210 protein-coding genes, 3 tRNA genes, 1 other RNA gene and 1 riboswitch (2 of these 215 cut by a window edge) are annotated in these 230,686 nt (G+C 53.5%); of the genes, 143 read left to right on the forward strand and 71 right to left on the reverse strand.

Annotation, left to right across the window (positions count from 1 at the left end; genetic code table 11):
* The 3 genes from GEOB_RS03330 to GEOB_RS03340 all read right to left on the reverse strand — a co-directional run.
* On the reverse strand, nucleotides 1–205 hold the start of the coding sequence (locus tag GEOB_RS03330; protein ID WP_012645764.1) for a radical SAM protein. It extends 746 nt beyond the left edge of the window; 205 of the gene's 951 nt are visible here — the first part of the coding sequence; it begins with the start codon at nucleotides 203–205; its stop codon lies beyond the left edge, outside the window.
* Nucleotides 206–390: 185 nt separating this feature from the next.
* A complete protein-coding gene (locus GEOB_RS03335) occupies nucleotides 391–1,566 on the reverse strand; it encodes a tetratricopeptide repeat protein (RefSeq protein ID WP_012645765.1) in 1,176 nt (391 codons plus the stop codon).
* A gap of 119 nt (nucleotides 1,567–1,685) precedes the next feature.
* Nucleotides 1,686–2,315, reverse strand: coding sequence for an O-methyltransferase (locus GEOB_RS03340; protein ID WP_012645766.1), 630 nt, complete (start codon nucleotides 2,313–2,315; stop codon nucleotides 1,686–1,688).
* Nucleotides 2,316–2,573: 258 nt separating this feature from the next.
* On the opposite strand from GEOB_RS03340, the gene msrB reads away from it, so the two are divergent.
* The 6 genes from msrB (at nucleotide 2,574) to GEOB_RS03370 (ending at nucleotide 6,209) form a co-directional block, all read left to right on the forward strand.
* On the forward strand, nucleotides 2,574–3,071 hold the full coding sequence (gene msrB, locus GEOB_RS03345) for a peptide-methionine (R)-S-oxide reductase MsrB (RefSeq protein ID WP_012645767.1): 498 nt from the start codon (nucleotides 2,574–2,576) through the stop codon (nucleotides 3,069–3,071).
* 46 nt (nucleotides 3,072–3,117) lie between these two features.
* Nucleotides 3,118–3,381, forward strand: a complete 264-nt coding sequence (locus GEOB_RS03350; protein ID WP_154650447.1) for a hypothetical protein — start codon at nucleotides 3,118–3,120, stop codon at nucleotides 3,379–3,381.
* A 156-nt stretch (nucleotides 3,382–3,537) separates the two neighbouring features.
* Complete coding sequence (locus GEOB_RS03355) at nucleotides 3,538–4,296, forward strand: DUF3108 domain-containing protein (protein WP_012645769.1); 759 nt, start codon at nucleotides 3,538–3,540, stop codon at nucleotides 4,294–4,296.
* A gap of 68 nt (nucleotides 4,297–4,364) precedes the next feature.
* Entirely contained in the window at nucleotides 4,365–5,069 is a 705-nt protein-coding gene (locus GEOB_RS03360) for a hypothetical protein (protein WP_012645770.1), read from the forward strand.
* Nucleotides 5,070–5,335: 266 nt separating this feature from the next.
* Nucleotides 5,336–5,773 carry a DMT family transporter gene (locus GEOB_RS03365; RefSeq protein ID WP_012645771.1) on the forward strand — a complete coding sequence of 146 codons (438 nt, stop codon included), beginning with the start codon at nucleotides 5,336–5,338 and terminating at the stop codon, nucleotides 5,771–5,773.
* Between the two features lie 16 nt (nucleotides 5,774–5,789).
* Nucleotides 5,790–6,209, forward strand: a complete 420-nt coding sequence (locus GEOB_RS03370; RefSeq protein ID WP_012645772.1) for a peptide chain release factor family protein — start codon at nucleotides 5,790–5,792, stop codon at nucleotides 6,207–6,209.
* Here GEOB_RS03370 and GEOB_RS03375 read toward each other — a convergent pair.
* Nucleotides 6,147–8,108, reverse strand: a complete 1,962-nt coding sequence (locus GEOB_RS03375) for a proton-conducting transporter transmembrane domain-containing protein (RefSeq protein WP_012645773.1) — start codon at nucleotides 8,106–8,108, stop codon at nucleotides 6,147–6,149. The genes GEOB_RS03370 and GEOB_RS03375 overlap by 63 nt on opposite strands.
* A gap of 443 nt (nucleotides 8,109–8,551) precedes the next feature.
* Between GEOB_RS03375 and rho the strand changes: the two genes are divergently transcribed.
* The 22 genes from rho (at nucleotide 8,552) to GEOB_RS03485 (ending at nucleotide 27,866) form a co-directional block, all read left to right on the forward strand.
* Complete coding sequence (gene rho, locus GEOB_RS03380) at nucleotides 8,552–9,799, forward strand: transcription termination factor Rho (protein ID WP_012645774.1); 1,248 nt, start codon at nucleotides 8,552–8,554, stop codon at nucleotides 9,797–9,799.
* A 101-nt stretch (nucleotides 9,800–9,900) separates the two neighbouring features.
* Entirely contained in the window at nucleotides 9,901–10,098 is a 198-nt protein-coding gene (gene rpmE, locus GEOB_RS03385) for a 50S ribosomal protein L31 (RefSeq protein WP_012645775.1), read from the forward strand.
* Between the two features lie 101 nt (nucleotides 10,099–10,199).
* Nucleotides 10,200–10,889 (forward strand): FAD-dependent thymidylate synthase, encoded by a 690-nt coding sequence (thyX, locus tag GEOB_RS03390; RefSeq protein WP_012645776.1) that lies wholly within the window; start codon nucleotides 10,200–10,202, stop codon nucleotides 10,887–10,889.
* A 37-nt stretch (nucleotides 10,890–10,926) separates the two neighbouring features.
* Nucleotides 10,927–11,841: a DUF1385 domain-containing protein gene (locus GEOB_RS03395; protein ID WP_012645777.1), complete on the forward strand. Its 915-nt coding sequence runs from the start codon at nucleotides 10,927–10,929 to the stop codon at nucleotides 11,839–11,841.
* A gap of 31 nt (nucleotides 11,842–11,872) precedes the next feature.
* Complete coding sequence (prfA, locus tag GEOB_RS03400; protein WP_012645778.1) at nucleotides 11,873–12,943, forward strand: peptide chain release factor 1; 1,071 nt, start codon at nucleotides 11,873–11,875, stop codon at nucleotides 12,941–12,943.
* 140 nt (nucleotides 12,944–13,083) lie between these two features.
* Nucleotides 13,084–13,938 carry a peptide chain release factor N(5)-glutamine methyltransferase gene (prmC, locus tag GEOB_RS03405; RefSeq protein ID WP_012645779.1) on the forward strand — a complete coding sequence of 285 codons (855 nt, stop codon included), beginning with the start codon at nucleotides 13,084–13,086 and terminating at the stop codon, nucleotides 13,936–13,938.
* A gap of 40 nt (nucleotides 13,939–13,978) precedes the next feature.
* On the forward strand, nucleotides 13,979–15,232 hold the full coding sequence (murA, locus tag GEOB_RS03410) for a UDP-N-acetylglucosamine 1-carboxyvinyltransferase (RefSeq protein WP_012645780.1): 1,254 nt from the start codon (nucleotides 13,979–13,981) through the stop codon (nucleotides 15,230–15,232).
* Nucleotides 15,229–15,867 (forward strand): ATP phosphoribosyltransferase, encoded by a 639-nt coding sequence (gene hisG / locus GEOB_RS03415; RefSeq protein WP_012645781.1) that lies wholly within the window; start codon nucleotides 15,229–15,231, stop codon nucleotides 15,865–15,867. The genes murA and hisG overlap by 4 nt, the downstream gene beginning before the upstream one ends.
* A gap of 42 nt (nucleotides 15,868–15,909) precedes the next feature.
* Nucleotides 15,910–17,199, forward strand: coding sequence for a histidinol dehydrogenase (hisD, locus tag GEOB_RS03420; protein WP_012645782.1), 1,290 nt, complete (start codon nucleotides 15,910–15,912; stop codon nucleotides 17,197–17,199).
* 16 nt (nucleotides 17,200–17,215) lie between these two features.
* Nucleotides 17,216–17,803 (forward strand): imidazoleglycerol-phosphate dehydratase HisB, encoded by a 588-nt coding sequence (gene hisB / locus GEOB_RS03425; RefSeq protein ID WP_012645783.1) that lies wholly within the window; start codon nucleotides 17,216–17,218, stop codon nucleotides 17,801–17,803.
* An 86-nt stretch (nucleotides 17,804–17,889) separates the two neighbouring features.
* On the forward strand, nucleotides 17,890–18,516 hold the full coding sequence (hisH, locus tag GEOB_RS03430) for an imidazole glycerol phosphate synthase subunit HisH (RefSeq protein WP_012645784.1): 627 nt from the start codon (nucleotides 17,890–17,892) through the stop codon (nucleotides 18,514–18,516).
* Nucleotides 18,517–18,540: 24 nt separating this feature from the next.
* Nucleotides 18,541–19,278, forward strand: coding sequence for a 1-(5-phosphoribosyl)-5-[(5-phosphoribosylamino)methylideneamino]imidazole-4-carboxamide isomerase (gene hisA / locus GEOB_RS03435; protein ID WP_012645785.1), 738 nt, complete (start codon nucleotides 18,541–18,543; stop codon nucleotides 19,276–19,278).
* Complete coding sequence (gene hisF, locus GEOB_RS03440; RefSeq protein ID WP_012645786.1) at nucleotides 19,272–20,033, forward strand: imidazole glycerol phosphate synthase subunit HisF; 762 nt, start codon at nucleotides 19,272–19,274, stop codon at nucleotides 20,031–20,033. The genes hisA and hisF overlap by 7 nt, the downstream gene beginning before the upstream one ends.
* Nucleotides 20,034–20,156: 123 nt before the next feature.
* Nucleotides 20,157–20,477, forward strand: coding sequence for a phosphoribosyl-ATP diphosphatase (locus tag GEOB_RS03445; RefSeq protein WP_012645787.1), 321 nt, complete (start codon nucleotides 20,157–20,159; stop codon nucleotides 20,475–20,477).
* Nucleotides 20,478–20,603: 126 nt separating this feature from the next.
* Nucleotides 20,604–20,801: a 30S ribosomal protein S21 gene (gene rpsU, locus GEOB_RS03450; RefSeq protein WP_012645788.1), complete on the forward strand. Its 198-nt coding sequence runs from the start codon at nucleotides 20,604–20,606 to the stop codon at nucleotides 20,799–20,801.
* A 10-nt stretch (nucleotides 20,802–20,811) separates the two neighbouring features.
* Nucleotides 20,812–21,255 carry a GatB/YqeY domain-containing protein gene (locus tag GEOB_RS03455; protein ID WP_012645789.1) on the forward strand — a complete coding sequence of 148 codons (444 nt, stop codon included), beginning with the start codon at nucleotides 20,812–20,814 and terminating at the stop codon, nucleotides 21,253–21,255.
* Between the two features lie 115 nt (nucleotides 21,256–21,370).
* Complete coding sequence (locus GEOB_RS03460) at nucleotides 21,371–21,880, forward strand: CvpA family protein (RefSeq protein ID WP_012645790.1); 510 nt, start codon at nucleotides 21,371–21,373, stop codon at nucleotides 21,878–21,880.
* Between the two features lie 24 nt (nucleotides 21,881–21,904).
* A complete protein-coding gene (dnaG, locus tag GEOB_RS03465; RefSeq protein ID WP_012645791.1) occupies nucleotides 21,905–23,674 on the forward strand; it encodes a DNA primase in 1,770 nt (589 codons plus the stop codon).
* 26 nt (nucleotides 23,675–23,700) lie between these two features.
* A complete protein-coding gene (gene rpoD / locus GEOB_RS03470; RefSeq protein WP_012645792.1) occupies nucleotides 23,701–25,461 on the forward strand; it encodes an RNA polymerase sigma factor RpoD in 1,761 nt (586 codons plus the stop codon).
* An 82-nt stretch (nucleotides 25,462–25,543) separates the two neighbouring features.
* Nucleotides 25,544–26,233 carry a 7-cyano-7-deazaguanine synthase QueC gene (gene queC / locus GEOB_RS03475; protein ID WP_012645793.1) on the forward strand — a complete coding sequence of 230 codons (690 nt, stop codon included), beginning with the start codon at nucleotides 25,544–25,546 and terminating at the stop codon, nucleotides 26,231–26,233.
* A gap of 77 nt (nucleotides 26,234–26,310) precedes the next feature.
* Nucleotides 26,311–27,084, forward strand: a complete 774-nt coding sequence (gene folE2 / locus GEOB_RS03480; RefSeq protein WP_041267315.1) for a GTP cyclohydrolase FolE2 — start codon at nucleotides 26,311–26,313, stop codon at nucleotides 27,082–27,084.
* 92 nt (nucleotides 27,085–27,176) lie between these two features.
* A complete protein-coding gene (locus GEOB_RS03485) occupies nucleotides 27,177–27,866 on the forward strand; it encodes a TIGR04282 family arsenosugar biosynthesis glycosyltransferase (RefSeq protein WP_012645795.1) in 690 nt (229 codons plus the stop codon).
* Here GEOB_RS03485 and ilvA read toward each other — a convergent pair.
* The 3 genes from ilvA to GEOB_RS03500 form a co-directional block, all read right to left on the reverse strand.
* Nucleotides 27,842–29,050, reverse strand: a complete 1,209-nt coding sequence (ilvA, locus tag GEOB_RS03490) for a threonine ammonia-lyase (RefSeq protein WP_012645796.1) — start codon at nucleotides 29,048–29,050, stop codon at nucleotides 27,842–27,844. The two genes, GEOB_RS03485 and ilvA, sit on opposite strands and share 25 nt — an antisense overlap.
* Before the next feature lie 98 nt (nucleotides 29,051–29,148).
* Nucleotides 29,149–30,111, reverse strand: coding sequence for a cation diffusion facilitator family transporter (locus tag GEOB_RS03495; RefSeq protein WP_012645797.1), 963 nt, complete (start codon nucleotides 30,109–30,111; stop codon nucleotides 29,149–29,151).
* Between the two features lie 35 nt (nucleotides 30,112–30,146).
* Nucleotides 30,147–30,893, reverse strand: coding sequence for a hypothetical protein (locus GEOB_RS03500; RefSeq protein ID WP_012645798.1), 747 nt, complete (start codon nucleotides 30,891–30,893; stop codon nucleotides 30,147–30,149).
* Between the two features lie 150 nt (nucleotides 30,894–31,043).
* Between GEOB_RS03500 and trxB the strand changes: the two genes are divergently transcribed.
* The 3 genes from trxB to GEOB_RS03515 all read left to right on the forward strand — a co-directional run bounded on the left by trxB (nucleotide 31,044) and on the right by GEOB_RS03515 (nucleotide 33,371).
* Nucleotides 31,044–31,994 carry a thioredoxin-disulfide reductase gene (trxB, locus tag GEOB_RS03505; protein WP_012645799.1) on the forward strand — a complete coding sequence of 317 codons (951 nt, stop codon included), beginning with the start codon at nucleotides 31,044–31,046 and terminating at the stop codon, nucleotides 31,992–31,994.
* 72 nt (nucleotides 31,995–32,066) lie between these two features.
* Nucleotides 32,067–32,804, forward strand: a complete 738-nt coding sequence (locus GEOB_RS03510; protein WP_012645800.1) for a magnesium chelatase domain-containing protein — start codon at nucleotides 32,067–32,069, stop codon at nucleotides 32,802–32,804.
* A gap of 36 nt (nucleotides 32,805–32,840) precedes the next feature.
* Nucleotides 32,841–33,371, forward strand: coding sequence for a phospholipase D family nuclease (locus tag GEOB_RS03515; protein WP_012645801.1), 531 nt, complete (start codon nucleotides 32,841–32,843; stop codon nucleotides 33,369–33,371).
* Nucleotides 33,372–33,449: 78 nt separating this feature from the next.
* Here GEOB_RS03515 and GEOB_RS03520 read toward each other — a convergent pair whose 3' ends face one another.
* The 6 genes from GEOB_RS03520 to GEOB_RS03545 form a co-directional block, all read right to left on the reverse strand.
* Nucleotides 33,450–33,857 (reverse strand): very short patch repair endonuclease, encoded by a 408-nt coding sequence (locus tag GEOB_RS03520; protein ID WP_012645802.1) that lies wholly within the window; start codon nucleotides 33,855–33,857, stop codon nucleotides 33,450–33,452.
* A 1-nt stretch (nucleotide 33,858) separates the two neighbouring features.
* Nucleotides 33,859–34,581 carry a GIY-YIG nuclease family protein gene (locus GEOB_RS03525; RefSeq protein ID WP_012645803.1) on the reverse strand — a complete coding sequence of 241 codons (723 nt, stop codon included), beginning with the start codon at nucleotides 34,579–34,581 and terminating at the stop codon, nucleotides 33,859–33,861.
* Nucleotides 34,581–35,726 carry a DNA cytosine methyltransferase gene (locus GEOB_RS03530; RefSeq protein WP_012645804.1) on the reverse strand — a complete coding sequence of 382 codons (1,146 nt, stop codon included), beginning with the start codon at nucleotides 35,724–35,726 and terminating at the stop codon, nucleotides 34,581–34,583. Before GEOB_RS03530 ends, GEOB_RS03525 begins: the two co-directional genes overlap by 1 nt.
* A gap of 70 nt (nucleotides 35,727–35,796) precedes the next feature.
* Entirely contained in the window at nucleotides 35,797–36,618 is an 822-nt protein-coding gene (locus tag GEOB_RS03535) for a competence protein CoiA family protein (protein ID WP_012645805.1), read from the reverse strand.
* A gap of 153 nt (nucleotides 36,619–36,771) precedes the next feature.
* Nucleotides 36,772–37,383 (reverse strand): recombinase family protein, encoded by a 612-nt coding sequence (locus GEOB_RS03540; protein WP_012645806.1) that lies wholly within the window; start codon nucleotides 37,381–37,383, stop codon nucleotides 36,772–36,774.
* Entirely contained in the window at nucleotides 37,380–37,778 is a 399-nt protein-coding gene (locus tag GEOB_RS03545) for a DUF2493 domain-containing protein (RefSeq protein ID WP_012645807.1), read from the reverse strand. The genes GEOB_RS03540 and GEOB_RS03545 overlap by 4 nt, the downstream gene beginning before the upstream one ends.
* A 345-nt stretch (nucleotides 37,779–38,123) precedes the next feature.
* Between GEOB_RS03545 and GEOB_RS03550 the strand changes: the two genes are divergently transcribed.
* Both GEOB_RS03550 and GEOB_RS03555 read left to right on the forward strand, forming a co-directional pair.
* A complete protein-coding gene (locus GEOB_RS03550; RefSeq protein ID WP_012645808.1) occupies nucleotides 38,124–38,540 on the forward strand; it encodes a hypothetical protein in 417 nt (138 codons plus the stop codon).
* Nucleotides 38,541–38,639: 99 nt separating this feature from the next.
* Nucleotides 38,640–39,176, forward strand: coding sequence for a hypothetical protein (locus GEOB_RS03555; protein ID WP_012645809.1), 537 nt, complete (start codon nucleotides 38,640–38,642; stop codon nucleotides 39,174–39,176).
* A 959-nt stretch (nucleotides 39,177–40,135) separates the two neighbouring features.
* Here the strand turns inward: GEOB_RS03555 and GEOB_RS03565 are convergent.
* Nucleotides 40,136–40,456, reverse strand: coding sequence for a helix-turn-helix domain-containing protein (locus tag GEOB_RS03565; protein WP_012645811.1), 321 nt, complete (start codon nucleotides 40,454–40,456; stop codon nucleotides 40,136–40,138).
* A 201-nt stretch (nucleotides 40,457–40,657) separates the two neighbouring features.
* On the opposite strand from GEOB_RS03565, the gene GEOB_RS03570 reads away from it, so the two are divergent.
* The gene (locus GEOB_RS03570; RefSeq protein ID WP_012645812.1) at nucleotides 40,658–41,098 is read left to right on the forward strand and encodes a hypothetical protein; all 441 of its coding nucleotides are present in this window, start codon (nucleotides 40,658–40,660) and stop codon (nucleotides 41,096–41,098) included.
* Nucleotides 41,099–41,259: 161 nt separating this feature from the next.
* Here GEOB_RS03570 and GEOB_RS19210 read toward each other — a convergent pair whose 3' ends face one another.
* Nucleotides 41,260–43,101, reverse strand: a complete 1,842-nt coding sequence (locus tag GEOB_RS19210) for a recombinase family protein (RefSeq protein WP_012645813.1) — start codon at nucleotides 43,099–43,101, stop codon at nucleotides 41,260–41,262.
* A gap of 159 nt (nucleotides 43,102–43,260) precedes the next feature.
* On the opposite strand from GEOB_RS19210, the gene GEOB_RS03580 reads away from it, so the two are divergent.
* The 3 genes from GEOB_RS03580 (at nucleotide 43,261) to GEOB_RS03590 (ending at nucleotide 45,297) form a co-directional block, all read left to right on the forward strand.
* Entirely contained in the window at nucleotides 43,261–44,139 is an 879-nt protein-coding gene (locus GEOB_RS03580) for a YifB family Mg chelatase-like AAA ATPase (RefSeq protein WP_268741659.1), read from the forward strand.
* 280 nt (nucleotides 44,140–44,419) lie between these two features.
* Nucleotides 44,420–44,926 (forward strand): hypothetical protein, encoded by a 507-nt coding sequence (locus GEOB_RS03585; protein WP_012645815.1) that lies wholly within the window; start codon nucleotides 44,420–44,422, stop codon nucleotides 44,924–44,926.
* A 113-nt stretch (nucleotides 44,927–45,039) separates the two neighbouring features.
* Complete coding sequence (locus tag GEOB_RS03590) at nucleotides 45,040–45,297, forward strand: hypothetical protein (RefSeq protein ID WP_012645816.1); 258 nt, start codon at nucleotides 45,040–45,042, stop codon at nucleotides 45,295–45,297.
* 169 nt (nucleotides 45,298–45,466) lie between these two features.
* Here GEOB_RS03590 and GEOB_RS03595 read toward each other — a convergent pair whose 3' ends face one another.
* The 5 genes from GEOB_RS03595 to GEOB_RS03615 all read right to left on the reverse strand — a co-directional run bounded on the left by GEOB_RS03595 (nucleotide 45,467) and on the right by GEOB_RS03615 (nucleotide 49,987).
* Nucleotides 45,467–45,679 (reverse strand): hypothetical protein, encoded by a 213-nt coding sequence (locus GEOB_RS03595; RefSeq protein WP_041267051.1) that lies wholly within the window; start codon nucleotides 45,677–45,679, stop codon nucleotides 45,467–45,469.
* Between the two features lie 11 nt (nucleotides 45,680–45,690).
* Nucleotides 45,691–46,479 carry a transporter gene (locus tag GEOB_RS03600; RefSeq protein WP_012645817.1) on the reverse strand — a complete coding sequence of 263 codons (789 nt, stop codon included), beginning with the start codon at nucleotides 46,477–46,479 and terminating at the stop codon, nucleotides 45,691–45,693.
* 75 nt (nucleotides 46,480–46,554) lie between these two features.
* Complete coding sequence (locus GEOB_RS03605) at nucleotides 46,555–47,340, reverse strand: DUF3793 family protein (protein WP_012645818.1); 786 nt, start codon at nucleotides 47,338–47,340, stop codon at nucleotides 46,555–46,557.
* A gap of 206 nt (nucleotides 47,341–47,546) precedes the next feature.
* The gene (locus GEOB_RS03610) at nucleotides 47,547–49,514 is read right to left on the reverse strand and encodes an FUSC family protein (RefSeq protein WP_012645819.1); all 1,968 of its coding nucleotides are present in this window, start codon (nucleotides 49,512–49,514) and stop codon (nucleotides 47,547–47,549) included.
* A complete protein-coding gene (locus GEOB_RS03615) occupies nucleotides 49,511–49,987 on the reverse strand; it encodes a MarR family winged helix-turn-helix transcriptional regulator (protein WP_012645820.1) in 477 nt (158 codons plus the stop codon). Before GEOB_RS03615 ends, GEOB_RS03610 begins: the two co-directional genes overlap by 4 nt.
* Nucleotides 49,988–50,265: 278 nt before the next feature.
* On the opposite strand from GEOB_RS03615, the gene GEOB_RS03620 reads away from it, so the two are divergent.
* The 6 genes from GEOB_RS03620 to GEOB_RS03645 all read left to right on the forward strand — a co-directional run bounded on the left by GEOB_RS03620 (nucleotide 50,266) and on the right by GEOB_RS03645 (nucleotide 55,672).
* Nucleotides 50,266–50,856, forward strand: coding sequence for a TetR/AcrR family transcriptional regulator (locus GEOB_RS03620; protein ID WP_012645821.1), 591 nt, complete (start codon nucleotides 50,266–50,268; stop codon nucleotides 50,854–50,856).
* A gap of 135 nt (nucleotides 50,857–50,991) precedes the next feature.
* Complete coding sequence (locus GEOB_RS03625) at nucleotides 50,992–52,293, forward strand: TolC family protein (protein WP_012645822.1); 1,302 nt, start codon at nucleotides 50,992–50,994, stop codon at nucleotides 52,291–52,293.
* 24 nt (nucleotides 52,294–52,317) lie between these two features.
* The gene (locus GEOB_RS03630; protein WP_012645823.1) at nucleotides 52,318–53,487 is read left to right on the forward strand and encodes an efflux RND transporter periplasmic adaptor subunit; all 1,170 of its coding nucleotides are present in this window, start codon (nucleotides 52,318–52,320) and stop codon (nucleotides 53,485–53,487) included.
* Complete coding sequence (locus GEOB_RS03635) at nucleotides 53,484–54,686, forward strand: ABC transporter permease (RefSeq protein ID WP_012645824.1); 1,203 nt, start codon at nucleotides 53,484–53,486, stop codon at nucleotides 54,684–54,686. The genes GEOB_RS03630 and GEOB_RS03635 overlap by 4 nt, the downstream gene beginning before the upstream one ends.
* 5 nt (nucleotides 54,687–54,691) lie before the next feature.
* On the forward strand, nucleotides 54,692–55,420 hold the full coding sequence (locus GEOB_RS03640; protein WP_012645825.1) for an ABC transporter ATP-binding protein: 729 nt from the start codon (nucleotides 54,692–54,694) through the stop codon (nucleotides 55,418–55,420).
* Nucleotides 55,421–55,453: 33 nt separating this feature from the next.
* On the forward strand, nucleotides 55,454–55,672 hold the full coding sequence (locus GEOB_RS03645) for a hypothetical protein (RefSeq protein ID WP_012645826.1): 219 nt from the start codon (nucleotides 55,454–55,456) through the stop codon (nucleotides 55,670–55,672).
* A 71-nt stretch (nucleotides 55,673–55,743) separates the two neighbouring features.
* Here the strand turns inward: GEOB_RS03645 and GEOB_RS03650 are convergent, their stop codons facing one another.
* Nucleotides 55,744–56,391: a cation transporter gene (locus GEOB_RS03650; protein WP_012645827.1), complete on the reverse strand. Its 648-nt coding sequence runs from the start codon at nucleotides 56,389–56,391 to the stop codon at nucleotides 55,744–55,746.
* Between the two features lie 117 nt (nucleotides 56,392–56,508).
* Here GEOB_RS03650 and GEOB_RS03655 point away from each other — a divergent pair, with 117 nt between their 5' ends.
* The 3 genes from GEOB_RS03655 to GEOB_RS03670 all read left to right on the forward strand — a co-directional run bounded on the left by GEOB_RS03655 (nucleotide 56,509) and on the right by GEOB_RS03670 (nucleotide 60,646).
* Nucleotides 56,509–58,002 (forward strand): B12-binding domain-containing radical SAM protein, encoded by a 1,494-nt coding sequence (locus tag GEOB_RS03655; protein WP_012645828.1) that lies wholly within the window; start codon nucleotides 56,509–56,511, stop codon nucleotides 58,000–58,002.
* Between the two features lie 406 nt (nucleotides 58,003–58,408).
* A complete protein-coding gene (locus GEOB_RS19215) occupies nucleotides 58,409–59,974 on the forward strand; it encodes a sensor histidine kinase (RefSeq protein WP_012645829.1) in 1,566 nt (521 codons plus the stop codon).
* Between the two features lie 57 nt (nucleotides 59,975–60,031).
* Nucleotides 60,032–60,646: an outer membrane beta-barrel protein gene (locus GEOB_RS03670; protein WP_012645830.1), complete on the forward strand. Its 615-nt coding sequence runs from the start codon at nucleotides 60,032–60,034 to the stop codon at nucleotides 60,644–60,646.
* 127 nt (nucleotides 60,647–60,773) lie between these two features.
* On the opposite strand, the gene GEOB_RS03675 is transcribed toward GEOB_RS03670, so the two are convergent.
* Both GEOB_RS03675 and GEOB_RS03680 read right to left on the reverse strand, forming a co-directional pair.
* On the reverse strand, nucleotides 60,774–61,079 hold the full coding sequence (locus tag GEOB_RS03675; protein ID WP_012645831.1) for a BON domain-containing protein: 306 nt from the start codon (nucleotides 61,077–61,079) through the stop codon (nucleotides 60,774–60,776).
* 117 nt (nucleotides 61,080–61,196) lie between these two features.
* Nucleotides 61,197–61,847, reverse strand: a complete 651-nt coding sequence (locus GEOB_RS03680; RefSeq protein WP_012645832.1) for an ATP-binding response regulator — start codon at nucleotides 61,845–61,847, stop codon at nucleotides 61,197–61,199.
* A gap of 443 nt (nucleotides 61,848–62,290) precedes the next feature.
* Between GEOB_RS03680 and GEOB_RS03685 the strand changes: the two genes are divergently transcribed.
* Complete coding sequence (locus tag GEOB_RS03685; protein ID WP_012645833.1) at nucleotides 62,291–63,886, forward strand: acetyl-CoA hydrolase/transferase C-terminal domain-containing protein; 1,596 nt, start codon at nucleotides 62,291–62,293, stop codon at nucleotides 63,884–63,886.
* A 251-nt stretch (nucleotides 63,887–64,137) separates the two neighbouring features.
* Here GEOB_RS03685 and GEOB_RS03690 read toward each other — a convergent pair whose 3' ends face one another.
* Nucleotides 64,138–65,079 carry an HD domain-containing phosphohydrolase gene (locus tag GEOB_RS03690; RefSeq protein ID WP_012645834.1) on the reverse strand — a complete coding sequence of 314 codons (942 nt, stop codon included), beginning with the start codon at nucleotides 65,077–65,079 and terminating at the stop codon, nucleotides 64,138–64,140.
* 169 nt (nucleotides 65,080–65,248) lie between these two features.
* Between GEOB_RS03690 and GEOB_RS03695 the strand changes: the two genes are divergently transcribed.
* Both GEOB_RS03695 and GEOB_RS03700 read left to right on the forward strand, forming a co-directional pair.
* Nucleotides 65,249–65,884 carry an OmpH family outer membrane protein gene (locus GEOB_RS03695; RefSeq protein ID WP_012645835.1) on the forward strand — a complete coding sequence of 212 codons (636 nt, stop codon included), beginning with the start codon at nucleotides 65,249–65,251 and terminating at the stop codon, nucleotides 65,882–65,884.
* Nucleotides 65,885–66,008: 124 nt separating this feature from the next.
* The gene (locus GEOB_RS03700; protein ID WP_012645836.1) at nucleotides 66,009–67,637 is read left to right on the forward strand and encodes an ABC-F family ATP-binding cassette domain-containing protein; all 1,629 of its coding nucleotides are present in this window, start codon (nucleotides 66,009–66,011) and stop codon (nucleotides 67,635–67,637) included.
* Between the two features lie 12 nt (nucleotides 67,638–67,649).
* Here GEOB_RS03700 and GEOB_RS03705 read toward each other — a convergent pair whose 3' ends face one another.
* Nucleotides 67,650–68,249: a hypothetical protein gene (locus GEOB_RS03705; RefSeq protein ID WP_012645837.1), complete on the reverse strand. Its 600-nt coding sequence runs from the start codon at nucleotides 68,247–68,249 to the stop codon at nucleotides 67,650–67,652.
* Nucleotides 68,250–68,383: 134 nt separating this feature from the next.
* Between GEOB_RS03705 and GEOB_RS03710 the strand changes: the two genes are divergently transcribed.
* Nucleotides 68,384–69,310, forward strand: a complete 927-nt coding sequence (locus GEOB_RS03710) for an NAD(P)H-binding protein (protein ID WP_012645838.1) — start codon at nucleotides 68,384–68,386, stop codon at nucleotides 69,308–69,310.
* 12 nt (nucleotides 69,311–69,322) lie between these two features.
* Nucleotides 69,323–70,162, forward strand: coding sequence for a CvfB family protein (locus GEOB_RS03715; protein ID WP_012645839.1), 840 nt, complete (start codon nucleotides 69,323–69,325; stop codon nucleotides 70,160–70,162).
* 20 nt (nucleotides 70,163–70,182) lie between these two features.
* Here the strand turns inward: GEOB_RS03715 and GEOB_RS03720 are convergent, their stop codons facing one another.
* Entirely contained in the window at nucleotides 70,183–70,386 is a 204-nt protein-coding gene (locus GEOB_RS03720; RefSeq protein WP_012645840.1) for a cold-shock protein, read from the reverse strand.
* A 212-nt stretch (nucleotides 70,387–70,598) separates the two neighbouring features.
* Between GEOB_RS03720 and GEOB_RS03725 the strand changes: the two genes are divergently transcribed.
* Entirely contained in the window at nucleotides 70,599–72,740 is a 2,142-nt protein-coding gene (locus GEOB_RS03725; RefSeq protein ID WP_154650448.1) for a cache domain-containing protein, read from the forward strand.
* A gap of 6 nt (nucleotides 72,741–72,746) precedes the next feature.
* On the opposite strand, the gene GEOB_RS03730 is transcribed toward GEOB_RS03725, so the two are convergent.
* The 3 genes from GEOB_RS03730 to xerC all read right to left on the reverse strand — a co-directional run bounded on the left by GEOB_RS03730 (nucleotide 72,747) and on the right by xerC (nucleotide 74,592).
* A complete protein-coding gene (locus tag GEOB_RS03730; protein WP_012645842.1) occupies nucleotides 72,747–73,145 on the reverse strand; it encodes a CoA-binding protein in 399 nt (132 codons plus the stop codon).
* Nucleotides 73,146–73,178: 33 nt separating this feature from the next.
* Nucleotides 73,179–73,610 carry a hypothetical protein gene (locus GEOB_RS03735; protein ID WP_012645843.1) on the reverse strand — a complete coding sequence of 144 codons (432 nt, stop codon included), beginning with the start codon at nucleotides 73,608–73,610 and terminating at the stop codon, nucleotides 73,179–73,181.
* A gap of 97 nt (nucleotides 73,611–73,707) precedes the next feature.
* Nucleotides 73,708–74,592 (reverse strand): tyrosine recombinase XerC, encoded by an 885-nt coding sequence (gene xerC / locus GEOB_RS03740; protein ID WP_012645844.1) that lies wholly within the window; start codon nucleotides 74,590–74,592, stop codon nucleotides 73,708–73,710.
* Nucleotides 74,593–74,651: 59 nt separating this feature from the next.
* Here xerC and GEOB_RS03745 point away from each other — a divergent pair, with 59 nt between their 5' ends.
* From GEOB_RS03745 to GEOB_RS03780, 7 genes are all read left to right on the forward strand, one after another.
* Nucleotides 74,652–75,779 (forward strand): DUF362 domain-containing protein, encoded by a 1,128-nt coding sequence (locus GEOB_RS03745; RefSeq protein WP_012645845.1) that lies wholly within the window; start codon nucleotides 74,652–74,654, stop codon nucleotides 75,777–75,779.
* A 420-nt stretch (nucleotides 75,780–76,199) separates the two neighbouring features.
* Nucleotides 76,200–77,723 (forward strand): transglycosylase SLT domain-containing protein, encoded by a 1,524-nt coding sequence (locus GEOB_RS03755; RefSeq protein WP_012645846.1) that lies wholly within the window; start codon nucleotides 76,200–76,202, stop codon nucleotides 77,721–77,723.
* A gap of 48 nt (nucleotides 77,724–77,771) precedes the next feature.
* Nucleotides 77,772–78,497, forward strand: coding sequence for a tetratricopeptide repeat protein (locus tag GEOB_RS03760; protein WP_012645847.1), 726 nt, complete (start codon nucleotides 77,772–77,774; stop codon nucleotides 78,495–78,497).
* A 131-nt stretch (nucleotides 78,498–78,628) separates the two neighbouring features.
* Nucleotides 78,629–80,434, forward strand: a complete 1,806-nt coding sequence (typA, locus tag GEOB_RS03765) for a translational GTPase TypA (RefSeq protein ID WP_012645848.1) — start codon at nucleotides 78,629–78,631, stop codon at nucleotides 80,432–80,434.
* A 114-nt stretch (nucleotides 80,435–80,548) separates the two neighbouring features.
* Complete coding sequence (locus GEOB_RS03770) at nucleotides 80,549–81,283, forward strand: outer membrane protein assembly factor BamD (protein ID WP_012645849.1); 735 nt, start codon at nucleotides 80,549–80,551, stop codon at nucleotides 81,281–81,283.
* Complete coding sequence (locus GEOB_RS03775) at nucleotides 81,280–81,681, forward strand: YybH family protein (protein WP_012645850.1); 402 nt, start codon at nucleotides 81,280–81,282, stop codon at nucleotides 81,679–81,681. Before GEOB_RS03770 ends, GEOB_RS03775 begins: the two co-directional genes overlap by 4 nt.
* 28 nt (nucleotides 81,682–81,709) lie before the next feature.
* On the forward strand, nucleotides 81,710–82,246 hold the full coding sequence (locus GEOB_RS03780) for a DUF4337 domain-containing protein (RefSeq protein ID WP_012645851.1): 537 nt from the start codon (nucleotides 81,710–81,712) through the stop codon (nucleotides 82,244–82,246).
* A 50-nt stretch (nucleotides 82,247–82,296) separates the two neighbouring features.
* Here the strand turns inward: GEOB_RS03780 and sucD are convergent, their stop codons facing one another.
* Nucleotides 82,297–83,193: a succinate--CoA ligase subunit alpha gene (sucD, locus tag GEOB_RS03785; protein WP_012645852.1), complete on the reverse strand. Its 897-nt coding sequence runs from the start codon at nucleotides 83,191–83,193 to the stop codon at nucleotides 82,297–82,299.
* 32 nt (nucleotides 83,194–83,225) lie between these two features.
* Nucleotides 83,226–84,398 (reverse strand): ADP-forming succinate--CoA ligase subunit beta, encoded by a 1,173-nt coding sequence (sucC, locus tag GEOB_RS03790; protein WP_012645853.1) that lies wholly within the window; start codon nucleotides 84,396–84,398, stop codon nucleotides 83,226–83,228.
* Between the two features lie 200 nt (nucleotides 84,399–84,598).
* On the opposite strand from sucC, the gene GEOB_RS03795 reads away from it, so the two are divergent.
* The 27 genes from GEOB_RS03795 to GEOB_RS03920 all read left to right on the forward strand — a co-directional run bounded on the left by GEOB_RS03795 (nucleotide 84,599) and on the right by GEOB_RS03920 (nucleotide 111,728).
* Complete coding sequence (locus tag GEOB_RS03795; RefSeq protein WP_012645854.1) at nucleotides 84,599–85,396, forward strand: c(7)-type cytochrome triheme domain-containing protein; 798 nt, start codon at nucleotides 84,599–84,601, stop codon at nucleotides 85,394–85,396.
* A complete protein-coding gene (locus GEOB_RS03800) occupies nucleotides 85,393–86,148 on the forward strand; it encodes a c(7)-type cytochrome triheme domain-containing protein (RefSeq protein WP_012645855.1) in 756 nt (251 codons plus the stop codon). The genes GEOB_RS03795 and GEOB_RS03800 overlap by 4 nt, the downstream gene beginning before the upstream one ends.
* Complete coding sequence (locus GEOB_RS03805; protein ID WP_012645856.1) at nucleotides 86,149–86,469, forward strand: hypothetical protein; 321 nt, start codon at nucleotides 86,149–86,151, stop codon at nucleotides 86,467–86,469. It begins immediately after the preceding gene.
* Between the two features lie 143 nt (nucleotides 86,470–86,612).
* Entirely contained in the window at nucleotides 86,613–87,740 is a 1,128-nt protein-coding gene (locus GEOB_RS03810; RefSeq protein WP_012645857.1) for a THUMP domain-containing class I SAM-dependent RNA methyltransferase, read from the forward strand.
* A gap of 83 nt (nucleotides 87,741–87,823) precedes the next feature.
* A tRNA-Ile gene (locus tag GEOB_RS03815) sits at nucleotides 87,824–87,900 on the forward strand.
* A gap of 119 nt (nucleotides 87,901–88,019) precedes the next feature.
* A complete protein-coding gene (locus tag GEOB_RS03820; RefSeq protein WP_012645858.1) occupies nucleotides 88,020–89,138 on the forward strand; it encodes a Nif3-like dinuclear metal center hexameric protein in 1,119 nt (372 codons plus the stop codon).
* A gap of 44 nt (nucleotides 89,139–89,182) precedes the next feature.
* A complete protein-coding gene (locus GEOB_RS03825) occupies nucleotides 89,183–89,902 on the forward strand; it encodes a zinc ribbon domain-containing protein (RefSeq protein WP_012645859.1) in 720 nt (239 codons plus the stop codon).
* A 22-nt stretch (nucleotides 89,903–89,924) separates the two neighbouring features.
* An RNA gene (rnpB, locus tag GEOB_RS19590) (RNase P RNA component class A) lies at nucleotides 89,925–90,299 on the forward strand.
* A 33-nt stretch (nucleotides 90,300–90,332) separates the two neighbouring features.
* Nucleotides 90,333–90,932 (forward strand): hypothetical protein, encoded by a 600-nt coding sequence (locus tag GEOB_RS03830; RefSeq protein WP_012645860.1) that lies wholly within the window; start codon nucleotides 90,333–90,335, stop codon nucleotides 90,930–90,932.
* A gap of 18 nt (nucleotides 90,933–90,950) precedes the next feature.
* Nucleotides 90,951–91,286 carry a hypothetical protein gene (locus tag GEOB_RS03835; RefSeq protein WP_012645861.1) on the forward strand — a complete coding sequence of 112 codons (336 nt, stop codon included), beginning with the start codon at nucleotides 90,951–90,953 and terminating at the stop codon, nucleotides 91,284–91,286.
* Nucleotides 91,287–91,837: 551 nt separating this feature from the next.
* On the forward strand, nucleotides 91,838–92,320 hold the full coding sequence (gene mraZ, locus GEOB_RS03840) for a division/cell wall cluster transcriptional repressor MraZ (protein WP_012645862.1): 483 nt from the start codon (nucleotides 91,838–91,840) through the stop codon (nucleotides 92,318–92,320).
* Entirely contained in the window at nucleotides 92,321–93,259 is a 939-nt protein-coding gene (gene rsmH / locus GEOB_RS03845; protein WP_012645863.1) for a 16S rRNA (cytosine(1402)-N(4))-methyltransferase RsmH, read from the forward strand.
* 21 nt (nucleotides 93,260–93,280) lie between these two features.
* Nucleotides 93,281–93,616: a cell division protein FtsL gene (ftsL, locus tag GEOB_RS03850; RefSeq protein WP_012645864.1), complete on the forward strand. Its 336-nt coding sequence runs from the start codon at nucleotides 93,281–93,283 to the stop codon at nucleotides 93,614–93,616.
* Nucleotides 93,613–95,586 carry a penicillin-binding protein gene (locus GEOB_RS03855; RefSeq protein ID WP_012645865.1) on the forward strand — a complete coding sequence of 658 codons (1,974 nt, stop codon included), beginning with the start codon at nucleotides 93,613–93,615 and terminating at the stop codon, nucleotides 95,584–95,586. Before ftsL ends, GEOB_RS03855 begins: the two co-directional genes overlap by 4 nt.
* 21 nt (nucleotides 95,587–95,607) lie before the next feature.
* The gene (locus tag GEOB_RS03860) at nucleotides 95,608–97,134 is read left to right on the forward strand and encodes a UDP-N-acetylmuramoyl-L-alanyl-D-glutamate--2,6-diaminopimelate ligase (RefSeq protein ID WP_012645866.1); all 1,527 of its coding nucleotides are present in this window, start codon (nucleotides 95,608–95,610) and stop codon (nucleotides 97,132–97,134) included.
* A 14-nt stretch (nucleotides 97,135–97,148) separates the two neighbouring features.
* Nucleotides 97,149–98,555 (forward strand): UDP-N-acetylmuramoyl-tripeptide--D-alanyl-D-alanine ligase, encoded by a 1,407-nt coding sequence (locus GEOB_RS03865; protein ID WP_012645867.1) that lies wholly within the window; start codon nucleotides 97,149–97,151, stop codon nucleotides 98,553–98,555.
* A complete protein-coding gene (gene mraY / locus GEOB_RS03870) occupies nucleotides 98,555–99,631 on the forward strand; it encodes a phospho-N-acetylmuramoyl-pentapeptide-transferase (RefSeq protein ID WP_012645868.1) in 1,077 nt (358 codons plus the stop codon). The genes GEOB_RS03865 and mraY overlap by 1 nt, the downstream gene beginning before the upstream one ends.
* Nucleotides 99,632–99,670: 39 nt before the next feature.
* Nucleotides 99,671–101,032, forward strand: coding sequence for a UDP-N-acetylmuramoyl-L-alanine--D-glutamate ligase (gene murD, locus GEOB_RS03875; protein ID WP_012645869.1), 1,362 nt, complete (start codon nucleotides 99,671–99,673; stop codon nucleotides 101,030–101,032).
* Nucleotides 101,029–102,132, forward strand: a complete 1,104-nt coding sequence (gene ftsW, locus GEOB_RS03880; RefSeq protein ID WP_012645870.1) for a putative lipid II flippase FtsW — start codon at nucleotides 101,029–101,031, stop codon at nucleotides 102,130–102,132. Before murD ends, ftsW begins: the two co-directional genes overlap by 4 nt.
* On the forward strand, nucleotides 102,129–103,229 hold the full coding sequence (gene murG / locus GEOB_RS03885) for an undecaprenyldiphospho-muramoylpentapeptide beta-N-acetylglucosaminyltransferase (protein ID WP_012645871.1): 1,101 nt from the start codon (nucleotides 102,129–102,131) through the stop codon (nucleotides 103,227–103,229). Before ftsW ends, murG begins: the two co-directional genes overlap by 4 nt.
* Entirely contained in the window at nucleotides 103,214–104,590 is a 1,377-nt protein-coding gene (murC, locus tag GEOB_RS03890) for a UDP-N-acetylmuramate--L-alanine ligase (RefSeq protein ID WP_012645872.1), read from the forward strand. The genes murG and murC overlap by 16 nt, the downstream gene beginning before the upstream one ends.
* Nucleotides 104,587–105,498, forward strand: a complete 912-nt coding sequence (murB, locus tag GEOB_RS03895) for a UDP-N-acetylmuramate dehydrogenase (protein ID WP_012645873.1) — start codon at nucleotides 104,587–104,589, stop codon at nucleotides 105,496–105,498. Before murC ends, murB begins: the two co-directional genes overlap by 4 nt.
* Before the next feature lie 19 nt (nucleotides 105,499–105,517).
* Nucleotides 105,518–106,444: a D-alanine--D-alanine ligase gene (locus GEOB_RS03900; RefSeq protein ID WP_012645874.1), complete on the forward strand. Its 927-nt coding sequence runs from the start codon at nucleotides 105,518–105,520 to the stop codon at nucleotides 106,442–106,444.
* Nucleotides 106,445–106,469: 25 nt separating this feature from the next.
* On the forward strand, nucleotides 106,470–107,297 hold the full coding sequence (locus tag GEOB_RS03905) for a cell division protein FtsQ/DivIB (protein WP_012645875.1): 828 nt from the start codon (nucleotides 106,470–106,472) through the stop codon (nucleotides 107,295–107,297).
* An 11-nt stretch (nucleotides 107,298–107,308) separates the two neighbouring features.
* Nucleotides 107,309–108,544, forward strand: coding sequence for a cell division protein FtsA (gene ftsA, locus GEOB_RS03910; protein ID WP_012645876.1), 1,236 nt, complete (start codon nucleotides 107,309–107,311; stop codon nucleotides 108,542–108,544).
* Nucleotides 108,545–108,599: 55 nt separating this feature from the next.
* A complete protein-coding gene (ftsZ, locus tag GEOB_RS03915; protein WP_012645877.1) occupies nucleotides 108,600–109,751 on the forward strand; it encodes a cell division protein FtsZ in 1,152 nt (383 codons plus the stop codon).
* 309 nt (nucleotides 109,752–110,060) lie between these two features.
* The gene (locus GEOB_RS03920) at nucleotides 110,061–111,728 is read left to right on the forward strand and encodes a radical SAM protein (RefSeq protein ID WP_012645878.1); all 1,668 of its coding nucleotides are present in this window, start codon (nucleotides 110,061–110,063) and stop codon (nucleotides 111,726–111,728) included.
* A 48-nt stretch (nucleotides 111,729–111,776) separates the two neighbouring features.
* Here the strand turns inward: GEOB_RS03920 and GEOB_RS03925 are convergent, their stop codons facing one another.
* The 3 genes from GEOB_RS03925 to clpB form a co-directional block, all read right to left on the reverse strand.
* Nucleotides 111,777–112,376, reverse strand: a complete 600-nt coding sequence (locus tag GEOB_RS03925) for a porin family protein (protein ID WP_012645879.1) — start codon at nucleotides 112,374–112,376, stop codon at nucleotides 111,777–111,779.
* 149 nt (nucleotides 112,377–112,525) lie between these two features.
* The gene (elbB, locus tag GEOB_RS03930) at nucleotides 112,526–113,182 is read right to left on the reverse strand and encodes an isoprenoid biosynthesis glyoxalase ElbB (protein WP_012645880.1); all 657 of its coding nucleotides are present in this window, start codon (nucleotides 113,180–113,182) and stop codon (nucleotides 112,526–112,528) included.
* 88 nt (nucleotides 113,183–113,270) lie between these two features.
* Nucleotides 113,271–115,871, reverse strand: coding sequence for an ATP-dependent chaperone ClpB (gene clpB, locus GEOB_RS03935; RefSeq protein ID WP_012645881.1), 2,601 nt, complete (start codon nucleotides 115,869–115,871; stop codon nucleotides 113,271–113,273).
* A 281-nt stretch (nucleotides 115,872–116,152) separates the two neighbouring features.
* On the opposite strand from clpB, the gene GEOB_RS03945 reads away from it, so the two are divergent.
* Nucleotides 116,153–116,404 (forward strand): hypothetical protein, encoded by a 252-nt coding sequence (locus tag GEOB_RS03945; protein WP_012645882.1) that lies wholly within the window; start codon nucleotides 116,153–116,155, stop codon nucleotides 116,402–116,404.
* A gap of 32 nt (nucleotides 116,405–116,436) precedes the next feature.
* Here the strand turns inward: GEOB_RS03945 and GEOB_RS19640 are convergent, their stop codons facing one another.
* The 3 genes from GEOB_RS19640 to GEOB_RS03950 all read right to left on the reverse strand — a co-directional run bounded on the left by GEOB_RS19640 (nucleotide 116,437) and on the right by GEOB_RS03950 (nucleotide 117,938).
* The gene (locus tag GEOB_RS19640; protein WP_012645883.1) at nucleotides 116,437–116,634 is read right to left on the reverse strand and encodes a 4Fe-4S dicluster domain-containing protein; all 198 of its coding nucleotides are present in this window, start codon (nucleotides 116,632–116,634) and stop codon (nucleotides 116,437–116,439) included.
* Nucleotides 116,631–116,792, reverse strand: a complete 162-nt coding sequence (locus GEOB_RS20265) for a hypothetical protein (RefSeq protein WP_012645884.1) — start codon at nucleotides 116,790–116,792, stop codon at nucleotides 116,631–116,633. Before GEOB_RS20265 ends, GEOB_RS19640 begins: the two co-directional genes overlap by 4 nt.
* Nucleotides 116,793–116,867: 75 nt before the next feature.
* Entirely contained in the window at nucleotides 116,868–117,938 is a 1,071-nt protein-coding gene (locus GEOB_RS03950; RefSeq protein WP_012645885.1) for a branched-chain amino acid aminotransferase, read from the reverse strand.
* Between the two features lie 233 nt (nucleotides 117,939–118,171).
* Here GEOB_RS03950 and rpoH point away from each other — a divergent pair, with 233 nt between their 5' ends.
* The 12 genes from rpoH to cysN all read left to right on the forward strand — a co-directional run bounded on the left by rpoH (nucleotide 118,172) and on the right by cysN (nucleotide 129,445).
* Entirely contained in the window at nucleotides 118,172–119,023 is an 852-nt protein-coding gene (gene rpoH / locus GEOB_RS03955; RefSeq protein WP_012645886.1) for an RNA polymerase sigma factor RpoH, read from the forward strand.
* Nucleotides 119,024–119,210: 187 nt separating this feature from the next.
* Nucleotides 119,211–119,321: riboswitch (SAM riboswitch) on the forward strand.
* A gap of 69 nt (nucleotides 119,322–119,390) precedes the next feature.
* Entirely contained in the window at nucleotides 119,391–120,644 is a 1,254-nt protein-coding gene (locus tag GEOB_RS03960) for an O-acetylhomoserine aminocarboxypropyltransferase/cysteine synthase family protein (RefSeq protein WP_012645887.1), read from the forward strand.
* A 15-nt stretch (nucleotides 120,645–120,659) separates the two neighbouring features.
* On the forward strand, nucleotides 120,660–120,875 hold the full coding sequence (thiS, locus tag GEOB_RS03965; protein WP_012645888.1) for a sulfur carrier protein ThiS: 216 nt from the start codon (nucleotides 120,660–120,662) through the stop codon (nucleotides 120,873–120,875).
* Complete coding sequence (locus tag GEOB_RS03970; protein ID WP_012645889.1) at nucleotides 120,875–121,684, forward strand: HesA/MoeB/ThiF family protein; 810 nt, start codon at nucleotides 120,875–120,877, stop codon at nucleotides 121,682–121,684. Before thiS ends, GEOB_RS03970 begins: the two co-directional genes overlap by 1 nt.
* 75 nt (nucleotides 121,685–121,759) lie before the next feature.
* Entirely contained in the window at nucleotides 121,760–122,158 is a 399-nt protein-coding gene (locus GEOB_RS03975) for a M67 family metallopeptidase (protein WP_012645890.1), read from the forward strand.
* 109 nt (nucleotides 122,159–122,267) lie between these two features.
* Nucleotides 122,268–123,215: a 4Fe-4S dicluster domain-containing protein gene (locus GEOB_RS03980; protein WP_012645891.1), complete on the forward strand. Its 948-nt coding sequence runs from the start codon at nucleotides 122,268–122,270 to the stop codon at nucleotides 123,213–123,215.
* A gap of 31 nt (nucleotides 123,216–123,246) precedes the next feature.
* Nucleotides 123,247–123,471 carry a sulfurtransferase TusA family protein gene (locus GEOB_RS03985; protein ID WP_012645892.1) on the forward strand — a complete coding sequence of 75 codons (225 nt, stop codon included), beginning with the start codon at nucleotides 123,247–123,249 and terminating at the stop codon, nucleotides 123,469–123,471.
* A gap of 71 nt (nucleotides 123,472–123,542) precedes the next feature.
* Nucleotides 123,543–124,319, forward strand: a complete 777-nt coding sequence (locus GEOB_RS03990; protein WP_230199012.1) for a hypothetical protein — start codon at nucleotides 123,543–123,545, stop codon at nucleotides 124,317–124,319.
* On the forward strand, nucleotides 124,319–125,761 hold the full coding sequence (locus tag GEOB_RS03995) for an SLC13 family permease (RefSeq protein ID WP_012645894.1): 1,443 nt from the start codon (nucleotides 124,319–124,321) through the stop codon (nucleotides 125,759–125,761). The genes GEOB_RS03990 and GEOB_RS03995 overlap by 1 nt, the downstream gene beginning before the upstream one ends.
* A gap of 84 nt (nucleotides 125,762–125,845) precedes the next feature.
* Nucleotides 125,846–126,535, forward strand: a complete 690-nt coding sequence (locus tag GEOB_RS04000; protein WP_012645895.1) for a phosphoadenylyl-sulfate reductase — start codon at nucleotides 125,846–125,848, stop codon at nucleotides 126,533–126,535.
* 191 nt (nucleotides 126,536–126,726) lie between these two features.
* The gene (cysD, locus tag GEOB_RS04005) at nucleotides 126,727–127,632 is read left to right on the forward strand and encodes a sulfate adenylyltransferase subunit CysD (protein ID WP_012645896.1); all 906 of its coding nucleotides are present in this window, start codon (nucleotides 126,727–126,729) and stop codon (nucleotides 127,630–127,632) included.
* 136 nt (nucleotides 127,633–127,768) lie between these two features.
* Nucleotides 127,769–129,445, forward strand: a complete 1,677-nt coding sequence (cysN, locus tag GEOB_RS04010) for a sulfate adenylyltransferase subunit CysN (protein ID WP_012645897.1) — start codon at nucleotides 127,769–127,771, stop codon at nucleotides 129,443–129,445.
* Between the two features lie 98 nt (nucleotides 129,446–129,543).
* Here the strand turns inward: cysN and GEOB_RS04015 are convergent, their stop codons facing one another.
* On the reverse strand, nucleotides 129,544–129,996 hold the full coding sequence (locus tag GEOB_RS04015) for a helix-turn-helix transcriptional regulator (protein ID WP_012645898.1): 453 nt from the start codon (nucleotides 129,994–129,996) through the stop codon (nucleotides 129,544–129,546).
* Nucleotides 129,997–130,158: 162 nt separating this feature from the next.
* Here GEOB_RS04015 and GEOB_RS04020 point away from each other — a divergent pair, with 162 nt between their 5' ends.
* From GEOB_RS04020 to GEOB_RS04060, 8 genes are all read left to right on the forward strand, one after another.
* Complete coding sequence (locus GEOB_RS04020) at nucleotides 130,159–130,455, forward strand: hypothetical protein (protein ID WP_012645899.1); 297 nt, start codon at nucleotides 130,159–130,161, stop codon at nucleotides 130,453–130,455.
* A gap of 16 nt (nucleotides 130,456–130,471) precedes the next feature.
* Nucleotides 130,472–130,894: a response regulator gene (locus GEOB_RS04025; RefSeq protein ID WP_012645900.1), complete on the forward strand. Its 423-nt coding sequence runs from the start codon at nucleotides 130,472–130,474 to the stop codon at nucleotides 130,892–130,894.
* A gap of 542 nt (nucleotides 130,895–131,436) precedes the next feature.
* Nucleotides 131,437–131,874, forward strand: a complete 438-nt coding sequence (locus GEOB_RS04030; RefSeq protein ID WP_230199013.1) for a GxxExxY protein — start codon at nucleotides 131,437–131,439, stop codon at nucleotides 131,872–131,874.
* A 310-nt stretch (nucleotides 131,875–132,184) separates the two neighbouring features.
* Nucleotides 132,185–134,650: a transglutaminase-like domain-containing protein gene (locus GEOB_RS04040; protein ID WP_012645902.1), complete on the forward strand. Its 2,466-nt coding sequence runs from the start codon at nucleotides 132,185–132,187 to the stop codon at nucleotides 134,648–134,650.
* A gap of 48 nt (nucleotides 134,651–134,698) precedes the next feature.
* Nucleotides 134,699–135,241 (forward strand): hypothetical protein, encoded by a 543-nt coding sequence (locus GEOB_RS04045; RefSeq protein ID WP_041267058.1) that lies wholly within the window; start codon nucleotides 134,699–134,701, stop codon nucleotides 135,239–135,241.
* A gap of 322 nt (nucleotides 135,242–135,563) precedes the next feature.
* The gene (locus GEOB_RS20075; protein WP_154650450.1) at nucleotides 135,564–136,052 is read left to right on the forward strand and encodes a hypothetical protein; all 489 of its coding nucleotides are present in this window, start codon (nucleotides 135,564–135,566) and stop codon (nucleotides 136,050–136,052) included.
* A 56-nt stretch (nucleotides 136,053–136,108) separates the two neighbouring features.
* Nucleotides 136,109–144,130 carry a CARDB domain-containing protein gene (locus GEOB_RS20080; protein WP_012645905.1) on the forward strand — a complete coding sequence of 2,674 codons (8,022 nt, stop codon included), beginning with the start codon at nucleotides 136,109–136,111 and terminating at the stop codon, nucleotides 144,128–144,130.
* A 150-nt stretch (nucleotides 144,131–144,280) separates the two neighbouring features.
* A complete protein-coding gene (locus GEOB_RS04060) occupies nucleotides 144,281–145,294 on the forward strand; it encodes a PilZ-like domain-containing protein (RefSeq protein WP_012645906.1) in 1,014 nt (337 codons plus the stop codon).
* A 20-nt stretch (nucleotides 145,295–145,314) separates the two neighbouring features.
* Here the strand turns inward: GEOB_RS04060 and plsY are convergent, their stop codons facing one another.
* The 8 genes from plsY to GEOB_RS04100 all read right to left on the reverse strand — a co-directional run bounded on the left by plsY (nucleotide 145,315) and on the right by GEOB_RS04100 (nucleotide 152,502).
* Nucleotides 145,315–145,899, reverse strand: a complete 585-nt coding sequence (gene plsY, locus GEOB_RS04065) for a glycerol-3-phosphate 1-O-acyltransferase PlsY (protein WP_012645907.1) — start codon at nucleotides 145,897–145,899, stop codon at nucleotides 145,315–145,317.
* 70 nt (nucleotides 145,900–145,969) lie between these two features.
* A complete protein-coding gene (locus GEOB_RS04070) occupies nucleotides 145,970–146,407 on the reverse strand; it encodes a MauE/DoxX family redox-associated membrane protein (RefSeq protein WP_012645908.1) in 438 nt (145 codons plus the stop codon).
* On the reverse strand, nucleotides 146,404–146,916 hold the full coding sequence (locus tag GEOB_RS04075; protein ID WP_012645909.1) for a rhodanese-like domain-containing protein: 513 nt from the start codon (nucleotides 146,914–146,916) through the stop codon (nucleotides 146,404–146,406). Before GEOB_RS04075 ends, GEOB_RS04070 begins: the two co-directional genes overlap by 4 nt.
* Nucleotides 146,913–147,539 (reverse strand): LysE family translocator, encoded by a 627-nt coding sequence (locus GEOB_RS04080; protein WP_012645910.1) that lies wholly within the window; start codon nucleotides 147,537–147,539, stop codon nucleotides 146,913–146,915. The genes GEOB_RS04075 and GEOB_RS04080 overlap by 4 nt, the downstream gene beginning before the upstream one ends.
* A gap of 19 nt (nucleotides 147,540–147,558) precedes the next feature.
* Nucleotides 147,559–149,949, reverse strand: coding sequence for a heavy metal translocating P-type ATPase (locus GEOB_RS04085; RefSeq protein ID WP_012645911.1), 2,391 nt, complete (start codon nucleotides 149,947–149,949; stop codon nucleotides 147,559–147,561).
* On the reverse strand, nucleotides 149,946–150,989 hold the full coding sequence (locus GEOB_RS04090; RefSeq protein WP_012645912.1) for an AI-2E family transporter: 1,044 nt from the start codon (nucleotides 150,987–150,989) through the stop codon (nucleotides 149,946–149,948). Before GEOB_RS04090 ends, GEOB_RS04085 begins: the two co-directional genes overlap by 4 nt.
* Before the next feature lie 4 nt (nucleotides 150,990–150,993).
* On the reverse strand, nucleotides 150,994–152,040 hold the full coding sequence (locus GEOB_RS04095; protein WP_012645913.1) for an AI-2E family transporter: 1,047 nt from the start codon (nucleotides 152,038–152,040) through the stop codon (nucleotides 150,994–150,996).
* Nucleotides 152,041–152,064: 24 nt separating this feature from the next.
* A complete protein-coding gene (locus tag GEOB_RS04100) occupies nucleotides 152,065–152,502 on the reverse strand; it encodes a UPF0158 family protein (RefSeq protein WP_012645914.1) in 438 nt (145 codons plus the stop codon).
* Nucleotides 152,503–152,589: 87 nt separating this feature from the next.
* Between GEOB_RS04100 and GEOB_RS04105 the strand changes: the two genes are divergently transcribed.
* The gene (locus GEOB_RS04105) at nucleotides 152,590–153,312 is read left to right on the forward strand and encodes a UDP-2,3-diacylglucosamine diphosphatase (RefSeq protein ID WP_012645915.1); all 723 of its coding nucleotides are present in this window, start codon (nucleotides 152,590–152,592) and stop codon (nucleotides 153,310–153,312) included.
* Between the two features lie 7 nt (nucleotides 153,313–153,319).
* On the opposite strand, the gene GEOB_RS19680 is transcribed toward GEOB_RS04105, so the two are convergent.
* The 6 genes from GEOB_RS19680 to GEOB_RS04130 form a co-directional block, all read right to left on the reverse strand.
* Nucleotides 153,320–153,550: a YkgJ family cysteine cluster protein gene (locus GEOB_RS19680; RefSeq protein ID WP_012645916.1), complete on the reverse strand. Its 231-nt coding sequence runs from the start codon at nucleotides 153,548–153,550 to the stop codon at nucleotides 153,320–153,322.
* 19 nt (nucleotides 153,551–153,569) lie between these two features.
* A complete protein-coding gene (locus tag GEOB_RS04110; RefSeq protein WP_012645917.1) occupies nucleotides 153,570–154,925 on the reverse strand; it encodes a penicillin-binding transpeptidase domain-containing protein in 1,356 nt (451 codons plus the stop codon).
* A gap of 123 nt (nucleotides 154,926–155,048) precedes the next feature.
* Nucleotides 155,049–156,371, reverse strand: coding sequence for a YihY/virulence factor BrkB family protein (locus GEOB_RS04115; RefSeq protein ID WP_012645918.1), 1,323 nt, complete (start codon nucleotides 156,369–156,371; stop codon nucleotides 155,049–155,051).
* 77 nt (nucleotides 156,372–156,448) lie between these two features.
* Nucleotides 156,449–156,763: a YtxH domain-containing protein gene (locus GEOB_RS04120; RefSeq protein WP_012645919.1), complete on the reverse strand. Its 315-nt coding sequence runs from the start codon at nucleotides 156,761–156,763 to the stop codon at nucleotides 156,449–156,451.
* 4 nt (nucleotides 156,764–156,767) lie between these two features.
* On the reverse strand, nucleotides 156,768–157,157 hold the full coding sequence (locus tag GEOB_RS04125; protein WP_012645920.1) for a DUF948 domain-containing protein: 390 nt from the start codon (nucleotides 157,155–157,157) through the stop codon (nucleotides 156,768–156,770).
* Nucleotides 157,158–157,314: 157 nt separating this feature from the next.
* On the reverse strand, nucleotides 157,315–158,178 hold the full coding sequence (locus tag GEOB_RS04130) for a cytochrome c (RefSeq protein ID WP_012645921.1): 864 nt from the start codon (nucleotides 158,176–158,178) through the stop codon (nucleotides 157,315–157,317).
* Between the two features lie 305 nt (nucleotides 158,179–158,483).
* Here GEOB_RS04130 and GEOB_RS04135 point away from each other — a divergent pair, with 305 nt between their 5' ends.
* On the forward strand, nucleotides 158,484–160,355 hold the full coding sequence (locus GEOB_RS04135) for an OmpL47-type beta-barrel domain-containing protein (protein ID WP_154650451.1): 1,872 nt from the start codon (nucleotides 158,484–158,486) through the stop codon (nucleotides 160,353–160,355).
* A 204-nt stretch (nucleotides 160,356–160,559) separates the two neighbouring features.
* On the opposite strand, the gene GEOB_RS04140 is transcribed toward GEOB_RS04135, so the two are convergent.
* The gene (locus tag GEOB_RS04140) at nucleotides 160,560–162,611 is read right to left on the reverse strand and encodes a sodium-translocating pyrophosphatase (RefSeq protein ID WP_012645923.1); all 2,052 of its coding nucleotides are present in this window, start codon (nucleotides 162,609–162,611) and stop codon (nucleotides 160,560–160,562) included.
* Between the two features lie 215 nt (nucleotides 162,612–162,826).
* Between GEOB_RS04140 and GEOB_RS04145 the strand changes: the two genes are divergently transcribed.
* The 6 genes from GEOB_RS04145 to GEOB_RS04170 all read left to right on the forward strand — a co-directional run bounded on the left by GEOB_RS04145 (nucleotide 162,827) and on the right by GEOB_RS04170 (nucleotide 172,480).
* Entirely contained in the window at nucleotides 162,827–164,116 is a 1,290-nt protein-coding gene (locus GEOB_RS04145) for a lactate racemase domain-containing protein (RefSeq protein ID WP_012645924.1), read from the forward strand.
* 74 nt (nucleotides 164,117–164,190) lie between these two features.
* Nucleotides 164,191–165,576, forward strand: a complete 1,386-nt coding sequence (locus tag GEOB_RS04150) for an FAD-binding oxidoreductase (protein WP_012645925.1) — start codon at nucleotides 164,191–164,193, stop codon at nucleotides 165,574–165,576.
* Between the two features lie 65 nt (nucleotides 165,577–165,641).
* On the forward strand, nucleotides 165,642–166,907 hold the full coding sequence (locus GEOB_RS04155; RefSeq protein WP_041267059.1) for a (Fe-S)-binding protein: 1,266 nt from the start codon (nucleotides 165,642–165,644) through the stop codon (nucleotides 166,905–166,907).
* Between the two features lie 155 nt (nucleotides 166,908–167,062).
* On the forward strand, nucleotides 167,063–167,626 hold the full coding sequence (locus GEOB_RS04160; protein WP_012645927.1) for a helix-turn-helix domain-containing protein: 564 nt from the start codon (nucleotides 167,063–167,065) through the stop codon (nucleotides 167,624–167,626).
* Nucleotides 167,627–167,771: 145 nt separating this feature from the next.
* The gene (locus GEOB_RS04165; protein ID WP_012645928.1) at nucleotides 167,772–169,496 is read left to right on the forward strand and encodes an acyl-CoA carboxylase subunit beta; all 1,725 of its coding nucleotides are present in this window, start codon (nucleotides 167,772–167,774) and stop codon (nucleotides 169,494–169,496) included.
* A gap of 95 nt (nucleotides 169,497–169,591) precedes the next feature.
* Nucleotides 169,592–172,480, forward strand: a complete 2,889-nt coding sequence (locus GEOB_RS04170; RefSeq protein WP_012645929.1) for an ATP-binding protein — start codon at nucleotides 169,592–169,594, stop codon at nucleotides 172,478–172,480.
* Between the two features lie 97 nt (nucleotides 172,481–172,577).
* On the opposite strand, the gene GEOB_RS04175 is transcribed toward GEOB_RS04170, so the two are convergent.
* Nucleotides 172,578–172,787 carry a hypothetical protein gene (locus GEOB_RS04175; protein WP_012645930.1) on the reverse strand — a complete coding sequence of 70 codons (210 nt, stop codon included), beginning with the start codon at nucleotides 172,785–172,787 and terminating at the stop codon, nucleotides 172,578–172,580.
* Nucleotides 172,788–172,909: 122 nt separating this feature from the next.
* Here GEOB_RS04175 and GEOB_RS04180 point away from each other — a divergent pair, with 122 nt between their 5' ends.
* The 9 genes from GEOB_RS04180 (at nucleotide 172,910) to GEOB_RS04220 (ending at nucleotide 182,088) form a co-directional block, all read left to right on the forward strand.
* Complete coding sequence (locus GEOB_RS04180; protein WP_012645931.1) at nucleotides 172,910–174,565, forward strand: acyl-CoA mutase large subunit family protein; 1,656 nt, start codon at nucleotides 172,910–172,912, stop codon at nucleotides 174,563–174,565.
* Between the two features lie 79 nt (nucleotides 174,566–174,644).
* Nucleotides 174,645–175,049 (forward strand): methylmalonyl-CoA epimerase, encoded by a 405-nt coding sequence (gene mce / locus GEOB_RS04185; RefSeq protein WP_012645932.1) that lies wholly within the window; start codon nucleotides 174,645–174,647, stop codon nucleotides 175,047–175,049.
* A gap of 505 nt (nucleotides 175,050–175,554) precedes the next feature.
* Nucleotides 175,555–176,997 carry an alginate export family protein gene (locus GEOB_RS04190; RefSeq protein WP_012645933.1) on the forward strand — a complete coding sequence of 481 codons (1,443 nt, stop codon included), beginning with the start codon at nucleotides 175,555–175,557 and terminating at the stop codon, nucleotides 176,995–176,997.
* A gap of 131 nt (nucleotides 176,998–177,128) precedes the next feature.
* Nucleotides 177,129–177,413, forward strand: a complete 285-nt coding sequence (locus tag GEOB_RS04195; protein ID WP_012645934.1) for a hypothetical protein — start codon at nucleotides 177,129–177,131, stop codon at nucleotides 177,411–177,413.
* A 203-nt stretch (nucleotides 177,414–177,616) separates the two neighbouring features.
* On the forward strand, nucleotides 177,617–179,101 hold the full coding sequence (locus GEOB_RS04200) for an FG-GAP repeat domain-containing protein (RefSeq protein ID WP_012645935.1): 1,485 nt from the start codon (nucleotides 177,617–177,619) through the stop codon (nucleotides 179,099–179,101).
* Nucleotides 179,102–179,245: 144 nt separating this feature from the next.
* Entirely contained in the window at nucleotides 179,246–180,550 is a 1,305-nt protein-coding gene (locus GEOB_RS04205; RefSeq protein WP_012645936.1) for an ATP phosphoribosyltransferase regulatory subunit, read from the forward strand.
* A 10-nt stretch (nucleotides 180,551–180,560) separates the two neighbouring features.
* The gene (locus GEOB_RS04210; RefSeq protein ID WP_012645937.1) at nucleotides 180,561–181,856 is read left to right on the forward strand and encodes an adenylosuccinate synthase; all 1,296 of its coding nucleotides are present in this window, start codon (nucleotides 180,561–180,563) and stop codon (nucleotides 181,854–181,856) included.
* A gap of 77 nt (nucleotides 181,857–181,933) precedes the next feature.
* Nucleotides 181,934–182,009 (forward strand) — tRNA-Lys (locus tag GEOB_RS04215).
* A 1-nt stretch (nucleotide 182,010) separates the two neighbouring features.
* A tRNA-Glu gene (locus GEOB_RS04220) sits at nucleotides 182,011–182,088 on the forward strand.
* A gap of 159 nt (nucleotides 182,089–182,247) precedes the next feature.
* On the opposite strand, the gene GEOB_RS04225 is transcribed toward GEOB_RS04220, so the two are convergent.
* From GEOB_RS04225 to GEOB_RS20085, 9 genes are all read right to left on the reverse strand, one after another.
* The gene (locus tag GEOB_RS04225; protein WP_012645938.1) at nucleotides 182,248–184,254 is read right to left on the reverse strand and encodes a monovalent cation:proton antiporter family protein; all 2,007 of its coding nucleotides are present in this window, start codon (nucleotides 184,252–184,254) and stop codon (nucleotides 182,248–182,250) included.
* Between the two features lie 136 nt (nucleotides 184,255–184,390).
* A complete protein-coding gene (locus GEOB_RS04230) occupies nucleotides 184,391–185,284 on the reverse strand; it encodes a hypothetical protein (RefSeq protein WP_012645939.1) in 894 nt (297 codons plus the stop codon).
* 23 nt (nucleotides 185,285–185,307) lie between these two features.
* Nucleotides 185,308–186,189 carry a transporter gene (locus GEOB_RS04235; protein ID WP_012645940.1) on the reverse strand — a complete coding sequence of 294 codons (882 nt, stop codon included), beginning with the start codon at nucleotides 186,187–186,189 and terminating at the stop codon, nucleotides 185,308–185,310.
* A 22-nt stretch (nucleotides 186,190–186,211) separates the two neighbouring features.
* Nucleotides 186,212–186,742: a hypothetical protein gene (locus tag GEOB_RS04240; RefSeq protein WP_012645941.1), complete on the reverse strand. Its 531-nt coding sequence runs from the start codon at nucleotides 186,740–186,742 to the stop codon at nucleotides 186,212–186,214.
* 14 nt (nucleotides 186,743–186,756) lie between these two features.
* Complete coding sequence (locus GEOB_RS04245) at nucleotides 186,757–187,047, reverse strand: hypothetical protein (RefSeq protein ID WP_012645942.1); 291 nt, start codon at nucleotides 187,045–187,047, stop codon at nucleotides 186,757–186,759.
* Between the two features lie 161 nt (nucleotides 187,048–187,208).
* Nucleotides 187,209–188,567 carry a sigma-54-dependent transcriptional regulator gene (locus tag GEOB_RS04250; protein ID WP_012645943.1) on the reverse strand — a complete coding sequence of 453 codons (1,359 nt, stop codon included), beginning with the start codon at nucleotides 188,565–188,567 and terminating at the stop codon, nucleotides 187,209–187,211.
* Nucleotides 188,568–188,578: 11 nt separating this feature from the next.
* On the reverse strand, nucleotides 188,579–189,799 hold the full coding sequence (locus GEOB_RS04255; RefSeq protein ID WP_012645944.1) for a sensor histidine kinase: 1,221 nt from the start codon (nucleotides 189,797–189,799) through the stop codon (nucleotides 188,579–188,581).
* A 7-nt stretch (nucleotides 189,800–189,806) separates the two neighbouring features.
* Entirely contained in the window at nucleotides 189,807–190,205 is a 399-nt protein-coding gene (locus GEOB_RS04260) for a DUF302 domain-containing protein (protein ID WP_012645945.1), read from the reverse strand.
* A 205-nt stretch (nucleotides 190,206–190,410) separates the two neighbouring features.
* Entirely contained in the window at nucleotides 190,411–190,668 is a 258-nt protein-coding gene (locus GEOB_RS20085; protein WP_154650452.1) for a hypothetical protein, read from the reverse strand.
* Nucleotides 190,669–190,929: 261 nt separating this feature from the next.
* On the opposite strand from GEOB_RS20085, the gene GEOB_RS04270 reads away from it, so the two are divergent.
* From GEOB_RS04270 to GEOB_RS04290, 5 genes are all read left to right on the forward strand, one after another.
* A complete protein-coding gene (locus tag GEOB_RS04270) occupies nucleotides 190,930–192,216 on the forward strand; it encodes a TolC family protein (RefSeq protein WP_012645947.1) in 1,287 nt (428 codons plus the stop codon).
* Between the two features lie 87 nt (nucleotides 192,217–192,303).
* Nucleotides 192,304–193,560: an efflux RND transporter periplasmic adaptor subunit gene (locus tag GEOB_RS04275; protein ID WP_012645948.1), complete on the forward strand. Its 1,257-nt coding sequence runs from the start codon at nucleotides 192,304–192,306 to the stop codon at nucleotides 193,558–193,560.
* Nucleotides 193,561–193,718: 158 nt separating this feature from the next.
* Nucleotides 193,719–196,823, forward strand: coding sequence for an efflux RND transporter permease subunit (locus GEOB_RS04280; protein WP_012645949.1), 3,105 nt, complete (start codon nucleotides 193,719–193,721; stop codon nucleotides 196,821–196,823).
* A gap of 517 nt (nucleotides 196,824–197,340) precedes the next feature.
* Nucleotides 197,341–198,192 carry a substrate-binding domain-containing protein gene (locus tag GEOB_RS04285; protein ID WP_012645950.1) on the forward strand — a complete coding sequence of 284 codons (852 nt, stop codon included), beginning with the start codon at nucleotides 197,341–197,343 and terminating at the stop codon, nucleotides 198,190–198,192.
* A complete protein-coding gene (locus tag GEOB_RS04290; protein WP_012645951.1) occupies nucleotides 198,189–200,438 on the forward strand; it encodes a putative bifunctional diguanylate cyclase/phosphodiesterase in 2,250 nt (749 codons plus the stop codon). The genes GEOB_RS04285 and GEOB_RS04290 overlap by 4 nt, the downstream gene beginning before the upstream one ends.
* A gap of 86 nt (nucleotides 200,439–200,524) precedes the next feature.
* Here the strand turns inward: GEOB_RS04290 and GEOB_RS04295 are convergent, their stop codons facing one another.
* From GEOB_RS04295 to GEOB_RS04310, 4 genes are all read right to left on the reverse strand, one after another.
* The gene (locus GEOB_RS04295) at nucleotides 200,525–201,535 is read right to left on the reverse strand and encodes an SDR family oxidoreductase (protein WP_012645952.1); all 1,011 of its coding nucleotides are present in this window, start codon (nucleotides 201,533–201,535) and stop codon (nucleotides 200,525–200,527) included.
* Between the two features lie 11 nt (nucleotides 201,536–201,546).
* Nucleotides 201,547–201,990, reverse strand: coding sequence for a DUF2231 domain-containing protein (locus tag GEOB_RS04300; protein WP_012645953.1), 444 nt, complete (start codon nucleotides 201,988–201,990; stop codon nucleotides 201,547–201,549).
* Nucleotides 201,987–204,899, reverse strand: coding sequence for an FAD-binding and (Fe-S)-binding domain-containing protein (locus tag GEOB_RS04305; RefSeq protein WP_012645954.1), 2,913 nt, complete (start codon nucleotides 204,897–204,899; stop codon nucleotides 201,987–201,989). The genes GEOB_RS04300 and GEOB_RS04305 overlap by 4 nt, the downstream gene beginning before the upstream one ends.
* A 64-nt stretch (nucleotides 204,900–204,963) precedes the next feature.
* Nucleotides 204,964–206,757 (reverse strand): thiamine pyrophosphate-requiring protein, encoded by a 1,794-nt coding sequence (locus GEOB_RS04310; protein ID WP_012645955.1) that lies wholly within the window; start codon nucleotides 206,755–206,757, stop codon nucleotides 204,964–204,966.
* Nucleotides 206,758–206,948: 191 nt separating this feature from the next.
* Between GEOB_RS04310 and GEOB_RS04315 the strand changes: the two genes are divergently transcribed.
* The 11 genes from GEOB_RS04315 to GEOB_RS04365 all read left to right on the forward strand — a co-directional run bounded on the left by GEOB_RS04315 (nucleotide 206,949) and on the right by GEOB_RS04365 (nucleotide 218,172).
* Complete coding sequence (locus GEOB_RS04315) at nucleotides 206,949–209,870, forward strand: 4Fe-4S dicluster domain-containing protein (RefSeq protein WP_012645956.1); 2,922 nt, start codon at nucleotides 206,949–206,951, stop codon at nucleotides 209,868–209,870.
* A 73-nt stretch (nucleotides 209,871–209,943) separates the two neighbouring features.
* Complete coding sequence (locus GEOB_RS04320; RefSeq protein ID WP_012645957.1) at nucleotides 209,944–211,818, forward strand: quinol:electron acceptor oxidoreductase subunit ActD; 1,875 nt, start codon at nucleotides 209,944–209,946, stop codon at nucleotides 211,816–211,818.
* Nucleotides 211,805–212,887, forward strand: coding sequence for a hypothetical protein (locus GEOB_RS04325; protein WP_012645958.1), 1,083 nt, complete (start codon nucleotides 211,805–211,807; stop codon nucleotides 212,885–212,887). The genes GEOB_RS04320 and GEOB_RS04325 overlap by 14 nt, the downstream gene beginning before the upstream one ends.
* Before the next feature lie 2 nt (nucleotides 212,888–212,889).
* Nucleotides 212,890–213,429, forward strand: a complete 540-nt coding sequence (locus GEOB_RS04330) for a cytochrome c3 family protein (RefSeq protein ID WP_012645959.1) — start codon at nucleotides 212,890–212,892, stop codon at nucleotides 213,427–213,429.
* A gap of 69 nt (nucleotides 213,430–213,498) precedes the next feature.
* Entirely contained in the window at nucleotides 213,499–214,890 is a 1,392-nt protein-coding gene (locus GEOB_RS04335) for a cbb3-type cytochrome c oxidase subunit I (RefSeq protein WP_012645960.1), read from the forward strand.
* The gene (locus tag GEOB_RS04340; protein WP_012645961.1) at nucleotides 214,887–215,873 is read left to right on the forward strand and encodes a cbb3-type cytochrome c oxidase subunit II; all 987 of its coding nucleotides are present in this window, start codon (nucleotides 214,887–214,889) and stop codon (nucleotides 215,871–215,873) included. The genes GEOB_RS04335 and GEOB_RS04340 overlap by 4 nt, the downstream gene beginning before the upstream one ends.
* Nucleotides 215,874–215,875: 2 nt before the next feature.
* A complete protein-coding gene (locus GEOB_RS04345) occupies nucleotides 215,876–216,076 on the forward strand; it encodes a hypothetical protein (RefSeq protein ID WP_012645962.1) in 201 nt (66 codons plus the stop codon).
* Nucleotides 216,073–216,357 (forward strand): hypothetical protein, encoded by a 285-nt coding sequence (locus GEOB_RS04350; RefSeq protein ID WP_012645963.1) that lies wholly within the window; start codon nucleotides 216,073–216,075, stop codon nucleotides 216,355–216,357. Before GEOB_RS04345 ends, GEOB_RS04350 begins: the two co-directional genes overlap by 4 nt.
* A 7-nt stretch (nucleotides 216,358–216,364) precedes the next feature.
* On the forward strand, nucleotides 216,365–216,676 hold the full coding sequence (locus GEOB_RS04355) for a hypothetical protein (RefSeq protein ID WP_012645964.1): 312 nt from the start codon (nucleotides 216,365–216,367) through the stop codon (nucleotides 216,674–216,676).
* Nucleotides 216,673–217,164 carry a c-type cytochrome gene (locus GEOB_RS04360; RefSeq protein ID WP_012645965.1) on the forward strand — a complete coding sequence of 164 codons (492 nt, stop codon included), beginning with the start codon at nucleotides 216,673–216,675 and terminating at the stop codon, nucleotides 217,162–217,164. Before GEOB_RS04355 ends, GEOB_RS04360 begins: the two co-directional genes overlap by 4 nt.
* Nucleotides 217,165–217,335: 171 nt before the next feature.
* Entirely contained in the window at nucleotides 217,336–218,172 is an 837-nt protein-coding gene (locus tag GEOB_RS04365; RefSeq protein ID WP_012645966.1) for a sensor histidine kinase, read from the forward strand.
* Between the two features lie 244 nt (nucleotides 218,173–218,416).
* Here the strand turns inward: GEOB_RS04365 and GEOB_RS04370 are convergent, their stop codons facing one another.
* Nucleotides 218,417–223,138, reverse strand: a complete 4,722-nt coding sequence (locus tag GEOB_RS04370; RefSeq protein WP_012645967.1) for a CARDB domain-containing protein — start codon at nucleotides 223,136–223,138, stop codon at nucleotides 218,417–218,419.
* 438 nt (nucleotides 223,139–223,576) lie between these two features.
* On the opposite strand from GEOB_RS04370, the gene GEOB_RS04375 reads away from it, so the two are divergent.
* Nucleotides 223,577–224,068: a thioesterase family protein gene (locus GEOB_RS04375; protein WP_012645968.1), complete on the forward strand. Its 492-nt coding sequence runs from the start codon at nucleotides 223,577–223,579 to the stop codon at nucleotides 224,066–224,068.
* 157 nt (nucleotides 224,069–224,225) lie between these two features.
* Here GEOB_RS04375 and GEOB_RS04380 read toward each other — a convergent pair whose 3' ends face one another.
* The 3 genes from GEOB_RS04380 to GEOB_RS04390 are packed head-to-tail and all read right to left on the reverse strand — an operon-like array spanning nucleotide 224,226 to nucleotide 228,436.
* Nucleotides 224,226–225,647, reverse strand: a complete 1,422-nt coding sequence (locus GEOB_RS04380; protein WP_012645969.1) for a phytoene desaturase family protein — start codon at nucleotides 225,645–225,647, stop codon at nucleotides 224,226–224,228.
* A 1-nt stretch (nucleotide 225,648) separates the two neighbouring features.
* Nucleotides 225,649–227,703, reverse strand: coding sequence for a heavy metal translocating P-type ATPase (locus GEOB_RS04385; protein ID WP_012645970.1), 2,055 nt, complete (start codon nucleotides 227,701–227,703; stop codon nucleotides 225,649–225,651).
* Complete coding sequence (locus tag GEOB_RS04390; RefSeq protein WP_012645971.1) at nucleotides 227,681–228,436, reverse strand: sulfite exporter TauE/SafE family protein; 756 nt, start codon at nucleotides 228,434–228,436, stop codon at nucleotides 227,681–227,683. Before GEOB_RS04390 ends, GEOB_RS04385 begins: the two co-directional genes overlap by 23 nt.
* 166 nt (nucleotides 228,437–228,602) lie before the next feature.
* On the opposite strand from GEOB_RS04390, the gene GEOB_RS04395 reads away from it, so the two are divergent.
* Both GEOB_RS04395 and GEOB_RS04400 read left to right on the forward strand, forming a co-directional pair.
* Nucleotides 228,603–229,400, forward strand: a complete 798-nt coding sequence (locus GEOB_RS04395; RefSeq protein WP_012645972.1) for a hypothetical protein — start codon at nucleotides 228,603–228,605, stop codon at nucleotides 229,398–229,400.
* Nucleotides 229,401–229,483: 83 nt separating this feature from the next.
* Nucleotides 229,484–230,686: the 5' portion of a CHASE2 domain-containing protein gene (locus GEOB_RS04400; RefSeq protein WP_012645973.1), read on the forward strand. Its footprint extends 903 nt past the window's final position; only the first 1,203 of its 2,106 coding nucleotides appear in the window; its start codon is at nucleotides 229,484–229,486; the stop codon falls past the right edge of the window.

The following is a 230,686-nucleotide window of genomic DNA, read 5'->3' on the forward strand; positions in this document are numbered from 1 at the left end:
GTCGATTTGCTGCAGTGATCCAGTCTTCGGCCGAGAGCATCCGCTTTGCCCGTTGGTCCGACCGTTTGGCGTTTTGATGGAGGTTAAGGCAGTAGTCGCAATGAAGGTTGCAGGCAAGAGTGAGGAAAAAGGCCACATAATTATGATGCTCCTTGGGTGTTATGGGAGGCAACTCATCAGCAAAAGCTGTAGCGGATTTCGTCATGTACAATTGATCCTTTACCTATAGTCTGAGGATAAAAAGCAACTGTCGTGCCACAGGTATAAGGGGTGAATTTACAAAGATTTTCTATGGGGCTTCTTTTGTGTCAAATAATTGAAAAGAGATGGGTGAGATTATTCAGGGAGGAGGTCAAATTTGATGTATCTGTATTTGAGGGTCATCTACTCCTAGAACGGTACCAGGGCGAATCCGTCAAATTCATCGGCATTGGGATCCATGGTCTTGCCGTTTATGTCGGTGCCTGTGAACTTGAAGACCAGGTGACTTGGGTCGAAGACCCCGTCGCCGGTCTCGTTTTGGGAGAGGGTGAAGGTTACGGTGGCCTGCATCTTGGTGGCGTCGTAGGTAACCATCAGCGGGGTGGGAGGGATGGCGATTTCCGCATCGGGATCTAGGGTGATGCCGTTGTTGTAGGTTCCGCCGGTTCCACCGGCCGCCTTGGAGATGCTCCAGTTGGCCAGGTTCTGCACCGAGACTCCATCCATCTCCGCGTTGAACTGCAGCACCATGGTGAAGTCTTTAGAAGCCGAAGGGGTTGCCAGGGACGGATCCAGGTCGGCGACCCTGGTGCCCGGACCGAGGATGGTGTTGAAGGAGTTTTTCTGATAAATGTTTATGATGAAGGCGGGAGAGAAGAGAATACCTCCCAGTTCATCGGCCAGGGCAGGGTCCAGGGTGCTCAGGGTCTCCACCTCTTCCTGGGCCTTGTCCTTCTGGGTGGTAGCCGCATATGCCTTGCCAAGTTCCGAATGGGCAAGGGCGAAGTCCTTGTCGATTTTGACCGCCATCTGCAGCTGCTCTATGGCCTCATCATATTTGCCCATCTTGCTGTAGGCCATGCCGAGGCCATAGTATCCATGGGCATCCCTGCGGTCTATGGCGATGACTTTCTTGAACTGGGCTTCCGCTTCCTGCTCCCGACCGGTGTTCAGATAGAGAAATCCAAGGGTGTAGGGGGCATAGGTGGAAGTGGAATCAATGCGGGCAGTGGCCTGGAATTCCTTCTCCGCTTCTGGGTAGCGTTTAGCTTCAAGATAGGCATTTCCCAAGTCTTTGTGGGCCGAGGAAGAACCGGGCTCCAGCCTGACAGCATTCTTGTAGGCTGCAATGGCGTCGTTCGATTTTCCCATACCGGAATAGGCCATGCCCAGATATTTATAGGCATTGGTGGAGTCAGGGGTGAGAGCAAGGACCCTTTTCAGCTGTGAGGCCGCTCTGTCGTACTTGCCATCCTGCAAAGCCTGCAGCGCGCCGTTCATGGCGTAGTTGGCAGTCAACTGCCGTTGCGACTGAATGTCGCCAAAAGCTGCGAAAAGCTTGTCTGCATTTGACATGGAATCCATACATACACCCCTTCACTGTACAGCGATCTTTTCTTCTTATCGTCACCCGGCATCGTTAACTTGAGCAAAAAGTGCGTCCGAATCGGTTTGTCAATTTTTTGATTCTTGCTGCAGGCAGATCAGGAAAGGCGGTATGCGATCAGCACGCCGTCACCTACCGGCACTATGGTGGTGAAAAAACTATCGTGGCGCGACATGATCTCGTTGAACTTTTTCACCGGTTCATTATTCTTGGTGTCCAGGGTTTCGACCACGCGGCCGCGCCAGAGGGCGTTATCGGCGATCAGCAGAGCTTTGGGTGCCAGGTGCGGCAGCATGGCTTCCAGAGCCGCTGGATAGAGGTACTTGTCCATGTCAATAAAGAGGATGTCGATATCGTCATATTCCTGACCGAGCTCCAGTGCATTGCCGGTGCGGAATTCCGCCTTCTCCGCCAGACCCTCCTCGGTAAAGATTCCTCTGGCATATGCCAGGTTCTTTTCCGCATATTCGGTCAGCACTATCCGAGCCCCATCTTCCAGGGCGCGGGCAATCCACAGTGCCGAGTAGCCGAAGCCCGAGCCAAGCTCCACCACCAGCTTTGGCCGCTTGAGGAGGGTTAAAAGGTGGAGGAATCTTCCCACCTGCCGGTCGATGATGGGGAAATTCATGGCTTTCGCCTTCTCTTCCATGGCGAGAAGGCGCGGGTCTTCCTCCGGCTGGAGAGTCATCAGGTAGGTTGCAATAAGGGGATCGGTGATGTGGATCATGTCTTCTCCATTGTCTTTTGCATACTTATGCCACAGCCTTGGGTGGAGAGAAAGGGAAAGTTGCATCGCCAGTGGCCGTTGCTAAAGGGGGGGGCAGGGGGTAAAATTGAAACGCCGGCTTAGCAGGTTGTTGAAAAACTATTGCGGACCCGCGGGGCCTAAAGGGTCGCTCTGCTACGTTGCCGCTCGCTTGAGACCCTTGCATAGCGACCTTCCCATGATGTTTTTCAACAACCTGTTAGTGACCAAGGAGGTATCGTGAAATTCCATCTAATCCTGATTAGTCTGGTCTTCACGGTGGCTTTTGCTGCGCCATCGCCGCAAATAAAAGTTTACTCGGTGGAAAGAAAAGGATATGTCATGATCGGAAAAGTTGAGAAGACAGATGCCGAATGGCGCAAGCAGTTGACTCCGGAACAGTTTCGGGTAACCCGGAAAAAGGGGACGGAGAAGCCATTTGCCAACGAGTACAACGCTAACCATCGCCAGGGGATATACCAATGCGTCTGCTGCGGTCTGGACCTTTTCAGTTCCCAGACGAAGTATGAGTCGGGAACAGGCTGGCCCAGCTTCTGGCAGCCCATTGCCAGGGAGAATATCAGGACCGGGGAAGATAGATCATTCTTTTCCCGCAGAACAGAAGTCCTCTGTGCCAGATGCGATGCCCACCTCGGCCATGTGTTTGAGGACGGACCGCAGCCGACCGGGTTGCGCTACTGCCTGAATTCGGCAGCATTGAAATTCAAGCCGCTCTAGCTGGTGGCCATCCGGAAACTCCGATGAGGCACTAACAGTTTCCGATTTGGAAACTAGCTATCCATGCCATGCGGGAAAGGTTGCCATGACCGCCAGGGAGAAACTGCTGTTGTTAGCGCTCTGCGCTTTCTTTTTTGCCGGCTGTGCGCAAATCCAGGACATGGTCATCAGGAGCATGCATATGGATCACGGTTACCGGGGCCACGTGCTGCCGCTGCTGATTGAACGGTATCGGCTGAAAATGGAACGCTCCAACTCCCTCCGCCAGGAGCCGGTGTTCATAGTGCCTGATTTTGCAGATCAGGCCTGATGCCTTCATGTCATATCCCTGCTGCATTCCCTCAGGCACCCGCTCTTTTCCCCCACTCCCGAAACCCTTCAGAATCGGCTTGTCACTTATTGGTTAATGCTCTAAATTGATGGCGAATTTTTTTACTGATAACCTGAGCGCCCCCCGAGAGGACTTATGAAGAAATCCCTGCATCCCATTGTCTGCTCATGCATCGTAACCCTGCTGCTTTTTTTCTCCTCAGTGGCCGGTGCCTTTACCATCCCGGAACGGCTGGTTTTCAACATTAGCTGGAGCGGCATCAAGGCCGGAACTGCCACTCAGGAGATCAGCAGTGACGGCGAGAATCTTCGCATGGTTTCCACTGCCCGTTCGGCGGCCTGGCTTTCTGCGTTCTTTACGGTTGATGACCGGATCGAGTCATTAATGGGCAAGGGAAGCCCGGGGCTTCCCCTGGGATTGCCTGCCAGCTATACGGAAAAAGTCCACGAAGGGCCTACCCGCCGCCATAAGGTGGTAAATTTCAACCACCGTCAACAGCAGGCGGTTATCGAAGACCTGCTCGGCAAAACCAGGACAACCCTCCCCGTTACCCCCATCACCTATGATTCCCTGTCCTGTTTCTACTATGCCCGCATGCAAAAAATGGAGCCCGGTACCTCTTTTTACGTTGATGTTTTCGACGGCAAGAGGCTGCACAATACCCAGGTCAAGGTGGTCAGGCGCGAAACTTTAGATACGGACCTAGGAGAATTCAGGACTGTCCTCATCATGCCGATTTTGAAGACCGAAGGAATTTTCAGCAAGACGGGAGATATCCACATCTGGCTCACTGATGACGAGCGGCGCATTCCGGTGAAAATGCGGTCCAAGGTCAAGATCGGCAGCATAACCGCCACATTGGCCGGGGGGAGTTACTGGCCGGAGAAAAAGTAACATCGGGATTATTGCCTTCCCGCTGTTTTTGCAGCATAATTGCCGGACTTTTGTGATGAGGAGGAGCAATGAAAAAGTATTTGTCGTTTTTGCTTGTCGTGCTCTGTTTCACAGTAATTACAGCAGGAGTGGCATCGGCAGCTTCTGCCAGGAAGGTTTATCTCAAGGATGGCGCCGTCATAGAATGCCAGAAGGTGTGGCGTTCCGGCGGCAAGATTATGGTGCTGGTCAACAGGGATGTCCTTCTGGATTTTTCCACCGCCGAAGTGGACCTGAAGAAGACTTTTACCAAAAAGGGAGTCGGGGCGAAAGGGAAGAAAAAGCACCTGAAAAAGCCTTTGATGCAAGGAAGTACAAGCAAAAAAGCCGCTATGCCGGTCCAGAAGCCGGTTTCATCGGTAAAGAAAGTTGCAGCACCTGCCAAGCCTGTCCCGGCAAAACCTGCGCCCCCCACACCTCCGGTTAAGCCTGCGACAGTACCTCCAACCACTCCGGCAGTTGCACAGAAAACAATTCTCCCTGTTCCTGGGGCTTCTCGGCCGGCAACCACACCCATATCTGGCACCCAGGCTGCCCTGTCTTCGGCGAAAATAGCTGTAGCTGTACCCCAACCGCCCAAACCTGCGCCGCGGCCTGCCATAAAATTTGTTCCTCCCCCACCTCCGCCACCGGAACCTTTCTACAAGGACCCGCTGGTCCTTCAACTGGGAGGAGGAGGGCTGCTGATCGTATTGCTTCTGGTTCTACTGGTGATGAGGAAGAAGAAAGCTTGAATTGTTTCGAAAAGCCGTTTCCCCTGAACAGGAAACGGCTTTTACGTTCGCTATTGAAGCGGTCGATACAACCGGCGCCGGCGATGTTTTCATGGAGGCTATATCTATGGTCTTCTGCAGGACTGGAGGCTTGAGGATGTACTTGCTTTTGCCTCGGTAGCCGCTGCCCTCAAATGCAAAACAATAGTGGGACGAAAGGGGATTCCTCTTCTGGCGGAGGTGTTTTCTTTTCTTAAGGAACGGACAGGAAAGGGTTTTCAGGAACAATGAACAATATTCTTCTTTTTTTTCTCATGTTTTGCGGCGGCCTCGCCGTAGCTATGCAACCTTCCATCAACAGCCGTCTGGCACAGAAAATCGGCTTTCTTGAAAGTTCCTGCATCTCATTCGCCGTGGGCACTCTGGCACTTTATATCGTTGCCCTTGTGGCGGGCCGCGGCAGCTTCAGAAGCTTGTCGGAGGCCGCCTGGTGGGAGCTGTCCGGGGGATTGCTCGGGGCTTATTTTGTCTCCATGACCATTCTTGCCGTGCCGCGTATCGGCACCACTGCAGCCCTGGCTGCGACCATCGCAGCCCAGCTTTTGACCGGACTTGTTCTCGATACCTTCGGGCTCTTCGGTTTCCGCCAGATCCCCTTCGATTTCAAACGCGCCGTTGGCGTGGGGCTTCTCATCGTTGGGGCCAGCCTGATTTTCCGCAGATGAGGGAGAATGAAAGCCCATGACCACCTTTGCCGTAAGTGAAGAAAAAAACCGCTGGCTGCGCCAGAAGATGGATCTTCTCGGGGTCAGGGAGGAGGATCTGGATGAGCAGTTTATCCGTTCTTCTGGCAAAGGAGGGCAGCATGTGAACAAGACTTCCACCTGTGTCTATCTGAGGCATAGACCGACCGGCATCGAGGTCAAATGCATGGCCGAACGGAGCCAGTCCCTGAACCGGTTCCTGGCCCGGCGCCAGTTGCTGGAGAAGATCGAAAGTGCGACGGGCAAGCCTACATCTGCGGATCTGAAGCGTGACAGGGCGCGGAAGCAGAAGGCGAGAAGGAAAAAGAGGGCCATGGACAAGTATGCTGCAAGGTCAGACAGCCCAGGTGAGGAGCAGGCACAGGGTAACGAAGATATAGAGGATGTAGAGGGGTAACTGGCCGTGCTGCAGCTTTCGGATGTGGTTGAACTTGCGATCGGCGGCTGCAAAAAGAGGAATGATTGCCAGTTCCAGTACTGCTTCTGGCACATGGCTGCTGAAGCGGGTTTTGGCAGGGATGGTGCCGGTAAGCTCGGGATTTTTCATGTGGGGGTGAAGAACCCCACGGAAGAGCTTGACGATCATCTCGGCAAAGGAGGAGGAGCTGTATTGCATGCGGGGCGTCGGCCTAAGGTAACCACAGCCCCAGGTTACCGTGCGTGCATGTTTGCTAGTCCTTGGCTTGCGCAATAGGCTGAAAGCCATAAAAGCCGCTGCTGCCAGCAGGACCATGCCCAAAGCGGTGATCCACCCCAAGGGCGCGGCAGAGAGAAGCATCTGACCATTAATGGCCGGTGCCGGTAACCAGCTGGAGACGGCCGATTGCAGGAGACCGGCTGCCAGTTGCGGGAAGAGACCGATTACGGCACAGAGTGAAGCTAAAGCAATCATTGGCAGCCGCATCGGCCACCCGGCCTCATGAATATTGCTTGTTTCACTGTTGCGGGCGGTGCCCAAAAATGTAATGCCGCAAACCTTGACGAAACAGGCCACCGCCAATGCTCCTACCATAGCCAGGGCCGGCGCAGCCAGAGCCATCACCGGCACGGCAGCACCATTTCCCCCATTAACCCCATTGAATATACCCAGATAGATCAGGTATTCGCTGACGAAGCCGTTCAACGGCGGCAAGCCGCAAATGGCCACTGCGCCCACCAGAAACAGGGCTGAAGTCCATGGCATTGATTTTGCTATGCCACCCATGAGATCTATTTCCCTGGTGTGACTGCTGTGAATTACCGAGCCGGCTCCCAGAAAGAGCAGGGATTTGAAGATGGCATGGTTCAAGGTGTGGAGGAGGGCTCCGGACATTCCCAGCAGGGAGAGCAGGGGCAGGTTGAACGCCAGGCCGATAACCGCCAGGCCGATACCGATGAAGATGATGCCGATGTTTTCGATGCTGTGATAAGCCAGCAGGCGCTTTATGTCATGCTGGCCCAGGGCGAATACGACTCCCATGATGGCTGAAATGATCCCGGCGATCAGTAGCGTCATGCCCCACCACATGGGGGGATGGGGAAAAAATGATAGTATGCGGAGCAGCCCGTACACACCCATCTTGATCATGACTCCTGACATGATGGCAGAGATATGGGAAGGTGCAGAGGCATGGGCCGAAGGAAGCCAGACGTGCAGCGGCATCAGACCTGCTTTCATGCCGAAGCCGAAAAGTGCTGTGCAGAAAATGGCAGCGGCAACCGGGGCTGACGGTGTTAGCCCGGCCATGGCTGAAAACTGGTAGGAGGAGGCGGCAACGCCGAGCAGGCTGAACAGGGCAAACAACGCCAGGGTTCCGGTATGGGTGGCAATCATGTAAAGCAGTCCTGCATCCTGCACATCCTGTTTATGGTCTTCTGTGGTCAGGACGAAAAATGCGGACAATGCCATTACCTCCCAGGCCAGGAGGAAAAGAATGCCATTTCTGGCAGTAATGAGGATCAGAAGCGATGCGGTCAGAATGCCGAAAAAGAAAGTAAGCCTGCGCCAGGTTTTAGGATTGGCATCAGCCGCCCAATAACTGGTGCTGTACAAACTGCAGCAGGTTGAGACAATGAGCACCGGCAGGAGAAAAAATGCGGAAAGATGATCCACGCCGAAATCACACGGCCCGAATGGCAATGTGTCGAAGACGCTGAACGTTGCAGCTTTTCCGGTGATGAAGAAGACTGCGACGCCTGCCAGGCCTGTCAGTGCGGCCATGATAATGAAAAAGGTGGCTGCTGCCTGGCCGAGCGAGGAACGACCTTTCATGAGCAGGGGGAGCACGCCTGAGACTGCGGCAAAACCGGCACTCATTGCCACAAGAACTGCAGGGTCTGTGATGGGTACGTTGACCAGAGGCTTTTCTCCTTCAAAACAGAAGGTGTTAAGATTATATGGTGCAGGTAGGCAAGCGTCAATAAAAGTTATATAAGGAGAAAAAGTAACTTGAAGATTTTAAATAATGTGAGATTATTTTAATATTACGTGTCGGTGATAATGTCAATAAATTGTATTGACAAAGGCGATAATTGCGGTTTATAAAATTATCAATCCTCGATTGTCCCAGTTTTCATATTGCCTCAGCACTCATACCGAGAAAAACCGACACCCCATAGACGCAGAACCCAACATTAAATTACAAACTCCGACGACCAGCATTTCCCCTTCATTCCTATGTGTAATCACGTGGAAAAAATAAAGCTTATTGAAGTATTGTTTTGCCGACAAAGGCATATTTGCGTCACCGCAGGAGACCTATGAACTTACAAGAATTAAAAGGTAAAAAAATCAATGAACTGGCGGCCATTGCCAAGGGGCTGAACATTGAGGGGGCATCAAGCCTGCGCAAACAGGACCTGATTTTTGCCATCCTCAATGCCCAGACCGAGAAAAATGGCATGATCTTTGGCGAGGGGGTGCTGGAAACCCTTCCCGATGGCTTCGGTTTTCTCCGGGCGCCGGATTACAACTATCTGCCGGGGCCGGATGATATTTATGTGAGCCCCAGTCAGATCCGCCGCTTCAATCTCCATACCGGCGATACGGTTTCGGGGCAGATCAGGCCTCCAAAGGAGGGTGAGCGTTATTTTGCCCTGCTCAAGGTGGAGTCGGTCAATCACGAATCTCCCGATGTTGCCAGGGACAAGATCCTCTTCGACAACCTCACCCCCCTTTACCCCGAAGAGAAGTTGAAGCTGGAAACGACCCCGGAAAACATGTCCATGCGGGTCATGGAGCTGATCGCTCCCATCGGCAAGGGGCAGCGCGGCCTGATCGTCGCACCTCCCCGAACCGGCAAGACCATGCTTATCCAGAACATTGCCAACTCCATCGCCGAAAACCATCCGGAAGTTTTCCTGATAGTCCTGTTAATCGACGAAAGGCCGGAAGAGGTCACCGACATGCAGCGGTCGGTCAATGGCGAGGTTATTTCATCCACCTTCGACGAGCCTGCCTCGCGGCACATCCAGGTGGCCGAGATGGTTATCGAGAAGGCCAAGCGCCTTGTGGAGCACAAACGGGATGTGGTCATACTCCTTGATTCCATTACCCGTCTGGCCCGTGCCTATAATACCGTCATTCCCCCTTCCGGAAAAATTCTTTCCGGTGGTGTGGATTCCAATGCCCTGCATAAGCCGAAACGCTTTTTCGGCGCCGCCCGCAATATCGAAGAAGGTGGGTCGTTGACCATTATCGCTACCGCCCTGGTCGATACCGGTAGCAAAATGGACGAGGTCATCTTCGAAGAATTCAAAGGCACCGGCAACATGGAGCTTCATCTGGATCGCAAGCTCGTGGAAAAACGGACCTTTCCTGCCATCGATATCAACAAGTCCGGAACCCGGAAGGAAGAGCTGCTCATCGAAAAGAACTCCCTCAACCGCATCTGGATTTTGCGCAAGGTTCTCCATCCGATGAATGTTGTAGACAGCATGGAATTTCTCCTTTCAAAACTGGACGGAACCAAGAGTAATCAGGCATTTCTGGACTCCATGAGCAAGTGAAAAAGAGCTTGAAACTTTAAACCAATAGTGCTAATTTTATTACTTTCGATTCGCAAATTAAAATAAGAGCTCAGGGGGGTGCCCCTGCTAAGGAGGAAGCTATGAGAGAAGGAATTCATCCCAAGTACAACGAGGTTACGGTAAAATGCCTGTGTGGCAATACCTTCCAGACCCGTTCCACCAAGCCGGAAATTTCGACGGAGATCTGCTCTGCCTGCCATCCGTTCTTTACCGGCAAGCAGAAGCTTGTTGACACCGCTGGTCGTGTCGAGCGGTTCAAGAAAAGATACGGCATGTAACAAGGCCCCAGCCTTGAAGATTATGAGGGGATTTTGTCCATGGCGAAATCCCCTCATCTGTTTTTTAAGCAGGTCTGCAAAAGTACAAGCCAAGGACATCAATGAAGGTTGCTCTTCTCCAACACACCCCCGATCCGGAACTCACCGTAGCCCTTGCTGCGCGCCTCTGCTATTCCAAAGTGGGCATCGACGAGCTGAAGCAGAAACTCACCAGCAGTGATATCGATTCCTTCCTTGACAAGATCATGTCCCTCGGCCATCAATCAGTCCTGGAGCATGCCTCTTTTACCTTCGGTATCGAAGGCATTTCAAGGGTAACTTCCCACCAGTTGGTTCGCCATCGTGTTGCCTCCTATTCCCAGCAGTCCCAGCGCTATGTCTCCCACAAGGAACAGTTTGCGGTGGTGGTGCCACCAGAGATTGCCAAGAATCCCGAGATGCTGGAGATGTTTCAGGAACAGATGGGGCAGCTGCATGAATGTTATGCCCGGATGGTAGATGGGGGAATTCCAGCGGAAGATGCCCGTTACCTGCTGCCCAATGCAACCGAGACCAAGATAGTGGTAACCATGAACGCCCGGGAGTTACTGCATTTTTTTGCGGTACGATGCTGCGAACGCGCCCAGTGGGAAATCAGGGCCATGTCCGTTGAGATGCTCAGGCTTGTTCGGGATATTGCCCCGATTATCTTCCGCAATGCAGGTCCAGGTTGTTTAGGCGGGCCATGTCCTGAGGGGAAAATGACCTGTGGCAGGGCTCAAGAAATCAGGGAGAAATTCCATAACCTGTAAGTGGCAGGGGAAGCCTGCCAAAGGCGGTGAGGTCTTAATGAGCAAAATAAATATCGGTGGACAGGCAGTAATTGAGGGAGTAATGATGCGGGCGCCCCGCTCCATGGCCATTGCTGTCAGGCGTCCATCCGGAGAGATCGTGGTAAAGAAGGATGAAGTTATTCCCCTTTCCGAACGATTTCCAGTGGTAAAGCTTCCCATCATCCGTGGAGCAGTGGCTCTGTTCTCGTCCCTGATCATCGGCATTACGGCCTTGAATTTTTCTGCAAACGAGGCAATGGCTGAGGAAGAAAAGGAAGAAGGCAAAAAGGACATATCTTCCTGGGCCATGGCAGGCACCATGGCAGTGGCCTTCGGCTTCGGCATCCTCCTCTTTTTCATTCTGCCCCTTTACCTGACCAAGCTTCTCGTCCCCATCATCGGCGATTCAAACATTGTTTTTAATCTGGTAGATGGTGTCATCAGGGTAGCGGTGTTCATCCTCTATATCTTTTCCATTTCCCGTATGAATGATATTCAGCGGGTGTTCCAGTATCACGGTGCCGAACACAAGTCCATCTTCGCCTTTGAGGCCGGAGAGGACCTGACGGTGGAAAACGTGCGCAAGTACAGCTGTCTGCATCCCCGCTGCGGTACCAGTTTCCTGCTCATCGTCATGCTGGTCAGTATTCTTGTTTTCTCCCTCATCCCCAAGCTGTGGCCTTTTTATCTCAAGGCGGGCTCAAGGGTGGTGCTTTTGCCCTTGATTGCCGGCTTATCCTACGAGATTCTCAAATGGAGCGCCAAGCATGACCATCTGCCCATAGTCAAGCTCCTTATCTCTCCGGGACTGGCCCTGCAACGCCTGACGACCAGGGAGCCGGACGACAGCCAGCTTGAGGTGGCAATCCGTTCCATGGAGGAAGCACTGGAAGTAAACGCCGGATACAAGGATGACCGTCTTGTTGTTTAACTGTTGAACATATATATTTTGAGGTTGTCGGATGCTTTTTGACAAGATTGAAGAACTTGAACGGCGCTACCAGGAACTGGAAGCACTGCTGTCCGATCCTGTAGTGCTGGGTAACCAGCCGGAATTCCGCAAGCTGTCGCGGGAACATTTCGACCTGTCCGCCCTGGTCCAGGCCTATCGTAATTACAAGAGAATCATCAGCGAGATCGAAGGAAATCGGGAGCTTTTGGCCGACCCGGAAATGAAGGAAATGGCCGAGGCCGAGCTGGAATCCCTGGAAAAGCAGCGGGATGCGCTGGAATCGGAGATCAAGCTGCTTCTGCTCCCCAAGGACCCCAATGACGACAAGAGTGTTATCCTGGAGATCCGCGCCGGTACCGGTGGTGACGAAGCGGCACTGTTTGCCGGCGACCTTTTTCGCATGTACAGCCGTTTCGCCGAGACCAACCGCTGGCGAGTCGAGGTTATTTCCTCTTCGGAATCGGAGAAAGGTGGCTTCAAGGAGGTCGTTGCCTCCGTGGAGGGGGAAGGGGTCTTTGCCAAGCTGAAGTATGAATCTGGTACGCACCGGGTGCAGCGGGTGCCCGAGACGGAAGCCCAGGGCCGCATTCACACCAGCGCCTGTACTGTTGCCATCATGCCCGAGGCAGAGGATGTGGATATCGACATCAATCCCACTGACCTGAAGATCGATGTCTACCGTTCCAGCGGCGCCGGCGGCCAGCACGTCAATACCACCGATTCGGCAGTGCGCATTACCCATCTTCCCACCGGCACGGTGGTGGCCTGCCAGGAGGAACGAAGCCAGATCAAGAACCGGGCCAAGGCCATGAAAGTTTTGAAAACCCGCATTCTCGACAATATCCTGCAGGAGCAGAATGCCAAGCTGGCTGCGGACCGCAAGCAGCAGGTAGGCAGCGGTGACCGGAGCGAGCGTATCCGCACCTACAACTTTCCCCAGGGAAGGATGACCGATCACCGGATAGGCCTCACGCTGTACCGCCTGGACGCCATCATGGCCGGTGACATTGCCGAGATTGCTGATGCGCTAAGGGCTCATTATCAGATGGAGGCGCTCCAGGCCCAATCCGAAGCCGCCTGATTCGCGCTGAAAAACATCCATCTGCGGCGTTGCCCTTCGTCCTCGTCGCTGCGACGTAGCGCTGCTACGCCTCACTCCTCTGACTCGGGGCGCCTTGCACCTGGATATTTTTGAGCGCGAATCGATGGGGTCGTTGATTTATGGTACAGCAAGAAACGTGGACTGTTTTAAAGGTTCTGACTTGGACCAAGGAATTCTTGACCCAGAAAGGGGTGGAGAATGCCCGGCTGGAGTCGGAGTGGATGCTCTGTGCCGTGCTCGGCCTTGATCGGATGGGGCTCTACGTTAATTTCGACAAGCCGCTGACGCCGAAAGAGCTGGCCGACTACCGGGGGATGATCGCCCGCCGTGGTCGTCGCGAGCCCCTCCAGTATATCCTCGGCTCCCAGGAATTCATGGGGCTTGATTTCGCAGTGGCACCGGCAGTGCTGATTCCCCGCCACGATACCGAGGTTTTGGTAAACGAGGCCGTAAAAAGGGCCGGAAAAACGTCGAGCATCCTTGATGTGGGCACCGGCAGCGGTTGCATCAGCATCTCGCTGGCCAAGGCCTTGCCCGGTGCCATTATCACCGGTGTTGACACTTCCGTGGACGCCCTTGCGGTGGCGGAGAAGAACTGCAATACCCATGGAGTTGCGGTAAAACTGCTGCACGGTTCGCTGTTCGAGCCGGTTCAAGGGCAGCAGTTCCATATGGTCGTTTCAAACCCTCCCTATATCCCCAGTGACGACCTGAAAACGCTGCAACCTGAAGTCCGCGATTACGAGCCGGCCGGGGCGCTTGACGGGGGGAAGGATGGCCTGGATTTCTATCGTCAGATCGTTGCTGCTGCCACGGATTACCTTGTTTGCGGCGGATGGCTTCTCCTTGAGGTTGGCATAGGCCAGGCTGAACAGGTTAGGAAACTTTTTTTCGACAATGGCAAGTTTGCCGAAGTCTTTGCGGCAAAGGACACTGCCGACATCGAACGGGTGGTAGGCGGGCAGCTGAAGTAGCCTTTTGTGGCTAGCTAATCAATCAGACAGAGGTATCATTTTGGACAAATTAATCATCAAAGGTGGCAAGAAACTCTCCGGTGAAGTTACCGTAAGCGGTTCGAAAAACGCCTCCCTTCCAGTTTTCGTTTCCACCATTCTGGCTCCGGCGGAGCATGAATTCAGCAATGTCCCCTTCCTGCGCGACATCAATACCACCATCAAGGTAATGGAGCAGCTGGGTGCAAAGATCGAAGGCAACGGCAATGTGGTCAGGATCGACACCAGGGGCATCGACAAACACGAGGCCACCTACGATCTGGTCAAGACCATGCGCGCTTCGGTGCTGGTTTTGGGGCCGCTTCTTTCCCGCTTTGGCATAGCTCGCGTTTCTCTGCCCGGTGGTTGTGCCATCGGTGCCAGGCCAATCAACCTTCATCTTAAGGGATTGGCTGCCATGGGGGCCGACATTACCCTTTCCCACGGATATGTTGAGGCAAAGGCCAAGCAACTGAAAGGTGCGCGGATCAATTTCGATGTTTCCACGGTTGGCGGTACCGAACATCTTATGATGGCGGCTGCCACAGCCAAAGGTGAAACGATCCTGGAAAACGCTGCAAGGGAACCGGAAATAGTCGATCTGGCCAATGTGCTGATCAAGATGGGAGCGCGCATCGATGGGGCCGGCACCGATACCATTCGTATCGATGGTGTCAAAGAGCTTGGCCCGGTAACGCACCGCATGATGCCGGACCGTATTGAGGCCGGTACATTCATGATTGCCGCAGCCATTACCGGTGGGGACGTAAAAATCCGCAACATGCAGTTGGAGCATCTGGATGCATTGGTCTTCAAGCTTCAGGATGCGGGAGTGGAGATCATCAACAAGGATAATGTGGTAAGGGTCAAGGGACCGAAAAAGGTCAGATCGGTCAATATCAAGACCCGCCCCTATCCGGGCTTCCCCACCGACATGCAGGCCCAGTTCATGGCACTCATGTGTCTGGCCGATGGCGCCAGCGTCATCAGTGAAAACATCTTCGAAAACCGCTTCATGCACGTTTCCGAGTTGATGCGTTTTGGTGCAGATATCACCACTGAGGGAAATGCGGCAACGGTTAAAGGAGTGAAAAAGCTTTCCGGCGCTCCGGTGATGGCAACCGACCTGCGTGCTTCCGCATCGCTTATCCTTGCCGGTCTTGCCTCTGACAATACCACCGAAATATCCCGCATCTATCACCTTGACAGAGGGTATGAGTTTATCGAAAAGAAGCTCGCTGGACTCGGAGCAGACATTGAACGGGTGCAAGAATGACTGATTTTATTACCATTGCCATTCCCAAAGGACGGATCCTGCACGATTCGGTGGCCCTGTTCAAAAAGATCGGCATCGACTGCGAGGAATTGCTCTCGGATACCCGTAAGCTCATCTTCGAGAATCCCGTGCAGCGCATGCGTTACATGATCGTTCGCGCCACCGATGTCCCCACCTATGTGGAGTATGGATGTGCCGACCTGGGGATTGTCGGTAAGGATACCCTCCTTGAGCAGGAAAAGGACGTCTATGAGCCACTTGATCTCAAGTTCGGCTATTGCCGGATGATGGTCGCCGAACCCGCCGAGCTTTCACGCACCGATGATCCATCCGGCTGGAATAACATCCGCATTGCCACCAAGTATCCCAATTTCACGGAAAAATATTTCACCGGCAAAGGGATTCAGGTGGAGATCATCAAACTATACGGTTCCATCGAACTGGCGCCGCTGGTCGGGCTGTCCGAGCGGATCGTCGACCTGGTTTCCACCGGCGAAACTCTGAAGCAGAACGGCCTGGTGGAGGTGGAGACCATTGCCGAGATAACCACCCGCCTTATCGTCAACAGGGCCAGTCTCAAGACGAAACATCAGCGCATTACCCATATTATCGAAGGGCTTGAAAAGCACGTTTAAACAAATTGCCGTTTGTTTTACGGCCAGATGGAAGAGGCTTTTATGAAATTCCTCGATATTCGCGACAATTCCTTTGAAGACGCTTTTGCCGCCATACTCGCCCGCAGTGAGGAGACCGGCAGAGACGTCGAGCAGATCGTAGTTGATATTATCGCTGAGGTCCGCAGCCGTGGCGATGCGGCCGTTCTTGATTATACCCGCCGCTTTGATCGGCTTGAAGCCGATTCAGTTCATTCGCTGGAAGTAACCGAAGTAGAATTTAATGAAGCTTTTGCCCGTGTGGCAGATGAAGACATCGCCGCCCTGAAGCTGGCAGTGGAACGGGTGGCCCGTTTTCACCAGAAGCAGAAGCAGGAGACCTGGCTTTCCACAGACGAGCCGGACATCATGCTTGGCCAGATGGTTACCCCGCTGCAACGGGTAGGTATCTATGTTCCCGGCGGCAAGGCCAGCTACCCCTCCAGCGTCATCATGAACGCAGTACCGGCCAAGGTTGCCGGGGTGGGTGAGGTAATCATGGTGGCGCCGACCCCCGGCGGCGAGATCAATCCCCATGTGCTGGTGGCAGCGCGTCTTTCCGGTGTGGACCGGGTTTTCAGGATTGGCGGTGCCCAGGCGGTTGCTGCCCTTGCCTATGGCACGGCAACCATTCCGAAAGTGGCCAAGATCACCGGCCCCGGCAATATTTATGTGGCCACGGCAAAGAAGCTGGTCTTCGGCCAGGTGGGAATCGACATGATCGCCGGACCGTCGGAGATCCTGGTCATCAATGACGGCAGCGGCAATCCTGCCCACATTGCGGCGGATCTCCTTTCCCAGGCGGAGCACGACGAACTGGCCTCTTCCATCCTTATTACCACCGACCGTGCTTTTGGCGAGCGGGTGGCTGAAGAGGTGGAGTTGCAATTGGGGCAGCTGTCCCGGGAATCCATCGCCCGCAAATCCTGGGAGACCTATGGCGCAGTCATAGTCTCCGGCAGCCTTCCGGAGGCCATCGATTTTTCCAATCGCATCGCTCCGGAGCACCTGGAACTGGCGGTAACCGATCCGTTTGCCATTTTGCCCCAGATCCGCAATGCCGGTGCCATCTTCCTCGGCCACTTCACACCGGAAGCAGCAGGTGATTATCTGGCCGGCCCGAACCACACCTTGCCCACTGGCGGTACGGCCCGCTTCTTTTCACCGTTGTCTCTGGATGATTTCGTCAAGAAGTCGTCCATCGTTTACTTCAGTGAAGGAGGCCTGAACAGGCTTGGTCGGAGCATCGTCCATATCGCCCAGCTGGAAGGCCTGGAAGCACATGCCAAATCGGTCAGCAAGCGATTGAAATAATTTGAGGGAGGCGCATATGTCGAGGAAAGCCGTCGTCGAACGCATTACCAAGGAAACCCAGATCAAGCTTTCTCTGGATATTGACGGAGCCGGGGAGGCAAAGGTATGCACTTCGGTTCCCTTTCTCGACCACATGCTCAATCTTTTCGCCCGCCATGGCCTGTTCAACCTGGAGGTGGAGGCGAAAGGGGACATCGATATCGACTTTCATCATACGGTAGAGGATATCGGTATCGTTTTGGGGGAAGCTTTGAAACAGGCTCTAGGTGATAAGAGTGGCATCCGCCGCTATGGCCAGGCCTCCGTTCCCATGGATGAAACCCTTGCCAGCGTGGCAGTCGATCTTTCCGGTCGTCCCTATCTGGCATACAACGTCAGGCTCCCCAAGGTGAAGATCGGCGACTTCGATGTGGAACTGGCACGGGAGTTCTTCCAGGCGCTGACCAACAACCTGGCGGCCAATATCCACATCAATGTCATGTACGGCGATAACGTCCATCATATCCTGGAGGCATGTTTCAAGGCGCTGGCTCGTGCTCTGGATCAGGCGACCCAGCACGATCCGCGTATTTCCGGGGTCATGTCCACCAAGGGCAAACTCTAACATCGGTGAGGGGGGAGGCGTGAGGAGTTAGGAGGTAACGGCCTTTTCCTCACCCCTTACTCCTCACCCCTCACAGGTTTTTAACGATGATAGCTATAATCGATTACGGCATGGGCAACCTTCGCTCGGTGCAGAAGGCATTTGAAAAGGTCGGTTTTGAGGCCACCGTAACCTCGGATCCAAACGTGGTGCTTGCGGCGGACAAAATTGTCCTGCCAGGGGTCGGAGCATTTCCTGATTGCATGCGCAACCTGGAACAGGGGGGATTCATTAATCCCATCCTTAAGGTGATTGCCGATGGACGGCCGTTTTTAGGCATATGCCTCGGTTTGCAGCTGCTCTTTACCGAGAGTGAGGAATTCGGTATCCACAAGGGGTTGAACATTATCCCCGGACGGGTGCTGCGCTTTCCGGAAGGGCTGGAAGAGAACGGCGAGAAGCTGAAGGTGCCGCACATGGGCTGGAATCAGCTGACACTGCGCGGGGAATCAGCGGTTTTCGAAGGGATCGATGATGGCACCAATGTCTACTTCGTCCATTCCTATTATGTGAAACCGGACGACGAGAAGGTCGTGGCCGCCAGTACAACCTACGGCATGGAATTTTGTTCCGCCATCTGCAAGGACAATGTGGTGGCCACCCAGTTCCATCCCGAGAAGTCCCAGGAAAAGGGGCTGCAGATATTGAAGAACTTTGCCGGACTCAAGGCATAAACTACTTATCTCCGAGGGAATCAGATGATAGTCATACCTGCCATTGATCTGAAGGAAGGGAAATGCGTCCGGCTTGAGCAAGGGCTCATGGAGCGTGACACGGTCTATAGTGACGATCCGGCAGCCCAGGCCCTTGTCTGGGAAGCAAAAGGGGCGGAACTGCTCCATATTGTCGACCTTGATGGCGCCTTTGCCGGCGAGCCCAAGAACAGGGGGGCCATCGAGGCCATTGTCAAGGCTTTGAAGATCACCACCCAGCTGGGTGGGGGCATACGCGACCTGGCAACGATCGAGGCCTACCTGGGCATGGGTATCGGCCGGGTGATCATCGGTACTGCCGCCCAGCGCAATCCGGAACTGGTGCAGGAGGCCTGCAGGAAGTTCCCGGGGCGGATTGTTGTCGGCATTGATGCCAAGAACGGAATGGTGGCGGTCCAGGGCTGGGCCGAGGTGACCGGGGTGACGGCGATCGATCTGGCAAAGAAATTCGAAGGGTTCGGCGTAGCTGCTATTGTCTATACCGATATCAGCCGTGACGGTATGATGAAGGGTCCCAACATCGAGGCCACCAGAAACCTTGCTGAGGCCATTACCATTCCGGTGATAGCCTCCGGCGGAGTTTCCGCCCTGCGCGACATCGAAAATCTAATGGCGGTGGAAGCTGCGGGAATCAGCGGCGCCATTACCGGCAAGGCCATCTACTCCGGCGCCATCGAACTTTCCGAGGCCATAGCTTTGACCAGGCGGGGTGCATCATGCTGACCAAACGCATCATCCCCTGTCTCGACGTGAAGGGGGGGCGGGTAGTCAAAGGGGTGCAGTTTCTGGAGCTGCGGGACGCCGGCGACCCGGTGGAAATTGCCGAGATCTATGACCGTCAGGGAGCCGACGAACTGACTTTTCTCGACATCACCGCCTCCAGTGATGCGCGGGACATCATCATCGATGTGGTGCGCCGCACCGCGGAACGGGTCTTTATGCCACTCACGGTCGGTGGGGGGGTGCGGACGGTGGATGATATTCGCCGCCTGCTCAATGCCGGTGCCGACAAGGTTTCCATCAATACGGCTGCCGTACATCGCCCCGAATTTGTCAAGGAAGCGGCCGAGCGCTTCGGCTCCCAATGTACGGTAGTGGCCATCGATGCCCGCCGCGTCCCGGGTGAGGACCGCTGGGAAGTCTATACCCATGGCGGACGCAATGCCACCGGCATCGATGCTGTTGAATGGGCCCAGCGCATGGAGGAATATGGCTCGGGCGAAATCCTTCTTACCAGCATGGATTGCGATGGCACCAAGGATGGTTATGATCTCTCCCTGACCAGGTCGGTAACCGATGCCGTTGGGATACCGGTTATTGCCTCCGGCGGCGTAGGCAACCTGGAGCATTTCTACGACGGCTTCACCAACGGTGGGGCAAGTGCCTGTCTGGCCGCATCCATCTTCCACTATCGTGAATACACCATCCAAGAAGCCAAGGAATACCTGAAGGGCAAAGGGGTGCCGGTGAGGCTTTAAACGGTGATTGGTGATTGGTGACTGGTGACTGGTGACTGGTGACTGGTGACTGGTGACTGGTGACTGGTGACTGGTGACGAGCGACCGGTGAGGAGTGAGGAGTGAGGAAGGAAAGTGAATGACATGAATGATGATATCCTGCAGGCCGTCTATCGGGTTATCCTGGAGCGGAAGGCAAATCCCTCGGAGCAGTCTTATACCGCTTCTCTTATGGCCAAGGGCATCGACAAAATCCTGAAGAAGCTGGGCGAAGAGGCAACCGAAGTGGTGATAGCGGGTAAAGGGGGGGCGCGTGAAGAGATCATTTACGAAACTGCCGACCTGTTTTTTCACACCCTGGTCCTTCTTGGATATTGTGATATAAATCCTGATGAGATATACGATGAACTGCGACGCAGGTTCGGTATGTCGGGGATTGCCGAAAAGGAATCCCGTGACAGGTGAAAAATCGTTAAAGTTTTTCCTTGACATTATAGTGACGGGTGCTATTATGCATAGTCCTTGTAAATAGTCTGCCGGCCTTAACCTTGATTATAAGTAAATTTATATACAGGAGGGAGGGGAACATGAATGCCGGGAGTAAGGGTAAAAGAAGCTGAGCCGTTTGAGCTCGCCTTGAAAAAATTCAAGAAACAGTGCGAAAAAGCGGGGATTTTGTCAGAAGTCCGCAAAAGAGAGCACTACGAAAAGCCTAGCATCAAAAAGAAGAAAAAGGCTATTGCTGCTCGCAAGAGAGCATTGAAAAAACAGCGTAAGATGATAGATTAAGAGGTCTCATATGTCTTTGCGGGAACGGCTTAACGATGAGCTGAAGGCTTCCATGAAGTCAAAGGATAATCTCAAGCTGTCCGTAATCCGCATGGTTCGCTCATCAGTAAAGAACCGGGAAATCGATCAGCAGCACGAGCTTGATGACCGGGAAATTATTGAGATCATCAGTACGCTCTGCAAACAGCGTAGGGAATCCATAAGGCTCTTTAAGGAAGCAAGCCGTCAAGACCTCGTGGATAAGGAAGAAAAAGAGTTGGCGCTGCTTCTGGAATTTCTGCCGCAGCAGTTGACTCGTGAAGAACTAGAAGAACTTGTCAGAAAGACAATTGCTGAAGGCGGCGCGCAGGGGTCCAAGGATATGGGCCGGGTCATGAAGGCCCTGCAACCGGGCGTTGCCGGTCGTGCAGACGGCAAATTAGTCAGCGATGTTGTCAAGGAACAGCTGGCCTGAGCTATGGCAAGGTCCAGATTCCTCTGACGACCAGCGGACTTTCAGGTGGGGGCGATTCTCGTAATTGCCCCTACTTTTACTTTATGGCTAGGAACTATCGGCATCGGGTATTTGAATGATCCTTCTTGATATCCTTATCTGGGCCTTTCTCATCGGTTTTGTCGTAAAAGGTTTCATGAAAGGTCTGGTGGGAGAGGCATGTTCTCTCCTCGGCCTGGTGACCGGAGGCTGGGCAGCCTTCAGATATTATTCATATATTGCAGAAGCAATCAGACCGTTTATTCACCTGCCCCAGCGTGTGGCGCTGGTCCTGTCGTTTTTCCTAATTTTCCTTGTTCTCGGACTGCTTTTCTATCTTCTCGGACACCTGCTGACTGCAATTTTGAAGATTATGCTGCTGGGTGGACTGAATCGTGTCGGCGGCGTCGTCTTCGGTTTTCTCGAAGGAGCATTCGTTCTCTGCATGGTTCTTTACCTGGCAACGACCAAGCCGGCTCCGGAATGGATAAAAGGATACCTGTTGCGATCCGGAACAGCCCGGCCCTTCATTTCGTCGGGTAGGGAAATAATTTCAGGCTGGGACAGTGCTGCAGCCCACCGGAAAGGGGCGAACCGGCACAATTAGTTTGACTGTACATGAAGGTTCAAGATGTCGATGATCCCCGACGATAAGATTAATGAGGTAAGGGAACGGGCGTCAATCCTGGAGATTGTTTCCGATTACGTCAGCCTCAGGAAATCGGGAGCCAATTACCAGGGCATATGTCCCTTCCATGGGGAAAAGACCGGTTCTTTTAATGTTAATCCTGCAAGGGGTATTTTCCATTGCTTTGGTTGCGGGGTAGGCGGCAATGCCATTTCCTTTATCATGAAGATAGAGGGCCTGTCCTTTCCTGAAGCCGTCAAATTTCTGGCTAAGCGCGTTGGTGTTACCATTGAAGAGCGCCCTCGCACGGCAACGGAAAAACGACAGAGCGATGAGAGGGAACTGCTCTACAAAATTAACGGACAGGCTGCTGCATTTTATCGTCAGCTGCTGCTCAACGATCCGGCAGGCGAAGCCGGACGGCAGTACCTGGAACGGCGCGGGGTTGATTCCGCCACGTCTGAGGCCTACGGCATCGGCTATGCCCCTGATAAGTGGGACAGCCTGACCAGACATCTGGAACAGCTGCGGGTGCCCCTCGATCTGGCCGAGAAGCTGGGCTTGATCAAGCGACGTGAAGGGGGGCGCCATTACGATGCCTTTCGCAATAGGCTTCTCTTTGTCATAGCCGACATGCATGGCCGGCCGATCGGTTTCGGCGGCCGGGTGCTTGATGATTCGCTGCCCAAATACATCAATTCGCCTGAGTCGCCCATTTACCACAAGAGCGAGGTGCTGTTCGGCCTTAACCTGTCCAAGTATGCAATGCGAGAGAAGGGCAATGGCATCATCGTCGAAGGTTACTTCGACCATTTGGCCCTCTATCAGGCCGGCATAAGAAATGTCGTTGCCACCTGCGGCACCGCGTTGACGACCGGCCACATCAAGCTGCTACAGCGTTATGCGAACAAGGTGTACACCCTGTTTGACGGGGACAGCGCCGGCAGGAAGGCCACTCTTCGCAGCATGGAGCTTTTCCTGGATGAAAAGCTTCCTGCAAGTGTTATCGAGCTCCCACCGGGGGACGACCCTGATACTTTTCTGAAGACTCAGGGAGATGGCGCCTTTGCTGGTCATCTGGCTAAAGCAAAACCCATATTCGAATTCTTTTTCAGCGAACTTCTTGGTCAGTACGACAGTGGCACCGTCGAAGGGAAAGTCGGCACTATTGAAGCTTTGACGCCGCATTTGATGAAAATTGTCAACCCCATAGAGCGGGACCTGTACATAAAGGAAATATCCAGGAAACTGGGTGTAGATCCTCGACAGATGCAGAAGAAGATCGGCCGATCTCCCGTTTCCAGTGCCGATCTTGCTGTACCGAGGGAACGGGTCAAACCGAGAAGCAACAAGGGTCCGGAAGAGACGCTGATTTCACTTATGGGCAAATATGCCGGGGTCATCAAGCGGGTCCGCGATTATGGTGCGGCCAATCTGTTCTCCGCCGACCTTCTGCCGATAGCAGAAGCCATCATGGCCCACAATGACTCTGAAGCCGGTATTGACTGGGCGCTGCTCCTTGAGCAGATCGATTCCACCGAAGAGCGCAGCCGCCTTGCCGGCATTTTCATGGATGACGATCATCTGGACGAGATCGATGCCAATAAGGCCTTTGATCAGTGCCGCATGAGCCGTGACCGCTCCATGCTAAAGGACGGTGATGTCAAGGAACTGAAAAAGGAACTGTCCAGACTTGATTCAGATTCGGAACGCTACTGGGAAATATTAAGGAAGTTGGATACCTTGCGAAACAAAAAATCGCAATTACTATAGATATACAGTTGCAATGAGGTGGTGTAATGGCTAAGAAAAACATGGATGAAGTAAAACAGCTGATCGACCTGGGCAAGGAGAAAGGCTTCCTCACCTATGAAGAGGTCAATGATCTTCTTCCCCCTGATATTGTTTCCTCCGAGCAGATCGATGATGTCATGAGCATGTTCGGCGATATGGATATTGAAATAGTCGATTCGGCGCAGAAGGTGAAGATCCCCAAGGTCAAGCTGGACCTGGAGGATGAAGAGGAAATGGAAGGGGAGCAGGAAGAAGTTGAGTTCGAGCCTGGCACTCTCGGCCGGACCAGCGACCCTGTGCGTATGTACCTGCGAGAAATGGGTTCCGTGTCACTTCTGACCCGTGAAGGGGAGGTGGAGATCGCCAAGCGGATTGAAGTGGGTGAAAGGGATGTGGCCAGTGTCATTCTCAACACGCCGATCACCGTGAAAGAGGTAATTTCCCTTGGGGATAAGCTGCGCAAGTTCCAGATTGCCGCCATCGAGATCAGTAAAGAGGTTGAGGAGGAGGAACTGGAGGAAGGTGAAGAGGATGTCCAGGCAAACCGCCTGCTGGCAACGATCGATGAGATTCGCGACCATGACCGGCGCATGGAGGAGATTTTCCTCGCCCTTGAACAGACCACCCTCCCAGCCAAGGAACGCGAGGCGCTATTGGCAGAACAGCGGGACTTCAAAGCGAAGCTGGCGGAACTGCTGAAATCCCTTCGTCTCAAGGACCGCCACATAGAAAAGATCTCCCAGCGGCTGAAGGAGCTTTCCCACAAGGTCGACAAGATGATGCATGAGATTGCCGATCTGGAGAAGGAAGCAGGTGTTTCGTCGGCAGATCTGGCGGCGATGCTGGGAAAAATGGCCAAGGGCCCCGATGAGGAGAAAAAGGTCCTGAAGAAATTGGGCATCTCCCTGGAAGATGTGCAGAAGCTGGAAAAAAGATTCAAGAGCGCTGAGCGGAAGCTGAAAAAGATTGAGCAGGAGTCGGGTTTCAAGGCTTCCGAGCTGTCGACGGCTTTGCAGGCCATCGAAGAGGGTGAGCACAAAGCCAAGCTGGCCAAGTCGGAGCTGGTCGAGGCCAACCTGCGTCTGGTCGTCTCCATAGCCAAAAAATACACCAACAGAGGCCTGCAGTTTCTCGACCTGATCCAGGAAGGAAATATCGGCCTGATGAAGGCCGTGGACAAGTTCGAATACCAGCGTGGTTACAAGTTCTCCACCTATGCCACCTGGTGGATCCGTCAGGCCATCACCCGTGCCATTGCCGACCAGGCCCGGACCATCCGAATCCCTGTCCATATGATCGAGACCATCAACAAGCTGATCCGCACCAGCCGACAGCTGGTCCAGGAGATCGGTCGTGAGCCTTCGCCCGAGGAGATCGCCGAGCGCATGAGCCTGCCCCTGGACAAGGTGCGCAAGGTGCTGAAGATTGCCAAGGAGCCCATTTCTCTGGAGACTCCCATCGGTGAAGAGGAGGATTCACACCTGGGTGATTTCATCGAAGACAAGGGGGTTGTTTCCCCTCTGGAAGCGGTCATCAAGGCGAACCTTTCCGAGCAGACCTCCCGGGTGCTGTCCACCCTGACCCCGCGGGAAGAGAAGGTCCTGCGCATGAGGTTCGGTATCGGTGAAAAGAGCGACCATACCCTGGAGGAGGTGGGACAGGACTTCGAGGTTACCCGGGAAAGGATCCGCCAGATCGAGGCCAAGGCGCTGAGAAAGCTGCGCCACCCGAGCCGGGCGAAAAAGCTCAAGAGTTTTGTTGAATAGAATTGTACCAGGCCGCACCGTCCAGAACGGCGCGGCCTTTTTAATAGCAGGGGGAAGGTCTCCACTGCAGCGAGGTTAAGGGATGAAAAAGAAAGCAGTAATTCTCTACAGTGGTGGTCTCGACTCCACTACTTGCATGGCAATTGCCCGTGAAGAGGGCTTTGAGCCCTATGCCATGAGCTTCGACTATGGCCAGCGGCACTCCGTGGAGTTGGCCACGGCCAAGGCCAACGCAAAGACAATGGGGGCCTCTGAACACCTGGTGGTCAGCTTCGACCTGCGCAAAGTCGGGGGAAGCGCACTGACGGCCGACTTGGATGTGCCGAAAGAAGGTATCGGGGCGGGAATCCCGGTAACCTATGTCCCGGCAAGAAATACCATTTTTCTTTCCTTTGCCCTGGGCTGGGCCGAGGTCCTTGGCGCCTTCGACATCTTCATCGGCGTAAATGCACTTGACTACTCGGGCTATCCCGATTGCCGCCCTGAATATATCGCTGCCTTTGAGGCAACGGCCAATCTGGCCACCAGGGCCGGAGTTGAAGGGACTGGCAGATTTGTCATCCATGCTCCACTCATTGCCATGACCAAAGCAGAGATTATCCGCAAGGGCCTTGCCCTCGGGGTGGACTACGGCAGAACCCATTCCTGCTATGATCCTACCCCCGAAGGCCTAGCCTGTGGCCTCTGCGATTCATGTCGCTTGCGTCTGAAGGGTTTTGCCGAGGCAGGTGTGACTGATCCGGTCCCATATGCAGTGAGGAGCAAGAAGTGAGGAGTGAGGAGAAACAACCAATGAAGGCAAAACAAATGACTACCTCACCTCTCACCCCTCATCCCTCACCGGATGTCATGCCCGATATGCAGAAATCCCGCGACAACCGCAATATCCCCATCAGCAAGGTTGGGGTCAAGGATATCTCGTATCCGATCGTCGTCATGGACAAAAACAAGTCCATCCAGCATACCGTTGCCCGCATCAACATGTACGTCGACCTCCCCCATCATTTCAAAGGGACGCACATGAGCCGCTTCATCGAGATCCTCAACGTCTACCGGGAAGAAATCGCTTTAGACAAGATGGAGGCCATGCTGCAGAAGATGAAGGAAAAATTGGGAGCAAGCACTGCCCATCTGGAGATAGAATTTCCCTATTTCATCGAGAAAAAAGCCCCTGCTTCGGGAGCCAAAAGCCTGATGGAATATACCTGCGAGTTCAGCGCCAGCCTTGCCTCCGACTTCGACTTCGTTCTCGGCGTCAGGGTGCCCGTTACCTCCCTCTGTCCGTGCAGCAAGGAACTGTCCCGGTATGGCGCCCATAACCAGCGCAGTATCATGACGGTCAAGGTCCGTTACCGTGAGTTCATCTGGATCGAGGATCTTATCGAGATCGTTGAAGGGTGCGGTTCCAGTCCGGTATATTCTCTTCTTAAGCGCGAGGATGAAAAGCTGGTTACGGAAAGGGCTTATGAAAACCCGAAATTCGTAGAGGACATGGTGCGTGAGGCAACCGAGAAGCTTCTCTCCATGGACAAAATTACCTGGTTCTCCGTGGAGGCAGAGAACTTCGAGTCAATTCACAAACATTCAGCATATGCCGCCATAGAGCGGGATAAGATGGGCTGAATCTGCTTGTGGATAAATCTGTTGAAAATCCCGGAAATTGTGGATAAAGCTAAATTTTACCAACTCATTAGTGAGTGTTGAGGCCTGCAATTTTGACGAAAAAAGCCCTCCTCATCTTTGCCAAGGAGCCTGTGGCAGGAGAGGTGAAAACCCGCCTCATCCCATATCTGTCGTCAGAGGCCGCTGCCGAATTATACCGCTGCATGCTCATGGATACCCTGGCCAAGGCAGCTACGCTCAAAGACGTGGATCTCTTTCTTTTTTACCATGGAGGTGCGGAGGCGGCTGCCTATTTTGATGGGTTGACAGAGGGCATGAATTTTCTGCCCCAAAGCAGTGGCGATCTTGGCGATCGGATGAAGCGCGCATTCAGGCAAGTCTTTGAACTTGGCTACGGCAGGGCAGCGGTTATCGGGACAGATTCGCCGGATCTGCCCCTTGCCTACATCAGGGAGGCATTCCTCAAGCTGGAAGATGAGCACATCCAGGCAGTCTTCGGCCCCAGCCATGACGGAGGTTATTATCTGCTGGGACTGAAGCAGCTGCATGGTGAGCTTTTCCAGGGGATTGCCTGGTCCAGCAGCACGGTACTGGCTGACAGCCTTGCTGCGGCTGGGAAAGGGGGTATCGGCGCGGCGCTCCTGGCAGCGTGGCACGATGTGGATACCGCCAACGACCTGCTCAGACCTGAGCTTTTGGAATCAGCTAACGGCGCTGAACTGACGCGGGCGTTTCTCCTTGGCAGGATGAGTCCGGATCATTTCAACACCTCCAGTCCATAGCCACGCTTATCCAGATATTCAACGGTCTCCCGGATATGCTCGAACCCCCGCGTTTCCAGTTCCAGCAGGACTTCCGTCTTGCCGATGGGAAGTGCTTTAGAACGCCGGTCGTGGGTGATGAGCGAAATGTTTGCGTTGGTGGCTGCGATATCCGCTGACAGCCTTGCCAGCGAGCCCGGCACATCATCCAGTTCCACCTTCAGCTTCAGATAGCGACCGGCGGCTAAAAGACCTCGCTCCACCACGATGGAGATGGTTTTGACATCGATATTCCCACCTGAGAGCAGGCATACCGTCTTCCCCGTCAGGGCATCCACCTTGCCGTTCAAAAGTGCAGCCAGCGTGACGGCGCCGGCTCCTTCCACCAAGAGCTTGCTTCTCTCCAGAAGCGAGACGATCGCCTGGGCGATTTCTTCCTCCTCAACCAATACCACCTCGTCAACCAAATCCCGAATGATGGGAAAGGTGTTTTTGCCGACCTTTTTCACGGCAATGCCGTCGGCCAGCGTCACCTTAATCGGGGTATCAGCAATAGCCCCCCGATGCAGCGAAGCATGCATGGATGGGGCGGCGACCGATTCGACGCCGATGATCCTCACCCGCGGACGAGTCTCCTTGATGGCCGAGGCGATGCCGGCGATGAGCCCACCACCGCCTATGGGGACGAGGATGTTGTCCACGTCAGGCAGTTGTTGGAGGATTTCCAGGCCGATGGTCCCTTGGCCCGCCATTACCAGTGGATCGTCGAAGGGATGAACGAACAGTGCCCCTGTCTCCTTCTGGGTCAGGAGAGCGGCTGCATATGCTTCGTCGAAATTCTTTCCCGTCAGCACCACCTCTGCTCCGTAATCCCTGGTGGCGAAGACCTTCTGGGGCGGAGTACTTTCCGGCATGAAAACAACCGCTTTAACTCCGAGCAGGTCGGCTGAAAAAGCTACTCCCTGGGCATGGTTGCCTGCCGAGGCAGTAATTACCCCCTTTTCCAGCCTGATCCTCGGCTGTGCCGTCATAAAATTAAGAGCGCCGCGGATCTTGAAGGAACCCGTCCGTTGCAGGTTCTCACATTTGAGGAAGACCTGGGTACCGATTTTCTCTGTGAAATAATGGGAATGGATCAGTTCGGTGCGACGCACCCTTTTTTTCAGGCGGTCATCCGCTTCATGGATCAGGCTGTATTCAAGCATGGAGGGAAACTCCGAAGTGAAAAACAGTTGCGGGCGCTGGTCTGCTGTGTTGCCGTCCTTCATACCGGCTGCCCCATGACGTTTTTCAATCAATATCGTTAATGGTGATGGTGACCGTGGCTGCAGGCACCATGGTCATGGCTGTGGACTGCACGGGGACGATGGCGCATTTCCTTGATAATGGGGCCTTCGATACATTTTGTGCACTCGGCCTGCAACGTGGTATGGGATATGTGGTAGCGTTCGAAAAGAAGCTCCTCAATGCGGCGCAGTACGGCTGTCTGGTCATCCTTGTAGTCGGGCAGGATGTCCACGTGGGCCGACAGGGCCAGAATATGGGAGCAGATGGTCCAGACGTTCAGGTGGTGAACGCTGTTGACTCCCTCTATGGTGCGGATCGCTTCCGATACCTGGGTGATGCTCATGTTCCGCGGCACACCTTCCAGCAGGATATGAACGGATTCCCTGATGACGCGCCATGAACCCCAGAAAATGACAAAGCCGATGCCTACTGATACAACTGCATCCAGCACATACCAGCCGGTGAAATACATGATCACGCCGCCGGCAATAACCCCGACGGAGGCGGCGGCGTCGCCGATGACATGGAGGAAGGCGCTGTGGACGTTGAGGTCGTCGTGGGAATGCTGATGCAGGGCCGAGGCGGACAGGAGATTCATGGCCAGGCCGACCAGGGCGATGATGAACATGGGGAGGCTCTTCACCTCTTCTGGGTGAAGGAACCTCCCCCATGCTTCATACATGATGCCGAAAGCGATGAGGAGAATCGAAACGCCGTTGATGAACGAGGCGAAGACCTCGGCCCGGTGCCAGCCGAAGGTGCGGGTTTCGGAAACGGGCATAGCGGCAAGCCTGATCGCCCCCAGGGACAAAAGCAGGGCGAACAGGTCAAGGAAAACATGGGCCGCATCGGATAAAAGGGCTAGAGAATTGGTCCAGATGCCGCCTGCCACCTCTGCCACCAGAGTCAAGGAGGTGAGGACAATGGCATATTTGAACCTGCCGGCGATACTTTTATCCAGATGTGCTTCAGCGCTCATGTGCGTTCCTGTTGAAGGCAGTTAATAGAACTATGTTAAAAGCTGACCGCCGCCTTCAGTGAATAAATGGGGCGTGCCGCATATTCAACTTCCGCGGTGATGCCCAAAAGCGGCAGGGGGGTCAGCTTCAGCCCGCCGAAGACGCGGGGCTGCCAGAGCTTTTCGCTTGCGAGTCCCGGGGAAAGGGTCAGTAGATTGCCCTTTGCCTTGCTGTCGATCCAGACCGCGCCCGCACCGGCATAGGGGGTGACCAGGACGAAGCCCTTGCTGATAGAGGCGTCGACACCGACCGTCTGCAGGTCCAGATCGCCGACACCTGCAAGTTTGGTGTAGGTGGCGCGGATACCGAGGGCAGGAGTCACGGTCGTTCCTTCCAGGATCGCCTTGCTGATCTCGGCGCCATAGAGCTTGATGTTGCTGTCCGGGACATAGGAATACATGGCGCCGATATCTATGCCGAAAGGAAGACCCTTGCGAACTCGGATTTTCGGCAGGTAGAGGTAAGAAGGAGCGTTCCCATTAAAGGCGTTTTGCCAATAATTATTAGTTCCATCTTTCTTGATGGACACGGCGGACACTTCGATTCCTGCATCGAAACCGGTAATGCCCAAGGGCTCTGCAGGGGCGGTATTTCTGTAGGCCATGGCCGTGCCGGCTTCCTTGGTCAAATGCTTGAAATCATCCTGCGTGAGTCCTGAGCTGAAACTGATGTCCCTTGCTGCAGCACTGCCGGCCATAAACAGGCCCAGGCATAAAACCACCATAGAAATACGCTTAACCATTGCTTCCTCCTTGTGCATAGCAAATATATGTGTGTGAAGTTTAACAGAGCCCTGGCGCACGGTCAATGACAAAGACCCTGTTGCTGCCTTGCAATTTGCCTATCATACTGGTATCTTATCGCCAAACTTAGACTATCGGGAGAGTTTCGAATGGCAATAGTACATCATAGGCTGATTATTCTCGGTTCCGGACCGGCGGGCTATACGGCGGCAATATATGCAGCCAGAGCCAATCTCAACCCGGTGATAATCACCGGTCTGCAGCAGGGTGGACAGCTGACGACGACAACCGAGGTTGATAACTGGCCGGGAGACTTCGAGGGGGTCCAGGGGCCCGAGCTGATGGAGCGTATGCTCAAGCATGCGGAGAGATTCAACACCCGGATCATCTATGACCACATCAATAAAACGGATTTGCAGCAGCGTCCTTTTATCCTCGAAGGGGATTCCGGCACCTACAGCTGCGATGCCCTCATCATTGCCACCGGCGCTTCTGCCCAATACCTGGGACTTCCCTCGGAGCAGGCCTTCAAGGGCAAAGGCGTCTCAGCCTGCGCCACCTGTGACGGCTTTTTTTACCGCAACAAGCCCGTCGCCGTCATCGGCGGCGGGAACACCGCCGTCGAAGAAGCACTATACCTGGCCAATATAGCCAGCCACGTTTTCGTCATCCACCGCCGCGACCAGTTCCGCGCGGAAAAGATCCTGGCCGACCGCTTGATTGAAAAGACCAAGGGGGGCAATGTCACCATTGAGTGGCATCACACCCTGGACGAAGTGCTTGGTGACGAATCGGGGGTAACCGGCATCCGCATCCGCCATACCAGCGGCTCCACCAAGGATCTTTCCGTTCACGGCTGCTTCATCGCCATTGGTCATACTCCCAATACGCAGATGTTCGAAGGGCAGCTGGATATGGAAGGGGGTTACATCCGTACCCTCTGCGGCACAGACGGGAACATGACTGCCACCAGTATCCCCGGCGTCTTTGCTGCCGGCGACGTGCAGGACCAGTATTACCGCCAGGCGATTACATCGGCCGGTACCGGCTGCATGGCGGCCCTGGATGCGGAGCGGTACCTGGATATGCTGAAACCATGAGGAGTAAGGGGTGAGGGCTGAGGTGAAAAACCCGCCTTGCCTCCTCACCCCTCACCGAAAGACGGAGGTTCCATGCTTGCCAAGGTTCTCAGCAGTGCCCTCTTGGGTATCGATGCCATAATGGTAGATGTGGAGGTGGATATTGCCCAGGGACTGCCTCAATTTGCCACAGTCGGGCTTCCTGACGGGGCGGTGAAGGAGAGCAAGGACCGGGTAAAGTCGGCGCTGAAAAATTCCGGTTACGAGTTCCCCAATCGCAAGATCACCGTCAACCTGGCCCCTGCCGATGTGAAAAAGGAAGGGGCAGCCTTCGATCTCCCCATCTCCATCGGCATCATGGCTGCAACCGGGATCGTCAAGCCCGACCACTTGAAGAAATACCTGCTTCTGGGGGAACTGTCCCTGGATGGGGGTGTCAAGCCGGTTCGGGGTTGTCTTTCCGTGGCCGTGGCGGCAAAAAATGCCGGGCTTGCCGGCATTATAGTTCCCGAAGAGAATGCCCGCGAAGGGGCGGTGGTCGAGGGAATAGAAGTTATCGGTGTTTCCGAACTGGCCCAGGTGGTGGAATTCCTCAACGGCGAACGGCCCATTATTCCCTATTCAGTAGATATTCAACAGCTCTTTAGCCAGAGCTCCGAGCACAACGACGACTTTTCGGAAGTGAAGGGGCAGGAACACGCCAAGCGGGCGCTGGAGGTGGCTGCTGCCGGTGGGCACAATATTTTGATATTGTGGCCTATAAAACCCCAGATATCTGCCATATCATTTGCTGACTCATATTTTACAGAACTCGCTTTCAAGGCGGCTTAACATACCATTTTTGATTACCAACACTACTATTGACCGATGAAATTACCTACAGCATTTCTTCCAATCATATTTTTCTGCTTTGTATCAATCGTTCAAGCAGCTTCTATCCCTGCAACTGGCGTTATAGAAGCATTCTTTAGCCCGAACGGTGGCTGCACCGATGCAATTGTTCGTGAAATCTGCAATGCAAAGTCCGAAGTATTGATCCAAGCATATTCTTTTACGTCCGTCCCGATCGCTAAAGCAATAGTTCAGGCCAAGAAACGTGGTGTGAAAATCGAAGCTGTCCTTGATAAGAGTCAGCGAACCGGCAAGTATTCTGCTGCTACGTTCCTAGTCAACGCCGGAATTCCTGTATTGATTGACGACCAACACGCGATAGCGCATAACAAAATTATCATCATCGACCGCAATACGCTGATAACGGGGAGTTTTAATTTCAGTAAGGCCGCTGAGGAGAAGAATGCTGAGAACCTTCTAGTCTTTAAAGGGAACACGCCCCTTGTATTGCAATACATCCAGAACTTCGATCATCATAAAAGACATTCTGAGCCTTACAACCGATAGTTTAAGTGTAGTTTATATTGTGAACAACTTGACCATTCGCGTGTCATGGTTACTGTAACCGCAGTTGGTTAAGCAAATTCAACGAAGAAAACTGCAAAGCATATCACCAAGTTTATCAGAATCTTTCAGTTCGCATTCCCAGATGACAAGCACGCTCCATCCTTGTGCGCTCAACGCTTTCTTGTCCAATATATCACGCTTGCGATTTCGCTCTATCTTGGTTTGCCAATATGTTTGATTGGTTTTCGGAATGCGAGAGCCACGAGGGCAAGTATGTCCATGCCAAAAACAGCCATGAACGAATATGACTTTACGTCGAGCGGGTAGAACTATATCTGGACAACCGGGGAGGTCTGCACGGTGGATACGGAAGCGGAAACCCATTCGGTGAAGCATGGATCTTACCGCCTTTTCAGGGGAAGTGTTTTTTCCGTGTACCTGACGCATGATTTCACTTCGCTTTTCAGAAGTGAACACGTCCGCCATGCTATTCTTCTTCGTTGATTTCAGCTGCGAGTTCGCATCGACGCTCAGAAAGCCATTGAAGTCTTTTGGCCTGGGTGAGGAGAACCTTTCGCAAACCCTTTTGCACTTTGCGTTCGCAGATAACTTGGGCAAGTCTAGCAAGCGTCATAGCACGGCGGGCAATCCGTAAATCGGGATGATCACGCAATGCGCTTACTTCGTCGGTAACAATGCGTTCCTTATGGGATTGGGGAACTTCTATTTCTACGCGAGGAGCTGGAGGGTCTTTTTCGTTAAGAACGGCCCCGAAACGTGACTCGTTAAGCAGTTTTTGGAAGATATTATATTCCAAGGCGTCCAGATGTTCTTTTGCAACCTTTTTCGCGGCTTTGTCGTTCTTTCCGATTTCCTGAAACTGCGGCAAGGGCCATACTTCGATATAGCACACTTCAAATGGGTCGAGAACGTTCATCGCTACTGCGTCAGTTCGCTGGTTGGTTAGATGGCGGCGGATGCGCGTTCTAAGCTGTTCGTTGGTTTGCCCGACATAAATCGGTTCCCCATCATAGTCATAGAAGGCATACACGCCCCATATATAATTTCCTAGCTTGGCCGGAGTTTCACCAGAGACGTCAACCACTTTATCGAGAAAACTGGTAAGCGCTTCGCGAAGATGTTTAGTCTCAAAAGGTAATTCAGCTATATCTAAGGTAGGTGGTCTGAAATCATGTTGTTCTTCTGGCATCAGGCAGCGCACCTCATAGCGGATTTATTTGCATTCAAAACTTGCTCAATGATGTTTTTTGCGATATGGCGCACCACTGGAACCGCTACACCGTCTCCGGCAAGGTGATACGCATCGTTATATTTCTCAGGCAAATGGTAACTTTCTGGCAAACCCATCAACCTGGCTGCCTCTCTGGGTGAGAGCAAGCGTGTCTTGACTTTATTGCCTTCGACCAAGATGATGATTTGCCGACTCGAACCGCCTGAAGGAGTTCTCAGGCATCCCGCGATATCATCGAAACGTACTTCTGCGCGCTGCCGTTTTATGCCTTCCTTGTCCTTTCGAGTGCGTTTATAGATGGTGCCGACAACGCGCTTTCCAGCTTTCTTCGCTTGGCTGAGCTTTTCAAGATTGATTGGCGACATCATACCGATTATGCGATTCGTTTCAAAAGGTGTGTGCCATTCAACGCCTTTCGGCTCATTCTCTACCATGTCCGAAAATGTCGTCGTGCGCGGTTTGGGAACAGGCAGATTCCACCATAACCATGATGCCCTGGCAGTCTCGGAAAGTAAATCGTAAGAAAGCCCGAGTGCGTCTGGATGCCAGCGTGGATCAGGAGCCCCAACAAGACGTTTTGGTACTTCTAACGTATTATGTATTGCAATTATGAATAGGCGAGGACGGCTATGCGGAAGAAAAAGAACCGCGTCTATCACCATGGGACCACACCTATACCCGGCTTTAACCAGTTCTTCAATGATAATGGATAAGTCTTTTCCGTCGTGGCTCGTTACGGTACCGTAGACGTTTTCAAGGATAATTGTTTTCGGTGCGCGGCCTTCTTTCCGCAGCTTAGTTATCACATTCCAAAACGGCCAAAACGCTCCTGAACGTTCCCCGGCAATACCTGCACCGTTACCGGCAAGTGACAAGTCTTGGCAAGGGAATGACGCCCAAGTTAAATCAGCCGTGCCTAGAAGCTGGGAGGTTTGGATTTTTGCGACGTCTTCCACGACAAAATGATCATTTCCACGAAAATAAGTGCGGTAAGAAATAGCTTTTTTCGGGTCAAAGTCGTTGGCAAAAACGCACTCCCACCCCTTTCCAAGCCCAATTCTTGCCATTCCTCCGCCTGCAAAAAATTCATAAAAGGTTTTCATACACGGCCACCCCTTTTAAAGCGAATAATATACCAAAAAACCAAATGAAATGGTATCCAATTTAGTTGTGTTATAATTCCAGCCCTAGTTTTTCGGCCTCTTTATTCGGCAACCATTTCATAAACTTGCCACATTCTGTGCAAACTACCTTGTAGCGTTTGATTTTTTCAAAGTTGGGAACGTAATTTATAGTTTGATGTTTGCATTCGATTTTTGGCGGGGGTACATATACAGCATCAATGAGAAAATCTGTAAGCGACACTCGCTGCTCTAATCTTCTCATAGAAATGAATCTATTTGTGCAATCTCCTCCGCCACGAGCCCATTTTTCTTGGAAATAAGGCAATAAAACAGTTCCAGACGGGAGAAGATACCCGGCATATACACAACCCGGAAAATCTTTTTTCACAAACAGGCGCTTTTCGATTTCTTTCAGAGAGTATACGAACGACTTCGTTTCTTTGCGGAAATTGTCGCCAACTAGCAGATAAATAACCACCATTCCCTTTCTAGCATATTCATATATCTTGTCTTCAAAATAGGAAATATTGTAATTGGATGCCTGAATCTCGATAGCGGCGGTTATCCAAGTTCCTTCCCAATACACATCTGCCCGTAACGAATCTATGGGATGTTCAAGTTCGACGATCCCGTGGTTTTTCATCGCCTGTATCGTTTGGTATACAAGCTGTTTCCCCCATACATGGTCTTCGGTTTCTGGTTCCGATTCGCAATCACACTTAGTAAGGTGTCGGAAGTGCTTAATTTTTAAGGTACAGTCCATAAAAGAAAGACGGCCACCACAACCCTTGCAGGTATATAATGGCTTTCTTTCCGTAACTTCCCACGCGAACACTTTTGTTCCATCTTCATCAAGGGCTACAAGTGGCATGCAAGAACCTCCTGTTTTCCCAATAATATACACTGGCAATACGACATAATACGTCATTTACTTTATTTTGCCAATTTCGGCGTAACTGCTTGCCCTACATCTCCAGCGAGATAAATGTTGTAACCACCCGGTTTATTGAATTAATTATTACGCTTACCGCTTTATATTCCGTGACATCATAAAATTATATACCGTTCCGCGTGACACGGTGAAAATCTTGGATATTGAGGCTAACGAAACTTTTTTGTGAAGCAGTTCACTTATCTGGCTCTCCATCCCGTCGAGTTTACTTGCGCTTGTCCGCCCTTTTGGCCTTCCAATCTTAACCCCTGCCGCTTTTTTGGCCTCTAATGCCCTCCTTGTCCGTTCCGAGATCAAGTCCCGTTCCAGTTCAGCAAAGAGAGAAAACATCGTCAACATCACTTTAGACTGCATATCTTCGTTTCCATTGGTTACTATATTCTGCTTAATAGCAACAAACCGCACGCTTTTGTCATGTAACCATTTAATAATATTCAATACCTCTACTGTACTCCTGCCGATTCGAGATAGTTCGGACACGATAACGGTGTCGCCAGCCCCCAATCGCCCCATCAGAAGGTCAATCAACCTTTCTCTTGTTCCTTTCCGACTGGAAACTTCCGCCTCGATAAAATCATCAACCTGCCATCCGTTCCGCTGGGCGTAATTCAGTATCTCATACCGTTGATTTTGAAGATCCTGTTGGCTGGTACTGACTCTCAAATATGCGATTGTTCGGCTCATTCATTACCTCCTGCCAGCAGTGTTGTTGTTTTTATGCCTTTATCTACTGATATAATTGAAATATTTTTCAATCCCTTCGCCTTCGCACATTCGATCATGTGTAGAGTACCTGGAGACTTGCCATCCCAAACGGCAATGAGTGCGTCAGCAATTTCAGCCATTTGTTCATTTCGTAATATCCCCGCGCCTTTGCCGTACCGTTTCCAATCCGCCGCAACCCGAATATTATCAATACCGTTCTCAGTAGCGTAGCGAGACGCTAGGCAATCAATACCCCTTGCCATTCCATCAACGATGGCGGTTATATTCAGCCCACGGTTCCGCGCCTCATCAAGCGCAGTACGGATAAGCTCATAATCAGTTATTCCTCTGCTACCAGCAACGATGACCTTCATGCTGTCCTGCCTCCAATTTACCGCCGAAAAATCCGTCACAATTCGTAAGTGTCTAGGAATACTATCAAATTGTAATTTTAATGGTCAGCAGATGTCAATGGTTTCACCTGTTTTATTGGAGCATGCCAACCATTGAAACTGTTGGTTTTCTTGGTTAATAATTTTGGCTCAATTGGTGTTTTTTTGTTGACATGGATTATTTTTAGTGTATTGTGCTGCCCCCTGAAATTGGAGGGCCAAACAACAGTGTCTTGTTGTGGCCAATATAACCCCATAATTTTAATGCTGACGGCGCCGTCACACACATGCAGTGCAACGCTGTAACCCACTAAAAGGAGAAGAAAAATGATAACTCAACATTTGCAATCAGGCACTATCAACCCATTACCACCTGAAATAATTGGGACGGCGGACCTCTGGCCGCAAGCTGCACAGGAGCAACTTGCCAAGTTTATTCTGGAAGTATGCAAGCTACAGCCGCGCCTTGCGCGGACTGCACCGCTCCGAACAAGTAAAAAGAAGGCTCATAACAATAATATTCCATCGCTGAAGGAGACATACCCAATGAAAAAACGCACTAAAAGCAGAATCGCATCTTACCCGCTGCCACCTGAATTGCTCGGCTCAGTGGACCCGTGGCCAGCAGCAATTCAGGAACAGCTTGTTTCGTTTGTCCTTGTAAAAAGGAAAAGGACATACCGTTACGAGCCGAATAACCTTTTTGACGCCTTTCTAATGTCAGGGCTTACCGTCGGCAATTGAGCTTGACCGGCAGGACGGTTCATACCGTCCTGCCGGTCAGATGAAATGCGAGTTAGAAACGCACAAACAAATTATCAGCAAATTAAAAGGAGAAAGACAATGGCAACAAACAAAAGTGAAATATCCACGACACCAACACGAGTAGAAGTAAGGAAAACCGCAGAAGCACAGACACTTATAGGTTTGAAGGAACGTTGGGATGCTGGTGACAACGACTTGTACTATTCCGCTGAAATCAACGAATATCTGTTTGTCACTGACGAAAACATAATCAGCGTCTGGAAAGAGGCTAAGGGATCTCATGGACGTACATACGAGTATGTAAGCACATATTACTGGCGTGAAATTGAATCCTTGTCTGTTGCCAACCTACCAGCATTTAATAAGGATTCAGACCAACGGTATTTTGCTGAGTTCTATCACTACAAAATAGACATGCTTTTCAAGCTGCTTGCTGGGGCCAGTAATTATGCATATTCGTATGATTGCAAGCCAAAACATATTTGGCGGATGAATGACATGTTGAGGGGAAAGGATTTTAAGGGAGCAGCAGAAGCTATCATCTCGGATTTTATTAGAGAATTCAATTACAATGATGGTGGAGACCCTGCGGTGATGGACGAGCTATGGATATAATGTCGTGCCAGTAACTCATGGCAGCTCAAAATGGGTTTTTGATGGCCTCGAACAATTTTGAGCTGCTTTTGGAATCAATTTTATAAATAGTAACGAACCACAGTTCCATCAGCAATGCCTATGGGATTTCCAGAGCTGAATTTAAGCCCGTTGTTTGCCTTGATGGCAGAATATTATCTAATTCAATACGAAGGTAACTATATGATATTACAACACAACCCATCGCATAGAACCATATATGCCGACTTTATTAAACTCAACGGTCCCTTTGCGTACTTCATAACTCTGACATTTCAGAGACTCCAAACTATTGAAACATGCACTCAACAGATTAATTACCTGATTTACCTTCTGAATAATAAAATCTGTGGCAGAAACAATAATGCTGAATTTCTTCAAGGCTTCTGCTTTTTTGAAAAGCATAAGACATCAGCGAATAATCCTTTACACAGTCACATTATCATTAAAGATGACAGTAAACTTGATCTGGAGTCAAAGGCATCTTTTGCTGACCACTTCTGGACCATGATAAATAAAGTCCGGGCAGTAAAAAGCAATTGTGTTACCGATAAGAAAGCCTTTAACCCGAAATGCTGCGATATTAGACGCGCACATGATCAAGACGGCCTCATAAAGTACGTGACAAAGATATTTGAGAAACCTATTGATTACAACTACTTCAGGCCAATTGGAAAAAATGGGATATGAGAGGCATGAGATGATTAAATCTATCTACGTTTCAAAAAAGACTGGCCGACGACAGTACCGCATCTGCCTTTACCTACCGGAAGAACTGATCAGAAAGCTCGACCGCTGGACAGTTCAGCACCGATTTGCAGGGACAACTGGTCAGTCCATTACTACAATGCTGAATATGCTGCTGTGAGTCGATCTTGATACCAAATGATTTTATCTCGGTTTTGAAGATGCAAAGACGATGCATGGCATGCTGGCTTCACTTATTTGACGAAAGCTTTCACGATTCGATGAAGAATTTTCAACTGATCGTCGGTCACGGTTTCCAGCACGCTGTCAATCTGGTCAATGCTGGCTGGTCGCGCCTCGTGATGCGAAAACTCGAATAAATCCTTTATTTCCACGTCCAGAGCCTGCGATATATTTTCCAGTGCTTCCAGTGACGGCGAACTCCTGCCAACCTCAATAAAACTCACATATTTCGGATCTACACCGATCTTCTCCGCAAGCTTCTCTTGAGTCACCTTCCTGAGCTTGCGGAGTTCTTTTATCCGCGCTCCAAGCAATTCCTTTGTCGTTTTCATGGCTCCCCCAGTTCCGGTGATGATCGGACTTATCAGAGCCAAAAAGAACTAACCTAGTATTAGCATATAATTGACATTACTAATTATTTGTTATAGTCATCTAACAGCAAATTAGTCATTTCCGTCTTTGTCAAACATTCAATTAGTTATTTGAGTACATCCGGTTATACCGGACACATCACCCCATCGGAGGTATCTACAATGCAGCAGAATGTCGAGAGCGGCCGTTGTTCATCCAACCTACTGAAAATCCTGTTCATTGCTATGTCGATCACTGCCTTGCTCATCACCGGTTGTTCTGCTGCACCGCCGGACAAAATGATGCAGGAATACGTTACGATCCAGTCCAATGACGGGAAAGTTCTTTACAAGTCAAACGGGTCGCTCAAGGATGTGATGGATAATTATTGGGCTCCGCTGGCAAAATCAAAGATCAAGACCAGCAAATCGGGTGGGGCATACGTGTTTAGCTTCAAATCTAAGAACTACGATAAAGTTGAGTTCACGATTGCCGAGAATGGCAGCTTGAAGAAGGTTTTGATGAAAGGTGGGTCGGATTCAATCGAAATCGCTGATGATAAACCGGATGCGATGCACAATATTGCAATGGGAATGTTCCAGTTTGACGCCGTAAATCAATAACCTACTGAATTATATGTACTGTTTCAAAATGGTGGGCTGGCGGCAGTATGCCGCCAGCCCATTAGTATTTCCTCGTTGTATGGCTGTTTCCTCAACCAAATTCTGGATCTTGTCGCAGGATCATCCCTTTTGAACCGTGTAACTGCCTTTAACTGCGTATGCTAGGGCTGAAAGTCACCGATATCTGATTTGCCAACAAATGCAAAAAAATTCTCGTCACCCTGCTTATCAACCCAAAGCTTGTATTTGGCGGCCTCGTTCGGCGAAGGCGTGATCATGCGATAATTGCCATTTTTAAAACGTATAATGAAAAATCTATTGTTCCGATCCTTCAAGTTGTTGAAATAATCAGTAAGCCTTGTAGCAGATTGATCGGCAGCTTCAATACTTAAACCGCCAGCTTTTTGGGCGGCAAAATCTACCTCCATTTCGTATGCGGTATTAATCGTGCTGTTCGATGGCATATATCCTACCGGATAAACATCTATCCGCTCAACAAGCTGCCTAATCTCGCCACGTAATTTCATTCTGACATCAATTGCCTGCTCTGCTGGAACAGAACCTATAAACTGATAAAGCTCCTTCAACCCCTGTATTGATTGTTCGATTGTTGTTTGCTTGTGTGACAGTTGGTTTATTTCCTGATTTATAATTGATCGTTCAGCAGGAATGGCGGTTTGCCTTGTAACTAATTTGTTAATTTCAGCCATGGTTCTATCTCGTACAGCTTGGTTCTCAGCTTGACTGAGTGTTTCATACAAGACATTTATTCTGCGTTCAAGTTGTTTAAATTCATCATTTATAACGGCCAAACGTCCTTGTAAACCCGCAATCTTGGATTCCTTTTGTATTGCATCGTCAGTCAACAGGTCAGCGATATTAAGGCCAGAACAGAAGCTCAAGAATGCATCTTCAAATTCTGGGTATCGGAAACTATGATACTCACATCCCATTTTTCTTCTGGCGTTGTCACATACCAAATACATTCCTGCTTTTGTTTGATTCCCTTTGTTGACAAACTGCATAGGTTTCCCGCAGTATCCGCATTTAGCAAGTCCACCAAACAAATTACTCAACTTACCGTTTTTACCGCCAAAGTCTTTGTTACTCTTGCAGCGCTCTTGAACTCTATAAAACACTTCGTCTGCAATGATACGCGGATAGTAATCGCTGAATACCTCGCCGGTTGGTTTTCGTACCTTTTCCCCTGCTTCCTCATCTGTTACCATTATATGTGGCTCAAATTCCCCTAATACGGCCTTATTGTGTAAGATCTTCTTGACGTAACTTGGAAACCAACCGTTATCGCCTTTCCAAGCAGGAATTTTTTCCGTGTTCAATTTTTTAGCAATTGAAGCCGCACCGATTCCTTGAAGTGCCATATTAAAAATACGCCTGACAATTGCAACCCTGTATTCTATTCCATTAAATTTGATCTTGCTTTCATCGAGTTTTAGCCACGCAGGGGCGCGAGCAGTAAGTTTTTTTTCAGCGATGTTTTCCCGTTTAGCTTTCCAATTGTCAATATGTCTGATAGATTTAGTCAAACTTTCGTCATAAGAACGCGCCATTATTCCAAGACTTGTAAAAACTTGGGAAATATTGTCATTCCATGTTTCATGGCGATACTCACTGCGATCAATCAAGGTTACAACTATAATGCCATAACTTGTTATTTCTCTTAACTGGTCAAATGCAGTCATGATTTTCTGACGGCTTAAACGATCCAGTGATTCAACTAGTAATATAGAGTTTTTAGGTATTTTACCTCTTTTGGCAAGTTCCAAGAACTCACCCAATGCTCCACGAGTCCGGTGTTTTCCGGAAAATGCTGAAAGCCCCAAATCTTTTAACGTCAGTGATTCATCTAATACCAAACCTTTTTCTTGAGCGTACAGCCGCGATTTTTCCATTTGACGCGCAAGGCTGTACCCTTTAAGTTGCTCAAGTGTGGAAAAACGAATGTATGAATAGCAGCGTGGAGTGTTATAGTCTTGGGTCATTATAAGCCTTTACATACATTGGATAACTTAGCGTTATTTTCAGCTAAAAAGCGAATTAATGTCAAGGGGTATATTGGCCACAATATACTAATATTATGGCCAATAAAACCCCAACTACAACGAGACAAATATTCAGTAGGTTATATTAGCCATAATATATTGATGATCGGTCCTCCCGGGTCGGGCAAGACCATGCTGGCCCGGCGGATTCCTTCCATTCTCCCCACCATGTCCTTCAACGAGGCGATAGAAACTTCGAAAATCTACAGTGTCATGGGGCTACTAGATCGTGACCGGGCGCTGGTTTCCGGCCGTCCCTTCCGCAGCCCACACCATACCATCTCCGATATCGGTCTGATTGGCGGCGGGAATACGCCAAAACCTGGTGAAGTGAGCCTCTCCCACAATGGTGTGCTGTTCCTCGACGAACTGCCCGAGTTTAAAAAGCATGTGCTGGAAGTGCTGCGCCAGCCCCTTGAGGACGGTCGGGTCACCATTTCCCGCGCCCTGACCTCACTTACCTATCCGTCCCGGATCATGCTCGTCACTGCCATGAATCCCTGTCCCTGTGGATACCTGGGGGATCCCCTCCACCAGTGTTCATGCACCCCGGTAATGATCCACCGTTACCGCTCCCGCATCTCAGGGCCCCTCCTGGACCGCATTGACATCCACATCGAGGTGCCAGCCGTCAAATACCGAGATCTGGCTGACCGCAGCGAGGGCGAAGGCTCTGCAGCCATAGCAGGCAGGGTAGAGCAGTCGAGAAACCTGCAGCTGGAGCGTTTCAAGGGAAGCAAAGTTCACTGCAACGCGCAGATGACGCCACGCTTTATCAAGAAATTCTGCGAACCGGACGCAGCCGGTCAGCGTATGCTGGAGATGGTCACTGACCGTCTCGGCCTCTCCGCGCGGACCTATACCCGCATTCTCAAGGTCGCCCGCACCATCGCCGATCTGGAGGGGAGCGACGGGATCAGGGAAAATCATATCTCGGAAGCAATCCAATATCGCAGCCTGGATCGGAAGATGGTTTGAAAAATAAATTGCCACAGAGCCCCGCGGGGCAGGGCAGTTTCTCCAAACTCACCCGGCTGATAGCTGTAATATCAAAATATTCCTATCTTTAAACTTGAAATAGCGTAAAATTAAATTTGGGACTTCCTCAAAACACGACACTCATTCATCAGTGCCCCCTCTGTTTTCCATCTATAGTCTCAATCCAATCTCTGGAGCAATTTAGCATTGGTAGCATTTCCCGAGTGATTCCTCTGTTGAGTCGCCACTCTTAACCGCATGAAAAGAAAACAGGGCAAAAATGGATAGAGTTAGAATCGGCTGCAACTATTCGAGGCAACCCTTCTGGAAGGTATGCCTCGGTGTTCCGCTCATATATCTGCCGATTATTACAACCGTGCCTTTCGTGGTTGCCGGTGTTTTTTTGATTAAGACCCACTTGAGATACGTCGGCGGCATGGACATCAAATCCTACTGGGATTTTGTACCTGCCTGGATTTCTCATCGGTATGGAAATTCGGAGCAACCCACCATCAATGTTTCCCAGCTTCATTTTGCCCACTACAGGTTTTTCTGGATATTTAACTGTAAGCTCTACTGTCCGTTGAGCGTTGCACTCTTCAGGTATGCCGTATACCTGGTGAAAATAGTGGAAAACTGGTGGTGTCCCTTTGCCCACGACCAGAAACAGGATTATGTAGAAGGCGCTATCGACAAGTCCTTTTGGCATGTGGACCCGGATGAACTAAACAAGTTGCATCCCGACGACAAGGAGAACCGGATCTGGAATGAGAAAAGGGCGCAGTAGCTCGTTTCAGTTCAGAACGGCTATTACGGGTTGAGCATCAGGCTTGGATATGTTGGATACAAGATCCATACAGTCAAGCCATGAGCCAGGCCCTTTAAAAGAGGTGTAAAACAATGACGATCAAATGCGGTAAGGTTGTAAGTCACACAGTAGCCCAGGCGTGGGGTACCGGAAAGGTGGTAGAGGTTGGTCCCGTCAGTGCGACGATTCTATTCAGTGACGGAGTTACCAGGAAAATTGCCTCCTCCCATTACACTAACCTTTTACCGGCCGATCCGGCTTCATTCGTGCCGATTCCCGAAGTTATCCCCGTTGCCAAGGTGCGGGTGGCGGCCAAACGGGTGAAAAAAGTGAAACAAGTGGAAATCTGAAATTGATGCGCTTGTTTGCAAGACCTCTTCGCCTCGTTTCTCTGTTTTGATGGTGAAGCGGGGCTGGAGGGGCCAACAGCCCCGCTACAGGCGAGCAGTGACTGATAGAGAAACGCTACCCCGAACCACTTCCAGGAGCCGAATTCCTGGCGCATGGCGACGGTTACCACTACACAGGGCGGCCGTAGCGGGCATCGGCCATCAAGGACTCGATATCTTCGCCGTGGGCCCGCCGCCGTTGGTGAGCATCTCCATCATTTTGCCGGAATCCCATGTCTTCCACCCGGCATTCGCTCCTGTAAGCTGTCCCTTCCGCAGGTGGCAAACGTACCGCCACAATTTCCCCTTTTTCACCTATGCTCAACAGGGCCAGTGGTACCATCAGTTATCTCCTTAAAACCTGTAAGCAATTCCTGCCAGGTATGCAACATCAGCTTCGGGGCCATTCAGGCCTCCTTTGATACCCAGATCCAGATCCAGATCCTCAGTCACCGAATAGATCACTCCTCCGAGCAGGAAGGCTGGCCAGGCGTGGGAGCCACGATTACCGTTTGTTTCCACCCCAATATTGGCCACCAGCTGCAGGTCCTTGACAACTTCACAGGATGCTGCTGCCGAGGCATGCCAGATGTTGTTGCGGTTGCTCTCCTTGTCTGCATCAAGCTTGAACTCGGTTCTGGTATAGGCGGCGTTTACGTGGAAGGTGAACGGCTCAAGTTCCTGAGAGGCGATCATGGTTACCCCGTAAGAGACTTTGCCATTGCCCAGCCCACGGTTCTCGTTGCCGGAGGGAATTGTCAACCCAGGCTTTACCGCCATGCTGAAGCCCTTGTAGTTCAGAAAACGCCATTTGAGCTCCAGCGAGACGTCGCCCGCGCCGTTCTCGTCACCGGTCAAGATGCCGTCTTCCTTGACCCGGCTCCAGACCCATGGAGCGCCGATGACCAGATCCACGTTATCGAAGATGCCGGCAGAAAATGCCGCTGCCAGTTCTGCGCCGGTCTCCCTGGTCTCCACTCCGTCGAACCCTTCCTTGTCCCGGCTTACTTCGCCGTTCATTTCCAGTTGAAATTTACCCTTCCCCTGGGTTCCAGTGTCATCAGTAATCAACGGGTGTGCCGCGAATGCTGAACCGCTCAAGCCAACGACAAGACCACCAATTACCGCCAATTTTCTGATCATACCGGGACTACCCCCACTGATTATTATTTTTAACTCTTGGCTGCCGCGTTACGTCTGAGCGATGCCTGGCAAAGGTTATACAATGCGAAGGCTGCGAAGCTGCCGGTGATCTTGAATATTATTTTCAGTCAATGAAGAGAAAGGCAGCCTGTTGGAAGAAGAACTGCCGGTCAGGCATACGGACGGTGATGCGCCTTTGGACAAATCAGCAGCCATCCGGCTGCGGCAACAGCGGAAGGTTTCGGCAAGGCAAAGGCTGGCCTGGGGCTCGCCGTAGATCTTCCACGGGCCTTGGCAGGTGAAGGGAATTCGCGCCAATCCCATGAATCCGACCACATCCTTCAGGGGATATCCGAGGAAAATACCGATCTCATGGGGAAACGCGCCGGCAGCAAGACACCTGGCAAATCGATCGAGAACCTGTGGGAGAGCCACCCCAGACGCATAACCTGCACGGGCCAGGATGGCACGAACAGCGGGTTTTTCGAGGAGATTGGCGAGCGCATCGGGGCGATAAAGGAGAAGCAGCACAGAATCTCCCCGGTCTGTCAGCTCGTAGGCCTCCAGGGGGGTGGTCGCCACGACAGTTTTCCCCCACTTTTTCCAAAGCTGGTACGGATTTCTGCCGCATGCGTACGTGCGGTTCGGAATGGGAAAGAGGTTTGCCGGCTTGATGCCGGCGACTACCTCTGCCGATTCAAGGGCCAGAAAAGAAGCAAGGCATTCCCTGGGCTCAATAAAACGCGTGGCTATATCTCTCCAGACCGTCCGGCGAGAGCTCGGTTCTTTTGCCGGAACATCTTTGCCGGCATTGGCCCCAGTATGGAAAACATGATCGCTTAAAAGCTGTGATTGCCCCACTTTCTCCTCCAAAGAAAAATATAAGGTGAATTTACGGAAATTGAAAATCAATGTCAATCAAAATTTGCTATTGGAGCCTTGATGTCTCTGAGGAGGCATGGAAATAAAAAATCTAACCAATTGTCAATTATAAATAAGGGGTTTGTATAAAGCCGCAAAAGAGCGGCTTCAGCAGCCTGGGCTGAGTGTCATCCAACTTTTCGGCATCAGCCAGGGCACTGGCTTGTCCGGCCTTTCCCCAAGACGACATTCCCGCGGAATAAAGCTGCTGCGTCGCCCATGGTCTCGGCGGCAAGCCTTGCAGGAGATTCATAACTCTCATCCTTCGGACCAAGTGCGTGGAGTACCCTTGAAGTCTCCTGCAAGACCGGGATCACATCGTCGGGCTGTTGCAACGAATGGGCTAATGTCTGCAGCGTTTGGCGAATGATCTGTGCGGTAGCTGGTGGGATATCCTCATGCTTATGTGCCTCATGCAGGTGCAGAAGGCATTTGCCGATGGCAAGGGTTGACAGTGCGCCTTCGACCACGGCAAGATGGTCGGCATCTGATTTTTTGGCTAAGACTACCAGGCGGATGACACGATGTTGCAGCCTTGCCCGCAGTCGTTCCAAAACCGTGGCGGAAGTACTTGCGGCCATGATTTCCAGGTCGCCGACAATGGCGGTCAATATGGAGCGAAAGCGTATAGTCGGATCGATGGGCAACAGGTAGCGGAAGGAGGCCCAGGCGATGCCGATGCCGATGACGGTAGCCATGGCGCCCTCCAACTGGATCGGGGCCGGAGCCGTGACTACCACCCCCGGCTGCTCAACGAACATGAAGATAAGGGTGGCGTCGGTGGCAGCGGCAACCGTTTTTCTGTACTGCATGAGAAAAACGCCGATCAGGATCAATGGCGCAATTACAAGGCCTTCGATCAGCGGATCGTTCAAACCCTGCAGCAATACCAACCGGCAGAAAAGACCCAATGCAGCTCCTGTGGATGCGCCGATCAAGACCTGGGTCAGGGTGGCGGAAGGATGCTCTCTGGTTGAAAAGAGGCTGACCATGATGGATGTCACCATCAGCATCGGTAATGATTGTTCCCATCCGCTTACCTGCCAGATCAGGGCGACGGCAAGTATGGCTGCTGCAGCACGCAACGCGGCTCGTCGGGCTTCTTGCCAGTCACGGTGGCCGATAAGCCTGTGCACTGGTTCCGTTTCCGGGGCATTGGTCTCGGTGGACAAAGCGGCCTTCAGGGATTTCACTAACTCACCAAGGGACTCGCCAAGAAAGGGCAGATGAACAGTTGCCTCGGCTGAAACCGTCTGCAATTCGGCTACTCCGCTTTCTTTTATTTTTCCGGAAACATGCTCCAGATGGAGGGCGAGTGTCTCTCGCCAGGATACATCTTGGAATTCAGCGCCATCATGCCTGTAGAACCGCTCTCCTGCCAGTCTGCCGGCAGCCAGCAAAGACAGAAGAGAGGCTATGAGGCTTCTGATCTGCCGCTTTTTCTTCTTGAAACGCAGTGAACCCGCTCCAACCATGTCCAGCATGCCTTCGATCTCGGCAATTTCCAACAGGATTTCCTGCTCCTGCCTGACCAGCCTTTCTCCATCCCCCTGGCGCAGGAGTTGGGCCAGCCATGCCACGGTTTCCCCCGCAGCCGTCTGCAGTCGGTTCAGATATTCTCCCCTGGATTGCCGGGGGGTAAAGAGCAAGGTCGTTGTCGTGGCGACGATGATGCCGACGATGGTACCGGCAATCCTGCCGAAGGCCAGGTCCTGCAGATGGTGCGGGTTCTGCAAGGTCCGCACGGCAATGATGGCACAGGTACAGCCTGCCAGCAGGCAGGCATAGGAACGAAGACCGGAAAGCAGATTGCCGATGCCGACGCAAACTGCCAGCCAACAAGCAAGAGCGATGGTCACAAGAAGCGGTGAACCGGCGTTCAGCATGAGCAACAGTCCTGCCACCGAGCCGATGGCTGTGCCGACCAATCGGTAGTAGCCTTTCTCCAGCAAAAGCCCCTGTGTAGGCTGGATGACGATGATTGCCGTCATTGCCGCCCAGTACGGACATTCGAGTTTGAGGATTTCGGCGATGGCAAGGGCGGCAAGAGCTGCTGCCGTGCCACGTAGTGCGATGTTTATTTTCCGGTTCCTGCCTTGAGAATGATTTTTCATTGTTTTCCATTATTCAGTTGCCGGTGCAAGTTTCCCAGGTTGTCTTCCAGGCGCAGAATCAATCTCGCCATCTGTGAAACATCGCTTTCGGTGAATTCCGTGAGCAGCTTGTTTTCAAGGGTGGTAACAGTTTTTTGTATCCGGGCAACCAATGACTTTCCCTCAGCAGTCAGACTCAACAACTTGGCGCGGCGGTCGGTCGCGTCTTCCACCCTCTGAATCAGGCCTTTGGCAATTAGAGTATCCAGGAGTCTGACAATGGAAGGTCCCTCGATGCCGATGGAAGCCGCCAGATCCTTTTGACGGGTCCCATCTCCAAGGAGCCGAAGATGTAGAAGAGGCCTCCAGGTGGCATCGGTCAGTCCCACGGCCTGTATTTCCATGTCCAATGTCTTTCGCCAGCGTCTTGTCAGGCGGGAGAGATGGAAGAGCAGGTTGCTACGGTCAATGGCTTTTGAGTGTAAGGTATGCATTATTAATTGATAGCATACAATCTATTTGTTTGCTATGTTTTTGTGCGAGCGCAATTTTCTAAAGGTTCATTGCATCGGTCATTTTCGCATTTTCTGCGGGGACTGCGCCCCCATCTCCGATTGATAGAGATGCTTGAGCGGTTAGAGCGGCAGTGTCATGACCGGAGATAAATGCTTATTGTGACATGGACCACAATGGTGGCCCTTTTTGCAATTTCATCTTGACCGGTTATCTATCACCGATTAATATGCGAATTAATATTCGCATGAGGTGGTTGATGTTACAAAAAAAAAGTACTCGCGTCCGCAAGGAAGAGATCGTTCAGGCTGCCCTTGAGGTGATCGGCCGTAAGGGGGTACGTGCACTTACCATCTCCGCCATTGCCGATGCAGCTGGCATGAGTGAGGCCAACATTTATCGTCATTTTGCCGGCAAGGATGAGATTTTCTCTGCGCTTGGGGAATTCATCGGCAGTGCGGTCATGGGCAAGGCAGCTACCATTGCCGGAGGAAGCCGAAAGCCGCTGGAAAAACTGGAAATCATCTTCTTCTCCCATATTGCTCTTCTAGCAGACCATCCGGGGATACCACGTTTCGTTTTTTCCGACGATATTCATCTTGGAAACCGCAATCTGGCGGACATGCTGGCAGTGCGCATCAATAGCTACATTGAAACCATAACCGGCGTCATTGCTGCAGGGGTTGCCGAAGGCGAGCTGAGGCAGGGGCTTGCTCCCCGGCAAACCGCCCTGACCCTCCTCGGCATGATCCAGTTCACCGCCATGCGATGGAATATGAGCAATGCATCCTTTGATATTCAAGCAGAGGCGGAAAAGCTCTGGCAAAATTTCATTTCTCTGGTCGGCTGATTTTTTTTCGCATATATGTGAGCAGATAATCACTTTACATTGCATTTACTATATAAATCGATTATAGAGATTATGTCGGGAAATGAAATGAAGGTGAAGAACCAGCAGCAAAAATTATCAAGGAGGAATTGCCCGATGAGTGATTCCCGAGCAGAGAACAATGACGTCCAGATAAGAAAATCGATCCGGTTGCTTTTCCTTTTGTTGTTAGCGGTTTCCCCTTCGCCGCTCTTTGCTGCTTCACCTCTGTCCCTTGATGAAGCATTGGTGATGGCTCTAAAAAAACACCCCCAGCTGATCGAGGCAAGAGAAAACGTGAATGGCTCCGAGGCCAGGACAGGTCAGGCTCTGGCTAACTACTATCCCCAGATCAGTGTCGTTGCCGATTGGAGCAAGGGGCGCTCCTTTTTTGGTCCTCTTGAAAGAGCGATATCAACAGAGGTACACACGGAAGCCATGTACCTGAAGCAGACCATATATGATTTCGGTCGCACAAAGGGATCAGTTGACGCAGCGCAGAGCGCTCGTGAGGCTGCAGCTGAAACTGTGGCCATTGCGCGGCAAGACGTAGCTCTCAGGGTGCGCATTGCATTCTATCTTCTGCTGGCCGCTGAGAAACAGGTTCTGGCCACCGGGGAAACAGTCCGGGCGCGGGAGGCAGTCTTTCAGCAGGCTCAGGAATTCTTCATTCAGGGAATCAGGGCAAAGGTTGAGGTGTCCAGGGCAGAAGCAAATCTGTATGCAGCCAAGACCGCCCTGATCCGGGCGGAGAACAACAGGGACCTTGCCAAGGTCGAACTGGCCAACTCCATCGGCATTCCATCATTGGCCGACCGCCAACCTGTGGCACCGGCGATTGGTTCAGCACCTTTACCCGATGAGAGCCAGGTGCTGCAGGAGGCAATCAGCCGCAGGTCAGAGCTGAAGCAACTGGATTCCTTGGGATCGGTGGCAGCGGCAAATCTCAAAACGGCAAGAAGCGGGTATCTCCCAATCCTGTCAGGTACCGCCAGTGTCGGCTACGCCGACCGGAGTTTTCCTCCTGGAGACAATGTCTGGGGAGTTGGTTTGAACCTGACAATGCCGCTCTTCAGCGGGTTTTCCACCAGGGAGCAGGAAAAGGAGTCCTTGGCGGCACTGCGGGGGGTTGAAGCCCGGAAAAATAGCGTGAAGTTGCAAGTAGTAAAGGATGTTAAATTCGCCTGGCTCGGGGTCAGGGAGGCAACCGACCGTATTGTCTCGACGAAAAAGGAAGTGGCGGCGGCCGGGGAGAATCAGGCTCTGGCCATGGGCCGCTACCAGGAAGGAGTCGGCACTATCGTCGAGGTAACCGATGCTCAAGCTCAGGCACTGGATGCGGACACGGCCCACATCCAGGCGGTATATGATTACCAGATCGCCCTGGCCCGTCTTGACCGGGCTGTGGGAAAAGAGTGAGAAGCATTTTCAAAGGGGTGGAGTATGGAACTGTTCAAAACATTGAAGCAGAAGAAGTACCTGATCTGGGTCGTGACCCTGGTAGCTGTAGTCATCCTGCTTAAAGTCACTCTTCTTGCACCGAAGCGGGTCAAGGTGGTCAGGGTTGAAAAACGTGACCTGACGGCTGAAGTATATGGCAACGGCACCGTGGAGGCCAAGGTGGTGGTTGGCGTCTCGAGCAAGATCACCGGCCGGATTGTTGAGCTTTATGCCGATCAGGGTGATCGGGTGAAACGGGGACAGCTTCTGGCCAAACTGGATAATGACGATTTTCTGCAGCAGGAGCAGCAATCTTTGGCAGGGCTCAATCGATCAGCAGCCAGCTTAAATGTCGTACAGGCGAACCTGCAGAAGGCAAAAGCCAGTCTGGTTCTTGCTGAAAAAAATGCCAACCGCTTCAAAAATCTGGCTGAAAAAAATCTTGTCTCAAAACTGGAGGCAGAGCAGTACGATACTGCTTGCCGGGTGGCCAGGGAAGAGGTGGCCCGAAGTCAGGCGGAGGTGAAGGCCATGCATATGGAGCAGCGGGCAAGTCGCGCCAATCTGGGCTTTGCCCGGAGCAAAGCGAGCGACACCCTTATTTATGCCCCCCAGGACGGCATTATTATCACCCGTGATCTGGAACAGGGGGCGACGGTCACTCCAGGTGTGTCGATCTTTACCATGGCCGATCCCCGAGTCGTCTGGGTCAAGGCAAACGTGGATGAGTCGCAGCTCAAAGGAGTGGCAATCGGCAAAAAAGCCATGATCACCTTGCGTTCTTCAGCGGCTGAACCGGTTCCCGGCCGGGTGGCCCGACTGGGGCATCAGAGCGACCGGGTGACTGAAGAGCTGGAAGTTGACGTGGCCTTTACCGACACCTTAAAAGACTTCCGGTTGGGTGAACAGGCGGATGTTTATATCGTCACCGGGACGAAAAAAGACGCTCCTTCACTCCCCTCAGCCGCCATTGTTACCAAGGAAAAAAAGCGGGGAGTCTGGGTCATTGTCGAGGGGAGGCTTGCCTTCAGACCGGTGACTGTTGGCATCGAAGATCGCCGAAATTCCAGTGAAATTCTTGCCGGGCTTGACGGAACCGATCAGGTTGCCTTAATACACCCCTCAAACATGGCAAAGTTCAAGGATGGCATGCGGGTGAGGCAGTCGCCATGAATCTGGCCATCAGGGATATACGTTATCACCGGGGGAGGTTCATTCTCACCTCCATCGGACTGGGACTGCTCCTAGGGATAGTAATGAGCATGGGGGGGATCTACCGCGGTCTGGTAGCCGATGCCCTTGAGATAATGACTGCCACCGGAGCTGACCTGTGGGTAGTGCAGGCGCATACGAACGGCCCCTTTGCCGAAAGCTCGAGGATTCCCGAAGACGTCAAATATCGCATACAGGCAGTGCCTGGAGTAGAAAAAGCATCTCCCCTTTCATTTCAAACCATCCAGATCGAGAGAAAGGGGAAACAGTTCCGATTCTTTCTCATCGGCTATAACCTCAGTGGCTTGGGGGGGCCGCCGAATATCATCGCCGGCCGGGATATCCGGCAAAAGCATTATGAGATGGTGGCGGCCAAAGGAATGAAGATGAAGGTGGGCGAGAAAATTCACCTGGGGCTCCACGATTACACGGTCGTGGGTATTACGGACAGGATCGTTTCATCCGGCGGTGACCCGGCAGCTTACGTGAGTCTGGCTGACGCCCAGGAAATACAGTTCAAGAAAGACAACAATGCCATCAGAAACAATCGGGCACGGATCGGAGCAAGTCTGGCCGGCAATCAGTCACTCCCTCCGGCTCAGGCAGGATCCCTCCTGCAGGACGTTACCAACATAGCCGAATCTACCCACACTGTAAACGCGGTGGTGGCACGACTGACTCCCGGGGCGAACCTTCATGAGGTGCAGGAGCGGATCAGCCGTTGGAATCACTTTCGTCCCATTTCGGCGGAAGAACAGACAAAGATCCTCACCAAGGGCATGATTGAGCAGGCGCGGATGCAACTGGGGCTTTTCCGGGTCATGCTGCTGGTAATATCAGGGGTCATCATTGCCCTTATCATCTATACTTCGACCATGGACAAGATCAAGGTTATAGCTACCCTGAAGCTGATCGGCGCCCAAAACCGGGTCATCATCGGCATGATCCTCGAGCAGTCACTTTTGATGGGTCTGATCGCCTATGGCATCGGCTACCTGCTGATCAACCTCACCTATGATAATTTTCCGCGCCGTGTTGTCCTGCAATCATTTGACCTGCAGGTTCTCTTCGTCATAGTTCTCGTAATCTGTACCATTTCAAGCTTTGTCGGCATACGCAAGGCGTTCAAGGTCGAGCCGGCTGAGGCCCTGGGGGGGTAAATACCATGTATGCCGTTGAAGTGGAACAACTGACAAAAAGGTACGGCAAGGGTGATACCCTGGTGACCGCCATTGCCGACGCCACCTTTCAGGTCAGGCCGGGGGAGCTGGTCGCCATTCTTGGTCCCTCCGGGTCGGGGAAGACTACCCTCCTTACTTCGATCGGTCTGATCAATGAGCCGACCCATGGCAAGGTTGTCATTGACGGAGAAAAGGTGGCCGACGAAGGATGGCTGCCGGGACTGGATCTGAAGAAGCTGCGTCGGGAAAAGCTGGGTTTCATCTTCCAGGCCCACAACCTGATCCCCTTTCTCACCGCCCTGGAAAACGTCATGATCGCCCTGGAAATCAACGATCTGCCAAGGAAGGAAGCTAAAGCCAGGGCCATCGAACTGTTCCATGCACTTAACCTCGGCCATCGCCTCAACAGCTACCCCATGTCCCTTTCCGGTGGGGAAGCACAGCGCGTAGCCATTGCCCGAGCCATGGCCAACAAGCCGAAGGTAATCCTGGCCGATGAACCGACCGCGGCATTGGATACGGAAAACGGGAAAAACGTCATGACTCTTCTGAAAAAGCTGGCTGTGGAAAATCAGTCGGCCATTCTCGTCGTTACCCATGACCATCGTATGGTGGAAGGCTTCGACCGTATTTTCCATGTGAGCGACGGCAGGATTGCCGCCAGGCTCACCGCTCGGGGGAGTGAATTATTCTCGACGCCGACCGGCGACTGAACGTGCTGCGGCCGTTACCAAGGTGATGAAACAATGAACAGACTGCTCGACTACCGGTTTCTTATCCCGATGGCGCTGCTCCTGGGCTTAGCGCCATTTTTTCCCAAACCGCATCTGGTGGAGAAACTCAGCATGCTGCTGGCCGGCACGTTGAAAAGGCCCATCGATGTCTTTGACCTGCTTTGGCATATTTGGCCTTTTGTTTCGCTTGGTTACCGGGTATTCCTGGATTTGAGGGCGCGAAAACAATAATCGCAACTACCGCTCGGTTTCGTCGGCACCACCATGGACGGGTCTTCGCGCTCTGCCCAATCCCCTGATCGTCAGTCGTGGCAGCTGCAGCTGCATGAGCAGGCAAGGCCGGCGGCCTTGCCGAAGGCTTCCTTTCCTTCCTTCCACGATAAATATGCGATGATCAATGCTCCGATTGCATCGAGACTGCCGATGCCGGTCAACTCATAGCCGACGCTGGCAGCCATCAGCACCAGGGATAGATAGAGACATGCCCTGGAGCAGGCGGCGTCGGCCAGGATGGCAGGGGACGAGAGCGCCTTGCCGACCTTCATTTTCTGCCGGATCAGCAGCCACATGAAAGAGATGGAAACACTGGAGATGACAATTCCCCAGAGGGTGGTTTCCGGCTTGTGATGTTGCACCATATTGATGACAGCCGACGCTATCAGGCCGGCTGTCAGGATGTAAAACGCCCCACCGGTGATCCTGAGGGCGGTCTGCTCGAACCTGTCCCGCTCTTCTTCACCATTGATCCTTATCCTGCCGAGCATGTGCCACACCCCTACCGCAGAAATGACCTCGATGAAAGAATCGACTCCGAAGCCGAAGAGCGCCAGGGTTTCATCTGCAGCACCGAGTCCCATGGAGGCGACTCCTTCCACAAGATTGTAGATAATGGTAATAACTGCGAGTAGATGCGCCTTCCCATAGAGATCCTTTATTCCTTTTCCACCCATACTGGCCGCACTCCTTTTTGCTTATTCTGCAGCTACCTTTTACGAAACAATTACAGAAACAATCCTTTAAGAACTTACAATAGTAGATAAGTACTTAATTTACAACGGGAGATCCTCATGAAAATTTTGCTGGTTTATCCGCACTATCCGGATACTTTCTGGAGTTTTCGCCATGCATTGAAGTTCATCGGCAGGAAGGCCAGTTTTCCCCCCTTGGGTCTTCTTACTGTGGCTGCCATGCTCCCGGCCCAATGGGAAAAGAAGCTTGTGGATATGAACGTAGCCGAGCTGACCGACAGGGATATCAAGTGGGCTGACCTTGTCTTCATCAGTGCCATGAGTATTCAACGGGAGTCGGCAGAAACGGTTATCAGTCGTTGTCGTAATCTGGGGGTGAAAACCGTTGCCGGTGGTCCCCTTTTCATCGCCTTCCACGATCAATTTTCCCAAGTGGATCATCTGGTGCTGGGAGAGGCAGAGATAACCCTCCAGAGATTTCTTGACGATCTGGAAATGGGCGTGCCCGGCCACATTTATCAAGACGAACGCCGCGCCGATCTGGCCGACACCCCTGTGCCACTTTGGGAACTGGCAGATCTGCGCAAATATGCGGGAATGAACATTCAGTATTCCAGGGGGTGCCCCTTCGACTGCGAGTTTTGCGACATCACAGGGCTGTTTGGGCGCAAACCCCGGACCAAGCAAACTGCTCAGCTGCTGGTGGAACTGGAAAGTCTGTATTCAAGAGGTTGGCGTGGATCAATCTTTTTTGTAGACGATAATTTCATCGGCGACAAGCAAAAACTTAAAAGGGAAATTCTGCCTGCCATAAGGGGCTGGATGGAGAAGAGAAACCATCCTTTCTATTTTTACACGGAGGCGTCCATAGACCTTGCCGATGACGGGGAATTGATGCGGATGATGGTCGAGGCCGGTTTCCAGGAGGTCTTCATCGGCATAGAAACCCCCCATGGCGAGGTGCTGACCGAGATTGGAAAAGTACAGAATAAGAACCGGGACCTTCTTGTTTCGGTAAAACGCATACAGCAGGCCGGCCTGCAGGTGCATGGCGGTTTTATCGTCGGTTTCGACAGTGACCCGCCAACGATCTTCGACAGCCAGATCAGGTTTATACAGGAGAGCGGCATTGCCACGGCTATGGTCGGGATACTCACCGCCCTTCGCGGCACAAGGCTTTATCAGCGTCTGCGCCAGGAGGGAAGGCTTATTGGCGATGCTACCGGCAATAATATGGCCGTCTCCCTCAACTTCGTGCCGAGGATGGAAAGGTCTGCCCTGATAGGCGGCTATCGTGCCTTGCTCGATCATATCTACTCTCCGGATAATTATTACAAGCGGGTGAAGAAGCTTCTCAAGGAATACCGGCCGCTATACACCGGCAGATTCAATGTTCAACGGGGCTACCTGCCAGCTCTCTGGAAGTCAATTTTTTTTCTGGGTGTCCTGGGCAAGGAGCGGGTCCAATTCTGGAACCTTTTCTTCTGGTCGCTTTTGCGCAAGCCTCGGCTTTTCCCGTTGGCCATCACCTATGCCATATATGGTTTTCATTTCAGAAAAATCACAGAAAAGCTCAGAGAAAATGTGGCCTAAAATAGTTAGTAAAATTTTAATAACAAATTACAATTAAAAATGTTGACATTGATGTTGGTTAGATTAAAATAAGTTTAAATTTTGTGGGCCGACAGGAACCTGTTTACAGGCAACTGCAACGATATCTGGCGGAATCGAATGGGAAAAAATAGAAAATGCATCTGATGCTTTGGCCGGGGCGCTGCTCCTCCTTCGGGCACCCGGCTCTTTTTTTCTCTGAAAAACCCTTCCAATTTAACCTGAGCAGGGAAGATTCCATGCAGAAAATTTGCTGTTTGTCCTGATGCTGACCAATACGTTCATTCATCAACTTCCCGCAGGATCTGCAGCTCCGCCTGCCGTTGAAAATCCCCTTATACGGCCCGATGAAGATTAGCTCCTGTAGTTACCGTACCACGAGGAAATTATGGATAAAGCTTTACGGCTTTTGATTGTAGACGATTCAAGGGATGATGCAGAGCTGATGCTTCATACCCTTAATCAGAATGGATATGAAACCAAATACCAGGTTGTCGACACTTTGGAGGCAATGCGCGCTGCTCTGGAAACGGAAGAGTGGGACATCATCTTTTCAGATCATGCCATGCCACATTTCAGCGCTCCTGAAGCCCTTGCCGTGGCAAAGGAGTTGCATCCCGAGCTGCCGTTCATAATACTTTCCGGCGAAATCGATCTCAATCTGGCTGTTTCCCTGATGAAGGGGGGAGCGCAGGATTATATTCAGAAGAGGGAAATGGCCCGCATCGTTCCGGCAATAGAGAGGGAGCTGCGGGAAGTTGAAGCCTGCCGCCAGCGCAGGCGCATGGAAACGGCACTATTGGCATCGGAAATCCGTTACCGCCGTCTTTTTGAAACAGCCAAGGATGGCATTCTGATACTGGATGCCGACACCGGGAAGATTACCGACGCCAATCCATCGCTGATGGAGATGCTTGGCTGTTCCAGCGATGAGTTGATCGGCAAGAAGTTATGGAAGACGGACATTTTCGCCGATACCTTTGCCAGCAAAAGGGCATTTAACGAGCTGGAAAAGAAGGGCTACATCCGATATGACGATATGAGTCTGAAAACTCGCGAGGGCCAGCAGATAGATGTGGAGTTCATCAGCAACGTCTATCCGGTTGACGACATGAAGGTGATCCAATGCAACATGCGCAATATCACCGACCGCAAAAGGGCCGAAGGCCAGGTTAAAATCCTGGATACCTATCTGGAAGCCAGGGCGGCCGAGCTGGAAGCCGCCAACAGTCAGCTTGAGGCTTTCAACTACACTGTATCCCACGACCTCCGGGCACCGTTGACCAACATCAACGGTTACTGCCAGTTGCTGATGGAGCTGTGCCGCAACATCCTGGAACCGAGGTTCATGGGTTACCTGCAGGAAATAAACAACGGCGTTTTGCGGATGAACAGACTTATCGACAGCCTTCTCAACCTTTCGCTCGTATCACGGGCTGAATTGCACCGGGAAAAGGTAAATCTTTCCCAAACGGCAAAGGCGGTGGCAGCGGAGCTCAAGTTGATGGAGCCGCAACGGAAGGTGACCTTTAAAATAGCTGACGATGTGATGGTGTACGGAGATGTAAGCCTGCTGCAAGTGGTAATGGAGAACCTGTTTGGCAATGCATGGAAATACACCAGCAAAAGGGATTTGGCGCACATTGAATTCGGCGTTACGGATCATGGCGGGACGCGCGCCTGTTATGTCCGGGATAATGGTGCAGGCTTTGATATGACCAATGCAGAAAAACTTTTTAATGTCTTTCAGCGCCTGGATGACACTGGGGAATTTGAAGGATTCGGCATCGGGCTGGCAACGGTGAAAAGGATCATTCAGAGTCATGGCGGCTGGATAATCGGTGAGGGTGAAGCAGGCAAAGGTGCAACCTTTTACTTTACCCTGGATGATCAGCTTCAGTACGAGACCATAAATATAGAGAAGAAAGGAGAAGTCATCATGGCGCAGACCTAATCCATTGGAGCTGACAGGTTGTGTACGAAGTACATCCAATATTGCAAGGAGGAATAAATGAAAAAGCTTATCCTTTTTTCCCTGGTCATTGCATTTCTTCTTAGCGTAAGCCTCTCATGGGCTGCAGATGAAGCTGACAAGCCGGCTAATTATCTTGCTATCAAGGGTGGTATTTACTCTCCCAGCAATGATTTTGACGTACAGCACATTCCTGGTGACAGCACCTTTAGCCGCCTTGACAACAAAATCGGGTTTGCTGGAGAGGTTGCTTTTGGTCGTTATATCATGCCGGCGGTTGCCATGGAGCTTGGAGCCGGATACTTTGAGAGCAAAGGCTCCGGGGAAGCTGTTGCAGGTCAAGACGCCAGGCTGAGGGTCGTGCCAGTGGTCCTTACAGCAAAGGTACTACTTCCTCTTGGGCCGGTCGAACCCTATGGTGAGTTTGGCGTAGGAGGTTATTTTTCCAAGGTTCGCGATTTCAAAATTGATGAAAGTACAAATACGAAGGCAATGTTCGGTCTTCATGCCGGGGCGGGGCTCAATTTCAACATTACCGACGGTTTCTTTTTGGGCCTTGAGGGAAGATACCTGTGGACGGACGACTCATGGGGCAGTTCGGATGCAAAGCTGGACGGCTTTATTACCATGGCAGCTCTCGGTTTCCGTTACTGAGGCCATGCAGCTGTTGTCATGGGATCATTCGGGGAGCTGACGGTGATGTTCAATAAAAGCATGAGCAAGATCTGATGGCAGGCATTTCACATTGCCTGCCATCAATGTTTTCTTGCTGTCGCAATTGCTATTTGACTATGAGATTGTTTTTTACCTCTCTGACACCCTCCACGCTGCTGGCAACTTCGCCTGCCCTTTTCACGCTTTGCGGGGAATCGACAAAGCCGCTCAGCTGAACCTTGCCCTGGTAGGTCTCAACGGCAATCTGCATCACTTTCAAAGCAGGATCCCCCAGAATTGCCGATTTGACCTTCGTCGTGATCACTGAATCGTCAAAGTATTGACCTGCGGTTTCATTCTTCTGGTGGGATGCGCATCCCCCCAGCATCAATATCAAACCGAAGGTAAGCATGGATCTTGTTATGAGATTCATAACAGCCTCCTATATGGGTTTAAGTTAACTATAACTAATTGCACAGGTGTGTCAATTTATGTCTTACTGCTGAAAACCGGGGAGGAGAGGAGGCATCAAGGGTGGAGGGAGTGACATTTAGAGCTTGTGCAGATCGATCATCTTTTCGTTGCAAAGATATTCGGTCTGGGAGATACGGGTTGTCCTTGCAAGTTTTGCTACAATATCACGGATTTTTCCCATCTCCTGTCGAATCTGCTGTAGAGCGGACGATGCATGCTCATGATGGGAATTATTGTCTTTTTCCAGCATATAGAGGGAACCGTAAATAGATGTTAAGGGATTATTGATTTCATGGCTCAGGGCAATGGCCATTTCCTTGAACAGTTTCAGCTTTTCAAGTTCCATGGACTGCCGGGCAAGGCTTTGGGCAGCCAGATGGGATCTTATCCTTGCCAGCAGTTCCTGGGGATAAAATGGTTTTACAATATAATCCACGGCACCGGCCTCAAAGCCCTTTACCTTTTCTCTTTCTGCATCCATGGCAGTGATGAAGATGATGGGGGTGTCTCTGGTTTGTTCAGCATGTTTGAGCTTTCTGCACACCTCGTAGCCGTTAAGTGCAGGGAGATGAACATCGAGCAAAATGAGGTCAGGAGGATTTTCCAGGGCAATGGCAATACCTTGCGCTCCGTCATCACTGAAATCGAGCACATAGCTGCCCGATAAAATATCTGCCAACTGGGCCTGTGCAACACTGCTGTCTTCTATAACCAGTATTCTTGCCATGAATGAGCCCTTTATCTTCGCGAAAAAAACAATATTCTATCTATTTCATATACCTTGTCAACGTTGGAAAGAGAGATGAGGGCGGAAATATAAATGAAAAAGTTGAAATTTAGTTATAGTGAACAAATTATGGTTGTATTAAAAAACACACAGTGGGGGTGGGTGATGGAAAAGTCCACCCAACGGCCTTGAAAATGCAGTTATTGCGTGAGTTGTGGTGGGCTGCGAAAATGATGTGCATGTGCCGGAAGTAGCTTTTTAAACCATTTTTTAACTTGACTAGAAGAAGGTCCTTAAGTAGAATGCGGTTCTAATTTTTGCCGGAAGACGGTTCCTCCCACTGTCTTTAGCGGTCTGAATAATCAGATTTCAATGTCGTTCTTATTACAAAAGATCTTTGCTGATCTTGTTTGTAAACATCAAAACAAAACAGGAGGAAGAAAATGTCTGAGTACGGCACCCTGCAAGACCGCGTCCGTTGTAAATCCCTCATGAACAAGGTCATGAAGGCTGAGGACACAATCCAGTTTTTCAAAAACGGTATGAACTTGGGTTGGTCCGGCTTTACCCCTGCCGGTTATCCCAAAGAGGTCCCCATCGCTCTTGCCGAGCATGTTGAAAAGAACAACCTGCAGGGCAAGTTGAAATTCAACCTTTTCATTGGCGCCTCTGTTGGTGCCGAGACCGAAGACCGCTGGGCCATCAACGATATGATCGACCGCCGCTGGCCTTATCAGACCGGTAAGAATATTGCTGCAGGCATCAATGAAGGTCGCATCCGCATGGGGGACAAACACCTTTCCCTTTTCGCCCAGGACCTTGGCTACGGCTTCTACACCAAGGATACCGAGTCCGGAAAGCTGGACCTCGCCATAATCGAGGTTTCGGCCATAACCGAGGATGGCGGCCTGGTTCCCACCACGTCATGCGGTGTCATTCCCGAGATACTTATGGTTTGTGACAAGATCATCGTCGAGGTAAATACCGGTGAGCCTTCTTTCGAGGGAATCCATGACATTATCTCCTGCAAGACCCCGCCTAATCGTGAAGTTTTCAATATCACCAAGGCCGGCAGCCGTATCGGGACCACCTACTGCCCCTGCGATCCGAGCAAGATCATAGCCGTTGTCGAATCGAAGCGGCGTGACAAAGGGCGTGCCTTTGCCGAGCAGGATGATACCTCCGAGGCCATTGCCAACCACATCATCGACTTCTTCAGCCATGAAGTGAAAATGGGCAGACTGCCGAAAAACCTGCTGCCGCTCCAGTCCGGCGTCGGTTCCATTGCCAATGCCGTCATCGGCGGCCTGGCAAAGGGTCCTTTCTCCAACCTGACCGTCTATACCGAAGTACTTCAGGACACCATGCTCGACCTGTTCGACTCGGGCAAGCTTGATGCCGCTTCATCCTGCTCCCTGTCCCTTTCCGAGACCCCGGGTTTCCCCCGCTTCTTCGAGAACTGGGACAAGTACTTCGACAAGATCACCCTGCGTCCGCTTTCCATCTCCAACGCTCCTGAGCCGATCCGTCGCCTCGGGTGCATCGCCATGAATACTCCGGTCGAAATCGACATCTATGCCCATGCTAACTCTACCCTTGTTGGCGGTACCAGGATGATCAACGGCCTCGGCGGTTCCGGCGACTTCCTCCGCAATGGCTTCCTCAAGATCATGCATACTCCATCGAGCCGTCCTTCCAAGACTGACCCGAACGGCATCTCCTGCGTAGTTCCGCATTGCTCGCACATCGACCACACCGAGCATGACCTGGACTGCGTCGTTACCGAGCAGGGTCTGGCAGACCTTCGTGGTATGGCTCCGAAAGACCGCGCCAAGCGGATCATCGAGAAGTGTGCCCACCCGGATTACAAGCCGATCCTCACCGAGTACCTCAGCATTGCCACAGCTGATTGTCTGAAGCGCAAGGTGGGGCATGAGCCCCAGTTGTGGGACCGCGCCTTCAAAATGCACCTCAACCTGGAGCGCAACGGCACCATGAAGATCAAGAACTGGGATGTGAAGGTCGACCTCTGCGAGTAGAGATCATTGAATTCATGTAATGCAATGCAGGCCCCGCGGATTTTCTCCGCGGGGCTTTTTTTGTTGGCGTGGCTTCGGGAATGAATGACCGAGCTGCTACGGCGACTGAACAAACGGACGAAGTCTCGGCAACCTGGCCCTTCAACTAAAATGTTTGGCGAAAGACACTTTTATTTATCCGGCAATTTCCCGGTTGCCTGGAATAATCCCTTCATCTTTAATGTCTGTGTTGTAGAAGCTGCCGGAGTCGTTCAGGAATCGATGACGGCAAACAACGCATCGACGATCTCCGGATCGAGATAAGTGCCGCGCATGCCGTCGATTGTTTCAATGATCTGCTCCCGGGAAAGTTTGCTGCGGTATGGCCGGTCCACGGAGAGCGCATCGTAGACGTCTGCGACAGCCACGATCCGGGCTTCCAACGGGATATCGTTTCCCTGCAAGCCTGAAGGATAGCCACGCCCGTCATAGCGTTCATGATGATAGAGGACGATGTTCTGTACGGCCTCAGAAAGGTTTGCCTTGCGAACCACGGTGCATCCCCAGACCGAGTGATTCTTTACCAGCTCGAATTCCTCCTCTGTCAGTTGGCGGGGGGCATTCAGTACCGCCTCCGGAACGCCGATCTTGCCGCAGTCGTGGAGCCAGCTGCCGAATTTGATTTCTTCCTGTTTGTTCTCGCTCACACCTAGTTTTATCGCGATCTGCATGGCAATGGTGGCCACACGGTCGCAGTGCCCTTTGGTACAGGCATCTTTCAGCTCGATGGTCTGCGCCAGGGAATGGAGGACGAATTCGTCCTCTCTCTTCAGGGATTGCAAGATGCGAAATCTGCGGATACCGTCCTTTACAGCCTTGACCATCTCCGTGTCTTTCCATGGTTTGACGACAAAGCGGAAAACTTCACCATTGTTGATTGCGGAAAGGGTTGTGGCCAAGTCGGCGCTGCCGGTCATCATGATCTTCACCGTATGTGGTGAAATCTCCTTGATCTTTGCCAGCAGCTCAAGTCCGTTCATGCCGGGCATCTGGTTGTCGGCCACAACAACGGCAATTATATTCTGGTTGACAATCTGCAGCGCTTCAATCCCCGAACTGGCTGTCAGAACAGTGAGTCCCCTGTTTTCGAAGAGCCCGCGCGTGTAGTCAAGATAGACCTTCTCATCATCGACAAAAAGAATGGTTTCCGCCATTTTTACCCCTCGATACAGCAAAACGCACAGAGTATACTGTTGAACTATTCGGCGTTTATGGCGTAAAACTTAGCCTGAAATTCACCCCACACTTCTTTATTTGCCAATTTGGCGCAAACCGGCTATCCTTGCTGCTGCTTGAAACCACCACCAAAGAAATGGAGTCCGCATGCTCACTATTTGCAGAAGCGCCGCAGTTATGCTCATTCTTTTTGCCTTTCCTTACCTTTCCCATGCCGAAGGCCCGGTATCGACAGCCGGTCCGGCTGATATACCTGCTGCACAGACGGCGGCTCCGGCTGTAATCGTCGAGCCGGCGCCAACCGGAGAGACAAAGGCGGAGCGGGCGATAAAGTTCGGCTACGTGGATATGGTTAAAATCGGTAACGATTCCAGCCAGGGGAGGGCGGCCAAGGCCAAATTCGAGGCCAAGGCCGATAAATACAAAGGACAGATAGCTGCAAAACAGAAACAGCTTGAGAAGCAGAAGAATGCCATTCAGGCAAAACTGGCCACCATGAGCCCCGAACAGCGGGCAGCCAAGGCCAAAGAGTTCGACAAAAAGGTTAATGATTTCCAGAAATATGTGCAGAAAGCGGAAAAGGAGATGCAGGATCTGCAGGAGGAAGTTTCCCGCAAGCTCTTTCTTGACCTTGAACAGGCAGTGGACGCCTATGGCAAAGCTAACGGATTCACTGCCATATGTGTCAAGAAGGATGTTCTTTATTTAGCCAGTGGCGTTGACGTCCAGGATGTTACAGACTCGATCCTGAAACTGGTGAATGAAAAAGGATCGAAACCTTGAACCTTTGAATTTGGCTGAATGATAAAAGGCCTGCCGATGCAGGCTTTTTTTATGTCATCCGCTACTAATGAACTGCTTCACTTGTATTGATCCAAAACAATAAGAGTAAAGATGGAGAGAGAAGATGATTCACCTGTCTAGCATCACAAAACAGCACGGTTCACAGCTGCTCTTCCGCGACGCTTCGTTCCAGATTCTGCCTGGCAGCCGCACCGGCCTGGTGGGCCCTAACGGTGCGGGCAAAACCAGCATCTTCCGCATCATTACCGGCGAAGAGGAGGTGGATGCGGGGGAGATTACCCTGGCAAAGAATACCATCATCGGCTACTTCTCCCAGGATGTGGGGGATATGGCAGGGCGTTCCGCCCTGGCGGAGGTCATGGCCGGCGCCGGGGATACGGTTCAACTGGCAGCCGAGCTTAAAAAGATGGAGGAAGCCATGTGTCTGCCGATGGCGGACGATGAAATGGCTGAACTGCTTGAACGGTACGGCATTGCCATGGAAGAATTCGAACACAAGGGAGGCTATGATCTGGATTCTCGCGCCCAGGCGGTGCTGACCGGGCTCGGGATAGGTCCGGACCGGTTCAACCATTCAGTGGAATCCTTCAGCGGTGGCTGGAAAATGCGCATCGCACTGGCGAAGATCCTGACCCTGAATCCTGATGTACTTCTTCTGGATGAGCCGACCAACCATCTGGATGTGGAATCCATCGTCTGGCTAGAGGAATGGCTGGCAACGGAGTTCAAGGGGGCTCTGCTCATGACCAGCCACGACCGTGACTTCATGAACCGCATCGTCAGCCGTATCGTAGAGGTGGCCAACAAAACCGTCACCACCTATGGCGGTAATTACGATTTTTACGAGCGGGAGCGCGCTGTTCGCCATGAGCAGCTCCTGGCAAGCCATAAGCGGCAGCAGGAGATGCTGGCCAAGGAAGAGGAATTTATTTCCCGTTTTGCTGCCCGTGCCTCACATGCTGCCCAGGTTCAGTCCCGGGTGAAAAAACTGGAGAAGATTGATCGGATCGAGATACCACCTGAGGAAAAAACGGTGCGCTTTCAGTTCAATGAGCCGCCGAGAAGCGGTGACGATGTGGCCGCAATGGACCGGCTGGGGAAGTGCTGGCTGACCCCGGACGGCATGGAAAAATCAGTGTTCGGCGGCGTCTCGGGTATCATTCGCAGGCAGAACAAGGTGGCGGTGGTCGGGGTTAACGGTGCCGGCAAATCGACTTTTTTGAAGATGCTTGCCGGACAGACCGAACCGACGACCGGCAGCGTCGCCTTGGGTGCCAATGTGGAGGTGGGATACTTCAGTCAGCATGCCATGGAGCTTCTCGATGCAAGAAAGACGGTGTTCGAGACGATGCAGGATGCCATGCCTCTTGCCAACATCGGCGTCATCAGGAACCTCCTTGGCGCATTTCTCTTTCAGGGGGATGCAGTGGATAAAAAGGTAGGCAACCTGTCCGGGGGAGAGAAAAGCCGGGTGGTGCTGGCAACGCTGCTGGCCAGGCCAGTGAACTTCCTCATTCTTGATGAACCTACCAACCATCTGGATATCAGATCCCGTGAGATTCTGCTGGAAGCGCTGCAGAGCTTCACCGGCACAGTAGTACTGGTCAGCCACGACCGGCATTTTCTCAGGTTGCTGGTAAATCGTGTTTTTGAGGTTGATCATGGTGAGATGAGGGTCTACGAGGGAGATTATTCCTACTATCTTGCAAAATCACGAGCCGAGGCTGCTTGAGGTGGAGCTGGCTCAGATTTCTTCCCCACCATTCAGGGACTGCGTTCTCACCTTCACCGGCAGACTGCGGCCGGTCAGCTTGCGATAAAGGCCGGCAAGGAACCTGATAGTTACCACCTTGTGGATATAGGCCTGGGTCAGCCTGTAAGAGACTTTCCTCAACCGGGAAGGCCTGCTGCTTCCCAGGAGGAGCGGACAGTAGTCGCTTAATTCGACACTTACGGTGACATCGCCGCCAAATCCTTTTGCCGTAAGACGAAACCTGCCCCGCTCACATTCTCCTTGTTGGACTAGAAAACCGCCAGAGAGGCAGAGAGTTACTTCGTATGACTCCGGATCCCCATGTATTACAGGGGGAGAGAAGCTGAGCAGGCTGAGGCTGGACCCCAACAGGCGGAAATGTATGCCCCCGTTGACCTTCGCTGGCCTGATAAGAGTCAAGGTGCATCGCCTGATATGGCTCAAATAAAGGTCAAGGAGTTCAGGGGGGAACTCCGGCAATTTTAATACTTCATGCTCTATCTGTAACCATTGTTTTGAATATACTGAGGCATCGGGCAGCAGAACCTGCTGTGACCACACCTCCAGTTTTTCATCATCTCTGATTGGCAAAGCTTCCCTCCGAGCTGGCAATTTAGACAGTTTATCACCTTTTGTCCCTGCTGTGCCCCTTGCCATGCAAGGAATTGTTGCTTTTGGGAGAATCTGTGTAAAACTGCCTATGAGTCCAATTGGCTGGAGGCAGTATGGAACCGGGAGAAGGAACGGTACTTGTCACTGGGGCCACCGGCTTTATCGGCGGCAGACTGGTCAACGCCCTCTTGCAGGACGGCTTCAGGGTGCGTTGCCTGGTGAGGAAAAAGAGTAGCGCGCTTCCTGCACAGGCGCAGCAGGTGGAGGGGGATCTGCTGGAAGTTTCGACTGTGCCTGAGGCCATGAAGGGGATCGATACCGCTTTTTATCTGGTTCATTCCATGGCAGGAAAGAGGGCAGGATTCGAAGAGAGGGACAGGAATGCTGCCGGGAATTTTTCTGTTGCGGCAGATAATGCCCACGTTCGCAGAGTTATTTACCTGGGCGGACTTGGAGAAGTAACGGCGAATCTCAGCGAGCATCTGGCAAGCCGGCTGGAGGTGGCTAATATACTGAGACGTGGCCGGTTCAGCACCACCGTTCTTCGTGCTGCAGTGATTATCGGTGCCGGTGGCGCCTCATACGAAATGATCCGGTTTCTCGTTGACAGGCTGCCGGTGATGATAACGCCGCGCTGGGTATCCACCAGGTGTCAACCAATAGCTGTCAATGATGTGGTCAGATATCTTGTCGGTTGTCTCAGGGGCGAGGACACTGCTGGTCAGGTTTTTGATATCGGCGGACCGGAAATATTGAGCTACCGGGAAATGATGGAGCGTTTTGCGCGCATCAGCGGGCGTATAAATTTCATTGTTCCTGTCCCATTTCTGACACCGCGTCTTTCCTCATATTGGGTCGGACTGATTACGCCGGTTAAGCCGTCCATTTCGATGCCCTTGATCGAAGGTTTGAAAAACGAGGTGATCTGCCGGGATCACAAGATAAGAGAGCTTGTACCGATGGATCTGACCACCTATGATGAAGCAGTCCGCCTTGCTTTGGCAGAGACGTCATCGGAAATGAATAAGGATAAAAAGTGAGGACTGAAGCCAATGCTTGAAATCGGCAGATACAATGAGCTAGAGGTGAAAAAGCTGAGCCCACAGGGGGCCTACCTGCAGTCAGAGTTGGGGGAGATACTGCTGCCGCGGAGATATGTTCCTGCTGGTTTGCAACAGGGGGACCGGCTGCGGGTTTTCATTTATCTCGATTCCGAAGACAGGCTGATTGCTACGACACAGAGAGCTCGGGCGCAGGTTGGAGAATTTGCTCTGCTGACAGTGAAGGAAGCCGGTGCCATTGGGGCCTTCCTCGATTGGGGGCTGGATAAAGACATTCTCGTGCCCTTTGCCGAGCAAAATGTCCCCATGAGAAGAGGAGAAAGGCATCTGGTCAGGCTGTACCTGGACAAGTCGGAACGGGTTTCGGCATCGGCGCGCATCGACAGGTTTTTGGATAATGAACGGATAGTACTGGAGCAGGGCGAAGAGGTCGACCTTGTCATTTACCAGTTTACCGATCTGGGAGCCAAGGTAATCATAAACGGCATTTATTCCGGGCTGTTGTTCAAGAACGAGTTGTACGGCCGGCCAGGAATAGGGAGCAGGCTGAAGGGGTACGTGAAAAAAGTCAGGGACGACAAAAAAATCGACGTCACTTTGAAGAAAAGCGGTATTCAAGGCCTCGATACCAGTCGGGATAGAATCCTGAAAACTTTGGCGACGACCGGTGGTTTTCTGCCCCTGACAGATAAAAGTTCTCCGGATGTCATAGCAGAAGTGTTGAAGATGAGTAAGAAGACCTTTAAAAAAGCTGTCGGCAGCCTTTACAAGGATGGATTTATCGATCTCAAGGAAGAAGGGATCGAGATTAGAGGCAGTCGAGAGAAATAGTCCCAGTCGGGAGGCCTTGCCTAACCAGCCCTTTTTACATTTGCCGCCTGTGGTCCCTTCGGCCCCTTGACCACGTCAAAGGTCACCGCATCCCCTTCGTTGAGGGTCTTGAAACCTTCGCCGCTGATGGCCGAAAAATGCACAAAGACATCCTCACCAGTATCTCTGGAAATGAAGCCGAAACCCTTACTTTCATTAAACCACTTCACTATTCCCTTTTCCATTGATTCCTCTCTTTATTTGCTGAATGAGCTCCTTTATTGGTAAACTCTAACAACGGGGTGGCAGTTGTCAAGGTACTCCTGTTTTCAGAGACATTGGTTTTTATGTGCAAAATTTATGTAATCATGATTTTAAATTTGTGTTATAAACCCAAGTCGCTTGGAAATAAGCGGTTAACTACTATCATTTTTTTGAGATTAAAATGGATCTGTCTATGAAAATCAAACGGTATCGCAATTGGCCCATACTGCTGAAGATCATGTCTATTCCAGTTCTAAGCCTTTTGTTGATAGTTCTTGGCACCAAGCTGGTCATCGTTCCCCGAATAGAAGCCTGGCTGATGGAACAGGAAAAACTCAAGGTACAGAGTGTGGTAGAGGTTGCCTATCAGCAGGTAGCCCAGGGGGCTCTGGCAGTGTCGCAGCGGAATATTTCCGTGGAGGAAGCGCAGAAAGAGGTGGTTTCCAGGATCAAGGAGTTGCGCTATGCGGGCAAGGAATATTTCTGGATCAACGACCTGTCCCCGCGGATGATCATGCACCCTACCAAACCCGAGCTCGATGGTACGGACCTCACCGACTACAAGGATCCCAATGGCAAGCATCTCTTCAAGGAGTTTGCCAGGGTTTGTGAAACGAAGGGGGAGGGTTTTGTTGATTACATGTGGCCCAAACCCAATGAAACCGAGCCTTCGCCCAAGATTTCCTACGTCAAGCTCTATGAACCCTGGGGCTGGATTATCGGCAGCGGTCTCTATGTGGACGCCTTCCAAGCCAAGGTTAAGGATCTGCACAACTTCATTCTGGCGGCTTCCCTGATTGCTTCCCTGCTGTTGGTCATCCTTGCCTGGTCGGTGGGCAGAGGGATAAAGCGTTCCATCGGCCAGGGATGTACTTTCGCAGCTGCAGTGGCGTCGGGGGACCTGACCAGGACCCTTAACATCAACCGTGAAGATGAAACGGGCACCCTCGGCAGTTCTCTCAATTCAATGGTGAACGGTCTACGCTCCATGATCGGCAGAGTTACCCTGACTGTCGGTGAGCTTACTATCTCTGCTGAAGAGATAGCAGGCGCTTCGCGGAAGATGGTCATGTCTGCAGAGCAGCAGACGGCGGATGTTGCTGAAGTATCAGAAGCTTCAGCCCACATCCACGAACTGACCGACAAGGTAGCTACCGATGTGGACGGACTTACCAGCCTGGCCGCGGAGAGTTCATCGGCGGTAACCGAGCTTGCAGCGAGCATCGAATCTGTAGCCGGCAACATGGAAAGCCTTGCTGCATCCGTTGACGGCATCGGTATTTCCATTACGCAAATGACCGATTCAATCAGAAACATCGATACAGGGGTCCAGGCCCTGACCGATACCTCGGTGACGACGGCATCATCGGTCTTTGAATTTGATGCTTCCATACGACAAATAGAGGCTTATGCAAAGGAAAGCGCAGCCATTTCAGGTGAAGTGAGAAATGACGCAGAGATCGGCAGAAAAGCAGTAGAGGAAACAATAGCCGGCATTAACGGCATTACCGAGGCTTCTCGGGTTGCTGCCGACGCCATCGATGCACTTTCAGTCAAGGCCGAGAGTATCGGCTCCATCGTCACGGTCATCGACGAGATCGCACGACAGACCAATCTGCTTGCTCTTAATGCCTCGATCATTGCCGCCCAAACCGGGGAACACGGCAAGGGATTCGGCGTCGTTGCTGCCGAGATCAAGCAGCTTGCCGAAAGGACAACCATGTCGACACGGGAGATTGCCGAGGCAATCAATGGTGTTCAAAGTGAGACCAACAGGGCTGTGGACGCAATAGCCCTTGCCGAAGAGAGTATCAAGGCAGGTGAGACGCTTTCACTGCAGGCACGGGGCGCACTGGGCAAAATTGTCCAGGGTGTCGAGCGCACGGCGGTGCAACTGGCAGAAATAGCGCGGGCAACCAGGGAACAGGCTCTCGGCAGTGATCAGATCCGCAATGCCATGGAGCATGTGACGGCCATGGCAAATTCCATCGCTGGGACCACCTTCGAGCAGCGCAAGGTGAGCGAGCTGATCTACGGCGAGGTCGGGCGGGTGAGGGCGTTTTCTTCGGAGGTTATGCTGTCCATGAAAGAACAGGCAAGGGTAGGCGATATGATCAGCCATATGACAAGGCGGGTGTCGGAGTCCAGCAGCGCCATCAGGGAGGCGTGTATCGAGCAGACCAGCGGCAGTTTGCGCATCAAAAGGATGGTGCATAGCATAAGCACCTCTACTCGAGCGGTGCTGGAGGAGACCAAGGTCGTCGACAAGGGGGTCTCGAATATGGGGTCAAACACGGAGTTGCTGCAAAAGGAGGTGGCAGTGTTCAATCTCTGACTCTTGCTAATGGTCGCTGAATCCCAGCGCAATCAGGATGCAGCTGCCATCACCGATGACATTGATGCCGCGGTCGCGGCAATAGGCGATGGCTGACTGGCTCTCAGCTCCCGGCTGCATCCAGATGTTTTTGATCCCCTTCCGGGCCGCCTCTTCCACAACCTTTTCCGTCACTGCCGGAGGGGTGATGATCGAGATACTGGTCACCTCAGCAGGCAGCTCTGAAACGGAACTTACGCATTCCTTCCCTTCGACCTGCTTTTCCTTTGGGTTCACTGGTATGACATTCAGACCGTGCTCCTGATAGCAACGTAAGACTCGATTTCCATATTTACTGCGGTCAGTTGATGCACCGACCACCCCGAATGCTTCTGCTTTGAAAAACTCTTCCATCTCTTTTCTCATAAATCCCTCCTGTGGCAGCAGTTGGACATTTTTTCAAAAGAAGGGATACCCCTTCTGCCGTCGTCTTACAAGGTGCTCAACCAGAAAATAGGCGCGGATGAAGGGTATCTTCTTGCGAAACAGATCGAAAAGGTCGACCCCGAAGTGGAACAAAAGCCCTGATAGAAACGGGATAAAGATGGGGTAGAAAAAAGCGAGGGTGGCGACAAGGAAGAAGAAATCGAAGGTGTGGAACAGGCACAAACCGTAGTAGGGTATATCGTGTTCAATCTTCCACAGTTCCTCGAAATACCTGAACATCCCGGATATACTGTAACGTTTGGTGCGCTGGATATAGCAGAGATAATGGTCGACATCGATCAGAATGCTACCGGTACAGAAGATAGCAATTTCCGCGTTTGACCAGAAGGGAAGCAAGGCGGCTGCAGCGACACCGGTAATGGCAAGATGTTGGTTCAGCGTCATTCATTTCTCCCAGATCGATTGTACCGTCCCTGGTTTTGCTTGTAAAGGGATGGGCATTCAACATTAATATGCCCTTCTTTATATCAAAATCATCCTGTTATTTCTTGCGCGCTTTAGGGTGGGCTTTGTCATAAACTTCCATGAGCCGGTCTATACTAACATGTGTATACTTTTGCGTGGTGGAAAGGGATGCATGGCCGAGAAGCTCCTGGATGGCCCGCAGGTCGGCGCCCCCTTCCAGCATGTGGGTGGCAAAGGTGTGACGCAGGGTGTGTGGTGAGATCTTTTTCATGGTAGCAATTTTGACTATATATCTATCGACGATCCTGGCAACGCTCCGGCTTGTAAGGCGCGTGCCACGGGCATTCAAGATCAGTGGCGCTTCTTCAGGGGGGGTATTCCTTGCTGAGAGGTAGTCCGCCAATGCCTCAAGGGCTTTTCTGCCAATGGGGACTATTCGTTCCTTGTTCCCCTTGCCGCAAACCCTTATAAGTCGCTCATTCATCTCCACCTCACCCACATTAAGCGCAGTAAGCTCGGAGACCCTTATACCGCATGAATAAAGTAATTCCAGGATGGCACGATCACGGAGTGAAAGGAGGTCTTCCTGCTGTGGTGCCTCAACAAGGGTGGTCACTTCATCGATGGTAAGGTGGTAAGGTATTTTCTTTTCTTTTTTCGGGGTGCTGACCAGTTCCGCCGGGTTTTTGGAGACAAGACCCTGACGCAGCAGATATTTGAAGAGTGCGCGAATGGCGGCAAGCTGGCGGCCGATTGAGCTTTTCTGGTGGTCCTTGTAAAGTCCGGCAATATAGCGCCTGATCAGCAGGTGACTGATACTGCCCACATCGGCCTGGACTTTTTCACGATCGAGGAATGACAGAAAAAAGGTCAGATCACTGCGGTAGCCGGCGACGGTGTGGGGAGAGACATTTCTTTCAATGGCAAGGTATCGGCAAAATTGATCAATCAGCTTTTTCATGCTATGAAGTTAAACAATGATCGGTTTTTTTTCAACTTTTAACTGTGGCGGGTGAGACCATGAAACTGGTCGGCATAGAAAGAGTCGACAGCTACGAGCGGGCTGTCGTTAAGGAGGGTATGGCCAGGCTCCTGAAGCCATTAGGTGGAATGGAGGCTTTCGTTCAACCGGGGGAGAAGGTCCTGCTGAAGCCGAATATGCTCTCGGCCAAAACTCCGGATGCTGCAGTGACCACACATCCTGAAGTACTGCGGGCGGCTATCGAGCTGGTGCAACAGGCGGGAGGCTTGCCATTGGTCGGAGACTCGCCTGGCGTCGGCAGCCAGAAGAGAGTGGCTGAAAAAACAGGCTTGCTGCAAGTGATTGAAGAGAGCGGCGCGGAGATTGCCGACTTTTCCGAGCCCGTGGAGGTTGCAGGAAAGGGCACCTTCAAACGGTTCGCTCTGGCTCGTCCGTACCTGGAAGCAGATAGGGTTATCAATCTGCCGAAATTGAAGACCCACGAAATGATGACCATGACCTGTGCGGTAAAAAACCTCTTTGGGGCTGTAGTCGGGGCGGGCAAAGCCGGTTGGCACCTGAAGGCCGGCGCGGATCGGGACCTGTTTGCCCGAATGCTGGTGGAACTTTATCTGTTGCGCAAGCCGGATCTGAATATAGTCGATGCTGTCGCTGCCATGGAGGGTGATGGCCCGGGCAGTGGCGATCCGCGCCATGTGGGACTGCTTTTGGCTGGGGAAAATGCGGTGGCGGTGGATGTGGTAGCCGCTGAGATTGCCGGTATCCCCAAAAAACTGCTCTATATTCAAAGGGCCGCTGCCAGCCTCGGTGTTGATGGCGCCGACCGGTCGGAGATCGAAACTACCGGTTTACCACTTGAAGAGGCTTGTGTACCTGGTTTTCGACTGCCCCATATTTCCGATGTGCAGTTTGGCCTTCCCCAGTTCCTGAAGAACCGTCTGCGCCATTACCTTACCTCACGCCCCTGTTTGGTGGAAGAGAGATGCAGGCTTTGCGGCGTCTGCAAAGATGCCTGCCCACCCCATGCAATCGACATAAAAGAGGGGAGATTGAGCTTTGATTACCATGCCTGCATCCGCTGCTTCTGTTGCCGTGAACTCTGTCCTGAAGGAGCCCTGGATGTTGTAGAAGGAACCCTGGTAAAGATAATAAAGAAATTCAAATAAATATATTTAATGCCCGTCGTGGTTGACATCGTTAGGGCTCAGGATTATTATTAAGACATCATCAAGAAAAGATGAGGGAAAGAAAATTACAGCGAAAGGAGACCAACTGATCTATGTGGACAACAATCTATATGCTTCGCCCGGTAACCCGCTGCAAAGAAGGTTGCCCTAGTTAGCCCGCCAGCTTCGGTGGCGGGCGTTCCCACAAGGCCCCCTATATTACGAAAGGGGGCTTTTTTATTCATGCCGTTAGCATCTGCCATTTGCCTTGCATTGACACCCGGTTCCCGCCTGCATATGTAATAAACCCCTTTCACATTGACAAAACAGCGTTTTTCATCTAGTCTTTCACCTTTCAAACTTCTGCCATAAACGGCTTCCATTGCTTTTATCCGTCAATTTTTTGTGGAAGGATGTTCAATGAAAAAGCTACTGGTTGTGGCAATGATACTGCTTTCTGCAGAGGTATCTCTTGCTGCGGAGCAACCACATTTACTGCAGGAAATGATAGCCCACGATCAGGCTGTATCCATACCCGAATTGGCCAGACTCGGCGCAATGGATGCAGTTCAGCCACTGGATCGTGTCGCGGCCTTGTCAGGTGAAACGCGCATCATAGAGGGCGTGGAACTGTCCCCTTCAGAAATATTCTCCCTCGAAGCCGCCCTTACCAAACAGGTGGAAGAGGGATTCGAACTCAAACTGCCGGATGAGGACCTACCCGAATCGGACCTTCCCCTGACCTTCAACAACAAGGTGGAATACTTTGTTCGCTATTTTCAAACCGGCGGCAGAAAATCCTTTTCAAAATGGCTTTCCCGGTCCGAGCGCTTCATCCCAATGATGCGCAAGGTGCTGAAAGAAAAAGGGCTTCCTGAAGACCTAGTTTATCTTGCCATGATCGAGAGTGGTTTTTACCCCCATGCCTATTCCGTTGCTGCAGCTGTAGGGCCATGGCAATTCATGTCCGGCACAGGCAAACGGTATTCCCTTCGCATCAATTCTTGGATCGATGAGCGGCGTGACCCTTTGAAATCCACTGTCGCTGCTGCACTTTATCTCAAGGAACTGTATGCCCTGTTCAATAATGACTGGTATCTGGCAGCTGCGGGATACAATGCCGGCGAAAACAAGATCATACGCGCTATCAGCAGGTATAACAGCCGGGATTTCTGGGAATTGTCAAAAGGCTCATATCTCAAGCGCGAGACCAAGGATTACGTGCCGAAACTTTTGGCTGCAGCAATTATAGCCAAGGAGCCTGCCAAATATGGGTTTGCCGATGTGGCTTATCTCCCCCCCATAGAATTCGATACGGTGACCGTAGCCTCAAGAACCGATCTGGAGTTGGTTGCCAAAATCTGTGATGTACCATATGAGACCATCAAGGGTCTTAATCCCGAGCTCAGACGCTGGACTACTCCCCCTGATTATCCAGACTACCAACTGAAAATACCCAAGGGGAAAAAATCTGTTTTCGAGGCCGGGTACGCAGCGATACCGGCAGACAAAAGATTTACGGAGAAAATCGAGTATACTCGCTACCGGGCAAAAAAAAGAGATACTCTGGCCTCGATCGCCAAACGCTTTGGTACGACCACATCTACTCTGGAGGAGCTTAACCACCTGGGGAAGCATAGACGTCTGCAGGGCCGGACTCTGACCATTCCAATAATGATGTCGTCTGCTGCAGAGTCTACTGCAAAAGCATCATTGAAACCGGCTGTCACTGCAAAAACTGAAAAAACCTTCAACAAGTACTACACAGTCAAGAAGGGGGATACCCTTGCCTCTCTCGCCAGACGCTTCAACGTCTCTGCCAGTATTCTCTCCGCATGGAATAACATCAGGACAAAGGTTGCACTTCGTCCCGGCAAGAGGATAATTGTTGCCAAGTACATGGAAAAGAAGGGTGGGATGGAGAGTGCCGAGGATAATGGCTAATTATTCACCGCTGATTACACGACCTAATTTACTGAAAGGATATAAAAGATGTATAACCTGCTGATCTCTGCCGGCACCGCCATCATCGTTTTCATACTGCTGAAGTTTGCTTTTCACCTGCCCTGGTGGGGTTCTATTCTTATCGCGTTGCCTTTTTTTCTCGGCTCGTTCCTGCTTATCTCCCGCATTGTTACCAAGAAATTGGAAGCTATCATGTCCGGTGCAATGAAGGACATCCAGGCACAACGTTTCGAGAAGGGGCTGAGGGAACTGAAGGCTGCCTTCAAGTACGGCAAGTGGCAGATTTATGTCACCGGCCAGATCAATTCCACCATCGGCATGGTTTACTATGTGAAACGGGATTTTTCCAACGCCTTCCCTTACCTGGAAAAAGGGTTCTTCAAGAACTGGGTTACCATGGGCATGCTCGCCGTTACCTACATGAAGCGCAATAAAAGGGACAAGATGAAGGATACCTTCGAAAAGGCGGTGGTTGCAAGCCCGAAGGAATCTCTGCTCTGGAGCCTTTATGCCTATTGTCTGAGTGATGGCGGCGATAATGGCAAGGCAAAGGAAGTGCTTGAGCGCGGACTGAAGAAACTGCCTGGCGATGAGAAAATAAAGCAGAATTTACAGCTGCTTAACGATGGCAAGAAAATGAAGATGAAGGCCTATGGCGATATGTGGCTTCAGTTCCATCTTGAAAGCATCGGCACAATCCAGAAACAACAGATGGCGGCTATGGGTGTTAAAAGGCGGATTATCAGAAAATAAACTTGTAATTATCTGTAAAACCTGCCATATTGACCGTTTGAAAGGCGGGCTACAAAGCCCGTCTTTTCTTTTGTTATGGCTCATATAAACTGTGGCAAACGCTGCAAAAGGAAAAGAGGAGTATTGTAACCATGCAGGAACTGATCAGAAACATCGCCATTATTGCCCACGTCGATCATGGCAAGACTACCCTGGTTGACGCCATGCTCAAGCATGCCGGCGTTTTCCGCGAAAATGAACAGATAACGGAAAGGGTAATGGATTCCAACGACCTGGAGAAGGAGCGGGGAATAACTATTCTTTCCAAGAACCTTTCCGTGCACCATGGACGCTTCAAGATAAACATCGTCGACACCCCCGGCCATGCCGACTTCGGTGGCGAGGTGGAACGGGTCCTGAAAATGGTGGATTCGGTGCTGCTCCTGGTTGATGCCCTGGACGGCCCCATGCCCCAGACAAGGTTTGTCCTGAAGAAATCCCTGGATCTCGGTCTCAAGCCGATCGTGGTCATCAACAAAGTGGACCGGCCCGGAGCCCGCCCCGCAGAAGTGGTGGACATGGTGTTCGACCTCTTCTGCGAGCTGAATGCAAGCGATGAGCAGCTGGATTTCGCCATTGTCTATACCAGTGCAAAGCTGGGCTATGCCATGCTGGATATGAATGCCGCTTCCTCCAGCATGGAACCTCTCTTTGCCGTTATCGAGTCCAACGTCCGCCCCCCCACAGGGGACCAGAATGCTCCCTTTCAGATGCTGGTTACCAATATCGATTACAATGACTATATCGGCAGGATTGCCACCGGCAAGATCTTCAACGGCAAGGTTACTGCCGGTGAAAACATCGCCCTGGTAAGACGGGACGGCAGTGTCGTCAAGGGAAGGATTTCAAAACTTCTGGGTTACGAGGGGCTGAAACAGGTGGATATCCCGTCAGCATGTACTGGTGATATCGTTACTGTTGCCGGTTTCAGCGAGGTGGGTATCGGCGAGACCCTGGCGGCAGCGGATAATCCTATCGGCCTTCCCTATGTCTCCATAGATGAACCGACCATTGCCATGAACTTTATTGTTAACAACTCCCCCTTTGCCGGTCGGGAAGGAAAGATGGTCACTTCTCGCAATATTCGCGAGCGTCTGGATCGGGAACTGCGTACAAACGTGTCCCTCCGGGTTGAGGATACCGCCAATCCGGATACCTTCAAGGTCTCGGGGCGTGGCGAGCTGCACCTTTCCATTCTCATAGAAAACATGCGGCGCGAGGGTTTCGAAATGGCTGTATCGAAGCCAGAAGTGATCTTCCGTGAGGAGGAAGGCAAAAAACTGGAGCCGATGGAGTATCTGGTTGTCGATGTTCCTTCCGAATACCAGGGTTCCATTATTGAGAAGATGGGACCGAGGAAGGGGGAGATGGTTGCCATGAATCCCATGGGCGATACCATCCGTCTTGAATTCATCATCCCGGCCCGAGGTCTTATCGGACTGCGCGGCGAGGTTATGACCGAAACCAGGGGCACGGCTGTGGTCACCCATACTTTCCACGATTACGCTCCCTACAAGGGGGACATTCCGGGACGCAAAAACGGGGTGTTGATAGCCATGGAACTCGGAGAAACAACAGCCTACTCGCTGGATGCCTTGCAGCCGAGAGGAGTCCTTTTCATCGGAGCCGGTGTCGAGGTTTACGGCGGCATGATCATTGGCCAGCACGCCAAGGACAACGACCTGGATGTCAATCCATGCAAGGGTAAAAAATTGACCAACGTCCGGGCCTCCGGCTCTGACGATGCCATTAAACTTACGCCGCCACGTCTGCTTACTCTGGAGCAGGCCCTGGAATTCATCGATGATGATGAGCTGGTCGAGGTAACGCCCCAGTCGATAAGGCTGCGCAAAAAAGAGCTGGATCCGAACCGGCGCAAACGTTCATCAAAGGCATGACAGAAAAAGGCGAGGGATTATCCTTCGCCTTTTTTACAGCCGTGCCGGTAGTTTGAATTTGACAACATGAGGATTTTACACTAATTTCTTCAAAAAAATTCTGCAGGTGGACTTATGAATATGAAAAAATTCCTTGTCGGTCTGGTTCTTTTTATTACAGGTTGCGCCGGTACTTCCGAGACGGTAAAAACGGCTGATACCTATTTCAAGGAAGGAGAGGATTTCTATGCCTCTCGCCGCTATGAGGATGCCATTGCCGAGTGGAAAAAGGTGAAGGAAAGCTTCTCTTCGCCGGAGCTGACCACTATGGCCGAACTTAAAATAGCCGACGCTTATTTTGAGAATCGCAGCTACATTGAGGCTGCCGCAGCCTATGATGATTTTCGCAAGCTTCACCCCAATCATGATCAGGCCGCTTATGCATACTACCGCTTGGCGCTGTGCTACTACAACCAGATAACCGGTATCGATACCGACCAGACCCCCGTGAAGAATGCAGTAAAATTCCTCGATTCCTTCATCAAACTTTACCCCAAGGCGGAATATGTCCCTGAAGCAAAAGCGAAGCTCGATGAATGCATTGGCAAGCAGGTTGAATACGAGGTCTACGTCGGTCACTTTTACCTTCGATCAGGCAAATACCAGGCAGCGATCAAGCGGCTTGAAGAAACACTTGCCAAGTATCCGAAGGTGGAGAATTCCGACCAAGTCCTGTTTTACATCGGCAAAGCCTATTTCCTGTCCGGTGACAAGGCTAAGGGGAAGGAGGCTTTCAACAGACTTGCCAAACAGTATGTATCCAGTAGGTACCTGGAGGAGGCTAGGCAGGTAATGGAAAAGTACTATTGAGACCACTTTTCATATTTTGGGCCGTGCTGCTGTTTTTCGGCTGCACAGGTGGAGACGATGACCGCCAGGCGATACAGACGGTCATGAATCAACGCCAGCAGGCATTTCGCAATAAAGATATCAATGTTTATCTTTCCCTGATTTCTCCCCACTATCAGGATCAAGGGCAGGACCTTGCCACCAAGAAAAGGGAGCTTGCCTCAAACTTCGCCTCATTCGAGCAGGTCGATTACCGTTCTGACGGCTACACGATTGAAGTGAACGGCAAACTCGCAACTGTATCCGGCACTTATTGCTTGAAAATCGGCAGAAAGGGACAAGTGTTGGAGCTGGTAGGTAAAGAGTCTCTACACCTTCGTAAGGAAGGGAAAGGCTGGCTGATCGTCGGCGGGCTGTAACAATATTAACCATGATTGGGAGGTAGTCGTGGCAGAAGACAAAAAGGAGCCGTGGCTTAATTACCTGGCCTTGACCACCATTATACTGGCGGTCTGCGCCACACTTTCCACCTTTAAAGGCGGAGCGTTTTCCACCCGCTCGGTGATGAGCCAGACCCAGGCATCAGATCAATGGGCCTTTTACCAGTCGAAGAGCATCAAGGGATACCTGTATGAGATGCAGAAGGAAAAGCTGGAACTGGAACTTAAGGCTGACAGTGGCAGGATGCCCCTGACCCTTGCCGCTGACTATGGGCAGAAGATAGAGACTTACACGAAAAAAATTGCCAAATACGAGGAAGAAAAAACTGCTATCCAGAAAGATGCAAAGCGGTTTGAAAAAATCCGTGATGACGCACAGAAACATTCCCAGGCATTCGGGCTCGCCGTGATATTCCTGCAGATTGCCATCCTGCTTTCTTCCGTCGCCGCTTTGATGAAAAAGAAGTATGTCTGGTTGATAGGATCAGCTGTGGGAGTTGTCGGCATCGCCTACTTCATCAACGGTTTTTTTCTCTACATCTGATCGCCACTGTTTGAAACAGGCTTCGGTAGCGGCGGGTGCCTGCTTTCTGTTCACGCTTTTTTCCCCTTGGCGTTCCCTACCCCCATGACGGCCTGCATAGTCTCCCCCATTTGAGTCGGACTGGTGGAAACAGTGACGCCGCATTCCCGTAAAACCTGAATCTTGTCTTCCGCTCTCCCCTTGCCACCGGTGATGATGGCCCCTGCATGCCCCATCCGTTTTCCAGGTGGGGCGGTTATGCCGGCAATGAATGCCGCCACCGGTTTCTTCATGTTTTCTTTGATCCATTCAGCTGCTTCTTCTTCGGCGCCTCCGCCGATTTCGCCGATCATGAAAACACCATCGGTAGCCGGATCTTCATTGAACAGTTGAAGGACATCTATGAATTTCATGCCGATGATCGGGTCTCCGCCGATTCCGACACAGGTGGACTGGCCGAGCCCCACGTCGGTCAGTTGCTTTACCGCCTCATAGGTCAGGGTGCCGCTTCTGGAAACAACGCCGATTTTTCCTTTTTTGTGGATGTGCCCGGGCATGATACCGACCTTGCATTCATCTGGAGTAATAACCCCTGGACAATTGGGGCCGACCAGCCGCATTTTTTTGCTTTCCAGCACCCGCCGGGCCAAGACCATGTCCCGTACCGGTATTCCTTCGGTGATGCAGACGGCAAGATCCATCCCCGCATCGGCCGCTTCCAGAATTGCATCTGCCGCTGCCGGAGGCGGGACGAAAATCATCGAGACGTTGGCCTGGGTGTAATGCACCGCCTCTTCAACGGTATTGAAAACCGGGATCCCTTCGATGTGAATTCCTCCCTTACCGGGAGTGACTCCAGCGACGATCCTGCTGCCGTAATCACGGCACTGCTGGGTATGAAACAGCCCGCTGCGTCCCGTTATCCCCTGGACCAGTATTTTTGAGTCTTTATTCAAAAGGATTGACATTGTTTATCTCCACCATTAGCGCAGCATGTATGTCAATTGGGGCGCCCTGCCTGCAGCATCTGAACAATGCGGGTTGCACCATCCCCCAGATTATTGCCGATCTGTACATTGAGTCCTGACTGCATCAGGAGCTTTTTACCCTCTTCCACCTTGCTGCCATCCATTCTGACCACTATCGGTAACGCGCAGTGTACTTCCGATGCGGCCTCGATGATTCCCTGGGCGATAATGTCGCAGCGCATGATGCCGCCGAAGATATTGACAAACACTCCTTTGACGTCTGCGTCCTGAAGGATGATTTTGAAGGCCTCAGTGACCTTCTCCCTGGTTGCGCCGCCCCCCACATCGAGAAAGTTGGCTGGTTCGCCACCCGACTCCTTGAGTACATCCAGCGTGGCCATGGCCAACCCTGCGCCGTTGACCATGCAACCTATGTTCCCCTGCAATTTTATGTATGAAAGATCGAATTTGCCGGCGGTAATTTCCAACGGGTCAAGCTGGGAGTAGTCCTGCATGTCGGGATATTCCCGGTGGCGAAACATCGAATTGTCATCGAAATTGACCTTTGCATCCATGGCCATCAGCCATCCGGCCTTGGTAATGACCAGAGGATTAATCTCTACAAGAAAGCAGTCTCTTTCAGTGCAGCATCGGTAGAGATTGAGGATGAGGTCTACGCAATCTTCGCAGATACTGCCCTTGAGCCCCAAGGCAAGGGCTATTTTTCTCGCCTGGTAAGGACGCAGCCCGGTGAAGGGGTCAATGGTGAGGATATGTATCTTTTCCGGTGATTTTTGTGCAACTTCTTCGATTTCGACCCCTCCTTCGGCGGAAGCGATCAGACAATATCGGGAGGTTTCCCGATCAAGGGTTATGGAAAGATAGAATTCGCGGGCGATTTCCACGGCTTCTTCGACGAGGATCCTACGCACTTTCAAACCCTGAGGGCCGGTCTGAGGTGTAACCAGCTTTCTGCCGAAGAGATCCTTTGCCAGTTCCTGTGCCTGTTCGGGATGGTGGACCAATTTGACGCCACCGGCTTTACCCCTGCCTCCGGCATAGATCTGCGCCTTGACGATACATCTCCCTCCCATCTCCTTGGCAGCACGTTCCACCTGGTCGGACGTCAGTGCAACCCGTCCACGCGGCACGGCAATGCCAAAGGAACCTAGAATCTCCTTTGCCTGATATTCATGTATGTTCACAGACACCCCTTTGAATCAATTGACTTTACGATTATCATAAATCCTGCTGATTGCAAGGCTGAACCGGACATTTTGCATATTTCGCATATTTATTCAATTATTCAATTTTATTTAAAAGCTGTTATTATTCATCATTGACACTGCATTATTAGTCTACTATTATTTATCCCTACTATTGAAGGCGGTACGGGGGGCGCACCATGAAAAAGGTTTTCATTGTCACATTACTGTTCGTTGCCATGGCGGGGCTAGCTTTTGCCCAGGTAGGGGTGAAGAAGAAGAGGCAACCTCCCTATGAATACGGAAAAGTGGTGATGAACAACTACTCCGAGAAGGTAGGGCTGAAATCAGTGCAATTCGACCACTGGATACACAGGAGTAAGTTCACCTGCCGACTTTGTCATATGGATGTAGGCTTCTCCATGAAGGCGGGGGAAACCCAGCTGAAAGCCGCTGACAACATGCGCGGTTACTTTTGTGGCACATGTCATAACGGCAAGATGGTCTATGGCGAGAGGGTCGTTTTCAAGGCCTGCTCAAAGGAGTTTTCAAAAGAAGAGGTTAAAACCTGTGAACGATGCCACCAGACCGGCTCGAACATGAAAAAGGAAGCAGAGTTTGAGAAGTTTGCCGAAAAAATGCCAAAGGAACGCTACGGAAATGGAATAAACTGGGAACAGGCGGAACAGCTGGGATTGATAAAACCAGTGGATTTTATCGAGGGGGTATCCATCAAAAAAGCACCCCTTGCCACACAAAAGGACTTTGCCTTAGGTTCAAAAATAGAAGGTATACCAGATATTATTTTTTCACACAAAAAACACACCATCTGGAATGGTTGTGAGGTCTGCCATCCGGAGATTTTCATCGGCATGAAGAAGGGTGCCGATAAATACACGATGGTCGATTTGTTTCAGGGCAAGTATTGTGGAGTCTGTCACGATACGGTAGCTTTTCCCCAGACAGATTGCCAGCGATGTCACGCCAAGCCCGTATGAAAAATTTCATCGGGTTGTTAATTATTTTGTTGCTGGGGCTGTGGATTTCGGCAGTAGAGGCGGCATTCTTCAATCTGCCGCAACTTCCCCCTGCCGAGGAATATGGCAATATCCTCATCAACCGTGCATCCGTAGCGAACAACGTCAAATCGGTGAGTTTCTCCCATTGGCAACACAGGCTCAAGTATACGTGCCGGGTCTGCCACTCCGAACTTGGCTTCAACATGAAAACCAACACTACGGAGATCACCGAACTTGCCAACAGGAAAGGTAAATACTGCGGCGCCTGCCATAACGGAAAGATCGCTTTCAGGCATAACGGCAACTGCGATAAGTGCCACAATGGCAACATTGCCTATGCGCAGGGGAAGTTCGATGTCTTCTCCAAGTTCCCCTTTGCCCGTACTTCATATGGCGATGGCATAAACTGGGTGGAGTCCCTCTCACAGGGTACCCTCTCTCCTGCCAAGTACGTCAAGACCAAATCCCAGGATATTTCGTTCGACAAGATGCTGGTTCTTGATTCGGAAATGAGCATTATTCCGCCATCCATATTTCCCCACAAGGCCCACACCGCTTGGCTTGATTGCGATAGCTGCCATCCGGAAATATTCAACATCAAGAAGAAAACAACCAAATTTTTTTCCATGTCTTACATCCTAAGAGGTGAATTCTGCGGCGTATGCCACCTCACTGTGGCATTCCCCATGGACGACTGCAGAAGATGTCACCCCGGAATGAGGGAAGGTTAAATGGCTAAAATATCAGCAGGTCTTTTGATAATCTTTCTTATGTTCCTCTCAATTACAGCTGATTTGAATGGCGGTCTGACTACGGCTGCTTTTGGAGAAGAGGCATGGAAAGAGAAGCTCATGGGGCTATGCGCCAAAACGGATGTAGCCATGACTCTGTCATCCCAGGAGTTGAAGGAGCTGATTGCAGGCTGTGAGAAGTTGCAGCCGATAATCGATGGCCTTGAAGAAAGTCCACGAAAAGTCTACGGTAAGCGCCTTAAGATGTGCAGAGATCTCTTTGTCTACGTACTTGAAGCCAAAGGGAGGGATGCGAAATAACCTGCCCGGAATGAAAATAGGGGCAATGCGAAGGGGGATGAAAATTATCCCCCTTTCTTTATGGCTGCTTTTAAGGTAATGGTATTGGGTGAAAGGCTTGCCATACGGCCGGCCTTACCTGTCTGAGCAGGAGCTATAGCATAATGGAACAACGCTTTTTTGCCACTACTGCCAAAGGTTTGGAAGAAGCCCTTGGCGACGAACTGAAGACCCTGGGGATAAAGGGCATACACGTGCAGACCGGGGGGGTAGGTTTCTCCGGGGAAATGTCTGACTGTTACCGGGCGAACCTCTGGCTGAGAACTGCAAACAGGGTATTGATGGTTGTCGCCGAGTTTGTCTGCGATTCTCCACAGAGCCTGTATGACGGAGTGCGGGCGGTATCCTGGAACAATTTCCTCAACCCGAGAATGACCATCGCCGTTGACTGCAACCTGCGAGATTCCACGTTGACCCATTCCGGCTTTGTGGCCCTCAAGGCTAAGGATGCAATAGTCGATGAGATTCGCGATCATTGCGGAAGCCGTCCTGATGTGGATGTGAAAAACCCGGACCTGCGGGTGAATATTCACCTCTTCCGTAATCACTGCACAGTGAGTCTGGATACTTCCGGTGACCCTCTGGACAGGCGTGGTTACAGGTTGGAGAGAACAGTGGCGCCCCTACGGGAGACTCTGGCTGCCGGGCTTCTGGAACTGAGTGGCTGGGATGGAAATACTATCCTGGTTGATCCCATGTGCGGCTCTGGAACCATTCCCATTGAGGCTGCTTTAAAAGCGAGCCGGTGTGCGCCGGGGCTCCTGAGGGAAGGATTCGGCTTTCAGCGCTGGCCGGGATTCGAACAGCATAAATGGAAGGAGCTGGTGCGGGGGGCGCGGCAGGTGGTCGAGGAAAAGATTTCAGCGCCGATAATAGGCAGCGATATTTCAGCCAAGGCTATTGCGGTTGCCTGCAGTAATGCCATCAGAGCCGACGTGGGAGACATGATCCAGTTCCAGAACACTGACATAAGGTCTCTTGCTCCTCCATCCGGTCCGGGGGTAATTTTGTTTAATCCTCCATATGGGCAGAGGCTTGGCGAGGAGGAGGAGCTGAAGGTTTTGTACAAGGAGATTGGCGATACCATGAAGCAACGCTGCAAAGGATATGTGGCGCATCTATTCACGGGCAATCTGGAACTGGCTAAATATGTTGGGTTAAAAGCTTCGAGGCGGGTGGTTCTATTCAATGGCCCGATTGAATGCAGGCTTTTAAAATATGAACTCTATTGAGGAAAATATGTAACTTGTTGGAGGAAAACCAAAAAATTCTTGACACCGTTTCAGCTGTATCATATTATTAATCTTCGCTTTGCGGGCCTATAGCTCAGTTGGCTAGAGCTACCGGCTCATAACCGGTCGGTCCCAGGTTCGAGTCCTGGTGGGCCCACCATCTAAAAAATAGGATGATGTGGGGATGCCCTTAAAGCACCTAGTCAGAAGAAGGCATAATCAATATGTAAAGAAAAAGAGTGCACACCAAAAGGTTGCACTCTTTTTCTTTTGAGAGCGATGAAAACTCCACGAGTTTCAGACATAGTTGGAATCATTAATAAAATTGCCCCCTTCAGTTATGCTGAGGATTGGGATAATGTAGGACTTCAGACGGGAGACCCTGCTTCGACAGTAGAGAAAATCATGGTGGCCCTTGATCCAAGCCGAGGAGCAGTAGATGCTGCGGTGGCTGCCCATAGCCAGCTTCTGCTTACCCACCACCCCTTGTTTTTCGCACCCATCAAGAAGATTGCCCTTAATGACCCCACCGGCTCTATTGTCTCACTTTCCCTGAAAAACAACCTGTCGATCATCTCTTTGCATACAAATTACGATATTGCCCAAGGCGGTCTGAATGACCTGCTGGCCATGCGTCTTGAAATGACTTGTTGCGAACCGCTGAAGGTCGCAGGAGCAGAGGAATTGGTTAAACTGAGCGTTTTCGTGCCCCGGGACCACGAGACGCAGGTGCTTGATTCTCTGTTCAAGTTTGGTGTCAGCCTCGGCAATTACCGTGACTGTACTTTTCGTGCCCACGGGATGGGGACATTTACTCCACTGGAAGGCGCTCAGCCTTTTCTCGGCCGTATCGGAACCCGTGAACAGGCTGAAGAGACCCGAATTGAGGTGCTTGTCAGCAAAGAGAATATACCTGCGGCCGTGAGCGCAATGGTGTCTGCACACCCTTACGAAGAGCCTGCCTATGATCTTTACCCTCTCCTCAACAGGGGTAAAACCCGTGGACTGGGCCGGATCGGCGTTCTTGAAGAGACTGTTTCATTGGGGGACTTTGCCGCCATGGTGAAGCATAAGTTGGCAGCTGCCGGCATCCGCTATGTGGGGGATTCCGGACGCCAGGTGAAAAAGGTTGCCGTTTGTGGCGGAAGCGGAGCATTCTTATTCAAGGCTGCGTTGCGCCAGGGGGCGGATGTGCTGGTTACCGGCGATATAAAGTACCATGAGGCCCGAGAGGCCGAAGCTCTGGGCTTGGGCCTGATAGATGCCGGTCATTTTGCTACGGAAGTCCTCATGGTTGACGGCATAACCGAGCGAATAAGTGATGCATTGAGAATAAAAGGCTACGGGTCTGAAGTTGTTGCTTACAAAGGGGAGACGGATCCATTTACATTTGCTTGATCTCTTCTGGTGTTAGAAAATAAAAGGTAATGGGGAGGCAGATTTTGCGGAAGAATTTGAAATTGTTGGGAGAGTTGCAGGGGATTGATCTTAAAATTGATGTACTGCATGGAGAGAAAGATGCCCTCCTTGGGGAAATAGCCGCTCTGGAAGACAATGTTACCATTGCTCGCAATGCAATCGATGAGAAAAACGGTCAAGCTGAAGAGTTGGAGACAGCTAAGAAGAGTCTGGAAGAGAATCTGGCTACGGAAGCCGAAAATATTGTCAGGTCTGAAGCGCGTTTAAAGGAAATAAAAACCCAGAAGGAATATCAAGCAGTTTCCAAGGAAATCTCCAGCGCCAAAAAGCTCACTTCCGAACTGGAAGAGCAGATTTTGCAGAAAACTGCTCAACTCGAAGAATTGCAGGCACAGATAGCAGAGAAAGAGGAGAATCTCAAATCGTTGGAAGCAAATATATCTGCACAGCAGGGCGAGGTGCAGTCAAAGGTGGATAAGCTGGAATCGGATATTGCCATCGGCATAGCAGCAAAAGACGCAACGGTAAAAAGCCTCCCTGCTTCCATGGTGAAGCGGTACCAAAAACTGAGAGATCAACGTAAGGGGATTGCTGTCGTTGAAGCCAAGGATGGTTGCTGTCTTGGCTGCAATATGAACCTGCCTCCCCAGGTATACAACCTGCTGTTTCGCGGCGAGGAAATCATTACCTGTCCCCACTGCCAGAGAGTTTTACTTCTTCATCAGGAACCGAATAACAACTAATAAACGCAGTTTGATTTTGGCCGAAGCAGACCAGGTGGTCGCCGCCCGCAAGGGGGGAGGAAAGTCCGGGCTCCACAGGGCATGACGCTGGATAACGTCCAGCGGGGGCAACCCCAGGGAAAGTGCCACAGAGAGAAGTCCGCCTGTCGGAAGCGTGCGAAGACAGGTAAGGGTGAAAGGGTGAGGTAAGAGCTCACCGGATCCGGCGGTGACGTCGGATGCCAGGTAAACCCCGTCAGGAGCAAGACCAAATAGGGAAGCGTCAAGGACGGCCCGTCCGTGCTTCCGGGTTGGTTGCTTGAGGCCGTCGGTAACGACGGTCCTAGATGAATGGCCGCCGCCTGCTTCAGGGAAACCTGTTGCAGGAACAGAACCCGGCTTATGGGCTGCTTCGGCCAAATATTCAGCTTAACATCAGGGGTAACGGTCAATGGTCATGGGTTGTGCGAATGACCATTTTCTTTATGGAGAGTTCTCATTGCAGGAAGAGGCGGCATGCGCTGAAGATGCTGACAATACCATGACCGACTATGAGCTGTGGCGGCAGGGAGTGGTGCAGATTACCAGGACAGTGGAGAATCTGCCAGCTACGGTGACTGCCCAGGCTAAATCTGCAATCCGGGAACTGCTGGACCTGAAATCGGCAATGCATGCTGTTGTGGAAAAATCTGCCGGCGCATCAATCTGCGCAGCCTGTGGTGGAAAATGTTGCCGGTGCGGCAAGTACCACCTCTCTGCCGTGGATCTGGCTGCGTATCTGATGACGGGAAAGGACGTTTTTACGCCGAATTTTAGCGGCAATGGCTGCCTCTTCCTTAATCTCGACAGTTGTCTCATGTCACCTGAATATCGACCATTCAACTGCATTACCTTTGTCTGCGAGTTGCTGGAAGACAATTTTACCGGGCAGGATAAAGATTCTTTCTATTCGATGGAACGTGAACTGCGGCTTCTATATCAGGAACTGCAGCAAATCTTCCCTGATCAAAGAATGCGCAAATCGGTTATGAGCTTCAATGACGCAGTGTGATATCATGGAGGATTTTTTATGACATCTGTAAACGACCTGGTCCTTGTTCATATAGACAACAAGCCGGGATTTTATGCACGTCTGGAAGACATTTCTCCCGATGCCAAGCCCGGATGGTGGAAGGTAAAGTTGCTTGTTCTGACCATACCGGTACAGATCTATACCTGGATTCTGGACGAAAGCCAGATAAATGGCGCACCTTTTACCATGGGGGGGACCCCCGTTCTGCTGGAAAAGGTAATTTTACCGGAACCGGACACCCGCCATGGCAATGAAGAGTCCGAAAGAAAAGATCCTGAGAAAAAAGGGGGAGCCAAGGTCGTATCGCTGATGGACCGAAAAAAAGAAAAATAAAGAAGGCTTGTCCGCGCCGATGGTGGTCATGCCGCCTGTCTTGCATTCCTTGAAGTATTCATTATCAGAGTAGTTCCCACCTGTATTGTTTTTTCTTGCAGTGTTCCTGCTTGTGTCACGTGCGGCTAATTCTTTCCTGATAATTTCGAGTCTTTTGGCCCCCGGCTGTGTTGCGGCTCCTCGACTTAGGCCCTGCTAAGCCTGCGTCGCCACGCCTTGCCGGGAACCAAAATCCCTCAAAATTTTTACAGAGACTAACCGCACGGGACACTTGTTACTACCTGTGCCGGTCAAAATCCCCGAGCCCACTTTCATTTAACTCCGGACCGGCATCTCGTTCAGCAGTTCCAGCGACAAAAATCCTGTCAAGGATCGGGAAAATAAGAGCTTTCTTATGTTTCCTTTTCGTCTGATCTTAACTGCCTAAAAAAACGGAAAAAATAGAAAAAAATCATCCTAAATTTGCCTTGACAACCATCTTGACCGCTAGTATAGTTTCTCCGTAAAGTGGTAAAAAGTGGTAAGGCGTGGTAAAAAGTGCCAGGGTGAACATGTTTAGAGGGAATTTCGAGACAAGCATTGATGCTAAAGGGCGAACCAGTCTGCCTGCCAAATTCCGGGAGGTGCTCGTCGATTCGTTCGGTGATGAGCGCTTTTTCATGACGAACTCAAATCCGGTCAGGCTGGGAGACGGAGGCTACAGCTCCGGTCTCGTCATCTATCCCTATAACGAATGGCTTGCCCTGGAAGAAAAACTAAAGGTGGGTACCGGTCTCGGGCTATCCTCTGCAGAACTTGCATCCGTGAAAAGAAGGATAGTCGCGCCAGCCGTTGAATGTGTTGCCGACAAGCTGGGGCGGATCCTCGTCCCCCCTCACTTGCGCAAGAGCGCTTGTCTGGAGCGGGAAATACTCTTTGTCGGCATGTTGAACAAAGCTGAGATCTGGAGCCAGGCCGAATGGGAGAAGGTATTCAGGCAGGATATCGAGAACTTCCCGATCGATTCGCCGGTATTGGCTGAGTTGGGGCTTTAGGTGGCTGATTTTAAACATGTGTCTGTTCTCCCTGCAGAGGTTATTGCCTATCTGGCACCACGACCAGGTGGGATATATGTGGACGGTACCCTTGGCGGGGCAGGGCACGCCCGCCTGATACTTGAAGCCTCCGCGCCCGATGGGTTGCTCATCGGATTCGATCAGGATGGGCAGGCATTGGCGTCTGCCGGTGAACGATTGGCACCATTCGGCAAAAGGGTGGTTCTTGTAAAAAGAAATTTTGCCTTTCTGGAAGAAGCGCTGGCAGAGATTGGGATAGAGGCGATTGACGGTTTTCTCCTGGATGTGGGGGTTTCGTCTCACCAGCTGGATACAGTCGAGCGGGGATTCAGTTTTCAGCATGACGCTCCGCTGGACATGCGTATGGACCTGAGTGCCGAGACCACGGCTGCGGAACTGGTCAATACACTATCTGAAGAAGATTTGTGCCGTGTGATACGTGAATACGGGGAAGAGCGATGGGCAAAACGAATCGCAGCTTTCATAATCAAAAGGCGTGAAGAGACTCCCATAGCTACCACTTTACAGTTGGTAGACGTGATTAAAGCCGCCGTACCCAAGGGTGCCTGGGAAGTGCGCCTTCATCCGGCAACGCGGACCTTTCAGGCGCTTCGCATTGCCGTTAATGACGAACTTGCCAGTCTGGAAAAAGGCCTGTCAGGTGGGGTCAGACTTTTGAAAAAAGGGGGAAGGGGAGTGGTGATATCGTTCCATTCATTGGAAGATCGCATTGCCAAAACAACCTTCCGATCCCTTGCTCAAGGTTGCAAATGCCCGCGGGAGATCCCTCGTTGCGTATGCGGCAATTTGCCACAGGTGAAGGTCCTGACCGGCAAGCCGGTAGTTGCAAATGAAGTGGAAGTTTCTTCGAATCCCCGCTCGCGAAGCGCCAGACTCAGGGCCGTCGAAAAGATTTAGAAAATCAGGAGGTAACGGGAAATGGAACATACCAAGGCAACGTTCAGCAAGGTAGCTGCACCGGTAAATACAGCCGCAGCCATCGATACGCGCTGGAATTCCTTCCCCTATCTGGTTGCAGTGATGGTGATGGTGACTCTTGTTTCCGTATTCCATGTCTGGTCCAGGGTCAAAGTCATCGACCTTAACCTTGAGATTTCTGCAACAAACCGCCTGTTCCAGGAGATGCAGCAGGAAAATAAAAGATTGAAAGTGGAAATTGCTTCACTGAAGACACCCGCGCGGATCGAGGCTCTTGCCAAGGGTGATCTCGGCATGGCGATGCCGACCGACCAGCAAGTGATTGTGATAAAATGAATGATAAGAAGGAAAGATGGACAAGGATCCGTATTCGCATCATAGGTGCGGTTTTTGTCTCTATTTTCGTTCTGATTGCAGCAAGAGCGTTTTATCTGCAGGTAGTTAAAAAGGAATCCCTGGTAAAGCTGGCGGAAAAGCAGCATCAGCGGATTGTGCCGCTGACGCCGGTACGAGGGGCGATTTTTGACAGCAACAATGCGCCTCTGGCGCTTTCTATCGAGATGGATTCCTGTTTTGCAGAACCGCGCAATGTGGAAAACATTCCCGATGCGGCGGCAAAACTGGCGCCTCTATTGTCCATGCCCGCCGAACAGGTGGAGAAAAAGCTGAAAGGCAGCAGGAATTTCGTCTGGCTTCAGCGCCGGATGGCCCCTGATCAGGCTGCCGCAATCAAGGCACTTGCGTTGGAAGGCATAGGCTTTGTCAAGGAGAGCAAGCGTTTCTATCCGAATTCGGAGATTGCTGCCCATGTGGTCGGCTTTACCGGGATGGATCCTGAAGGGTTGGAAGGGATCGAGCTGAAGTACGATTCTACCATTCTCGGCAGTACCGGTTATCTGGTGACTGAGCGTGACGCCCTTGGCAGGGAGGTCTATAGCAAGGGGACCGTGGTTAAAAATCCAGCCAAGGGACAGAATGTTACCCTGACCCTGGACAAGAATATCCAGTATATAGCTGAAAAAGAACTGATCAAGGCGGTGGAGACAAATGGGGCAAAGGCGGGGATTGCACTGGTTATGGAACCTGCAACAGGTCGCATATTGGCTATGGCCAACTACCCCAATTTCAACCCCAATACCTTCTCCAAGTATGCACAGCAGGCGCTGCGCAACAGGTCCATAGCCGACAGTTTCGAGCCGGGTTCGACCTTCAAGATATTTCTGGCTGCAACAGCATTGGAGCAAAAGGCGATCAGGCCCGGCGACGGGTTCAACTGCGAAAACGGCAGCTACAGCATCGGCGGCAGGACCATCCATGATACCCACAAGTACGGGTATCTGAGTATTGCGCAGATTCTCAAGTACTCTAGCAATATCGGAGCGGCCAAGATTGGCGCAAGACTGGGCAATGATAAACTCTATGCCGGCCTCACCGGCTTCGGTTTCGGCGAAAAGACCGGCGTCGATCTGCCTGGCGAATCGAGCGGCACCCTGCGCAACAAGAGCCAATGGTTCGGCGTCGATCTGGCCACAATTTCCTTCGGTCAAGGAGTTACCGCAACTCCTCTCCAGATTGCTACCGGAGTTTCGGCGGTAGCCAACGGGGGCCTGCTGATGAAGCCATACCTGGTGGAAAAGATCAGCGACGATAATGGCAACGTGGTGCGGAGCTTTGCGCCGGAGGTGAAACGCCGGGTCATCTCCGAAGAAACGGCGAAAACTGTGGCCCGCATGCTGGAAGGAGTGGTTGCCGAAGGGGGAACGGGGGTCAATGCCGCTGTGGATGGTTATCGTTCGGCCGGCAAAACCGGTACTGCCCAAAAGGTGGACCACCTGACGCGAGGATACTCGGCTGACAAGAGAACAGCTTCCTATGTCGGTTTCGTGCCGTTGGAAAAGCCGAGGCTGACAATCCTGGTAGTGGTTGATGAACCTAAGACAAGCTCTTATGGCGGAATTGTAGCCGCACCGGCCTTCAGCGCCATTGCCGAACAGTCCCTGTGCTATCTGAAGGTGCCAACCGATCATGCGTTGAAGAAAAAAGCAGAGCAGGTAGAGGTAAAATCAGCTCCTTCGGTCGAAACGGTTGACGCCGTTGTGGACGGAGGCGTTGTCGCAGGGGCGGCAGGAGCCATAATGCCTAATTTCCGAGGCCTCAGCATGCGACAGGCACTGAAGGTAATGCAGCAACGTGGCCTTAACGTGACGCTCAAGGGGAGCGGTCGCGCCGTAGAGCAGAATCCGATGCCGGGCAGTATTATCAGCGGAAACGATCGGGTCTGGGTCAGATTTGTTCCCTCAGCCTGAGTAAAAAACAACGGGTATCCCATGCGACTTTCACAACTTGTTAAATCTGTCGCGGTTCTTGACATGGTCGGCGATGTCGACCCTGATATAACCGGACTGTTTTACGATTCCCGAAAGGTTCAGCCAGGCGGCTTGTTCTTCGCCCTGAAAGGGGTGGCAAGCGACGGCTATGCCTTTATTGAGGTAGCGGTAAAGGCCGGGGCAGTAGCAGTGGTCATCGAAGATGACCGGACTCCTGCCGATATTGCCTGGGTGAGGGTAGCTGACGGGCGGTTGGCGATGTCGCTGATGGCTGCCGCTTTTTATGCCAACCCCGCGGCAGGTTTGCCTGTTGTCGGTATTACCGGCACCAACGGCAAAACGACAACCACCTTTCTGCTGGAATCCATCTTCGAAAAAGGCGGTTTGCCGGCTGCCGTGCTTGGTACCGTCAATTATCGCTTTGGAGATCTGTCCATCCCGGCCCCAAACACGACTCCGGAGTCGGTGGACCTGCAGCAGACCCTGAGAAAGCTGGTCGATGCAGGCGCAAAAGGGATCGTCATGGAGGTTTCCTCCCATGCCTTGCAGCAGCGTCGAATCGACGGTTGCTCTTTCAATGTGGGGGTCTTCACCAACCTGACCAGGGATCACCTGGACTATCACCTGGACATGGAATCCTATCTGCAGAGCAAAACACGTCTTTTTTCCGAGCTCCTGGTCCCGGATGAGAAAAAGCCCGAGCGGCATGCGGTGATTAACACCGATGACGAATACGGCCGGCGCATAGCCCAGGCGGCCGCATGCCCTGTGGTGACCTACGGCATTGAGAAAAGCGCGGACATCAATGCCGAGAATGTGGAGTTTTCCGTCAGCGGCATCAGCTGCACTCTGGCTACCCCAAAAGGTCGGATCGAGCTTCGGTCAATGCTTGTCGGCCGCTTCAATTTGTATAATATCATGGCTGCGGCGGGTGCGGGTGTTGCTCTGGGATTGCCGCTCGAATCCATCAAGGAAGGGCTTGAGCATCATGGTCAGGTTCCGGGCAGACTGGAGAGGGTGGAGAATGCTCTGGGGGTGACGGTACTTGTGGATTATGCCCATACCGGCGATGCCCTAGAAAATGTTTTGCTGACCATGACGGAGTTGAAGAAGGGCAGAATCATCACCCTCTTTGGCTGTGGTGGCGACCGTGACAAGGGCAAACGGCCGATCATGGGCGAGATTGCCGGACGCTACAGCGATCTGAGCATCATTACCTCGGACAATCCTCGCACGGAAAATCCAGCGGAGATCATGGCCCAGGTTCGGGAAGGGATTGTCCGTCTCGGTATCTGCGAATATTCATCCTATGAGGCAGCCATCTTCCAGGAGAAGGGTTTTGTCAGCATAGAACAGCGACAGGATGCCATCAGGCTGGCGGTCAAGGCGGCGCGGCCGGGAGACATAGTACTGCTGGCGGGCAAGGGACATGAGGACTATCAGATCATCGGCAAAGAAAAATTCCATTTCGACGATCGGGAAGTGGCTGCTCAGGCCTGCCGGGAAAAAGCCGGCCAAAACCAGTAGCAGGAAAGGCGCAAATGCTCTCCATTGACGAAATAATCCAGGCTACTGGCGGGACACTGATCGGCAGTGGCGGCAAGATGGTGTCCGGTGTGTCGACGGACTCACGCAGTGTGGTTGCCGGGCAACTCTTCGTAGCCTTGAAGGGGGATCGCTTCGATGGCCATGAGTTCATTGAGACCGCTCTGGCGAAGGGGGTCAGGACATTTCTTGTGGCTGCGGATTCGCTCGCTGCAAGAGCTCCCGCCGAAAATGCCTCCTACATTGCAGTTACCGAAACTCTCAGGGCGCTTGGTGATCTTGCTGCCGGCTACCGGAGGAAATTCAGCATTCCCCTGATTGGTATAACCGGCAGCAACGGCAAGACGACCACCAAGGAAATGCTGGCCACTATTCTCGGCCAGACTGGTCCGGGCCTGAAAACCAGCGGCAATCTCAACAACCTGATCGGGCTGCCGCTCATGCTCCTGCGTATGACTGGCCGCGACCGCTGGGCGGTGCTTGAAATGGGGATGAGTGAACCGGGGGAGATCGACCGTCTGGCGGAGATAGCAGAACCCGGGGTTGGCATAATCACCAACGCCTTTACTGCCCACCTGGCAAGCATGGGCAGTGTGGAGGCTGTGGCAAAGGCCAAGGGGGAACTGTTTCAGAGGCTGAAAACGGGAGGCGTAGCTGTATATAACGCCGATGACCCCCTGATCTCGCGTTTGCCCACTGCTGCAGGTGTTAGCAGGCTTTCCTTCGGTCTTCGCGGGGCGGAGGTTAGTTCGGAAGGGATCAAAACGCTTGGCCTGGAAGGGGTCCGTTTTACCCTTCGCCTGCCCGACGGCGAGATACCCGTGAAGATGAGGGCCTTCGGTCAGCACAATATCTATAATGCACTGGCTGCAGCAGCTGCTGCCCATGCCATCGGGCTGGATCATCAGACCATACGCGCCGGGCTGGAGGAATTCACCCCATATGACAAGCGCTTTCACGTGGAGCAGGTGGGTGACATCGTGCTTATTGATGACAGTTATAATGCCAATCCTGCATCCATCGCGGCTGCGTTGGTGACCTTGAAGGACATCCGCCAGCAGAACAGGGCCATAGCTGTGCTTGGCGACATGCTGGAACTGGGTAGCGGAGCGCCCGCTGCCCACCGGGAAGTGGGGCTTCTTGCTGCAACATGCGTGGAGCGGTTGTATGTGATGGGAGAATACGCAGAGACGGTTGCCGCCGGTGCTGTTGATGGCGGCATGGGCGCAGATCATATCTATGTTGCCGGAAGTCATGGGGAGATTGTCGAGGACCTGCGCCGGAAGGTGACGAAAGGCGATAATATCCTGGTCAAGGGCTCACGAGGTATGCATATGGACAAAGTCGCCGAGGCGATCCGCAACGGTTTTTCCCTTGCCGATGAAAAGAAAGGAGTAGCCTGATGCTTTATCATCTGCTCTATCCCTTGGCCTCCGATTACAGACTATTCAATGTCTTCAAATATCTGACCTTCAGAACCATCTATGCCATGATTACGGCGCTGGTGGTGGCGTTTATCCTGGGACCATGGCTGATACGAAAGCTGGAGAAGCTGCAGGCCCGCCAGGTAATCCGCACCGACGGTCCCGAATCCCACCTGAAAAAACAGGGAACCCCCACCATGGGGGGGGTGTTGATATTGGCGGCCATCATCATACCGACCCTTCTTTGGGCGGATCTGACCAATGCCTTCGTCTGGCTGACCCTGTTCATCATCGGTGGCTACGGTGTGATCGGTTTCTTCGACGACTATAAGAAGGTGGTGGAGAAGAACCCGAAAGGGCTTTCTCCGCGGCAGAAAATGTTCTGGCAGATTCTTCTGGCCACTGGAGTGGGGATATTTCTCTTCGTCATGCCCGGCTTTTCCAAGGAACTTTTCTTCCCATTCTTTAAAAGGCTTCACCCTGACCTGGGAATATTGTTCATCCCGTTCATCACTCTGGTGATCGTCGGTGCCAGTAATGCCGTGAACCTGACTGACGGCCTGGATGGCTTGGCCATCGGTCCGGTTTCCATCAATGCGGCTACTTATCTGCTGTTTACCTATATTGCCGGTAACGCCAGGCTGTCTGGTTATCTGCAGATCCCATACGTGCCGGGGTCGGGAGAACTTGCCGTGCTTTGCGGCGCCATGGTCGGGGCTGGTCTGGGTTTCCTCTGGTACAACTCATATCCGGCAGAGGTCTTCATGGGGGATGTGGGGTCCCTTTCCCTTGGGGGAGGGCTGGGAACGTTGGCGGTCATCACCAAGCAGGAGATCCTGCTGGTAATTGTCGGTGGCGTTTTTGTCACCGAAGCACTATCTGTAATATTTCAGGTAGGCTCCTATAAGTACCGCGGCAAGAGGATTTTCCGCATGGCCCCTATTCATCACCACTTTGAGCTGAAGGGGGTTGCAGAGCCCAAGATAATAGTGCGTTTCTGGATTATCACCTTTATTCTGGCGCTGGTGGCAATTTCAACTTTGAAGATGCGCTGACAGATTTCTGCGCCAGTAATGGCGGCAGGGGAACAGGTTATGGAAATCAAAGGTAAGAAAATACTGGTGGTTGGTCTGGCCAGAACCGGCGTGGCAGTGGCAAGATTCCTGGCCTCCCGCGGAGCAAAGGTCACCGTTACCGATATGAAGGAAGAGTCGGAGCTTGCTGATTATCTCTTGCAGTTGGAGGATCTTGACCTGAACCTTGAGCTGGGCCGTCATGACAAGCATACATTCCTCATGTCCGATCTCATCGTCGTCAGTCCGGGTGTCCCCATGGACATTTCTCCGCTGCTTATGGCGAAGGCACAGCGGAGGGTCGTGATCAGCGAAATAGAGCTGGCCGCTGCATTCATCAAGGCTCCCATGGTTGCCATTACTGGCACCAACGGCAAGACGACGACAACAACCCTGGCAGGGGAGATATTCAAGGCTTGCGGCGTTGAGACCTTTGTCGGCGGCAATATAGGCAATCCCCTGATTGAGTTGGTCACGTCTGGCAATGATGTGGCGCAGGTGGTAGTAGAACTGAGCTCATTTCAGTTGGAAGGAATTCAACGCTTCAGGCCCAAGGTAGCAGTGCTGCTAAATATCACTGAGGACCACCTGGACCGGTATGCCAGCTACCAGGATTACATCGATGCGAAACTCCGCATCTTTGAAAACCAGACAGTCGATGATTTCGCTGTTCTTAATGTGGATGATCCATTGGTGGCAGCCTGTGCCGCGACTGTTAAATCAAGGGTTTTCCCTTTCAGCCAGCGGAAGGAGTTGGCAGAAGGCATTTTCTGCAGCAAAGGCATTATCGTATACCGATGGCAAGGGAGCGAGCTGCGCTTTGATACGGCCGCCTTCAAACTGAAAGGGGTTCACAATATAGAGAATATCATGGCGGCACTGGCCAGCACCCTTTTGTCCGGGGCCGACCCGATCAAAGCTGGGCGCGCGGTAGAGTCCTTTAAAGGTCTGCGTCACCGGATGGAATTTATACGTGAAGTAGGCGGAGTTGCCTACTATGAGGACAGCAAAGGAACCAACGTGGGGAGCGTAGTCAAGTCCCTTGAGAGCTTCGACAAAGGTATTACCCTTATCGCCGGCGGAAAGGACAAAGGGGGATCATATGCGCCCCTGGCAGATCTGGTGCGGGAGAGGGTAAAGCACCTTATCCTCATTGGTGAGGCCAAGGAAAGGATCGAAGCAGAGCTGGGAAACCTTACCGATACACACAAGGCAGCCACCCTGGAAGATGCAGTGGCAATAGCACATAGGTTGGCCAAGGCTGGGGAGGTTGTTCTTTTTTCTCCGGCCTGTTCCAGCTTCGACATGTTCAAAGATTATGCAGAGCGCGCTGAGCGGTTCAATGCTGCGGTGCGGGCCCTTGCCGGTGGAGATTGCCGATGAAGAGGCTTGAGGGATACGACATGATCATTTTGCTGCTGGTGGTAATGCTCACCTGCTTCGGAATCGTCATGGTCTATTCCGCTTCCTCGGTGATGGCGGCAAAGAAATACAGCGATGGTTTTTACTTTTTGAAGCGGCAGGGGCTCTATGCCATCCTGGGGTTCGGCGCCATGGCCTTTGCCATGCAGGTCGACTACCATCATTGGCGTCGCTTTGCCGTACCTCTGCTGCTGGCCTGCCTGGGGCTGCTCATTCTGGTATTCATCCCTGGTATCGGCGGTACGGCAAAGGGTGCATCAAGATGGATCCGCTTGCCGGGCTTCAACTTTCAGCCTTCCGAAATGGCCAAGGTGGCGCTGATAATTTACATGGCTTATTCTCTGGACAAAAAGCAGGAGAAGCTGAAGGAGTTCATGGCCGGCTTTCTGCCGTACATGGTCATTCTGGCCGTCCTGCTGGCGATACTCTTGAAGCAGCATGACATGGGAGCTGCACTGACCATGGGTGCCGTTGCCCTCGCCATGCTGTTTGCAGCCGGGACACGACCCCGGTATATATTCGGCATGGGAGTGCTGGCGGCTCCCTTTGCCTGTTATCTGGTGGTGACCGAAGCATACCGGATGCGGCGCATCACCGCCTTTCTCGATCCCTGGCAGGACCCCACCAACTCCGGCTTCCAGATAATACAGTCCTGGATCGCTTTCGGCACGGGGGGAATTTTGGGGCAGGGACTTGGCGAAGGAAAGCAGAAGCTGTTCTATCTGCCCGAGGCCCACACCGACTTTATTCTTTCAGTGGTTGGTGAGGAACTCGGTTTTATCGGCGTCATGGTCATTGCGGCCATGTTTCTGGTTCTGCTTCAGCGTAGCATCAGGGTAGCAATCGGCGCAGAAGACAGCTTCGGGCGGTACCTCGCATTCGGCATCGCTGTGCTGGTAGGCCTTGAAGCATTCATCAACATGGGGGTGGTGACCGGCCTGCTGCCGACAAAGGGGCTGGCGTTGCCATTCATCAGTTACGGGGGTAGTTCGTTGATTATCAGCCTTTTTGCCGTTGGCCTGTTGCTCAATGTCTCGTCTAAGGCAAGGGGGCTGTCATGAGACTGATCGTTGCCGGGGGCGGGACGGGGGGGCATCTTTTCCCCGGTATTGCCGTTGCCGAAGAATTCCTGGCGAGAAACAGCGCCAACGAGGTGCTCTTCATCGGCACCGAAAGGGGAATTGAAGCAAGGCTGCTGCCAAAGCTGGGCTACCGGCTGGAGTGCATTTCCGCCAGCGGAATCAAGGGGCAAAGCCCCCTTACCAAGGTGAAGAGTGCAGCACTGCTCCTTTACGGTTACTCCCAGTCGCGAAAGATCCTCAAGGAGTTCCGGCCGGATGTGGTGCTCGGCGTAGGTGGTTATGCATCGGCCCCGGTGGTGCTTTCTGCCCGCGGCTTGCAGATCAGGCGCTTCATCCACGAACAGAATGCCATACCAGGCCTAACCAACAAGGTGCTGGCACGGATCGCCGACAAGGTCTTCATCTCCATCGAGGAATCAAGGAAATTTTTTCCGGAAGACAGGACGATGCTGACGGGAAACCCGCTACGTAAAGAAATTTTGTGGAATGTGCAACAGGGGAAAACAGAGCCGAAGGGTGGCAGCCTGAGACTGCTGGTTTTTGGCGGCAGCGCCGGCGCGCACCGGATCAACACCGCCATGGTCGAAGCCTTGCCCCACCTGGCAAAGGTAAAGGAGCATCTCCTCATAACCCATCAGACCGGGGAGAAGGACCATGGGGAAATGAAAAAAGCTTATGGGGCGGCAGGCTTCAATGCAGAGGTTACTCCTTTCATCGACAACATGGCTGCGGCGTACGCAGCTGCTGATTTTATCGTCTGCCGGGCCGGCGCAACGACCCTTGCCGAAGTGGCGGTGAGCGGCAAGGCCTGTATTTTTATCCCCTATCCCTATGCGGCCGATGATCACCAGCGGCGGAATGCAGAGGCCCTGCTCAAAGAGGATGCAGGCTTCATGATTCTTGAGCGTGAGCTGACGGGGGACACCCTGGCCGGGCAGATTATCAGGCTGATGCAGGAGCCGGAACTTGTTGAAAAAACGGCGGCAAACATCCGTAAATTCGGTCAACTTGACGCCGCCCAAGTGATAGTGGACGAGATGACCGGAAAACAGGAGCCCTTGTGTACGGAAAAATAGAGAGAATCCATTTTGTCGGTATCGGCGGCATCGGCATGAGCGGCATCGCCGAGGTGCTGCTCAACCTGGGATACAAGGTGTCCGGTTCCGACCTGAGAAAGTCGGAGATCACGGAACGCCTGGAGCAGCTGGGGGGGGAAATCCACCTGGGTCACACCGGCAGTAATGTTGAGCGTGCCGATGTCGTGGTCATTTCCAGCGCCGTCCACGACGATAATCCAGAGGTGATCGAGGCTAGAGAGCGGCTGATCCCGGTGATACCACGAGCAGAAATGCTTGCCGAACTGATGCGAATGAAGTACGGCATTGCCATTGCCGGCACCCACGGCAAAACGACCACTACCTCAATGGTGGCAACCATTCTGGCAACAGGTGGAATCGATCCGACCATTGTCATCGGCGGCAGGCTGAATTCCATCGGCACCAACGCCCGTCTTGGCCAAGGGAAATTCCTTGTAGCCGAAGCCGACGAATCTGACGGCTCCTTTCTCAAGCTTTCCCCGACCATAGCCGTAGTAACCAATATCGATGCGGACCATCTGGATTTTTACAGCGGTATCGAGGAGATCAAGGATACCTTCGTTGAGTTTATCAACAAGATTCCCTTCTATGGCCTTGCCGTGCTCTGCCTGGATAACGGCAACGTTGCCGACATTATTCCCCTGGTGAAGAAGCGGTTCACCACCTATGGGTTGACGGCCCAGGCAGATTTTCGCGCCACCGAGATCCGTCATGAAGGCTTCACCACCTCCTTCGTCGCCCATTATAAGGGACAGAAGCTGGGGGAAATAAGTTTCAACATGCCCGGTGCCCACAACGTACTTAACGCCTTGGCGACCATTGCCGTTGCCACTGAGCTGGATATGCGCTTCGAAGATATTCAGGCCGGCTTCAAAAGCTTCGGCGGAGTGGGACGCCGCTTTCAGGTCAAGGGGGAAGTGAACGGCATCATGGTTGTGGATGATTACGGACACCATCCCACTGAGATCAAGGCAACCCTGGCGGCTGCAAAGGGGGGCTGGGACCGGCGCCTGGTGGTGGTGTTCCAGCCACACCGTTACACACGCACCAAGGAGCTGTTCGAAGAATTCGTCAAGGCTTTTTACGATGCCGACATTCTGATTCTGACCGATATCTATCCTGCCGGAGAACAACCCATCGAAGGGGTTACGGCGGAAGCACTGTCTGCAAGGATCAAACGCCATGGTCAGCGAGAGGTGACCTTCGTTGCCGATCGTAACAAGGTCTGCGACCATCTTTTAAGCATCGTCAAGGAAGGGGATATAGTCCTCACCCTCGGTGCAGGCAACATTCTCCAGGCCGGCGAACAGCTGGTGGAAAAGCTCAGGGAAGCTCCTTGACAGTGGATACGCTTGCACGTCTCTGTACCGCCGTACGGGGCAAGGTGCTGGTGAATGAGCCCCTGGCGGGGCACACCTCATTGAAGGTGGGGGGGCCGGCCGACTACTTTGCCATTCCGGCCGATCTGGCCGATCTGGAAGAACTTATCAAGGTTGTGCGGAGCTTGTCTCTGCCATATTTCATCATCGGCGGTGGTTTCAACGTGCTGGTCGGTGACGGGGGCTTCAGGGGGGTCGCTATATCCCTCAAGGAACTGAACGGCATGGAGAGTCCCTCCCGTGGCCGGATCCGTGCAGAGGCAGGGGCTACCAATCAGCAGCTGGTGAATTACGCCACGGGCAAGGAGCTTACCGGCTTGGAATTTCTCAGCTGCATTCCGGGAACCATAGGCGGTGCGCTCAGCGTAAATGCCGGAGCCCACGGCCAGTCGACGATGGAGCAGGTTGAGACCCTGATAACTATGAGGGATGGCCGGATCTTTGAAAATGAAGGCAGGAAAAGGAACTTCGGCTACAGGTACCTTGAGCTGGAGCCGGGAGAGATTGTTGTGGCAGCTGTTTTCAGCCTGAGCGAAGGGAAGGCGGAGGCTATTGGGGAAAAGCTGGAAAGCTATCGCCGCCATCGCCTGGAAAGTCAGAAGATAGGTTATCCCAATGCCGGTTCATTTTTCAAAAACCCGGAAGGCCAACAGGCATGGCGTTTGATAGACGAGGCAGGTTTCAGAGGCTTCCAGGTGGGAGGAGCCCAGGTTTCCGAGATCCACACCAACTTTCTCGTCAACAGGGGTGGGGCGAGTGCTGCAGATTTCATCACCCTGGCTGGAATGATCAAACAAAAGGTCCTTGAACGGAGCGGGATTTTGCTCCAGGAGGAAGTGCGCATCCTGGATGAATATGAGCAGAAATAAGTCGTGAGGATAGGTGGCCATGACCAGTTCAGATAACAAAAAAATCGGCGTATTGATGGGAGGATTTTCGGCAGAGCGCGAGGTTTCCCTGAAGAGCGGCGCAGCCGTGTTGAAAGCGCTTGTCGGGCTCGGCTACAATGCAGTAGGCATTGACGTTGACCGCAACGTGGCAACTAAGATCGTAGCGGAAGGCATTAATGCCGCCTTTATCGCGCTCCATGGCCGATATGGTGAAGATGGCGCTATACAGGGCCTGCTGGAATTGATGGCCATCCCCTATACCGGCTCCGGTGTTTTGGCCAGTGCTCTGGCCATGAACAAGATATTTGCCAAACAGGCCTTCCAGGCAGCAGGGCTGACCGTTGCCCCTTACCGGGTGGTTTGCCGGGGCGAAGTATTCGATGCCAAAACCTTTACCTTCCCGTTCCCGGTGGTGGTAAAGCCATCCCAGGAGGGTTCTTCGGTCGGCGTCAGCATTGTCAGGCAGGAATCGGAACTTGAGGCTGCAATGCAGGATGCCTTCAAATACGACCGGGAAATACTCATCGAGCAGTTCATCAAGGGAGCCGAAGTCCAGGTGGGAATATTGGAAGACAAGGCCCTGGGTGCCATTGAGATTGTGCCGAAAAAGGAATTTTACGACTTTGAAGCAAAATACTCACCGGGTATGGCCGAGCATATCCTGCCGGCAAGACTTCCTGCCGATTTATATGAAAAGGTACTGCGCGCGGGGGAAGAAGGTCACCGTGCCCTGGGCTGCAGCGGATACAGCAGGGTGGACTTCCTGGTAACAACCGAGGGGCTTTGTTACATCCTTGAGGTCAACACATTGCCCGGCATGACCGACCTCAGCCTGCTGCCGGAGATAGCCCGCGGTTCGGGAATAGAGTTCGGGGAGCTGGTGGAGAGGCTGATTTCTGCCGCCACATTAAAAATAGCACAATAAATATAAACCATCGACTGACGTGACCATGCGCGATCTTCATAAAAAAAAACCACGGCCGGTTACGCAAAACCGGCTGAAAAAGCCGCCCAAGACGTGCAAGCCGATTAACTATCGAGGCATCCTTAAAAAAACAGCCAAGGTAGTGGGGGGAGCAGCACTGATTTCCGCGGTTGGATGTGCAGGATATGGCATCTACCGGATCATTGCCGGCACGACCTTTTTCAAGCTGGAGCGGATCGAGGTTAGCGAGCTGAAGACCCTCAAGCGCCAGGAAATCATCGACCTGGCTGGGGTAAGGGAGGGGGACGGGATGTTCGGCCTCAGGCTGCGCAGCATCGGCGAACAGATCGGAAAAAACCCCTGGGTTTCACGGGTAGAGGTCAGGCGCTACCTGCCCAATACCCTCTCCATGCAGATAGCGGAGCGCCAGCCGGTGGCGGTGATCAACATGGGGTACCTCTATTATCTGGATGCCAATGGTGATGTTTTCAAGCCGCTTACCGAGGGGGACCAGCTGGATTACCCGGTCATTACCGGTATCAGTGAAGAAGACATTGCCAGGGATCCGGCCGGATCGAAAGGGGCGCTCAAGGAGGTACTGGAGTTGATTGCACATCTCAAGTCCCGCGCCGACTTCAAACTGGATGAAGTTTCAGAGATTCATTACGATAAGGGATACGGCGTTACATTGTTCACCGCAGCGGCAGGTGTGCCTGTAAAACTGGGGAGTGGCGATTACAGCCGGAAACTGGATCGTCTTGCCAGGATATATAAGGAACTGCAAACCCAGATATCTGTTCTGGAATATATTGATCTCGATTACAGCGATAAGATCATAGTGAAAAAGGTTTAAAGGGGGGGTGTATGTCGGCAAGAAGGGATAATCTCATTGTAGGGCTGGATATCGGCACCACCAAGATCTGTGCCATTGTCGGCAACCTTACCGAAGAGGGGATAGACATCGTCGGCATTGGTACCAGTCCCTCGCGGGGTCTGCGAAAGGGTGTCGTGATCAATATCGAGAGCACGGTGGCTTCCATCAGGAAAGCGGTGGAGGAAGCCGAGCTCATGGCCGGCTGTGAGATAAAATCTGTCTATGCCGGTATTGCCGGCGGGCACATCAAGGGGTTCAACTCCCAGGGTGTGATTGCCATCAAGAATCGCGAGGTTTGCGCCGAAGATGTAAAAAGGGTCATCGACGCGGCTAAGGCCATTGCCATCCCCATGGACCGGGAAGTGATCCACATTCTCCCTCAGGAGTTCATTATCGACGACCAGGACGGCATTCGCGAGCCGCTGGGCATGAGTGGCGTCAGGCTGGAGGCCAAGGTCCATATCGTCACCGGGGCCGTCGCCAGCGCCCAGAACATCATCAAATCCTGCAATCGTGCCGGCTTGGACGTGGCGGATATTGTGCTGGAGCAGCTTGCCTCTTCAGAGGCGGTTCTTTCGGCCGATGAAAAAGAATTGGGAGTAGCTCTCATCGATGTGGGGGGGGGAACAACAGACATTGCCATTTTTGTCGACGGCGCCATCAAGCATACCTCCGTACTTTCCCTTGGCGGCAACCACCTGACCAACGATATCGCCGTGGGCCTGAGAACCCCAATGGCAGAGGCGGAAAAGATCAAGCAGAAGTACGGTTGTTGTCTGGCCTCCCTGGTGGGCAAGGATGAAACCATCGAGGTGCCGAGCGTCGGCGGCAGGAAACCAAGGGTGCTTTCCCGTCAGCTTTTGGCTGAAATTCTGGAGCCTCGTGTGGAGGAAATCTTCACCCTGGTCAACCGGGAGATCGTCAAGTCAGGTTATGAGGACATGATTGCCTCCGGGGTGGTGATAACCGGTGGAAGCACCATACTGGAAGGGATGCCGGAGCTTGCCGAGCAGGTTTTCAACCTGCCGGTGAGAAGGGGCCTGCCTCAGCGGATCGGCGGTCTGGTGGATGTGGTAAATTCGCCGGCCTACGCCACAGGCGTTGGACTCGTGGTATACGGCAGCAAAAATGTGGGGGTCCACGAATTTCCGTCGGCCCAGAGCGAAGAAAGCATCTTCCGCAAAGTGAGCGGCAGGATGAAGGAATGGTTCAGCGAGTTTTTCTGATGAATATAGTTCATGTGCAGGTCTAAACATACAACACAGCAAAAAGGGGGGGGAGATGTTCGAATTTGACGAGAGTATTGACCAGACGGCGAAAATCAAGGTGATCGGGGTAGGGGGAAGCGGCGGCAACGCCGTAAATACCATGATCAACAGCAACGTGGGGGGCGTTGACTTCATTGTTGCCAACACCGATGCCCAAGCATTGCGTAACTCGAAGGCACCGCTGAAAATCCAGATCGGTGGCCAGCTGACCAAAGGGCTCGGGGCCGGAGCCAACCCCACCGTAGGGAGGGAAGCTGCCCTGGAGGATCGGGAAAAGCTGCTGGAATCCCTGAAGGGCGCAGACATGATCTTCATTGCCGCCGGCATGGGGGGCGGTACCGGTACCGGTGCAGCGCCTGTCATTGCCGAAGTGGCAAGGGAGGTGGGGGCGCTTACAGTCGGAGTCGTCACCAAGCCTTTCAGTCGCGAAGGGCGCCAGCGTCTAGCCAAAGGGGAAGACGGGATCAAAGAGCTGAAGAAGCATGTGGACTCCCTGATCGTCATTCCCAACGACCGTTTGCTGGGACTGGCCGGTAAATCAATGTCCATCCTCGACGCCTTCAAGCCTTCCGACGACGTGCTGCGCCAGGCTGTGCAGGGCATTTCAGACCTGATCACTACCTCTGGTCTGATCAACGTCGACTTTGCCGATGTAAAGGCGATCATGAGCGAGCGCGGTATGGCCATGATGGGGATCGGTATGGGCTCCGGTGAAAATCGCGCCGTTGACGCTGCTACCCGGGCCATTTCCAGCCCGCTGCTGGAAGATATCGACATTTCCGGGGCCAAAGGGGTGCTGGTGAACATTTCCGGCTCCAGTGCCATGACCATGGACGAGTTCGATGCAGCAAGCCGTATCATCCACGAGAAGGTGCATGAGGATGCCAATATTATCGTCGGTCTGGTAATCGATGAGAACCTGGGCGATGTGATCAAGGTAACGGCTATCGCCACCGGGTTCGGTGACCGCTTCGACGTGGAAAAGACCCGCCAGGAGCTGAAAAGCGTGGCACCCGTGGTACGAAACGAGATAAACCGGGAAATCCCGACCTTTATCAGGGAAAAACAGCAGCAGCGTGAGACCTTTTCCCGGCAGCGGAGCTTCATGATGGATGATGAGGAGCAGTATGACATCCCCACCTTCCTCCGCAAATCGGTCGACTAAGCAGCGCCACTTTTCCGCCTGCTGCGTAAGTCTTCAGGAGCACTTGTGCGGCGTGGCGCTGCCACGCCTCCGCGCGCTCCTTCGACAGCCTTGCAGAGACGAAAAATTGTCGCTGCTGAAATTGCGGTAGATGGTTGCGACTGTAACCCAACTTCTGCATATTCAGTGTGATGATTTCATGTCAACCGCTGGTGGTGGCCCCCCCGCCACCGGCAGGGAGTTTAGTTCCCCGGCCCCATTACTTCCCCCTCCATGGGGGCCGGGTCTTTTTCCCTTTCAAACTGTCCCTCGAAGTGCTAACTTTTTGGCATGTCCTGGAAGATCATCGAGAAACACCGTAAAATCCTTGCCTGCGAGGATGGGATACCAATAAAGAAGTCGGTGGCCGGCCTCAGGTTCTGCCTGGTTTATCCCAACCGCTACCATGCCGCCATGAGCAATCTGGGCTTTCAGGCGGTCCATTCCATTCTCAATGGTTACCCTGATGTCCTCTGCGAACGGGCCTTTCTTCCGGACCGGGAGGATCTGGACGAGTATGCGAAATCGGGTACCCGCCTCCTTTCCCTGGAATCCCAGCGGCCGGTAGCCGAGTTCGATATCATTGCATTCTCTGTCTCCTTCGAAAGCGATTACCTGAACCTGCCCGTCATTTTCAAGCTTGCAGGCCTGCCTTCCTGTGCCGCGGAGCGTGATTCCTCCATGCCTCTAGTCATGGCCGGCGGTGCGGCTCTTTTTCTCAATCCTGAGCCAGTTGCGGATTTTATGGATTTCATTTGCGTCGGTGAGGCTGAAACCCTTCTGCCTGCCCTGCTACGGGTCCTGACCGTGGACGAGCAGATCGTCCGACGGGAACTTTTGGCGCGTTGTGCCGTGGTGCCGGGAGTCTATGTCCCCTCCTTTTACCAGATCACCTATGCCGGTGCAGGCATCGCTTCGCGCATTAATCTTGATCCCGCCCCGCCGGCGGTCCAACGGCTTTGGGACGGGGACCGTAATGGGGCACCTACTGTCTCGACTATCCTCACCGAAAATACGGAATTTTCCGATATGTACCTGGTTGAGGTCGCCCGCGGCTGCCCGCGTGGCTGCCGGTTCTGCGCCGCCGGCTTCATCTATCTTCCCTATCGCCAGAGGAACATGGAATCGGTTATGGAAGAGGTGAGGAAAGGGCTGCAGAAAAAGAAAAAAATAGGGCTGGTGGGCGCGGCCGTTTCCGACTTCAAGGGGGTCGGCGAGCTGTCACGATTCATCGTCCAACAGGGCGGGAAAGTATCTGTTGCTTCCCTGCGTATCGACTGTCTTGACGAACAGCTGGTGGATTCCCTAAAGGAGAGCGGCCACAAGACGGTGGCGCTGGCCCCGGAAGGGGGATCACAGCGCCTGCGGGACCTGATCAAAAAGAATATCGACGAAGAGCAGATATTGACTGCCTGCGACCTGCTCATCGGCAAGGACCTGCTCAACCTGAAACTGTACTTCATCATCGGCCTTCCCACGGAAACCATGGTCGATCTGGATGAGATGATCGCCCTTGTGACCAAGGTGCGTGACAGGGTCATTGACGCGGCACGTAAAAACAAAAGGCTGGGTGAGGTGCTGCTTTCGGTTAATCCATTCATCCCGAAACCCTTTACCCCCTTCCAGTGGTGCGGCATGGAAGACCTGAAGAGCCTTGAGAAAAAGGCCAGATACCTGCAAAAGGGCCTCTCTGGTCTGTCAAACGTGAGGATGCAGATGGAGGGATTGAAGGATGCCTATCTGCAGGCACTGCTGTCCCGGGGAGACCGCCGTCTGGCGCCACTCATCCTGCTGGCCGGCGAAAAAGGCTGGAAAAAGGCCGCCCGTGAATTGAATGTTGACACCGATTCCTGGGTCAGGCGAGACATTTCCCTCGACGAGGTCTTACCCTGGGATTTCATTGACAGTGGCGACAGGGAAAAGTTGGTGAGTGAATACCGGAAGGCGTTTTCTGCTTGAATGAAACCACGGCAGCTGTTGAGGCTGCCGTGGTCGAGTGTGAGGCAATCAGTTGAAGAACAGGCGCAAACCGACAGTGGTGGAGATATTGGAAGGATCGTAGTCCCCCACCTTGGTTCCCAACCGGTTTACATCAGCGTCAAAGGCGCCGAGTCCTTTCAATTCGGCGGTAAAGGCGAGATTCCTGCTGACGAAGAAATCGACACCGGCGGTCAGATGTAACCCCAGCACCGTATCCACCTGCAGGTCGTCAAGGTCCGGAATCAAGACGTCCAACCCTCCCCCCAGGTATGGAACCACATCATTTCTGTCGTTGAAACGGTACTGGGCACCCATGGAAACATCATTCATGCTGGCCCGGCGGCTCTTGTCCGACCAGCCCTTGGTGTGGAACAGGGAATGGTCCACATTCAGCTCCAGTGCCACATGGTCGTCAACACCGTAGAACAGCCCGCCGCCCCCCACGAAGCCGGGATCAGTCTCGACGACCAGCTTTCCATCCTGATGGTTCCTCTCGCTCTCTGCCGGGAAAATGGCCCCCAATCTCCCGGTAATACCGAACTTTCCGCGCAGGTTTTCCGCCATGGCGTTGCTGCCTGTCAGCATGGCCACCAGTGCAATGGCCGTGATCAACAAACTCTTTCTCATTGTTTTTCCCTCCTGAAAAAATAAGTAGCGGCATGTTAATGGAAAATTAAAAAGCCAGCAAGGAGAAAGTGCGGTTGTGCAGAAATGAAAAAAGGGACCGAAGCGGTCCCTTGGCGAGATGAGTTCACAGGAAGATTGTGTCAGTCCTTTTATATGAGGTCGATTACAGCCTTTACAGCCTTTTCAATGCCCGTTGCCGTGTCGGAGATGTTGCCGGCCAGCATGTAGGCGGGTGTGGAGACGATCTTATTCTTCCTGTCGATGACAAACTCGGTTACGGGGCAGTCCACGTGCCGGCTACCGGTCTGGTTGATGGCAGAAGCGGTGCCGGCATCATTGCCGATGGTCAGCTCCGGAGCGTATTCCTTGCCGAGAGTGGCGGCGATCAGGGCAGGTGCGATGCAGATGGCAAGAATGGGTTTCTTTGCTGCCGCCATTTCCTTGAGCAGCCTGGCCACGTCGGGCTGGATGGTGGCAGCAGCCCCTTTTTCGGCGAAATTGCACAGGTTCTTGGCAGCACCGTATCCGCCGGGAAAGACGAGGGCATCAATTTCGGCAGCTTTCACTTCTTTTATGTCCCTGATGTTGCCGCGGGCGATGCGAGCGGCTTCCACAAGGGCATTCCGCTTGCCGCCGGTTTCCTGCATGGTCAGATGGTTTGTCTCGGGATAATCTTCATTGGGCGCCATGCAGATGGCTTCCCCGTTGTTCCGGTCGATGGCCAGCAGGGCCAGAACTGCCTCGTGGATTTCGCTGCCATCTCGCACCCCGCATCCTGAAAGTACCACGCCTATTTTCTTTTTCATTTATTGTCCCCCCGCAACAGTTATTTCAATTTGTAGAACATTATTTTAGCGAAATTTGCTGCTTTGACAATCTCTTTTTACGCCAGATTCATGGCTCTCGCTTCTTGATTACCAGACTGTCCCCGTCCATGGCCACATCGACGACGACGGTGTCGCCTTCCTGGAATTTGCCCTGTAACAGCATGAGCGCCAACGGGTCCTGCACCTTTTTCTGCAGGGTTCGTTTCAGCGGTCGTGCGCCATATGCAGGATCGTAACCTTCCTTGGCAAGGTACTCGCTTGCCCTGCCCGTTATTTCCAGTCCCAGATTGCGCTCGGCCAGGCGCTTTTGCAGCCCCTTGATCTGGAGAGACACGATGTGTTTGATCTGCTCCAGCGGCAGGGAGTGGTAAATGATTATCTCGTCGATGCGGTTTAGAAACTCCGGTTTGAAGTTTTCCCGCAGGGTTCCCATGACCATTGTGCGCATTTTTGCGTAGTCGCCGCTGGCGTACTGCTGTATGAACTGGGAACCCAGGTTGCTGGTCATGATGATTACCGTATTGCGGAAATCGACGGTGCGACCCTGGCCGTCGGTGAGACGGCCGTCATCCAGCACCTGCAGCAGGATATTGAACACATCCGAGTGGGCCTTCTCGATCTCGTCGAACAGGACAATGCTGTAAGGACGGCGGCGGATGGCCTCGGTCAGCTGTCCCCCCTCTTCATAGCCCACATAACCGGGAGGTGCACCGATAAGTCTAGCTACCGTATGCCTTTCCTGATACTCACTCATGTCGATGCGAACGATGGCCTGGTCATCGTCAAAGAGAAATTCTGCCAATGCCCGGGCGGTTTCGGTTTTGCCGACGCCAGTGGGTCCAAGGAAGATAAAGGAGCCTATGGGCCGGTTCGGGTCGGAAAGTCCGGACCTGGAACGCCGCACCGCATTGGCCACCAGTTCCAGGGCTTCATCCTGGCCAACGACCCTCCCTTTGAGGCGCTCTTCCATTCTGACCAGTTTTTCCGATTCGGTCTCCAGCATGCGGTTCACCGGGATGCCGGTCCACTTGGCGACAATCTCCGCCACCATGTCCCCGTCCACCTCTTCGGGAAGCATCTTCCCTTCTTTCTGTTTCTGCAGCAGTTCATTGCTCTTATCGGCAATATCCTTCTCGATGGCCGGTATCTCCCCATAGCGGAGCTTGGCGGTTAATGCCAGATCCCCTTCACGCTCACTCTTCTTCGCCTGTTCCTTTTTCTCTTCCAACTGCTTTTTCAGATCGCTGATGCTTGTCAGCAGGGATTTTTCCTGCTGCCATTGGCTCTTCAGCGTAGCCGAACTGCTGCGCAGTTCTTCAAGTTCGTCCGATATTTTCCTCAGTCGCTCTTTAGCATGGGGGTCCTGTTCTCGGAGCAGAGCCTGTTTTTCGATCTCCAGCTGGATGACCTTACGTTCCACCTCGTCGATTTCGGTGGGCATGGAGTCGATCTCGATGCGCAGGCGCGAGGCCGCCTCATCGATGAGGTCGATGGCCTTGTCCGGCAGAAAACGGTCGGTGATATATCTGTCGGAGAGGGTGGCCGCGGCGATGATGGCGCTGTCCTTGATGCGGACGCTGTGATAGTTCTCGTATCGCTCCTTGAGGCCGCGCAGAATGGCAATGGTGTCTTCGACACTGGGCTCTCCTGCGTAGACCTGCTGAAACCGGCGTTCCAACGCCGCATCCTTTTCAATGTGCTTCCGGTATTCATTGAGGGTTGTGGCGCCGATGCAGTGCAGCTCGCCGCGGGCCAAGGCCGGCTTGAGCATGTTTGAGGCATCCATGGCCCCTTCGGCTGCCCCTGCCCCCACCAGGGTATGCAACTCGTCGATGAAGAGGATGATCTTGCCTTCGGCTTTCTCCACTTCCTTGATCACTGCCTTGAGCCGGTCTTCAAATTCCCCACGGTACTTGGCACCGGCAATCAGCGCTCCCATGTCCAATGCCACCAGCTTCTTGTCCCGCAGGGTTTCCGGCACATCGCCGGAGATGATGCGCTGGGCCAGCCCTTCGACGATGGCGGTTTTTCCCACCCCGGGCTCGCCAATCAGGACCGGGTTATTCTTGGTTCGCCGCGACAGGACCTGGATAACCCTGCGTATCTCGTCGTCTCTGCCGATTACCGGGTCAAGTTTGCCTCGCCGAGCCAGATCGGTAAGGTCTCTGGCATATTTGGTCAGTGCCTGATACTTGTCTTCGGCGGCTTGATCGGTAATCTTTTCATCGCCCCTGATATCCTTCAAAGCGGCGAGAATTCCCTCGCGGGTAACACCGCTTTCTCTGAGAATCCCGGCAATAATACTTCCCTTTTCTCCTACCAGTGCCAAGAGCAAGTGCTCGGTGGAGACAAAGGCATCCTTCATGGTATCGGCTTCCTTCTGGGCTGCATCCAACACATGATTCAGTGTCGGGGAGAGGAATACCTGCATGGTGGCCCCGCTCGCCCGGGGCAGTTTGCGCAGGGCCTCGGCCAGCCGTTCGTTAACCAAGTTAGGGGTGACCCCCATCTTTTGCAGGATCGAGCCCGTCAGCCCCCCTTCCTGCCCCAGCATGGCCGAAAGCAGGTGCTCCGGCTCTATTGCGCTGTTGCCGCGTTGTGCTGCTGCTTCCTGGGCCTGAGACAAGGCTTCCTGGGTCTTTATCGTCATTTTTTCCGGCCTGATCATGGATAGCTCCTTCTAAAATTTCATAATGAAATGATAAGTACGCACCTATCCCCTGTCAAGGTAACCACCGCTGTTCATCTTTTGCCTAGCTGTTCAAAAATTGAAACGGCCCTGTAGGCAGGAGTACACAGGGATTGAACGTTTTTCTGTTCAGGGAGAGGGCACCTCTTCCTAGTATGTAGGTGCTATAATTGTTGTAATTCCAGCGGGTTAATTTAGTCTTGGGCTTGGCATGCATCTGGTAAAGACAAGGTAAGAGGAAAAACTTCTGGAGGTGCATCATGAACCGCTTAATTTTCCTGGCTGTGGCGATAGGTTGTCTGACTGGTTGCAGTGAATTGAGAATTATCGGCGCAGCGGCAATGAACGAGCTTCGCTCTGATGGCATAAATACGGAGATGGCCGCCTACCGGCAGCCGGATTTGAAGAGTGAAGAAGCAAAGGCCGAAGAAAAACCGGTGGTGGTGGCGAAGGTTGTAACTCCATTGCCTAAGGTGAAAAATTACAGGAAAGGGGCCTGGGAACATTTCTGATAATTCTGTCCCGATTGCCCGAATTCATATTCCTAGACGGAATGGGAAATGGCACTTACCGGGCAGACGGCACAGGCTTGGCAGGATCTGCATCGGTTTTGATGGTATCGCACGGCGTGTTTTCTGTATCCTTCGACCTCCAGTGTTATGAGGTGGTGGGGACAGGCTGAAACACAGCGACCACAGCCGGTGCATCTTGTTTTTTCGATTGGTGGAGGGGAATATTTCACTTCGGTTCAAGTGTCAGTTCAAGCTGCTTCCAGGTGCAGCGCTTGATTTTGGGGCCTGCATAATAGCGGGGGCAGGCAGCAATGAGGACGGCTACCGGTTGTTTGCATGTGCGGCGGCAGGAAAGGCAGAGGGTATTGGCTTGAGCTTGTTCTTTCATGGTCCCACCTGCGGGGAAATCCCGCAGCCTTCTCGGGCCGCGGGATTAGATAATACTACTGCTTAATGCAATCTATTAAATTTTCTGGATCCAGCCGAAGCTGTCAGCAATTTTGCCCGTCTGGATGCCGGACAGGGTGTCGTACAGTTTCTGCGTCAGTTTGCCCACCTTGCCGTCATCGACGGTCAGGCATTCATCCCTGTAACAGATGGCGCCAACGGGGGTTACCACCGCTGCCGTGCCGCTGCCGAAGGCTTCCTTAACCTTGCCGGAACGGATGTCGTTCATCAGTTCCACCACGTCGATCTTGCGCTCTTCAATTTTGATCCCCAGTGATTTAGCCAGGGTGAGCACCGAGTCACGGGTGATGCCGTGGAGGATTGAGCCGTCCAGCGGGGCGGTGACGATACGGTCTTCATAGGCGAAGAGCATGTTCATGGCGCCAACTTCCTCGATATAGCGCTTGTTAACGCCGTCCAGCCACAGCACCTGGTCGTAGCCCTTTTTCTTTGCTTCCAGTCCCGCTTTCAGGGAGCTGGCATAGTTGCCGCCGGTCTTTGCCTCACCGGTTCCACCCGGCGTTGCCCGGACATAGCGGTCTTCCACCAGCAGTTTTATGGGGTTGAAGCCTGAGGCATAATAGGCGCCCACCGGCGAGAGAATGACAAAGAAATAGTAGTGATCGGAGGGATGGACGCCAAGCACCGGTTCTACGGCGATCATGGCCGGTCTGATGTAGAGGGATGTCCCATCGGCGGAAGGCACCCAGTCCTTTTCCAGCTGTACCAGTTCCTTGATCCCCTGCAGGAAGAGCTCTTCCGGGACCTGGGGCATGCAGAGCCGGTCAGCAGAGACATTGAAACGCCGGGCATTCATTTCCGGCCGGAACAGGGCGATGCTGCCGTCGGACCAGCGGTAGGCCTTCAATCCTTCGAAAATCTCCTGCGCATAATGAAACACCAGGCAAGACGGGTCGAGGACAAAAGGGGCATAGGGTTCAATCCGGGCATCGACCCAGCCCTTGCCGCCTTTCCATTCCACCATCAGCATGCGGTCGGTAAAAATCTTGCCAAAACCGAGCTGCGACTCATCTGCTATCTTTGTCTTTCTTTTCTCTTCGGGAAGAGAAACCTTCTTGATTTCCATCTGCTTGAACCTCCGGTTTACCGGCGCCATGCGTCGTTATTAATGTCCTAATCATGTATCATATATGTCATTGCCCGGCAAGGTTTTTAGAACCATTTGCCCACCTGTAATGCTTGCTGCGTACTTCTTTTAAATCTTTTGCCTATTGATTTTTCTTCCGGCTGTTGTTAAATTATTAGCACTCGATTCTGAAGAGTGCTAAAGATGCTGGCCCTGCATTCAGGAGGATTCAAATGAACTATTCAATGCCTGTCGTAGTCGATAATCTGAGTCTCTACCTTGCTGAAATCAAGCGTTTTCCGGTCCTTTCTCCTGAGGAGGAGCATGAATGCGCAGTCAGGTTCTATGAAAAGAAGGACCTGGAAGCGGCGCACAAACTGATCACCTCAAATCTCCGCTTTGTGGTGAAGATTGCCGGCGAATATCGCGCCTACGGCATGAAGATGCTGGACCTGATCCAGGAAGGCAATGTGGGGCTGATGATGGCTGTGCGCAAGTTCAATCCGCACAAGGGCTTTCGACTCATTTCCTACGCCGTCTGGTGGATCCGCGCTTATATCCAGAATCACATCATCTCTGCCTGGAGCCTTTTGAAGATCGGCACCACCCAAGCGCAAAGGAAGCTGTTTTTTAAGCTGAACCAGGCTAAAAGTGCCATCAGGAATATGACTGGTGGCGGCGAAGATTTTCAGGCGACAGCCGAAGCCCTCGATGTGAAGGAAACGGAAGTGGCGGAAATGGACCAGCGGATGCGGGGAGATTTTTTTCTCGACGCCCAGGTGATTACCGGAGAAGGGTTGACCATGCTGGAGAGCCTCCCCGACGAGCGGCGCAATCAGGAGGAGCTTCTGGCTGAAGCACAGGAGAGCGCTCTCCTGGAGAAGCAGGTCGCCTCAGCCTTGACCTGCCTCAATGAGAAGGAGCGCTATGTCATCGAACAGAGGGTTTCTGCCGAGAGTCCCCTGACGCTCCAGGAGATTGCCGATCATTTTTCCATCTCCCGGGAAAGGGTAAGGCAGATCGAGGAAGGAGCCCTGAAAAAAATGAAGCAGGCACTGCTGCCCTTGGTAACGCAGACGGTTTAGAATTAAATCCGGTTGCAGTTATAAAAGGCGATCTCTTAGGGGTCGCCTTTTTTAATGGCTGAATTAATGTTGACTAAATGAATGTAAAAAGGGATTTTTATTTAATAGTAAAAAAGTGCAGTAATACGCAAAAATTAACTTTACAATTTAGTTAAAGTACCATAGAGTCATATCAAAATTTCAACCTTCTTTATCGAGAGTGGTGGAGGGAAAGGCCCTGCGAAACCACAGCAACCTGTGCATTTTTTATTGCAACGGGTGCTAATTCCTGCCGATAAGTAACCGGCGAAGATGAGGTGGGTGCTTGGCGAAAATCTCGCACGAAGCCCCTGCTAACCCAAAGGGGCTTTTTTTGTAAGGGGAGAGTATGACAGACAAGGCCAGAACATACGGATTTGAAACATTGCTGATCCATGGAGGTCTGGAGCCGGGACCGGCCGGAGCAACCACCGTGCCTATCGTTCAGTCCTCTTCCTTTGCCCATGCCACGGCTGAGGACCTGGAGGATATCTTTCGCGGCCGAAAGATCGGCCAGGTATATACCCGGGTCGGCAATCCGACGACGGAAAGCCTGGAGAAGCGACTGGCGGTCCTGGAAGGGGGGCAATCGGCAGTCGCCACTGCTTCGGGCATGGCTGCCATTACCACAGCGGTCATGGCCATCGTCCGGGCAGGTGATGAAATCCTTTCCTCCTCATCACTCTTTGGCGGCACTTTTTCCCTGTTCCGCGATACCCTGTCTGCCTACGGCATCACCACCCGCTTTGTGGATCCCACTGATTTAGAGGCAGTAAAAGCGGGTATAAACGAAAAAACCCGCCTCATTTTTCTGGAAACGATCGGCAATCCAAAAATGGATGTGCCAGATATCCCAGCAGTTGCCCAACTTGCCAGGGAAGCAGGTATCCCGCTCATGGTGGATGCAACGGTGACTACTCCCTATCTGGCCACGGGAAAGGATCTGGGAGCGGATATCGTTGTTCATTCGACGAGCAAGTTCATCAACGGCACCGGCAGTGCCATCGGTGGCGCCATTATCGATGTCGGCCGGTTCAACTGGCAGAGCGCTAAATTTCCACACTTTGAGCTGTTCTTCAAAAAATATCGCGGCTTTGCCTTTACCGCCAGGGTAAGAAAGTTGATCCATAAGGATTTTGGCGCCTGTGCTGCTCCCATGAACTCATTCCTCTTGTCGGAAGGAATCGAGACCCTGGCCTTGCGCATGGAGCGTCACTGCAGCAACGCCCTGAAGCTGGCCCAATTCCTCCAGTTACAGCCAAAGGTTGCCTGGGTGAATTATCCGGGCCTTGCCGACAACCCTTACCACCAAGCGGCGAAAAAGTTATATGGGGACAGATTCGGTGGAGTTCTGACCTTCGGTCTGGCCGACAAGGTGGCTGCTTTCAGTTTTATCAACGGGGTAAGGCTGGCGCGGAATCTGGCCAATATAGGCGACGCAAAGACACTGGTCATCCATCCCGCGAGCACCATCTGTGCCGACTTCGGCCCGGAGGAAAAGGGGCTGATGGGGGTGGGTGAAGAGATGGTGCGGGTGTCGACGGGCATTGAAAACATAAATGACATTATCGAGGATTTTCGGTTATCCTTGGACCAATTGTAAAGAAGGAGATGAGAGATGAATCTGACGGTAAACGGCAAAGCGGCAACAATAGCGGGCAAGGATAATCTGGACGTCAATGCTCTGTTGGTGGAACTGAAGGTGGAGCAGCCCGACTACGTGACGGTGGAGCTGAATGGCGACATCCTGGAGCGTGACAATTTCGGCCAGACCATGGTCAAGGACGGCGACACGGTGGAATTCCTCTATTTCATGGGTGGAGGGAACCTCTAATGCTGACAGAAGACCAGATAGCCCGCTATTCCCGCCACATCATCCTCAAGGAAGTTGGCGGCAAGGGGCAGAAAAAATTGTTTGACGGCAAGGTGATGATCATCGGCGCCGGTGGCCTAGGCTCCCCCATTGCCCTCTATCTGGCGGCGGCCGGGGTCGGCACCATCGGCATTGCCGATGCCGATGTGGTCGATCTTTCCAACCTGCAGCGCCAGGTGATACACCAGACCAAGGATGTGGGGATCGCCAAGGTGCTATCCGCCAAGGAAAAGATGCAGGCCATCAATCCCGAACTCACGGTCAACACTTACGAGGAATGGATCAGCGCCGCCAATATCACCGACATCATCAAGGACTATGATTTCGTCATCGACGGCACCGACAACTTCGCTGCCAAGTTTCTTATCAATGATGCCTGTGTGCTGGCCGGTAAGCCCTATTCCCACGGCGGCATTCTCCAGTTCGACGGCCAGACCATCACTATCGAGCCGGGTAAGTCGGCCTGCTACCGTTGCATCTTTCCTACGCCGCCGCCCAAAGACGCCATTCCCACCTGTTCCACGGCGGGGGTTATCGGGGTGCTGCCGGGGGTGATCGGCACCATTCAGGCTACCGAGGCAATTAAGTTCCTGCTGGGCAAGGGAGAGCTTTTGACCGGGCGACTACTTACCTACAGTGCTCTGCGGATGAGATTCCGCGAGGTGCCCATCAAGAAGAATGGCAAATGTCCCATCTGCGGTGACAACCCCACCATTACCCAGGTGGTGGACGAACTTGACGCACTGAATGTGTGCGACCTGGAAAAATGAGCAGCTTCCGCACCTGCACAATATTGCCGAATTGATATGTGAAATCTGCCGATAATGTTTTTTGAAAGGTCATTCATGCTTAAAATCCCCAAAGTAATCCATGACGATATCATCGCCCATGCCAGGGCGGGGTTTCCCCTTGAAGTATGCGGCATCCTCGGTGGCACTGCAGGGACGGTTTCCGTTATCTACCGGATGACCAACACCGATCAGAGCAATGAACACTTCATGATGAACCCCAAGGAGCAGTTCGCCGTCATCAAGGAGCTGCGCGCCAATGGGTTGGAGATGCTGGCCATTTACCACTCCCATCCCGAAACGCCCGCTCGCCCGTCGGAGGAAGATATTCGCTTGGCACTGACCCCGAATGTTTCCTATGTCATTGCCTCATTGGCTGAACAGGAAAAGCCGGCGGTCAATTCCTTCAGTATCAGCGGCGGAACTGTCACGCCAGAACCTATTGAGGTAATCTGAACTTTCTTTACGGTATTGGTGTAGTATCTCCTTATGTTTTTTCTTGACTATTTTACTGATAATCTTGTAGGATGCTTTTACCTGAACTTGAGCAATGGAGTGGATAAATATGGCAAACGACAGCGGCAAGACCAGCATCGATCTGGGCAACCTCAAGGCAGGGGGCTTTATCAAGGAGAGGGGCAAGGACCTCTTCACCGTCAGGCTGAGGGTTCCCGGCGGGAGAATGACCGTCCCCCGACTGAAGAAAATAGCCCAAGTGGCCGAAAAATTCGGTGGGGAATTTGTCCATCTTTCCGTGCGGCAATCCATCGAACTGATCAATATCAATTTCAAAGATTTTGATGCCGTTGTTGCCGAGCTGGGTGAAGGCGAGCAGAAGGTCGCCTCCTGCGGTGCCCGGGTAAGGGTGCCTACCGCTTGCGGCGGCTGCGAATACAACCCCAACGGCCTGGTGGACACCCAGCGTTCGGCCCTGGAGGTTGATGAAAAACTTTTCGGTACTCCCACCGGCCACCACAAATTCAAGGTCGGCTTTGCCGGCTGCCCCTTTGACTGCCCTAAATCGGCAACCAACGATGTGGGCTTCCAGGGTGCTATCTGGCCTGAGCTGCACGCTGACGAGTGCATCAGCTGCGGCCTCTGCGCCAAGTCCTGCACGGAGGGGGCCATTGCCATGGGAGCGGACGGCAAACCTGAATTCAACGCTGCTGCCTGCATCTACTGTGGCGATTGCGTCAAGGTCTGTCCAACCGAAGCTTGGAAGGTAGCAAAAAAAGGCTATACGGTGCGGATTGGCGGCAAATGGGGTCGTCATCCGTTAGTGGGTACACTTTTCGCCACCTTCCTCCCAGAAGACCGGGTGGTGGATTTTATCGGCGAGGTCCTGGCCTGGTACAAGGAGAAGGCCGATGGCACCGGCCGCATCAGGATTGGCGACATCATTATCAGGGAAGGGGCTGATTCGCTTTTAACTCGCCTGAGGGCCAGGTTTCCTGACTTTGTTGCCGAAAAAACCATCGCCCCGCAGGTGATAGAAACTCAGGTGGGGAAATAATAGTTCGAGGTTCGAAGTAAGGGAGAAATATATGCAAACAGTTGATTTACGTGGTGTCTCCTGCCCGACCAATTTTGTCAAGGCCAAGCTGGCGCTGGAAATGCTGGACGAGGGGGAAACGGTGGAGTTCCTTCTGGATGACGGCGAACCGGTCAAAAATGTCCCCCGCAGCCTGAAGGGGGAAGGGCATAAACTTCTGGGGCTGAAGCAGGTGGAGAGCCATTACGTCCTGACCCTGGAAAAGGTCGGGGAATAAACAGGGCTGACAAGGCCCCAGCTTCTGCTTATAGGCTATAAATGACAGTGGACCAGCAAAAACTGCGAGATATGATCAGCCAACCGAAGACCACCTTCGTGGCTGGGGCGCTGCGACGCGAGGGGAACGTATTCTTCATCGACGGGGAGCTGCCTGCAAAGTCGAGCCTGGAAGCACTTTTCGATAGTCACTGCCAGTCTCCGGCTGAGCTGTTCTGCATTGCCTTTCGCAACGTGAGTGACTTCCATTGCGGAGAGGATCTGGCCAGACTGGTTAAAAAAAATTTCAGCGCTCACCTGCTCGGACGATTCCGGTTTCCCCCTTCCTTGCCCCTGATGGAAAGGGCTTATGCCGCAGGTATCGATATCATCGACATACCACTGGGTGTATTTGATCCGGACATAGCCCGTGAGCGGGCGCTTAATCGTGAGGCGCTCCTGATATCTTTATCAAATGCGCTTACAGTCTTTCCCCGCTGGTCGGTGGTTTCCACACTGGATGCCGGTGAAGAGCCGGCATCATCCACCCGGGCAGGCATAGGCCATTTGCTTGCCGCCGATATTTTACCACTGGTGGAGCTGGTGGCGCCGCTTGCAGACAGATCTGCCTCAGAGATCGGCAATCTGTTCGAACAACTGGCAGGAAGCTGGCGCAGCCGGAAGGCAACGATCAAGCCCCTCCAGCCATTGATCGATGTTACGACTCCTCTTGCTCCGCTCAAATCAAAAGGCGTGCTAAAGGGGCTCTTTGACAAGGTATATGAGCAGAAGTTGCTGGCGGCCTCTGATTTACGCCGTAGTCTCAGGGTGCGACAGGTTGAACAGTCATTCGAATCGGCGGGGCTGTAATGGAGCAGATTGAAAAGCCTCTAAAGATCGACCGCCGCCCCATGTGGCTGATTTTGGCCGACCGCACCTTGCACTACCAGGTCTTTGCCGGACTGATCATCCTCTGTACGGTGCTGTTTCAGCTGAAGCCTCCTCAGGGGCTTTCAGTGGAAGGCTACCACGCCATGATCCTTTTCGGCGCCACCATCTTCCTTTGGGTTTCCAGTTTGCTGCCCCTGGCGGTGACCTCCCTGCTGGCCATGGCCATGATACCGCTGCTCGGCATCATGGAAGCGAAAAAGACCTATGCCTTGTTCGGCAACGAGGCAGTCTTCTTCATTCTGGGAGCCTTCATCATGGCCGCCGCCATGAGCGGCACAGGTCTTTCGTCCCGCTTGGCACGGGCAATGCTGGCTCGCTTCGGCAGCACCCCAAAAAAGCTGGGCCTGACCGTCTACCTTCTCAGCGCCTTTCTCTCCTTCTGTATGAGCGAACATGCGGTGGCCGCCATGATGTTCCCCATCGTGGTGGAAATAAGCGGCAGTCTGGGGCTGCAGAGCGAAAAGAACAGCTACGGCAAATTGCTTTTCATGAGCATCGGCTGGGGCTGTGTCATCGGTGGCATCGCCACCTTTCTCGGCGGAGCCCGTGCGCCGTTGGCGGTAGGAATGCTTCGGGAGAGTACTGGCCTGGATTTCTCCTTCTTCGAATGGACCATGGCAGCCATCATGATTGTCCTTCCGCTGCTGGTGATCGGCTACCTTCTGCTGCTCTGGCTATTTCCCCAGGACATTGACAGTGTTGACGAAGGGCTCAGGTTTCTCAACCGTAAGCGATTGGAAGTGGGCCGAATGAGTTATGACGAGATAATTGTCGCTGTGGTGACGGTCATCACCATTCTTGCCTGGGTATTTCTCGGTAAACAGCTGGGGCTTGCAAGCATTGCCACCCTGGCGGTGGTCGCTCTTTTTGCCTGTCGGGTGGTGTCATGGCAGAGCATCGAGGAGTATGTGAACTGGGGCGTGATCCTCATGTACGGCGGGGCCATTGCCATTGCTTCAGCCCTGGAAAAGACCGGCGCTGCACAATGGCTGGCCGGCCAAGCCCTGGCAGGTCTTAATGACTCTCCCTTTCTGGTCATCACCGTCATGTCGCTGATCTCACTGCTGCTTACCGAATGTATAAGCAATGCGGCGGTGATCGCCATCCTCCTGCCCATCGGCATCAGCCTGTCCAAATCCATGGGAATGGATCCGCGGGTGATGACCCTGGCAGTGGCCCTTCCCGCTGGCCTTGCTTATTGTCTGCCCATGGGGACCCCGGCTAACGCCATCGTTTTTTCTTCAGGCTTCCTCAAAAGCAGGGAGATGATCCTGCCGGGAATGCTGATCATGGCCATATCGTGGCTGCTGTTTCTCGCTTCGGCCTGGCTGGTCTGGCCGCTGATCGGCTTCAGGATATGACGATTGTAGGGGCGCTGTTTGCCGCGCCCGGTTTTTCACCAGCAATAATGGGCGCGGCAAGCAGCGCCCTTACGAGGATGCACCATGACACAGATCCCTGTACTATCAGACGCCACTCCGGAGGAAATACTCAAGGCCGGCTATGGAGCCACCGGAGGCAACATCGCCCTGGCCTGCTCCTTTTCCGTGGAAGATGTGGTCATCATCGACATGGCCCAGGCCCTATCCTTGCCCCTGCGCGTGTTCGCCCTGGATACGGGACGTCTCCACGAGGAGACCTACGAGGTTGCCGATGCCCTCACTGAGCGCTACCGGATCAAGATCGACTGGTATTATCCCCGCCATGAAGCGGTTGAGCAGCTTTTGCGGGAAAAAGGTACCTTCTCCTTCCGCGAATCCCTTGAGAACCGCCACGAGTGCTGTCATATCCGCAAGGTGGAGCCATTAGGCAGGGCTCTGAAAGGGCTTGACGGCTGGATCACCGGCCTTCGTCGGGAGCAAAGCACGACCCGTACCGGTCTTGCCCCCATTGAAACGGACACCACCAACGGCGGCATCATCAAGGTAAACCCGCTCCTGGAATGGACGGAAGAGCAGGTCTGGTCCTACGCCAAGTTCCGGCGCATCCCCACCAACCGACTGCACAGCCAGGGCTATCCATCCATCGGCTGCGCCCCCTGTACCCGGCCGGTTGCACCGGGGGAGCATCCACGCGCAGGGCGGTGGTGGTGGGAGAATCCGGAACATAAGGAATGTGGCCTGCACCGTAGGTGAAGACAGGCAACAAACCATAAGGCAAATTGGACGCGGAAAAATCTGAAAAATCAGATCAAGGCGGATTTAAAAGCGTGGTTTTTGCTTCAAAAGATCTGTAGTTATCTGCTTTTTCCGCCTTTCCCGCGTCCCCTTAAGGTTTTAGGCTTTTTTGCTGAAGTTCCGGCTTGTCCAGTTTTGGAGGAAAGATAATGAGCAAGACCCTGACTCATCTGCAGCAGCTTGAAGCCGAAAGTATCCACATCATACGTGAAGTGGTCGCCGAATTTGCCAACCCGGTGATGCTCTACTCCATCGGCAAGGACTCGGCGGTCATGCTGCACCTGGCACGCAAGGCCTTTTATCCGGCGCCGCCCCCCTTTCCGCTCCTGCACGTGGATACTACCTGGAAATTCCGCGAGATGATCCAGTTCAGAGACCGGATGGCTGCCGAATGCGGTCTCGACCTGATCGTTCATGTGAATGAAGAAGGTGTAAAAAATGGCATCTCCCCCTTCACCCACGGCTCGGCCCTCTACACCGACGTGATGAAGACCGAGGGGCTGAAGCAGGCCCTGGACAAGTACAAGTTCGACGCCGCCTTCGGCGGAGCTCGCCGGGATGAGGAAAAATCCCGGGCCAAGGAACGGATCTTCTCCTTCCGCTCTGCCAACCACCGCTGGGACCCGAAGAACCAGCGCCCGGAGTTGTGGAACCTCTACAACACCAGGATCAAGCCGGGGGAGAGCATCCGGGTCTTCCCGCTGTCCAACTGGACCGAGCTGGATGTCTGGCAGTACATCCACCTGGAGAACATTCCCATCGTGCCCCTCTACTACGCCGCGGTCCGGCCGGTGGTGGAGCGGGACGGCATGCTCATCATGGTGGACGACGATCGCCTGGAGCTGAAACCGGGGGAAACGGTGCAGCACAAGTCGGTCCGCTTCCGCACCCTGGGGTGCTACCCTCTCACCGGTGCGGTGGAGTCAACCGCCGACACCCTGCCGCAGATCATCCAGGAAATGCTCCTCACCCGCACATCCGAGCGCCAGGGCAGGCTGATCGATCATGACCAGGCAGGCTCGATGGAGAAGAAAAAACAAGAAGGCTATTTCTAGGAAGAAACGCCGCTTTTCCGCCCTGGCTGCGTAAGTCTTCGGCTTCGGTTGTGCGACGTAGCGCTGCTACGTCTCCGCCCTCCGCCTCGACAGCCTTGCCAGGACAAAAAATCGACGTTTCTTAGGTGGAAGGGTTATGGCACATCAATCGGATTTGATTGAAAAAGATATTCTCGCTTATCTCAAAAGTCAGGAAGAGAAGTCGCTCCTGCGCTTCATCACTTGCGGCAGCGTGGACGACGGCAAGAGCACCCTTATCGGGCGGCTTTTGTGGGATTCCAAGATGGTCTTCGAGGACCAGTTGGCGGCGCTGGAGGTGGATAGTAAGAAAGTCGGCACCCAGGGGGGCGCCATCGACTACGCACTGCTCCTGGACGGCCTGCAGGCTGAGCGGGAGCAGGGAATCACCATCGACGTGGCTTATCGCTTCTTCTCCACCGACCGGCGCAAGTTCATCGTTGCCGACACTCCCGGTCACGAGCAGTATACCCGCAACATGGTTACCGGCGCCTCCACGGCCCAGGTGGCCGTGATACTGGTGGACGCCCGCAAGGGGCTCCTGACCCAGACCCGGCGCCACAGCTACCTGGTCTCCCTGGTGGGCATTCGTCACGTGATGCTGGCCATCAACAAGATGGACCTCATCGATTTCGACCGGGAGCGGTATGAGTCGATCATACGAGATTACCAGGAGTTCGCCGCGACCCTCGGGTTTGCCTCCATTACCGCCATTCCCATCTCGGCTTTGAACGGCGACAATATCATCGAAAAGAGCGCCAACACCCCGTGGTATTACGGTCCAACGCTGATGAATTATCTGGAGACCGTGCGGGTCGAGGATGACACCCAGGAACAGCCGTTCCGGCTGCCGGTCCAGTGGGTCAACCGCCCCCATCTGGATTTCCGCGGCTTCTGCGGCACCATCGCCGCAGGCACCGTTCGCCCGGGGGATGAAGTCAAGGTCGCTTCAAACGGCCGCACGAGCCGCGTGGCCCGGATCGTCACCATGAACGGCGACCTTCCGCAAGCCGTGGCCGGCCAAGCTGTAACCCTGACCCTCGCTGACGAGATCGATATCAGCAGGGGTGACATGCTGTCAGCGACCGATGCGCCGCCCCGTCTTTCCCGGCACCCGGAGGCCCACCTGGTCTGGATGCACGATGAACCCCTGCAGCCGGGAAAGGTCTACCTGATGAAGACCGCCAGCGCCGTAACTCCCAGCCGGGTTACCCGCGTGCAGTTTGCGGTAGATGTCAACTCTCTGGAACAGAAACAGGTGCCGACACTGGGGCTGAACGGCATCGGCGTGGTTCGTCTGGAACTGGACCGTCCCGTTGCCTTCGATCCCTATCGGCATAACCGGGAGACCGGCAGTTTCATCCTCATCGATCGGTTCACCAATGCCACTGTGGCGGCAGGCATGGTGATCTCGGTTGCGCCGCTGGAGTCGCAGGGTCAGCCGACCGAACTGGATGCCAGCTCCCCGGACACGGTTGGGCTTCTCCCCCGGCGTTTCATCCTGACGGAATTTTCCCTGAGCGGTGCGGAACCGGGTGTGGCTGATTTCACGACGGAACGTGGACCCATTGAATTCCAGGTATCGGAGAGTTTTCTCGACTATCTCGGCAAGGGCAACCGGATTCTCTTCAGGCTTAGGGATGTGGGGCAACTGGAACCGGTGGCCCGGATGGCCTATGAGCACAGGCTCAACTTCGAGTTCGGCCGTGACCGGGACCGGGTCAATGTGCTTCTCTACCGCGATCAGCAGAGTTCCGTTGTTCTTCCCGGACAGGTGGACGGCGGTGGGTTGTAGAGGACATTTTCGTCTGATCGTTTTTCGAACCGCTAAAAACGAAAGAGGCCGCATCCACGGGGATGCGGCCTCTTTGTCATTTGTGCAGGGTAATCGGTTTACTTTCTGTAGCTGGTCATTGTTTCCGCCGCCAAAAGGCAGTCCGCCGATTCTTGTTCAGTTTCTTCACCCTGATCACTCTTTGTCGTCTTCCTGTGCCTGCCCAGCACCTTAATGATCTCGATTAAAAGGGGGAAATCCTCTTTGTCTACAAGCTTCAATGCCTTTACAAGTTGGCGCCCCGTTTCCTCGCTGATCAGGTAACGCAACTCCGAAGAGGCTATATCGCTGGCTGCAGCAAACAATTCGTCCTGGAAAAAGGAAGCGACCGGAACGGAAAGGGCGTCGCTGATCTTCAGCAGTATCTTCAGCGACGGCAGCTGCTCTCCCCGCTCAATCTTGCCGATGTAGGTATAATCCAGGCCGCCGCTGACCATAACCGCCAACTCTTTCTGGGTAAGGCTCCTCTCCATCCGCAACATCTTCAGCCTGCTACCGATCTTTAGCTTCAACCGTGGCTCCTTAAATTTTTCCAGTAAAATCGCTCCCCTGTATAACGTTATTTCCTCGTCATGTCAATTGCCATTGCTGTTCAATGGGACATATTGTCATATTATGTGTTGACATAAAGGAATATTTAGCCTATTTATTTAAAAAAAACAAAGGAGGCAGGCGTGGACAAGTTCCGGATATTGAGAAGCGTTGAAAGTTCAACCTTCCAGCGTCTGGAGCCCGAGGAATTACGCGTCTATCTCCTGCTGTTGGCAAACAGTGGCAAAAACGGAAGAGGGACCATCAACGGCAGATCCCTGCGGAAAGCAGCCGGCACCCACTTGTCCCGCAAAAAAATCGCCGAAATGTGCGAAACCCTGCGGGAGCATGGCCTGCTCCAAGGAGTTCTGCTCTTGCCCCACGACCCTGCCGAACACGATCTGGTGCTGCGATACGGCATTGCCGACCCTTGCGGCTGACAGAGATGGAGAAAACATGAAAGATAGTGGAATACTGTTTGTGGACGACGATATCCTGTTTCTTGCCCTTCTGAGGGAGTGTTTCATGCAACGGGGAATCGTCATTCAGTGCGCCGAGAACGGCGAGGACGCCCTGCAGATGATTCAGCAGAGGCCTTTTGCATTACTGCTGACCGATCTGCAGATGCCGGGGATGGATGGCCTGGAACTGGCCGGGAAAGCACGGAAACTTATGCCGGACCTCCCTATCGTCCTGTGCACCGGTGCCGTGACACCAGAGGTGTGTGCCCTGGCCGAGGAGATCGGCATTGCACAGGTGGTGCGCAAGCCGATACGCTTTTCCGAACTATTTGCCATAGTAGGGAATATCGTCAGCCTGCAGCAGACAGAAAACCTCCTGAAGATCTCTCCGTTAGAGGAATCGCTCGCGCCGGCATGAATAGTTGACAGAAATCAAACCCAAAAATACAGCCTGTGTGGTGACCTGCCCTCATATAGCGGCCTGCATCTCCGTGGAGTAGTCCCTCCCTTATCATCCATCCATTATTTGTAAAATAAAAATAATTGGAGAATTATATTCTTAATTAAGTTGTAATCCATTCATCAGTTTTTTATATTCCGGATTGCCTTTTGAAATCAAAGAGATAGAAGTGTAAAAATTTTTTACACTGTAAAATTTTTTTACACTTTTGATGGTGCTGATGAAATTTTGTGCACTTTTTGGTGAAGAGCGGACTGCAGGATTAAAGTCAAAAATCTTTATGGGACGCGGATCACGGCGGAAAAGGCGGATTTAAAACCAAGATCAAAGGACTTAGGATTTTGGGTTAATGCTTGATCCGCTCTGATCCGCAGTTTCCGCGTCCAATTCAGGTTTTGAGGATTTTTAAGATTTTAAAGGCTTTTGAATGGGACGCGGATAAAGGCGGAAAAGGCGGATTAAACCCAGGATCAAAGACCTAAGGCTTTTGGGGTTTATGCTTGAACCGTTTTGATCCGCAGTTTCCGCGTCCCAAATACGAGGTACTGGTTTTGGAAAGCTGCCTTAAATACAAAGACTTGACGGAAGCAGTCATAGGCGCTTTTTACCGGGTATACAATGCCCTGGGGTATGGCTTCCTCGAAAAAGTGTATGAGAATGCCTTGCTGGTCGAACTGAAGAAGCTCGGAATTACTGTTATTTCTCAGCATCCCATTCAGGTCTTCTACGATGGGAATGTTGTAGGTGAATATTTTGCCGATCTGCTGGTGCAGGATTGCATAATTGTTGAGATAAAAGCTGCCCGAGCCCTGAGTCCGGAGCATGAAGCACAGCTGTTGAACTATTTGAAGGCAACAAAGATTGAGACCGGGTTGCTGATGAATTTTGGGCCAACGCCGGAGGTAAAGCGAAGGGCCTTTGATAATCAGAGGAAATGACAGGCTTAAAATCTTTATGGGACGCGGATCACGGCGGAAGAGGCGGATTTAAAACCCAGGTCAAAGACTTAAGGCTTTTGACTTTATGCTTAATCCGCTCTGATCCGCAGTTTCCGCGTCCAATTCAGGTTTTGAGGATTTTAAGATTTTAAAGGCTTTTGAATGGGACGCGGATAAAGGCGGAAAAGGCGGATTTAAAACCAAGATCAAACCTTAAAACTTCTGGTTTTTGCTTAATCCGACTCGATCCGCAGTTTCCGCGTCCAATTCAAGGTTTGATGTTTTTGAATGTTTTTTATGGAGGGGAAAGATGTTCCGCAAATACGCACGACAGATATCTGCAGTTGTTCTCTGCTTTTTCACCTGGACATCAGGGGGCGTCTTCAGCATCGCCAATGCCGCCCAGATAGAGGCGAAGAAGGCCAAGGCGCAGCAGGTGGAAAAGAAGCCTGAGGGAGCCGAAGAGCGCTTTGCCAAGGAAACCGAGGAAGTTGAAGAGATCCTAGGTGATAAGAAGGAAGACCTGCAGACCAAAAAATGGCGCCTGCGGAAGAAGAAGGCGGAGATCGAAGCCCTTGACGTGGAAGTGCGCAAGCAGTTCGCCGAGACGGAAAAGAAGCTGAAAGATGCCAAGCTTCCCCCGGAGATCCTGGAGCGGCACCGTAAGTTCGTCAAACATTACGATGACAATTTGGCAGAACTGAAGGGCAATCTCGATATCATAGAGAAAGCCAAGGACAAGGCCGAAGCCGAAGCAGGCATGGAAAAAGCCCGCCGGCACCTGGAAAAAACAAAAGCCCCATCCCGCCATCAAAAACTCGACCCCAACAATCTCCCCCATCGTCAACCCAAGGTTATCAAGCGCGAACCGCGCATGAAAAAGGAAGAGTTCGAGAAGGACCTGAAGAAGGACAAACATGCCTGGAAGAACCAGATGCGAATTATGCTGGCATCCGCAGGCTCTACGGCCGGGCTGTTAACACCCGACGACCTTGCCGAGACCATCGAGGTGCAACTGACCCCGGAGATCAGGGCCAAGGCGCTGGAGTTGGGGAATAACCCGGTGAAGATCTATGAGTGGGTGAGGAACAACATCGAATTCGTCCCCACCTGGGGCTCCATTCAGGGTGCCCAGATGACCATGCAGACAAAACAGGGGAATGCCTTCGATACTTCATCTCTGCTTATCGCTTTGCTGCGGACAGCCGGGATTCATGCACGTTATGTCACCGGCACCGTGGAACTGCCTATCGAAAAAATTATGAACTGGGCAGGGGGCTTTTCCGACCCCATGGCAGCGCTTGATTTCATGTCCAGCGGCGGCATACCGACAACAGCTTTAACCGCAGCGGGGAAGGTGGAAAAGGCACGGTTTGAACATGTATGGGTTGAGGCATGGATCGATTACAGGCCTTCTCGCGGTGCAAAGCACATCAACGGCAAAGGGGATACCTGGATTCCCCTTGACCCGTCATTCAAGCAATACAACTATAGCCAGGGGATAGACATCAAAACTGCAGTCCCTTTCGATGTTCAAGCGTTCCTGACGCAGATACAATCCACCGCAACGGTAAACGAAGCAGCCGGTTACGTCACCGGTGTCGATTCGGTCCTTACTCAGCAAACAATGCAGGACTACCAGACCAGGGTTCAGAATTACATCCAGCAGAATTACCCCAACGCCACAGTTGGTGATGTCCTGGGTAAGAAAGAGATCATCAAAAAGGAATATTCCTACCTTCTCGGCACCCTGCCGTACAAGACTGCCGTCAAGGGTGGCAGCTTTTCAGTCATGCCAGACAGCTTCCGCCATAAACTGAGTTTCAATGTTACAACAAGCGGATTGGATGAAACACCAATCGCACTGACTATGAGCCTGCCTGAATTGGCCGGGAAGAGAATATCATTAAACTACTTACCGGCTGCAGAGGAAGATGCTGAGGTTATAGCACATTATGGGTATTATTCTGCTCCGCCATACCTAGTCAATCTTAAGCCTGTTATTTTGATCAACGGGATACCCGTGTGGTCAGCGAAAAGCGTTCCTATGGCTGCCTCGCAATTCCTCCGGCTTACATTCAGCAGCCCTAACATTTCTGACGACACTGTAATACATCCGCATGTTGCTTCTGCTTTTGTCACGATTGGGCTCAATCTGCAGAAGATAACAATTGACCAGCTTGAAAAACGTAAGCAACTGATGCAGGCGGCCACAAATCAATTAGGAAAAGAGGATGTATCCCTTGATGATCTTGTCGGAGAAGTCCTTAATATTCATGCACTTGCTTACTGGATGTCGCTTGATACATTTAACAAAAATCTCGCTGTAAGGAGGGTTGCTTATAGCCATCTTCCGGCCGAGATGGCAGTGATGATAAATCCAATTGTTAAATATGTGTATGGCATTCCCTGTAGTATGAGAAGTCCTGGCCTTCAACTGGATGTGAAAAGAAACATTAATGTTCGGAAATCTTTGGATGGCGTTACTTCAAGCGAAATCGGCTTCACCCTTTCCTCGGGGTTTTTATCATCCACGCTAGAGCATGGGGTTTTTGACATTCTCGATCCAGAAGGGAGGGCTATTTCAACTGTGAAAGCCCTGTCATTGGCGAATGAAGCCGGAATTCCGATATATAGTATTAATTCGTCGAATATTTCATCCATCCTACCAAAACTCAAGACATCACCTGACACTCTCGACAACATCAGGGACTCCGTCGCTGCTGGCAAAGTGGTCATTATTCCGGAGAAAAGTGTCCAGTACTACCAGTGGTAAGGGGATGGTTACATCATTCTTGATCCAAATACCGGCGCAGGTGCCTACATGATCTCTGGCGGCCTTTTGGGTGGAAGTGAAGCCTGTGGTTCTGTTGCGAGTTTTCTTGGCTATTCCAATTATCTTACTTTGGCTGGAGGGGGAGGTGCCGGTGACTATTGTAGGAACCATGCTGACGACATCCTCGGTATACTTGCTGCTACAAAAGAAGGAATGCTAACTTGGGTGGCGAAAGCAACCGATGCTGAAATTGTTGCGAGGTTTGGGGGGTATGTGGCCTCCAAAGCTGCAATAGTGGCAGCAGTAATACAGGTATTTAAAAACTGGGAAGACATTGTAAGACCAGAGAATAAAATTTGGCTTTTTACTTTCACTCTCTCTTTAAGCTGGCTAACAACGCTAGCTATGGGTGCTTCTATTGAAGCAGGTGGGCCTTTTGCTGGAACTATACTTGCTCTAGAGATAGGCTTTTTTTCAATGGAAATGCTGGATAAATATGTGGCAATGTTAAAAGGTCTCGAACGTCAATCTTTCATCCCATCAAGAAGATATTTACTTAGTTCAATACGGAGCAGTTATGAGTATATTTAGTTATAAATATAATTTTGGCCTTTACCCTATGGCTGTTTTATGGGGTCTATACTTTTTTAGTTATAATTTGGTAATTGGTGCAATTTGTATCAATGTCATCCACATAATAATTGACAATCAAGTACTCGGGCCAGGCTACTTAAAGATTTTACTGTGGCCGTTAGGCTTCTATGCGTCCTGTAAGATAATATGGCTAAAAACTGTACTTACTAGATCCGATTTCGTTTGCTTATCTCGGCATTACAATGTCTCACTTTCAAAGCAGATACCAATGCTAATTACGAAGATCGCAAGCGGTTTCAGATCTATCCTCAGAGGCCGGATGCAGAATGTATATGTAATCGCAAAGCTAGAGGGGGCATTTTGGTTACTACCCGGTCTGGGGCTTAATTCTAAATTGTCTGACGAATTACTTGATAATACTGACCGTGTGGGTTTTGTTTTTTATGTAAATACCGGGACTGAGAAAGAAGTTTCGATTTCTATCGAAGATAAAGATCAACAACCTCTGGAGACAGGGATTCCCGAACTCGATGCGATTATCGTTTCTTCACTTGCGGGGGTAAAGGATTTCCGCGCAAATCTTTTGATAAATAAACAATTTATTTGTCTGACGATTGTCGGCGGTGTTTGGTTTGGGCACCGATTTAAGAAGAGAATAATCAAGGGCTTTGAAATCGCCAGGAAGATCGACGAGTTATTGAAAAAGAGATATGAGTACCAGAGCTGGAGCGGTCACCACATGAAGTGGGACGCTCATTCTAAACGTTTTATAATGGTTAGCGGGGTCAAAGAGGCATTATTTACTTAAACCTCAACTCAGCTTCAATAATTTGTTCAATGTTATTCGTGAAATAAGGAGGGTATGTGTCAAATAAAGGCTTCTCTATTTTTCTTGCTGCTTTCCTCATTGCATTTATAGTAGTTACGCCTCTTTGTGCACAACTGCCTGCGGTCTCCAACGGTATCAACTACCTCATCTCATCCCAAAGCCCCGATGGCACCTGGACCACCGGCACATCTGAGGTAGAGACCACAGCTTCAACTGTTTCAGTCCTACAAACTTTCAGGCTGTTGAATCAGACCAGCTCAGGCTCCTATGTAAGCGGTTCATCCTGGTTGCAGGCTCAAAGTCCTCAAGGCGTAAATGCCATTGCCGAACGGCTTGGTGCCTTGAAAACCACCGACAGCAGCCTGCAGACCCTTATCTCTGTTCTGGACATCAATAGGAACGCCTGGGGTGGTGATGCCGAATATGATCTCAATAATCTCGATACCGCCTCTGCCCTTAAGGCACTGAAACATGTAGATTACTCCGACCAGCCCCTTATTTTCAAAGTCATCAATCACCTCCTCTCCACTCAAAATCCCGACGGCGGCTGGGGGTTTATCAAAGGTAACGACAGTAATGCTGAAGATACAGCTCGTGTCCTCTCCACCCTTGCCCTGTTCAAAGGCGTTTACATCGCTGATGCCCAACTGGCAAGTGCAGTTTCCTACCTCCTTTCCAACCAGAACGCTGACGGCGGTTTCGGCGCCGGTGGATCAACTGTCTATGAATCCGCCCTTGCGTTCATTGCTATCATGGAATGCGGCCAAGGCGAATTGGTGCCTTTGCAGAATGCTGTCAACTATCTTAACAGCACCCAGTCCGCCAACGGCTCCTGGAATGACGACCCATATTCCACAGCCCTGGCCATTCGGGCGTTGGCGCTGGTAAAACCTGAGCTTGCCATTGCTGCCACCGACATTGTTGTGTCTCCCTCGGCCTCTACGGTTGGGCAAAACGTCACCGTTACCGCTACCGTCCATAACACCGGACTGGAAGGAGCCGCCAATGTTGTCCTGCGTCTTCTCGATAACGGCACCGTGGTCAGTGAACAGACAATTGCCGCGGTCGGTCCCGGTGGCACAGCACAGGCCGTGTTTGCCATATCTGCGATCGATCCGGCCGGTGAACATGTCCTGTCGGTAGTTGTCGATCCGGCCAATGCTATTGATGAGACCAGCAAGGCCAACAACAGTGCCACTGCCCGTATCTGGGCCAAGACGCCGCCGGACCTTGCCGTACTTCCAGAGAATCTGACCATTTCCCCGGCCTATCCCAAACCGGGGGATACCATCACCCTGACTGCTGCCATTGCCAATCTGGGCGAGAGTGCTGCCGGTGCGTTCACTGCCGACCTCTATGACGGCGATCCCAATAGTGGCGGTGTAAAGCTCGGCTCCTTCAAACTTCCAGGCGTTGCCGGAGGCGAATGGGGAACCGGTACCGTTACTTTCAGCTTTGCCGCCGAAGGAAGCCGTACTCTCTATCTTGTTGTAGACCCGCAGCACGTGGTAAACGAGCTGATCACCGCCAACAACAGCAGCAGTAAGACCATAACCGTCAGTGCGACAGCAGGCAGCTTCTTCGACCTCAGCATCCCCATGAACGGTGTACAGGTTAACCCGGCACGTCCTCACGCCGGCGAGACGGTCACGGTTACTTTGCTTGCCCGAAATATGGGCGCTGAGACCACCACTGCCGATCTAGAACTTTTTGATGGTGATCCGGCTACTGGCGGCACTCTCCTGCATAAATCCATCGTCACTCTGAGCACAGGTGAAACCCGGACGGTTAGCGTGCCGTGGCAGGTGACGGCAGGCAGCCACACCCTGCATGCCTACCTGGACAGGGCCAATGCCGTTTCGGAGCGGGACGAAACCAACAACAGCCAGTCGCTGACTGTGATGGCCGACATGGTGGACATCGAGATCTCCGCTTCGGACATCGCCATCGAACCCGAACATCCCATGGATGGCGATCCTGCCAGTGTGAAAGTAACCATTCAGAACCGGGGCATCAAGGCCACCGGGCCGTTCAACGTCAACCTCTACAACGGCGATCCGAGCAACGGCGGCACACTTCTGAAGACCTTCCCCGTTATCGACCTGGCAGGAGATGCCAGCCAGACCATTACCTATCCCTTCACTGCAGCCAGAGGTACCTACCGCTTCCATGCCGTCTGCGACCCTGAAAATACAGTGACTGAGTTGTCCGAAGATAACAACTTGGCTATCCGTTCGCTCCTCGTCAAAACCTCCGCCGAAGCCGCCGGACCCGATCTGGTTCCCCTGGAGTTCGATTTCTCTGCAGTGACCATCGACCCCCAGAGTCTCCACATCTCCGGTTTAGCCAAGGTCAGATTCCAGAACAAGGGCGATGACAAGGTCAACACGACTTTCCGCATTACCGTATTTGAAGACAAGGATGGTGATGGCGTCTATACGGAAGGAACCGACGTTGCCCTCGGTAACTGGGACTATACCGCATCAATGAATCCCAACATGGTTGGCATTGTCAACGTAATGCTCGACGGATCGCTCACCTTCCGCGATGCTCCTATCTATGCCGAGGTGGATAGTGAGGAGGTTGTCTTCGAACAGGATGAGGATAACAACACTATTCGTAAGGGATCGGCTTGCGAGGCTAGGCCGGCTAGTCCGATTGAGCCAGTTTTGAAGTGGAAATGGGAAAGGGCAAATGATTCCATGTTTGGCAGGCTTCTTTCGACGCCAGTCGTAATTAGCCTTACCGACGACAATGGTGATGGCAGGATCGATGATAACGATAGACCCGTAGTTTTGGTCAATACGAGGTATGGCGATTACCAGACTAATGAAGGGAAACTCTGGGCGTTCGACGGCCAGACAGGTGCACTGATCTTTGGTAGATACGTGCAAGGCCAGACAACAAGCGAAGATAGTTACCCGATAGTCGGTGACATCGACGGTGATTGGAAGCCAGAAATAGTATTTACTACCTACTATAATAATGGGGGGTTGACGAACCTGACCGCTCTTGAAAACGATGGGACCTTTAAGTGGAATAATGCAGCACAAGTAACTTCATGGTATCAAGCGAATCGTTTGAATATCCCCTATGGAGGTAACCATGACCTACCGGTGCTGTCTGATATTGATAACGATGGGCACGCTGAGATTATAGACGCACGAACGGTCATAAATTGGGACGGCAGTGTTCGCTGTGCGCCGGATTATCGCCAGAGCAGCGGTCTCGGGTGGACCACCGGCTTTGGATACTCAAATTCAGTGGCCGATTTGGATATGGATGGAAAACAGGAAATCATCGCCGGAAACAACGCCTTTAACAGCGATTGTACAACCAAGTGGTATAATGCGTCTTTACCTGACGGGCTGACCTCCATTGGCAATTTTGATGATGACCCTTATCCCGAGATTGTACTCCTGAATGTAAACGGGTCGCCCGGAACAGCCCTTTACCTCCTGGAGCATGATGGCAAGATAAAATGGGGACCAGTGGTTATCAGGCAACTCGAAGAAACATCCTATTCTGGACATGGAGGCCACCCCGTTATTGCTGATTTAGATGGCGACGGGAAAGCTGAGATTGGCATCAGTGGTTTGAATAAGTACTTTATTCTGGATCGTGATGGTCGTGTTAAGACGACAATATCTTATCCTCTTAGTGGCAGCTCATCCGCAGTTGCGCCGGCGGTTTTTGATCTGGATGGAGATGGTCGTCCCGAAGTACTTTTTAGTGATAACTCCAACTTCATGATATTTGATGGGAAGGATGGGACGCTACGTTATAAGGAGACGACCGGCTTCTATTCGTACTACCCTTCACAAAGTGTCATCATTGCTGACGTCAATGGAGACGGTCATGCTGAGGCTGTCATAACTGGTAATAATGGCTACGGGACTATGTCCGGCAACATCCGTGTCTACGGTGCCAAGAACAACGATTGGGTAAACACCCGCCGCATCTGGAATCAGGCCAGCTACCACGTTACCAACATCAATATCGACGGCTCGATTCCGCAATACGAGGCGCCAAGTTGGTTGCTGAACAATAACTACCGTTACCAGGTACCTGTCGGCACTTCAACTGGTAATCCCTATGTCGCTGCCGACCTCTCAGCATCCTTCATCCGCACCGACATGGGCAACTACCCATCATCCGTTACCATCACCGCCCGCATTGGCAACGGCGGCGCCAAAGCCATCGATCCTGGAGTCAAAACCTCCTTCTACGACGGCGACCCGGCCAATGGCGGCGCGCTGATCGGCACCGCCATTACCACCAAAACCCTCAACCCGGGCGATTTCGAAGACATGTCCATTGTCTGGAACGCACCCAGGGAGAGAAACCACACCATTTACGTCGCTGCCGACCCTGACAACACGGTAGCCGAATGCGACAAGGCCAATAACACCGCCTTTATGGCTACCTACGTCACCAATGGCCAGCCCGACCTGAGTATAGCCGCTGAGGATGTGGTAACGCATTCTGCTATCTATGAGGGGAGTCTGACCGATATTTGGGTTACCGTTAGAAACAGCGGTACTCTCCTCGCTGAAAACATCCTGCTGCGCCTCTATAACGGCAATCCTGCCTCGGGCGGCACGATGGTCGGCGAGAGGACCATTCCTTCCATCGCTGCAGGGGGCGCTGCAACTCTGACAATAAACTGGAACACCCTAGGCGCCAAGGGAGCCAATTATCTATATGCGGTAGTTGATCCAACCGGGACGATCAACGAATCCAACGAAGGGAGTAACACCGCAATCAGAGACGTGATGGTTGGTCCGGCCGATAAACCCGATTTGCAGATAGCAGCCGAAGACATGGTCATTGCTCCTGCATCGCCCCGTGAAGGAGACACGGTGACCATAAATGCCACCGTCCACAACCGGGGCAGCCAGGCCGGCAACGTTATTATTGCCCTTTACGACGGCAACCCCACTGCAGGTGGCGTCAAACGGGGCGAAACGGTTATCCCACAATCCATGGCCAACGGGGGGGGCGCTGGTGTCTCCTTCACTGTGGATACCATCGGCCAAGCGGGCAGCCATACCTTTTATCTGCACATAGATCCGGAAAACATCATCAGTGAGTCCGAGGAAACCAATAATCAGGCAGCTCGCGCAATAACCATTACTCCGGCTTGGATTTCCGCAGGAATTACCACCGACAAGACCAACTACAGTGCCAACGAGCCGGTCTACACTACCCTCACCCTTGCCGAGCAGGGCGGCTCGGCCCGTACTGTCGTTTATGACCTGCAGGTGCTCGATGAAAAAGGTGCCCCGGCAGCCACCCTGCCGGAAAGCACCGTTTCCCTTGGCGCTGGCGCCGGCCAGACTGTTCCCATACCCTGGAACACCGGGGCCACCTATGCCGGTCCCTATACCCTCACCGTCCGCATCAAGGAAAGCGGTAGTAACATTGCCAAAGCATCGGCACCGATCACCATCGCTCCGGTCAAAACTGCTGACATCAGCGTCACCGTGGACAAAACCTCTTATAGCGCAAAAGAACCGGTGGCTATCGTCACCACCGTAACCGGCAACAGCCCCAACTACATCTTCAGTGATGCCACCGCTACTACCAGCATCCTCGACGGCACCGGCCAGACCCTTTTCTCTACTACCAAGGCCATATTCTCCCTTGCAAACGGACAGCGGATCGAGATCAGGAACTACTGGAACACTGCAACGTTGGCACCGGGAAGCTACCCGGTAGTGACGGAGGTGAAGGACTCACTGGGTGTTGTCATTGCCAGTGCATCACAGGCGGTCACTATCACCGGACCAACCCCTTCGGCTGCTCTTGCCGGGCAAGTGACAGTGGACAAACAGAGCGTCATGGCGGGCGAGCAAATTACTATCACTGGCAACCTGACCAACAAGGGCAATACCGACCTGGCAACGGTTACCGTAAAAGTGCTTACCGTCCATACTGCCAACCAGAATGTCTACAATACCCTGTCCTATGAGACCGCCTTGACGATGGGGGCTTCCTATGCCTTCACCGGCCAGATCGATACCGCCAGCCTCTCTGCCAAGGATTACCTCGTCATTCTTCGTGGTACCATCAATGGCTTAGAAGAAACAATCGGGGGTACCTATTTCCGTGTCGAAGGCGCACCATCAGCCCCCGCCCTTGCCGGACCTGCAGAGGGTTCCGATGTGGCAACCTTTACACCGCAGCTGTCGGTGAACAATGCCGCCGATCCCAATGATGACAAGGAGACGTATCAGTTCGAGGTTTATGCCGACGGTGGTCTGTCCAGCCTCGTTACTTCCTCGGCCTCTGTCCAGGAAGGGAACGGCATAACCGCTTGGTCAACGTCCGTGCCACTCACCGAAAACCAGACCTACTACTGGCGGGCCAGGGCCTATGACGGCAAACTGTATGGACCATGGATGACTACCGCATCCTTCCGGGTCAACATTGCCAACGATCCGCCCACGGCACCGACCATAGCGGCCCCTGCCGATGGTGCCGCCGTGGCCGTCTTCGGTCCAACGCTGACCATCAACAATTCTTCCGACCCCGACAGCACGAGCCTCACCTACAACTTCGCCGTCGCACTGGATCCCGAGTTCACCAACATCATAGCCTCAACCCCCAGCGTTGCTTCCGGAGAAGCGACCACCTCCTGGGCCGTACCTGTGACCCTCCAGGAGAACGGCTGGTACCATTGGCGAGCCCAAGCCGATGACTGGCAGATGGAAGGACCCTGGTCGCAAACGGTGCGCTTCCAGGTCAACACCGCCAACGATGCCCCGACGACACCGGTCATCACGGCACCCCTCAACGGCTCGACTGTGGCCGCTTTGACAACCCATGTGGCGATCGCCAACAGCACCGATCCCGACTCGTCTGTCATTACCTATTACTTCGAAGCGGATACGGTATCCACCTTCGATTCGCCGAACATTATCCGCTCCGGCAGTTTAACGGCAGGGGAGGGGAGCACCACCTGGAATCTGAGCGGTCTTTCGGACAACACCCGTTATTACCTTCGCGTCAAGGCAAGTGACGGGGCAGCGGAAAGCACCTGGTCGGAAACCATCAGCTTCTTTGCCAATACCGTCAACGATCCACCCACGACTCCCACACCGGCCAATCCCTCCGATGGGGCAGGGGTGAATCAATACAGCCCGACCTTGTCGGTGCACAATGCCGCCGACCTTGACCACGATCCACTGACCTACGAGTTTGAGGTCTATGCCGATGCCGCCTTGACCAGCCTCGTCAGCCGGGCAGCCGGTGTCATTGAGACAGCCGCAGTCACCAGTTGGACTGTTCCGGCGACACTGGCGGAGAACCAGACCTACTACTGGCGGGCGCGCGCCTTCGATGGTTACCTCACCAGCGATAAATGGACTCAAACGATGAGCTTCATGGTCAACACCGCCAACGATGCACCCGGCGCACCTAAACCGGCCTTGCCTGCCGAAGGGAGCAGTGTTTCAACGCCGACGCCGACCCTGACCATTGCCAATGCCGCAGATCCGGACAGTTCCATACAGAGCTACGATTTCGAGATCTATGCGGGCCCGACACTGGCAGCGACAGTCACAGGCATCCCCCAAGACGCCTCGGGGCTCACCTCCGTTACCCTGACCACGCCCCTTACCGACAACACCGCGTACCAGTGGCGTGCCAGGGCATTCGACGGTGCCCTCTACGGTGCCTGGTCCCATATGGCGAGCTTCACCGTGCATTTGCCGGTGACAAGCATAGGCGCCACCATCGACTTCGACCCCGATACCCTCAATCCCAAGAGCAACGGCACCTGGGTCACCGTGCGCATCGAACTGCCGGAGGGCTACAATCCTTCAGACATCGACATTGCATCCATCAGGCTTGAAGGGGCAATATCGGCAGAGCTTCGTCCCTACGCCGTCGGCGATTGCGACAAGGACGGCATCAAAGATCTGATGGTGAAGTTCAGGCGGAGCGAGGTGATTAACCTGCTGCCGAGCGGTGACAGGGTTCCGGTGCACGTGACCGGCAAGGTCGGCTCTGTGGTCTTCGAAGGGGTCGATCTGATCAGGGTTATGCAGTAGAAGGTAATCAAAACTATGAATATGGGGTGGCTGCAGCTAGTTCGGCTGCAGCCACCCCTCTATTTTTAGCAACAGATTTTTTCTGCCTCCTAATCCGTTGTATAAAGACAAATCACTGAATTTTGCCTTCGAACTGCCGATAAGCAAGGCATGAACCAGAAATTCCCCGAATATCAGCCCTTCTTTCACAAGGGTTTGCGCATCGAGATCGGTATCCCGCAGCCAAGCGGCGACATTTTCCGTGACTGGGCCATTATCAAGGACTACCAGGAAGACACCATCCTTGTTCAGCTCTCCCGCGACTATCTCCCCGCCAATGTCAAGGTCAATGTCAGTTCCATCCTTGACGCCAGCGTCCGCATAGATCAGCAGATTTATACCTGCACCAGCATCGTCACCGAACGTCAGGGGGAGCGGAACCTGCGCATCAGACTGTTCGGGTTGTTGACCCTGAAGGAGCGGCGGCAGTTTTTCCGTTTGGAGTGTACCTTCAATTTTCGCTTTACTGACCCGGATCTGCGTCTTCGCGAAGAGGTTGAGGCGGAGTGGCAGAATTGGCGTCAACTGGAGCTGATGAAGCTGCAAGGCTATGATGATTTTTCCGTAGCTGCCCGACAGGCGGAACACCAGGCCAACCACCCACCACACGTCTGGCACGACAGCAGCAACATTCCGATCGTCCTTGGCGGAGGGGGGATGGGGTTTAAGCTGGACAAAAGGCTGAAACCGGAAAGCCTTCTGCACATGGAGCTGTACCTGCCGCTGTCACCGCCACGTACCATTCACACAGTGGCCGAGGTCGCCTATGTGCTTGATCCCGTAGAAACGTCCGAAAACAGCACGGTCTATTATCGTACCGGTTTTAAGTTCATTCGGTTGGAGGAGCGGGACCGGGATGATGTCTTCCGCTACATTTCCCAGATGCAGCTGATCCGGCTGAGGGAAATGAGCGAGAATCGCCCGTTTCAGTCTCCATACGATAAGGCAGAAAAACGACAAGGCGTGGACTGGGAGCGGATCTTGCTGCGCGCCCTTTATGTGCTGTTAGTGGTTGCAGTATGCCTGTGGATCGGCAAGCTGCTCCTGGCTTACCGAGAGCGGGGCAATACCAACGAAATCAAGACCATCTATGAAAAGTCCCTCAAGAAGTATCGGAAGGAATAATGATGGGGAACTGGTAGGGGCTATCGTTTGAAGACGTTTTCCGTGCCGCTTCTCAACCGCCGGATGTTTTCTCGGTGTTTAAAGACAACCAGGGCTGCTATTATCACTGACATGGTGATAAGCAGCCCTTTTTTTTCAATAAGGGCGACAAGAAAAGGTATGGCGGCTGCGGCCGTGATGGAGGCAAGGGAGACGTAACGCCATTTGATCAGGGTAAAGACGAAGATGGCCAGGGCTGCAAGTACTGAAAGGGGGGATATGCCGATGAAGACGCCGAGGGCGGTGGCGACCCCTTTTCCTCCCTTGAAGCGGAGGAAAACGGTGTAGACATGACCAAGAAATGCGGCCAGACCTGTTGCCGCGACCCAAATCTCCGGAAGCTGCAGATGGCGGGCGATGAGCACCGGGATAAGCCCTTTCAGGCAATCGCCGATGAGGGTCATGATGCCGACTCTGCGGCCAAGGGTACGGTACACGTTTGTAGCGCCGATGTTGCCGCTGCCGGTCGTACGGATGTCGACGCCGACTGCCTTGGCAAGAAGCAGCCCTGTAGGGATCGATCCTAAAAGATAGGCGCCTATGATGAGCACTATTTCGCTGGTCACGTATAAACTCCTGGGTTTAATGAGGACTGCGCATTCTAGCTGATTTCTCCGAATGGTGCAAGGGGTGGGGTCATGCAGGACGCTGCCGTTCCGGTTTGGCTTTTAAATAAACGACGATTGCCGCCGCCAATAAAACCACATCCCGCAGCAGTGCCTGCCAGGCGGATGTTTTATCCCCTCCGCCTTGCTTGAAGCAGCCGCAGTCGATATCAAGCCCCCTGACCAGAGCCGCTGACAGGGCGATGATGAAGACGACGTTGAGGAGGATGACCAGTGCCGACGCGGCCCTGAGCCGCCAGCCGATGATGAGCAGCAGCCCGCAGCAGATCTCCAGCCAGGGGAGAATGGCTGCTGCCAAATAGTTTGCCCAGTAGGGAAGCAGTTGATAGGCGGCGATATTGCCGGCAAAGGCGACGATGTCGTCAGCCTTGAGTGCGCCCGCATAGACGAAGACGGTGCCGAGCGCAACACGTATGATACTTACCATATGTCTGCCCATCAGGTTCATGGTTTACCCCCTTCGACAGCGTAGCCTGCGTCCTTCCATTCGGGAAATCCTCCGAGAAAGACATAGACATTTCCATAACCGGCTTTGATCAGCCTGTTGCCCAGGTCCATGCTGTCATGGCAGTCAAAGCCGTTGCAGTATACGATCAGGGTGGCATCGGGTTTTACCTCACCCTTGAAACGGGACAGACTCGCGTCGAAGTCCCCCAGGGGCAGCGACAGTGCCCCCTTGATGTGGCCGGCGGCGAAGTCAGTCTTGTCTCTGGCATCGACAAGGGTCGCTTCCCGTCGGTCATACAGCTCCTTTGTCTGCTGCAGCCCCAAGGGAAGCGGGGTGGTGGCCGCTGTTGGCTGAGGTGATGTTTCGCTTGTCCCTGTACTTTGCACAGGCTTTCCTGCCAGCATGTCCCGGAGAAGCTGGTGATTCCAGGTGATGCCGATGGTTGAAGCCAGGATGAAGATGATGGCCATCTCACCGAAAAGCTGAATTTTCTCTTTGATGTGGATCATGCGTTGCGCTCCGAAAAGGCCAGACTGAGGCCGATACCGATAAAAGTGACTCCGGCGGCACTGTTCAGGTGGCGGCTAACCGCAGGCCGCTTCCTCAGCCATTTGCCGAGATTCCCGGAGCAGAGTGCGATCAGGCAGAAGATGACCAGCGTCTCCAGCATGAACAGGCCTCCCAGGGCCAGTGCCTGGAGTTCCCCATGCCCCAGCGTCGGTTGAATGAACTGGGGCAGGAATGAAAGAAAGAACAGGGAGACCTTCGGGTTGAGCAGATTGGCGAGGACGCTCTGGCAGTACACCCGGCGCAGGCCGCTAGACTGATCAGTGGTGTCGCTGACAATGAGCGGTTCCCGGTTGCGCAGGGTGCGGTATCCCAGGTAAAGCAGATAGCCGGCCCCGGCAAACTTGATCACGCCGAAGAGGAGGTCGGAAGAGCGGATTACTGCTGCCAGGCCGAAAGCCACCACCATGGTATGGCCGATGAGCCCGGTGGTGAAGCCGAAAGCTGCGGCCAGTGCGGCATTCCTCCCCTGTGCTATGCCCCTGGTGAGGATATAGATGTTATCGGGGCCTGGAGCTAGGGTGAGCAGTATGGATGCCGTGAGAAACAGGAAGATATTCGTCATGTAAGTGCCTTTTCGCCAATCATAGCTTGTGGTTGATCCTTTTCAGCAGGATCGAGTTAGTGACAACGGACACCGAGGAGAAGGCCATGGCCAGACCGGCAAATTCCGGTTTCAGGGTGATGTGCAACGGGTAGTAAAGCAGGCCGGCGGCAACGGGTATTCCCAGCACATTGTAAAACAGCGCCCAGAAAAGATTCTGTTTCACCTTGGCCAGCGTCCCCCTGCCCAGTTTTATGGCGCGAACCACATCCAGCAGGTCGTCCCTGACCAGGATGACATCGCCGGTCTCCTTGGCAACGTCGGTGCCGCCGCCAATCGCGATGCCTATATCGGCCTGGGCCAGGGCCGGGGCGTCGTTGATGCCGTCCCCTACCATTCCCACATAGAGACCTTTTGCCTGATATTCCTTGACCACCTGCTGTTTCCGGTCGGGGAGGACCTCTGCCTCGAAACCGTCGACGCCGGCCAGACGGGAGACGGCAGCGGCCACGTCCCGGTGGTCGCCGGTAATCATGAAAGTGGCGATTCCCATCTGTTTCAGTTCCCTGACGGCAGTGGTGGAAGTTTCCTTGAGGCGATCGGCAAAGGCGGCGACACCGATCAGCCGGTCTCCAAGCGCCACAAAGATCAACGATTTCCCCTCAGCCGCCAGCTGTGCGGCAGCGTTGTCCAGTAATTCCGTGGCTATTGCCCCTTCTGCCACAAGTCGTTCATTTCCTGCCAGCAGCCTTGATCCCTTATAGATGCAGGAGATACCGAAACCACCCCGCTCCTGGTAGTCTGTTACAACTTGAGGCGCGATCCCCCTTGCCTTGCCGTATTCCATGGCCGCCTGTGCCAGTGGGTGGGTGGAGAGGGATTCGGCTGCCATCAGGTGCTCCAGCAGCCTGTCTTCATTGACGGCGGGGGCGGGGACAAGATCGGTGAGTTCGGGTTTGCCGCGGGTCAGGGTACCGGTCTTGTCCAGGAGCAGTGCCTGGATTCGGGAAATATTTTCCAGGACCGAGCCGCGCTTGATGAGGATGCACCGGTTGAGCCCGACACCGCTGCCGACCATGATCGCGGTTGGCGTGGCAAGTCCCATGGCGCAGGGGCAGGCAATGACGACGACGGTGATGGCCAGTTTGAAGGCGAAGAGGAAAGCTTCGTCGGTGAAAAGGTACCAGCCGAGGAAGGTGAGAAGGGCCAGAACCAGCACCACCGGCACGAAAACGGCAGAGATGCGGTCGGCAAATCTCTGGATTGGGGCTTTGTCGGCCTGGGCCTCCTGGACCATTCGGACGATCTGGGCAAGGAGGGTGTCTTCGCCGACCCGTGTGGCTTTGATGGTAAGGGGACCGCGACCGTTGACGGTGGCGCCGGTGACCGGTTGGCCCGGGCTCTTTTCCACCGGTAGCGATTCGCCGCTGACCATTGATTCATCGACGCTCGATTGACCTGCCACCACCACGCCATCTACGGCTATCGTTTCGCCCGGACGAACCAGCAGCGTGTCTCCTACCCGGATGGTGGAGGCAGCCACCTCGCGCTCCTCTCCATCGACCAACAGCCTTGCCTTATCGGCCTGGAGGCGGAGCAGTTTCTTCAAAGCTTCTCCCGCCTTGCCCCGCGCCCGTGCTTCCAGGTATTTGCCCAGGCGGATGAAGGCGATGAGCATGGCCGAGGTTTCGAAGAATATTTCACCATGGGCGCCGAAGGCGCCGAAAAAGGCGAACAGGGAATAGAAGTAGGCAGCGGAGGTGCCGAGCGCCACCAGCACATCCATATTGGCGCTTTTATTCTTCAGGGCATGAAAGGCGCCTGAGTAAAAGGTAAGGCCGGCGGTAAACTGCACCGCACTGGCCAGCACCAGGTTCATCCAGCCGATCAGCGGATTGTGGTGCCAGGTCATGGTGAACATGATCGGCAGGGAAGCGAGCAGGCTGAAGATGAACAGGTTCCGCTGCCGGGTCAGGTCCTTCTGCTGCTCTGCCGATGCATCCTCTTCTTCCACTGGTTCGTAACCGGCCTCTCGTACCTGATTGTAAATATCGGCACGTACCAGCATCCCCGGATCGTATTTGACCCAGGCTGATTGCTGGGCCAGGTTGACCGTGGCGTGGGAAATGCCGGCAAGGGAGAGGAGTTTCTTCTCCAGTGTGGCGACACAGGAGGCGCAATGGAGGCCCCTGACGCCGAAGCGAAGTTCTCCGGCAGCGCCGAGCGGCCGGGCAGTGTAGCCCAGTTCCTTGACTTTTGCCGTGATGGCGTCCGCAGAAAGTTGTTTCGGGTCATGCTCTACGGTCAGTTCTTCCAGCGGGAAATTGACGGAGGCGCTGTCCACTCCAGCCGTTTCATTGATCCCTTTTTCTATCCTGGCAGCGCAATTGACACAGGACATGCCGGTTATCCTGAACCTGCTTTTGGTCATGGTGTCCCCCTGTTCCTGAATTCGCCGGCGCAGATTTTCACTACCGCCGCCAGCGGTATGGCCAGCACGATACCCCAGAATCCCATCAGTTCCCCCATGGCCATAACGGCGAAAATTACGACCAGGGGATTGAGACGCAGGGTGTGCCTCATGACCAGCGGCTTGATCAGGTTACCTTCGATAATGACGTTGATGATGAAGTAGAGCAGGCAGACCTTGGCGATGACGGAAATGTCTCCGGTCTGGGCATAGCCGATGAGCAACGGGGGGATAACGGCAATAGTCACGCCCAAAATGGGCACAACGGAGGCAAAGCCGGCTAAAAGCCCGTTGAGCACTGCGAACTGGATGTCCAGCATCCATAGGGCAAAGGCGGTGAGGATTGCAACCAGGGTGCAGTCAATGGCCATGCCGATGATGAAACGCTCCAGGGAGCTATTGATCCTCCTGCCCAGGTCAATCATCTGCCGACGGTGCCCCAGCGGAATCAACCTTTTGACCATGTCCTTGCACATCTGCTTGTAAAGCAGCATGAAGAAAATCAGGATCGGGGCCAGGATCAGATTGAAAATGCCGTAAAATATGGCGGTGAGGCGGTTGTAACCCAGGCCGGAAAGCGCCTGTGTCATCCGGTCAAAGGATTCCTTGCCCCTTTGCAGAAGCCAGATGCCTTCTTCACCGCTGTAGTAAGGGGACAGCTGAAACTGCCACTGAGTCAGCTCGCCCTTCAGGTTCAGCACGTAGTACGGGATGGTATCCTTGAGCGTCTGCAGCTGATGGCCAAGATAGGGGGCCAGAATGAAGGACGAGACGGTCAGAATGGCTGCCAGAGCCACATAGATGATGCCAAGTGCCGGTAGTCTGCCGAGTCCTTTTAGCTCCAGGTATTTGAGGAGCGGGTTTAGCAGATAAGCGAGTACCAGCGAGGTGAGCAGGGCGGATAGGGTATGATGAATGAAATACCCTGAAAGAAGCAGCAGTGCCAGCGACGCCACGAGAACATGCGACAGAAAACTTTTTCTTTCCGGCGTCTCCCTCATGGCATCACGGTTCCCTGGCAAAGCTGTCGCGGCGGATTTGTGCGGAAACGATCTTGAAGGCGGCGGCTAGAGGGATGGCGAGGATGATTCCCCAGAAACCGAGCAGTTCGCCAAAGGCCATGACGACAATGATGGTAAGAAGCGGGTTCAGATCCATGGATTCCTGGAACACCAGCGGCTTGACCACGTAACCTTCCAGAAAGTAGATGACGGCAAACGATGCCGCAACTTTGATGAGCACAACCCCGCTCTGAAATTCCACATAGGCGAAAAAGAGGGGGGGCAGGGTGGCCAGTATCACACCGATGAACGGCAGGATTGAGGCGAGGCCGGCAAAGATGCCGTTCAGAATGGCATAGTCGATACCGAGCAGAAAGAGGGCGATGGTGGAAAGGACGGCGACGATGACCGAGACTATCAGCTGGCCTCTGATATAGCCGCCGACACTGGCATTAATTTCCCGGCCGATGGCGCGTATGGTTTCGCTACGCTCAGCAGGGAGCCAGCTGACACATTCGTCGATGATCTGATGCTTGTAATAGAGCATGAAAAAGACCAGGATCGGCGAAAGGATCAGGTTGAACAGATTGAAAACCACATTGGCTGCGGCAGCGTAGACCCCGGCGCTGAGCTTTTCATAGAGCTTGTCCATGTTGGTCCAGATGGTGTCCATTAGCCAGAGCCATTCCTCATTGCCGAAAGCAGGTTGTAGTTCACCCTTGCCACCAAGGATCAGGTCCTTCCCCTTCTGCACATAACCGGGTAGATCCCTGAGCAGTGATTCCCAGGCAAGAGTGGTAAATGGGAGAATATAGATGATGCAGAAGACGGAAATGAGGGCGAGCGTCAGGTATAGGATGATGATGCCGTAGGTGCGGGGTATTCGTCTTCGCTCCAGGGCAACTACCGCCGGATCGAGCAGATAGGCGATGATAAAGGAGAGGAGAAAGCAGGAAACTGTGTGGCGAAGGGCATATCCTGCGGCAACGATGGCCGCGGTTATCAGGATGGCTGTTACTGCTCTGCTGGAAACTGACCGTTGTGGAGACATGGGTTCCTTCAATGGCGACCTTTTTTACAGAGGCTCTGCGGACGGGTATATGTCGTGTTCTTCAAGCCATTGCCCGACCCTGGTCGCCAGTAATTGTTCCTTGATCGAGGCCAGCCGTTCCAGTTCTTCGGGGTAAAAGGAAAGGATCTCGTCAAGGCGGCCGTATGGGCTCTTGCCGATGAACGCCCTGTTGAGAACCGTTTTCAGCTTTTCGTTGGCCACGCCCTTGATGAATTCGTGGAGCAGCTGCCTTTCCTGATCATAATCGAAGTAGGGGATGGTCAGGTAGCGCTCCTGGTCTGCGTCGATTTCATCCCAGAATGCGTCGTCCTCGTAGTCGGCAGGGACATAGAACACTTCTCCGGTCTGCCGGTCCAGGAAGTAGATCATTTCAGGGTCGGGATTTTCAAATGCATCGAGCAGATCATCCCAAACGATTTCCATATCCCGCATAACGCCCATCTGGACTCCTCGAAGACGGTCCGGTATCCGGCATGGCAATGGAACCTTACCCTTTACCGCAGGCCTTTCTTCATATATAGTGCCGGCATGCGCAGAATATTCATTGCCGATGCCCACCTGAGAAACGAAGCCGACGACAACTATCGGATGCTGCTTCGTTTCCTTTCAACCCTTGAGGGTAATACCGAAACCCTTTACATTCTTGGCGACCTCTTCGAATTCTGGATCGGCAGCCCACATACCGTTTTTCCCCATTATCAGCCGGTGCTGGAGCAGTTGCTCCGGCTGGCGCAGCTTGGGACGCGCATCGTCTACTTCGAGGGGAATCATGACTTTCACATGGGCACGTATTTTACCGAAACACTGCAGGCAGAGGTCCATCCCGGACCCGCTATCGTCAACATTGACGGGAAGAGGGTTTTTCTCTGCCATGGCGATCAGATCAACCACCGGGACTATGGCTACACTCTGCTCCGAGCTGTATTACACAGCCACGTCAGCAAATTAATGATTCCCCTGGCGCCTGTTGCACTCACTTCCTTCATTGCCGAACGCATGTCGCGGCAAAGCAGCAGGAAGCATGGCAGTCGCAGTTTGAGATGGGATTATCCAGCGATCATCAGGCGCTTTGCCCGTCACCAGTTCAAGCGGGGCTGCGATACCGTCATATGCGGCCATTTTCATATGCCGTTTATTGAGAGATCCGGTTCGGATGATGACAGGATTCTCCTCTCCCTGGGGGACTGGATCAACCAGTATTCCTATGCCGAATTGGTGGATGGCCACCTGTCCCTGAGGGTCTTCAGTTGAAGTCCCTTCAAGCAAGACCGAACAGCCTCAGATAATTTTTTACCCGTTCTTCCAGGTCGGGAGCATCTATCAACCGGCAGATATCATCGGAGCGGTAGCTGCGGCACACTACAGGACGAGTCTCATAGCGGCTGCAGCGCTGGTCGGTATCGAGGTGGATACAGCGGGTGGCCAACGGTTTTTTCAACGAGCTTATGTCAGGCGCAACACAGCAAGTACCGCATCTTGAACATTCCACTGATTTACCCCGTCCCAGCCTACCTCTTGAAAAACGCTTCCAGCGCCTTCTCTCCCACGTTTGAGGCTTTGATCCGCCACTTGTTCTGGTTTATGACCAGGGCAACCAGGGCAATCTGTGGATCTTCGATGGGGGCATAGGCTGCGAACCAGCTGTAGTGACCGGCAGGATCATTGCCGTTAATTGAACCGGTTTTGGCAGCAATGTTGATCGAGGCCAGCATGGGCCGGCCGCGCCTGTCATGGAAGGCCCGGCGGGAGGTGCCGCTGTTGACGGTGGTTGATAACATGCGGCTCAGCTGGCCGGTTACTTCCGGTGCTACCAGACGCTTCAGCTGTTCGGGCTTATGGCTGAAAACAGCATTTCCCTGTGGGTTCTTCACCTCTTCCACCAACGAAGGTGCCATCATGATGCCGCCATTTGCAATGGCCGCCATTACTGCTGCGGCATGAACGGGAGAGATCTTTACCTCTCGACCGAGGCCTGCACCCATAAGTTTCAACTCACTGTCCGTCTGTGGTATAGCTGCCCTGCTGGGAATTACCGGTGTGCCGGGGAAAAGCAGCTGGTTGAATCCGAAGCGCTCAGCACAGGAGATCAGGGAGTCTTTGCCGACCACATCGCTGGCCAGCCTGCCGAATACCGGATTTACCGATTTGCCCATGGCGATGGACAAAGGCAGTTCCTGGTTTTTGCCGTGCGCCTTTACATACCAATATTTGGGGTTCTCAGAGGTAAGTCTGCCGTTGAAGGCGAAGACGGTGTCTGGCGAGACCTTTTTCTGCTCCAGGGCTGCAGTAGCCGTGATTATCTTGAAAAGTGAGGCCATGGGATAGAGATTGAAGCAGGAACTTTTTTCCCAGGCGGGATTAATGCTGGAGTGGCTTGCCAGTGCCAGGATTTTGCCGGTCTTCGGCTCAATGGCGACAAAAGCGCCGTAGGGCACCTTAAAATCTTCCATCAAATTGGTGATACGTCTTTGCAATGGTTCATCGATGGCATAGACGACAGTGCCTCCATCGGGCAAGGCGGCGCTGAGATGGTCATTTGTCAGGCTCGATGAAGGAAGCATGTCTGCCGCCAGCTGGAAAGACCGCCAGTTATCAAGCTCCTTGTAGATATCCGGCTTTTTAGCTGCTTCCATGCTGCTTTTGCTAACACTTGATAGAGCCGTTTTCGCCGAGATGAGCAGGTTGAAAATCGGGTAGCTGGCAAGGAGCAGGGCGATAATCGGCAGTGCCAGCCGCAGCCTCTTTTTTTCTGCTGGAGGTTCCTTGATGGCAGCGGATAAATCGGATGCAGGGGTGTCTTGTTGTTTGCGCAGGTTGAGGCGATGTAATCGCTTTTTTTTCGATAGGTGTTTTAGATCTTGCATGGCCGCTTTTTGAGAATCAGTTTTAGGTTTGAGAAGATGTTTGACAATCCAGCCACTATATTCAATCAACCCATATTTGTCAACGGCGCGGCTGGCGCGATTGGGTTAAAATACATTAGGCATTCAGCTTATCTTCCTGGTAGAGATCAGGTCTTTCATGGTCAAGCCGGCAAGTGCCGCGTCAGCTGCATTATTGGCACGGATCAGTATCTCATGGGACAGCTCCTCCTGTCTGGCAACCTTTTCAATCCAATCACGATCGCCATAACCTCTGAGTGATGACAGTACTTCATTGACAGGGATTTGCTCAAGCTCCCTGGCGGGGTAGTAGGAGGACAGCTCACCGGCGGATCTTATCAGGTATCCCGAATCGGTCAGCTGGATAAGGAGTTCCCTCACCAGCCTGATCGGTACGTCCAGGGATTCGGCCAGGCGCTCCTTGGTCAGTGGTGGGCTGCCGAGATGGAAAGCGGTGGCCACTTCCTGGAGTATGGACAGGGCGAGCAGATCCATCATGGCAGGACTGATTTGCTGGGTGCGAAACTCATGGCGGAAGGTCTTGATATTCTGGTGGGCGGCTACCACTTCGACACCGAAGAGGACAATCACCCAGCTGGTATAGATCCAGACCATGAAAATCGGGAGCAGGGCCAACGTGCCATATATGGCGTTGTACTTGCCAACGCCGACCTGGAAATACAAATATCCCCACTGGGCCGCCTGCCAAACAGTGCCGGCCAGGACTCCGCCGATCAAAGCCGATTTGGCTTTGACCCTTGTATTGGGAATTAATATATAAAGGAAGAAAAGGGCCAGCCAGACGCTGATATAGGGTATGAGACGGAAAGAGAACAGCAGCACATCCCCCAGGTAGCTGGTCTGGAGCAGCCAGCGCACCACCGATTGGCTCTGCAGGGTAGTGGTCACGCTGATCGCCGCCAGCATGAGGAGCGGCCCGCTGAGGAGCACGCTCAGGTAGTCGCTGAACTTTCGCTGCAGGCTCCTGGTTCCCTTGACCCCCCAGATGACATTGAAAGCTTCCTCAATGTTGCCGAGCAGGGTTATGGCCGTTACCACCAGGGTGGCAAGGCCGATCGTTCCCATGGAGGTCATGTTGGTGTTGTTGATGTAAGTGACGATCTTGTCCACCAGCTCTTCCGAGCCGGCCGTCACCTGTTCGAGTATGTAAGGTTCCACTTTGTTCTGAACGTCGAAACCCTTGAGGACGGCAAAGGTAAGGGCAAAAAAAGGTACTATGGACAAAATCGTGGTGAAGGAAAGGGCAGAGGCACGCAACAGGCAATTGTCATCCCAGAAATTTTTGATCACCAGGGCCATTATCTGCAAATATTTAACCCAATAGCGCTTAATGCCGCCATAGGCATCGGGATTCAGGTTCCAAAGATCTTTGGTGAAGAATGATATGATGTCGGCAGCGTTTTTCATCTTGTGCTGTCACCCTCGAACCGGTTTCGAAATAAAAAACCCACTGCTGGCAGTGGGTTCTCGTTGAGATGCAGGTTTTAAACTTCCTTGTATTTTTCTTTTTCCCGCTCCATGGCATCTTTTCCAGCTTCTATTGCCGAAGATAGAATCGATTTCTTCTCCATGATCATATCCTTGCCTTCTTCATAGGAGGATCTGATCTTGTCCTGGGCTTCAGAGGCATACTCCTTGATTTTGTCCACCGCATCATCGGCCAGATCCCTGATTGTCGCCCTTAATTCCTCGCCTGTTTTCGGGGCCACCAGCAATGCCACCCCTGCGCCAACTGCTGCTCCAGCCAGGAATGAAAGGATTACTGTTCCCGCACTCAAACCATTTTCTTCATCGGACATAGCATTACCCCCTTTTTTTTATGATCTGATCAACTAAGATTTTTCCAGCAACCTTTGCCCCGGTCATCCACAAAGAGGTTTTGCCCATGAGACCGGTTACTCCGCCGACTACGCTATTGACGGTGCGCATGGTACGGCCGGCATTGCCCAGCTCTTCCATGAAAAGGCCCACATCCTCTATTTTGCTCGATGCTTCTTCAGTAATGATTTTCAGATCTGTCAAAGTATCCTGCAGATTTTGTAAAACCGGCTTTATATCTTTTTCCACGCAGGCCAGAAATTCACGCGAGGCAGCGGCTGTTTTTCTGATTTCAACGAACGCCGGGATCATAAAACAGGCAAGTACGACCAGTGTTATTGCCATTATTGTCACAGAAATGCCGATGACTACCATTTACGAACTCCTTCCCGGTAAAAATGTCTCAAGTATAGTGCAAAAATTAGTATTTTCAATCGATTTGGTGCTGAAGTTTGAGAAGAAAAAAGGCCGGCTTGATCAGCCGGCCTTTTATTGTCACAACATATAGCTACCGTAAAAGTAGTTGATAGCCCTATTTTTTCTTAGGAGCAGCGGCTTTTTTTGCTCCCTGTGCAGCGCCTTCCGGAGTTGTGTCAGCTGACCAGTGGTTCAGGTCGTGGGCGATGTTGTGGCATTGGCTGCATTTCGGGAATTTAGCCATCATGCCCGCAGGATGCGGTAAACCATGGCAATCCTGGCACTTGGGCACCATTTTGTGTTTCGACTGGTGGCAGGTGACGCAAAGGACCGATTTGTGCTTGGCGGTGCTGGCCATCAGCAGGTCGTAAGCTTTCTTGTGGCAGGAAGCGCAGAGTTTGGACTGGGTCTCGGCGCCATAGGTTACTACCAGCGGCATGTGGGCCTGGTGACACTTCTTGCAATCGGCCTGCACCATTTCCTTGGAGTGGGGCTTATGGCACTGGGTGCAATCGGGAATTTTCCCGTGAACATTGTGGCAGAAAGAACATGCCAGAGCGCTGTGCTTGCTCTTGTTCTTGCGCAGTTTTTCAATTTGCGGTGTATGGCAGGTGAGGCAAGGATCGGTCACATTGTTGCCGAACTTGATTACCTTCGGCGTATGCGGGTTTGAGTGGCAGGAAAGGCATCCGCTGAGCGAGAAGTGGGGCTTGCCTTCGTGACACTGGCTGCAGGCAGGAATGATTTTTTTCACGGTCGGCGGGTGTCCCACGTGACAGTCCTGACAGGTGACGTTTGTTTTGTGTGCCATACCGTTAGCTGCGATATCGGCCGGAGCCTTGCTATGGCATTTAACGCAGTCTGAACTGGTGAGAGTCGCCTTTACCTGTTCCTGGGCAGCGCACGCCATACCTGCAAAGGACAAAATTGCAAGTAAAGCGAATACTGCAGTTAACCATCTACTATTTACTACTTTCATTGCCTCCTCCTTATTTTTTCATTTGAAGCGGATAATCCCAACTCTAATACACTGTCTATGGGCACTCTGTCAATATTTTTAACCTGTTTTGGATCATTAATTTTTGCTGAGCGCTTTCGTTTTTGTCGTCATTTCCGATGGTTGTAATTTTCAGAGATTTTAGGGGTCAATTATTTAATTGTAATAATCTAATTTAAAATGCCGGTATGTCAAGAAGCATCTGTAGAAAAGATTGCGCCTACTTGATTAAGTGGTGTATCATTTACCAATTTTTCATCGGGCCATTCGGCCCAAAAGGTGCTTTTATGGGAAAAACGGTAATATTTCTTCTAATTTTTATCGGCATGCATATTCAAGGAACAGCGGTCGCTGACACTTTGGCGGGAGAAGATACCGCCGGGGCGTCAGGTTCATCGATACCCGCTCTAGCAGCCCCAGGTGCTACCGCCGGTGGGACAGCACCGGAGAGGAAAAAACCGATGAGCGGCATTAATGTGGGAGAACCACAATTTATTTCCGAAGCGGGGCTTTTTTATGTCAGCCCGGCCACCCAACTGGTCATAAAGGTTGTGGGGGGCGCTTCCGGGATTGCCCGAACCGAGTACCGGATCGATAACGGAGAATGGAAGGCCTATGAGCCGTTCAGGGTAACCGCCGAGGGTTCTCATCAGATTGACTATCGCAGTATTGACAACGCAGGTAACGAAGAATCCCCGCGCAGCTTTTCCATCGTGGTGGATGGCACGCCTCCGCAGACGACTGCCTCTATCGATCGCCGGGAGGTTGTCCCCGGTCGGCCCGGCTTGGTCGGCAAAAAGAGCACCATCATGCTGGAGACCAAAGAGGATGGTTCAGGCACTGCCCTGGTGGAATATCGGGTAGATCAGGGGGCCTGGCAGCCATACACCTCATTCACAGCCCCTGCGAACGGGGTTCACACCGTCAGCTACCGAAGCATCGACAATGTGGGAAATAAAGAAGCGGAAAAGACCATTACCATCACCAGCGAGAAGATCCCGGTAAAGACTTCCGCCCTGGTCGGTGGTCCTCAGTATAAAGGAAAAGACCTGGTCATAAGCGACAAGACTCCTGTGACCCTGGTCGTGGAAAGCATGTCTGGGGTCATCTCTACTGAGTTCAGTATTGACAACGGCCCGTGGCGGAGCTATGCGCCTTTTACCGTGCCGGGGGAGGGCAGACATCAGATTGCCTTCAAAAGTACAGACGAAGCAGGGGGAAAGGAGGCACCACACATTCTCGATCTTGTCGTAGACACTACGCCGCCGGAAACATCGCTCCTTGCTTCAGGCCAAAAAGTCGAGTGGGGAGAGTCCCTTGCGGTCGCTCACAAGGTGGAATTCCAATTGACTGCAGACGATAAGATGTCTGCGGTCAAGACAACGGAGTACCGGATAAACGGTGGTGCTTGGGCGCCGGCTGTTCCGTTCTCCTTCGAAGCGGAAGGAAAATATGAGATAGAGTTCCGGAGCTCTGATATGGTGGGCAATCTGGAACCTGCGGGCAGCTTCACTGCTGTCATCGATAGAACTCCGCCGGTAAGCGAAATCGTTGTCGGGATCCCGCAAAATAGACTCGATGGCCTGGTCCATGTGGACAGCATGACCCTTTTTCAGCCAAAGGCAATCGATGGCCTGTCTGGTGTTGACATGGTCGAATATTCCGTAGACGGCAGGGAAGATACCCGCGACACGGTGCCATTCACCATTATTACGCCAGGCCGGTACCGGATTGATTACCAGGCGGTCGACAAGGCAGGCAACAAGGAGCCTCTCAAAACAATGCTTGTGTCCGTTGAAAATGCCCAGGGCAGGGGAGAATCAAGGGGGGACGGTGCCGCAGCCGAATCAGCAGGAATTCGAAGGCGCGAATTCAAATTTGCTGCAAAAGCGGCGGCGGTCCCTCCACAGCTGCCTGCTGCCGCACCATTTTCAGATATGGCAGGGGCGGAGAGAAGAGCAAAATCTGATACCGCCATTATAGATGGTCCCATGGGTAGCATTATGCCGGAATCCGCTTACTCAGATGGCTACCAGGCACCGCCAGTTAATCAGCGTCTTTATCTGGATACGACGAGAAAGGATAAAATCGGCCTCTGGGAATATATTACCCTGGGGATCGTCAATATCAGTCTGATACTGGGGATTATGCTGCTTTAACAGCTGGATGAAAAGCCTTATGCATGGGTGAGCGTTGCGCGGCCGGCTGTGAAAATCCATATACCGTTACGTCCTGATTGTAGAAGGTCTGGACTGTTGAAGCTTCAGCAATGAACAGGCGTTACCTCCATTTATACAGGCAATAAAAAAGCGGCCCGGAAGTTTCCGGCGCCGCTTTTCTGTTACTGGATGACTGCAGTTAGATTACATCTTGGCCAACAATGGTACGATCAAGAGCGATACGATATTGATGATCTTGATCATGGGATTTACTGCCGGGCCGGCAGTGTCCTTGTATGGGTCGCCGACTGTGTCGCCGGTTACTGCAGCCTTGTGGGCGTCACCACCCTTACCGCCATGGTGGCCATCTTCGATATATTTTTTCGCATTATCCCAGGCGCCGCCGCCGGTGGTCATGGAGATGGCGACGAAGATGCCGGTGACAATGGTGCCGACGATTACGCCACCCAGGGCCTTGGGGCCGAGGGTAAAACCGACGATGACGGGGGCAAGAATGGGAATGAGACCGGGAATGACCATTTCCTTGAGGGCGGTTTTGGTGACGATATCAACGCAGGAAGCATAATCCGGTTTGCCGGTACCTTCCATGATGCCCTTGATCTCGCGGAACTGGCGGCGTACTTCTACGACTACGGCTCCTCCCGCTTTGCCAACTGCTTCCATGCACTGGGCGGCAAAGTAGTAGGGGAGCATGCCGCCGATGAACAGGCCGACGATGATGTAGGGGTCGGAGAGATCGAAGGTGATCGCCTTGCCGACCAGTTTCAATTCATCAACGTAAGAGGTGAACAGGATAACGGCGGCCAGCCCGGCTGAGCCTATGGCGTAACCCTTGGTGACAGCCTTGGTGGTGTTGCCTACGGCATCCAGAGGGTCAGTGACGTCGCGGACAGACTTGTCCAGCTCAGCCATTTCGGCGATACCACCGGCGTTGTCAGTGATCGGGCCATAGGCATCCATGGCTACGACGATGCCGGTCAGGGAGAGCATGGAGACGGCGGCAATGGCGATGCCGTAGACTCCGGCGCACTGGAAGGAAACAATGATACCGGCTGCGATGACGATTACCGGAGCAGCGGTAGCTTTCATGGAAACACCCAGACCGGCGATGACGTTGGTGCCGTGGCCGGTTGTGGATGCCTGGGCGATATGTCGGACCGGACCGTATTCTGTGGAGGTGTAGTATTCGGTGATCCAGAAAATGGCGCCGGTCACGACCAAACCGACGATTGCTGAAATGAAGATGTTGGTGGCGCTGAAAGTTTCTCCGGCCGCATTGGTGAGACCTTGTGGAAACATCTGGGCTGTGACGAAGTAGAAGGCAACACAGGCAATCACTCCGGAAACGATCAGACCCTTGTAGAGGGCACCCATGATTTTCTGGCTGGCGCCAAGTTTGACGAAGAAGGTACCGATGATCGAGGCAATGATGGATATGCCGCCGAGAATCAATGGATAGCTGACTGCGGACTGGTTGCCGACAAAAGCGATGGCGCCCAGCAGCATTGCGGCTATCAGTGTAACTGCATAAGTCTCGAACAGGTCGGCAGCCATGCCGGCGCAGTCGCCCACGTTGTCACCCACGTTGTCGGCGATAACGGCAGGATTGCGTGGGTCGTCTTCGGGAATGCCTGCTTCCACCTTGCCTACCAAGTCGGCGCCAACGTCGGCGCCTTTGGTGAAGATACCGCCGCCAAGACGAGCAAAGATTGAGATCAGCGAACCGCCGAAACCGAGGCCTACCAGTTGGCTTACCACCTCTTTTACCGGAGCCTCCGGCATCAGTTTTTGCAGAATCAGATAGTAACCGGCAACGCCTAGCAGACCGAGGCCGACAACGAGCATGCCGGTGATTGCGCCGCCGCGAAAGGCGACGTTGAGAGCTTTGACGATGCCTGATTTGGCAGCTTCAGTGGTCCGTACATTGGCCCGCACCGAGACGAACATGCCGATGAAGCCGGTCAAGCCGGAGAAAAGAGCACCGATGGCGAAGCCTACGGCAGTCTTGGCGCCAAGACTGGCGAAAAGTGCAATGAACATGACCACGCCGACCATGGCTATGATGGTATACTGGCGCTTCATGTAGGCACCGGCACCCTCCTGGATGGCTGCTGCGATCTGTTTCATCCGCTCGTTGCCCTGGGGAAGCCCCAGGATCCACTGGGCCGAGAAAAGACCGTAGGCAACTGCAGCCACGGCACAGATCAGGGCAAACATTACTGCATACTGTTCCATTTACATCCTCCTATGTAATGTGCCTTAATGTAAGGCGTAAATTCAGGCGAGGAAACAGCTTAACTTCCCATGAAAACCGACAAACTGTTATAGGAAAAGCCATGTTTTGTCAACTTTTTTTAGCAGCCAACGGCTCCATTTCAAGTGCCTGATCAGGCGGGGGAGACCGTCTTAAAGGTTGCGCTTTCATCAATGAAAATGTATCATCAGACCCCATGCTGCTTCGATACGGTGAAACAACATTTTCTCTGCAAATCCCTCCTGGCCGTCTTCTTGGGGAACTGCGCACTGACAATCCCGCTTCCGATCCTCCTTTTCAGCTTATCGACCGGGCAATCTCCGATTGCGAGCCGTACCTTTCTTCCTTTACCAAGGGAGAGAAGGTAGTCATCGTCACCTCCGATATCACACGCTACACCGGGAGCGATCTTTATCTGCCGCTCCTGGTCGACCGACTGAATCAAGCAGGGATCAGTGACAGGGACATAGAGATTGTCGTTGCCCTGGGTATCCATCGTCACCAGAGTGAACAGGAGCACAAAAAGATTCTTGGCGCTCTCCATGGAAGGATCAGGGTCACCGATCACGATTGCGACAATCCGGGAAAACTGGCTTATCTGGGCAATACCTCTACCGGAATAGGGGTTGAAATAAACAGATCGGTCGCTGAGGCGGATCGGGTCATTTTAACCGGAACCATCGGTTTCCACTATTTTGCGGGGTTCGGCGGCGGCAGGAAATCAATTCTACCCGGTGTCGCCAGCCGCAGAGCCTGCATGGCCAGTCATTTCACCGTGCTTAATCCCGAGCCCGCCAGCGGCAAGAACCCTTTTGCCGCGACCGGGGTCCTTGACGGCAATCCGGTCCATCAGGCAATGGTTGAAGCCTGTGCCATGGTCGACCCCGATTTCATCTTCAATACGGTCCTCTCGCCGGACAAGCGGATCATAGCCGCATTTGCCGGCGACTGGCGGAAAAAGCACCTGGAAGGGTGCAGTTATTACGCAGACCACTTCTCCTGCAGGATCAGTGAGAAAGCGGATTTGGTGATAGTCTCCTGCGGCGGCTTTCCCAAGGACATCAATTTCATTCAGGCCCATAAGTCCATGGAGTATGCCAGCCATGCCGTGAAGGATGGCGGGGTCATGATCCTGCTTGCACGCTGCAACGACGGCTATGGTCATGACACCTTTCACCGCTGGTTCAGGTTCAAAGATCTGGATTCCATGGAGAACGAACTGCGGGAGCATTACGAGATCAACGGCCAGACGGCTTATGCCACCCTGCAGAAGGCGCAGCGATTCCGGGTGATCCTGGTTTCGGACCTGCCTCCTGAAGAGGTGGCGCAGATGGGTATGACCCCGGCCGGCAATCTGGATGAGGCCATGGACAAGGTGGCCACTTTCTTGCCTTCGGATTTCAAGGCTTATGTGATACCGGAAGGGGGCAATGTCCTGCCGGTGTTGGACACCGTTCGACGTTCGACGTTCGAGGTTCCGGGTTAAAATCAGCTTTTTACATCGAACCTCGAACCTCGAACTTCGAACTTCGAACCTCGAACTTTTTAACAGAGGTGCACATGCTGGAATCACGGATTCTAGACCAATTAAAAACGATCGTCGGCAGCGAGAACGTCGCCACGGAGCGCCAGGATCTGCTCTGTTACGGCTATGACGCCACCCAGATGGAATTTCTCCCGGATGCGGTCGTTCATCCGGGTAGCGTGGATGAGATTTCACAGATATTGAATCTTGCCAACGCCGAAAATATCCATGTTTTTCCCCGTGGTGCAGGAAGCGGTTTTACCGGCGGCGCATTGCCCAAGGGGGGAGGCATCGTTCTGGTGGTCACCCGCTTGAATCGCATCCTGCGCATCGACACGGAAAATCTCATCGCCGAGGTTGAGCCTGGGGTGGTAACCGAGCAGTTCCAGATGGAGGTGGAGAAACTGGGGCTTTTCTATCCTCCCGACCCGGCTTCATTGAAATTTTCTACCCTGGGGGGTAATGTGGCGGAGAATGCCGGCGGCCCCCGTTGTGTCAAGTATGGTGTGACGAGGGATTTCGTCATGGGGCTGGAGGTGGTTCTCCCGACGGGTGACATTATCCGTACCGGAGGTGAGACCTACAAGGGGGTAGTAGGTTACGACCTGACCCGACTGCTTTGCGGGTCGGAAGGGACGCTGGGCATCATTACCAAGATCATCTTCAAACTCCTTCCTCTTCCCGAGGCGAAGAAGACGATGCTTACCATCTTCGATTCCATCGATGGGGCTGCCAGGGCGGTTTCAACCATTATCGGCAACAAGATCATCCCGACCACACTTGAGTTTATGGATCATGCCACCCTGCAATGCGTGGAGAAACGCTTTAATCTGGGTATCCCGGAAATCGGCCGGGCAGTGTTGATCATCGAGGTGGATGGTGATCGGGAACTCATAGAAACACAGGCTGCCCGTATTCAGGAACTGGTGAGACCCCTTGGGCTGGTGGAATGCAAGGTAGCTAAAGATGCGGCCGAATCCGAGGCACTGTGGAAGGTCCGCAGATTGGTTTCACCATCCCTTCGGGATGTGAACCCTGACAAATTCAACGAGGATATCGTCGTGCCAAGGAGCAAGGTGCCTGACGTCATTCGCCGCATCGAAAAGATCCAGCAAAGGTACGACATTCCCATAGTAAATTTCGGTCATGCCGGTGACGGCAATATCCATGTGAATGTCATGATTGACAAGACAGTTCCCGGTATGGAAGAGAAGGCTCACCAGGCCATCGGCGAGGTGTTTCAGGCTGCCCTCGATCTGAACGGCACTATGTCCGGCGAGCACGGAGTGGGACTTGCCAAACAGCCGTACATCCATCTGGAGCTGAAGGGAGCTCAATTGGCTGCCATGCAGGCGATCAAGAAGGCGCTGGATCCCAAAAACATCTTGAATCCCGGGAAAATGTTTCCGGTGAAATCGTAGGGGCGCCCCCGTGTGGGCGTCCTGAATCGGGCAGGCACATGGGCCTGCCCCTACAAAGGCATGACGTGGACCCATTGAAGAGAGTTGAAAAGGACCTGAAAAAATGCGTCAAATGTGGTGCCTGCCGGGCCAACTGTCCTGCATTCTCCACTTTCCAGCGCGAGCCGGCGGTAGCGCGAGGCAAGGTGGCCCTGACTCAGCATTTGCTGGCCAAGGACATCGAGCTGGATGATCAGACCTATCTGGCCATGTCCAAATGTCTGCTTTGCGGCAGCTGTGTTGAAAAGTGTCCCAACGAGGTACCCACGGACGAGATTGTCATCGCCGCCCGTGAGGCCCTGGCGGAGCAGCGGGGACTGACCACGTTCCATAAGGCTGTAGGGCGTGTCATAAGAAACCGCAAAATGATGAACATGGGAGCGGCAATGGCCGCCATCCTCGGACCGCTCTTTTTTCGCAAGGTGCCGGCAACTTCGGGCCTGAGGCTGCGTTTTCCGCTTCCTTTCGTCGGCGGCAGGCGTCATATCCCCCAGTTGGCCAAAAAGCCATTCCTGTCTCGCCACCCTGAGGTAATTCAGGGAGAGCCGGGTAAGCCGCGCATTATCTATTTTGTCGGTTGTATGACGAATTTTGTATACACCGAGGTGGGCGAAGCTGCCCTGGCTTTGTTCCGTCATCTGGGCTGCACCGTCATCATTCCCAAAGATCAGCAGTGCTGCGGCCTGCCCGGCATGTCCGGCGGCGATATGGAGACGGTGCGGGAATTGGCTGAAAGGAACCTGTCTGCCCTTGAAAAATACGAAGCCGATTATGTTGTCACCGCCTGTGCAACCTGTGGCGGAGCCCTGCATAAATTTTACCCGGCAGTGGTCGGCAAAAGGAACCCCGAGTTGCAGCAGCGGCTGCAGGCTCTGGCCGAAAAAACGATCGATGCCTCGGTCCTGCTGCAAAAACTGGGATTACAGCCGGAAGAAACAGGCGCCGGTGAGGCGATGAAAATCACCTATCATGACCCCTGCCATCTACGTACCCGGGCCATTACCAGACAGCCGAGGGAACTGCTCACGGCGGCAACCGGTGTGCAACTGGTGGAAATGGAGGGTGCTGACAAGTGTTGCGGCCTTGGGGGAACCTTCAATGTTTATCACTATGAAAGCTCGATGCAGATTAATTCAAGTAAGAGCGAAGCCATAAAACGTACCGGCGCCGATGCGGTTGTTACCGGTTGTCCCGGTTGCATGATGCAGCTTTCCGACGGGTTGAAGCACAACGGCGCTCCGACACGGGTATTGCATACCCTGGAAATTCTGGCACGAAAAATCAGAAACTGATTTTCATAATAATAAAAGGTTTTAAGTGATGCTTAAGGTCTTGATTTATTGTCAGGATTTTATTATTAGTGAAATTTTTTTTATTGACATTGGAATCTAAATTCGGTATGTATTCCGAAAAATAAAAATAGGTTTTATTTTTTTTGGGGCAATTAATGACCGATTACAATATCGGCGCCAAGATAAAAAAGCTGCGTCTCGCTAAGAAACTGACACTACAGGCCGTTGCGAAAGAAACCGGATTCTCGCCGGCTCTCATTTCTCAGATCGAAAACAATAACGTTTCTCCGCCGATTGCGACGCTATCGAAAATCGCTAAGTTTTTTGACGTCAAGGTCGGTATGTTTTTCGCCGAGGATGAGGAAGAGTGCCGGTTCGAGGTGGTTCGGAAGGGTGAGCGCAAGTTGATACCCCGGGTCATCTCCCGTTCCGGAACCAGCCAGGGCTACTCGTACGAATCCCTGTCATTCAGAAAACAGAACAAGAAAATGGAACCGTTTCTGCTTTCTGTGGCAGAAAAGGCTGCCGAGGAAAATACCTACAGCCATGACGGTGAGGAGTTTCTCTTTATCATGCAAGGCAGTGCCGAACTTCTCCTGGACGACGAACGCATCTCCCTCGAAGAGGGGGACTGTGTCTACTTCGATTCTTCCCTCAAGCATCGGCTTCTATCCAAAGACGGGTCAGAGGTAAAGGTGCTTGCCGTTGTAACCAGATAAGAATCAGCAATTTTGATTTACCCCTCCCGAAGTGCCAATTCACCCGATGCTTCCCATTTCGTGTGACTTTGAAAACAAAATGGATCTAATTACCCTTGCTTAAGAATATGCTGAAAACAATCCAATTACCGGAAGGATGACGGAGATGTCCAAAAAAGCGATTAAACCTTCACTGAAAAACCCCTTTGCCCCGGATGAGAAAGTTGATTTCAACATTCCCGGTGAGATTTCCCGTGCAGAAGGCGGCTACGAAGAGGCCATGAAGGAGGGTTACGACCTGATCCAGCGGCCCATAAAATCGGTGAGCATCGATCAGATCGAGAAGCAGCACTTCAAAAAGCGAATGACCGTTTGGGAAAGGATCCGGGTCCTGACTGAACTGGAGCCGAACATCCTTTTCCAGAACTGGGGCAAAAACCTGGACGGTGCTTCACTTGTCACGGGCATTCTCAATATCCACGGGCGGGACGTGGCTGTTTACGGCCATGACTTCACCGTCCGCGCCGGTTCCATGGATGCAACCAACGGCAACAAGCTGGCCCGTCTTTTCCAGATGGCCGGTGAGAAAGGAATACCGCTTATCGGCATGAATGACAGCGCCGGCGCCTTTGTTCCTGCCGGGGTTGGTGGTCTTGACGGTTATGCCGAGGCCTTCACTGCGTTGCGCAAAATCAGCGGCGTCGTGCCGAGCATCATGTGCATGTTCGGCTTCAATGCCGGTGGCGGCAGCTACCTTCCCAGGCAGGGGAGCTTTGTCATTCAGCCCCAGGATACCTTCTTCGGCCTCACTGGTCCCGGCGTCGTCAAATCCGTCCTGGGCGAGGATGTAACCCCTGAAGACCTGGGCGGACCCAAAGTCCATGGCCAGTCGGGCGTAGCAGATCTTACCGTCGAGGACGAAGTGGGCGCCTTGCGCACCGCCGTCATGCTCCTCAACTACCTTCCTGACAATAACAGCGTCATGGCTCCTTTTCAGCCGACCAGCGATCCCCTCGACCGCAAGACCTGGGAGATCAACACTCTTCTCAAGAAGGCCTTCAACTCGCCGACCGGATTCAATACTCCATTCGACGTTTCCATCATTATCCAGCAGATCTGCGATCATGGCGACTACTTTGAGATGCAGCCCAACCGTGCCCGGAATGCCGTCACCGCCTTCGGTCGCCTGGGCGGCAACGTGGTTGGTTTCGTCGCCAACAACAGCGCCGTGGACTCCGGGCAAATCGACGTTGATGCAGCCTACAAGATTGCCCGTTTCAACCGTTTCTGCAACATCTACAACATCCCCATCATTTTCATGGAAGACACCACTGGCTTCCTGCCGGGCCGCGAGCAGGAGGCCCGCGGCATCGTTCAGGCAGGCCGGGCGATGCTCGATTCCATCGTCGATATCCGCACACCGCGCATTCTGCTGATCCTCCGCAATGCTTACGGCGGTGCCTATGCATCCTATAACAACTACCCGACCGGCGCCGATCTGGTTCTTGCTCTGCCGACCACCCGCCTGGCTGTAATGGGGCCTGCCGGCAAAGAATTCGTCTACAAGGATGAACTGCGCAAGCTTCGCACTGAAGTTGCCGAGCGAGTAAAACGGGGCACCCTGCAGCGTATTGAGGCAGGTGTTAAAGAGGATGCTGCAAAGAGTGATGCGGAAAAAGAAGCGGCCGAGTGGCTGAGAACCCAGGAAGCAGCCCTCAACTTGCGCTACGAAAAGGAGCTGATGAATCCGAAGGAAGCGCTCAGCCTTGGCTCCATCTCGTCTCTTGTAATGCCTACCGATCTGCGCAAGGTGCTCGGCGAGAACCTGAACTTCTTCCTCAGGCACTATAAGCCTAGTCCGATGCAGGCGGTGCAGCGCGAGTTCCATTAAAAAACGGAGCCTCGAGACGCAGGGCCTGCCAGGTGCAGAAGTGTTGCTTGTAAGGTTGTGACTTTTAATATCCAATGGATTGGAGATAGAGACCAATGAAACAAACCTCTGATTACTACATCAAGAACCCGCTCATTCATAAAGATCGCCGGCTCGGCAAGTCCCCGTCCGATTGGGTGAGTTCCTTTTCCTGCGAGGATCTGAAACCTCTGATCGTTTGTCGTGGACCGATCCGCAAGGAAGCTATGGATGTCTACGAGGAAATGGGCATTACCCATTACGGTATACTGCTGTCGGAAAAAGATTCCATCGTTTACCCCAATGCTCTTGCCCCTGAACTGCGCCAGCTGACCGACTCCCGCCGCGTCCACCGCGTGCCTGACTACACCGGTGCCAGTAAGGAGGAGCGGGTCGAGCGTATCCATCAGATCATCAGTATTGCCAAAGACAACAGCTATGATTCTATTTTTGCCGGCTACGGTTTTATGGCGGAAGATGATGAGTTTGTCGCCGCAATCGAAGCTGCCGGTTTGAAGTTCATCGGTCCCTGCTCTGCCACCCAGGCAGGAGCGGGTAAAAAGGACGAAGCCAAACGTACTGCCCTGACAGTGAATGTCAGTGTCACTCCCGGTATAGATAACGTCACCGCCCGTACCTTACTCAAGAAACATCCGACAAGGGAAAAACTCCTGGCACTGGTCAAGTCCGACGGCTTCAAGTGCGACGAACAGGTGATCAGCAATCCTGATATCTCCCTGGAAGACCTGGCGGATCAAATTCTCTATGCTTCCTATGTCAAAGGGGTGGACCTTTTTTCCATTGAAGAGCTCTGCGCACAGGTTCAGGCCGAAGTTGCCGATATGTTCAGGAAATATCCCCAAAGCCGGATTCGTCTTAAGGCAATTGGCGGGGGCGGCGGCAAGGGACAGCGAATTCTGGGCGCATCGCTGCTGCCGCTGAAAAAAGCCGACGACAAGGCTATTGCTGCCGCTGCAGCGGAGGCTCCTACTCTGGTAAGGGAGATTCTCAATGAGGTCAAAGCCAACGGCATTGGCGACAATAAAAACGTCCTCATCGAGCTGAACATTGAGCAGACCCGCCATAACGAGATCCAGCTGCTGGGCAACGGCGACTGGTGCATAGCCCTTGGTGGCCGCGACTGTTCCCTGCAGATGCATGAGCAAAAGCTGCTGGAGGTATCGGTAACACAGGAAGGACTGATGGCGGCCATTGAGAGGGCCAAGGCAGCCGGCAACAAGAGCGAAGCAAAAGCCCTGGAGAGCGACCTGAAGGTCCTCAAGCGCATGGAAGAGGAATCGGAGCGTTTCGGCAGGGCAGTCGGTCTGGATTCGGCCTCAACCTTCGAATGTATCGTTGACCGCGACCGTCATTTTTTCATGGAGGTGAACACCAGGATCCAGGTTGAGCATCGGGTCACAGAGCTTTGCTACAACCTCAAGTTCACCAACCCCAAGGACAAGAACGACTTTTTTGTAGTCGAGTCGCTGGTGGAGGCCATGGCTTTGCTGGCACGGCACAAGGAGCGCCTGCCCAAGCCGGAGCGGCTCGTGCGGTTCAACGCTTCCGTGGAAGCGCGCTTGAATGCAACGGACGATTCCCTCTCGCCCCACGCAGGAGGCATGATCCGCTACTGGTCGAAGCCCATCGACGGCGAGATCCGTGACGATCAGGGCATCAGCATGCTCAACCCTGACACCGGCATCTTCGTCAAATACAAGGTGGCTGGAGCCTACGACTCGAATATCGCACTACTCCTGACCAAGGGGGAGGACCGTCGCGACAGCTACGAGCGCATGTCAGAGGTTATTCGCAGCACCACCCTGCGTGGCAGTGACCTGGCCACCAACCTGGAGTTCCATTACGGTCTGGTCAACTGGTTCCTCGGCACCAATGTCATGGCAAAGCCCACTACACGTTTCGTTGTGCCTTATCTGACGCTGGTCGGCACCTTGAAGGAGGAGGCAAACAAGCTTGATCCGGTCTTTGCCTTCCTGCAGATGAAAAAGCATTATGCCAAACTCATAGCGGAACAGTTTCCCGACGATCCGAAGGTGGCAAAAAACATGTCGTCCCTGCTTGACCGCAAAGGCACCCTCATTACCCGTCCCATGGAAAGACTTCTCGGCGATCCCCATCTCTTGTCCGGCTGGTTGAGCATGAACACCAAGAATTTCCGCATTGACAACGGCAAGGTGGTCTGGCTGAGGAATCCACTCGGGGTACTCAACGACACCTATGACTATCTCCACATGTCATTCCGTCCCCATAAACCGGCAGCAGAGGTAATCTGGGGCCATGACAATGAACTCCTTCAGGAGGCTCTCAGTTTTTCCAGAACGCTCCGGGAGAAACTCGGCCTGCAAAGGGACGAATATTTCCAGCTGTGTGAACTGCTGCAGAAGGACGAACCGCAGGGTGGCATGGATGCAGCGACGTGGGAGCAGGTGCGGTCGGCTCACTTCGGCTATGAAGCGGGACTTGAGCTGCTCGGCATGCTGTTCCTGGTCGGGGTTAACGTGAAGTTCTGGGATCTGCGTGTTGAAGAGGATCTGGAGATTACCATTCCCGAATATCTGACCGATCCTGATCTTCAGGCCCGCATGAAAAAGGTACTGGTCCCCCCACCGGCAACCAAGGCCGATGAAATCGTTTCCGTCTGCGGCGGCATGTATTATGCCCAGGAGGCCCCAGGCATGCCCGCCTTCGTCGAGGAGGGGATGCATTTCGATAAGGGGCAACCCCTTTACATCATCGAAGTCATGAAGATGTTCAACAAGGTCAATGCGCCTTTTTCAGGCACCATCGACAAGATACTCATTCAGGGAGGGGACGGCACCATCGTTCAGAAAGGGCAGCCGTTGTTCAAGGTGACCCCGGACGAGAAATTTGTCGAGGTTGACCCCAACGAGATTGAGCGGGAAAAGCGCACCTTGACGACTAAATATCTAAAGGCGGTACTCTAGCCTTCAAGAAAAGAAAAAGGGCTCCGAAACAAAGGAGCCCTTCGATAATCAAGTTGCCCCGCCTCCAAAGCGGGGTTTGCTGTTAGTGGGCAGAGGCTCAGTGCAGATTGTAATCATCCCCTTCTACACATTCGGACTGGGCTTCGAGAAACGACTTTTCCTGGGGATCCTTGATGACCTCGGTTATACCATGATTCACCGACCACATAGTCCCGCAGCTGGGGCACTCCATGATGTCTTCCGTGAAGCCGTCTGAATGAAGCTCCATTTCGCTGTGCTGCCGGCTTTTGCATACTGGGCATTTCATGGCTGTCTCCTTTCTCATTTCATGAAGCACCGATATGTTTAAATTTTATGTTCATCAGCTTAAAAATTGCAAGTGGATAAAAATGAGCTCCACGATTTTCCTATCATGACAAGGAGAGCAAAATGGGTATTTCAGAAGCAAAGAAGGGATGGCAGGAGAACACGGTCGCAAAGAATCTGGCCAAGGCGCCAGAGCGCAAGGCAGATTTCCGGACAACATCGGATATAGAGATGGAGCGCTGCTTCACCCCTGATTTTGAACTTCCAGGTTATGAAGACACGCTGGGGTTTCCCGGGCATTATCCTTTTACCCGTGGCGTACAGCCGACCATGTATCGGGGCCGCTTCTGGACCATGCGCCAGTATGCTGGTTTCGGCACGGCCAAGGAGTCGAACGAGAGGTACAAATATCTTTTGCAGGCTGGGCAGACCGGCCTCTCTGTTGCTTTTGACCTCCCGACCCAGATGGGCTACGATTCGGACGCGGGCATGAGCCGGGGGGAGGTAGGCAAGGTCGGCGTCGCCATCGATTCCCTCGCCGATATGGAAGTTCTGTTTGACGGCATTCCGCTCGACAAGGTTTCCACCTCCATGACCATCAATTCCACTGCCGCCATTCTTTTGGCCATGTATATCGCCGTGGCTGAAAAGCAAGGTGTTTCTTCCGATAAGATTTCCGGCACTATCCAGAATGACATCCTCAAGGAGTACATGGCCCGCGGCACCTATATCTATCCGCCAAAGCCTTCAATGCGCATAATCACCGACATCTTTGCCTACTGTAAGGATCATGTGCCCAAGTGGAATACCATCAGCATCTCCGGATACCATATCCGCGAGGCCGGTTCCAGTGCTGTCCAGGAAGTGGCCTTCACCCTGGCTGACGGCATTGCCTATGTGGATGCAGCCATCAAGGCCGGGCTTGATGTGGATGAATTCGCTCCCCGACTGGCTTTCTTCTTCAACGCCCACAACAACCTCCTGGAGGAAGTGGCCAAATTCAGGGCTGCCCGCCGCATGTGGGCCAAGATCATGAAGGAGAGGTTCAAGGCAAAGAATCCCAAGTCATTGATGCTCCGCTTCCACACCCAGACGGCCGGCTGTACCCTGACAGCGCAGCAGCCCGACAACAACATCATGCGTGTGACTATTCAGGCTCTGGCTGCTGTCCTGGGAGGAACCCAGTCTCTCCATACCAATTCCCGCGATGAGGCACTTGCCTTGCCCACCGAAGACTCGGTACGGATCGCCTTGCGGACGCAACAGGTTATCGCCTATGAATCCGGGGTCGCCGATTCCATTGACCCCTTGGCCGGCAGCTTCCTGGTTGAGTCGCTCACCGATCAGATCGAGAAAGCGGCCTTTGACTACATCGACAAGATCGATAGTCTTGGCGGAGCAGTGGAAGCCATTTCCCAAGGTTTTCAACAGAAAGAGATCCAGGATTCGGCCTTTGCTTACCAGCGTGCCATTGAAACCGATGACTTGATAATCGTCGGTGTCAATAAATTCTCTATTCAGGAGCCCCCCCCTGCCGGCCTGCTCAAGGTAAAGGAAGAGGTCGAGATCTTTCAGAAAAAGGCCTTGGCAGAGGTCAAGACAAAACGGGACAATGACAAGGTAAAGGCGGCACTGAAAAAGCTGGAAGAAACGGCAAAAGGTACCGACAACCTCATGCCGCACATCCTTGAAGCAGTCAAGGCCTATGCGACGCTAGGGGAAATTGCCGATGTCTTCCGTGAGGTTTTCGGCAAACACCGGGAAACGGTGGTGCTGTAAAAATTGGAGAGTGATGCAATTGATGCCTCTCCCAGGAGAACTGCTCCGATTGTAATGATTTTCGAAAGGGTAAATTTATATGCTTACAAAGATAAACCATATGGGTGTTGCTGTGAATTCACTGGCTGAAACCATTCCCTTTTATAGGGATCAGCTGGGTATGGCATTTAAAGGCACAGAAGAGGTCGAGGAACAGCAGGTGAGGGTTGCCTTTCTGGAGATCGGGGAGTCCAAGATAGAGCTTCTGGAGCCGACCAGTGCCGACAGTCCCATTGCAAAATTTCTTGAGAAAAACGGCCCCGGTATTCATCATGTGGCCTATGAGGTAACGGATATCGTTGCTGCCATTGCAAAACTTGAATCGGACGGTGCACGGATGATCGACAAAACGCCGCGAAAAGGTGCCCACGGGGCGCGGATCGCCTTTGTTCACCCCAAGAGCAGCAACGGAGTCCTGACAGAACTTTGCCAGTCAAGCCATTAATAGTTTTAAAAGCTTGCGGTTCCCCAAAAGGAGAGGTCAAATGCGACCTCTCTTTTTTAATTTTGTTCGCTTTTGAAACGTTGTTTGAAAATGCTTGACTTTTGTTTACAGAAAAGTATATTAGCAAGCAAATATTATAGCTATCTGCTGTAATTGCTATGGTTTAAGGAGAATCTAATAAGGGTTCTTGACAAAATAGCTTGGCAGATATAGTATCGCCACAAATTAATGTAACAACTGGGTGTCAATGCCGTTATCAAACTCAACACAGAGCGATGTACAGCTTAACTCGCCGGTTGCCGCAACCAGCGGTGGGATGAACCGTCGTCTGAATTGCTGTTGCAAGCCCTTGCCTGCCCTTTGAAAGGGCCGGGCCGGGGCTTTTTTGTTTCCGGGGATCGTTTTTTAAACATAATCTCAAAAGAAAGGTGGTGGTGGAAGCTAAAGGTTGTTGTTGCAATCCCATGTTATCTCAATTACTTACAACAATGAAGGAGGCACAAAAATGAATTTGAAGAAAAGAATTTTGGCAGTTGCCGCAGTGGGCGCCCTGACCGCAGCCACCGCAGTACCGGCCATGGCTTTTGAGAATGAGTTTCATGGCATGTATCGTTTCAAAGGGGTGATGTCTAACATCCAGAATGCTTCTGGTGCCCATTTTGCGGCAGTCAACGAAAATCCCAAGACAAAGACATTCCTGGAGCAGCGTGCCCGTCTGTTGTACAGTGCCAAAGCCAGTGACGACCTGAAACTGGTAACGCACTTCGAGTTGGACTACAGCAAGTTCGGTGATGAATCCTATTCGGTGAACAGAGGCAAGGGTGGTGCTCTGGGTGGCGATGAAATCAACCTGGAGACCAAAAACATCTATCTGGACTTCAACCTGCCTACCACCACGAAGGTCAATTTCAAGGTGGGTATGCAGCCTTGGGTTGACTCATATGGTGGACTTTTTGTTAATGCCGATATGCCCGGAGTTCTCGCTTCCGCTAAATACGGCAGCTTGGCCAACTCTCTAGGCTTCTTCCGCTTTGACGACACAGGCAGCCTTGCCGGCAAAAATGCCAGAGATTTCCTGGTATTGGACTCCAAACTCAATGTAACGAAGGATTTCCGGTTGGGTGTGTCTTACTACCTTTTGAATGACGATACGAACAAGACCTCTGCAACCACAGTTGCGACTGCCACTGCTGCTTCAAAAGTCAACGATCCCAGCCGTACATACTCCAACGCTATTATCCATACTCTTGGCGTCAATGCCGAGGCGAAAACGGGGCCGGCCACGATTACTGCCGGCGCAATGTATCAGTTCGGCAATATCAACAACCCCTACTTTTATGAGCCATCAACAGTTGCCGGCAGCCCAGGTACATTTAACCGCTTCGCCAGCAACCACCTGAGCGCATTCGCTGGTTTTGCCGGTGCCAAGGTTGCAGCAGGTCCGGGTACTTTCAATGTTGTTGCTGCCTACACTTCTGGTGACAGCGATCCGTTCTCCGGAAACAACAATTCGTTCCAAAGCGTTCATAACACCAATAGCTCCGGTTTCTCCGAAAACACCTTTTATGGTGCGAACATGCACATCCTGCTTCGCTCCAAGTACGAGATCAACTCCGGTGGATACATTATTGGATCTTCCAATAACTTTAGCCAGGGGATGACCATCGGTTCCCTGGGCTACGATATGAAATTCACCGACAAGCTCTATGGTAATGCCAATCTCGGTTTCGGTGCTATTGCGCGGGATACCGGCGAGCACGACAGCAAGTACCTTGGCACTGAGATCAATGCTGAAGTTGGCTACAAGCTCGCCGACAACCTCAATGTCAGCCTGGTCGGCGCATTCATGAAACTTGGCGACTACTACGAAGGACAGGGTGGAGCTGCAGCCGGCGACAAACCCAACGATCCGTTCTACTCAACGGTGATGCTGAACTACGTATTCTAGAATGTTTCATCCTGGATGTTTTATCCGGCCGGCGGGGTTTCCTCGCCGGCTTTTTTTATTTGACAAGCTCAAATATTTTGATTTAATTTTATTAATTATAATAGTCAACCGTAGACGGGGGGAACACAACAATGCGGAAAATGACAGTGATGATTATGTCGACATTTCTTTTGGCAGTGGCCGGTCCGGCTTTTCCGGCAGAAATGACCAAGGGGCAGAAGGATGAATGTCTGCTGGCTTCGAAGAACTGCGCTTCCCAGGTGGACAGCATTCAGAAGAAGATAAAGAAGCTGAATGCCGAGATCAAGAAGGGGGATAAAGTGTATAGCCCCGAAGAGCTGAAGAAACTGGAGACCAAACTTACCGAGGCAAACGATCTCCTCGATACCATGCTGGGATTGAAGGGCGGCAACTAAGGCCATATCTTCATACGCATCGACCTTCATTCAAAGGAGAGGAAAGCTCTCCTTTTTCTTTGCAAAAATCACACGTCCCCCCATTAAATCTTTGACTTGCACAATCCCGTCTGAGATAATCCAACCCGCTTCGGACACCCGCGCTGCTCAATACCTGAAGTTCCTTTTGCTTTGGATGAGAATCAATTTGACGGAGAATCTCCATGAAAAAAATCACTACCTGTCTTTCTGTTCTTTTCAGCCTGTTCCTGACTGCGGTTCCGGTATTTGCCGAAGCTATTCCCGTTCATGTCAATGAATTTACAGTCAATGGCGCTCCTGAACGCGCCGACCTCAAAGGGACCCTGCAGATGCTGCTTGCTTCCCGTTTGAGTAATGGGGCCGTATCTACAGCCGGCAGCCAGGGCACGGCCGAGATTGCCGTAGATTGCAGCTACACGCAGTTGGGAAAGGTTTTCAGCCTTGATGCCGTGGCCAGGGACCGTGCCGGAAATGTGGTGGCAAGGGCCTTTGAGCAGGGGGGAGGGGAGGACGACCTGATCCCGGCTGTTACCAAGCTAGCACAGAAACTGAATGATGAAATGGTCAGAGTTCGGTCAACACCTTCGGCCGGCAAGAATGTTGCCTTTGCCCAACCATCTTCAAGCCCTCCTCGTGCAGAACCGCAGCCGGCAGCCCCGGTGCCTTCCTCTGATATAATCAGGGTTGAACCTGCAGCAAAAAACAGTGTCAACCTGAGCCGACTGGCCGTAGCATTGGTGGGCGTAGCTCCCGGCCGCACATTGGCCAAGGGAGCCCGTGAGCTTTACCTTCTCGGGGAACATTCCCTGTCACTCTACCATCAGGATGCCGACCTGAAAATGATTGCCGAGGCGACCTTTGATATAAACGATAAACCGATAGGCATCGACACTGCAGATCTTGACGGAGACGGCACCCCTGAGGCGTATGTTACCATCGTGCGGGGAGATTTACTGTCTTCACAGGTTTGGCTCGAGAAAGACGGCCGACTGCAGAAGGTTGCCGAGAAACTTCCATATTATTTCCGAGCCTTGGCCCTGGATGGGGGGGCGAGAAAGCTTTACGTCCAGCAGATGGGAACCGACACCGATTTCTATGGCGATATTCATGAACTCGTCATCAAGGGGAGCTCCTATGAAATGCGCAATCCCCTGAAGTTGCCCCGGTTCGCCAATCTCTACAACTTTAACCGATTCAGCGACGCTACCGGCAAGCATTACACCCTTGTCATTCATGAAGATGGTTATCTGCTGGTCTATTCCGAGACTGGAGAGGAACTCTGGCGAAGCAGCGACAAGTTCGGGGGGAGCGAGATTTACCTCAAGCGCCAGGACTTGGCCAATATCCGGACTACGGGAAATGAATACCGCTGGATTTTTCTGGAGCAGCGCATTTTCGTTACACCGCAAAATGAAATAATAGTGCCCAAAAACCTCGGCTTCTTTGTCTTCGGCAACAATCGTTCCTACAAGAAAAACACGGTGTATGCCTTTGCCTGGAACGGCTCAACCCTTGATGAAAAATGGCATACAAAGGAGAGCCAGAACTACCTGGCCGACTACGACTACGATTCCGTCCGCAAAGAGCTGATTCTTCTGGAGGTGGTGAAGAAGAAAGGGCTGTTGGAAAATGGAGCGAGCACCATTGTTGTGAAAAAAGTGGAATAGGCTCCGGAATATCTGTTAGAGGAGGGGTGCTGCTGTTGGCGCCCCTCTTTTTGTTCCCATTTAAATGTTGACATGGCATTGGGATACTGCTAGCCTTTCAGGCGTTTTGCCGTTTTGATTCAACAGTTTTTACCGGGAGAGATTTTGACAATTCCGTCATCCATAGAAGCCCCCTTACCAAAGGGTGTTACCGACTTCCTGCCGGAAAAGGCTGATGAGATTGCCTGTATTGAGGGGTGTATCAGTCGAATTTTCGAACTATGGGGATTCCGCAGAATCATCACCCCCCTCCTTGAGTTCCAGGACGTAATCTCTCTGGGAATGGGGGAGGATCTTAAGGAAAAGACCTTCCGCTTTGATGATCGCCAAACTGGCAGATTGCTGGCCATCCCGCCCGATATTACTCCCCAGATAGCCCGTATAGTAGCCACCCGCATGCTGGGTTATCCGCTTCCCCTGCGTATTTATTATAATGGTCGTGTCCTGCGCCATGCCGAGGTCCAATCCGGTCGTAGCCGGGAAATATTCCAGTCCGGCGTTGAATTGATCGGCCTGAACTCGCCCGAAGCCGATGCGGAAATGGTGGCCATGGCTGTTGAGGCCCTGCGGAGTCTGGGCCTGGACAACTTCAAGATAGATTTGGGCCAGGTTGATTTTTTTCGCGGTATCATGCTTTCTTCCGGACTTTCTGCTTCAGCCCGAAACCTGCTGCAATCGGCTATCGCCAAGAAGGATTCTTCCGCAGTGCGGGAAATCCTGGAGAAGGAGCCGATAACGGATCAGGCAAAGGAAGAGATCGCTGTTTTGCCCAGGCTTTTCGGTGGCAGGGAAGTGCTTGCCCTGGCAGAAAAGGCCGCCGGCAATGACCGATCGAAGAAAGCCCTGGAAAACATTACCGAGGTGCTGGAAATTTTAGACATTTACGGTGTATCGGATTTCCTGACCATCGACCTGGGGGAGATACGCGGTCTCGATTATCACTCAGGCCTTACTTTCGAGGGCTTTGTGGGGGGGCTGGGAGAGGCGGTGTGTGGCGGTGGACGTTACGACGCCCTTACTGCCAAATATGGCCGACCTGCCCCTGCAACCGGTTTTGCATTCAATATTCTCGCCCTGCTGAAGGTCCTTGAGAAACAGCCGGAAATGGAGGCAACGAGGACCCGTGATTTCCTACTCTTCAATTTGAAGGAAGACCGGCGGGAGGCTCTTGAAATAGCACAAAACTTGCGTGACAAAGGCTTTACTACTGCACGGGATATCATCCGGAGAGATTTCGATAATTCCCTTGCTTATGCGAAGCGTATGAACATCAGGCAGATGCTGGTTATCGGCGGCAATTACTGCGCTGAAGATGAAATTTACCTGGTCCGGGTGGCTGACCGAAAGGGTGTGGCCATCAAAAAAATGGATCTGTTGAGGGATGACTATTCCCTTAAAATCGAGCTGTAAGGAGACGTCAATGGCTAACGTCGTGGTAGTTGGAGCCCAGTGGGGCGACGAGGGAAAAGGAAAGGTCGTCGACATCTATACGGAATTTGCGGACGATGTGGTGCGATATCAGGGTGGTAATAATGCCGGGCACACGCTGGTGGTCGGCGATGAGAAGATCGTTCTGCATCTGATTCCATCGGGAATACTGCATAAGGGAAAACGCTGCATCATAGGCAACGGTGTGGTGCTCGATCCGGAAGTCTTCATCAGGGAGATTACCAACCTGAAAGCCAAGGGGAAATTTCAGGATGATGGCGTCCTGCTCCTTTCCGAATCGCTGCATATCATCATGCCTTATCACAAGCGGATAGATATTGCCCGTGAAGCCAAGAGCGGCGCCAAGAAGATCGGCACCACCGGCAGAGGGATCGGCCCTGCTTACGAAGACAAAATCGGCCGGCGGGGTATCCGTCTCATGGATCTTCTGGACAAGCAGGTCTTCACCCGCAAGCTGAAGGAGAGTCTCGAAGAAAAAAATTTCCTTCTCGAGAAGATGCTGGGTGAGAAGCCATTTTCCTTTGAGGAGATATTCGACGAATACAGTGCCTTTGCCGATACCTTGCGCACCTATGTTGCCGATACCACGCTCGTGCTGCATCAAGACCTCAAGGCCGGCAAAAAACTGCTCTTCGAAGGAGCTCAGGGAACACTTCTGGACGTGGATCATGGCACCTACCCTTACGTGACCTCATCTTCCACCTGTGCCGGTGGCGCCTGCACCGGTACCGGAGCGAGCCCGAGAGACATCAACGAGATCATCGGCATATCCAAGGCCTATGTCACCCGTGTCGGTAGCGGCCCCTTTCCCACAGAGCTGGAGGATGCCGACGGCGAAAAGCTTCGTCAGACTGGTGGCGAATTCGGCGCAACCACCGGGCGTCCCCGCCGCTGCGGCTGGTTCGATGCTCTGGTGATAAAATATGCTGTGCGGGTCAATGGTCTTACGGGAATTGCACTTACCAAGCTTGACGTTCTCAGCGATTTTGAAACAATTAAAATATGCACCGGCTATTCGTACAACGGCAAGTTCCTGAGCGAACTTCCCGCCAATCTTGATATATTCGAGAAATGCCAGCCTGTATACGAGGAAATGCCAGGGTGGCAGACGGATATAACCGCAGCCAGATCATTTGACGACTTGCCGGAGAAGGCAAGAACTTATGTGAAGCGTCTGGAAGAGCTGGCCGGTTGTCCGATCGTGCTGGTATCCGTTGGTCCCCGGCGTGACCAGACCATCATGTTGAAGAATCCTTTTGAAGCTTAAAGGATTTTAGCGAAAAAAATGTTGACGGTGGAAAATCTTTTTGCTATAAATCGAACTTCACTGCAGCACGTAGTAACGAGCCGCTAGCTCAGTCGGTAGAGCACCTGACTTTTAATCAGGTGGTCGTTGGTTCGACCCCAACGCGGCTCACCATGTCCCCTTCGTCTAGCCCGGCCCAGGACACCGCCCTTTCACGGCGGCGACACCGGTTCAAATCCGGTAGGGGACGCCAAAAATGATAGCCCTTTCAGGTAACTCTGAAAGGGCTTTTTTTGTCTTCAAGGTCCAATGACGGCCCACCTTGGTGGCGATCCAGAGAATGACCCAGGCAGGAGCGGTGCCGGTTACCTGGTGTTTCGTTTAAAACCTTTTGCAGGTAGGCTGGAATTGCTCATCCTGGTTCCGATCCCTTCTCCTTTTTCCCCGCCTCGAACAGCTTTGCAGCAGCTGCCAGCTGTTCGGCGCTCCCCAGAAGCAGGACCACGTCCCTTTCCTTCAATTCCCATACCGGGTCTGGGTTCGGCGCCACTTCCTCTCCCCTCTTTATTGCCAGGATGCTTGCCCCCGACCTGCTGCGCAAAATTCCTTCCCGCAGGGTTGTCCCTTCAATAGTTGCCCCTTTGTGGACGGTGAAGGTTCCGATCTCGGCTCCGGCAAGAAACCCGGCAATGCCGACAGCGTGACTGTGCCTTTTGCTGACGGAACGGAGCATTTCGTAGCCATCCTTCCTTACCTCTGCGACACAGTTTTCAATCACATCCTGGGGAACGAGGAATCTTTTCAGCACCCTGGAAAGGATTTCAACTGAGGTTTCGAATTCCTCCGGGATTACTTCATTGACTCCTAGCTTGAAGAGCGGTTCGACCTCCAGCAGGTACCTGGTTCGGACAATTACATGTATGGCGGGATTCATATGTCGTGCCAGGGCTGCCACCCGCCTGCTGGCGGCGGCATCGGAAATGGCGATGACCATGATCCGGGCGTTTTCGATCCCTGCATGCTCAAGAATTTCGGGCTTGGAAGCATCGCCGAAGATAATGTGCTGGCCCTTCTTTTTTTCGGCTTTGACGGTAAATGGATTAGTTTCCACAGCAACGTAAGGGATCTTCAAATGCCTTAATACCCGGGCCAGATTTTTGCCGTTCATACCGTAGCCGACGATGATGACGTGATCGGTGAGGGTGGTTTTCTTCCCGTTGCCGGCGAACATGCTTTTCCCGCGGGTCCAGGAATGGGGGAGGCGGGCGGCCAGCTGCTCGGCGACCGGTGCAGCGATTTTCATACAGAGAGGCGTCAGCCCCATCGTGGCAATGGATGCAGCCAGAAACATCTGGTAAGCCTCGCTGCTCAAAAGCCCATGCTTCAAGCCCGACTGGCTGAGGACAAAGGAGAATTCGCCGATTTGCGCCAGGGAAAGACCGGCAGTGAGGGCAATCCGCATGGGGAGCCCCAGGGCCATGGCTGCACCGGTTGTAACCAGTGTTTTTATGAGGATGATGGTCAGCACCAATCCGGCGATGAGGACGGGGCTGGTGAAGAGAATGACTGGATCGAGCAGCATGCCCACCGAGATGAAAAAGAGGCTCATGAATGCTTCGCGGAAAGGAATGATATCACTCAAAGCCTGATGGCTGTATTCGGATTCGGAGATGGCCAGACCGGCGATGAAGGCGCCCAGTGCCAGTGACAGGCCGGCCTGGGCGGTCAGCCAGGCAGTTCCCATGCCGATGAAGATGATCGTCAGGATGAACAGCTCTCTGCTCCGGGTCTTGACAACCTGGGCGAAAATCCATGGTACAAAAAAGCCGGCGCTGTAATGGGCTGCGATAATGACGGCGGCCGCTTTGCCGATAATAAATGCGACCTCCTGCCAGCCGTTGCCGTTACCTCCCAACAGGGGAGTGAAAAGCATCAGCGGCACGATACAAAGGTCCTGAAATATGAGAATTCCGAGGGCGGTCTTGCCGTGGGGAGTATCCAGCTCTCCCGCATCGGACAGGAGCTTGATTAAGATCGCTGTGCTGGAAAGGGCGACGAGAAAACCGAAGAAGATGGATTGGTTGAGGGAAAAATCGAAGAGCGTTCCGGCAACTGCAATAACGACGATGGTGAGGACAACCTGAAGGCCTCCCCCCAGAATCACCAACTGCTTGATCCTCATCAGTTCCTTGAGGGAAAATTCGATGCCGATGGTGAAGAGAAGCAGCACGACCCCTATTTCGGCCATCTGCTCCACCTGGTGGGTATTGCCGATGAGGCCGGAAGCGTGTGGTCCTGCCAGAATGCCGGTAACGAGAAAGCCGACGATGGAAGGAAACTTCAATCGCCGGAAGATGACTACGGTAACCAGTGCCAGTCCAAAGAGAATTTCGATGTCGCGCAGGGCCTCGTATGCCATATGCCGTTTCTCCGTGATTGCTGAGGAAATCGTGTCGCCGGGAATGCATATGGTTTATAACACAAGCAGGGCCGCCTGGCAAAGCGGCCCTGCTTGTGTTTATAAAAGGTGCTCATGATGTTTTGGGAAAGGGCTGTCAGCGACCCATCATGCCCCCACCCATGGAGCCGCTCATGGGCTGCATCCTGCCGCCGCTGTAGTTCCAGAAATAGTTATAGCTGGTCATATTGCGGAAGGCTGAGGAGAAATTCCTGAAGCTGGTAGTTGGTATTCCTGCCAGTTGGGTCTGCATCTGGCTCTGCATGGAAATCATGAAGTCGCTGTTCATGCCGAATCCCCGACTGGCGTTATCGCTGATCTGGGGCAGATTCTCGTTGATCTGGCCCATCATGCCGCGGAAGCGGGTGCCGTTGGCGCTGGTGGTGCCGTTCATGACCAGCCCCGACTGGCTTGCCATCAGTCCGGCCATCTGCCGGGCTACCTGGTGCATGGCCTGATAATTTGTCTGGTATTGTCCGGCTCTGGCGCCGGCCACATAATCGCCTAGAATGTTCATGCCGACAGGCATGCCAAGCTGGTTGCGCAACTGGGTGGTGGCTTCGGCCAGGGTCATGCCCGGATTGGCCTCAAGCTTTTCCCTGAGCAGGGTGGAGATGGGGCTGATGAAGTTGCTGACTGTTCCCGAGACCCCGGCGCCCGGGGTGCAGAGCACATAGGTTTTGTCGATGGTCACGCCGGGATTATCCTGGTCGATGGTCTGTCCCGCCACGGCAATGGCCACAATCGGATATTTCCCCACGTCCTCTGGAGCAATGGTCAGTGTGTAAGCGCCGGTGGCATCGGTGGTGGCGGATGGCTCGCCGCTGTCCAGCTGGTAGTTACTGTTCTTGTCCATGAAGACCAGGGCATTCTGCAGGTATCCGTCGGCGACTACCCCTGCCACCGGGGTGCCTTCAACACTGCTGCTGCCGCCACAGGCGGCGATTAACCCCATGCTTGTCGCTACGAGAATCGCACATATCTTTTTCATTTTGCTTGCTCCTTTTTTGTTGGCTACAGATCGTAGAAAACGGAGAATCCGGTACTGTAATCTGCGGTTGAGGATGTTATTCCTTTGGCTGCGTAAAATTCGATGCCTATCTTTGATGTTACCTGGTAGATCAGCTTCAGGCGTGCTTCCAGCAATGCCGTTGCATCTTCGGTGAGAGCCGTAGAGCTTTTGAGGATGAAGGCCGGCATGAAGTTGTCGGTAACCTGGTAGCCGAGGCCGCCGTTCAGGCTGAAGTAGTTTTTCAAGGAGAGGCCGTCTACCTTGCCCTGAAAGGTGTAGCCCGGTTCGACGACGGTCTGCCAGTCGCCGAACCATTTGAAGAATTCAATGGCAAAGCCCTCGTCGAACTTGCCGGTTCCCAGGCCCCTGTCGCTGTCGGCAGTGGGGATCTTCACCGACAGGTGAGGGCGGATCTGCGGCAGTATCGCCCCTTCTTTGGCCATGATGTAGCCGGCGCGCAGGGTGATGTCGCCGAGGCCGCTCTGGGCCCTGCCGGTGTCGCTGGTGGTCATTGCTGTGGCGCCGCTTCCGGTCATGCCCGATCCGGAGCCTGGTGTCCCCATGGCTTCGGTTGCCTTGGCCATCCCTGACTGCTGTCCCAGCATCTGCCGGAACTGGCCTGCAACCACGTTGCTGTTGCTCTGTCGCACCCAGGGAAATTCCACGGAGAAGGCTGCGCGCTCCCCGGGGGTTACGGTGACCGTCAGGGGAACGACGATGGAGTCGGTGCGGACCGGGCTACCGTAGCTTCCCGATGTGAATTCCATTCCGAGCCCCAGTGAAAGCAACCGGTCGGAAGCTTCTGCTGTTGATGCTGCAACAATGGATACAACAGTTAACGCCATTACCTTAAACAGTACTTTTGTCGTCACTTTTTTTCCCATTCTCCTTGAATCTCCCGATTTATTACCGCCGCATCATGCCGCCACCGCCACGCATCATGCCGCCTCGGAAGCCCATGCTCCGTTCGGTGCGATTCAAGCGCATTTCCCCCATGCCCCGTCCCGACCAGAGACCGATACCCTTCTCGTCGCGAAGCTCCACCCGGCTGCCGCGGGTCTTGTCGGTAAGCTTCTGGGCCATGAGATAACTCTTGCCATCCTGCCCCTGGGCCAGTGAGCCCTTGGCGGTCACTTCGTCGTTGACGTTTATGGCGATGCCCTTTGTTTCCCAGAACGATGACGGACCGACGCAAATATTGATGATTTCGTCGCTGCTTTTGACCGTGATCGTGACCTGTTTTTCCGGGGAATTGCGGGGAGGGCCGATGACTGTACCGTTAATGGTGGTGACGGTATTGATATCGTAGCCGCCGTTCAGGTCAAGACCGCTCCTGGTGGAGTCGCTGCCGAAACCAAAACCGGCCCATGCAGCTCCGGTCAAAACCGGGCACAGGATGGTTGCGGCAATCAAGATGAAGACATGGCGGCTGGGCATGGGGTGTTACCTTTTCAATTGTTCGGTGGTGGCGCCTGTTCGGTCTGTGCAGGTGCCGGTTGCGATACGGTTGCATCTCTCTGATACTGCTTGCCGCGGCCGTCCATGGGGCGTTGATTTCCTGTCCCCTGTCCCTTCGGACCGGTGCCGTCGCAGGCAGGCTTGGTTGCAGCTGCTCTGTTCTGGCAGTTGGCACAACCGCCGTTGCCGTTGCCCCGTGATCCGTTGCTTCCCTTGGCAAACGCGGGGAAGGCACCGGCAAGGACGACAATTGCCGTGACCGTATAGATCAATGTTTTTTTCATGGTTCCTCCTTCTCTGGGATGTTTTGCTGAAGGAGTTATTCCATGTTCTATGCCAAGGGGACTATTCCCTGCAACATTGCGAAATCATTGCTTAAGACAATGGGCAGCCTTGATGGATGTGGTGCAGAAAATTGCACTAGTGGTGAAAGGATTGCACCATCCTATGTCTCGCCAATGAGGTCGTATTCCCTGAGCCTGTATTGCAGGGTCCGACGGGAAATTCCCAGCTCGTCGGCCGTCAGTCTGCGGTTGCCACGGTTTTTCTGCAAGGCCTTGACGATCATTTCCCGCTCCATGCTGCGCAGCATATCTCTGCTGCCTCCTGGCTTTTCCTGGACTTGGCGGTTGAAAAGCGATTCGGGCAGATGTTCAGGTCTGATACAGTCGTGGGCAAGGATAGCTGCTCGTTCCATGACGTTCTGCAACTCCCGCACGTTGCCTGGCCAAGGATGGGAGCGCATGGCCCTGAGTACCTCCGGCTCTATTCGCTGCAGCTTCTTATTGAGTTGACGGCAGAAACGTTGCAGGAAGAAATCCACCAGGGCCGGCAAGGCATCTAGCCGCTCACGTAGCGGTGGGAGCAGCAGCGGGAAGACATTCAGGCGGTAATACAGATCTTCGCGGAAGCGCCTCGCGGCAACTTCATCCTCCAGGTGGCGGTTGGTAGCGGCTATGATACGCACGTCGACCTTGATTTCTTTTCGCCCGCCAACCCGTTCGAAGACGCGTTCCTGGATAACGCGCAGCATCTTTGCCTGGACAGCCGGCGGCATTTCCCCCACCTCGTCGAGGAAGATGGTTCCCCCAGCTGCCAGCTCGAATTTCCCCTGTCGCGCCTGCAATGCTCCGGTGAATGCTCCCCGTTCATGGCCGAAAAGTTCGCTTTCCAGGAGATTTTCCGGGATTGCTGCACAGTTGAGAGCGACAAAAGGCAACCTGCTTCTTGGGCTGAGGAGGTGTACGGTCCTGGCAACCAGCTCCTTACCGGTGCCGCTTTCTCCACAGACAAGGACGTTGGCGGTCGTTGCCGCCACATCGTAAACCATCTTTCGTAGCGTCTGCATGACTTGCCCGGCAAAGACAAGTTCTTCGGGGGGAAGGCCTGCCGCTTCTGCTTCCTTCAGGGAAAGAAAAGCCCGGTTTCTAGTCTGGCTCTCCATGGTCCTGGCAACCAGGGAGAGGAGCGCTTCCGGAGCGGCAAGGGGCTTGGTGAGAAAATCGACAGCCCCTTCCTTCATGGCGGCCACTGCCTCATCCACCGTGCCGAAGGCGGTCAAAAAGATGAATGGGGGCGAGCCAGGATCCTGTCTCGTTTCCCGAAACAGCTCAAGGCCGCTTTTGCCCGGCATTTTCAGATCGGTAATGACCAAATCGAAGCTCTCCCTCGCAAGCACCCGGTCCCCCTCACGGCCATCACCTGCCAGACGCACTTCATAACCTTCGTCCTCCAGTATGGTCTGGAGAAAGCTCCTGAAGGTTTCGTCATCCTCGATCAACAGAATGCAACCTTTTGTTAACACTCGAAGCCTCCCTACGCCGCCATGGCGGCGGGAAAAGTCAAGGTAATCGCGGCGCCCCGGCCGGGTTTGCCGGCCACGCCGATGGTGCCGCCGTGTTCCTCGACGATCTTTTTGCAAATGGCGAGCCCGAGGCCTGTCCCTCTGGCTTTGGTGGTAAAAAACGGTTCAAAGATCCGCTCTGCTACTTCTTTGCCGATACCTGCTCCATTGTCGGTAATGACCATGGTCACCCCTGCCTGTGACCGATCGGCAACGATATCGACCATTCCCCCATGGGAAACGGCCTGTACAGCGTTCTGCAGCAGATTGAGCATCACCTGTCCAAGACGATCCCGGTCGCCACTTAGCCTCAAGTCTTCCGGGCATTTAATGGATATGATAACTCCTTTTGCTTCCACCTCTCCCCTGACCAGGGCAACAGCCCCTTCGATAAGGCCACATACCACGAAATCAGTTGCAGAAATCGGTCCACTGCGGGCATAGGAGAGGAGATTGAAGACCAGGCTTTCCAGTCGCAACGTTTCTGCGACGATCTTTCCGGCAAAGGCACTGTTTCGTTCATCCATCGGCTTTTTCCCGATCACCTGGGCGAAACCCTTGATTCCTGCCAGGGGGTTTCTGATTTCGTGGGCGAGCATGGCGCCCATTTCTCCCAGCCTGGCAAGGTCTTTCCGGTGGGCCATTTCTCGCTGGTGTTGTTTTTCCCTGAGGGCGAAGCGGTAGATGACAGCGGAGAGGATCCAGCCGGCCATTAGCAGCGAAAAGAGGATCGCCATGTTGAGTTTCGCCTTGCGGATAACGGTGTCTGCCCGATAGGTATGGAGGGTGAGGTGCAGTTTAAGGGTGCTGCTCGGGAGGTGGATTGGGGTAATGTATTGGTAGGCTTTTTCTCCGGTGCCGAGGGTGACGCGGCTCTCACCGGTCTCGCCGGCTGCTGCGGGGCGAGGGGCTTCGACCGGTTGGCCGATCAGATCGGGGTTGGAGTGAAAGCGATAGATGCCTTTGTCGTCGGTCAGGGCGAGAAAGGCCATATCGGCAGGGTGGAGCCCCTCAAGCGTCTCCAGAGAGGGATCATGATAGACGATATTTTCCACGGCCGAGGTTATGGAGAGGGCGACGCCGCGAAGATTTTCTTCGGCAATGGCAGAAGCATCGTGATAATTGCGTACTGCAAACCAGCATAGTGACGTGGTCAAGACTATACCGACAAGCAGAACAACTCTTTTCAGCATCAGTTTCTCACAGTACCGACAGCACCCGCTCCATTTTCTCCCTGACCTTTCCGGCCAGCTGGGATATTTCCGGATTGCCGATCAGGGCCAGGGCTGCCACCGGGTCCATTATCATGACGGCGGTGCTGCCGTCATCCGTCTCGTAAACAACCACATTGCAGGGGAGCAGGGTGCCGATATTCAGCTCCCTGGCGAATGCCTCCCAGGCCATTGCCGGGTTGCATGCCCCTAAAATGACATATTTGCGAAAATTCCTGTCCAGCTTCTCCTTGAACTTGCGGGAGACATCGATTTCGGTGAGAATACCGAAACCCTCCTGGAGCAGCTCTTTTCGTACTTTCGTTTCCGTTTCCTCGAATGAAGACTGCACTGTTTTACCGAAAGCATATGGTGTCTGCAGGTCCATGGCGAGCTCCTTGCTGAAAGGTAGTGAAGGTCCCTCGCAACTCAGGACCAAAACAGCATGCCACAGGAGGTGGGAGAAAGTCGATGGATTTTGTGGCTGGTCACTGAATGGCGGGTACTTCCATGGTACCAGATTTAGCCCCTTGAGCAAGGTGAGCGCATGAAAGCGAATATGGATGATAAGACCCGGCTAATTTCTTGACATTCTACAACCGACCCACTATAAAAGTCCCATGGGTAAAACAGCGGCTGTTAAATTCATTTCCTGGATTCTTCTTCTGGTCGTAATGACCGTGACGCTGCATTGCGTCACGGAAAACGCCCATGCCGTGCAAAACTGCCTGCCCATGGCCGGCGACCCTACCTCCTGTCAAAAGATACAATCTCACCAGTGCCCTTGTTCCCCCCCGGAACAGGACCAGAACCACAATGATTGCGACGCCTGCATCAATTGCGTTTGCCATGCACCTCTTACGGTCCAGCAATTCCACCTCAGTTACAAGCCAATCATCATTAGTTTTAGCTCGTCTGATCCCTTCAAGCACTTACCCGAAGTCTATCTTTCCAAGTTTGTTCCTCCTCAGAATCAAGCCTGACCAGCTTCGACGGGAGTAGTTCGCCCTTGTTCAGGGATAGTTGCTCCGCGTCTTCAGTCGTGGTATTTCCCCGTATCCTTTAGTATTGTCGCACCAAAACGAATAAACAGAATAAAGGAGGTTTTTCCTTTGGGAACAACTGTATTTGGAAAAGGAGCTTGGCTCTTTGTGCCCGGCATCCTCTGTTTTCTGACTTCTGCACCGGTATTCGCCGAGACACAGAAGCTGGCGTTGCCGCAGGTAATCGAAATTTCGTTACAGAACAACGGTGATCTCAAATCGTTCCGTGAAGAGAAAGGCATTCGCGATGCCGGTAAAAACCGTGCGGGACTGCTGCCCAATCCTACCCTCGAACTGAACGGAGGCACCGGTGCCCTGACCGGCAGCAGCGCCGAAAACAGCCTGTCGCTAGGGATTTCCCAGGAGTTCCTGCTGGCCGGAAAACGCCATAAACGGCTCGTCATCGCTGAACAGGAACTGGCAGCGTACCGGTGGCAACTGGCTGATCGTGAACGAGCGCTCCGCGAAGAGGTCAAGATGGCATTCTATGACGCCATACTGGCTGAACAGCGGCTTAACCTGACGGACCGTTCCATTGCACTCAATAGACAACTCCTTGATGTGACAAAGGAGCGTCTGGCCGCCGGAGACATTCCGGAGCTGGAAATGAATCTGGTCAAAGTGGAATTGACGCGCAGTGAAGGTACACGAATCGAGGTCGAGCGTGCGCTGCTGCAAAACCGCGCCAGACTTTTCACGCTGATGGGGTTGCCGGCCATTGAATCTCCGGCGATTGCAGGGAATCTGGATAATGACCTGCCTACGGCAAAGAGTCTGGTCGATCTGAAACAGCTGGCGCTCGTGAAACGTCCTGATCTGAAAGTATTGGAGGCGGAAAAATCAAAGGGGGAAGCGGATATTGCCCTTGCCAAGTCGGAAGCCATCCCGAACCTTACCGCCGGCTTCACGGTAACACGCGAGGCAACGACCATAGAGGTGGGCGGAGTGGAAGGCAAGGACACGGACTATATCGTCGGCGTGAAGCTGTCGATCCCCATTCCGGTGTTCGATAAAAATCAGGCCGGTATTCAAGAAGCCAGGGCCAAGCGGAGTACTACCGACAGCCGTTTTACTGCAGCCACAAGGAGAGCTGAACGGGAAGTAGAGACTGCCCATGCCAGCTATCTCAATGCCGATAAGATCCTCTCACTCTACAAATCGAACATCATTCCCCAGCTTGAAGAAAACCTGAAGCTGACCCAGGAAGCATATCGCCTCGGTGAAGTCGGCATTCTGGCCGTCATCCAGGAACAAAAGAAATTCTTCGAAAGCAATGAAGCTTACCTTACGGCGCTTCACAGCCGGCAGCTGGCGCTGACAAAGCTGGAGGCGGCGGTGGGTGTGTCATTTGATTAATCTATCGTAGGGGCGATCCTTGTGATCGTCCAGATAAGGGCAAACACAAGGTTTGCCCCTACACGACCAACGTATTTGGAGGAAACCGTGAACAAGAAAGCAATCATCATCGGACTCATCCTTGCCCTGGTCCTGGGGGGGGGCGTCGCCTACCAGCTGACCCATTCCGTAACAGGAGGTGACGAGCATGCCGAACATAAGGACGAAAAGGGTGTCCACGAAGAGAAGGAACACAAGGAAGAGAAGGGAGGACATGAGGGCCATGAGGAAAAGAGTGAGGCTGGCAGCGTCAAGATGACCGCCGAGGTACAGAAGGAGAATGGCGTGGTAGTGACCGTTGCGAAGAAGCAGCCCATTGCCGGTATGATCAGCGCCACCGGTAAGGTTGAGGCCAATGCCGACCGAATCGCTCATGTCTCACCGCGCATCTCAGGCAAGATAGTCGCCGTTAAGGCCTCTTTAGGGGATAGCGTGGCTTCCGGACAATCCTTGGCGACCCTGGACAGCATCGAACTGGGGGAAGCCCTCAACCGTTACCAACAGTCGAAAACGAAACTTGCCCTGGCCCAGTCGAATATGGACCGGATCAAGGCCCTTGTGGAAAAGAAGATTGCCGCTCGCAAAGATATCCTCCAGGCGGAAACCGATTACAAGACCGCCCAAACCGAGCTGCATACCGACGAAGAGCGCTTGTCGCTGTATGGTGTTTCTGCGTCTGACCTCAAAGGAGACGGCCACAAAAAGCCGCGTCTGCCGGTACGCTCCCCAATCGGCGGCATCATTACCGAAAAACACGCTATCGTCGGCGAACTGGCCGATCCCTCCAAGAGCCTCTACACCGTTGCCGACCTCTCGTCGGTATGGGTGTTGGTGGACATTCACGAAAAGGACCTGGCCAAGGTGCGTAGGGGACAGCCGGCCATTGTCTCGGTAGGCGCATTTCCCGACCAGAAGCTGAAAGGTCGTATCACGTACATCGCCGATTTAGTTGACGAGACTACCAGAACTGTTAAAGCGCGGATTGAAGTTCCCAATCCCGGTCGGAAGCTGAAACCGGAGATGTTCGCTACTGTCGAATTGGCGCTTTCGGCTGGTGCACCGCCGGTTCTGGCTGTTCCCGAAGATGCCGTGCAGGACCTGGATGGTAAAAAGGTCGTCTTCATCGCGGAAAGTGATGCAGAGTTCGCCGTGCGCCAGGTTCAGGCAGGCCGGACGGCAGGCGGCATGGTCGAGATTGTCTCCGGCCTGAAAGAGGGTGATCGCTATGCAATCAAAGGAGCATTCATTCTCAAGTCGGAAATAAAGAAGGGCGAACTCGTCGACGAGCATGGCCACGGAGAGTAACCCCCCTGTCCTGAGGGACGTAACGTTGTGACTGGAGCGGAGCATCGATGAAGTCGCCATTTTCGCCCCCTCTTAAGGTAAGAGGACCCACAGGGCCTAAAGGGGACGTGGGGAATTATGAACCGGTGCTGACTGCACAGCAACAGGAGAAAATACCGATGCTGGAAAAAATAATTGCCTGCACATTACGGCAGAAAGGGATGGTCATCTTCCTTTCCCTGCTGATTGTTGCCTTGGGATTGTATTCTTATCTGAAATTGCCGATCGATGCATTTCCGGATGTAACGAACATTCAGGTTGAAGTGGTAAGTCACGCCGACGGACTGTCGGCACTAGAAATTGAGAGGAATGTAACCTACCCGATTGAAATGGCAATGCGGGGCCTGCCCGACATCGAACAAATGCGTTCGGTGACCAAGTTCGGCCTGTCGATTGTCACCATTGTCTTCAAGGACAATGTGGATATCTATTTTGCACGCCAGCTGGTTTTCGAGCGGTTGGCGGAGGCCCGTGAAAAGGTCCCCAAGGGGGTTGAGGTAGCCATGGGGCCGATCGGCACGGCCATGGGGGAGATTTACCAATATACCCTCGAAGGAAAGATGCCGGCTGACCCACAGCAGAAGCTCGCCTATTTGACCAATCTGAGAACCATTCAGGAGTGGATTGTCACCCCCCAGCTGAAAAGTGTTGCCGGCGTAAACGAGATCAACTCCTTCGGCGGGTATTTCAAGCAGTACCAGGTGATCGTGGCCCCGGAAAAGCTGCTCAAATATGCCATAACCGTGGACGATGTCTATTCCGCCATCGGCAGCAACAACGAGAACGTCGGCGGCAACCTCTTAGAGCGGGGCACCGATCAGTACATCGTCCGCGGGGTCGGTTTGATAAAAGACGTCAGCGACATAGAAAATATCGTCCTGAAGTCTGCCGGTGGTACTCCGACGTATATCCGCGATGTGGCCCAGGTCAAGGTCGGCGAGGCGGTCCGCATGGGCGCCGCCATGAAGGACGGCAAGGATGAGTGTGTCGGCGGCATCGTCATGATGCTGCGCGGCGAAAACAGCCGTGACGTTGTGCGCCGGGTAGCGGAAAAAGTAAAGGAAATGAATGAAAACAATGTGCTTCCGGAGGGGATCAAACTTGTTCCCTATTATGACCGGAGCGACATTGTAAAAGCGAGTGTGGGTACCGTCAACAAAGCGCTGATCGAGGGCTCAATCCTGGTCCTGATCGTGCTGTACCTCTTGCTGAACAGTTTCCGGGGCAGTTTTGTCGTCCTTATCGCCTTGCCGCTGTCTCTATTGGCGACATTCATCGTCATGAAACTTGTCGGCATAACCGCCAACCTGATGTCCCTCGGCGGTCTGGCCATTTCCATCGGCATGATCATCGATACGACCATTATCCAGGTGGAAAACGTCCAGCGACATTTGAGCGAAGAGGGAGGAAAGCACCCTGGATTAATGACCGTGCTGAAAGCGGTCATGGAAGTCAGAAAGCCGAGTATCTTCGGCGAGCTTATCATTGCTCTCACTTTCATCCCCATCCTTTCCCTGGAAGGTCACGAAGGAAAGATGTTCGGCCCATTGGCTATAACGGTGACAATTGCACTTCTTGCCTCATTGTTCCTGTCAATATTCGTTATCCCGGTCCTCTGCATCCTGTTTCTGAAACCGCACCCGGAAAAAGAGAGTTTCCTCATGAAGCATGCCGGCAGGCTCTATCTGCCGCTGCTCGACTATGCCATGAATACGAAGCGCGTGGTGTTGAGTGTTGCGGGTCTGCTTCTGGTTGTTTCTCTCTTCCTGTTAACACGGCTGGGAACGGAGTTCATCCCGATCATGGATGAAGGCTCGTTTGACATGGATGTTTCCATGCTCCCCGGTGTTTCCCTGGCCAAGGCTTTGGAAGTAAACCAAATGGCCGCAGCGAAGCTGAAGCAGTTTCCGGAATTGGACACTGTCGTGGGCCGAACCGGGCAGACCGGGGTCGCCCTGGATACCAGGGGGGCTGACAAGACCGGCTACGTGGGGATCTTCAAACCGAAGGACGAATGGAAGCGGGATATATCCAAAGAAGAGCTGATCAATGAGATGCGGGAATCTCTTGAATCGATTGCAGGCATTACTTTCGGCTTCAGTCAGCCGATCCAATGCCGTATTGACGAACTCCTTGCCGGAACACGGGCGCAGCTGATTCTCAAGCTGTTTGGTGAAGATATCGATGTGCTGAGTGAGAAATCGGCCGAAATCGCCAAAGTTCTGTCCACGGTAAAGGGTGGGACCGATCTGAATGCGGAAAAAGTTACGGGGCAGCCCTACCTGACGGTCAACATCGACCGGGCAAAGATTGCCCGCTATGGCCTGAATATCAGTGACGTGCAAAAGGTGATCGAAATTGCCGTGGCTGGTAAAGCAGCATCGCAGCTGTTTGAGGAAAATCGCAGCTTCGATATCTCGGTTCGCCTGCCGGAAGAAAAAAGGAATTCCCTGGAAGCGATCAAGAATCTGATGATCACTACGAAAACCGGGATCAATGTGCCGCTGGAACAGCTGGCTGAAGTGGAGATGATCGAAGGCCCGGCCCAGATCAGCCGCCAGGACGGAGTGAGAAGAATCGGCATCGAGATGAACATCACTGGCCGGGATATGGGCGGATTTGTTGCCGAGGCCAAGCAGAAAATCAAGGAGCAGGTCAAGCTGCCGGCCGGCTATTATCTCACCTGGGGTGGACAATTCGAGAATCAGCAACGGGCCATGAACAAGCTGATGATCATCGGACCGGTAGCCATCGGTTTGATACTGCTGCTGCTGTACGTCACATTCAGATCGATCCGCCTGGCGTTGCTGGTCATCTGCAATCTGCCGTTCGCCTTGATCGGCGGAGTCTTCGCCCTCTTCATGTCGGGGCAATATCTGTCGGTTCCGGCATCGGTAGGATTTGTCGTTTTGTTCGGCGTTGCCGTCCTGAACGGGCTGGTTCTGGTATCGCGCATCTCGCAACTGCGTGATGAAGGCTTTGGATTGCAGGAGGCCATCAGGAAGGGAAGTCTCGATCGATTGCGTCCGGTACTGATGACCGCATCAATCGCTATTTTCAGTCTGATGCCCATGCTGCTGGCAAGCGGAACGGGCTCTGAAATCCAGAAGCCACTGGCAACGGTTGTTGTGGGGGGACTGGTTACCTCGACGCTGCTGACACTGCTGATCATCCCGTCGGTGTATGGCTGGTTCGAGAAGAGGAAGGTCGAAATGGAAATGTAATAAAAAACATGTACCGCAGGGTGCGCAGAGGGTGCTGGGGAAAAGAGAAGAGTTTCTGCCAATCTCTGCGCGCACTGCGGCATGTAACTGTAATTGCTGATCTCTATAAAAGAAGGTGTATGTAAGTTTGACCTTTGGCTGGGATGCTGGTTGGCTATATCCCAAAAAGCGGGGTGGGGTGCGCCTCCGGTCTGATAAGAATGGCTGTGAGAGAGGAAATTACGGGATTTGGCGGAGGATGTTGCTGCTCTTGATCAGTTAACATCCGGTAACCATAGGGGTTTTTCGCTGACCTCCGGGCTGATTTATCGTGTTTAAGCGATATTTTTTTTCTCTACACTAATAAACAGCTTCCTTAAGCATGACCATCCCTTCCGGACTCTTTTTTTTCATTCCTGATAATTCCTTCCCCCTCTAGTCCTGCCTTCTCCACTCACATCCGATGTTATATCTGGTTATATTTATGGAATGAATCTTGAATTAATGCTGACCAAACTGTCTGCGAAGGGAAAGATTCATGGTACCTGGTGTCAGAATAACAGTTGTTGTGTCAATTATCCTGTCAATCGTGCTGTCCCTTGCTGAACGCCATCATGCTCTGGCTGGGGAAACCATCCGGATCAATGGTTCCGGTGCAGCTTTGGACATCCTTAAACCGATGATACTGGAGTACAGGAAAAAGCATCCCCAGGTTAATTTCCGGATGGACAGGCCATTGGGAAGTACAGGAGCCATCAAGGCTCTTCTTGCCGGGGTGGTGGATGTTGCTGTCAGCAGCAAGATTCTTACGCCAGAGGAGTCGGCACAGGGGGCTCTGGCTAGCGATTATGGAAAGATTCCCCTGGCTGTTGTTTCCACCGCTGGGGTCGGCAAAAAAGAGATAACGACCAGGGAGCTAGAGGATATCTATACCGGAAAGCTGACGAAATGGCCCAATGGTGAGACGATCCGCATCATCCTGCGCCCCAGGGAAGACATCGACACGAAAATCCTCGGAGAGCTGTCTCCAGGGATGGGACGCGCGCTGCGGGAGGCACATAAAAAGCCGGGAATGATTTTTTCCATAACCGACCCGGAAGCCACGGAAAGCATAATCAAAACTCCTGGAGCTATCGGCACGGCAGCCATCTGCTGTGTCATTGACAACAAGGGCAGGCTGAATGCCCTCAGCCTCAACGGCAGGAAAGCCTCAGCCAAGGGGGTAGCCGACGGCACTTATCCCCTGGCCAAAGACCTCCGTTTCATCACTATCCGCAAAACCCCGCCCGCCGCCCTGGATTTCCTTCGCTTTGTCTACTCTGCCAAAGGGCGTGCCATTGCGGAAAAGGAGGGCATATTGGTTACGGCAAAGGATGCAGGAAGATCATGAGGCGCAGCGACAGAATAAGCCGCTTGACGACTACCCTTGCCATGCTCCTGTCACTGGCCATAACCGTTGTCGTTCCAGCAGGCTATTTTGCCGTCTCTTACCATTACATGCAGGGTTCGCTCGATGCCGAAGCGGCAACAGGTGCGGCAGCCGTGAGCGCTTTGGTCAATTCAAATCCTTCCATGTGGCAGTTCGAGCAGATCAGGCTTTCCGAACTGTTGGATCGGCGCCCTCACAACCGTACGCCTGAACAGAGGCGGGTCGTTGATGTCACAGACAACCCCGTGGCCGAAAGTTCGGACTTCTTGCAGAAGCCGATTCTCACCGGGACTCATGAAATCTACGATGCGGGGACAAGTGTCGGGAAGATCCTGGTTTCCCGTTCCCTGGCGCCTCTTCTTTGGAAGACTTCCTCTGTTGCAGTCGCTGCACTGGCGGCAGGTTTGCTCTTCTACACGGTCTTGCGCATTCTGCCGCTGCGAGCAGTGAGGCGAGCCTATTCCTCCCTTGAGGAAAGCGAAAAAAAATACCGTTCCCTTTACGAAAGCATGAAGGAAGGGGTGGCGTTGCACCGCATCAACTATGATGAGTATGGTGTTCCCGTATCCTTTACCATAGTCGATGTCAATCCCTCATGTCAGCTGCTTCTCGGCTTGAGCAGTGAAGAGTTGATCGGCAAGGACGGCTCTGAATTGTTCGGCGGGGCTGTGGCCGGCTATTTTCCGGAGATTCTCCGTGCCGCCTCCACCGGCGAGGCATTTTCCTTCGATTTCGTCCAGCAGGCAGATAAGCAGCGTATTCATGTGGCTGTCTTTTTTCCCGAGACCGGGTATTTCGCCTTTCTCATGGAGGATGTGACCCAGCGCAAGGTCAATGAAGAGCAGATCAGGCGGCTGGCCTATTATGACAATCTGACCGGACTGCCCAACCGCGCCCTTCTCATGGACAGGCTGGAGCAGATGCTGACCAAGGCCCGCCGGGACAAAACCAGAGTTGTCCTGCTTTTTCTCGATCTTGACCGGTTCAAGGTGATCAACGATACCATGGGACATGCCCACGGCGACCAGTTGCTGGTCCAGGTGGCCAATCGCCTGCGTCAGGCGCTGAGGAGCAGTGATACCCTTGCCCGCATCGGTGGTGACGAATTTGTCGTCCTTTTTACCCTTGAGGGGCCACAGCTGAACGTTTCCCCCCTTGCCCAGCACCTGATCGACAGCATTACCTCGGTCTATCCCATAAGCGGCAGAGATGTGTATGCATCCACCAGCATCGGCATTGCCACTTTCCCTGATGATGGCGGCGATTGCAACAGCCTCCTCAGGTGTGCCGACATGGCCATGTACGCGGCAAAGGAGGGGGGAGGCAAAGGTTACCATTTCTATTCGCCGGAGATGAACCTCAAGGCACACGCCAGGATGGAGATGGAGACAAACCTTCGTCATGCACTGGAGCGTGAGGAATTCTTTCTGGAATTTCAGCCGATCGTCAATGCCAGAGACGGCCGGTTGGTCGGTGCAGAAGCGCTGCTGCGCTGGAGCGATCCGGAGAAGGGACTGATTATGCCGGACATGTTCATCCAGGTGGCGGAAGAATCGGGATTCATCGTCCCTCTAGGGGAGTGGGTGCTGAGGACCGCCTGCAGGAAGATGAAGGACTGGCGCGAAGCCGGACTGCCGCCGTTCCGCATTTCGGTCAATGTTTCCGGCCGCCAGTTCTGCCAGGCGAACTTTACCGATACCGTTTGCTCCATCATCCGTGAAACCGGCATGGACCCAAGTTTTCTGGCTCTTGAAATGACCGAGACCAGCCTCATGGTCGATGTGGAAGCCACGGCCAAGGCCCTGATGCAGTTGAAGGAACTGGATATCTCAATCGTTATCGATGATTTTGGCGCCGGATACTCCTCCCTTGGCTATCTGCAGAAATTCCCCATAGATCGGATCAAGATCGACCGCTCATTTATCAGGGACCTCAGTTCCCATGCCAATGATAAAGCCATTGTCGAAGCCATAATTGCCATGGCCGCCCGTCTTAAGCTGCAGGTGGTCGCCGAAGGGGTTGAAACCTCAGAGCAGCTCGATTTTCTCAAGGAACAGGGCTGCCATGAGATCCAGGGCTTCTATTTCCATCGTCCCCTGTCCGAAGAGCTTTTCAAGACGCTTCTATGGGAGATCAAGGATCATCCCGTCCCTCTTTTTGCTTCCCCGGAAGGTGAGACGGTCGTCATTTCCCTAGCCACCTGCTGAGGATCAATCTGCAGCGCCGTTTTCGCCTCCTTGCCGGTTCTTCAGGGATCGGTTTCCACTGTCGAATACTTTCCTTTCACCATTCCTTACTCCTGAAACCTGCTTTTCATGGAAAGGGCAAGTGCCGTGCTGATGCCTGTTGCCAGCAGTCCCAGCCCCAGCCACTTGTTTTTTGCCAGCCACAGCTGATCGCACTGGTAACTTGCCTGTGCATCGAACCTGCCATGGGCGCTGAAGTCTCCTTCCACCGGGTGCCACATGTTGTTCGGACGATCCCGTTCTTCAAGTTCATCGGTCTGCTGCCCGGAATAGCCTTTTTTCGCCAGGTACAGGTCCAGTATGCCGGCAATGAACTTGTTGCCCCACATTGCTTTGACCGTCGGCATTCCCACATAGAGTTCCCGGCGACGATGATGGGAGGACCAGACTATGGCGTCGGCGGCAACCTCCGGTTGGAAGATGGGGGGGACCGGCTGCGGCTTGAAAGGCATTCTCGATTTCGTCCAGTTGAACTGGGGGGTGTTCATGGCCGGCAACTGGACCATGGTGATGTGAACCTTGCTCCGGTCATGGATGAGCTCGCAGCGAATGGAGTCGGTGAAGCCCCTGATGGCATGTTTGGCACCGCAATAAGCGGACTGCAGCGGAATGCTCCGTTCTGCGAGGGCAGAGCCGACCTGGATGACCGTCCCCCGGTTGCGGGGAATCATCCGGCTCATGGCTGCCGAGGTACCATAGACCACTCCCAGGTAGGTCACCTCGGTCACACGCCGGAACTCGTCCGAGGTCATGTCCTTGAAGGCGGAAAAGACCGAGACCATGGCATTGTTGACCCAGACGTCGATTGGCCCAAACTGCTCCTCCACCCTGGCGGCCGCCAGTTCCACCTGGTCGGCATCGGCCACGTCGGCGACGAGAATGATAGCCTCACCACCTCTTTCCTCCACCTCCTGCCGGACCGCTTCCAGCCGCTCCTGGTCCCTGGCCAGCAGGCCGATCCTGGCGCCTTCACGGGCAAAGGCCCGGGCAGTGGCGCGACCGACCCCTGCCGATGCTCCGGTAATCACCACGGTCCGTTTTGTGCCACCAGGTTTCATGCTCCCTCCATTTACAATTTATGTCGGCAGGCCGGATCAACCCCTGTCCCGTACACGTAGACCATTTCTCCTCCAAGCCAGCCGGAAATGGCGAGGAGCAGCACCGCCATCACCGATAGGGCAAACTGCCCGATGTTCCCCGGATCGGCACGCCGCCACAGGAACTCGATCACGTAGATGATGACAATGGTCAGATTTATCGCCATGTGCCAGATCCCGAGCTTTTTTTCCGGTGAGGCATGGAGAGTGAACAGATCGACGAAACCCGGCAGTGCCGCAATCAGTGCGCCGATAACACCTCCGCCGATGGCGTAGAGGGAGGTCGTCCGCCAGGTTACGTCCCCTGTGGCAAAGAAGATGATGTCGCAGGCCAGTGAAAAGATCCATAGCCCAATGGCCAAAGGTATGAGCATGGGGTGGAGAGGATGTTTGGCAATGTTTGCTGTGGCAATCATGATCGGGCTCCTTTCTCCCTTTTCAGGGCAAGCTGCAGCAGCTCCGCCGTGTGCAGCGCCTTTCTCCCTGCCCCTCCCATGATCTGCATCCGGCAGCTGAAGCCGTCGGCGACGATATAGGCGGGTAGCCCGGCCTTGCGGATGGAGGGGAGCAGTGCGGCTTCGGCGATCTTCATGGAAATTTCATATTTGCCCTTCTCGAAGCCGAAGGATCCGGCCATGCCACAGCACCCTGGCTGGGGCTCCTGGACCTCAAGCTCCATTTTCTTCAGCATCTGCCGTGCGTCATCGATCCTCAGCACTGCCTTCTGATGGCAATGGCCGTGAAAGACAGCCTTGCCTGATAATTTCGGCGGTGCGAACTGCTCCCGTTCCATAAACTCGCTGAACAGAAAAGTCAGTTGTGTCAGCCTCTGCCCGTCCTGATGCTGGGGCATCAGCTCCGGCAGTTCGTCCCGGAAGACGGCAGCGCTGCTCGGCTCAAGAAAGATCACCGGCATCCCTTGGCGTACATAGGGGCTGAGAAGTTCAACCGCCTTGAGAATCTCCCTTTTTGCGTGGTCAAGCATGCCGTAGTCGATGGGCGGGCGCACCGTAGGCGGAGCAGGCAGTATCCGTACGCTGCAGCCGTAATGTTCCAAAACCTCCAGGGCCGCTTTAAGGATCTCGGGAAAAAAGCAGTCATTGAACAGGTCTGGGTAGATGACCACCGGGCGACCTTTGCCGGGCTGCTTTCGGGTGCGTCGGTACCAATCGGTAAAGGTCTCATCGGCAAATCTGGGCATGGTCCTCTCCTGGGCGATTCCGCCCAGGGCCTTGGTAATGGTGCGCAGGAACGGCGCATGGGAGAGGAAATTGGCCATCCCCGGCATCCGGGCGCCGATCCTGCCCCAGATGCCGATCAGCCCCATGGAGTAGGCGGGTAGTGGCCGGAGTCTTCGCCGGTAATAGTGGGAGAGGAATTCCGCCTTGTAGGTGGCCATGTCCACGTTAACGGGGCAGTCACTCTTGCAGGCCTTGCAGGAGAGGCAGAACTCCAGCGCCTCCAGCACTTCCCTGCTGCGCCAGCCATCCTTGATGAAGTCGCCGCGGAACATCTCGAAGAGGAGATGGGCCCGCCCACGTGTGGTGTGCTTTTCCTCCCTGGTGGCGAGAAAACTGGGACACATGAAAGCATCGTGGGTGCGGCGGCATTTGCCAACCCCCACACAGCGCAGGGTGGCACGGGGAAAACTCCCCTCGTCCCGTGGGAACTGGAAATGGGTCAAGGGCTGCCAGGGATTGTAGCCGGTGCCGAGTCTCAGGTTCTGGTCCGGCAGATAGGGATCGATCACCTTGCCGGGATTCATCTTCCATTCCGGGTCCCAGAGGGTCTTGAACTGGCGGAACGCCTCCACCAGCTCGTCGCCATACATCTTGCCCAGAAAAATGGCTTTCGACTGGCCGTCGCCATGTTCGGCGGAGAACGAGCCGCCATATTTGACCACCAGGTCAGAGGCCTTATGGATAAAGGCCATGTAGTTCCTGATACCCTCATGGCTGAAAACGTCGAAGGAAATGCGGCAGTGGATGCAGCCGTCGCCGAAGTGGCCATAGAGGGAGGCCGCAAGCCGGTGATCGTCCAGGAGCTTCCTGAATTCCCTGAGGTAGTTGCCGATCCTCGCCGGGTCCACGGCGGCGTCCTCCCAGCCTGGCCAGCTGAGGGTCATGCCGGGCACGTTTGCCGTCGCCCCGAGCCCCGATTCCCGGATCTCCCAGATTTTCTTCTCCTCCCTTTCGTCGGTAAACAATTTCATGGATGGCGGATTCTTCACCTTTTTCAGCTCATCCATGGCGCGGCGGGCCTTTTGGTTCGACTCCTCCTTGCTGTCGCCGCCGAATTCCGCAAGCAGCCAGCCGTTCCCTTCGGGCAGCAGGGCCAGGTCATGGGTGTGGAGCCCCTTTTTCCGGGCCAACTTGATCAAGAGGTCGTCGAGCCCCTCCAACCCCACCGGCTCGAAGGCGAGGATATCGGGGATGTGATCGCCGGCGGCAAAGATATCCGGATAGCCCAAAAGCAGGATGGAGCGGGCCGGCGGGCTATGGATCAAGCGTATTTTGGCTTCAAGTACGGTGACGCAGGTACCTTCTGTTCCCACCAGCGCCCGGGCCACGTGGAAGCCGTTCTCCGGCAGCAGGTCGTCCAGGTTGTAGCCGGAAACACGGCGGGGGATCTTTGGATAGCGGCTGCGGATCAGATCGCCGTAGCGGTCGCGGATGTCACGCATGCCCCGATAGATTTCCCCCCGGCGCCCGCCTTCGTTGATGATCGCCTGCAGCTCCTCCTCGTTGGTGGGCCCCACCTTCATCCTGATGCCGTCATAGGTGACCACATCCAGTTCCAGGATGTTATCGACGGTGCGGCCGGCCATGACCGAGTGGATGCCGCAGGAGTTGTTGCCGATCATGCCGCCGAAGGTGTTGTAGTTGTGGGTGGCCGGATCGGGTCCGAAGGTCAGGTGGTAATTCTCCGCCTGGTCCCGAAGATGGTCGAGGATGACTCCCGGCTCCACCCTGGCATAGCGGTTTTTCTGGTCCAGCTCCAGGATGCGGTTCAGGTATTTTGAATGGTCGATGACCACGGCGAGATTGCAGGTCTGGCCGCAGAGGCCGGTTCCTCCCCCACGGGAAACGATGGGAGCGCCGTGACGGCGGCAGATCTCCAAGGTCTTGACAACGGCTGCTACAGATTTGGGGACGACGACGCCGATGGGAATCTGCCGATAGTTGGAGGCATCAGTGGCATAAAGAGCGCGACTTGCCGTATCGAAACGGACCTCCCCCTCCACCTGATAACGCAGGTCTGCTTCCAAAGCACCAGGATTGAGGGTGGTGCGGACGAACTCCTCGCTCTTCTGGGGTTGCGGCATCAAGTCCCTCCGAAGGCAATATCCAGCAATTCAAGCCCAGAGCAACAGCAACAATCCGCGGTGTTTATTTTTCGCTGCGGGACAGCATATTGGCCATCATCTGCTTCGCCGACTGCTTGACCATTCCACCTAGATTGGGGTCACCCTTGAAGATGGAGAACATGTAGCCCTTTGCCTGCTCGAAGGTTATGTGCGGTGGCAGTGGCGGGACCTCCGGATCGCAGTGGGCGTCGATCACCACCGGCTTGCCGGCCTTGAGAGCTGCGTCCCAGGCGGCGCCGATCTCATTGGGATGCCGGAGCTCGATCCCTTCCAGTCCCAGCATTTGTGCATAACGGGCATAGGGAAAGGCCGGAATGTCCTGGGAGCCCATGAACTTAGGGTCACCGTTCATCACCCGCTGTTCCCAGGTGACTTGATTCAGATCCTCATTGTTCAGCACCATGATCACCAGACGCGGGTCGCACCATTCCCGCCAGTATTTGGCGATGGTGATCAGACCGTTCAGGCCGAGCATCTGTACTGCTCCGTCTCCGACCAGAGAAATTACCACCCGCTCCGGGTTATTGATCTTTGCCGCCAGGGCGTAGGGGATACCGGGGCACATGGTGGATAGTGTTCCGGAGAGGGAGGCCATCATGCCGCGGCGAATTTTGAGGTCCCTGGCGTACCAGTTGGCAGCTGAGCCGGAGTCGCAGGTGATGATGGCGTGATCCGGAAGCCTTGAAGAGAGTTCCCAGAACAGCCGTTGAGGGTTGATCGGGGTGGCTGAAACATTGGCCCGTGCCTCCATTACCTGCCACCATTCGCGCACATTTGCTTCCACTCCGTCTTGCCAGCTGCGATCGGTCTTCTTTTCCAGCAGCGGCAGCAGTGCCCGCAGGGTCAGTGCTGTATCCCCCTGCAGGTTCACTTCCATCGGGTAGCGCAGGCTCAGCATGCGTGGGTCAATGTCGATCTGCACCCCTCTTGCCTGCCCTTCCCTGGGAAGAAACTCTGAATAGGGAAAGCCGCTGCCAATCATGAGGAAGGTGTCACAGTTCATCATCAGCTCATAGCTGGGTTTGGTCCCCAAGAGGCCGATTGAGCCGGTGACGTAGGGAAGATCATCCGGCAGCGCCGCCTTGCCCAGCAACGCCTTGGCGACTCCGGCACCCACTTTTTCCGCTGTTTCCACGACCTCTTCCGTGGCATGGAGGGCACCGGCACCGACCAAAATTGCTATTTTCCTGCCGGCGTTCAATACATCGGCCGCCTTTCGCAGATCATCCTTTTTCGGCACTACTTCCGGTCTGCTGAAACCGATTCCGGTGAAGGTGGCGCCATGCTTCCGGGGTGGCGATTCTACAGCTTCCAGTTCCTGGACATCGTTCGGCAGGATAATACAGGTGACGGTACGTTCGGCCAAGGCGATCCTGACTGCCCGGTCGACCAGATGTCTGATCTGGGCAGGATTGGTTGCCATCTGTACAAAATGGTGGGCCACATCCTTGAACAGGGAGATCAGGTCCACCTCCTGCTGGTAATCGGCTCCCAGGGAAGTGGTGGCTTGCTGCCCGACGATGGCCACCACCGGCTGATGGTCCATCTTGGCATCGTAGAGGCCATTGAGAAGATGAATGGCTCCCGGTCCGGAGGTGGCGATGCAGATCCCGACTTCACCGGTGAATTTGGCGTGACCGCAGGCCATGAATGCAGCCTCTTCCTCATGCCGTGCCTGATAAAAGCGGATCTTTTCCTGTGCCCGATTCAATGCTCCCATTACTCCATTTATGCCGTCCCCAGGATAACCGTAGACCCTGCGCACGCCCCAGTCCATGAGACGCTGCACCAGATAATCGCTGGTAGTTATAGCCATCTGGGTATTCCTCCATGTAAATTAGTTATGTCTCATAAAAAGAAGTCTAAGGCCACATCCCCCCTTGTCAACAGAAATCCTGGATATTTGCAGTCTTGACTTGTAGGTGTGTCTTGCTACAAATAAATAGTATTGGTTTAATTTAATGATTAATGTGCACATTCACCGCTGCTCCAGGAGGATGCTACAAGATGCCGAAGATGACCAGGCGCAACTTTCTCTGGCTTACCGGCGGAACCGGCGTGGCGCTGGCCGTCGATCCTCCGCGCAAGCTGGTCAACAAGCTGATTCCTCAAGTCATCCCTCCAGAAAATATAAAACCGGGCGAATGGGCCTTTTTTGCCACCACTTGCCGTGAATGCCCGGCCGGGTGCGGTATGCACCTCTGGCACCGGGATGGCCGGATCACCAAGGCGGAAGGCAACCCGGACCATCCGGTGAACCGGGGAGGCCTTTGCCCCCGGGGGCAGTCGGCGCTGCAGGGACTGTATGATCCGGACCGGCTGCAGAAAATCAGCTTTCGTCCCCAGAGGTCCGGCAATGAAGCTGTCGGCTGGCATGACGCCATTGCCGCCATCGGCAGCCGGCTGAAAGCAGGGGGCCGGGTTGCCTTGATGAGCAGCCTGCAGACCGGGTCATTGGCCGAGGTGATGAAGCATTTTGCCGCCGCCTTCGGTTCGGACCGGCTGTTATTTTACGAAGCGTTCAGCTATGAGCCGCTGAAAGCCGCCCACGGCGAAGTGTTTGGCTTGCCGCTGGTACCGCGGTACCAGATACAGGAATGTGAGTTGATCGTCAGTTTCGCTGCCGACTTCCTGGAATCATGGATCTCTCCGGTCTCCTTTGCCTCGCAATTTGGGGAGATGCATGGCTACCGCAACAACAGAGTCATGAACCGCATGGTTTATATCGGGCCGCGTCTTTCCATGACCGCTGCCAACGCCGACGAGTTCATGCAGGTGCCACCGGGGGCCGAGCGGCTGGTGGCGCTGAAGATGCTCCGGATAATCCTGGAAAAGGACTTGGGGAAGAATAACCTCTCCTCCATCAGCCGCACCATCGAGCGCCTGGTCGCCGAAGCGCCCGAACTGCCCGGAGTGGAGGATGCCAGGCTTGTTGATCTTTGCCGCACCTTCTGCTCGGCACGATCAAGCGTCGCCCTGGCCGCACCGGTGGGAAGCACAGGGCCTATGGCTACGGAAACGGCAATTGTTGCCGCCTTGCTTAATTATGCCGCCGGCCGTATCGGCCAGACCGTGGATTTCAGCCGGCATCACGCTCTATCAGATGTTGCCGGTGATGGCCAGGTCCGCCGTTTCCTCGCCTCTCTCGGTCCTGACGACACACTCTTTATCCACGACACCAATCCCTTGTTCAGCAGGGGGGATGCGGCGCTTCCCATCAGTCGTGCCGGGATGATCGTCTATCTTGGGACGCTGGAAAATGAAACGGCTGCGGCCTCGGACTGGATCTTGCCCATTGATTGCCCTCTTGAAACGTGGGGTGACTATGAGCCGGAGCAGGGAATTCGGGGCCTCATGCAGCCCACCATGCCGCGTCTTTACGATACCCGTGCCGTCGGCGACATCTTTCTCACCCTTGCCCAGGCAGCAGGGCGGCCGCTGGCCAAACGGGAAGGGGGGGCTCCTGTCGCTTCCTTCAGGGAATGGCTTACTCTGCGCTGGCAGGAGTTGCACCATAAAATCAGCCCGGCCCAGCCTTTCGAAAACTTCTGGAAAAGTGCCCTCAGCCGGGGCGGGGTGTGGAGCAGGAAAGAGCCGGCGCCAAATGCGCAATTCAGTGCCACCGCTGTCGGTCGCCTGAGCCCGGAGGCAAAACAGCCGCGAGCGGAGGCAGGGGAGGTCCAGGTCTGGCCATGGGGATCCATAATGCTCTTTGACGGTCGGACTGCAAATCGGGGCTGGATTCAGGAGGCACCGGACCCGGTTACCTTTATTGCCTGGGGCAATTGGATCGATATCAATGGCCGCACAGCAGCTGATCTGGAGATACAAGACGGCGAGATGGCCGAATTGAAGACCGGGACAGGGGCCATCCGCGCCCCGGTCAGGATTACCGATGAGGTAGCGGGGCAGACGGCGGCAATCGCCTTTGGCCAAGGGCACACCGCCATGGGCAGGATCGCCGGGGGCATCGGCGCCAATCCATTTCTGCTCCTGGGGGCTGGGGAGCGGGATGTTTCCTTTGCCAGGGGAACCTTGCGCAAGGTGGGAGGAAAACGGGTCAACGATCCCACCTACACGACCCTGACCCGGCAACAGTGGCATCGGGAGCTTGTCCAATGGATACCCCTGTCCCAGGTGAGCCGCATGGAGCCCGGGGACGGGGAAGAGCTGATCATGCCTCTTCCGGAGGGCTACAAACCGGAGCGGGACCTGTATCCCAAGCGGGAATATCTGACGCACCGTTGGGCAATGGTCATTGACCTGCAGCGTTGCATCGGCTGCGGCGCCTGCGCCGTTGCCTGTTACGCGGAAAATAATATTGCCGTCATCGGCAAGGGCAAGGTTGGCGAAGGCCGGGAGATGGCCTGGCTGCGGGTGGCTCCCTACCATAAGCCGGGAGCCACCCGCCGTCTCGGCTGGTTGCCCCTCCTTTGTCAACATTGCGACGCCGCCCCCTGCGAGCCGGTCTGTCCTGTCTTCGCCGCCATGCACAACGAAGAGGGACTCAACGCCCAGATCTACAACCGCTGCATCGGCACCCGTTACTGCTCCAATAACTGCCCCTACAAGGTGCGGCGCTTCAACTGGGTCAACATAAACTGGCGCAAACCGCTGGACATGCAGCTGAATCCGGAGGTGACGGTGCGCAGCCGCGGAGTGATGGAGAAGTGTACCTTTTGCGTCCAGCGGATCCGCAACGCCGAGGCCCATGCAGCACGGGAAAACCGGAAGATCCTGGACGGGGAAATCCAGCCGGCATGCGCACAAAGCTGCCCCACCAGAGTCTATACCTTCGGCGACCTCCTGGATCCTGCATCGGAAGTGAGCAGGCTGACCCGCGAGGATCCCCGTCGCTATCATTTGCTGGAGGAACTGAACACCAAGCCGGCAGTGACCTTTCTGCGCCGGGTGGATGGTGATTGGTGATTGGTGATTGGTGGGGAGTGAGGAGTGAGGAGTGAGGAGTGAGGAGTGAGGAGTGAGGGGGTCTGGAGGTACTGTGGCCGATCTGAAGTACGGTGACATAAACGATGATGTGCTGAACGCCATGCAGACGCCCCGGGCGCCTTATTTTGCCGCAGTTGCCCTGCTGGCGGCGGGCATCGGCTGGGGCGCGCTGGTCTGGCTTTACCAGATGCAGGCGGGGATGGGGGTCACCGGGCTGAACCGTCCGGTGGGCTGGGCCGTCTATATCGGCAATTTCGTCTTCTGGGTGGGAATAGCCCACTCGGGGACGCTCATCTCGGCTATCCTGTACCTGTTGCGGGCCAACTGGCGGGATGCGGTCTCCCGCTCCTCCGAGGCCATGACCATCTTCGCCATCATGACCGCCGGCCTGTTTCCTCTCATTCACCTGGGCAGGGTCTGGGTCCTTTACTACATCATTCCCTACCCGTCCCAGCGGCAGCTCTGGCCGAACTTCCTCAGCCCTCTCGTCTGGGACGTCTGCGCCGTTGGCACCTATTTCACCGTCAGTCTTATCTTCTGGCTGGTGGGTATGATTCCCGACCTGGCTGCTGCCCGGGACCGTTACGAAGAAAAATACGGTCCTCAGAACATCCGTGCCAGTATCTACCGGATCATGGCCCTCGGCTGGTCGGGGACGGGAAACCAATGGCGCCATTACGGCCGGTCCTATCTCTATTTTGCCGCCCTGGCCACCCCCCTGGTGATCTCGGTACACTCGGTCGTTTCCTGGGATTTCGCCATGAGCCTCCTCCCTGGCTGGCACTCCACAATATTTCCCCCCTATTTCGTGGCCGGGGCGATCCATTCCGGGCTGGCCATGGTGCTGACGCTCCTCATACCCATGCGCAAGCTGCTGCATCTGGAGCGGCTGATCCAGCGCCACCATTTCGAGATGGTGGCCAAGACTATCATTCTCACTGCTGCCATCGTCGGCTATTCCTATGCCTGCGAGGTCTTCATCGCCTGGTACTCGGGCAATCCCTTCGAATGGCAATTCTACAAGTGGCGGATGACCGGGCCCGCAGCCTGGATCTTCTGGCTGATCATTCCCCTCAATGTCCTCATCCCCCTGACGTTCGTCTTCAAAAAGGTGAGGACCAATTTCATTCTACTCTTCGTCATCTCGCTCCTTATCAACCTGGGAATGTGGCTGGAGCGCCTTTTCATCGTCTATACCTCCACTGCCCACGATTTTATTCCCCATAACTGGGGCGGTTATATCCCAACCTGGGTGGAAATAAGTATAACGGCGGCCTCGGCGGCCTTTTTCTTTTTCTGGTTTTTTGGTTTCAGCAAGATTCTGCCCACCGTTCCCCTGAGCGATCTCAAAGGGCGGATCGCCGACGAGGAGATCGAACCGACCGGCTGCTGCGAAACCAAGGTCAGACAGAAAGTGCAGGGGGGAAGCTCGTCGGTGCTGGCGGTATTCTCCAACGCCGGAAGACTCGTGAAAGCGGTAAAGCTGGTCTGCGATGCGGGATACAGGGAGATGGAGACCTTTACCCCGGTGAAGGTCGAGGTGGTGGAAAAGGTAATGGGGCACCCGAAAAGCCCGGTGCGGTTCTGGACGCTGGCCGGGGCGCTGGCCGGTCTTGCCGGCGGATTGTGGCTTGCCGTAGGCACGGCCCTGGTCAATAGCATCATCGTCGGCGGCAAACCCCCTGTCGCCATCATCCCCTATTGCGTCATCGCCTTCGAGGGGACGATCCTTCTGGGCAGCATCGCAAATTTGACAGGCCTGGTCCTGCATTCGCGCCTCTACCGGCTGAAGGTCAGTCCGTTCTACGACCGGCGCTTCAGTCGGGATAAATTCGGACTGCTGGTAAGCTGCGGCGAAGGGAATATCCAAAGTTTGCAGGGGATGCTTTCCAGCGCTGCAGCGGAGGAGATTCATGTCCACCACTGACCGGCCAGGACAAAGCTTTGGTTATGCCTCCTTCTTCTGGGGGGGGCTTGCCATATGTGGTATCGGCCTCTGGGTGTTCTCAATCAATACGGCAGCGGCGCCCCAAGGCTGGCGGGCACTGCTTATCAATTTCCTCTTTTTCAGTTCCCTTGCCGGTGGGCTCACCACCTGGCCGGCGGTGGTGCGGGCCTGCAATGGACGGTGGCCCGGGGAGCTGGAGCGGGTGGCTTTCTCCGCCATTGCCTTTGCCGTTCCTTCGCTGCTGGCGTTGGTGCTGCTCTGGGTCGGCAGCAACAGGTGGTCTCCCTGGTACGACATCGAATATCACCAGGGTGGCTGGCTGAACAACTCCTTCGTCTTCGGCCGGGATCTGGCGGGGCTGGCGGTGTTCTGGCTGACCGCGGTCCGCTATCTCGTTGCCCGCCGCAACGGTCAGGGGAGTGTTTGGGGCGGCCTCCTCATTGTCACTTACAGCCTGGTTTTCTCCCTGCTCGGCTTTGATCTGGTGATGGCCCTTGATCCCGAATGGTACAGCACCCTGCTTGGGGGATATTTTTTCATCTCCGGCCTTTATATTGCCTCTGCCGCCTGGGCCTTTCTGGCCGTCTGGCAGCGGGAGACCCGGGAAGAGCAGCTGATGGACCTGGGGCGGCTGATAGTCGCCTTCAGCCTCATGGCCACCTATCTCATGTATGCCCATCTTCTCCCCATCTGGTACGAGAACCTGCCTGACGAAACCAGATTCCTGGCGCCAAGGCTCAATTTCCAACCCTGGCTGGGGGTGAGCTACCTCCTCCTGGGGCTTGTCTACCTGGGGCCGCTGGTGCTGCTTCTTACGGAGCGATCCAAGCGCAACCGCTGGTCCCTTGGGGGCATTTCCCTCCTTGTCCTCTGTGGCATGTGGATCGAACGCTGGTGGCTGGTAACCCCCGTTTTCGATAAAAACCTCAATCTCGGCCTGGCTGAGCTTTCCGTGGCCATGGCCTTCGCCGGTCTGCTGGGTATGGGCATGGAGCAGTTCCAGCGTCGACTCCCGGCGAACTGTTTCCGGTCCGAGGATGAAAAGTGAGAATGCCGTGGCAGACGGAGAGAACCAGGAAACGAACCGGCCTGGCATCGGCATTGGCCGCAGTGGTAGTGCTGCTGCTGACGGCGATCATGCTGGTGCTTTTCCATGTCGTGTACCCGGCCGGGCTCGGGCCGCGGCAGCCGATACCCTTCAGTCACCGGGTTCATGTGCATGTGAAAAAGATCAGTTGCCTGATGTGCCATACGACGGTGATGGAAGGGCGACACGCCGGCATTCCGCCCCTGCAGACTTGCATGTTATGCCACCAGCGGATCATCAAGACTTATCCGTACATTCTGGAGCTGCGGCAGACCTTTGCTAAAGGCAAGCCGGTCATTTGGCAGCGGGTCAACTGGGTGTCCGAATTCGTCTATTTCGATCACTCGATGCATCTGCGCCAGGGGATCGACTGTAGTTACTGCCACGGCAATGTGACGATGATGGACCGGGTGGTGGCTGCGAGGAAGTTCGAGATGGGTTTCTGTATCGATTGTCATCGCCGGAAGAATGCTACGCACGACTGTTTTACCTGTCATAGGTGATGATTAGCTAACCTTCCCCCCGGCCCCCTCCCATAAAGGAAGGGGGAGAGAAAATACAAAGGTTGTACGATGCCCAAATTCTTCGACAAACCCCAGAGCGCTTCACTGGCCTTCATGGTTGCCGGCGCCTTCTGGTTCGTGGTGGGGGCGCTCTACGGCATGATTTCGGCCATTCACCTGGTCTCGCCCGAGTTCTTGCCCAACGTTTCCTGGCTGGTTTTCGGCCGTGAGCGGCCGGTGCATGTGAACACCATGCTCTATGGTTTTGTCGGCACCATGCTTATCGGCTGCGGTCTCTATTATACCCCTGCTCTTTTGCGCACCAGGCTGTGGTCGGAGCGGCTGGCCTGGGCCAGCTTCTTCCTCTGGAACATCACCATCCTGAGTGGACCGTTGGGCTTTTCCTTCGGCCATACCCAGGGGCGGGAGTACAACGAATATATCTGGAGCGCCGACATGATCCTGATGGTGGCGGTGCTGCTCCTCATCTGCAATGTGGTGATGACCATCGCCAACCGCACAGAAGAGCAGCTCTATGTTTCGGTCTGGTATTTCATGGCCACCTTTCTCTGGACGGCCGGCAATTATCCCTTGGGCAATGTCATGTGGCGTCCGGCTACAGGCGCCATGCCGGGGTTGATCGACTCCCTTTTCCTCTGGTTCTGGGGGCACAATCTGCCGGGGCTCCTCATCACGCCTCTTGCCACCGGAGCAGCCTATTTCGTCATCCCGCGCATGGCCAGGACGCCGCTCAACTCCCATACCCTCTCACTGCTGGGCTTCTGGCTGCTCATCGCCCTCTATAGCCATATCGGCGGTCATCATGTGCTGCAGTCCCCCATTCCCAACTGGCTGAAGGCGGTCTCGATTGTCGATTCGGTGGCCATGGTGGTTCCGGTCTCCATAGTGGTTCTCAATCTGTGGCTGACCGCCCGCCAGCGGGGAAGGCTCATCTGGGGAGACCCTGCAGCCCGGCTGATCATGGCGGGTATCGCCTGGTATCTCATCACCTGCATCCAGGGGCCGGTGCAGTCGCTTCCCTATCTGCAGCGGGTCACCCACTTCAATAATTGGACCGTCGGCCATGCCCATATTGCCATGCTCGGCTTCGGCGGCTATATCGCCCTCGGCGCCATGTACCACATCCTGCCACTGGTGACGGGCCGCTGTATCTACTCGAACAGGCTGGTAAACCTCCAGTTCGGCCTCATCACCTTCGGCCTGACCGGCTTTTTCATCGTCCTCACCATCGCCGGCCTGATCCAGGGCAACGCCTGGAACAACGGCGAGACCGTCTATCGGGTGCTGCCCCAATTGGCCCCATACTTCATCTCACGGGCCGCACTGGGTGTGTTCATCCTGACCGGCGCCAGCGTCGGCTTTTACAACGTGGTGATGAGCATCCGAGCCGGTCGGGAGCTTTCAGTCGGTGAGCTGCAGCGGGCGGAGGAAGCGGCATGAAGATGACCCCGGCCTTGCTCATCGTTGGGGCGCTGATGGTCTTCTGGGCCTCCACCTTCGTCATCATCGGCCTGCCGGTCATGACCATGAGCGATAAGCCTTCGGAGATCTGGCGGCCGATGACTTCGGCAGAGCGGGAAGGGCACCGCCTCTATGTGCAGAATGGCTGCAGTTACTGCCATTCTCTCTTTATCCGCATCAACGACTGGGACATTGGCGCTGAACGGATCGCCGAGAGCGGTGACTACGTAGCCCAGGAGCCTGCCATTCTCGGTAGTGAGCGCACCGGCCCCGATCTTTCTCAAGAAGGGGGGGAGCATTCCGATGACTGGCACAAGGCCCACTTCATCAATCCCCGTTACACCAGCCCCATTTCATTGATGCCGTCATGGGAGTTTCTTGGCGAGGAGAAGATCCGCAAACTGACGGCCTATATTCAGGCACTGGGGTGGAAGATGGCTGATGTGCGGGTCGCCCGCCAGCAACAGTGGAAGCAGCAGGCAGTTACCGCTTATGAATCCGGCGCCGATGCCAACATCAAGTGGCTGCACGGCCAGGTTCCCGTCGTCTGGCGACCGATGCCCAACCCTTACCCAGCTTCGCCGGCGGCCCTGTTGCGGGGTAAACGGATCTACCAGGAGTTCTGCATCAACTGCCATGGTCCCATCGGTGACGGTAAGGGGCCTGCCGCCTCCCACCTCTACCCGCCGCCGCTGGATTTTACGACATTGAGGAGGCACCTGGAGGCCAACCGTTACATCGGCGGCATCTTCTACTACCAGATCATGAACGGCATCACCGGCACCGCCATGCCCTACTTCAAGAAGCACCTGGAGTCGGAAAAGATCTGGGACCTGGCCAATTACCTGGGGGTGAGCTTTCTCGGCTATACGGATGCCAACATCGGGCCGCGGGGGATCGATGCCTCCTTTGAAGAGTTGTGGCGCAATCAATACCGTCCGCCGAGCAAAACGGGAGAGTGATCATGTGCAGCCTGGGATTCAATGCCTTTCTTGCCATGTGGCTCGGCTTTCTGGCGGTGATGATTACGGCCATCACCTTGGCGCTTGTCTGGGCGGTCCGGTCGAGGCAATTCTCCGATCAGGACCGGGCCCGCTACCTGCCGCTGGAAAGCGGTATTCCCGCTAAGGAGGAATTGAAACGACACAAGGGGAAAACACGATGATGACTTTCAACCTTTATGTGCAGCAGAACCAGTGGGTTGTGGTGACTCTCCTTGCGGGAGCCACCCTGATGATCCTTGTCTGCCTCACTTACCTGGCCATGTGGCGTCCCCGTGAAGAGGAGGCCCGTCGGGACAGGGAGATCAGGATTCAGGGGCCGCTGAGTTTCTTCCACTGGGTCTTGAGCTTCATGCCCTGGCCCCTGGTGCTTATCATTTTCGGCACGTTCATCTATGGCGTCGGGCACACGGTGATGGCCATGACCCAGCTCCCCAACTGGTGAGGCTGCCATGGCGGAAAAGAAAAAATACGACGAGCAGCGGGAACTCCCCAGCCCATGGGAATGGGTGATCATCACCCTTTTGAGCCTGGTCATCATCGCCTACGGCCTCCTTGCCTATCGCTTTGTTCTTGAGGGCCCAAGGCACTGGGATTTCGGCCAGCTGCCCGATACGCCTGCGGAATCCATCTATTCCACCGAAGAGCCGCCCCCCCGGGATGGGAAATTGCCTCGACAGCTCCCGAAACTGCCGGAGGCACAGCCGGAGAACCCGCCAAAGCCGCCCAACCAGCAGCTGAGAGAGCGGAGCCCGAACCGATGAAAAAGATAGCGGCAGCTTTTGTCATTTTTGCAGCCCTAATCGTGGCGGGCCTCTTCGGCCTGGTGCTGTACAAGGGTCCTCGCATGCAGATCCAGCAGCACCTGCGCGCCTACCAGTGGGTCCAGCCGCCGCCGGTGGATGGGGTGGTGCCGGTTACCCTGCCGGAGCAGCTGCCTTCCATGGAAGCTGCTCCGGCGGTGAGAAATCCGCTGCCGGATACGGCGGAAAACCGGCAGCGGGGACGCGTTTATTATCATTACTATTGTATCTTCTGCCATGGAAACGAAGGCGCCGGCAACGGGCCGGTCGGGGAGAGCTACATGCCGGTACCGGCAGACCTGCGCTCGAAGCGGGTCACCCGATACGGTGATGGCTACCTCCTGCGCAACATGCTGCTGGGCATTGGTCATGAACCGGTGCTGGAACGGGTAGTGCCCCCCAGGCATCGCTGGTACCTGGTGACTTATGTGCGGTCGCTGGGGAGGTAAATTTCAGGGTTTAATATTTGCTTACTTTTCCTGCCTGATTCTGCTATTTTTCCGCATAGTTGTGTCTTTGACAATCGACACGGAAGGCGACAAAGAGGGACATGTCGCCTCTGCGCAGCAGCGCCTGTCGTTCGAGCTGTGTCGAAACAGCATTTATGCAAGGAAAAGCGGATGAAAAGTGGAATTCAGGAAAATCCGGAAGAGGCAGTGCGGGGTGGGACCGAAAAGGAGTTGCGCCACGCCCATGAAGAGCTGGAACAGCGCGTTATGGAACGGACGGCCGAACTGGTAAAAGCTCTGAAAGACTTGCACCAAAAGGAACATATGCTATTGCAGCAAAGCCGTCTTGCTGCCATGGGAGAGATGATAAGCAACATTGCCCACCAATGGCGTCAGCCGCTCAATTCACTGGGCCTGAACATTCAGCGACTGAGCCTTTATCACGACGAAGGAAAATTAAGCAAGGAAGTTCTCGACCAGTCAGTGGACGTCTCAATGAAGCTCATACAGCACATGTCGCAGACCATTGACGATTTCAGGAACTTTTTCAAGCCGGACAAGGAAAAGTTGAGCTTCAAGGCTAGTGTCGTTGTTGCCAATGTCATAGCCCTCATAACCGGCAGCTTCAACCATAACCAGATCACAATCGACCTGGAGTGCGTGGACGATCCGATCATCTATGGCTACCAGAATGAATACTCCCAGGTTCTCCTCAATATATTGATGAATGCCAGGGATGCATTCGAGACGTGCAGCCACCATAACCGGCGGGTTCTTATTACCACCTGCCTGAGAAAGGCCAAATCGGTAATAACTATTTGCGACAATGCAGGAGGGATTCCCGCAGATATACTGGAGAAGGTATTCGATCCCTATTTTACCACCAAGGGCCCCCATGGAACCGGCATAGGTTTGTTCCTGGCCAAGAACATCATTGAAAGAGGCATGCATGGCAGACTGACTGCGCGAAACACCGGTGAAGGTGCGGAATTCGCCATTGAGGTATAACATGCAGTCTGCACAAAAAAAGGCAACCGATGGAGATCGGTTGCCGAGTCTGATGAAAAAGCCCCATCTGCGGCGTTGCCCTTACTAGTCGTCGCTGCGGCGTACCGTTAAGTACGCCTCACTCCTCAGGTTTCGGGCGCCTTGCACCTGGGACTTTTTGATCAGCCTTACATATTGTGACTTTGTCAGCAAAAGGCAACCGATGGATATCGGTTGCCTTTTGCAGTTAACATCGTGAGAAACCTCAGATTGCTACCTGATTGCCGGTCAGAGTGTTGTTGTTTTCGTTTGCTTCCGTCACATAATTGAAGGTGTCGACGATGACTTTGTAGGTGTAGGTACCCGGCGCGATATTTGAAGGAATGGTGACCGGGATGGCGAGTGACTGGGTGGCGCCGGCTTGGAGGCTGCTCACATAGGTGGAGCCGATCTGGATGTTGGCGCCGGAGCTGCTGGTAATATACGCATGGACGTAGAAGGAGGATGCGTCACCTGATCCGGTGTTGGCAATCGTCGTATTCAGCGAGAAGGACTGGCCAATACTTGCCGTCGCCGGGCCGGACACTGCGGTTGCCGAGAGATCGGAGCCGCTCACCGCGACCTGGTTGCCGGTCAGGGTGTTGTTGTTTTCGTTTGCTTCCACCACATAATTGAAGGTGTCGACAACGATTTTGTAGGTATATGTGCCATGGGCGGTAGTCGAAGGAATGTTGCCCGTGATGGCGAGTGACTGGGTGGCGCCGGCTGCAAGGCCGTTCACATAGGTGGAACCGATCTGGACATTGGCGCCGGAGCCGCTGGTAATGTACGCATGGACATAGAAGGAGGAGGCGTCACCCGATCCGGTGTTGGCGATGGATGCGTTGACGGTTACCGGTTTCCCGGTGTTTGCCGTCGCCGGGCCGGACACTGCGGTTGCCGTGAGATCGGAGCCGCTCACCGCGACCTGGTTGCCGGTCAGGGTGTTGTTGTTTTCGTTTGCTTCCGTCACATAATTGAAGGTGTCGACAACGATCTTGTAGGTATATGTGCCATGGGCGGTAGTCGAAGGAATGTTGCCCGTGATGGCGAGTGACTGGGTGGCGCCGGCTGCAAGGCCGTTCACATAGGTGGAACCGATCTGGACATTGGCGCCGGAGCCGCTGGTAATGTACGCATGGACATAGAAGGAGGAGGCGTCACCCGATCCGGTGTTGGCGATGGAGGCGTTGACGGTTACCGGTTTCCCGGTGTTTGCCGTCGCCGGGCCGGACACTGCGGTTGCCGTGAGATCGGAGCCGCTCACCGCGACCTGGTTGCCGGTCAGGGTGTTGTTGTTTTCGTTTGCTTCCGTCACATAATTGAAGGTGTCGACAACGATCTTGTAGGTATATGTGCCATGGGCGGTAGTCGAAGGAATGTTGCCCGTGATGGCGAGTGACTGGGTGGCGCCGGCTGCAAGGCCGTTCACATAGGTGGAACCGATCTGGACATTGGCGCCGGAGCCGCTGGTAATGTACGCATGGACGTAGAAGGAGGAGGCGTCACCCGATCCGGTGTTGGCGATGGAGGCGTTGACGGTTACCGGTTTCCCGGTGTTTGCCGTCGCCGGGCCGGACACTGCGGTTGCCGTGAGATCGGAGCCGCTCACCGCGACCTGGTTGCCGTTCAGGGTGTTGTTGTTTTCAATTGCTTCCACCACGTAATTGAAGGTATCGACAACGATTTTGTAGGTATATGTGCCATGGGCGGTAGTCGAAGGAATGTTGCCCGTGATGGCGAGTGACTGGGTGGCGCCGGCTGCAAGGCCGTTCACATAGGTGGAACCGATCTGGACATTGGCGCCGGAGCCGCTGGTAATGTACGCATGGACGTAGAAGGAGGAGGCGTCACCCGATCCGGTGTTGGCGATGGAGGCGTTGACGGTTACCGGTTTCCCGGTGTTTGCCGTCGCCGGGCCGGACACTGCGGTTGCCGTGAGATCGGAGCCGCTCACCGCGACCTGGTTGCCGTTCAGGGTGTTGTTGTTTTCAATTGCTTCCACCACGTAATTGAAGGTGTCGACAACGATCTTGTAGGTATACGTGCCATGGGCGGTAGTCGAAGGAATGTTGCCCGTGATGGCGAGTGACTGGGTGGCGCCGGCTGCAAGGCCGTTCACATAGGTGGAACCGATCTGGACGTTGGCGCCGGAGCTGCTGGAAATATACGCATGGACGTAGAAGGATGAGGCGGCTGTCGGTCCGATATTGGTAACGGTGGTGTTGACGGTTACCGTCTTGCCGGTGTTTGCGGTAGCAGGGCCGGATATTGCGGTAGCAGTCAGATCCACAGTGCCGTTGATCTGTATTGTCCGGGTTTTTGCTGCCTCCCGGAAGCCTGCCTTGTCAATGGCATAGTAGGTGATGGTGTGGGTGCCGTTGGTCGTCAGCTTTGTAGATGCCAGCGGGCCTGCAATGACAACTTCTGCTCCGTCGTTGATGCTGTAGTGAATTTCCTTAACGCCCGAGCCGGCATCGGCTCCGCTTAAGTTCACGGTCACAACGGTCGTATATGAGCCGTTACTACCCATGGTTCCCTGCAATGTGGCGGTCGTAACCGGCGGGGCTTTGTCGATGTTGACCGTAACGCTATTTACCGGCTCCGCTGCTCCATCCTTGTCTACGGCATAAAAAGTTACCGAATGGCTTCCATCGGCCGTTAAAATGAATGAGGCGGGTGAAGTCGGCTGAGTTGCTTCGCCGCCTTTATCGATCTCGTACCTGATCTCCTGCAGAGCGGCAGGAAGATCGTCTGTGATGTCGACGGTAACATCTGAAGAATACCAGCCGTTGCCGACAGCTGTTCCTGAGAGCGTTGCCACGGTTGAGGAATGGGTTTTTTCGAAAGCTCCCAGGTCCGGAGCAGCGCCATAGAAGGCGTAACCGAGGTCCAGGCCTTTTTCCAGGCAAGGGGAGAATGCCTGCAGGTGAAAATCTGCAGCTGTTGGGCTGACGAACAGGGGATCCTGGGATATGTCGTTGGCACCCGCTGCCACATTGCTGTAGTTGGTGCCGTTGTTCCAGACGTTGTTGTAATCGCTGGTGACCTTGCCGTAATCATAGGTGTACTTGCCGATGCCGACACTATTGTTGGCAAAGATGTTGTTCTTCAATACCTTCACGGAGCCGGACCTGTCGTCTCCGGAAGCAAAGGCGGTACCGTTGTTGTAGAATACCGAGTTGTAGATATACTCGGCGCCGATCAGATCGCCGCTGGTAACGGCGGCGCCGGGGTTGTTGTAGAACCGGCAGCGGATGATGTAGTTGGAGCCCTGGGTGTGGGCCCACCAGATGACAGTGCCCTTATTGTTGTAAAATTCGCAGTCTTCGAAGGTGAGACCCTTGTCAGCATAGTAGGGCCTGATCACATAGCCGGACGGGGCAGTATGGTTGTAGAACCTGGTGTTTTTGAAGTGTTGCCCGCCGAATCCTATTCCGGTGCCATGCCCCTCCATAGCCATGGCGTTGTCGTGGATGTCGCAATCCTCGATCCTGTTGTCATAGGAGTCGAAATAGAAGGCGAACTGGGTGTAGTTGCGGATCTCAAGGTTGACAAAATCCACATTGCCGGCGGCTTCTCCAGTGAAAATAGCCGTTTGCAGAGTGTTCTGCCCGTCAAGGACGGCTTTTCCGACACCCTTAATGATGATTCTCTTGTCGGGGGTGGAAGGGGAATAAATGGTCAGCGCCTCGTTATAGACCCCTTCCTGTACCTCAATGATGTCCCCTGCCGTTGCGGAATTTGCCGCATGCTGGATGGTCCTGAAGGCGCCCAGGGCGCTGTTCTCCAAACCGCTGTTGGCGTCGTTTCCATCGGTCCTTACATAGTAGATTTTATTGACGTAGGTCTCGTAAGTTCCCATATCCGGGGCGGTGCCGTTGTATGGATAGCCCAGATCGATTCCGGCATTGACGGCAGGAGAGAATGGCTTCACATGGAAATCGGCTGTTTTGGGGCTGACGAACATGGGATCCTGGGATATGTCGTGGGCGCCCGCTGCCACATTGCTGTAATTGGTATCGTTGTTCCAGACATCGTTATGGTCGCTGGTGACCGTGCCGTAATCGTAGGTGTACTTGGCTATGCCGTAACGATTGTTGGCAAAGATATTGTTTTTCAATACTTTTACGGAACCATACCTGTCGTCTCCGGAACCAAAGGCGGTACCGTTGTTGTAGAATACGGAGTTATAGACATACGCGGTGCCGATCAGGTCACCGCTGGTGACGGCAGCGCCGGGGTTGTTGTAGAACCGGCAACGGATTATGTAGTTGGAGCCCTGGGTGTGGGCCCACCAGATGACGGTGCCCTTGTTGTCGTGGAAATCGCAGTCTTCGAAGGTGAGACCCTTTGCCGCATAGTAGGGCCTGATTACATAGCCGGACGGTGCCGAATGGTTATAGAACTTGGTGTTTTTGAATACTTGCCCGCCAAATCCGATTCCTGTGCCATGTCCCTCCATAACCATGGCGTTGTCGTGGATGTCGCAATTCTCGATCCTGTTGTCGTATGAGTCGAAATAGAAGGCGAACTGGGTGTAGTTGCGGATCTCAAGATTGACGAAATCCACATTGCCGGCGGTTTCTCCAGTGAAAACGGCCGTTTGCAGGGCGTTCTGTCCGTCGAGAACTACTTTCCCCATACCCTTGAAGGTGATTCTTTTATCGGGAGTGGCTGCGGAATTAATAACCAATGCCTCGTTGTAGACCCCTTCCTGTACCTCGATAACGTCCCCTGCCGTTGCTGAATTTGCCGCATGCTGGATGGTCCTGAAGGCTCCCGATGGGCTGTTCTCTAATCCGGTATTGATGTCATTCCCATCGGTTCTGACATAGAAAGACGCAGCTGATGCTTCCCCGGACCCAATAGTTAAACAGACAAAAACGAACAGGCTCAACAATAACAAATACTTCTGGTGCAAGAACTGGAAGATTCCACTCTTCATACTCACTCTCCTTACATTTTTGATAGCGGCTCATAAAAAGCACATTACTCCGTGCAGGATCTCAGTGCTGAGCCAGGGATATTTCCAGAAAAAAATTACGGTAATGATTAGGCCAGAAGAGGAACAGGGATGGTAAATGATTTTAGTAGATATTAATTACCGCGCTTTATACTTGAGGTGTATAAAAAAGTCAACATTTATTAAAGATTTATACTTTTGGGCGCCACCATGTATCATTGGTGCAGAAAAATCATTCAGCTCCGCAAGATGGTCGTAAGAAAATCCGCCTGGAATGTTTTTAATGATTGATAAAGGCTGAATGGTGCGGTTAAAGTGGGAAGTAAGGTCCTAGAGGAAGGATCAGGAACCATTGAAGCGGAGTTTTTGTAACGGTGGCATAGCACCACCGAATCCATGAATATAATCTGTGAGATAGTAATGTCAAATACAGCACCACGCACCCGTCGCCCCCCCGAGGAGCAGGCCCGCCTTGAGGCCAGGCTCCGGGAGGTTTTCGAAGAATGTTTTCCCTTCAATCGCCTCATGGGCATCAAGGTCGAGACCCTCGATCCGCGGCAGCCGAAGATCTCCTTTGCGATGCGCCAGGAACTGGTGGGGAGCTATATGCACAGCCGGCTCCACGGGGGCGCTATTGCCACGGCCCTTGATACCGTGGGTGGTTTTGCTGTTACCCTGGCGGTGGCGGAAAAACATGCCGATGAAACGGTTGAACAGCTCGCCCAACGGTTCACCCGCTGCGGTACCATCGATCTGCGTGTGGACTACCTGAATCCGGGGGTGGGGAAACGTTTTAGCGCCACCGCCACCGTAATGCGCCTGGGGGGAAAGATCGCCTCTGTTCGCATGGAACTCCATAACGATGCCGGTGTTCTGGTTGCCATCGGCTCCGCTGCCTATGCTGTCAGCTGACGGCGTGATTTCCGTTGAAGCATCTGCAATCATGGGTAGAGCTCCTCGATCATTTATGATACTCCCTTCCCGTTTTTCTTTGCCGTTACCGGGGTGACTCTTTCCTGAACCATCGGCAGACTGTTGTAGCCGCATATTTCCGGGAAAAGGATCGCACTTACTTCATTCTCTCCAGGGCCAGCTTGGCCGCCAGGTAACCGCACAGGCCGTGAACTCCGCCGCCGGGAGGGGTGGAGGCAGAACAGATGAAGATGTTTTTGTCAGGGGTGGCGTATGGGTGAGGCCCGGCGACAGGGCGGACAACCATCTGACGCAGGTTCTGCATGCCGCCGTTGATATCCCCGCCGACGAAGTTTTCGTTGTAGGCCTGCATTGCTGCCGTATCCCTGGTTCGCCGCCCGATGATCAGGTCCTTGAAGCCGGGGGCGAACCGCTCGATCTGATTTTCAATTCTTTCCGTCATGTCGACTCTTGAGCCATTGGGTACATGGCAGTAGGCCCACCCCACCTGCTTGCCCACCGGGGCACGGTCGGGATCGAAAAGGCTCTGCTGGGCCACCAGTACAAATGGCTTTTCCGGATGCCGGCCCAGGTGGACCTCTTTCTCTGCAGCTGCGATCTCCTCCATGGTTCCACCCAGATGCAGGGTGGCAGCTCGCCGGCATTCCTCTGCCCGCCACGGTATCGGCCCGTTCAGAGCCCAGTCCACTTTGAAAATGCCGGGTCCGAACCGGTATTTTTCCAGCTGCTTCCGGTAATCGCTGTCAAAACGTTGCCGTGCCAGCTGCAGCACCTGCCGGGGTGAGACATCGAGAAAAACCGTGGTATCGGCAGGCAGTTCATCCACAGTGCCTGTCCTTCTTCCGGTTACGATTTCTCCCCCCAGTGAAAGGAAGTGCCCGGCCAATGCCTGGCTGATTTTTCCTGTTCCTCCTGCAGCCATCGGCCAGCCGTTAACATGGCCGAGGGTGCCCAAGACCAGGCCAAATGCTGCGGAACCCGGCTTGTCCAGGGGGAGAAAGGAGTGGGCAGCCATGCCCGCGAAAAGGGCTCGGGCAAGCGGTCCTTGAAAAGTGCTGCGGGCGAGGCCGACTGCCGATCTCAACCCATGGATGCCGAATCGGGCCATGAGGAGGGGGTGGGCGGGAAAGGTGAGAGGCGCCAGCACCTGGGGGGAGATTTCCTGCCAATGCTCCCTGAGCGGCATCATCAACTCCATGTACGGACGCCGATCGGGGAAATCCAGGCTGTCCACCGTTTGAAATATCTCTCTTTCCAGGACGGCTACTGTCCCGTCATCCAGGGGATGTGCCAGGGCAGCCGGTGGATAGATCCATTTCAGGCCATGATCGGCTAGGGGGAGAGAATTGAAGAAGGGCGAAAAGGCCGCAAGGGGATGTATGGCTGCACAGACATCATGGACAAAGCCGGGCAGGGTGAGTTCGGCGCTGCGGGTGCCGCCGCCGACGCTTTGTGCCGCTTCCCCAATGGTGACCGGCAAACCTGCCTGGGCCATGACAATGGCTGCAGCCAATCCGTTGGGTCCTGAGCCGACGACAAAAACTCCGTTTTCGGGCATGTTACATTTCCTCCCCTGAAAAACTGCTGATGCGCAAGGAGTTGGCAAGCACCGTCAGGCTGGAGACGACCATGGCGATTGCCGCCAAGAGCGGATGCAGCAGGCCGGCCGCGGCCGCTCCCAGGGCGATGGCGTTGTAGCCGAAGCTCCAGGCGAAATTCTGGCCGATAATTCTTCTTGTCTGCCTGCTGAGGCCGATCAGCCAGGGGATCTGCATGAGGCGGTCCGATAAAAGAACCACGTTGCCCGCCTGACGTGCCAGATCAAGACCGCTGCCGAGAGCGATTCCCACCTGGGCGGCGGCAAGGGGGGCGGCGTCGTTGACCCCATCCCCGACAACGGCGACCTTCCTGCCTGCGCCAAGGGCTTGTTCCACCACAGACAGCTTTTCACCCGGATTTCGCGGCGCCTCGACCGACCCTATCCCCGTTTGTGCGGCTACGGCTGCTGCAGCCTGCAGACGGTCCCCGGAAAGGAGTACCGATGCAATTTTCTGAGTAGCCAGTTTCTGCACTGTCGCAGCGGCGTCGCTACGTATGCTGTCCTCAAAAAGAAAGCGGCCACGGATTTGTCCATCCCACATAACATCCACCGCCGTAAAACCCTCTTCGCCTGCTGCATCGACAGTCTGCCGGAATGATGGCGATGCTCCTGCGATTATCATCCTGCTTTCACCATTTAATTTTACCAGACCATCGATTCCCTGCCCCGGCTTTATATTGACGGCGGCCGGTGATCCCAGCTCCAGACCTCTTCTTGCAGCTTCAGCTGCTATGGTTCCGGCTAAAGGATGATTGCTGGCAGACTCGAGGGTGGCAAGTAATGCCAGCAGCTGATCTTCGGTCAGCTGGGGATCAAAGACGATTATATCCTTGAGAACCGGCTGATTGGTGGTCAGGGTGCCGGTCTTGTCGAAAAAGATGAGATCGGTTCTGCCAAGCTGTTCCATGGTTTCGCTGCCGCGGACGACAATACCCGCTGCTGCGGCTCTGGCAATGGCCAGGGATGTTGCCAGGGGGGTGGCGATTCCCATGGTGCACGGACAGGCGACCACGAGAACGGAGAGAGCACTCAGAAAGCCCTGCAGCGGGTTGTCGGCCAAAGTCCAGAGAATGAGGGAAGCAAGGGCCACCAGCCCTACGGCGACAATGAACATGCCTGCTGCCCGTTCGGCAATGCGCTCTGCCGGTGAAGGATTCTGCCAGGCCCCTTGGATCATGGCAACGATCCGCTGGAGCAGAACTTCTTTGCCGGCCCGTTCGGTTTTCACCAGCAGGCTTCCCTGGCCGTTGACCGTCCCGGCCAGCACCCGTTCTCCGGGGCCTCTGCAGACCGGTAGCGGTTCGCCGGTGAAAGCGGCTTCCTCGACGGTTGTATTGCCCTCGCGGATCAGGCCATCGACGGCAATCCGCTCGCCGGGGCGGATGAGCACCAGGTCGCCGGAGTGCAACTGCTCGATGGCAACTTCCACGGCAGTTCCTTTTTCAATCTTCAGTGCCGATGCCGGCAGCAAGGATTCCATGGCATGGAGCAGGTCGGCGGCTTTTCTTTTTGCCGTCGCTTCGATGATCTTGCCGAAGGTAACCAGCACCGGCAGCATGGTTGCCGTATCGAAATATACCTGCCCGGCAGCACGCACGGTATTGAGTGTACTGACGGTAAAGGCGGTAATCGAGCCCGCCACAATGAGCAGGTCGAGGCCCGGCTTTCTCTGCAGGGCGCCCATGACCAGGGGATAGAGCAGAATGGCCATGGCCGGCATTGCCAATGCCAGCATGACCCAGCGGAAGATGGGTATTATCTCTGTCTCGACCGATCCCGAATAGAGGAGCAGGGAAAGCATCATGATGTTCATGGCCAACAGGGCGCCGAAGCCGAGTCGAAGCAGGTTCCAGGCATGATCACCTCCATCCCGGCTGCCGATAATGCCGGCAATAAGCCGACAGGCGTAGCAGCAGAAGATGGCGCCGCCGGTTTGAACAAGCGATTGACGAATCGGGAGCCCACAGTGGGCACATACTTGGGGAGATATTTCAGTTGCCGCTGTTGCTGACATGAGATTTGCCCGAGCAGCAGCCCTTGCTGCTGTCGGCTTTGGAAGTTTGCTGGAAAACCGGCTGGGAAGGACAGCCGACTAGTTGATGAAAAACTTCCGTGCCGCGCAGCACCGTAGCCATTCCCAGAAGGATGAGAATGGTTCCGCCGGCAGCTGCGCCCCATTTTTTCAGGCGAGCTCCTGCCGCCAGGCTTGCCCCTCCCAATGTCAACAGAGGAAGTGCCGTGCCTATCCCCATGGCTGCCATGGTGGTCATGCCGGTTGCGACCGAGCCCGATTGCATGGCATAGGCGAGAAAACCGATGACAACAGGGCAGGGAAGCAGCCCTGTAATAATGCCGAGTGTCAGTGCCCCGGCTGGAGAAGGTGATCGGAGCAGCGGTCGGCATAAGGTTGCGAGCAGTCCGCTGCCTGGGCCATTGGCACCCTTGCCGGGTAATATACCCAGCAGCGCCAAGCCTGCCAGAAATATCATGCTTCCGGCAAGGTAACTGATGCCGTTCTGTAGATACGTGTGCTGCAGGAGATCCGCTGCTTTGTCTCCGGTGTAACCGGCAACAGCTCCGGCGAAGGCGTAGGTGAAAATTTTTCCTGCCAGCCATGCAAACTGGGCGGCGATGGCTGATTTTTTTTCGCCGGATCGTGACAGATGGACAATAAACCCGCCGCACATGCCCATACAGTGCGGAAAAGCAAGTAATCCTCCCATAAATCCAATCAGCGCATGATTCATGGCACCATATCCTTTCCCCCTATGTTTGCCGTGCAAGATTAAATATTATCAATTTAACCTGAGACTTCAATGGCAACGCTAATTCCTTGAACATTTTATCCAGAAGATGTATTCTTTTTAAGCTTTTGACTAATTAACCAACAAGTCCAAACAGTGAGGATCTTTCATGACACCAGATGCAAAAAAAATATTCCTTTTCATTTCCCTTGTCGCCGTATTTGCCGGTGGCAATGCCGCTTTCGCCAATCCCCAGGCCGCACTCACCCCTTCTGAAAAAGAGAAAGAAATAGCACAAAAGGAGAAGGAGCTGGATGAGAAGCTGAACCGGGAAGCCAATCCCCAGATTTCAGGCAAAATCGAGGAGACCATGGACAGCGGCAGCTATACCTACGTGCTACTGGCCAACGGTGAGAAAAAAACCTGGGTTGCCATGCCCCAGATGAAGGTGGCTGTAGGGCAGGAATTGATCTTCAATTGCAACAACGAGATGTGGAATTTCAAGAGCAGGTCCCTGGAGCGGACTTTCGAACGAATTTATTTCTGTAATGCGCCGGAGAAAACGGTCGGCGGTGCAGACGATGGCAAGATGGCCGGAAAAGCTTCTGCCGGCAGTGCCGGCGCCGTAGCGTCTCCCGCCGAGAAGATAAGGGTGGAAAAGGCGGCCGGCACGGATGCCTATACCGTTGAAGAACTCTACTCTAAAAAGGCATCTCTGGATAATAAAGCGGTAGCTGTAAAGGGAAAGGTGGTTAAGGTTTCTGCAGGAATCATGGGCAAGAACTGGATCCACGTTCAGGACGGCAGCGGTGATGCCAATAAAAGGACCAACAACCTGGTAGTGACCTCCCAGGATGTTCCCAAGGTCGGCGAGATAGTCACCGTCAACGGGACGCTGAGAGCCGACAAGGATTTCGGTGGTGGCTACAAATACGCCGTCATCGTGGAAGAGGCTGCCATCAAATAATTCTTACCCCCTGGTAGCGAAAAAAGCCCCCTCCGCAAAGGGGGTTTTTTAATTTTTCTCCTTACCGCATTCAGGAGGTAAATATGAACCTCGTTGGATCCCGCCTTCTCAGAATGGCCCTTCTCGCCTTAGCCGCTTTTGGTCTGTCCCTGGCACTTTTCCTTTCCGGCCTTTTTACCACCTTTGAATTCAAATTCTATGACCTGATGTCACGAAACCTGAATCCAGCCAGGGGCCCAGGTGATATCGTCATTGTGAAAATAGACCAGCAGAGCCTTGATGCCCTGAGCAGTGAGAACATCAACTGGCCCTGGCCCCGGCAGATGTATGCCCCCCTCCTGGATTACCTGTCCCAGGCTGATGGGGTGCTGGTCGATATCATCTTTACCGAGCCATCCTCCTACGGTGAAGAAGACGACCTCCTCCTGGCTGAGGCGCTGAAGAAGGCGGGCAATGTTTTCCTTCCCATCTTTCTGACCAACGACAATCGGCAGATGGGAGCGGAGGAACTGGCGTTCATGAAGAGTAGCGCCATACCCCATGTCCTCTCCACCCGTCTTATCTACCAGTCGGCATTAACCAATATCGAAAATATCCGAACTGCCGCCCTCGGTGCAGGAAACGTGGTCATGAAACCCGATGCCGACGGCACCTATCGTCGGGTGCCGCTCTCCTTCCGGTTTCGCAATGAAACAATCCCTAATTTCGTTCTGGCAAGCCTGCTAAAGGATAAAAAGATAACTGTGCAGGAGGGTAAGTTGTCTGCCGCCAACAAGCCGCTGCCGCTTTTGGGGGATTCGCTGCTGCTTCGTTTTTATTCGGACCCGGAACCCTTTACCATAATTTCAGCCGCCGACATTTTCAAGTCGTCCATCGACAGCGAAGCAGGCAGGACGCCTGTTATTGCCAGGGATTTTTTCAAGGGAAAAAGGGTCTTCATCGGCCTCACTGCAGCTGGGCTCTATGATCTGAAGCCTACCCCCATAACCGCCGTTTCAACGGGGGTCATGGTCCATGCTACGGCGATGGATAATCTGCTGCACCGGCACTTCATCAGGCAGTTGCCGTCTTTGGCATCAGTTATCCTCATGTTCCTCCTGTCGGGGGCAATTTGCCTCTTTGTTCTTACCCATCATAAATTCAGTACCAACCTGGCGTTCTTTGCTGCCGCAGCTGCCTTTGTCCTTGGCCTGTCTGGCCTGCTTTTCAAGAACGGCATCTACCTGCAGGTGATTCCTTCTGCGACAGCCCTGGTAGTTGCCATGATTGCTTCCGTTGCCTTTAGC

It is taken from the genome of Geotalea daltonii FRC-32, from assembly GCF_000022265.1.
GTDB classification, from domain to species: domain Bacteria; phylum Desulfobacterota; class Desulfuromonadia; order Geobacterales; family Geobacteraceae; genus Geotalea; species Geotalea daltonii.

Coding starts and splice junctions, on each gene's coding strand:
- GEOB_RS03610 (WP_012645819.1), bottom strand. CDS start 49,514: ATGAAAAATCATTCTCAAGGCAGGAACCGGAAAATAAACATCGCACTA.
- GEOB_RS03855 (WP_012645865.1), top strand. CDS start 93,613: ATGAATGATAAGAAGGAAAGATGGACAAGGATCCGTATTCGCATCATA.
- GEOB_RS03700 (WP_012645836.1), top strand. CDS start 66,009: ATGATTCACCTGTCTAGCATCACAAAACAGCACGGTTCACAGCTGCTC.
- thiS (WP_012645888.1), top strand. CDS start 120,660: ATGAATCTGACGGTAAACGGCAAAGCGGCAACAATAGCGGGCAAGGAT.
- GEOB_RS03445 (WP_012645787.1), top strand. CDS start 20,157: ATGAATGATGATATCCTGCAGGCCGTCTATCGGGTTATCCTGGAGCGG.
- typA (WP_012645848.1), top strand. CDS start 78,629: ATGCAGGAACTGATCAGAAACATCGCCATTATTGCCCACGTCGATCAT.
- GEOB_RS03335 (WP_012645765.1), bottom strand. CDS start 1,566: ATGGATTCCATGTCAAATGCAGACAAGCTTTTCGCAGCTTTTGGCGAC.
- ilvA (WP_012645796.1), bottom strand. CDS start 29,050: ATGCTTGAATACAGCCTGATCCATGAAGCGGATGACCGCCTGAAAAAA.
- GEOB_RS03635 (WP_012645824.1), top strand. CDS start 53,484: ATGAATCTGGCCATCAGGGATATACGTTATCACCGGGGGAGGTTCATT.
- trxB (WP_012645799.1), top strand. CDS start 31,044: ATGGCAATAGTACATCATAGGCTGATTATTCTCGGTTCCGGACCGGCG.
- GEOB_RS04385 (WP_012645970.1), bottom strand. CDS start 227,703: ATGTCAGCAACAGCGGCAACTGAAATATCTCCCCAAGTATGTGCCCAC.
- GEOB_RS04080 (WP_012645910.1), bottom strand. CDS start 147,539: ATGACGAATATCTTCCTGTTTCTCACGGCATCCATACTGCTCACCCTA.
- rho (WP_012645774.1), top strand. CDS start 8,552: ATGAACTTACAAGAATTAAAAGGTAAAAAAATCAATGAACTGGCGGCC.
- GEOB_RS03455 (WP_012645789.1), top strand. CDS start 20,812: ATGTCTTTGCGGGAACGGCTTAACGATGAGCTGAAGGCTTCCATGAAG.
- GEOB_RS04230 (WP_012645939.1), bottom strand. CDS start 185,284: ATGAAAAAGATATGTGCGATTCTCGTAGCGACAAGCATGGGGTTAATC.
- GEOB_RS03970 (WP_012645889.1), top strand. CDS start 120,875: ATGCTGACAGAAGACCAGATAGCCCGCTATTCCCGCCACATCATCCTC.
- GEOB_RS04000 (WP_012645895.1), top strand. CDS start 125,846: ATGACACAGATCCCTGTACTATCAGACGCCACTCCGGAGGAAATACTC.
- GEOB_RS04195 (WP_012645934.1), top strand. CDS start 177,129: ATGCGGAAAATGACAGTGATGATTATGTCGACATTTCTTTTGGCAGTG.
- GEOB_RS03835 (WP_012645861.1), top strand. CDS start 90,951: ATGACATCTGTAAACGACCTGGTCCTTGTTCATATAGACAACAAGCCG.
- hisH (WP_012645784.1), top strand. CDS start 17,890: ATGATAGCTATAATCGATTACGGCATGGGCAACCTTCGCTCGGTGCAG.
- GEOB_RS03945 (WP_012645882.1), top strand. CDS start 116,153: ATGAACCGCTTAATTTTCCTGGCTGTGGCGATAGGTTGTCTGACTGGT.
- GEOB_RS03525 (WP_012645803.1), bottom strand. CDS start 34,581: ATGCCAGAAGAACAACATGATTTCAGACCACCTACCTTAGATATAGCT.
- prmC (WP_012645779.1), top strand. CDS start 13,084: ATGGTACAGCAAGAAACGTGGACTGTTTTAAAGGTTCTGACTTGGACC.
- GEOB_RS04315 (WP_012645956.1), top strand. CDS start 206,949: ATGCCGAAGATGACCAGGCGCAACTTTCTCTGGCTTACCGGCGGAACC.
- GEOB_RS03565 (WP_012645811.1), bottom strand. CDS start 40,456: ATGAAAACGACAAAGGAATTGCTTGGAGCGCGGATAAAAGAACTCCGC.
- GEOB_RS04280 (WP_012645949.1), top strand. CDS start 193,719: ATGCTGGAAAAAATAATTGCCTGCACATTACGGCAGAAAGGGATGGTC.
- GEOB_RS03905 (WP_012645875.1), top strand. CDS start 106,470: ATGCGCGATCTTCATAAAAAAAAACCACGGCCGGTTACGCAAAACCGG.
- GEOB_RS03530 (WP_012645804.1), bottom strand. CDS start 35,726: ATGAAAACCTTTTATGAATTTTTTGCAGGCGGAGGAATGGCAAGAATT.
- GEOB_RS03985 (WP_012645892.1), top strand. CDS start 123,247: ATGCAAACAGTTGATTTACGTGGTGTCTCCTGCCCGACCAATTTTGTC.
- GEOB_RS03755 (WP_012645846.1), top strand. CDS start 76,200: ATGAAAAAGCTACTGGTTGTGGCAATGATACTGCTTTCTGCAGAGGTA.
- GEOB_RS03395 (WP_012645777.1), top strand. CDS start 10,927: ATGAGCAAAATAAATATCGGTGGACAGGCAGTAATTGAGGGAGTAATG.
- GEOB_RS04295 (WP_012645952.1), bottom strand. CDS start 201,535: ATGAAACCTGGTGGCACAAAACGGACCGTGGTGATTACCGGAGCATCG.
- GEOB_RS03975 (WP_012645890.1), top strand. CDS start 121,760: ATGCTTAAAATCCCCAAAGTAATCCATGACGATATCATCGCCCATGCC.
- GEOB_RS03900 (WP_012645874.1), top strand. CDS start 105,518: ATGACCAGTTCAGATAACAAAAAAATCGGCGTATTGATGGGAGGATTT.
- GEOB_RS03685 (WP_012645833.1), top strand. CDS start 62,291: ATGTCTGAGTACGGCACCCTGCAAGACCGCGTCCGTTGTAAATCCCTC.
- GEOB_RS20265 (WP_012645884.1), bottom strand. CDS start 116,792: ATGAAAGAACAAGCTCAAGCCAATACCCTCTGCCTTTCCTGCCGCCGC.
- GEOB_RS04225 (WP_012645938.1), bottom strand. CDS start 184,254: ATGGCATACGAGGCCCTGCGCGACATCGAAATTCTCTTTGGACTGGCA.
- GEOB_RS04210 (WP_012645937.1), top strand. CDS start 180,561: ATGGCTAACGTCGTGGTAGTTGGAGCCCAGTGGGGCGACGAGGGAAAA.
- rpoH (WP_012645886.1), top strand. CDS start 118,172: ATGAACTATTCAATGCCTGTCGTAGTCGATAATCTGAGTCTCTACCTT.
- GEOB_RS03695 (WP_012645835.1), top strand. CDS start 65,249: ATGCTCACTATTTGCAGAAGCGCCGCAGTTATGCTCATTCTTTTTGCC.
- GEOB_RS03745 (WP_012645845.1), top strand. CDS start 74,652: ATGAAACTGGTCGGCATAGAAAGAGTCGACAGCTACGAGCGGGCTGTC.
- GEOB_RS03650 (WP_012645827.1), bottom strand. CDS start 56,391: ATGGGTGGAAAAGGAATAAAGGATCTCTATGGGAAGGCGCATCTACTC.
- GEOB_RS04305 (WP_012645954.1), bottom strand. CDS start 204,899: ATGCCGCAACCCCAGAAGAGCGAGGAGTTCGTCCGCACCACCCTCAAT.
- hisF (WP_012645786.1), top strand. CDS start 19,272: ATGCTGACCAAACGCATCATCCCCTGTCTCGACGTGAAGGGGGGGCGG.
- murD (WP_012645869.1), top strand. CDS start 99,671: ATGGAAATCAAAGGTAAGAAAATACTGGTGGTTGGTCTGGCCAGAACC.
- GEOB_RS04085 (WP_012645911.1), bottom strand. CDS start 149,949: ATGACCAAAAGCAGGTTCAGGATAACCGGCATGTCCTGTGTCAATTGC.
- GEOB_RS03810 (WP_012645857.1), top strand. CDS start 86,613: ATGGAACAACGCTTTTTTGCCACTACTGCCAAAGGTTTGGAAGAAGCC.
- GEOB_RS03595 (WP_041267051.1), bottom strand. CDS start 45,679: ATGGTACCACTGGCCCTGTTGAGCATAGGTGAAAAAGGGGAAATTGTG.
- GEOB_RS04340 (WP_012645961.1), top strand. CDS start 214,887: ATGAAGATGACCCCGGCCTTGCTCATCGTTGGGGCGCTGATGGTCTTC.
- GEOB_RS04180 (WP_012645931.1), top strand. CDS start 172,910: ATGGGTATTTCAGAAGCAAAGAAGGGATGGCAGGAGAACACGGTCGCA.
- GEOB_RS03600 (WP_012645817.1), bottom strand. CDS start 46,479: ATGATCAGAAAATTGGCGGTAATTGGTGGTCTTGTCGTTGGCTTGAGC.
- GEOB_RS03720 (WP_012645840.1), bottom strand. CDS start 70,386: ATGGAAAAGGGAATAGTGAAGTGGTTTAATGAAAGTAAGGGTTTCGGC.
- GEOB_RS04060 (WP_012645906.1), top strand. CDS start 144,281: ATGAACCAGAAATTCCCCGAATATCAGCCCTTCTTTCACAAGGGTTTG.
- cysN (WP_012645897.1), top strand. CDS start 127,769: ATGGCACATCAATCGGATTTGATTGAAAAAGATATTCTCGCTTATCTC.
- GEOB_RS03960 (WP_012645887.1), top strand. CDS start 119,391: ATGACAGACAAGGCCAGAACATACGGATTTGAAACATTGCTGATCCAT.
- GEOB_RS04260 (WP_012645945.1), bottom strand. CDS start 190,205: ATGGACCTGCAGACACCATATGCTTTCGGTAAAACAGTGCAGTCTTCA.
- GEOB_RS04355 (WP_012645964.1), top strand. CDS start 216,365: ATGGCGGAAAAGAAAAAATACGACGAGCAGCGGGAACTCCCCAGCCCA.
- GEOB_RS03760 (WP_012645847.1), top strand. CDS start 77,772: ATGTATAACCTGCTGATCTCTGCCGGCACCGCCATCATCGTTTTCATA.
- GEOB_RS03360 (WP_012645770.1), top strand. CDS start 4,365: ATGAAAAAGTATTTGTCGTTTTTGCTTGTCGTGCTCTGTTTCACAGTA.
- GEOB_RS03645 (WP_012645826.1), top strand. CDS start 55,454: ATGAACAGACTGCTCGACTACCGGTTTCTTATCCCGATGGCGCTGCTC.
- GEOB_RS03830 (WP_012645860.1), top strand. CDS start 90,333: ATGGTCATGGGTTGTGCGAATGACCATTTTCTTTATGGAGAGTTCTCA.
- GEOB_RS03715 (WP_012645839.1), top strand. CDS start 69,323: ATGCTTGAAATCGGCAGATACAATGAGCTAGAGGTGAAAAAGCTGAGC.
- GEOB_RS04190 (WP_012645933.1), top strand. CDS start 175,555: ATGAATTTGAAGAAAAGAATTTTGGCAGTTGCCGCAGTGGGCGCCCTG.
- hisB (WP_012645783.1), top strand. CDS start 17,216: ATGTCGAGGAAAGCCGTCGTCGAACGCATTACCAAGGAAACCCAGATC.
- GEOB_RS04150 (WP_012645925.1), top strand. CDS start 164,191: ATGCTGGAATCACGGATTCTAGACCAATTAAAAACGATCGTCGGCAGC.
- GEOB_RS04170 (WP_012645929.1), top strand. CDS start 169,592: ATGAAACAAACCTCTGATTACTACATCAAGAACCCGCTCATTCATAAA.
- ftsZ (WP_012645877.1), top strand. CDS start 108,600: ATGTTCGAATTTGACGAGAGTATTGACCAGACGGCGAAAATCAAGGTG.
- ftsW (WP_012645870.1), top strand. CDS start 101,029: ATGAAGAGGCTTGAGGGATACGACATGATCATTTTGCTGCTGGTGGTA.
- GEOB_RS04130 (WP_012645921.1), bottom strand. CDS start 158,178: ATGAAAGTAGTAAATAGTAGATGGTTAACTGCAGTATTCGCTTTACTT.
- GEOB_RS03770 (WP_012645849.1), top strand. CDS start 80,549: ATGAATATGAAAAAATTCCTTGTCGGTCTGGTTCTTTTTATTACAGGT.
- GEOB_RS03725 (WP_154650448.1), top strand. CDS start 70,599: ATGAAAATCAAACGGTATCGCAATTGGCCCATACTGCTGAAGATCATG.
- GEOB_RS03630 (WP_012645823.1), top strand. CDS start 52,318: ATGGAACTGTTCAAAACATTGAAGCAGAAGAAGTACCTGATCTGGGTC.
- clpB (WP_012645881.1), bottom strand. CDS start 115,871: ATGATCAGGCCGGAAAAAATGACGATAAAGACCCAGGAAGCCTTGTCT.
- GEOB_RS03570 (WP_012645812.1), top strand. CDS start 40,658: ATGCAGCAGAATGTCGAGAGCGGCCGTTGTTCATCCAACCTACTGAAA.
- ftsA (WP_012645876.1), top strand. CDS start 107,309: ATGTCGGCAAGAAGGGATAATCTCATTGTAGGGCTGGATATCGGCACC.
- GEOB_RS04105 (WP_012645915.1), top strand. CDS start 152,590: ATGCGCAGAATATTCATTGCCGATGCCCACCTGAGAAACGAAGCCGAC.
- GEOB_RS04255 (WP_012645944.1), bottom strand. CDS start 189,799: ATGCTGAAAAGAGTTGTTCTGCTTGTCGGTATAGTCTTGACCACGTCA.
- GEOB_RS03950 (WP_012645885.1), bottom strand. CDS start 117,938: ATGGAAATCAAGAAGGTTTCTCTTCCCGAAGAGAAAAGAAAGACAAAG.
- GEOB_RS04040 (WP_012645902.1), top strand. CDS start 132,185: ATGTTCCGCAAATACGCACGACAGATATCTGCAGTTGTTCTCTGCTTT.
- GEOB_RS03995 (WP_012645894.1), top strand. CDS start 124,319: ATGGAGCAGATTGAAAAGCCTCTAAAGATCGACCGCCGCCCCATGTGG.
- GEOB_RS03675 (WP_012645831.1), bottom strand. CDS start 61,079: ATGAATCTCATAACAAGATCCATGCTTACCTTCGGTTTGATATTGATG.
- GEOB_RS03670 (WP_012645830.1), top strand. CDS start 60,032: ATGAAAAAGCTTATCCTTTTTTCCCTGGTCATTGCATTTCTTCTTAGC.
- GEOB_RS04235 (WP_012645940.1), bottom strand. CDS start 186,189: ATGGGAAAAAAAGTGACGACAAAAGTACTGTTTAAGGTAATGGCGTTA.
- GEOB_RS03730 (WP_012645842.1), bottom strand. CDS start 73,145: ATGAGAAAAGAGATGGAAGAGTTTTTCAAAGCAGAAGCATTCGGGGTG.
- elbB (WP_012645880.1), bottom strand. CDS start 113,182: ATGAAAAAGAAAATAGGCGTGGTACTTTCAGGATGCGGGGTGCGAGAT.
- GEOB_RS20085 (WP_154650452.1), bottom strand. CDS start 190,668: ATGGCAAACGCAATTGATGCAGGCGTCGCAATCATTGTGGTTCTGGTC.
- GEOB_RS04380 (WP_012645969.1), bottom strand. CDS start 225,647: ATGCCCGAAAACGGAGTTTTTGTCGTCGGCTCAGGACCCAACGGATTG.
- GEOB_RS04240 (WP_012645941.1), bottom strand. CDS start 186,742: ATGCCCAGCCGCCATGTCTTCATCTTGATTGCCGCAACCATCCTGTGC.
- mraZ (WP_012645862.1), top strand. CDS start 91,838: ATGTTTAGAGGGAATTTCGAGACAAGCATTGATGCTAAAGGGCGAACC.
- GEOB_RS04325 (WP_012645958.1), top strand. CDS start 211,805: ATGTCCACCACTGACCGGCCAGGACAAAGCTTTGGTTATGCCTCCTTC.
- GEOB_RS03495 (WP_012645797.1), bottom strand. CDS start 30,111: ATGAGCGCTGAAGCACATCTGGATAAAAGTATCGCCGGCAGGTTCAAA.
- GEOB_RS03625 (WP_012645822.1), top strand. CDS start 50,992: ATGAGTGATTCCCGAGCAGAGAACAATGACGTCCAGATAAGAAAATCG.
- GEOB_RS04375 (WP_012645968.1), top strand. CDS start 223,577: ATGTCAAATACAGCACCACGCACCCGTCGCCCCCCCGAGGAGCAGGCC.
- GEOB_RS03355 (WP_012645769.1), top strand. CDS start 3,538: ATGAAGAAATCCCTGCATCCCATTGTCTGCTCATGCATCGTAACCCTG.
- GEOB_RS04395 (WP_012645972.1), top strand. CDS start 228,603: ATGACACCAGATGCAAAAAAAATATTCCTTTTCATTTCCCTTGTCGCC.
- GEOB_RS03510 (WP_012645800.1), top strand. CDS start 32,067: ATGCTTGCCAAGGTTCTCAGCAGTGCCCTCTTGGGTATCGATGCCATA.
- sucD (WP_012645852.1), bottom strand. CDS start 83,193: ATGTCAATCCTTTTGAATAAAGACTCAAAAATACTGGTCCAGGGGATA.
- GEOB_RS04390 (WP_012645971.1), bottom strand. CDS start 228,436: ATGAATCATGCGCTGATTGGATTTATGGGAGGATTACTTGCTTTTCCG.
- rpsU (WP_012645788.1), top strand. CDS start 20,604: ATGCCGGGAGTAAGGGTAAAAGAAGCTGAGCCGTTTGAGCTCGCCTTG.
- GEOB_RS03795 (WP_012645854.1), top strand. CDS start 84,599: ATGAAAAAGGTTTTCATTGTCACATTACTGTTCGTTGCCATGGCGGGG.
- GEOB_RS03655 (WP_012645828.1), top strand. CDS start 56,509: ATGAAAATTTTGCTGGTTTATCCGCACTATCCGGATACTTTCTGGAGT.
- folE2 (WP_041267315.1), top strand. CDS start 26,311: ATGCCCGATATGCAGAAATCCCGCGACAACCGCAATATCCCCATCAGC.
- cysD (WP_012645896.1), top strand. CDS start 126,727: ATGAGCAAGACCCTGACTCATCTGCAGCAGCTTGAAGCCGAAAGTATC.
- GEOB_RS04175 (WP_012645930.1), bottom strand. CDS start 172,787: ATGAAATGCCCAGTATGCAAAAGCCGGCAGCACAGCGAAATGGAGCTT.
- GEOB_RS03690 (WP_012645834.1), bottom strand. CDS start 65,079: ATGGCGGAAACCATTCTTTTTGTCGATGATGAGAAGGTCTATCTTGAC.
- GEOB_RS03925 (WP_012645879.1), bottom strand. CDS start 112,376: ATGAGAAAGAGTTTGTTGATCACGGCCATTGCACTGGTGGCCATGCTG.
- GEOB_RS04125 (WP_012645920.1), bottom strand. CDS start 157,157: ATGGTAGTCATCGGCATTTCTGTGACAATAATGGCAATAACACTGGTC.
- GEOB_RS04075 (WP_012645909.1), bottom strand. CDS start 146,916: ATGATCCACATCAAAGAGAAAATTCAGCTTTTCGGTGAGATGGCCATC.
- GEOB_RS03735 (WP_012645843.1), bottom strand. CDS start 73,610: ATGACGCTGAACCAACATCTTGCCATTACCGGTGTCGCTGCAGCCGCC.
- GEOB_RS04335 (WP_012645960.1), top strand. CDS start 213,499: ATGCCCAAATTCTTCGACAAACCCCAGAGCGCTTCACTGGCCTTCATG.
- GEOB_RS03820 (WP_012645858.1), top strand. CDS start 88,020: ATGAAAACTCCACGAGTTTCAGACATAGTTGGAATCATTAATAAAATT.
- mraY (WP_012645868.1), top strand. CDS start 98,555: ATGCTTTATCATCTGCTCTATCCCTTGGCCTCCGATTACAGACTATTC.
- GEOB_RS04245 (WP_012645942.1), bottom strand. CDS start 187,047: ATGAAAAAAACATTGATCTATACGGTCACGGCAATTGTCGTCCTTGCC.
- murG (WP_012645871.1), top strand. CDS start 102,129: ATGAGACTGATCGTTGCCGGGGGCGGGACGGGGGGGCATCTTTTCCCC.
- thyX (WP_012645776.1), top strand. CDS start 10,200: ATGAAGGTTGCTCTTCTCCAACACACCCCCGATCCGGAACTCACCGTA.
- GEOB_RS03865 (WP_012645867.1), top strand. CDS start 97,149: ATGCTCTCCATTGACGAAATAATCCAGGCTACTGGCGGGACACTGATC.
- GEOB_RS04120 (WP_012645919.1), bottom strand. CDS start 156,763: ATGTCCGATGAAGAAAATGGTTTGAGTGCGGGAACAGTAATCCTTTCA.
- GEOB_RS04200 (WP_012645935.1), top strand. CDS start 177,617: ATGAAAAAAATCACTACCTGTCTTTCTGTTCTTTTCAGCCTGTTCCTG.
- GEOB_RS04365 (WP_012645966.1), top strand. CDS start 217,336: ATGAAAAGTGGAATTCAGGAAAATCCGGAAGAGGCAGTGCGGGGTGGG.
- GEOB_RS04115 (WP_012645918.1), bottom strand. CDS start 156,371: ATGAAAAACGCTGCCGACATCATATCATTCTTCACCAAAGATCTTTGG.
- GEOB_RS04285 (WP_012645950.1), top strand. CDS start 197,341: ATGGTACCTGGTGTCAGAATAACAGTTGTTGTGTCAATTATCCTGTCA.
- GEOB_RS03710 (WP_012645838.1), top strand. CDS start 68,384: ATGGAACCGGGAGAAGGAACGGTACTTGTCACTGGGGCCACCGGCTTT.
- ftsL (WP_012645864.1), top strand. CDS start 93,281: ATGGAACATACCAAGGCAACGTTCAGCAAGGTAGCTGCACCGGTAAAT.
- GEOB_RS03500 (WP_012645798.1), bottom strand. CDS start 30,893: ATGGTTAAGCGTATTTCTATGGTGGTTTTATGCCTGGGCCTGTTTATG.
- GEOB_RS04110 (WP_012645917.1), bottom strand. CDS start 154,925: ATGCAAGATCTAAAACACCTATCGAAAAAAAAGCGATTACATCGCCTC.
- GEOB_RS19210 (WP_012645813.1), bottom strand. CDS start 43,101: ATGACCCAAGACTATAACACTCCACGCTGCTATTCATACATTCGTTTT.
- GEOB_RS03620 (WP_012645821.1), top strand. CDS start 50,266: ATGTTACAAAAAAAAAGTACTCGCGTCCGCAAGGAAGAGATCGTTCAG.
- GEOB_RS03585 (WP_012645815.1), top strand. CDS start 44,420: ATGGATAGAGTTAGAATCGGCTGCAACTATTCGAGGCAACCCTTCTGG.
- GEOB_RS03340 (WP_012645766.1), bottom strand. CDS start 2,315: ATGATCCACATCACCGATCCCCTTATTGCAACCTACCTGATGACTCTC.
- GEOB_RS03800 (WP_012645855.1), top strand. CDS start 85,393: ATGAAAAATTTCATCGGGTTGTTAATTATTTTGTTGCTGGGGCTGTGG.
- rpoD (WP_012645792.1), top strand. CDS start 23,701: ATGGCTAAGAAAAACATGGATGAAGTAAAACAGCTGATCGACCTGGGC.
- GEOB_RS03805 (WP_012645856.1), top strand. CDS start 86,149: ATGGCTAAAATATCAGCAGGTCTTTTGATAATCTTTCTTATGTTCCTC.
- GEOB_RS04165 (WP_012645928.1), top strand. CDS start 167,772: ATGTCCAAAAAAGCGATTAAACCTTCACTGAAAAACCCCTTTGCCCCG.
- GEOB_RS03615 (WP_012645820.1), bottom strand. CDS start 49,987: ATGCATACCTTACACTCAAAAGCCATTGACCGTAGCAACCTGCTCTTC.
- GEOB_RS19215 (WP_012645829.1), top strand. CDS start 58,409: ATGGATAAAGCTTTACGGCTTTTGATTGTAGACGATTCAAGGGATGAT.
- GEOB_RS03545 (WP_012645807.1), bottom strand. CDS start 37,778: ATGAAGGTCATCGTTGCTGGTAGCAGAGGAATAACTGATTATGAGCTT.
- GEOB_RS03550 (WP_012645808.1), top strand. CDS start 38,124: ATGATAACTCAACATTTGCAATCAGGCACTATCAACCCATTACCACCT.
- GEOB_RS03375 (WP_012645773.1), bottom strand. CDS start 8,108: ATGAGTGCCGGTTTTGCCGCAGTCTCAGGCGTGCTCCCCCTGCTCATG.
- GEOB_RS04135 (WP_154650451.1), top strand. CDS start 158,484: ATGGGAAAAACGGTAATATTTCTTCTAATTTTTATCGGCATGCATATT.
- GEOB_RS03860 (WP_012645866.1), top strand. CDS start 95,608: ATGCGACTTTCACAACTTGTTAAATCTGTCGCGGTTCTTGACATGGTC.
- GEOB_RS03535 (WP_012645805.1), bottom strand. CDS start 36,618: ATGCCACTTGTAGCCCTTGATGAAGATGGAACAAAAGTGTTCGCGTGG.
- GEOB_RS03980 (WP_012645891.1), top strand. CDS start 122,268: ATGGCAAACGACAGCGGCAAGACCAGCATCGATCTGGGCAACCTCAAG.
- queC (WP_012645793.1), top strand. CDS start 25,544: ATGAAAAAGAAAGCAGTAATTCTCTACAGTGGTGGTCTCGACTCCACT.
- rpmE (WP_012645775.1), top strand. CDS start 9,901: ATGAGAGAAGGAATTCATCCCAAGTACAACGAGGTTACGGTAAAATGC.
- xerC (WP_012645844.1), bottom strand. CDS start 74,592: ATGAAAAAGCTGATTGATCAATTTTGCCGATACCTTGCCATTGAAAGA.
- mce (WP_012645932.1), top strand. CDS start 174,645: ATGCTTACAAAGATAAACCATATGGGTGTTGCTGTGAATTCACTGGCT.
- GEOB_RS03515 (WP_012645801.1), top strand. CDS start 32,841: ATGAAATTACCTACAGCATTTCTTCCAATCATATTTTTCTGCTTTGTA.
- GEOB_RS04310 (WP_012645955.1), bottom strand. CDS start 206,757: ATGGCTATAACTACCAGCGATTATCTGGTGCAGCGTCTCATGGACTGG.
- GEOB_RS03555 (WP_012645809.1), top strand. CDS start 38,640: ATGGCAACAAACAAAAGTGAAATATCCACGACACCAACACGAGTAGAA.
- GEOB_RS03540 (WP_012645806.1), bottom strand. CDS start 37,383: ATGAGCCGAACAATCGCATATTTGAGAGTCAGTACCAGCCAACAGGAT.
- GEOB_RS03680 (WP_012645832.1), bottom strand. CDS start 61,847: ATGGCAAGAATACTGGTTATAGAAGACAGCAGTGTTGCACAGGCCCAG.
- GEOB_RS03370 (WP_012645772.1), top strand. CDS start 5,790: ATGACCACCTTTGCCGTAAGTGAAGAAAAAAACCGCTGGCTGCGCCAG.
- GEOB_RS20075 (WP_154650450.1), top strand. CDS start 135,564: ATGCAGAATGTATATGTAATCGCAAAGCTAGAGGGGGCATTTTGGTTA.
- GEOB_RS03590 (WP_012645816.1), top strand. CDS start 45,040: ATGACGATCAAATGCGGTAAGGTTGTAAGTCACACAGTAGCCCAGGCG.
- hisG (WP_012645781.1), top strand. CDS start 15,229: ATGACTGATTTTATTACCATTGCCATTCCCAAAGGACGGATCCTGCAC.
- dnaG (WP_012645791.1), top strand. CDS start 21,905: ATGTCGATGATCCCCGACGATAAGATTAATGAGGTAAGGGAACGGGCG.
- prfA (WP_012645778.1), top strand. CDS start 11,873: ATGCTTTTTGACAAGATTGAAGAACTTGAACGGCGCTACCAGGAACTG.
- GEOB_RS03640 (WP_012645825.1), top strand. CDS start 54,692: ATGTATGCCGTTGAAGTGGAACAACTGACAAAAAGGTACGGCAAGGGT.
- GEOB_RS03920 (WP_012645878.1), top strand. CDS start 110,061: ATGTCCTGGAAGATCATCGAGAAACACCGTAAAATCCTTGCCTGCGAG.
- GEOB_RS04095 (WP_012645913.1), bottom strand. CDS start 152,040: ATGTCTCCACAACGGTCAGTTTCCAGCAGAGCAGTAACAGCCATCCTG.
- GEOB_RS04350 (WP_012645963.1), top strand. CDS start 216,073: ATGATGACTTTCAACCTTTATGTGCAGCAGAACCAGTGGGTTGTGGTG.
- GEOB_RS04045 (WP_041267058.1), top strand. CDS start 134,699: ATGATCTCTGGCGGCCTTTTGGGTGGAAGTGAAGCCTGTGGTTCTGTT.
- GEOB_RS04300 (WP_012645953.1), bottom strand. CDS start 201,990: ATGATTGCCACAGCAAACATTGCCAAACATCCTCTCCACCCCATGCTC.
- GEOB_RS04145 (WP_012645924.1), top strand. CDS start 162,827: ATGCTGCTTCGATACGGTGAAACAACATTTTCTCTGCAAATCCCTCCT.
- hisA (WP_012645785.1), top strand. CDS start 18,541: ATGATAGTCATACCTGCCATTGATCTGAAGGAAGGGAAATGCGTCCGG.
- GEOB_RS04025 (WP_012645900.1), top strand. CDS start 130,472: ATGAAAGATAGTGGAATACTGTTTGTGGACGACGATATCCTGTTTCTT.
- GEOB_RS03460 (WP_012645790.1), top strand. CDS start 21,371: ATGATCCTTCTTGATATCCTTATCTGGGCCTTTCTCATCGGTTTTGTC.
- GEOB_RS04330 (WP_012645959.1), top strand. CDS start 212,890: ATGCCGTGGCAGACGGAGAGAACCAGGAAACGAACCGGCCTGGCATCG.
- GEOB_RS04160 (WP_012645927.1), top strand. CDS start 167,063: ATGACCGATTACAATATCGGCGCCAAGATAAAAAAGCTGCGTCTCGCT.
- GEOB_RS04290 (WP_012645951.1), top strand. CDS start 198,189: ATGAGGCGCAGCGACAGAATAAGCCGCTTGACGACTACCCTTGCCATG.
- GEOB_RS04140 (WP_012645923.1), bottom strand. CDS start 162,611: ATGGAACAGTATGCAGTAATGTTTGCCCTGATCTGTGCCGTGGCTGCA.
- GEOB_RS04090 (WP_012645912.1), bottom strand. CDS start 150,989: ATGAGGGAGACGCCGGAAAGAAAAAGTTTTCTGTCGCATGTTCTCGTG.
- GEOB_RS03365 (WP_012645771.1), top strand. CDS start 5,336: ATGAACAATATTCTTCTTTTTTTTCTCATGTTTTGCGGCGGCCTCGCC.
- GEOB_RS04100 (WP_012645914.1), bottom strand. CDS start 152,502: ATGGGCGTTATGCGGGATATGGAAATCGTTTGGGATGATCTGCTCGAT.
- GEOB_RS03520 (WP_012645802.1), bottom strand. CDS start 33,857: ATGGCGGACGTGTTCACTTCTGAAAAGCGAAGTGAAATCATGCGTCAG.
- GEOB_RS04070 (WP_012645908.1), bottom strand. CDS start 146,407: ATGAACCTGATGGGCAGACATATGGTAAGTATCATACGTGTTGCGCTC.
- hisD (WP_012645782.1), top strand. CDS start 15,910: ATGAAATTCCTCGATATTCGCGACAATTCCTTTGAAGACGCTTTTGCC.
- GEOB_RS04345 (WP_012645962.1), top strand. CDS start 215,876: ATGTGCAGCCTGGGATTCAATGCCTTTCTTGCCATGTGGCTCGGCTTT.
- GEOB_RS04360 (WP_012645965.1), top strand. CDS start 216,673: ATGAAAAAGATAGCGGCAGCTTTTGTCATTTTTGCAGCCCTAATCGTG.
- GEOB_RS04370 (WP_012645967.1), bottom strand. CDS start 223,138: ATGAAGAGTGGAATCTTCCAGTTCTTGCACCAGAAGTATTTGTTATTG.
- GEOB_RS03990 (WP_230199012.1), top strand. CDS start 123,543: ATGATCAGCCAACCGAAGACCACCTTCGTGGCTGGGGCGCTGCGACGC.